Raw genomic sequence first — 230,686 nt, forward strand, 5'->3', positions numbered from 1 at the left:
GGATTCAGGAACATGCTGAAACACATAGGCGAATTCCAGCATCTCAAATTGCAGCGCTGTATCCTTCATTCCGAACCGGCTAGCGATGGCCCGTGTATCCAGGCACTCCTGGAATGCTTCACGCAGTGATTTGGGTTCATGCTTCATCTTACTGATCCAGAATCTTGGTCCAGTGCCCCCTGCCTTCCTTCCTCCGATCAAATCCTCAAATCGCGAAGTCAGGAATCGCGAGAGCTCTTCACCGTAATCCTTGTCAGCCGGACATGCGTAGATGGACAGAATCCCTTGATCCATCTGAATATGGTGCGATGCAGTCAGCTGCATCATCGGATTATACTGAAGCTCCCGATGCACCTGCTTGATCAGCTTCCCTTCTGCATAACCCTCCGACTCGATTGTCGTCAGCACACATTGATACGTCCCGGAATCCTGAAACAATTGAACTCCTAGTCCCTCCGACCTGCGCATCAGCTCCTCACAGCCCACCTTGCGATCCAGATACTGCCTCACGATCACTCTAATTTCATCTTGAACCGTAGGGTTAATGTGTTCCCGATAGGTCATATCCATATAAAATGCGAGCACCTCGGACGCCTGCTGAAACAACTCCTCCTCAGCCTTAAGTCCGTATGCACCATCTGTATAAATCAACAAAAATCCATAATCCTCATCCTTCTGCATCACGGGTACACGATAACAGCTTCCGTGATCCCATTTGACACGATGCATGACATTTTTGAAGGGCCAGCCCTGCTGGATATTCGTATCCCTCATTTCCTCGCTGACATACAGCAGATGCCCTCGGGAGCCGATCACCGCAATGGGATAGTTCAGAACAGCAGCCAATTTAGAGAAAACATCGTTCTTCTGATCCTGTTCAAGCGCAAACTGCATGAGTCGCTTTTGCTTGTTTACAACCGTCTCCAGCGTTCGTGTATTTCGTTCATATTCGGCCTTAAACAAGGCATTCATCTGATCTGAAAAAGTAAATTGAAAAGGCAGTTCAAGCAGCGGCAGCTGAAGCGCGTCCGCTTCCTCAATGATCTGTGCAGGTATGTTCTGCCAGAATCTGCCCAGCTTCACACCGAGTCCGGCACAGCCTCGTTCATTCAACCTGCGCAGCAGTTTAACTGCATCATCCTCGCTATCCTTCATGACAAAAGCGGTAGTGAACAACAACTCGCCTGATTTGATCCAATCTGCAATATCAGGTGCATCCATGACATTCACTGACTTGAGTGTACGCATGGTCCCTTCAGCACCTGCAACAAGCTTCGCTTCCGAAAGCGGATATATGGATAAGGCTTCTTTTACCGTTAACTGCATTGGAACCCACCTCTTTCATATCTAACATCCTATGTAATGTTAAACTGAGTATTGTTAACTATTATAACATCAAAATGCTGTTTGGGAATATACAACAAAAAATATTTTTCTCCAAAAAAAAGAACGACCCTCATCCGCATCTAGAGTCGTTCCTGTTCTATATTTATTTTATTTCCAAGGATTACAGAACTGTTATTCTACTGCTCTGCCCCTCTTCTTATCCCCCAGACGTTCACCGTATTTAAACACCAGGATTCCTCCTACAATGATGAGAACACCGATCATTTTATTTACTGATAAATCGATTTTGTCCAGTCCAAACAGTCCCAAGGAATCAAACAGCACGGCAAAGCCAAGCTGGGAGGTGAGTGTGATCGAGGTTGAGAAGGTCGGACCGAGCAGCTTGATGCCCTGCATCAGGCTAAACACAACGGCTACTCCAATCATACCACTGAACCAGTACCATGGCTTCATATGCTGAAGCTGGAACGTATCCGCTCCCTCAAAAATAAGGCTGGCAGTCAAGGCAGCTACCGCTCCAAGACCCAGTACTATGGTTGTAGTCAACCAAGAGCCGGTGTGCTCATTCATTTTGCTATTAAAGATGACCTGCAGACTTACGAATGCACCGGCAACCAACGCCAATATAATTCCAAGTGCCATAATAATATATATTCCTTTCTGTTTTACAGTTTTAATATGATAACACCCGATATCATCATTGCGATGCCTATTAAGCCGGGAAGCGTTATTTTTCGTTTTATAACACCAAACCACCCGTTTGTATCAATAAGATACGTAAGACTGAGCTGTGCAATCAGCAGTGCTGATATGGTCAAGGTAACCCCAACCTGCTGAATAGCCGAAACTTCGCTGAAAATGATAATGGCCCCCATGGCGCCACCTGTTATATAGAGCGGCTTCACATTCTTCAGCTCTTTCCAGCTTCGATCGCGAACCAGCATGAGAATAAACAGAGCCAAGATAAATCCGGTTAGCTGTGTAATGGTCGCAGCCTGCCATGTCCCTAAATCGGCGCTGATCTTTGCATTGGCGATTCCTTGCAATGTAATACAAGCCCCTCCCAATGCTGCATATAATATACCTTTCACTTGCTGTGTTCCCCTTTCTGCGTTACGTGTAGCTTACTTTGTGGAATAAGACTGTTTCTATTAAATAACACGATAAAGCATTCGAAAAGGACATATGTCCTCTAAACAAAAAAAGACGGATAGCCGTATCGTATCTAGGATACCGTTATCCGTCTTCTTTGAACCCTATATATATTCACTCTTCTCTAAATGCTAAAGGACGTGTTCTTCGGCGTATTCTCCATTTGCTTCTTGCTCCCCCATACTGCAAGCACAGCAGTGAGTGCGAGTATGGTACAAACAACAAACATCACTTGATATGAGAATGCCTGTATAACGATCCCCATGAGCAGTCCGCCCAAAGAATATCCGAGATCATATGAGGACATAAACAACCCCATCAGTACGTATCTTGATTCGGCAGGGAGCACAAAGGACAGATATGTTGTCAGTGTTGGATAGAGCAGTGCAACCGCAATACCGTTAAATACTGCAGAGATGTACACAAAGCCTCCGACCCAATCCATCAGCACAAGCAGCAATGATCCTGCTGCGGCACATAGAAGCATCGAAGAGATCAGAGCCGTGTTCCAGCTTCCATCGGACGGAATTTTTTTGCGCAGCACAAATCTGCAGCCAACCACGACAATCCCTTGAATCATTAAATACAGACCTGCACTGCCTGATCCACTTGACACCATGTACAGCGGAAGAAAGGTGGCCGTCGCTCCAAAAATACAAGAGCCTAGAAGCATAACGATCGAGCTGATCAGAAGCGGCCTGCTCCTACCCATCATTGCAAACGATTTGAACATTTCCGTTAAGGTATATGATTTCTTGTGCTCTGTCTCCTGTGGAAGTGGTACGTTGAAGCCTACCAAGAGGGTGAGCGCTCCGATCGAGATCACAACCAGCGTATAGACCCAGCCCATACCGCTCTCCCATACCTCCATTGCCACAATAGGTACAAATAGAGAGGGAACCATCGTGAAGAGCGTGTACATGGACATGCCCTGAGCGCGGTCTTGATCTGCCAATCTTTCAACAATGCCGGTCTGCATCGTCATGGAAAAGAACGCCGTTCCTGCTCCTTGCAGCGCACGCAGCCAAATATAACCTTCCACTCCGCTGAGGGTATATAAAAAGAGACATAGAACGTGAACAAGCAGTAAGCCTCTCATCACGGTCAGGGGTCCATATTTCCCCATCAGCTGTCCAGCATAGGGACGCAGAAACATACATGTCAGCATATATGCCCCCATCATAAGACCGATTTCCGCTTGTCCGATGCCTTCGGCTTCACTTTGCAGCGGCAAAATAATAGTGAATAAGGAGTTAGCGGCAAAAAACAGTAGTGCTAACAAATATAAACGAATGAAGGATATAGAAAGAGGCTTAAGCTGACTCAATGCTGGTCTTCCTCCTTAATATATAAAAGGCCTACTATAACAGCGGCCTCATATAAGCTTCTTATTAATGAGGATATATCATCCTCTTTTAAAAAATTGAAATAAGTTCTTTAGTATAATCATGTCTTTCGTCTGAAAACAAATGATCAAGGCTGAATTGATCTACTATTTTTCCATCTCTCATCACCATAATACGCTGACTCATTTGTGCTACAGCCGCTAAATCGTGAGAGATGAACAGATATGAGAGATTCAAGGTCTGACGAAGCTCTGTCAATAAAGAAAGAACCGCACCTTGAGATATTACATCAAGACTTGCGGTAGGTTCATCTAATACAATCAACTCCGGTTCGATGCTTATGGCACGTGCAATGGTTACGCGCTGACGTTGTCCGCCGCTCAATTCGTGCGGATACTGATGGGCAAGCTTCTCGGGTAATTCGACCGCCTCCAGAAGCTGCTTAACATAGGCTTCCTTTGAAGTGTAGGAAAAATGCTGGAGTTGGAGCTTTTTATGGTATTGCTCATAGGGATCGATTAGTGAATCTTTTATTTTTAATTTTGGATTTAAGGCTGCCGACGGGTTTTGAAAAACGATCTGCATCTTCTGACGAAAGGGCTGCAGCTTGCGTTCATTCAGATTCTCAATAGCTTGATCCTTAAAATATATAGAACCTCCACTGATCGGTTCAATTCGAAGCAAACATCGGGCAAGTGTACTTTTACCGCATCCACTCTCCCCAACCAGGCCTAAACATTCCCCTTGATTCAGCTCCAAGGAAAGGTTGTCTACTGCTGTTTTTTGTCCCTTATATGATTTAGTTAAATGTTTAACAGTAAGCAGCTTCATATAGTGACCCCCTTCCGTATGTTTAAAACGCTGCGCTGAAGTGTTGGAGCTGCCTTAATGAGTTCCTTGGTATATTCATGCTGTGGATTAGAAAGAATTTGGTCCTTTTGACCTGCTTCAACGATTTGCCCTTCCTTCATCACAGCTAGATGATTCGCATAACGTCTTACATGACGCCAATCATGTGTGATAAATAAGATGGCAAAGCCACTTTCCTTTTGACGTCTTGCCAGTAATTCAAGTATCTTGTGGCCTGAGATGCTGTCAAGTGCGGTAGTTATCTCGTCTGCAATAATTAGATCAGGTGACAGTAGAAGTGCCGTCGCAATGGATACACGTTGAAGCTGTCCTCCACTTAATTGAAATGGGTATCTTTTTAATAGCGATTCCTCTAAACCAACGGAATGTAATGCCTCCACAGCTTGGTTTAGCCTAGTTGAAGCATCTGAGATATCATGAACCTTCTGGTACTCATCAAAGTGCTGACCGATGGTTCTAAACGGAGTAAAGGAGCCTTGATAATCTTGAAAAATATAAGATATTTTCTTACCCCGAAGAGATCTCATCTCTTTTGCTGTCAAAGACATGAGATCCTGTTCATTAAACCGAATATTCCCATGTACCTGCAAATTAGCTGGCAGCATTCGACCGATAGCTTGGGAGAGTAGCGTTTTTCCACTTCCACTTTGCCCCACTAATGCATACCATTCTCCCTCACGGATGGATAGTGATACATGATCGACAATTTTCTTTTCTTTGCTGCTTACTGATACTTGATCAATCGATAGCATATTATCGCACCTCTTTCTTAACATCAAAATAATCGCGCAGATAATCGCCGAGCATATTGGTCAGCAGTACAGCAAATACAATTGATAGTCCGGGAAACAGCATAAGCTCTGGCTTAGACTGGAAATAAGGACGTGAATCATTTAACATAGCACCCCATTCGGGAGTAGGAGGCTGAGCACCGAGTCCAATATAAGAAAAGGCAGAGATAAGTAAAATGATCTTTCCCAAGTCCAGACTGGCAAGAACCAGAACATGTCCCACAATGTGAGGGAACAGATGCTTAAGCATAATTTTCCCAGAAGACAGCCCATTCGTTTTTGCAATCAGAATATAATCTTTTTGAGACTCGGAGAGTACTGTACTTCTTACTAGACGCGCATAACTAACCCATTTCACCATCACGATCGCAAGAACAAGGTTGTTAATGCCTGCTCCAAGTAAGCCACTAAGCACAATGGCCACGATGGTATCAGGCAATGCTAGAAATCCATCAGCTACCCGCATAAAAATACGGTCGACTATTCCACGCTTATAGCCTGAAATAAGACCAAATGGGATTCCGATCAAAAGGGATACACTTAATGCAAGAAGACTGAAGCCTATCGTTTGCTGAGCACCCAGTAAAAGGCGTGTAAGAACATCCCTGCCCAGCTGATCCGTACCCAATGGATGCTGTAGACTCATTCCCTGTAGCCGCTGATCTAAGTTTGTTAAGTTAGGATCATGCCGTAAGAACAAGAATGCATACATGGTAAGAAGAAGGATAAGAAGTATGCTCAAGACTGCTGCTCCTCCTTGCCATATACGCTTTTTAGATCTTGGCAATTGTAGAGTCAAGCCTTTCATTAGTATGTCTCCCTTTCTTTAAGCTTCATTTCAGGATTTAGATAACGATAAGATATATCTACAAATGTATTAATGATAAACACAATAACCGCCATAATCAAAATGTACCCTTGAATTAAGGGATAATCACGCTGGCGTATTGCATCCACAACAAGCTTCCCAATTCCTGGATAAGCGAATAATACTTCAATGACAACGACACCGCCAATCAGACTTCCGAGACTGACTCCGAAAAATGTAATCACTGGCGGAAGGCTGTGACGAAATGCATGAACAAAAAATATTCTCTTCTCTGACATTCCACGACCTCTTGCTGCACGTATAAACTCCTGACTGAGGGACTCTAGCAAGCTGGAACGAAGCAGACGTACATACACACTTGAGATCGCTAAACCAAGCGTAAGAGACGGTAGGATTAGAGTGATCCAGCCGTCTCTTCCCATAGTCGGAAGCCATTGAAGATTCACACCAAACCATTCAATCAAGATCAGGCCTAACCAAAAACTAGGCACTGCCGCTCCCAGGATCGAGAGAGTTCGGCTTATATGGTCAATCCAGCTATTCCTGTACAGTGCAGATAGAGAACCCAGCGGAACAGCTATTATCAGCATGACGATCAAGGCTCCAGCAGCTAACTCTAATGTCGCAGGAACGCCGGTTAGAATGACATCCATTACAGGTTGACCCGTTATATATGAGTTTCCAAAATCAAGCTGTATAAAATTGAGCAGCCATTGTCCGTATTGAACAAGCAGCGGTTCATTGAATCCCATTTCCTCTCGGACAGTCTCAACCTGCTCCTGACTAACAGACAATTCATCCACATTAAGGATGGTCAGTACCGGATCGCCAGGTGCAAGCCGAATAAATAAAAAACTGATAAATGTAATGAACAATATAAAGAATAGAACCTCTGAAAATTTACGAACTAAGATTTGAAGCATTTAATTCACATCCAACTGATTTGTAATCATGTAGTATTCACTTCGAGTCGTCACCCAATTTTTCACTTTATCCTCGTTGTAGGCAACGATCGTCGAAGGATGCAGTACAAACGAATTAATCACATTTTCGTGGACGTAGTCGGCAGCCTGCTCTGCCAATGCTGCTCGCTCTTCTTGATTAACAGTTCGGTTAAGCTCGTCAATAATCGCTGTCAATTCAGGTTCCTCCGTACCGCTAAAGTTAAGTGCACCTGTTGGATGATAAGTTGCATTTAAGTAGTACCCAGCATCGCCGCGAGGGGCAGTAAGATTGCTGTATGTTGCAAGATCCCAATCACGGTTAGAGGCCATGTAGTCCTCTGGAACATCAATTTGTCGAATCTCAACCTCAATACCTATCTGTTTGGCATCCGATTGGAAAACTTGTGCAATCAGCGGCAAATCTGCTCTTGCACTATAAGTCAGTAAGGTAAACTGAAGCGGTTTACCGTCTTTTTGCATAACGCCATCAACTAGAGAATATCCAGCATTATTCAAATGCCGGGCCGCAATTTCGGCTCCTGATTCACTCGCTTCATAAGTTGGGGCAAATGGCAGCGATGGTAAAAATGGACCGACGGCCGGTTCTGCATGTCCTAACAGAATACTATCAACAAGCTTCTGGCGATTAATCAGGGCATCTACGGCACGTCGCACATGGATATCCTGCAGACTCTCCCGCTCCATATTCATTGTCATCTGATGAACACGAAAGGTCGCAGTAGACTCCACTTTTATTCCGCCTTGAGCCTGAAGTGACTCCAAGCTCTCGGTCTCTGGGCGATACACGACATCAACCTGACCGGATTTCAAAGCTAGTGTTCTGGCATTGGCATCCTCATTAAACGAGAACGTAACCGAATCCAGCTTAGAAGGACCATCCCAATAATCATCAAAACGTTCAAGCTCAAGCTTACTGCCAGGTGCGAAGGATGTTAATACAAACGGGCCGGTTCCTATGGGCTTGTTAATAAAATCTGTCTCTGTAACATCAATAATGGAGACATTAGGATTGACAAGTTCAGAGATAAATTCAGGAAACGGTTCCTTTGTCGTAATTTCTAACGTATATCCATTAGCTTCAATACGGTCTATTTTAAGTGCATTTTGTATAGCGACACTTTCATTCAGTGCACGTTCAAGGGAAGCCTTCACTGCTGCCGCATCCATTGTATTTCCATTATGAAACTTTATGTTCTCCTTTAGCTTAATTGTCCAATGCTGTCCGTCCTCGCCCTCCCAGCTTTCAGCCAGCCAGGGAGCAACCGTCAGATTATCTTCATCTAGACGTACTAAAGTTTCTGTGATCCCCGCTCTTAAAGGAACGTAGCTCGAATCCACATGAGGGTCTAACGAGTTCGTTGAAAAATTATATAGAAAATGGAGATGTTTCTCTCCATTGCTGCTTTCTGAGGGAGAAGAACAAGCAGTAATTAAGAAAATACTCATTAACAACATACTTACCTTAAGAAGGTAAGTTCTTAAATTAGTTTTGTGTTTTTTTAAAATCGGATGATACAATTTGGATTCCATAGTGAGTAGTTCTCCTTTGAGCACCAGTATTTTAATTGAGAGCAACAGCACGCTTATTGTCTATCATTCTATTAATCAGACCATGCGTTATGTATTTTTAAAAGAAACTGACAAGAAATAATAACTCACCAGTGTCTGTAATGCTTTATAAGCTATCATTCCGTAAGTTTTACGAATAACAAAAATTAATTTATCGTAATCCTTACGATTTGTCAATTACTATTTTCTTAATTTGCTATTAACTTATCTACCTCTTCTTTCCCACACAAAAAAAGCCAGAGAACTATGCTCTGGCTTAGAATCGATCATATGATTATGCTTTTGGTGCAATCATTTTGGCTGGAACCACATACTCCTCGAATTGCTCTTCTGTGAGCAGTCCTGTTTCCAGAGCTGCTTCCTTTAAGGAGAGGCCTTTCTTATGCGCCAGCTTGGCAATGCTTGCCGCGTTCTCATATCCAATATGTGGATTAAGCGCGGTCACCAGCATCAGTGAGTTATTCAGATTGTGTTCAATCTGCGAACGGTTCGGTTCAATCCCGATTGCACACTTGTCGTTGAATGCAATAATGGAGTCCGCTAGCAATTGGACAGACTGCAAGAAGTTATAGATAATGACCGGCTTAAATACGTTCAGTTCAAAATTTCCTTGGCTTGCAGCAAAACCGATTGCCGCATCATTCCCCATGACTTGAGTTACAACCATAGTCAGCGCTTCGCTCTGTGTCGGGTTTACTTTACCTGGCATGATGGAGCTGCCCGGCTCATTCTCAGGGATGGTGATCTCACCAAGTCCACTGCGCGGACCACTCGCAAGCCAGCGTACATCATTAGCAATCTTCATTAGATCGGCTGCTAGTGCCTTGACTGCCCCATGAGTGTAAACGACTTCGTCATGACTTGTCAGCGCATGGAATTTGTTTGGAGCCGATACGAAATCTTTACCCGTTATACTGCTAATTTCGGCAGCAGTCATTTCACCGAATTTAGGATGCGCATTGATTCCCGTTCCAACAGCCGTTCCGCCGATAGCGAGCTCTTTCATGGATTCTACACTCGTCTTGATCATTCGCTCACTCTTGGCCAGCATCGCTTCCCAGCCGCTTATTTCTTGTCCTAATGTAATTGGAGTTGCATCCTGCAAGTGAGTACGGCCAATCTTGATAATATCCTGGAACTCCTCTGATTTCTTGCGGAATGTTTCTTTCAGCACGGAGATCGCAGGAAGGAGCTGATCCTCAACTGCCAGTACACCCGCGACATGCAGCGCTGTTGGGAACGTATCGTTAGAGCTCTGAGACATATTTACATGATCATTCGGATGAAGTCGCTCTTCCTTGCCTTGCTCAGCAAGCCATTTATTCCCGAGATTGGCAATAACCTCATTCGTGTTCATGTTGGATTGTGTACCGCTTCCGGTCTGCCATACAACCAGTGGGAAATGATCATCAATACGTCCTGCAAGAATTTCGTCAGCTGCATAGCGGATGGCAGCTGCTTTGTCCTCGGACAATTTTCCGAGCTTCAAGTTGCTCTCGGCTGCGCTTTTTTTCAGTATCGCAAAAGCTCGAATCACTTCAATTGGCATTTTCTCTTGCCCGATCGGGAAGTTCTCCTTGCTGCGCTGCGTTTGTGCACCCCATAAGCGGTCAGCAGGCACCTTCATTTCACCCAATGTGTCTTTCTCGATGCGATATTCCACTTGCAACTCCTCCTTAGGTATATGAGATAGGATGTTTTATCATCTTGGCATATAGATTCGGCGTTACTTTGGATTCACGATATACAGACGGCTTGTCTCCTCAAAGATGTCTCCAGGTTCAAGGGCAACAAGACCAATCTCCTCGGAGGATCGTCCTGATACATTCGGCGCATTGACCAAATTCATCTGAGGTTCCGGACAGAAGAACTGCTCACATGCATTGTTGTTCCAGATCATCCAGTGCTTATAAGATGTGCCTACATCATACACAAGCTTGGTTCCGGATTTCGTATTCGTCAGCTCCATGTAATTGCGACCGTTCTGCGGCTCTGCAGTGTAATGGTTGTCCATCGAAGCAAAATAAGGGCTCACTCCTTCCGTCTTCAGCAGCACTTCATCATTTGTCAGAGGCTGTGTATTGCCCGTTGGAAGATTGCGTTCATTCAGCTCTACCCGTTGTCCAATCGTCGCTTTGGCTACATAATCCGCAGCCGTGCTATTCGGTTCAAACGGTGCATTAATGGCGGTATGGAAGGCAAGAAGATTCGGCATGGATGTCTGACCTTCATTTTGTATCGTGATCTGCTGCTGCAGACCTGCTGCACTCAATGTATAGCGTAAACGAATCGTATATTCAAACGGGAGGTATTGATAATACTCATGACCTTCTCGAACCACTTGTTCAACTGTGACATAGCTCTCCTGATCATTTGCACCATAACTGACCACATTCCAAGGGATGTAGTGTAAAAATCCATGCAGATGGTTGCCCGTTGCTTCTTCATTTACAGGAAGCTGATAAACCTCGCCGTTCCATGGAAATTTACCATCTTCATATCGATTCGGCGGGAACAGTACAGGGATACCATAAATACCTGGGTTCGCCTTCAATTCTTCAACGTTGTCTTCCCCAGGCTCTCTGAGATACTGGTGATTACGCTCTACATCTCGAAAAGAGACAAGATTGCCCCCGATCTCTGGAATGAGCGCAGCTTCATAAGCACCGTGCTTCAGCTTGATCGCGGCAAGACCGCCGTACACACCTTCTGTTGCAGAATAAATTTGTTCTAATGCCATTCTCTCATCATTCCTCCTATTATGTAGCGCTTTCATATCTAGTATTGAACTAGTACCGTGAATCCATTTTTTTATATGAAAATGACTTACCTACTGAACGAATATACCATGTTATTCAAAAAAATTCTATCCAGCACAGGTAAGGAGCGCCTTTAGACACACGAAAAAAAGATTGCAGCTCTACATCAGTCGAGACTGCAATCTTCCTTAGATATATCTTCCAATGATTTAAATTGATCAGTTACTCAGCAATATCTGTTACACATATTTCCCATGCCTAGGGACAGCCTGAATCTCAAAATTACGAGCCAGTCTTTCGAACTGCTCAGTCATTTGGGAGCCTCTCATTACATGCCCATGACCCGTAATCAGCAGTTCCGGCTGTAATTGGTTTAAGCTCTCAACAGAACGTTTAGCCAGCTTCCAGTCTGTTGTGAAGTATGCAGGAGGTCCGTTCAGCTCTTTATCCTGAAATAATACATGCCATAGAGATTCTTGCTGCACGGTAATCACCGCATCCCCTGCTATCAGCGCGTGATCTGCGTCTCGAAACAACGAAACATGCCCCGGTGAATGTCCCGGTGTATGAACCCAGCGCCAATCCGGGGCTCCAGGTATAGAATGATCTGCAGGCAGCTCAGCTACCCGATCGTCCAAATGAATCGCTTCATTCGGATATGCAAAAGACAGCTTGGCAAGAAGCCCTCCGCTCGCTGACGGGTCCGCAGGAGGATAATCGCTTACTCCAGTCAGATAGGGCAGCTCCATTGGATGGGCATACACAGGCGATCCCCAATGCTGTACCAGTTCTATAACATTGCCTACATGGTCAAAATGTCCATGCGTCAAAATGATTGCCGCCGGTGGTCCTTTAAACCTTTCTTCAGCAATATGGATAATATCGCTCGCAAAGCCTGCAAGTCCTGTATCGATCAGTACCCAATGTCTAGTACCAGGCATGCCTACAAACAAGACATTGACAAATAACGTGCGCAAACTCAATATATCGGGTGCAGCCTCTTCCAGTGCCGTCTTGCCCTCAGTAATCAGATTGTCAGACTCCATATGACGGATACCTCCCATAAATATATTGGAATGCGCTCCTTTATGTAACCAGATTATAGAGTACCCCGAGCCTTAGTCCGGTATGCATGGTCAAACAGCAGAGAACTCACCTTATTAAATATAGTCAGCATGTCATAGGAATAGACCAAGTATTAACGGTCCAAGACTTAAACTTACAAACCGTCTCTATCGTTCCTTTACTCCGGAATGGTATCAATTGCCGCATCCAGCAAATCGTCGAACAGATCATCGTCTTCTTCAATTCTGGCATCCAGCTTCAGAAATTCCTCTTCTTCTCCAGGCTCTCCGGCAAAATGAAGACTGTAATCCCAGTCCTTTCCTTTCTTGCTGTAGAATGAAATCTCATATTCCACCGGACTCTCATCCATCGTAAATACCGTACTGCCCAGCCATTCGTTATCCTCATTCTTACCCATAGAGGCTCTGATTACTTTGTAACTCACTTTTCTTCTCTCCTTATTAGACAGCTATTTTTTAATGCAGCTGGTTTAATGAATTTTTTAATGGTTTTATTCATGAATACCACGTATATTGTACAATAATAAAATAGATATGCGAAAGCAACCCGTTTACGTTAAACTAGGGAAGCTTGTTCTTTTCTACCATAGGTAAATTATTATTGCGCTGTGAATTCACAGCGAGTATTGGAGGATTAATGAAATGAATGATTTCGAACAAAAATTAAAAGCATATGCTGAGCTTACTGTAAAAGTTGGCGTCAACATCCAGCCTGGCCAAACCTTGATCGTTCATGCTCCAGTCGAATCCAAGGAATTCGTTCGTTTGATCGTTAAGGAAGCCTATGATTCGGGAGCTGCTCTCGTCAAGGTTCAGTGGAATGATGAGCAGATTACCCGCATGCAGTATGAACTTGCAGCTGATGAAGTATTCTCCAAAGAGCCGAAATGGACTGCAGGAGAAATGACCGAGCTCGTTGAGCAAGGTGCAGCCGTGTTACATATCTTGTCTGAGAATCCGGACTTATTGAAGGGCGTCAAGCAGGAACGAATCGTCGCTTCTCAAAAGGCACGCGGCAAAGCGATGGCGAAGTACCGTGCTTATCAGCAGGCTGATAAATTCAGCTGGTGCCTCATCGCTGTTCCATCACCCGAATGGGCAGCTAAAGTGTTCCCTGATGCACCACAAGAAGAACAAGTATCGTTATTATGGGACGCTATTTTCCATACCGTTCGAATCGGAGAAGCAGATCCGGTAGCTGCTTGGCAGACACATCTCTCCACACTGGAGAGCAAGTCTAAGACATTGAACGAGAAGAAATATAAGAAGCTGCACTACAAGGCACCGGGTACGGATCTTACAATTGAGCTTCCGGAAGGACATCTCTGGGCTCAAGGCGATAGTATCAATGAGAAGGGCTTTACGTTTGTAGCTAATATGCCAACAGAAGAAGTATTTACAGCACCCCTTAAGACAGGTGTGAATGGAACGGTGTCCAGTACGAAGCCGCTCAGCTATGGAGGCAATCTGATTGATAAGTTCTCGCTCACATTCGAGAATGGACGAATCGTAAACGTAACCGCAGAAGAAGGGCTGGAAGCACTGCAAAACCTGGTTGAAATTGATGAAGGCTCTCACTACCTTGGTGAAGTCGCACTTGTGCCCCATCAATCTCCGATCTCGGACACGAACATTCTGTTCTATAACACCTTGTTTGATGAGAATGCGAGTAATCACCTTGCCATCGGAAGCGCGTATGCCTTCTGTCTCGAAGGCGGCAAAGAAATGGATCAGGAGCAAATTGCAGCAGCTGGACTGAATACGAGCCTAACTCATGTCGATTTCATGATTGGATCGGGTGAAATGGACATCTATGGCGTTACAGCGGATGGAACGGAAGAACCGATCTTCCTAAAAGGAAATTGGGCGTTTTAATTTAAAATAACAAACATCAAAGAGCTCAGGTCCTTAGAAGACCTGGGCTCTTTACTTGTGCTCATGAACGAGGTTTGCCGTTTATGTCCTTTTATCCACGTAGGTTTGTGGTAGGCTACGGCTTGAGAATGACCTTCATGCAGTTTTCTTCCTTATTATTGAACACCTCGTAAGCCCTCTCCGCATCTTCCAATCTCATCTGATGTGTTATGATATCGGTCGGGTCGATTTTACCTGACTTAATCTGTGCGTACAGCTCTGGAATCAAGTGAATTACGGGAGCCTGTCCCATTTTCAGCTCTACGTTCCGTTCGAACAAGTGGCCGAGCGGGAACATATTGTAATTGGCCCCGTACACACCGATTAGTTGAATGGTACCAAACTTGCGCACAACCTCAGATGCAGTTCTGAACGCACCAAGCGAACCGCCTTGCAGCATCAGTGCTGTCTCCACCTTCTCTACAGCTGTTCTCTTGGCATCCATACCGACACAATCAATGACAACATCGGCCCCGCCGTGCGTAATTTCTTTCATATATCCTTCAAAGCCTTTGATTTCTTCAAAATTATAGGTCTCGACCTGATTCGTCGACTTGGCATGATCAAGTCGATAATTCAAATGATCGACAGCAATAACCCGTTTGGCACCTGCCTGCCAGGCAAACTTGTGAGTGAGGAGTCCTACAGGACCGCAGCCAAGCACGATCACCGTATCACCAGGCTTCACTCCCGCATTCTTGACACCCCAGTAGGCCGTCGGAAGAATATCCGATAAGAACAACAATTTGTCATCTTCCAATTCAGCATCTTCCGGAATAACAAAGGGCATAAAATTACCGTAGGGCACTCTGAGATATTCCGCTTGGCCTCCCTGATATCCTCCATAGGTATCTGAATACCCTAAATAACCGCCGCTGTCCTTCGTATCATTGGCATGGTCACATTGACTTTCCATTTCGTGTTTACAGAAGAAGCATTCTCCACAGGAGACGTTAAACGGGACGATGACACGGTCCCCTTTTTTGACATGGGTTACTCCTTTGGCAACTTCTTCTACGATTCCCATGGGCTCATGCCCGATCACATAATCTTCATGCATACCAGGAATCAGCCCATTGTAAATATGCAGATCGGATCCGCATATTGCACTTGAAGTGACTCGTATAATGATATCGTTATTATCCTGTAAGGCGGGATCTGCGACCTCTTTCACTTTTACCTTCTTTTTACCTTGATATGTTAATGCTTTCATCTAAATATCACTCCTTTCACGCATATTTTAACCATATGGCTTGATTAATTATCAGATTTATCACATTTATTACGGAATCAGCTAAATGACAATAGCAACTTATATTTCAAAATTATGGAGTAAACCTTCAAATTATAGTAAAATAGTGGAATGATTGCCCAAAAATAGAGAAGCTTCATGATAGAGAGGGGATATTTATGTCAGACCGGATCCAACTGCTGTTGGCTGCGGACTATAATGATCTAGGCGAATCCCTGCAGAGAGAGATCTACTATGAATACTATCAGATGATGTACGGGTTTATCGTATATATGTTGAAGGATCACTCCGCCGCTGAGGACATTATTCAGGAAGCATTCATCAAAATTATTAAAAATAAGCCCGAATTTGAAAATGAAGCCAAACTGAAAGCATGGCTGAAGGTTGTTACCAAAAACACGGCCATTAATTATTTGAGAAAAAATAAAAAATATCGTAACCAACTTGACGCGGACAGTGTTTTCTTAGATGTAGAGACCGCGCAGCAGACATCAGTCTCAATTGAATCCGTAGTGGAAACGAAGATGATGCAGGAATCCATAGAGCGCTATATGGATAAACTCAAGCCCGAGTACAGGTCTCTGATCGAATTACGATGGAAGGAAGGACTCAGCTATCGTGAGATGGCAGAACTTCTGGACACAAGAGAAGATGTCATTAAGCAGCGTCTCTTCCGCGCCAGAGAACGCATCAAAAAATTGTTGCATAGAGAGTGGGGTGCAGCACATGAGCAAAGAAAAGTCAAATGATTGGCTCGATGAGCCATTTGACGAAGTATACGAACGAGAGTTTGAGGAGGCCTTCGACCTCGCTTTCGAGAATGCTGCAGCTGCCTCCACATCAGTGAATAAGGAAGCTATGGCAGCATCCTGGAACAAGGTTAATCACGAAATTAAGAATATAAAAAAACGCAAGAAAAGAATCAAACGCTGGCAGCTTGCAGGTGTTATCGCCGCTTCGATTACGATAGGTGCAACCATATTCAGCTCTCCGATAGGAACTCAGGCAAATACGTTTGTTCAGAGACTTCAGCAGGTTGGCGATAATTTGGTTCTTGTATTCCAGGGACCCAGGCAGGATTTCTCGGGAGCGAAGACAGCTCCGCCTCCAGGTTTGCTTGAGGATCCAAGCCAAAATTTCAGCGGGGACCCAGAAGAGCTGTACAGCCAATTCGAGAATCAAGACAGTGTACAGCACAATTTATTTCTCGTGGAGGTACCCAAAGAAAAGGCGTTCAGCAATACCACATTTCATATAAACAATTTCGATCTCCCGCTGACTCCAACGCATATCAAGTATCAACTGCTTCTGGACCAGGAGAATCCGCTTTATCCGGAGAACCCCTTCTTATCAGATCAAATTTATATTGAATACTTTGATGGAGATGAAAGATTAGCTAAAGTTTCCATTAAAAAAATGTTCTCGGTGAACCCTGGTGCACCAGAGCAAGCTCCAGCATTTAGTGGAGTTCCTGAGGAAGTTACACTCGACGATGGCACAGTCGCTGTTTTCTACGAGGACTCCGATTATGATCAGCTGACTTACCGAAGCAATCTGGTAATGGTCATGCTTACGGGGTCCAAGTCTATTTCAAAGGAAGAGCTCCTTCAATTTGCTAATATCATTCAAGAGACAAATAAATTTCCAATGAAAGAATAGCTGAGAGAAAAAGAGGTGTCTTACATTTACGTAGGACACCTTTTTCATGTTCTGTTGGTCTATTTATCTTTTCGATTAATGGTTGTTATCTGAATTATTCGTATTAAATGTTGAATTTTCACATTCTCTAGATGCTAGTTATACAAATAGCCAGGTGTATAATATGAAGCCTTTTCCACGGTACCATTGCTTCTAACCATATGCGTAGAGAGCGTTCTGTAATAATAACCCTTAGTTAAATTGTATACCGTCTGGCTAGTTTCCACATTATTGGAATGAGTTGTTGAATTTGAAATTAATCTTTCGTTCCTCCAGGCCGAACCATCCCATCTTTGCAGTGCCACATCCACACTGACAAAATCAGCAGCAAGCTTCGCTTCTGTATGTCCTGCTATGTAAATACTGCTGGCACTCATCGTTAACTCCGATTTAAAACCACCAAGATATTGATAAGTCGCAAACGGTGTAATAAAACCCGATTCCTCAGGCGGCTTTGACGTTAATGCTCCGGGTTCACGTTGTTCTTCGGCTCCCGCTAAGCTGGCAGCAAACAAAGATAAGATGAGCATTAGAGGAAATACAACATTCATTTTTTGAGTTTTCTTAGACTTGAACATTAACATCACCATTCCTCACTATGTTATTTGGTTAAATCTATCAAATAGTACGGACGAAGTTTTGTACTCGTTCCACAGGTTAATAGATTGTAATTTGGTGATGACAAAAAATTATGAATCTCTTAGATCCTTAGAAGAGCGGCTGAGGTTATTCTGAAATTGACTCTATGGCACAAAAAAATACTTTACGGTAATGTCCGCAAAGTATTAAACAATGGCTATACTATAAATAAATTAAATTAAGCCCCAGCTTCCTTATGATTGCTCACTGTCTTCTTCTTGACCTCAATTCTGGATATTCGATGATGATCCACTTCCTCAATCCGATATTGGTAATCACCATACGAGATGCAATCCCCTGGTTTCGGCGGGAAGGAATTCAGCATGGATAATACCCAGCCGCCAAGGGTGTCATAGCCAGACTCTTCAATATCGAGGGACAAGAGCTGGTTAAGCTCCTCCAGCAGAATGAGTCCATCAATGGAATATTCAGAAGCTCCTATATATTCCACAAGCGGCCTCTCATTATCAAACTCATCTTGGATTTCACCAAGAATCTCCTCCACGATATCTTCAAGCGTTACTAGTCCAGAGGTTCCTCCATACTCATCAATTACAATGGCAATCTGAGTTCTCTCCATCTTCATTTGTTTCAGCAGAATGGCAATTGAGGTCGATTCCGGAACCGAAAGAATGGGACGAATTGTCGTTAAATACTCTTCCATCCCTGACATAAACAAATCCTTAAGGTGAACAAAGCCGATAATCTGATCCTTATCACCGGTACAGACGGGATAACGGGTCCGCATTTGCATGCTAGCGATAGTCAAATTCTCTTGAATCGTCCATTCGGTATTCAAGCAGATCATCTCCGTACGTGGAATCATAATTTCTCTAGCGGTTGTTGCGGAGAAATCGAATATGTTATCAAGCAGTGTGTATTCAAATGCGTCAATTATTCCGTCGTTTTTACTGTCCTTCATAAGCTGCAGCCATTCTTCTTCACTCTGAACCTTTTCCCTCTTCACAGATAGATGTGTACTCTCCCGATGAGCAGGACCTCTCACTCCTATATTCAAGAACCAAATGAGAGGGGACATGAAGAACGTAAACAAGATAAGAAATCTTCCTGACTTCCTTAAGAGGTGCTCTTGAAAATGAGAAGACAACACGGAGGGGATCCATCTTCCTGCTCCAAGATAGGTTAAAGTAATGACAACAATGGCAAGAGTTGTAGACAGCACTGCCGCTGGCCATATATCTAAACCCATATTTTCCAGAACCGGCGCTAATCTCGAGGAGATTGCAGCTTCACTGAGCCAGCCGAGCCCAATAACAGGCAGAAATATGCCAAGCTGACAGGTGGTGCGATATTTAGCTTTATCAGCTGCTAGTATGGTCAGTGCTTCTTGACGATCGGTCTCCTGGCTGCTCACCTTATGACGCACTAGTGACAATCGGCCAATTGCACTGTCAAGGGCTGCAAATAACCCGCTGATCAGAGCTAATACCAATATAATTATTGCATAAATCCCAAACGATAGAGGGTCACTCAAATAAGGTCCCGTATCCCGAATTCGGTAACGGGTCCACCTCCTTTTTATCAAGTATGGAGTCATCACACCACATACAATTGCTGATATATATGCTGCTCCGGATGAAATAATGGCAATAAAATAGTCTTTGATATCCAGACTTCTTAACCCACTGGAGATCAAAGACTATTCTAATTCTTAATGTGACACCAATTTATTAACGTCTTCCGCCACGAGGCGCTGTTGGAGCATATGGATATTCATAATTCAGCGGCTCATCAAATGTTGCATAATCAAAATTAACCATCAGGATGATGATCCGTTGACCTGTGTTTGGATCACTGATAATAATATGGTCACGGCCTGCTGCTTCAAGGATCCCCTGAAATACTTTAGCATTCCACTCTCTGTTGCCTTCATATGTCGCATAGAAAGTACCATATTTCCCAAGGTTCAATCTAAGTATATTTTCAACAAAAGATTGCTCTGTAAACGGAATATTCTGTTGGATGACTGTGCCACTAGGCGTCATTACACTTCCGCTCGTAACTTCTGGTGGAACGACAGTCATCCCTCCCTGCATCCCTTGCATGTTTCTCGGAGCATTTGCAGGCCCCGAATTCCCGATCTTATACGATACAGGCTGATATGGTTGGTTAAACATTTAATTACCTCCCTAATAGTAAGGTGTACATCATTGTGCTAAAAAACTGCCGGACAATCTGCCCCGGATGGGCTGAAGAAACAGTGTGCACGATATCTTCCCGTATTCTGCTGATTATACCAAGTTGCCGGGCATGCTCCAGCTGGTCTGAAGAACCAGAGGGCATTGCTCGCAGGCCATATTTTCTCGCCGTTAATTACACGTCTGGCTAGACGAATGTCCGACTCTCTCGCCGCTTGATAAAAGTATCCTTTTTGAATCGCCTCAAAGCCGCCTGGTGACTGGAATACCATATCATTAATGGAGCGAATATTACGAAAATCAAGACATCCGCCAAGGATCCGGTTCACACCAACATTCCCTACCAGAAGCATCCCTGTTTCGCCGTCTTCCTCTGCTTCGGCTCTCATCAGCCTTGCGAGCACTTTTACATCCTCAGAATTTGCTTTAATAACCGCCAATTACGTTCCCTCCTCCCCTGTAAGTCGTAAGCCTCGCGCCTAATACCCTATATCCTATTGTGCATTCGCCCAGTTCGTGACACTTCTCTACAAAAAAAATACAAAAAAAATCCTGTATCCGCATCAAGCAGCGTGTACAGGATAAGCAAAACCAATGAAAATAACGAATAACCTAATAGGAGGAGTGTCACCAGTGACAAATAATTTCTTAATCTCCATCTTTAAATATTCTGTAAATACAACATAGCGTTCTTCTTCGCTAGATAACAAGGCCACCTTCATCCAACAAAGGAACTTACTCAGCAGTTATTATATACTTATCGCCCTTTACAGTCGGTAACTCTAATAAATTCCCAACGCGTTCTGCCGGCAATTCTCTTCCATCTGGTGAAGTAATACGGATGAGGAAATCCGAGTATATGCGAAGCTTCTCTCCACAATCCGAAGTAATTACGCCGTTAGTCAGTTTATGCTCCTTCCATTCCATATCTACGGTGAAGCCTCCTCTTGCGCGGAGCCCTGTTACACTCCCTTGCTCCCAAGCTTGTGGCAAGGCCGGAAGAATTCGAATACCATCAAGATGACTTTGCAGCAGCATTTCGGCAATTCCAGCAGCAGCGCCAAAGTTGCCGTCAATCTGAAATGGAGGGTGATTGTCAAACAAGTTAGGAAGTGTTGATTTCCTCAGCAGCTCTCTTGTATGATAGTAAGCCTGGTCTCCGTCCAACAAACGAGCCCAAAAATTAATAATCCACGCCCTGCTCCATCCCGTATGTCCTCCTCCATTCTCCAATCGTCTATGAAGTGTTATCCTGGCCGCATCTGCTAGTTCCGGTGTAGAATCGGGACGAATCGTCGTTCCCGGATGAAGAGCAAACAGATGTGAGATGTGTCTGTGTCCAGGATCTTGTTCTTCATAATCCACTAGCCACTCCTGCAGTTGACCATATTTGCCTACCTTCATATCAGGTAGACGAGAAATGATCATGGCCCATTCCTCACGGCGATTCTCATCCGTGCTCAGCAATTTACTGGCCTCAATACAGGCATTCAATAGCTCCGTTAAAATTTGAGTGTCCATAGAAGGACCATAGCATAGTGTACCTGACTCTCCATTCGGCAGCTCATAACGATTCTCAGGTGAGACGGAGGGATTGGTCACAAGATACCCTTCAGGACTTTCGACGAGAAAGTCTTGAAAAAACAAGGCAGCCTCTTTCATGGTTTCATATGCTTGTTCCAAGAATACTGGATCAGGGTTAAATTTATAGTGTTCCCATAGATGAAGCGTCAACCAAGCGCCGCCCATAACCCATTGTGTAGCGGGTGGATAAATATCCTGCGGCGCGGTATCAGCCCAAATATCGGTATTATGGTGAGCAACAAACCCACGGCAGCCATACATTTTCTGTGCTGTTACACGGCCGTTCGCCCTCATTCGTTCTATCAATTCAAACAAAGGTTGATGACATTCTGCAAGATTACAGCTCTCCGCTGGCCAATAATTCATCTGGGTATTAATATTAATCGTAAACTTACTGTCCCAAGGCGGAGACATCGAATCATTCCATATCCCTTGCAGGTTGGCTGGCAGTGATCCAGGACGGCTGCTAGAAATAAGCAAATATCGCCCAAAGTGAAAATGTAACGCGTATAGACCCTTATCCTCCCCTCCTGATTGCAGCCTTTCCAGCCGTTTATTTACGGGTTCAACAGAAGGCGATTCGGAGGGCTTTCCAAGGTTAAGCTGCACTCTATTAAACAAATGCTGATAATCCTGAATATGTGTTTCTTTTAAGAGATTAAATTCCTTAGCTGCGGCCTGATTCAACAGCTCGTAGCATTGCTTCTTTGGGTCCTTGAAACGAAAAGTGCTCGCGACAGCGAGGAGGATAACAACCTCATCTGCCTGATCTATCATCAGATGCTCACCCACTACCCTAACGGTTCCACCGACAGGGATGGCTTTGGCAGCCGCGCTATAAACGAGCCCCTCCCTTCCACCGCAATCATTTGTCATAACAAGCGTATCCGTTCCATACCGATGAGACTCATCCATATGCTTGCCGTTTTTCCGGTCGAACCAGGAAGTGAGCGACAATGCACCAGGGCGGCCCGCTTCAAGTCTTATCATCATCACCTGATCCGGATAACTGCAAAATACCTCCCGTCGATAGGTAATTCCACCGTATTCATAGGTTGTGACGGTCACCGCTTTTTCTAAATCGAGTTCTCTGCGATAATTGGACAGCTCCCCTTCAGGATGATCAAAATGAATGAAAAAGTCCCCCGCCGTTAAGTAATGCCTCTGACTGCGTGGTGTTCCGGAAAAGGCGGCTTCTGATAAACGATGGGCTTCTTTCAGTTTTCCCTCAAACAGTAACTCGCGAATACGAGGGAGGTTTTCTAGAGCATCCGGGTTGTTTCGATCTCTAGGTCCTCCATACCAGATCGAATCCTCGTTAAATTGGATTTGCTCCTCTTCAACGAATCCAAACACCATACCTCCTAATCTTCCATTCCCGATCGGAAGGGCTTCATTCCAGTTTTGAGCTGGTTTGTCGTACCATAGCATCGTTTCGGCAGATAAAGACATGTGATTCCTCCTGAAATATAGGTCATTTATATAATTTATACTTTAGCTGCAATCGACTTCCATCTATAATTCCACTACGGCTTTAATCACTTTGGATTCAGGCTTTAGCCACTCATCAAACAAATAAGCCATCTCTTCTAACGGAGCGCGATGGGTAATGTACTGATCCATATCGATCCTGCCTGTGGAAATGGTCTTGATGACGTGAGCGAAATCCTCTTTTGTTGCATTCCGGCTACCCATAATGGTTAGTTCTCGTTTATGAAACTCTGGGTCGTTGAATGTGATATTGCCCTTAACGAGACCTACATATATCAAAGTCCCGCCATGAGCAGTATAATCGAAGGCATTTGTCATAGATGTCACATTACCCGTTGCATCGATGACGATGGGTGCAAGCTCTCCTGCCGTTAACTTTGAGACCTGCTCAAGTAGATCCTCCTCTGCTGCGTTAATGGTAAGATCGACCTTAGCCCAGGAGCGGCAAAAGGCTAATCGTTCCTTGTTTACATCCATAGCTATGACTCTTGCTCCTGCCTCTTTTGCAAGTGCCATGACACCAAGTCCGATCGGTCCGCCTCCAATAACCAGGACTGCTGCACCTTGAGAAATTCCGGCTCGGCGAACCGCATGAGCACCAATAGCCAGCGGCTCGATCATCGCTGTCTGATCCAGTGATAATCCTTCTGTCTTTAATAAATGTGATATCGGAACCTTAATTCTTTCTCGCATACCGCCGTCAACATGTACTCCCAACACTTGAAGCTGCATGCAGCAGTTGGTTCTGCCAGATCTGCAGGCTATGCAATGATTACAGTGTAAATAAGGAATAATGCTAACTTGGTCTCCTGGTAATATGCCTTGATCACGGTTGCTAATCTTTGTGACGATTCCAGCCAGTTCATGTCCTAAGATGCGCGGATATTCAAAAAAAGGCTGGTTCCCTTTATAGGCGTGCAGGTCGGTACCGCAAATACCGACCCGCTTTATTTCAATCACTGCTTCATCCTGCCCCGGTTCTGGCTCCGGTAAATCTGTAGCATAACGAAATGTTCCGATTTGTTCGCAAAGGATACCTCTCATTCTTCATTTCCCCTCCCGACTCTCAATGAATGCGGTTACAATTAAATGTTTATTCCTATTCAAATATTCGCGGGAAGGACCTCCATTGCCTTCTTCGGTAACTCTTATTTTGTATTCTCGTAGGATTCTTTATATTCTGCTGTCATTTGATCTCCGGCGCTCGTTCTCCATCTTTCAACCTCGGCCTTCCAAGCTGCTTCCTCAATTTGCCCCATGATAAACATGGTTTGGGCATCTGTAATGATATCTACTCCAATTCTCCACCTCGTTCATGTGGTGTAACAGATTTGTCTCTTTTTATCTATCCTAAATATGTATAATCGTCTATAGACGAAAAAAAGAGCCGCCCTGACGTGGGCAGCTCTGTAATATCTGTCATGCATTTCATCATTTTCATTAAGGATTAGCAGTAATCCAATAATCGTAGGAATGAACAACATACCCTTGGTAAGCTTCATAGTTAGCAAGCAAATCCGGTAATTTAGCAAGCTCTTCTTCCATGTAAGCTTCTCCTTCTTCATAGAAGGTAATATGATCGCCTTCATGGCTTTGTTTCATCTCAACAGAGACGAGAAGCGGCTTACCTAAACGGTCTGCAATCTCCATTTCTCGTGCTGCAACTGCTGCTATCCCGTTTGATCCCTCTGCGGTATCACGGAAGGCCATGAGTGAAATATGATCAAGTGTCTGAATCATCCATTCGCTAACCGTCATATTTTTCCCTGGAAGCTCATATGCGTCAAGCCATACAGCAAGATCGGCACTCGTCTCCAGATCAGAATTTCTTTTGGTTTCTTGTGCAAAGTATTCCATATTTGCAGCCCATTCTGTAAGTACACGGTCACGATCAATATGCCAGGCTTCATTTGTATACGGCTCTACATCAACATGGATACCATGGAATTTCTCCTGCTCCGAAGCATGCTGATTATATTCCTTAACATAATTGATTAACCGGGTAATACGAGGTCGGTTCTCTTCAAGCCCCCATATCGGATGGCCTCCCATTGCATGAACCTCAATCCCCATGGCTGCTGCCTGGCTGACAAAATTTCGATACAGCTCAAACGGCTGCTCCAGATCAAGTCTTACATACAAATAATTTATATTTTTCTCTTCTACAAATTCGAGCACGCGTTCACTGTCATGAATCACTTGCTCTGCTTGCCAAATGTACGTCCCACGAATAGAGCCCTGCTCAGGCTCCGGTGTTGGCTCAGGTTCCGGCGTTGGCTCAGGTTCCGGCGTTGGCTCAGGTTCTGGCGTTGGCTCAGGTTCCGGCGTTGGCTCAGGTTCCGGCGTTGGCTCAGGTTCTGGCGTTGGCTCAGGTTCCGGCGTTGGCTCAGGTTCTGGCGTTGGCTCAGGCTCCGGTGTTGGCTCAGGTTCCGGCGTTGGCTCAGGTTCCGGCGTTGGCTCAGGTTCTGGCGTTGGCTCAGGTTCTGGCGTTGGCTCAGGTTCTGTACCGTTTTCGCTAAGGTTAGACCAATACACATAATCATGCACCGCTACGCCGGCAAAATTGCGGTATTCCTGCAGTGATAATGACACCTCGTTAAGTACAGCTTCCATTTCTTCCGCTGATTTGCCTGCAAATGAGGTGTACTCTTCACCTGGCATCGGTTTTGTGTTTACAGCGACAACCATCTTCGCATCATAAGCTTCCGACCATTCCATCTCTTGCTCAATCACATGAGAAATGCTGTCGTCACCCATCGCTTTATCACGGTAAGCCATTAAAGTTATTTGATCAAACCTGCTCATGAACCATTGAATTAGCGGCGTATCGGTCTCAGGCACTTCATATTGGTCATACCAAAAAGGCAGATCAATGGCACTGATTAGGGAAGCATCCTGATTCGCAATGTCTAAAAACAGCTCAAGATTGGTTAAATAGGATTGAATGACAGGCTCGCTGTCTTCGCTCCAATCATTCAGGACATAGGGTTCAATATCAAGATGAATTCCTGCAAACTGTTCCGATTCCTCAGATTCAGCATTGTAATCAACAACCCAGTTAGCAAATTGAAGCAGCCGTTCTCTTCCACCTTCTGTCGCCCAGTAAGGATGGCCTGCGAGTGCATCAACCTTGATTCCCCGCTCCTGAGCATTTCGTACAAAGGTCTGGTACATTTCCTCTGGCTGATTCATATCAATTCTTAAGTAAATATGATCAATATTTTGATTGTCGGCATATTCCAGTACATCTTGGCCGCCATCTGCAATGGTCTCTGCCTGCCATAACCATGTTGCCCGCGTAGATGAATTTGTCGATTCAAAAGCAGTCATAAATATAACACTTATGAATAAGACAACCCATAATAAACCGCGGGATTGATTGCGTATCATATCCTCCCTCCAATTCTCCTCTCTTTTTTGAACCAACGCTATTATAGCAGTGGACAAAAGTAAAAGAATGAGCCCAGGTGCTCAACTTGGGCTCATTCTTCTATATTCGGTCTTTAGCCTGATTATTCGATTCCAGTCCCAGGATTAGGGCTCATATATCATTTTTCTTGTCATACCGCCATCAATGACCAGGTTCTCGCCAGTTACAAAATCATTGTCAGGTGCCGTTAAAAATAAACAAGCTCTTGCAATATCCTCCGGCTTGCCAACTCTTTGCGACGGATGCTGGACATGATCTATTTCTCTAAGTTTACTGTAGTCTCCTTTTTCAATCCATCCCGGACTAATACTATTGACCCGAATCCGTTTATCTGCCAGTGAAACAGCCATCGCATGAGTCAGTGCAACAATAGCTCCTTTGGAAGCAGCATAGGCTTCAGAGTTCGGCTCGGACATCGTCGCTCTCGTGGAGGCCATATTGATTACAGCACCGCCCTGTTTATTATTCCCCATATATTTAGCCGCTTCTCTTGTCGTTAAAAAACAGCTGCGAACATTGGTGTTCATGACATCATCCCATTCATTCAGGGACAATTCAAGCGGAGACTTCCAGATGCCATAACCTGCGTTGTTAATCAGGATATCGATCTTCCCATATTCCCGCATGGCTGTATTCATTAAATGTACAATTGCTTCTTCAGACCTAACATCGCAGGCAACAAATATGGCAGTTTCACCTTTTTGACGAATGGCTGCGGCTGCCGCGGCCCCTTTTTCTTCATTTTGATCGGCAAGGACCACCTTCGCTCCCTGCTCAGCGTATGCTTCAGCTACAACTTTACCAATACCTTGCGCTGCGCCTGTAACGATGACGACATCATCTTTGAATTTCATGATACCTCTCCTTACGACTAGAGATTAGAACCAGCTATAGTTCTCTGATAACAATATATTACACAATTTAAGTATTAACATATATCCGAATCAATTTCTTAACGAAATATAAACAATCCCCCTAATAAAGAATAATTAATCCAGTATATCTCAATTGAAACGGTACAATTCAGCTGGAAAACAAAAAGCCGCCCCATTGGGACGGCTGATCCTTCACATACTAACCTCGAACACGTTCGGTATATACTCTGTTATAGCGCTTGAACCCGAGATATCTAGTCCCCTGAAAAGTAAGCTGGCCTTCATCGCCTTCAGAGCATAAACCATACTCATCTCCGCCAACCTTGAACTCAATCCGATCTCCACTGTCCACTTCGAATGTAATAAAATAGAGTGTCCGCGTATTCTGCCCTTCGCTTTGACTCTGCTGTGATACCTGAATCCTTCTTCCTGTAATTCTTGAAGAGACAGTCAATACCGGCTGCTTGTTGTTCCGTCCCCAAGCAAGGAGCTCTTTTCCCAGGGTCAATGCGATAATACCGAGAATCACGACAAATACCGCCGGGAATACCGTTCCGAAAAAATCAAACATCCAGAAAGATTCAAATCCCATGCCGTCTCCTCCCGTCCTCTAATTCTTGTCTGAAAATAACCGACTACTTGTTTATGTATATGCCGTAGTACGGTCAACTTGTCAGTTCGGGTAAGAAATACTTCATGGGATTAATCTTAAAGGACACTCCAACTGGTCCCGCCATCCATTGATTGCATTAATATTGATTTTTTCTCACTAGCATTCTCAAGCAGCACCCACCCTACTTTAGGGCTTACGAACTGCAGCTTGACAACCTCAGGATATTCTACAAGCTTCTCTGAGAGAACTTCACTCACAGGCAGTCTGTCCCAATCTTCGCCTTGATTCCTCGTATGATAGACATAAGTGCCTTGCAATGCCCAGCCTTCAGACTCACTGACAAAAGTCGGATACAAATCCTTGTTCACCCCACTCTGTGAAGGCAGATTAAACTGGACATGCTCCCATATGGAGCCTCCATCTGTCGTAAACAGACCGCTGTACTGAACTCCGCTGCCTTCCGCACAGCCTAAAGGAAGATACAGTTTCTGATGGTCCGTACTTAAGCTCTCAATCTCGCCAAGAGAATAAGAAGAACAGGACTCATACAATGATGAGGATCTGTTGAAATACGGCTCGTTAATAGACCAGGCTTTCCCCGCATTCTGGGTTAAATAAATCTTAGGAGCCCCAAGCTCCAGCACGGATACAACACCGCGCTCTCCGTCGATGAACTGCATACCCTCAGCATATCCGCGCAGCGGTATGGCATGATTCGTTTGCTGAAGCGGAGAACTTGTCATCACTTCAGACCAATTCATTCCCCCGTCAAGCGTCGAGAATATTTTCTTCTCCTCTTTACCCGTACCAGCATTGTCACTTGTCATTAAGAAGCCTTCCTTAGCTGAAGCAAAGTGAAGCGCTGTTACCTTCTGAGTTTCCTCGAGCGAAGAAATCATCCAGCTCTCTCCACCATCATTTGTTCGCAGTACCACATTGTCAGTTCCATCTGTTCCGGAACGAACAATCCACCCATTCATGCCATCCAGGAAAAAAATATCCTCTCCGTAAACTGGATTCGTCGCGAACTTCACATTAGATGAAGGAGAAATATTCGTCCAGGTCTCCCCATTGTCACGGGTATAATATAAACGAAGCTCGCTTCTCGTCACTCCCCAAGCCAGACCGCCATAACCATGGATTAGTTGAAAATCTGTTAATCGTGTCTGAATTTGATATTTGTTTACTTCAGCGATTTCATAATTGCTAGGTTCAATAAGTGTTATCGTCTGGCCATCTTCCAGCTGCTCTTCCTTTACGACTACTGGCTGAGCCTCCTCGGGTTCCGAAGATGTGCAAGCTGTCAGCGCAAGTGTGATCATAAGCATACATACTAGAGCCCGCTTTGTCGTTTCTCGCATGCTATTCCACCTCTTTGTGCCTGTTAAGGCTGTCCTCTAAGTTAGACATTATAGCATACTTTATTTTGAATGAGAGTCAAAACTGTTACTTGTTCCTCTTTATTCTGTAATACATTTCGCCCTCCTGATCTCTATCAGAAGGGCGAAAATGGTTGTACTTTATTCTTGTTATTATTTCTTAGATGGTTTGTCTCCAAGCTCACTGTGCCGGTATCCATAGAAGAAATAAATACCTAGACCGACGAGAATCCATACGGCAAATCCACCCCAAGTTGATCCGTCCAGCTGAAGCATCAGCAGCACACAGAATGCAGCGCTCAGCAGTGGAAGAAACGGCACCCACGGTACAGAAAATCCTCGTTTGAGATCTGGTCTGGACTTGCGCAGACCAATAACACCAAGGGATACGACAGCAAATGCAAACAGGGTTCCAATGATGGTCAAGCTGGCAAGCTGATCCAGCGGCAGCAATCCGCACAGGAGTGCGATAATAATGCCTACCATCCATGTACTGCGAACAGGGGTCTGTTTCTTCTCATCCACTTTAGATAAGAACTTAGGCAGCAGTCCATCCCGAGAGATCGCAAACAAGAGCCGGGTCTGACTAAACAATAGAACGAGCAGCACCGTCGTAATACCCACAATGGCTCCCACTGAAATAAGTCCTGCTACAAAGTCTTGTCCTACAAAGCGTAATGCGAAGGCTACAGGGTCTGCAACTCCAAGATTCGTAAAAGGAACCATCCCCGTCAGGACGACGGCAACAAGTGAATACATAATCATACATACAATAAGTGATCCAATAATTCCTATAGGAAGATTACGCTGCGGGTTTTTGACTTCTTCAGCCGCTGTAGCCACCGCATCAAATCCAATATAGGCAAAAAACACAACAGCCGCGCCACTCATTACCCCAGAGAAACCAAACGGCATGAAAGGAGTCCAATTGTCAGGCTTAACATAAAATGCACCAACCAGAATGAAAATGATGATGACTGCTATTTTGACAAAAACCATAATTGCATTAAATCTTGCCGTTTCCCTCGCTCCCTGGGTGAGTAATAAGCATATAGCCATAATAATGAGAACGGCCGGCAAATCTATGATTTGTCCCTGCGACAAATTAAAAGCACCGGATATAGCGGTGGGAAGATGTATGCCAAAGCCTTCCAGCAGCCCTTGTACATAGGCTGACCATCCGCTTGCTACCGATGCCGCAGCAACACCATACTCAAGTACCAGTGTCCAGCCCATTAACCAACCGACCACTTCACCGAATGCAGCATAGCTGTATGCATAGGCACTACCCGATACAGTAACTGTGGAAGCCAGTTCTGAGTAACACAACGCTGCCAGAATACAGGCGATGGCGGCAATAACGAAGGAGATCATTAGTGCGGGCCCAGCATGCTCTGCAGCGGCTTGTCCGGTAATGACGAAAATACCGGTACCAATAATAGCACCGACCCCAAGTGATATCAGATCCAGCGCCCCGAGTGTCTTCTTGAGGCCGGTTCCCTTGTTCAGGTCAAAATGCTTCTTGCGAAATAAATCCATAATGTCACTCCTAGATGAATGTTGCAACGCTTTAGTGCAATTAAGCACAAACAATTATTATGCGAAAGTTAGCACGGGTTGTCAACTTTCATCATTCAATTAGAATTATATGGCTAAAGCCTCGGTAACAGATTGCCCTGAACTTGAATTTTTATTATTAATTGACCAACCGGCGAAAAATAAGTGTTGCTACGATAGCGCTTTCTATATTATTATGTTTGAGTAGGTTACAACTAATTATTTACTTACGATTTTATATTATCTTAATAAATGAATAATGGATCTTCGGGGTAGGGTGAAATTCCCAATCGGCGGTGACGTTCTTGCAATGAAGAGCGAAGCCCGCGACTCGCTGCTCAAGCATTCCTTGCGCACGCGACTGACTTGGTGCAATTCCAAGGCCGACGGTTACAGTCCGGATGAGAGAAGATCATCGATTACATGCGGTTGTTATATTAATACGCATGTTTATTTGATCACCCCTGTTGATCGTGCATGGCTACATGTGCGTATTCACGGGGGTTTTTTACTATCTGAAGATACCATATTCAAATTCTCAATTACGAAGGAGTTTGGATTATGGAACACACGAACAAAAAAGCATTACCTGCAGCCGGCTCAACCGGCTTCTGGCTCGTCGCACTCGGGGCAGCACTGTGGGGCATCGGTCCCCTGTTCCGTATTCATCTGCTGGACTACATGACCTCGACACAAGTCGTCCTGATTGAGCATCTTCTTGTCTGTCTGGTTGCTGTACCGATTCTATGGGTCAATCGATCTGAACTGAAAAACCTGCGTTTAAAGCATGTATTCGCTCTGCTTGTCATCTCTTGGGGAGGTTCTGCACTGGCTACCGTTATTTTTACGATGGCTCTGTCCAGTGGTGATCTGAATGCGGTTGTGCTGCTGCAAAAAATGCAGCCGATTTTTGCCATCCTGCTCGCAAAGCTGATTCTTAAGGAGACGCTGCCCAAACGTTTCGGCTTCTTCTTCATCATTGCTATTGTAGGAACGTATTTGCTTACCTTTGGATTCACCATTCCTTTTGGAACGAATAGCGAATGGATTAAGTTGGGAAGCCTCTTATCCTTACTCGCCGCAGCTTTATGGGGTGGATCCACGGTGATGGGACGCCTGCTTCTTGGCCAGGCGCAATACAAGACGGTAACCTCCCTGCGATATGTACTCGCACTGCCTTTACTCCTCATCATGACCTGGCTGGAAGGAGCATCGATGAATCTTCCACAGGCAGGAGCGGATCTTGCAAGCATCGGAGTTAACTTGTTGGCACAGGCATTGCTTCCTGGACTGCTCAGTCTGCTGCTATATTATAAAGGCTTATCTTCGACCAAAGCATCGATGGCTACCCTTGCGGAGCTTAGCTTCCCGATGATGGGTGTGCTCGTGAACTGGATCGCTTTTGGACAGTTGGTAACTCCTGCTCAGCTCATTGGTTTTGTGCTGATCTGGACAACATTGTTTATATTTGCTCGTCAGCAGCAACAGAGCAGCCAGCAGCTGGTCTCGCGGACGACATGAGATGAAAGGATTAAGAAGGATGCATACTACTTCGGTTATGACTGAGTTTTCAATCATCGGCGAACTTTTCACTGCTGAGGATATAACAAGTCAACTAGAGATCGCACCCTCAGAGTTCTATACTAAGGGAGACAAAATAAAGAACCGCGACATCGTTCGGAAAGAATCCGCATGGTCGATCAGTACTGGATACGAGGAATCTCTGGATATAAATATGCAGTTGAATAAATTGATTTCTGTCCTAAAAAACAAAAAGAATGAATTGCTCGAATTAAAAAGATCACATGACTTATTTTATAAATTCTTTATCGTTATAAAAATTGAACAGAATCAGACACCCGCCATTTATTTAGATATTGATACGATCTCATTCGTGAATGACATTGGAGCTGAGCTGGATTTTGATCTCTATGTCTTTTAGATCTTAAAGAGTTATTGTAAAGTCGCTGTCCGTTTGGACGGCGACTTTTTATATCTAAATGAATTTTCACTTTCTCCTCCATCTCTCCTCCAACTGCACATGGAAACCTGACAGATATATGCGTTATGATAGAGAGAACGATTAGAAAGGGATGATCAATTAGCCTATGACTTCTTTTCCGTATACATCATATGACGCAGTAGGGCTCGCCCAGTTGATAAGAGATAAACAAATTTCTCCAGTAGAGCTTGTAACTGCTGCCATTGAACAGATCGATCAGTTGAATCCTGAGCTGAATGCGGTGGTCCGTACTCGCTACGAAGCTGCACTGCAAGAAGCAGGTGAGGTGAACACACTCGCCCAGCCATTTGCAGGTGTCCCCATATTGCTCAAAGACATTTCACAAGCCATTGCTGGAGAGCCTCTGACATCAGGCTCCAAATTATTTGCTGAACACAGGCCGCTCTACGATTCTCATTATGTAGCCAAGCTTCGGAGAGCCGGTTTTATTCCGATCGGACACACGAATACCCCGGAATTTGGTCTTAAGAATATTACCGAGCCTAAGCTGCACGGCCCTTCAAGAAACCCATGGAATACAGGCCACTCTCCCGGCGGCTCCAGTGGAGGATCGGCATCAGCCGTTGCTTCCGGCATGGTACCCATCGCCGGAGCAAGTGATGGCGGAGGATCAATTCGCATTCCCGCTTCGTTCAGTGGACTGTTTGGATTAAAGCCTACCCGTGGACGTACTCCTGTAGGCCCCGGGGTTGGCCGGCAGTGGCAGGGTGCATCCATTGATTTTGCCCTATCGAGAACGGTGAGGGACAGTGCGGCACTACTCGATGTACTGCAGGTGATTCAGAACGAAGCTGCATTCCAAGTTCCGCTGTACCCTGGAAGGCACTTGGAGGATATGTATTTATCGCTTGAACGGAAATATCGAATTGCCTATACGATGGATTCTCCAGTAGGCACGCCTGTCAGTGAGGATGCCAAGGAGGCAGTGCTCAAGGTCGTGAAATACCTGGAATCCGAAGGACATCTTGTCGAAGAAAAGCAAAGTCCAGTAAACGGTGTTCATCTCATGGAGAACTATTATATGATGAACAGCGGTGAGATGGCAGCTATGGTACTGAAGATGGAGCGTGGACTTGGAAGAACCATTACTTCAGAGGATATTGAAATTGAAGGCTGGGTGCTCCTAGAGGCTGGCCGAAAATTGTCCGCAGCGGAATTTGTACATAGTCTTGCAGAGTGGGACGTTGCTGCCGCACAAATGGCCACTATTTTTGACCGATATGATTTCTATATCACACCGACCAATGCTTATCCGGCTCCACAGATTGGTGAACTGACGCCTGGGCCAGCGAAGATTGAGCAGTTGCTTAGGGTAAGTGAGTTATCTAAGGACAAGCAGCAAGAGCTTATCTATGACATGTTTGAACCTAGCTTAACTTACACTCCGTTCACACAGCTTGCTAATTTGACAGGTACACCGGCTATGAGCCTCCCCCTTCATCTTAGTAAGTCTGGGCTGCCTATGGGTGTTCAGTTTATGTCTGCTAAAGGAAGAGAGCATGAGATGCTGCAGCTGGCTCACCTGCTTGAGAATACAGACCTGTGGATCTCTCCTTTGACTCCCGGAGGTGAACATTAAGGCCAATGGACATTCTTGGGGTCAAACTGCACACTGCAATGGAGCAGCCCATTGATTTGAATGAGATCGTAGGAGCTTTGCCGTGCGAACAGCAAAAGAAGATTCGCAGGTTCAGACGGTATGCGGACCAATTAAGATCTCTATGCGGAGAGCTGCTAATTCAGAGCTACGCTGTCGAACATTGGAATCTGTCCCCTAACCAGTTGGACAGGCAGATCAATCGCTTCGGTAAACCTGAATTTGTTCATTATCCCACGCATCATTACAATATCTCTCACTCAGGGGCATGGGTGGTAGCTGCTTTTGATCGACACCCTGTTGGTATTGATATTGAAGAAATAAATGATGTGGACCTGACTCTAGCAGATCGATTCTTTACTCGGAACGAAGCGGAGCTGGTGCATAACCAGGTCAACTTAGAGCAGAAGCATATATTCTATTCCCTATGGACGCTTAAGGAAAGCTATGTAAAAGCGAAAGGTGCCGGACTTTCCATTCCCCTTGATTCTTTCGAATTTGATATAACCCATCAGGGAGAAATCACATTCTCTAGCTCTAACGAGGGGAACGAAGAAGCTTGGTCCTTTAGAAGTTATGCAATCGACCCTGATTACTCTCTCGCGGTTTGCAGCCGATCAGGACATGTACCAGAATCCATAGATTTCATGACCTTGGATCAACTCTTGGCAGGTCATTCGATACTCCGAAGCAAGTCGTAGAAATAAAAATAACGCCAGCAGAGTCATTACCATGCTGGCGTTATTTTATATTAAACTTAATGAGCTCACTTCATGTTAACTAGCGACATTAGCTTGTTTGTCAGCTGGCTGATCCATCTTCCGATCACGCATCTTAAAGTGGGCGAGCAGCAAGAATGGAATGCCACATGCTGTCATTAGCATTAAAGGCATAAATATCATTACCGGTTGATCCACAGATAGCGAGGTTAACAACCACCCTCCAATGACCGGGGCGAGTACATTCCCCATATTGTTAAATCCGATCATACCGAAATAAGTCCCACGCAGCTCTGGTTTAGCGATCCTGTCTACTAATAGATCCATAAGCGTAAACATGAGCACTTCTCCAATTGTAAATATTACGACACCAAGCAGCAGCATCCATCTGGATTCAAACAAACCAAATACAAGCAAACTACTGGCCACAAAAGCATTACCTACGATTAAAGATACCGCAGGAGGAAAATTCTTAAACCATCTTACCAGCGGATACTGCACGATCAGCACGACTACGGCATTCATGGACAGCATGTAAGTAAACATCTCTGCTCCATTCTCGAAGCTCGGGCTGAGCTCAAGATATTGCGGGAGCGTCGAACTAAAATGTCCATATCCTAACACACAGAATATAGACCCGATTAGCACATACATAAAGGTACGATCACGGCTAGTCACCATAAAAGCTTCTTTTAAAGATACGGACTGAGCTATGGCAGCACGGCCAAGGTCAATATCACTTTTTCTACCGAACTGGAATACAAGAACCAGTCCATATAAGATGTATACCAACCCTGCGGCTATGAATGGGGCTCCGCTCTGTGAGGTTCCAAACTGCAACCCGAGTAAAGGACCGATCACGACACCGACATTAATGGCCGCATACCTCAAGTTAAAAATTAACAGCCTGTTCTTCGGATCTGTAATATCCGACAGCATCGCTCGTGAGGTTGGCTCGAAAACAGCTCGGCACAGCCCATTCAATGCGTTCATAACAAAGAACATCCAAATCTGATTGGCCACGGCAAAGCCGATAAATACAAGCGCCCAGCTAAAAATCGAGAAGATCAAAACTTTTTTACGTCCTATTCGGTCCGATATGTATCCCCCATAAAAACTGGCAAATACGCCGATCAGCGAGCTGACAGCGACAACCATACCTGCCTCCGCTGGACTTGCTTCCATCGATTTAATGAGATAGATCGACAGAAAAGGAATACTCATCGAGGTGGCCATTCTTCCGAACATCGTTCCTACGATAATGGTCCAAGCGAGCGGGTGAATCTGTTTTAAATGACTGTTCATATTGCCTCCATCTGAATCTGCTAATAAGTAAGTTAATACATATCATTTCAGCTAATTCGCTATCTGTCAATACATGTAAGCACGCGTACAAGAGGCAGGACAATCCATAGTAAATAGATACCTCTATACTATACTATTCTATTATGAATTTTTCATATGTTGTAATAATCATATAATAATTCAAGTTATTTCCCATAAAAAAACCTTAGGATGACTTATTCACCCTAAGGTTCTGATCAAATACGATATTAGGTTCTACCGGTCCAGTCATCGGATGCAATTTCTCTCCACCGCTCACGGATGATCTCATAATCTTCCTTGGCAAGCAGGTGCTCTCGTAATAAATCCGCATTCTCCTGCCAACGATTTGGCTTCTTGGTGCCTACAATGGCCGTATCCACACCAGGCACAGATAAAGTAAAACCTAGCGCCTTAGCAATAGCCTCCTCATTGCTCTCACCTAAGAATCCGTAATTCAAGTCCCGTAATCGATTCCAATACACGAATGGGTAGGCCGTTTCTTCAAGCGTATCATAAGTCCAGGCAACGTTGGCCAGCGGCCGTTTCGCTGTCACGCCCATTCCCCGCTTCCGGGCTTCAGGAATGGTCAGCTCAATGGCCTCTTGGTCCGCTATATTGACAGAAGTTTCGAGGCTATCGAACACGCCCGTCTGAACGGCATACAATGCATCTTTATGATCTCCGCTGTAGCCAATAAATCTTGTTTTTCCTGCTTCCTTGGCCCGATTCAGTACTTCAATGACGGAGCCCTCCCGAAGCACTTCCTCCGAGCAGCTGTGCAAATGAATCATATCCACATAATCTGTCTTCAGTCTTCTTAAGCTGCGGTCGATCGAATTAGACAGCATGACCGGATCCCAATCCGGCTGGTCATATCCGGAAGCATGTCCACATTTCGTGAACAGATACACTTCCTCTCTCTTGGGACCAAGCACCTGCCCGATCAATTCCTCACTGTCTCCGTAACATTCCGCCGTATCAATCACATTCAATCCAGCTTCAATCGCACTTCCGAGCAGACGATCCACCTCAGGCTTCGAAATGCCAGATCCAATCTCTGACCCGCCGAAACCCAGTACGCTGACCTTCATTCCTGTGTTTCCATAAGAGCGCTGTTCCATAAATCTAGCCTCCTTGGGTTAATGTCAATTTTATTAAAATATCTGACATGTTCGTATTACCACCTCATGAAAAAGCGAAACAATACGAGGTGCTCTCTCCATATTTATTTCAATTTCAAAGCTTCGTCCTGAATTAGACTACAAAAAGCGGTATATTATGACTGCTGCACTTCTTAGTTAAGTGATATTAAGCCGGCTTAAATTGATTAATGATCAAATCTATGATCAATCCAATGACCAACCAGCCAAAGACATTAATAAAATAAATAATTGTCATCCCATTTAAATGACGTCCAATAGAAGGAATATTTTCAAGTAGTGCCAAATGCGGACTCGTTAATACCAGTAATATGTTGTAGTCATCTATCCCCATAGCATTAAATATACACACCAATACACTTAAAAGGGGGAGCCAAAAACTAAATCTCTTAAATAACTGCATTTCCTTCATCTCCTAGTCAGCAATATTCTTGTTGTCCAAGAAACTATACTATAAGGAAGGAGAACGATAAATCTATAATTTAGAATATCTAACTACATATTCCTTTCATCATTGTAAGTTCTTTTTGAAATTCGACCACAGGTATAAAAGCGAAAATTGCGGCTCAACAGACAGATAATTTTACAATGTACTCGAAAAACAACACGAATCCTGACTTAATATGTAGAAATTGATGGAAACATATCCAAATTTATAACCCCTCTGACACTACGTTTATAAATATATAACATTCCGAAGGTACAATGAGCTTGTCTTTCAAGATAGGGATACTTGCCTTGCCTTGAATAATCAAATCTATCGGGGGTTATGAATTGAAAAAAAGAAACATGCTTCTTACTACTTTTACTCTGGTTACCGCTCTAATTGCAGGCTGTGGCTCTAATGCCGGCACTTCATCACAAGAACCAACGGCGCCTACCACTTCACAGACTTCGGATAACACAGGAACATCTGGCGAAGCAGCCAGTACAACCCAAACCATTGATCAGCTCAAAATCAGCTTTGTTCCTTCCAAAGACCCGGAAGATATTATTACAGCAACGGACCCGCTTAAGGATCTCTTGAAGGAGCAGCTCTCTACACAAGGCTTTGAAGTTGGAGAAATCAGCATCGATGTAGGTACGACCTATGAAGCTGTCGGTGAAGCACTATCCGCAGGAACGACAGATATCGGCTTTATTCCCGGCGGAACCTACGCGCTGTATGATGACGGAGCTGATGTCATTCTGACCGCAACGCGTGCAGGATTGTCTAACGACTCTGATGCTCCAAAAGACTGGAATGAAAACAAACCAACGGAACCAACTAGTGAGCAAGCAACCTATTATCGCTCACTGGTCATCGCAGGGCCATCTGCTAAAGGACAAGAGCTTGCTGAGAAAGTGAATAACGGCGAAGAACTCTCCTGGGAAGAATTGAATGACGCTAACTGGGCAGTTATGTCAACAACTTCTTCTGCAGGTTATATTTATCCAACGCTGTGGCTGCAAAGCAACTACCAGAAGAGCATCACGGATCTGTCCAATGTCGTGACATCCGATTCTTACGGCAGCTCCTTTGGCCGACTGGCTGCAGAGCAGGTCGATGTTATCGTTGCATTTGCTGACGCTAGACGCGATTACGCTGAACAATGGACTAGTGAATTTAACCGCACAAGCCCGATCTGGGATGAGACGAATGTCATCGGTGTAACCCAAGGAATCTACAATGATACAATCAGCGTGAGCAAGAACAGTGAAGTCATTACCGATGATCTCAAAGCCGCTCTTCAGGAAGCATTTATCGAGATCGCGAAGACAGAAGAAGGTAAGAATGTCATTGCTGTATACAGCCACGAAGGCTACCAAAAAGCTCAATCCTCTGACTATGACGGTGAGAGAGAAGCACAAGAGCTGATTCGTAACATGAAAAATCAATAAGATAAACGGAACCAAACCAAATAATATGCTTTTAAAAAAAGTGAGAGCATCAGGCTTCTAATGATGTTCTCCTTTTTCATCTCGGCAGCAAAAACCATAGGAATGGAGTTTAACCCATGATCGAGTTTATCAATGTACAAAAGACCTACCAGAACGGCACAACTGCACTGCAAAATATTAACCTCAAGATCGAGCAAGGCGAATTCGTTGCTGTCATCGGACTGTCCGGAGCAGGTAAGTCGACCCTCATTCGGTGCATTAATCGTATGCATGATATTACAGACGGACAGCTGTTTGTAGATCAAGTCGATGTATCCAAGCTAAGAGGCAAGCAGGTGCGGAATTTTCGTAAGAGAATTGGCATGATTTTTCAATCCTTCAATTTAGTCAACCGAATCAGCGTGATCAACAACGTGCTTGTCGCCTTTGTCCCGCATCTTCCGATGTGGCGCAAGCTGACCGGAATCTTCACCAAAGAACAGAGAATAAAAGCACTCGAGGCTTTAGATAAAGTAGGCATTCTCGACAAAGCTTATGTTCGGGTAGACCAGTTGTCGGGCGGACAGCAGCAGCGGGTAGCACTTGCACGGACACTTGCCCAGAATCCTGACATCATCCTAGCGGACGAGCCGATCGCTTCCCTTGACCCGGTCACCTCCCGAATTGTGATGGATGACTTTAAGAACATCAATGAAACCTTGAACATCTCTGTCATTATGAACATCCACCATGTGGAGGTCGCACTCGAATATGCGGAGCGTATTATCGGGGTTCGAGCAGGCGAAATTGTATTTGACGGTCCGCCGTCTGAAGTTACCAAGGACACCCTGGATGAAATATACGGCAGCAAGCTCAAGGATGTTCCCCTCCCGGAGGAGGTGGCACTGACCCATGTATGACAAATTGTTTCCGCCGAAGCAGCTGGTGCTGGATAACGGTAAGGTCGTTATGCAAAAAAGAACAAGACTTCCGCTTATTCTCGTTATTCTAGCGATCCTGACTGCAGCATCTGTTCAATTAACCGGCTTTGATCTTCAATTGCTATTTTCGAGAATCAAAAACTTCTTCAAAATATTAGGTGAAATGGTTCCTCCGAATTGGAGCTACTTCCCGAAGCTGCTGGAAGCACTTCTCGCGACACTGCAAATGTCACTGCTCGGCTCTATGATTGGAGCGATCCTCGCCCTGCCGTTTGCCCTGCTCGCTTCATCCAACGTGATGCGAAACAAGGTAATCACTTCGATCTTCAAGATTATGATGAGCTTGTTAAGAACACTGCCGACGCTGGTCACCGCCTTGATTGCGACCTTTATCTTTGGACTCGGACCTATGGCGGGCCTCGTCGCCATTATTTTATTCACACTCTCCTATGTTGGTAAGCTGCTGTATGAGCAAATTGAGAACGTCGACATGGGACCGTTTGAAGCGATGGAGTCGATTGGAATGAACCGGGTGGAAGCTTTTCGCTATGCTATTTTTCCACAAGTGCTCTCCCGGTATCTATCTACATCCTTGTTCTGCTTCGAGGGGAATGTTCGCTATGCAGCCATTCTTGGTTATGTAGGCGCCGGAGGGATCGGTCTTCTCATCAAGGAGAACCTGGGCTGGCGTGATTATTCGAACGTTGGCATGATCGTTTTTGCACTGGTTATCACGGTTTATATTATCGAATCGATCAGTGAACATTTCAGAAAAAAGTTAACATGAGGAGATCCATGCTATGACAACCATTGAGAAGCAATTGGGTGCTTCCCCTCGGAATCATCGATATATTTTGACGGTTACCATTATTGTGCTGATTCTGTTCATCTGGTCACTAGACACCGTAAGCTTCGAGGACGTGAATCAAAAAGGAATTTCGATTGCATTAAATATATTAACAGGTATTGTTACTCCCGATCTCGAACTGCTGTTCAGTCTAACGGAGCAAGGAGTGCTCTACCTGCTGCTTCAAACGACAGCCATCGCCATACTGGGAACACTTGTCGGTGCCGTGCTGTCTGTTCCGCTCTCTTTCTTAGCAGCATCCAATATCGTGCCAAAGCCTATCGCTTGGCTGACAAGACTGCTGCTCATTATGATTCGAACGATTCCCGCGCTCGTATATGGACTTATGTTCATTGGGGTAACTGGACCCGGACCGTTTGCAGGCGTGCTGACCATCGGACTCACCTCTATCGGCATGCTGTCCAAATTGTATGTTGACTCCATTGAAGAACTGGACAAGCAGGTACTGGAATCAATGACCTCTCTTGGCTGCAACACATTTGAGAAGATCCGCTACGGTATCATCCCACAGCTCTTTTCACTGTTTCTGTCGGTGACAATCTACCGTTTCGACATGAATATGCGTGAAGCCTCGATCCTGGGTCTCGTTGGTGCAGGAGGAATCGGTGCTCCTCTTATCTTTGCGATGAACAGCTACCGCTGGAACCAAGTCGGCTCCATTCTGATTGGCTTAGTGATTTTTATCCTTCTTATCGAATGGATGTCCAATCGACTTCGCTCCAAGCTCGTTAATGGCTAATCTTTTGAATCAAATATACCCTTGAGTTAAGCAGATAAAGGTATTGTGATATTGATTCTTTTATATTAAAAAAATCATTGCAAGCCAAAAACCTCCGAATGCATTCGGAGGTTTCTTTACTATGTTCTGAGCGGGAGAGTACAGCTGGTTTAGTAGATAACTCTCCAATTGTTATTGCAGGAAGCATGTATGGTTTCTCGCTTCATGATATAGTCTGCCAAAATTTCCGTCATATCTGTCGGGATCTCCCGTACGACAGGCTTGTTCACCAGCATGGAGAAGTTCCCTCCCCCTCCTGCCCGATAGCTGTTCATGACCACTTCATATTCAGCGTCATCCGCTAATGGAGAGCCTTTGAATAACAGCTTCGTGACTCGGCTTCCTTCAGGTCTGGAAATGTCCAATTCATATTCGATTCCTTCCCACATGTCATAATTAAAATGCTGCGGCTTCGGTTGAAGATAGCTCTCGGAGGTTCTAAGACCTATTCCATTCTCATCCAGACTGAAATAACGAGCATTCTGTTCTAGTGCAGCCCGGATATCGCTGCCGGTCAGAAGCAGCACTTTGAGTGTGTTAGGATAAATATAATTAGAAACGACATCTCTCATCGTAATGTGCTCGGTGAACCCTCTCGCTTCATTGGTAAAAATCGCTGCACAGGAGATGGGTGCCCCTGTTGTCTCCATCTGTACCCGGTTAACGAACTCCGTAAAGGCATGATCCCTCTGTCTTGCGGCCATGGGATCTGCAATCGACATATCCCCTTCGACTCTGCCAATCGGCTGATCCAGCCATGCCTGAGTTCTTCGTTCACCTTCGGCAAAGATCTGAAGAATTTCAGGATCTGCCTGTGCATCCTCTGCATACAGAAGCATGACATTCCTGTCACGGATCACCCATCCACCTTCCGGCTTGCGGCTAAACATCAATTGCACCTTGGATATCGCCTGTCCTGAAGAGCCCGGCTGTACATAGATCACGCCGTTCAGCTCTCCGGTAAGCAGACGATGCTGATGACCTGTGAGCAGCACATCAACACCGTCAAGCTGCATACACATCTCATAGCCCTGATTCTCTCCTGTCAGAGGCTCCGTGGCGTCTCCTGTATGAGGGTCACGCTCAAACCCGCCGTGATAGCTTACGACGATGGCATCCGGGTTCTCCATCTCCCGAATGTGAGTTACCCAGCGCTGCGCGGAGGCAAGCGCATCCTCGAATGCCAGACCTTGAATGTTCGAGGGTTCCTCCCAGTTCGGAATATAGTGGGTCGTCACACCCAGAACAGCAATTCGAATGCCCTCCTGCATCTCAAATAGACGATAAGGCTGTCCAAACGCCGGCCGGCCATCCGTCTCATTCACAATGTTAGCGGAGAGATAAGGGCATTTCGTATCCTCCATCGTGCGCTGTAACAGGTCCAGCCCGTAGTTAAACTCATGATTGCCAATTATCGCTGCATCATATTGCAGCGTATTTAACACAGTCGCTGCAGGATGGACACCCTTCCTATCGTACTTGGCATAATGATACATGAAGGGAGTCCCCTGCAATAGATCTCCATTGTCCACCAGCAGCAGAGACGGATCCTCCATCCTTTCTTTATGGATGAGCTCTGACAGCTTGGCAAAGCCGAGCGGCTTATCCCCCGGTCCCCGGTAGTCTGTTGGATAGATATGACCATGTACATCACTTGTCTGGAGCAGTGTAATCGTTACTGTATTTGTTGAATTCATTATTTTATGTATCCTCCCATGCTCTAAATGCGTAATACTCCCATTCTATTGTAAAAGAAAACCAATAACGCATCGTAAAGATTTGTTGATTTAAAGTTAATTATCCGTTTACAATGGTCCTCTGTATGCACACAAAAGAACCACCTTCCCTCATTACAGGAAAAGGTGGTCCTCACAATGCGCTATCTACTTGGTTTAAACAGAATCAAACCAGCCTTTTGCTCCGATTCTTTTTGTGATTCAAAAATATTTGTCTCAATCAGACCTGGACATACCACATGGACTGAACCGAGGTTCAAGTCACGAAATGCTGGCTTGGATTCCCTGACTCGGGGTGGAATCGCTCACGGAACTGGCCGTCCGTATACGAACCGATCACCTTCCGCCAGAAGGCCTGGGCAGCAACATTCGTACGGACCTGCGACACCTTCCATTCCCCCGGGAAGCGGCGGAACAGCTCCTGAGCTGCCCAGGTGCCAACACCGCTGCGACGATATTTTTGCATCACAAAAAACTCTGTCATATAGTAATCACCTTCACGGCGTTCGGACAATCGTTCAACTAGCGCAAATCCAGCAGGCACTTGTCCGCTTCGAATAAGAAAGGGGAACTTGTCCGAACGGATAAAATACTCGTTCAAGTTCGGATATTCGGGGAAGACACCATCACTGTTCACATCAATATCTAAATACTTGGTAAAATCATATAAATAGAATTGCATCAAATGCCTTATAACCTGGCTCTCTTCCCTGGATACAATGGTGAGGCTTAATTCCATTTTATATCACCCCGTGCTTGTTCTTTTTTATATACACTCTACGTCTATTAAACACGATTACACCGAGTCCATTCTACTAAACTATAAAACTTTCGTTTCTGACCTTCAAGCGTACTGTCTGATCTTCTTCCTTCTTCTAAGCCGGAGTGTTTTTCCTTTGAAAAATCAATGTGGTAAAATAAGGTCAATCCATAAATCTAATAAACCGGGGGTTACATTGCTATGCATATACAAAAAGAAACCGACCGCAAGAAGCTTGATGAACGTGTTGTAACCATGCCCTGGTTCGTTCAGCAATTCATTGACTACAAACTGCCGGACCTGTCACCCTCCACTCTGCTGGAGTATGTCAGGGATTACGATACATTTTTTACCTGGCTTCGTGCAGAGGGATTATCTGCGGCGGAGAAGAACTCGGATGTCACCTTGAAGGATCTGGAAGTACTCCGTATGGACAGCATCACAGGCTATCGGATCTACTTAACGACGAAGAGAGAAGGTGCGAATTCACGAATTACCATCTCCCGCAAGCTGTCCTCTCTTCGCTCACTCTTTCATTATCTCAGCCAGATTGCCGAGGATGAGGAGTTTTACCCGCTCCTGAAGCGCAATATTATGGCCAAAATCGAGATCAAGCGAGTTCATAAACCCAAGGATACAGCGGCCAAGCTCAAAGGTAAAATACTCGAGGAGGATGAGCTGCTTGAATTTATCGGCTACATATTAGAGGGATATGCGAAGGATGTCGAGAAGAACAAGCAAGCACTGTACTCCCATGAACAGAATAAGGAAAGAGATGCATGCATTGCTAGTCTTATTCTCAATTCAGGACTGCGGGTATCTGAAGTCGTGAATCTAAACGTTGATGATCTTGATCTTAATAACAAGGTACTTTATGTATACCGCAAGGGTAACAACGATGAGACCTTTAAGAATCCAGTCTATTTCCGAGAGCAGGCAAAAGACGATCTTCTCGCCTATATGCAGCTGCGGACACTTCGCTACCATACACCCAAAAGAGAAAAAGCACTCTTCGTCACGGTCCCCAATGGTCAAAAAGAAGGGAAACGCATGACAAAGCGTGCCATTCAAGCGATGATTATCAAGTATGCCAAACGCTTTGGGAAGCCTTATCTCACGGTTCATAAGCTTCGCCATTCCTTTGCGACCGACTACTATTTACAGAATGATATCTATAAGACCAAGGAGCAGCTGGGTCATGCCTCTACAGAAACGACAGAGGTCTATGCCCATCTAACCGACAAAACAATGTCCGAAGCTATTGAACGCCGCACCGAATCATAAAATTTGCAATCCCCGTGACATCGTCTCGATTGTAACAGGCTGCCGATTCAGGCAGCTGTTCTTTATCCAGCCATTCTGACTCGGCAGCAATAACTGCTCTCACCTGTTCCAGCTGAAGTAAAGCAAGATCCTCTTGTTCTCGCACCATCAGCAGCTTTGGATAAGCTGCATTCTTGAAGCCCTCCACCAAAATGTAATCATAGACAGAGAATCGCTTGATGATATCCTCAAGCGATGCACTCCGTTTCTCGATGACCGCATGTCTGGTATCAGAAATGACTGCAACGGCTTCCGCACCAGCTTCACTATATTTTCCACTGTCTGTGTTTGGATGATCTATATCAAAATGGTTATGCCCGTCATGCTTAATTACAGCCGTCGTATACCCTCGTTCTCTCAGCTCTTGCACCAATTTTGTAATGAGCGTCGTTTTCCCCGCATTCTTATACCCAATGACTTGCCAAATCCTCGATTGAACGCAGTGTGTATCATGAGAACTCATCCTGCTCCCCCTTCTTCTAGCATCCGGCTGCCGTGTTCATCTTAAGCAGCTCTACGGAGTCCCCTGCCTTAAGCCCTTTGGATTCTGGACGAACTATAATGAGACAATCACTATCCTTAATTGTGACCATGACACTCGACTCGTCCACTTTTGCCGCAGATGCGTATACTTTTCCGTCCTTAATGCTTAATTTGCCCCGAACATAACGAGTGAAATTGTTTACCTTGGAATAATCTTCTCCTAAGGTTGCGGTCCACTTCTCCAAATAAGGCGAATCCGATGCCTGCATCATTCGAAGAGTCGGTCTTACAAATAACTCAAACCCGACATAACATGCACCTGGATTACCCGACAGGGCGAACAGTAATTTACGCTGCACGACAGCAGCGGTGGTCACACTGCCAGGCCGCATCATGACCTTGTTAAACAGCATTTCTACATCATCCTGCCGAACAAGATCGCCCATAATATCATAGTCCCCGACAGAGACCCCGCCGGTCGTTATAATTACATCGTATTTCTGTACCGCTTCCTCCAGCATGCGCCGCGCAAGCTCAATATCATCCACGATCGAACCCAGCAGATGCGGTTCACCGCCGGCCTGCTTCACTTGAGATACGAGCATATAGCTGTTGCTGTTTCGAATTTTGCCGGGCTGCAGTTCTTCATCTACACGAAGCAGCTCTGTTCCTGTTGCGAAGACAGCGACCTGTGGCTTACGATATACCGGTACCTCATGAAATCCGAAGGTAGCAAGGACCGATATTTCTCCTGCAGACAGCAGCGTTCCCTTTTTGATCAGCAGGTCACCTTCTGAGATTTCTAATCCGATGGGTGTAATATTGGTGCCGGCTGTGATAGAACGTTTAAAACCGACAGCCTTAGCTTCAGCTTCATTTCGGACCTCGGTAGCCTCAATCATAACGACCGCATCGGCTCCATCCGGCACTTGTGCTCCGGTCATAATTCTGGCCGCTGTTCCAGAGTGAATAACTTTATCTGACGCATATCCGCATGGAATCTCATCAATGACTTGAAGCCATATTTGATTCGTACCCGAAGCCTCATGAAGATCGCTGCTCTTCACAGCATATCCATCCATCCCTGATCTCCGAAAATAAGGGTAGGGGTGCGGTGCGTGAATATCTCGACTAATCGTACGGCCATGCACCTCATCAATACTTATGAGCTCCGTGTCCATCTCCTGTATATAACTCGTTATCATCTGCTGAGCAGCTTCGACTTGTATCGCTTTACGATTAAACTTGGGATCTGTTGATAGATTTGTCATCCTATACTCCTTATGTTTATCATCTTTTTCCAAAGTGTAGCGGCTTCTTACGATCCCTGCAAGGCTTGCACAGCCTGATTCCATAATTCTGTTCAAAAAAAGAGCTGAATCTAAAGTGCAAATGCACTTTAGATTCAGCTCAGTTCTTCTTATTATTCCTTGCTTACCTTCGCCTCGTAATTCGACCGGAGCCAATTTTCGTTTTGGGCCTGCTGCTCTTCTTCGGAGATGAGAATATGCTTGATCCACTGCTCTTCCCTCGTTCAATCTTTCCTTTGCTAGAAGAAGAGGACGATGAGGAGCCTCGTTCGAGCACGCTGTTTCCTGAGGTTGACTTGCTTGTATCTCCTGAATCTCCCAGTCCTCTTCTAATAATGGATCCACTCTTGTTCGTCGTTAGTGGAGGTGCGATCGACTTATCGTTATCCGTCGGGGTCCGATACGTTCCTTGGGATGGTTTATAAGTCTTCTGAGTTGTGTAACCCCGATATTTCCCTGCGCCTTTTAACGAATCAAACATACTGTCGAGAATCGATGCCGTTATATAACCCTGGAGAAAAGAGGAGCTGTAGTTCTGTCTGACATATTCTTGCGAGTCCACTTCTATGAGCGTATCTTCCGGTGCTTCCGGGTCTTGCTGCAGATGATATAACTCATCAGGATATACTAGGAACATTCGCTCTGTATCCTGCGGAGATACTTCTTCCGGTGATCTCTCTTCCATCAGCTCATCTGCAACCTCAGGTACGGTCATACCCGCGGCACGATATACATACGAAGTTGAATTGCCGCTGCCATTCACAGATTCGAGCGGGTAGCTCTCTTTGACCGCAGATGCTGTTCCACATCCACTAAGTACAGAGACGAATAAACTGAGGACAAGTACAATTTTGATCATGTAAAAAAAACGCTTGTTCATGGTTAACCTCTCCTAGGTTGCCCGAATAACTTTAACATCTGCTGGAATGATGTGCTCTCCCTCGTACAGCATAAAACGTCCATTTTGCCATTCAATCCTGAGCAGGTGATTGTCATCAGACTGATACTGCCAGACATGCTGCTCTCCGCTCTGGGAGAAAGGAGTTCTTCCTGTTGTCAGTACATGCCCTGCGTATTGTTCTTCCATATGATAATCTCTGTCATCAAGCTCTATTGTTGTCGGTACTTCATCCGGGCTGTCGAGTCGCCCATCAATGGGCTGGTACAGTCCGTAGGTGAGTCGTTCTCTCTCTTCTATATGCAGGTACGCAAGCTGATTGCCGTCTTGAAGCGTAAGCACAACTGCATTACGTCCACGATTCTGCACTCTGCCGACGACCTCGTAAGTGATAAGTGATACCTCGCATATATCTCCAGGAGCCAGCTGCAGCATGCTCTTCTCTTGCGGTTCTGGCTTTGGCTTCGACAGCAGATTCGTTACTCTTTTCCATATACTCATTATCTATCAATCCCCTATTTCTTACTCGATCCTAATTATAGTGAAGCCGAAATGATCAGTGCCCCTACCATATGCAGTGTTCCGGAGAACAACCCATATCCAATCTTGCCCTGCTGCATGCCTCCATCAATATCAAAGGCAGCGAACCTGCGAATAATGAAATGGACAACCGCTTCGATCACAAGCAGAATGATAAAAGAAATAACGGAGACGATTAATGCGTCTCCTAAATGATACGAAACAGATATCGACGATGACAAAATGTAGCCTTGTGCGAACAGCTTCATAATGAGTCTCGTTGTCACCGCCATATTGCCTGCCTTCACTTCTGCAAAATCCTTATACTTCGTAAACAGCGAATCGATATACATCAGTATAAAAAGCAATACAGCTCCCGATCCTGTCCATACCAGCATGCGTAAAATATCCATAAATTCCATCTTGGCCTACATCCCCCACTGTTCAAGATAACTCCTCATGAAAAACGAAGGAGAAACTTTAAAGGTCTCTCCCTCGCTTATATATGTGCTGATCCTGTTATCCATTCTTAGATTGATCAATAAAACGCTCATTTATTGTCGTATTGCTTCATCAGCGCAGCGAGTTCGTCCTCAACAGCCTGGTCTTTGCCAAGATTCTCAAACTCTTCGTCGAGAGATTTATCCTTCTTGTTCATTTCATTGCTTGCTTCTGCTAAAGCTTCAGCCTGCAGCATTTTATCTTCCATCCGTTTCAGACCTGCAGTTGCGGAATCTGAGCTAAAATCATTCATTGCCTTGTTAATTTCAGTTTGTGCTTTGGCTGCATTATATCGAGCTACCAGAGTTTCACGCTTGCTCTTCATTTCAGCGAGCTGCTTACGCATTTCCTCAAGCTTACTGCGAAGATTATCAGCGGCTGCCTTGTTCTGTTCATAACTTGTCTTGTACTCTGTAAGCTTCGCTTCTGCATTCTTCTTCTCTTCCAATGCACGACGCGCCAGATCAATATTCTGCGCTTTGGCAGCGGTGTGAGCCTGCTCTTCACGCTTCTTAACCAACGCTTCTTGTTCCTCGTACAGCGCTTTGAATTTCTTCTCTAGGGCAATTTGAGAGGCAACCGCCTTTTCTGCGTCCTCCAGGTCTTCCTGCATATCACGAATATATTGATCTGTTAATTTAATCGGGTCCTCTGCTTTATCAATTAGTGCATTAAGGTTAGACATCGTAACATCACGCAATCTTTTGAAAAACGACATTTCGTATTCCTCCCAATGGTTTTCTATAAGCATTCTTCTTCATAACTCAGCAAGCTGCTTCTAATCCAATATTACGAATCAAGTTGAGAAGCGTTTCAAATAATTAAAATCCTCTTAAATAAGGCTTTGGTATAGACTGCTTGCCGCCAATGGCTTGAGATGCGTGCAGAGCCCAGTACGGATCACGCAGCATTCCCCGACCGACCGCAACAAGATCGGCTTGACCCGATTCAACCACGTTTCTCGCATCCTCATAATCCTCCAGCAGGCCGACAGCAATTACCGGAAGCTCCAGCTCATTCTTGAATTTATGAGCAAGATCCACCTGATATCCGGCTCTCGCCGCAGGACCTCCATCCGAACCGATCGGGCCCTCTCCTCCAGAGGTAATATGGAAGATATCTACACCCGCATCCTTATATTTTTGCCCGAGTTCAACCGCATAACGGACATCATAGCCATGATCTACATATTCCTTCGCTGAGATGCGCATGATGATCGGCATATCACTTGGAATCACTTCTTTTACCTCAGTGATGATCTCAACACCGAATCGTGACAAATCCTGGCCATATTCGTCCTCACGGATATTTGTGAGAGGAGAATGGAATTGATGAATCAAGTAACCATGTGCTCCGTGTATTTCAATCGTATCAAACCCAGCTTCTACTGCCCTTCTCGCCGCTTCTTTATAATCAATGACCAACTGCTTCACTTCTTCATACTCAAGCGCTCTTGGCATATCATACCGCTCGCTGAATGGAATGGCAGAAGGTGCAACAGGCGGTTTCGCATCTTGAGCCTTGCGGCCTGCATGCCCCAGCTGAATCCCGATCTTACAACCGTAGGAGTGAACAGCGTCCACCAGCCTGCGATAGGATGGAATGTGATCATCACTCCATAGTCCTGTATCCAGATTAGTAATTCTTCCATCCGGATGTATACCCGTCATTTCAACAATAATCAATCCCGTACCGCCTACAGCACGGCTGACATAATGTACGTAGTGCCACTCATTAGGAATTCCATCCTCCTCCGTAACACTGTATTGACACATCGGCGGCATGACCACGCGATTTTTTATTTCCAGGCCCTTTATCTTAATTGGCTCAAACAATTGGCTCAAGTGCTCCTCAGCTCCTCGTCCTTTTTTCTAGAATAATATCATCCTGCTAAGGTAATAACAAACAGGTAATGACTTGTAGTTATTCACGTTGTTGCATAAAGCGTTGCCGTTTAAGCCATTCAAATACATAAAAAAGGAGTTACAAGATTTATGAAGCGTTTGTCATTTTACATCTTCATTTTATTGCCCTGTATCGCCATTATTAGTGCTTTGATTTCCACGAATTTATCGGATGCCTTCTATAAGAATCATACCAATCCTGAGCAGCCGGCAGCCATTCAGAAGCCTGATTCTCCAAATGCTTCCTCAGAACATCATCCGCCGACTTTGGGACAGCTCCGCAAGAAATACAGCCATTACTTCCTGACCAATGGACCGAGAGTTAATAAGGTAGCTCTTACATTTGACGATGTTCCTGATCCTAGGTTTACACCTCAAATTCTAGATATTCTTAAGAGCCATGGTGTAACAGCTACCTTTTTCGTGAATGGTCATCGGATTGCGAAATATCCCGACATTTTTAGGAGAATTCATGAAGAAGGTCACGCCATCGGTAATCACAGCTACTCCCATCCTAACTTTAACCGATTGACCGTACCTGAATTTGTGAATGAAATTCAAAGAACAGAGCAGGCTGCCTATCCAATTATTGAATATTATCCAAAAATGATTCGTCCCCCTTATGGCGAGATTACCGAAGAACAATTAAAGTGGGCTGTAGACCACTCCTATCGTATTGTGAATTGGAATGTAGATTCGCTCGATTGGAAGGGACTCGGTAAAAACGAGGTTATACAAAACATTATGTCTGACATCAGACCAGGAGCGATTGTGCTTCAGCATGGTGGAGGTGGAGTAGGCTCAGATCTCAGCGGTACGATTCAGGCTCTTCCTGAGGTAATTACTAGGCTCCAAGCCTTGGGCTATGAGCTTGTCACGGTACCTGAGCTGCTCGGAATCAGCCTGGAAAAATAAAAAACTCGTGAAAGCCCCTGGCTCATCACGAGTTTGCTGATTATTCAAATATTTGAATTCAAATTCTTAGCTTATTCTTTAATGAAATATAATTTCACGTCCTGTATTCCGAATTCACTTACAAAGCCCGGACTTCCAGGAATGAAGATATCAATCTTGTTACCTTTTATTGCACCGCCAATATCCGTCGCCGTGGCTACATAAGCCTTATCAGGCAGCCCGTCATGGGAATGTCCTGTTACGAGTACCTTGGTACCAAGAGGAATGACATCAGGATCAACCGCAATGGTACCTAGCTTCAGATCATTACCGAAATAATCGACCGCTCCATATCCGCCGTTCTCCGCAGGATCGGAGGAGTAAGCTGTCGCTTTGACATTCAGTGTTTTGCTATAATCAAACGTCTTGCCCCAAGCCTCTACCACTTTGTTCGAGCTGTCTACATTTAAGCTTGCAGTCACTGCTTGGTTGCTGTTGCTGCCAGCCGCTTGAGCCGTTAATTTCGATGTCGTTGGAATGGTAATCTTCAGTCCGCCATAGATGTTGTATGGTGAGATATTATTATTTGCATTCATTAGTTGTTGTAAATTTACTTTATACTTTTTGGATAGGGTGTAAAATGTGTCCCCTTCTACAGCAGTATGAATCTTTGCCGCCTGCGCGGGAACAACCTGAACCATCAAAGCCGCACCTAAGATCGCTGCAGCAATGCTAGTCTTCTTGAAAGATTTAAACATATTGTCCTCCCTCATGAATTTGACTGACGTAAATATATCACAATTTTGTAACCATGTATTATGTAAATGTTGGAAACCGTAAATTAATCAGTCTAATTCATACACAAAAATACCCCAGACATCAATGTCTGGGGCAGTTTCATTACAGAATATAATCGTTATAATACTTTGCTGAGAAAATCCTTTGTACGTGGATGCTGAGGGTTTGTGAATACTTCCTCTGGCGTTCCTTCTTCGACGATCTTACCGCCATCCATGAATAGAATTCGATCACCCACTTCACGGGCAAAACCCATCTCATGAGTGACGATGACCATCGTCACTCCGCCTTCAGCAAGCTTCTTCATGACATCCAGCACTTCTCCAACCATCTCGGGATCCAGCGCTGAGGTTGGTTCATCAAACAGCATGACATGCGGCTGCATCGCAAGAGCTCGCGCGATCGCGATACGCTGCTTCTGCCCACCCGACAATTGGTTAGGATAAATGTTCTTCTTATCAGACAATCCCACGGTCTTGAGAAGATCATCGGCAATTTTGTCGGCTTCTTGTGCAGCAATATTTTTAACCGTGACTGGGGCAAGTGTAATATTCTCTCCTACTGTCTTATGTGGAAACAGATTAAAGTGCTGGAATACCATACCCATTTTTTCACGGGTAGAGTTAATGTTATGCTTCGGATCTGTTATCGAATTGCCTTCGAACAATATGGTTCCATCTGTCGGCACTTCCAGCAGATTCAGGCAGCGTAGAAATGTACTTTTGCCTGATCCCGAAGGCCCAATTACGACGACAACTTCGCCTTTGCCGATCTCGATGTCGATTCCCTTCAGAATATTTAGATCCCCAAAGGATTTATGCAAATTTTTAACGCTTATCACTTGTTCTCAACTTCCTTTCAAATGCACCTAACAGCTTAGACAGCATGAAGGTAAGGATGAAGTAGATGACCGCGGCAATGATATACGGGCTCAGACCTTGATACGTAATACTGCGAACCGTATTCGCCTGGTACATAATATCCATCATACCGATAACGGAAATGATAGACGATTCCTTAATAATGGTAATAAATTCATTACCGATGGCAGGAAGGACTGTCTTCATCGCCTGCGGCAAAATGATATGTCTTAGTGCCGCTCCACGCGTCATACCGAGTGAACGGGCAGCTTCCATTTGTCCTTTGTCCACTCCCTGAATTCCTGCTCTGAAAATTTCTGCAAGATAGGCGGAGCTGTTAATGGATAATGTGATCACACCCGATTGCAGCGGTGACAGATTAATACCAAATACCAGGGCCAAACCATAGTGAATGATCATCAGCTGAACGAGCATTGGTGTACCGCGCAGCACCTCAACATAAGCAGTACCCAGCCACGCAAGAACCTTAATTCCCGACATGCGAACCAGTGTAATGATTAGACCAATCAGGAAACCGAAGATGACACCCAGAGCGGATAGCAATAACGTGTATCCAATCCCTTTGGCATAATAGCTGCGGTATTCCCAAGCTACTTCAAAAATATTTTTGTCTCCAGTTTTGCCTGCTGCCAGAAGACTTGCTTCCTCTACCATTTCCGTAATTCTGTCGTCTGCTTTAAGCTCAGCAAGTGTTTCATTGATGACGGCCAGCAGCTCCGTATTCCCCTTTTGTACACCAATCGCAGCATCGGATTCCGATTCATCCGGTACAGCATCAGCAAGCACAATGTCATCATTTAGGTAACCGGCAGCAACGGTATCCTCTACGATCAGCGCATCTACCCGCTCCGTTTCAAGCTGCATTATGATATCGCCGATCTTATCCAGTGAGGTTATACTCGCATTCGGCACGCCCTGCGCAATTTCCTCTTGAACAGAGCCTTTCTGAACACCGAGCTTCGAATTCTCAAGATCAGCCATCGTCTTGTACTTCTCAGTATCTTCAGCACGAATCACGACAACCTGTCTTGCTTTATAATATGGATCGGAAAAATCTATGCTTTGCCGACGTTCATCCGTCGGAGTCATACCGGATATTACAAGGTCAACACGACCGCTCTGCAGTGCTGGAAGCAGGCTGTCAAAGCCCATATCCTGGATGACCAGCTCTGCTCCCATCTTCTCCGCGATTGCCTTTGCAATTTCGATATCAAAACCTACAATTTGATCTTGACCATCTATCGTTGTATGAAATTCATAAGGGGGAAAATCTGCACTAGTTCCCAATATTAGCTGTTTGTCACTATTAGCATCCTGTGCATAAGCCGTCTGAAGTCCTGCAGGAAGCAGGATGAGCATGCACATAAAGAGCATTAGCAACCGAAATGTTTTCTTCAAGCCTTGTCTCTCCTTAACTTACATATAATTAAATTATTAATAATCGAAACATCATTATAAGTGAAAATGTATGAATATGCAATGAACTTCCAATAATTTTCACGCTTATTCGTCGGCAATCGACTCAAACAGTATGAATTCGACAAAGTTAAAGACGACATTATGCTGACAGTGCTATAATGCTTGTGTAATAAGGCCGTTTATATTCAGGCCGCCACGAGGAGAGCGATTTGAATTGAGCAAACAAACCATTAATCAAACCATTGATCAATATAGTTCCCGTTTCAAAGAGATTTCATTATATATTGGTCAGAACCCGGAGCTCGGTAACGAGGAATTTCTTGCATCCGCAAGACTTAAGGAAGAACTTATTTTCCATGGCTTTGAAGTCGAAGCACCTGTGCTTGGCCTTTCGACCGCATTTATCGGTACTTACAGCGCTGCTAAGCCCGGACCGCGAATTGCACTGCTGTGTGAATACGATGCCCTTCCTGAACTAGGGCATGCCTGCGGCCACCACTTAATCTGTATGATGAGCTTAGGCGCTGCAGTTGGTCTCAAATCCGTCATTGATGAGATCGGGGGATCCATCAAAGTATTCGGAACCCCTGCGGAGGAAACCAAAGGAGCCAAGGTACCCATGGCTGCTGCCGGATTATTTGATGACTGTGATATTGCCATGATGACGCATCCGTTCTATGCATATGAGAAATCAGGTACTTCCCTGGCCATGGATGCTATTCAATTTGAGTTCTTTGGTAAATCCTCACATGCAGCCGCAAGCCCCCATGAAGGGATTAACGCACTTGATGCCGTTATTCAAACGTTTAACGGAATTAATGCCTTCCGTCAGCAAGTGAAGAGCACGGTTCGCATCCATGGCATTATTAACCATGGCGGTGAAGCTGCCAATATTATTCCGGATTACGCCTCAGCCCAGTTTTATGTCCGGGCATCTACACGTAAAGAGCTTGAAGTGCTGACAGAACGTGTCATTAAAATTGCAGAAGGAAGTGCTCTTCAAACCGGCTGTACTTTGAAGACCTCCAATTATGAAACTTCATATGACGAGATGAACACAAATGAGATTTTGTCTGATGTCTTTAGCGCCAACTTAATAGAGCTTGGTATTAGCGAGGACGAGATCAGCACCGGAAACGATCACGGCTCCATGGATATGGGCAATGTATCTTTGAAAATTCCTGCCATCCATCCATACATTAAAATTATTGAGGAGAAGCATGCGCTTCATTCAAAAGAATTTAGAGATTTGGCTATGGAGGAACGAGCACTCTCAGGCATGCTTCTGGCTGCAAAGGCTCTCGGAAACACGGCGTATGATGTCATCACACAACCAGAACTGCTTACCCGCATTAAAACAGCCCACCGTGCAGTAAATAACATTTAAATGAAATGGATTCAAATAACATATATTAATTCCCCTCAAAAGAAAAAGAGTACCGAGTGTAATTTCTCGGTACCCTTTTTATTATGAAGCGAATAAGTTAAACCCTTATTCTACCCACGAGCTCAAGCTAGAATCGCTAAGTAGTTAAGTCTGATGTAAATCACCTCATCGCAGCCTATCGTATATATCCATATAGGCTTCTGCCGATACTTCCCAGCTGTAATCTCCGTTCATCGCATTGGACATGATCTTCTCCCAATGATCCTTTCGATCATAGAACTGCATTGCTCTTCTAATTGTAAACAGCATGTCATGTGCGTTGTAATTGGTGAAAGTAAAGCCTGTTCCTTCTCCTGTAAACTCGTTGTATGCCTGTACCGTATCATTCAGTCCGCCTGTCTCACGTACAATCGGGATGCTTCCATACTGCAATGCGAGCAGTTGGCTGATTCCGCAAGGCTCAAACATGGAAGGCATCAGAAAAAGATCACTGCCGGCATAGAATCTTCTGGATAAGCCTTCATTGAACCTTATTTGCGCTGACATCTTCTCAGGATGACGAAGACCTGCCTCATTGAACCAGTGCTCGTATGCATGTTCACCTGTACCCAGCAGAATAAACTGGACATCATCATAATACAATAGTTCATCAAGTGTTCTGCATACCAGATCCAGACCCTTGGACTCTACAAGACGAGTAACCATTGCGATAACAGGAACCTCAGGTCGAACGGGCAATCCAAGCTCCTGCTGTAGAGCAGCCTTATTTTTTAGTTTTAAATCCATATCTGCTGAGGTATAAACCGCAGCAAGATCTCTATCGGTTTTAGGGTTATAACTGTCCGTATCAATCCCATTAACGATTCCCGACAGCTTGTTGCCAAGCGATCGGAGCAGTCCATCAAGACCGTAGCCGTAGTGAGCTGTCTTAATCTCCTCAGCATAAGTCGGACTAACCGTGGTCACATGATCGGAGTACACTAAACCGGCCTTCATAAAGTTAAGATTACCGTAGTACTCTACACCATCCATTGTAAAATACTGATCATGTAAATTTAATAAGTCATGATGTACCTCATACGGGAATATACCTTGATACAACAGATTATGAATCGTAAACACCGTTCTAATCGACTGATATTCAGGGAGATGATCATAATGCGCCTTTTTGATTAGCGGAATCATTCCTGTATGCCAGTCATGACAATGAATGACATCCGGCTCGAAATCCAGATATGGTATTACTTCCAGAACTGCACGATTATAGAAGGCGAATCGTTCACCATCATCCATATAACCGTATATTCCATCTCTGCCGAAGTAATATTCATTATCAAGGAAATAGAATGTAACGCCGTTATGAACGAGACGCTCTACTCCGCAATACTGCTTGCGCCAGCCGACGTATACATCGGCCACCGTTACAGGCTCCATCTTCTCACGGTAACGGTCATTGATGCCTTTATATTTGGGTAACACAACTCGAACATCAACCCCATTTTTACGCAATGCCTGAGGCAATGCGCCGATGACATCGGCCAGTCCTCCCGTTTTGATGAATGGATGCCCTTCTGCTGCGGCGAATAGTACATTCATTAGTGCTTCCTCCTTGATCGATGCTTTCGCTCTACATATATACTGCTGGTGTGTTTATACAATCGGGACATCCTGCAGTGCTTTCTTAGTTTGTCGTTTTTTGGGCTTGACAGCTTTTTTCTTATCCTGTGCAGTCTCACTTTTGAGATCCACAGGCTTAGCGTCCGCTTTTACTCTGCCACGGGTTGTCTTCTTCAAAATAACAACACTGAGTGGCGGAAGAGTGAGAACCAGACTGTTCTGCTGTCCATGCCAGGAAGTTTTCTCTGTGCGGATCTCGTTATTTACATGCTGCCCTTCTCCGCCGAATTCTTTATAGTCACTATTAAAAATTTCTGTATATGAACCAGGTCTTGCAATTCCAATGCGATAATTCTGTCTAGCCACAGGCTGAAGATTAATGACTACGATCAGTGTGTCACCTGGCTTCTTGCCTTTTCTGAGATAGGAAATAACACTTTGTGAGTGATCATCTGCTGATATCCATTCATAGCCTTCACCCGAGTGATCCAGTTCCCATAGTCCTTTTTCACGAATATACAGTTCATTCAGCGCCTTAGAATAGGCATGGAGCTTACGATGACTCTCATAATCCAGCAAGAACCAATCTAGGGGCTCTTCGTCCTTCCATTCGATAAACTGACCGAATTCCCCTCCCATAAAGAGCAGCTTTTTGCCAGGAAAGGTCATGAAATAACCGAGGAGCGTACGAAGACCTGCGAATTTCTGCTCATAACTGCCTGGCATCTTGTCCAGCAGCGACTTCTTCCCATGCACCACCTCATCATGTGAAAGAGGTAGCAGGTGGTTGTCCGCCTGTGCATATACGACAGGAAAGGTCAGCAAATTGTGTTTATTCGGCCGATCATGGAAATCCGTTTTGAAATACTCCAATGTATCGTTCATCCAGCCCATATTCCATTTGTAGTTAAAACCGAGTCCGTCCGCGAATACAGGGCTTGTCACGCCAGGCCATGCACTTGATTCTTCAGCCATCATCAACGCATTAGGATAATAGCGGTAGATCGTCGTGTTTAACTGTTTAATAAAATCAATGGCATCCAAATTTTGGACACCGCCAAACTCATTAAGAGCGTATTGACCTTCATTTTTTTCAAAATCCAGCCTTAGCATACTGGTAACCGCATCAATACGCAGTCCATCTATATGATATTTCTCCATCCAGTAAATGGCGTTAGAGATCAGAAACGATCTCACCTCAGGCTTTGAATAATCGAAGCTCAGCGTACCCCATCCCGGCTTATCGGATTTGAGCGGATCCGCGTATTCGTAGAGCGGTGTACCGTCAAACATGCGAAGTCCGTGCGCATCTCTGGCAAAATGAGCGGGTACCCAGTCTAAAATAACGCCTATCCCTGCTTGATGAAGCTGATCAATCAGAAACATCAAATCTTTAGGAGTACCATACCTGCTGGTTGGGGCAAAATAACCTGTATTCTGATATCCCCAGGACAGATCGTAAGGATGTTCACTCAGCGGCATGAACTCGACATGAGTATAGGACATTTCATGAAGATAAGGAATGAGCAGCTCCGCCATTTCACGGTATGTATAAAAGCTCATGTCATCCTTTTGCTTCCATGTTCCAAAATGCATTTCATATATATGGAGCGGTTTATTATAAGGCTCCTTCTGTTTGCGACGCCAAGCCGCATCATGCCATACATATCCTTCGATATCCGCTGTTATCGATGCCGTTGCCGGTCTTACTTCTGCATGGAAGGCATAGGGATCTGCACGGAGCAAGGATTCACCTTGGGGAGAAATAATATGATATTTGTAAAAAATTCCTTCTTTTATTTCAGGAAAAAAACGAGTCCAAAGCCCCGAATCGGGTATCTTATATAAGAGATCAGACTCGTCAAGGCCATGATAACCGTTCCGATCGTGAGCAAGACCCACTTTTATCGCGTTGGGAGCCCATACCGTAAATCGGTAACCCTTAACTCCGTCTTCCACAACGGGGTGTGCCCCCAGAAAGTGATGACTGAAATGAGACGTCCCTTCATGAAAATAATAAATATCTTTAGAAGTGATGGATTGTTCCAACCATTTGTTCTCGATCAAAAGATCACCTGCTTTTTTAATTAGAATTTCAAACACATTATTACCCCATTTTCACCAATTTGAATAGCAAAAATAGCTCAAAAAACATTTTTTTATTTATTTCTCAAGTTTTCTGAAAATGTTGTTTCACGGATGAAGGTCGCCGTTTAATAATATCTCAACGTCAACATTAACATTCGGGAGGGAAAACGAAATGGCTAAGAAAGATTGCATCGCCATGTTGCTCGCAGGAGGAGAAGGAAAGCGCCTTGCGCCTTTGACATCGAGCATTGCTAAACCTGCTGTTCACTTTGGTGGAAATTATCGAATTATCGATTTTCCTCTCAGCAACTGTGTAAATTCAGGAATCGATACAGTAGGAGTATTAACACAATATGAGGCTGAATCACTGCATCAGCATATTGGTGAGGGTGAGCCTTGGAGACTGAACCAATCAGGCGAAAACGGCATATCACTCCTTCCATCATGGAATATCGGTTGTGAAGAAGGATATTGCGGAACTGCTGATGCTATATATAAAAATATGGAATTTATCGACCAACATGATCCAGAGGACGTACTTATTCTCTCCGGAGATCACATTTATCAAATGGATTATCGTGAGCTGCTTCAATACCACACCAACAAAGGTGCTAAGGCTACAATCGCTGTTATTGAAGTGCCATGGAATGAGGCGCATCGCTTTGGTGTGATGGGTGCGGATGAAGACATGCGTGTTACCGAGTTCGTTGAGAAGCCAGCAAAACCAGAGAGTAACCTAGCTTCAATGGGTATTTATGTATTTAAGTGGAGCTACTTGAAGGAGCATTTGCTTCGCGATGCAGCCATTCAGGAATCTGGGCATGACTTTGGTAAAGACCTGATTCCCGCTATGCTTACAAGCGAAGATCCGCTATATGTATACAACTTCAACGGGTACTGGAAAGATGTTGGCACCGTTCAATCACTGTGGGATGCCCATATGGACCTCTTGAACGGAATAACCTTAAACAAGGAAACTGAACAAACATGGCCGATGTTTACCCGCCAATGGCGTACCAAACCAAGTGCCCATAAACCGAGAACAAGCAGCTTCGACACTTGTATGGTTCATGATTCATGCGCCATTGAAGGTAATGCAGACCGTTCGGTCATCTTCTACGGTGTCGAGATTGGTAAATCCAGTTCCATTAAAGACAGTGTAGTGATGCCGAATGCGAAGATTGGTCGTAATGTAACGATCGAGCACGCGATTATTGGCGAAGGTGCCATTATAAGAGATGGCGCAGTCATCAAAGGCAAAGTGGACGAAATCGTGGTCATTGGACCTTATGAGACCGTCGTTTCTAAGCCTGCGGTACGTACTCAGCCTAATCGTCTGCTCAAAGAAGTATATGAAAAAACAGGCCGCCTTCGTGCGGAAGGCTTATCCTCATAATAACATTTTCAAATGAAAAGAGCACCCCTCTTATAGGAGTGCTCTTTTCACTTTTTATAATACCCGCGCTTACTTACGTTCTTAACGTTCGTACAAATTAACGACCCGGACCCCCATATCCGTTACACCTTGATGCTTGAACCCAAGACCTTGGTAAAATGCGTTCAGCTTAGGACTGTGCGTAATACAATCCAGCCTTAGTGCCTTCTTACCTTGGGAGAGGACAATCTCTTCTGCCGCTTCAAGCAGCCACTCACTAATTCCACGTTTCCGGAACGCTTGGCGAACCGTTAGTCGATGCAGATAGCCGTATTGACCATCATTAAGCGGGCCCCAATACGATGGATCACTGCCTTGCAGCGTGAACATACCGACTGGTTCTTGATTCAGATAAGCGGCATATACTTCACGGTCATCAAAATAGGAGCGGACAGATTCCGGGGTAAACATGTCCGGTGTCCAATGCTTCAATTCGCTTGCGACCATCCATTCCGCTGCTTCCTTCAATAGAAATACAATATCATTCGTTTCATCAGGGGTGGCTTTAACGAGTACAAGCATGCCCTCTTGTTCTTCTCTTTGCTTAATGAGCTCCAGATTGTCTAACACGATCTCTCTCCCCTTCAATAACCATTTTATGCTTCAATGGTTCCTTGCTGATCCTGCTCTTCATGAGACTCTTCCTGCAAGGCAGGCAAGCGAACCGTTACTGTCGTCCCGTTGCCGAGTTCACTTTGCATGTTCATGGTGCCCCCATGAAGCTCGATGAGCTGCTGGCTGATAGCAAGTCCAAGACCCGTACCTCCATGCTGGTGATCCACTTGATAGAAGCGGTCTTTTACTCTTGCTAAGTGTTCTTCACTGATGCCGATCCCCGTATCCTGAACCGACACGATGATGAACTCATCTTCCCGTTGAAGTGTAATGTGGATCCAAGAATTCATGTGCGAGAACTTGATTGCATTGTCAATGACATTCAGAAATACCTGCTTCAAACGATTGCCATCGCCAAGAATAAGATATTCCTCTTCCTCAGCGTCCATCTTCAGCTGGATTTGCTTCTGCTCTGCCTTGGCCCATACATTCAGCATCACTTCCTGCATGATTTCACGTACACTAACCGGACCTTTAACCATTTTCATTTCGTTTTGCTGCAGTTTGGAGAAATCAAGCAGTTCCTCTACAAGCCCGATTAATCGATTCGTTTCATTCGATATAATCTTTAGACCCATCCGCGTCTCATCAGGATCATAACCTCCGGATTCAAGCGTTTCGTTCCAGCCTTTGATGCTGGTAAGCGGCGTCCTGAGCTCATGAGAGATCGACGAGATAAAATCATCCTTGACCTGGTTACTGCGCACAATTTCTTGAGCCATATAATTCAGCGTAGAGGCCAGCTCTCCAATCTCATACTTGTAATCCCCTTCAATCCGAACATCAAACCGGCCCTTTGCCATTTCAGCGGAGACTCCTGTAATAATGTTGATGGGCCTTACAATGGAATTGGCGAGCCCGATACTAATCGTAAAGACAAGCACGAGGACACCAACGACAATCAGACTGGACCAGATAAGGATATCAATTAGTGCTTCATTGACACGCTCCATGCTTGTTACGTAACGGGCGATGTACACATTATCATTACCGTAGTCGATCTTCGTCGACACGGCCATTACAGACTCACCCGTTACGGAGTCTTTCCCGATCCAGCGCCCTGTGCTTCCCTTCAGTGCCTGAGGTATATCACTTGTCTGAATCGTCCGGTCGGACTCGAAGCCTGAGGACAAGGCAAGTACATTTCCTTCTGTATCCAATATCTCAAGTGAGGTGTTGTCCAGCTTGAGATAGTACATCAGATTGGAAATAAACGAGCTTTCGTTGCTGCTGTCTATAAATGAAGAATTATAGTATCGGATTACATTTTTCGAATTGGATTCAATGTAATTATAGATACTGTCATAATAATATTTCTGCATCGCAACCAGGAAAATAGATTCGATCAGCAATAGCGCAAGCAGAACGAGAATAAAATATTGCAGAACTATTTGCCTGCGTATGCCTTTCATCATTGAGCTCTACCCTTCCACTTGTAGCCATGCCCCCAAACCGTTTGCAAGTATTCCGGCTCTGAAGGGTTGTCTTCAATTTTTTGCCGCAGACGCCGAATGTTCACGTCCACGATTTTGGGATCTCCCATATATTCTTTGCCCCAGACATGATCTAGAAGCACATCACGACTAAGCGGTGTATTTTCTTTCTCCAGGAAGAATTGCACCAGTGAAAATTCGGTTGGTGTAAGTTCAATTGCTTGACCGTTTCTTTTGAACAGCTTAGAAATAAGATCTAATGAGAACGGACCTGATTCAAATGTGACCTTGGCAGCTGTTTCACGGTGAACGTTCACTCTCCGGAGCAGTGACTGAATCCGTGCAATAAGCTCAGTAGGACTAAATGGCTTGCTGACATGATCATCCGCTCCAACGGATAACGCATAGACTTTATCTTGCTCCTGCACCTTAGCTGTCAAGAAGATGATCCCGATGCGTTCGTTTGTTTCCCGAATTCTGCGGCAGACTTCAAAGCCATCTATTCCAGGAACCATGACGTCCAGAAGCGCAATATCGATATCATTTACAGAGTTGATAATTCTCATGGCCTCCATGCCGTCTCCTGCTTCAAGCACTTCAAAGCCGTTTCGCTTCAAGTTCAACACGATAAAACTGCGGATCGATTCCTCATCTTCCATAATCAATACTTTACTCATTTATTCACTCATTCCTTCCTGTTCCATCTCTTGCGGGATATTATCCGATTCAGTTACACCTGCCTGTTTGGGTAAACGATATCCGATGACCTGATTGCTCGACCGGACGATCTGTTTCCATTCAACTTTTACTTTCTCCCACTCATCAAGTGAGAAGAATTTGATCTCTGCTACGGTCTCATCCGTATCGACCAGCTTGAAGCGAAGGTATTTATCCTTGACCGATTTCGTATCCAGTGTAACATTTCCGTGCTGCTCAGGCTTAAGGTTGAAATAAAAACGATCCTGGTCATCACGGTACTGCTGCATGACAAAGGTCATGTCATCCTTCCCGTTCCACTGATAGAAGGAATAGAAGTAGAGCTTCTCGCTGTCGACGAACATCTCCCATCCTGGCGGAATTTCCAGCAGTCCAAATTCAACAATTCCATCGTTGTTAATATCTTCACTTATAATTTTTCGTGGCTTGAAGGTGATATCAATTCCTTTATAGGCCTCAACAAGCTGGTTGTTCTCCATATACACAACATCTGTATAGGAATTTGACGCATCTAGACCAATATCAAGCAAAATACCTGTATGATTCGGTGAGATTTTACCCGCTGATACGTTGTAGAAATCCCTCATGCGAGTTTCGATTGTCAGCTTGTCAATCGGTTCGAATACTTCATCTTTATATTGATAGACCGTTACGGTCCCTTGACCGCTTGTCGGCAATATATTCATAATTGTCAGATCATTAATTCCGTCACCATTCATGTCCATCGGATTGCGGGACTCATCTACAATGACATACTTGGAATAAGGCATTTCCAGTATCTTTTGAAGGGTGCTGCCATTATAGCTATAGGATGCGAGCCAGTTCTGTGCATTCTGCTCTACACTGTTGGAGAAGCCGGCGATAATCTCCAGATCGTCATCTCCTGTGATGTCCTGCAGCCGAAAGGAATTGAGGACGGATCCAAGACCATCAAAGGTTAATTTCTTGACCCAGGTAACCCCTCGCTTCTCTAGCACCATCCCATGAATTTTCACTTCTTCATCTGGTGTGTCGTAGAAGACGACAGCCTCCATTATTCCGTCATTATTCAAATCCTTCTGAATAATCTTGTTAGACATCTCTCTTGGCTGTGTAATCGTAGAGCCTTCAGGCAATTCCCCCTGAATAACGCTGAGCAGATTCTCCCGCTCCGATGTCAGCTGCGGCGTTTTCATAAGCGACTTGGGATCGTTGAAAGAATCAAGTCCGTTCGCGCAGGCAGTAAGCAGCATAAGTACGGCAAACAACAGCACTGCATGAAATATCCTTTTTATATGTTGTGCATTTAACACCTGATCACTCTTTCCACTCGTTAAATCTTGTTTTTTTCGTGCATGGTCAGACGCCGGCCCCGGATATCAAAGGCAATTCTTCCTTCAGATAGCCCCCATATCCTTGCCGCATGACGTTCCGCTAGCTCGATAGGAAGTACGGCAATCACAGTAACATTTTCTTCCGAGCACAGCTTTTTAAAATTCTCAAGCACACTGTCTGCTGACTTCGGATCGAGTCCAATAACAGGCTCATCCGCCAAAATAACCTTGGCGCCATGAGTCAGTGCTCTTGCGATCGCCACACGCTGCCGCTCTCCCCCGCTGAGCTGTCCAGCCTTCATATGGGCTTTATCAAGCAAACCAACACTCTCAATAATGTCCATGGCTCCCATATAATCATCCGAACGCACCATCCCCGTCACCATTCTCCACCAAGGCGTTTGCCCAGAACGTCCAATAAGCACATTCTTGAGCACCGTCTTATTCGTGAACAGCTCTGGGTTCTGCTCTAAATAGGCCCACTCGCGCTTAATCTGCTTTTTACCAGCATAACCAGCACCAAAGATATCAGTACCATGTACCGTAAATTTTCCTTTATCCCATTGTTCCTTCAGGGCCAAACAACGAAGAAGCGTGCTTTTGCCGCTGCCGCTGCCGCCCACAATCCCGATAAATTCCCCTTGCTGCATGTCAAAGCTTATCTCACGAAGCACCGGAAGTTTGTCCGGACCTACGCTTTTTGCTAGATTCTCTACTCTGATCATTTACGCTTAAACTCCTCTTATCCGTAGATTGTATATTCTTAGTTTATTGGAAAAAGAGTCGATTTACCATATGAGAACAAACATTCCTCAGATTCGTTATATATTTGATCCCTGTTTCGATCGAAAAAAGAAGCCTGCTATTCCAAATACCAAGTAGCATCCGCCAAGTAACCAGAACATAGCGCCCGGAGTACCGAGGCCCAGCATGATACCTCCTAGATTCGGTCCTAGGATGCTTCCTATATTAAATTGAAAAGAAGCGACGACATTCGCAGATGGAAGCAGCTGCTTAGGAAGAATATCCGCCGCATAAGCGAGCCCCAGCGAGAAGAATGAACCCACCAGTCCACCAGCAAGTGTAAGAAGAATCAAGGTATACCAAAAATGAGTGCCGACCACTGGTATCATCAGAAAGAATAAACCACCTAATATTCCACTGATCATCAGTATCTTTTTACGCCCGTATTTGTCACTAAGTGCACCTAGCGGGAGCTGCAGCAGCAGTCCGCCAATCCCCACAAAGGGCAGGAGCGTTGAAATGTCATTCTCAGAGAAGCCGCTTCGAAGCCCATATATTGGGAAGTTACTGTTCATTCCCGACTCCATATAACCGTACAGGAAGGCTGGAAGAAGTGCATACCACGCAAGCATGAAGCCTTTTCTGTACCGCCCCTTGACCTGGTCCGTCGTACTCATTTTCTCCGGGCGTGCATCCGGCAGTCGTAGTGCAAAGAACAGCACAACAAGCATGATCAGAAACAATATGGCGAACGGCAGTATTTGATTGGTATCCAGCAATTTAATACCTAACGGCCCAAGACTAAATCCAATACCGTATGACATTCCGTAGATAGATATATTTCTCCCTCTTGAGCCCGGTGGTGTCACCAGCAGAACCCATAGCTGTGTTGCATAGTGTAATGCGCTGTCTCCAATGCCGACCAGAAACCGAAGCAGAAACCATAATCTCAGGTCCGGGATGATCGGAAATAAAATTAACGGGATCATGACGACGATAAGTCCGGCAACAATCAATTTCTTAAAGCCGACCGCACCAAGAATTCGTTCTGCAACCAAAGTCATGGCAAAAGAACCGACATACATGACTGCGGCATTCATGCCGTTCACACTTGATGATACGCCCATCTTCTCGATAAATATGGAAAGAACGGGTAATAATAAACCTTGACTTAAGCCTGCTACAATAATGATTGCAATTAATATCAAAAAATGCCGTGATGATCCTTCTTGGTGTATTCCCTTCTTCAATGCGAACCTACCTTTCAATTGAACAAAAAGAAAAATCGTCATCGCTGACGACCTGTCACTGTCCTCTATTATAGTCCTCAGACAGTGGAAACGGGTTACAAAGTATTCAACATTATAGTGGACAATACGCCCAAATACAAGCGATAATGAAATGAACGCTTACTTTTTGTAAAAGATAAGCTGATACCTGTGATAGGAGGTCTGTTTATACAGATGAGTTATCAGGTGAAAGTTGACGTTTCTCCCATTTACGAGCTGCTGAACAGCTTTATGGTCTATGTGACGAGAAGATGGGTTCGCAGTCTTGATCTCGGTCCAGAATGGATTGAGAACATAGACAGCACACTAAGCTTGGATGTACGGGATTCCATTAGAGCTGCCGCTGCATGGCCTTTCAGCGATTATGATGTGCTTTTTGCATGGACAGCGCTGCGAGAGCAGACGAGCGAGGTGCAGCCATTCCTTGAAGAAATGTCTGACAGACCGATTGAGGAGCTCTTTCATATCGTTCGTTCCGTGCTTCCAAGCCTGACGATTGAAGAAGCTTCCCGCATTCGTGATCATTACATTCCCCTGCTTCAGCTATGGGACAAGCATTATTATCAATCGCTCCTTCCTGAATACCGGAAGCTAATAGAGGAAGACAGCTCAGAGAAAGAACTGCTATTGACCAAGATGAGTCCTGACCGACTGGTTGACTATGCAACAGCAGGCCTTATCGTGGAAGACATACCAGGGTTAAAAAAAATTATATTGTTTCCCACCGTTCATAACAGGCCGATTAATATGTATTGCTTCTATGAGGGTATGCTGCTAATCCAGTATCCGGTTGATGTGCCTGAAGAACGTGATGATGAACCGCCTGTCAGCTTGCTGAGACTTACCGAAGCCATTTCTGATCCTGAGAGACTGCGCTTGCTTCGTTATATATCCAATCAGCCTAAATCCATTAAACAGATGTCCAGTGAGCTCGGTCAGTCCGAAGAATTTCTTCGTCCCCATCTCATGGCTCTTCGTGTATCCGGCTTGCTGCAAACCCACTTAGGTGAGGACCAAAGTGAAAAATATAGCCTTAGAACCGACGGACTATCAGAGCTTAACATGTATCTGGAAGCTTACATTCAAATATGACAACGTTAGAACAGCAAGGAGTGAAAATAATGAAATCCTACGTACCGCAGCAGATTATATTTGATCTTGACGATACACTCATACACTGCAACAAATACTTCAATTTAACGCTCGGTGCGTTTTACGAACTCATGCAGGAATGGTTTTGCGATTACAACATTACGATTGATGAAGTGAGATCGAAGCAAATAGAGATCGATGTGTCCGGGGTTAAAATTTTCGGCTTCGCCTCCCAGCACTTTCCACAATCCCTGATTGATACATACGTATTTTTCTCCAAAAAAGTTCACAGAGCCATTGACCAGGATGAACAGGCCCAGCTCCAATCGCTTGGTATGAGCGTATACGAACAGGAGGTTGAAGCTTATCCTGGCATGGTAGAAACGCTGGAGCTGCTCCGTGACCAGGGTCATACGCTCCATCTGTATACAGGTGGAGAGCGTATGATCCAACAGCGCAAAATCGACCAAATGAAGCTTGGCGAGTACTTTGATGATCGAATCTACATTACGAAGCACAAAAATATCGAGGCACTCGAAGCCATCATGCAGAAGGGGAATTTTGACCGCTCCGTCACCTGGATGATTGGCAACTCGCTGCGTACGGATATTGAGCCTGCAATAACTGCAGGAATCCATGCAATCTACATCGAGCAGGACGTGGAATGGCAATATAACGTAATTCAGCTGAACAAGCCGGACAATTATTCCTTATACACGATCAAAAAGCTGGTCGATGTTCCTGATGTAATTCAAGGATACTTATCCGGTCTGCAAAATTAAGGCGTAATTTAAAAAAGAACTGTCCTCTCCCATTCAAGATTGCTGTTTGGGGAGTGAGACAGTTCTTTTTGTAATATGGGTTAGGTACTCGTTTGATCCGGGATCAACTGCGTCTACTCACGCTCTAGCGTCAACTTCCCAGATGCTGCGTCTGCCAGTACCACTCTGGCTTTATTGACAGCTCCTGTACTTGTCTTGAATGATAGCAGCTGTGTCTTGCCTTTGGATAGTAATGACTCAAGCATCTTCTCTGAGATTTGTTTGCCCGCAAAATCCTTCCATATGACAAATCCGCAGCCTTGCTTGAAATGACTGCAGCCATATCCTTTACGGCCTTCAATGATCGTCCCGCCGCAGCCCGGGCGCGGGCAGCTGCCGAGTGCGGTACGCCTACTAGAAGTCTTGGCAGACCCCGATGTACGGGTTGACGCAGCAAGGGAACCTGTGGCAGATGATGCTGTCGATACTCGGGAAGCTGAACTTCCTTTAGATGTAGAGGAAGTATTCGACGTAGACATTTTACTCGAACCAGCTGATGCTGACACGCTTGTCCCTCGCTTGGTGCCCTTAGTGCTGCGGCTTCCTCTGCCTCTCTTCTTCATATCCTCATCACCAAAAGCGTCCTTTGCTGCAGGCTGCTGAACACGGACCTTCTCAATAATGTTGATCGTGAACCGTTTAACATTGTCCATGAACTTGTCCTGTGCAGCCTCGCCCTTGGATATTTGATTCAGCCTGCGCTCCCATTGTCCTGTCATTTCGGGAGAAGCGAGCAGATCGACTCCTGCACTGCGTATTAATTCTATAGCGGTGCGTCCTTTTTGCGTAATCGTCATCTTCTTGCCCGTCAGCTGGATGTAACCAACCTGTTTAAGCCGTTCAATAGTCGCCGCTCTTGTCGCTGGTGTTCCCAGACCTGCATCCTTCATTGCATCTCGAAGCTCATCATTTTCAATCTGCTTCCCTGCACTTTCCATCGCTTTCAGCAGAGTTCCTTCCGTGTAGCTCTTAGGCGGCTGGGTTTGCTTCTCCTTCATTTCGCTCTTCTTGCATGAGACCGGCTGCTCTTTGTTCAGATGGAAAGGTTCAGACGTATGCTCCTCCTGCTCCTCATCTTCCCCGTCTTTCTTACTGCGGCGCTTCTTGGCAGCGGTATCCTCGGGTGGCAGAACAACCTTCCAGCCTAAGGAGAGCAGCTCCTTCACATTCGTTTTGAAGGTCTCTTTTTCCACTTCCGTAAACACGGTATGCTGCTTATACTCTGCCGGAGGATAGAAATGGGATAGAAAACGGCGCACGATCAGATCATAAATCTGATTCTCATCCTTACTTAAGGAGCCTGCTTTTTTAAGTGTTGGCAAAATCGCGTGATGATCCTCGACCCGTTGCGGATTGCAGACGCTTCGATTACCTTTGTGCACGAGTGAAGGATTCGCTCCTCCCGCCAGCTCCGCATATGGCCCATTTTTTAGAAGCTGAAGTGTCTTCTGCATGCCATCAATATTTTGCTCGGTCACATAATTCGAATTCGTCCGCGGGTAAGAAATCACCTTGTGCTTCTCATACAGTGCCTGAGCAATATCCAATGTTTTTTTGGCAGGAAAACCAAACTTGGCGTTAGCCTCTCGCTGCAATAGTGTCAGATCATACAGCTTAAACGGATATTCCTTCGTATTCTTCACATCGTATTTAGCAATACGCCCCGGCTTACCCTTGACCTTGTCCGCTATATTCTGGGCTATTTCACTCGACGTCAGCCGATCTCCTTGCCATACCCCTCGATACTCCGTCTTGTCCTGCTTGAAGGTGGCTGCGACTTCGTAGTAAGTCTGCGAGTCAAATGCTTCAATTTCCTTCTCCCGGTCATAAATAAGAGCAAGAACAGGCGTTTGTACTCTGCCGACGGACAGAAGAGCATTATGTCTAGTGGTAAAGGCTCTAGATGCATTCATCCCAATCAGCCAATCTGCCTCGCTCCGTGCTCTTGCCGCTTCCGTCAAATGATAGAAATCCGACGCGTCATGCAGCTGGTCGAAGCCGCGTTTAATGCTCTCTGCGGTCAAATCCGAAATCCATAGCCGCTTAACAGGCTGGTTCAGCTTAAGCTGCTGCTGAATGAGGTCGAATATATACTGACCCTCACGCCCTGCATCACACGCATTGATGATCAGATTCGCCCTTCGCGCGAGCTCCCCAATGGTTTTGAGCTGATCCTTCGTCTTCGGATTCGGTACAATCTTGAATCGATCCGGTATGATGGGCAGATCATCTATACTCCATCTCTTATACTTGGAGTCATATGCCTCCGGCTGAGCCAGTCCCAGCAGATGGCCAATCGCCCAAGTAATGATGTACCTTTCTCCCTCCAGATACGTTCGGTTGTTTTTGGCACGCGGTTCCACCACGGCTGCTATCGTTCGTCCCATGTCGGGCTTTTCCGCGATAATGAGCGTCTTCATCCGTCCGTTCCTCCCTAATTTAGCCCTGTACGAGCCAAAAAGGAGCTTCCCTCATATTTTGACGGAAGCTCCTTGCTTCTAAGTAACCTCATTATAGCAGAAAACTTGATGTTTCGTAAGTTTCAAGCATGATTGCTGTATGGCGCCGTTCCGTGAACGAATGGGTCTGCTGGACGCCAGTTGCCCGCTGCGCTCCCTCAGCCCCATTTCGTTCCCTCCACTATACATACAGCTGAACAACTTTTCAAAAAACGAAAACATCAAGTTAAGAGTGGGAGAAGCAAAAACCCCTATGAACCTGGGAAAGGTTCGATAGGGGCTGATATGATGATAAAGATAATAGCAATATCTCTGTTACAAAGTTATAAATTATACAAGAACAGTGGAGCCCATCAGGTACTTATCCACTTCACGAGCGGCTTCGCGTCCCTCGTTAATTGCCCATACGACAAGGCTTTGTCCACGTCTCATGTCACCTGCTGCAAATACTTTATCGACATTCGTCGTATATTTGCCATAACGGGCTTTGACATTCGAACGCCGAGTCGTTTCCAGTCCGAGCTGCTGAGGAATCGTTTGCTCCGGTCCATCAAAACCAATGGCGATAAAAGCGAGATCCGCTTCAAAGACGCGCTCCGTGCCTTCGATCGGCTGGTAGATTTTGCGGCCTGTTTCATCGACGATACGCTGAATCTGTACGGTATGCAGCTCCTTCAGGTTACCCTTCTCGTCACCGACAAATTTGGTTGTCATGATGGAGAATTCACGCGGATCGTTGCCAAATACGGCTTTTGCTTCTTCTTGAGCATAATCGAGCGTGTACACGTTAGGGAATTGCGGCCAAGGATTCGTAATCGGATCACGTTCAAGCGGTGCCTTATCATGAGTACCGAATTGAGTCACGCTTTTGGCGCCATGACGCAGTGAAGTGGCAACGCAGTCAGATCCCGTATCGCCGCCGCCAATGACGATGACCTTCTTGCCTTCCGCAGAAATATAGTTCCCGTCGGCAAGATTGGAATCCAGGTAGCTCTTGATCGTTCCATTCAAGAAGTCCATCGCATAATGTACACCATTAAGCTCGCTTCCTTCAATATTGAACTCCCGCGGCTTCGTCGCTCCTCCGCACAATACAACTGCATCATACTGCTCCGTAAGCTCCTGGGAAGAGATATCCTTACCAATCTCCGTATTCGTAATGAACGTAATACCTTCTGCTTTTAGCAGATTCACACGGCGTTCTACAACACCTTTATCCAGCTTCATGCTAGGAATACCATAAGTCAACAGTCCGCCGACGCGATCGGCACGCTCATAGACCGTCACGAAATGCCCGGCTTTGTTCAGCTGTGCAGCTGCTGCAAGTCCCGCAGGACCTGATCCAACGACTGCTACACGTTTGCCCGTCCGTTTTTCAGGCGGATTCGGAACGACCCAGCCTTCTTCAAATCCTTTTTCAATAATAGCTTCCTCTATCGTCTTGATCGTTACAGGCTGACCAATCAAGCCCACCGTACAAGAACCTTCGCAAGGGGCAGGGCACACTCGACCCGTAAACTCAGGGAAATTGTTCGTCTTATGCAAACGGTCAAGCGCTTCCTTCCAGAGACCACGGTAAACAAGATTGTTCCATTCAGGGATCAGGTTGTGCACCGGGCAGCCTGAAGTTCCCCCGATCATATCGATTCCGGTATGACAGTAAGGTGTTCCGCAATCCATGCATCGTGCACCTTGAGTACGGAGTTCTTCTTCTGACATGTGCTTGTGGAATTCCTCCCAGTCCTTAATCCGCTCTTCGGGAGGTCTGTCAGCCGGCAGCTGTCTTTTATACTCCATAAATCCTGTAGGTGTAGACATGTTACAATTTCCCCCATCCATTCTCATCTGCATCAACGATACGGGCTATCCAATAAAATCCGAACAATAGCGCTATAGTTGACAGTTCGTGTAGAGTTTTTGACTATTGTATCACAAAAAAGCATAATTTGTACTTATCGGAATAACGAATTTTTAATCCTTATGTACAAACAGCTATTATCCCTATCATAGAACAACATTCAGAAACTCACCTAAATCTATATTTCAACTATAGTAGCACCCGCAAATCCTGATGTTAAATGGACTATGCGCACAATAATTTGTATTATTCATCACAAATCGCGTCAACTTATGATCGATTTTATTTATCAGGGTTTTCACAAAAAGTGTTTGTACCAACATACCACTTAAGCTGTTCACACGATTTTTCTATAAAATTGGAACGAAAACTCATATGGATTTTTCTCATCTTTCTCACCTTGGATCTCTTCCGTCAAATCCCACTCATCCCAGTTGATATCGGGCATGTAGGTGTCTCCATCAATCGTTTCACGAATTCGGGTGACGATGAGCTGATCTGCATAAGGTAGAAACTCCTCATATACCTTGGCACCGCCAATGACGAACAATTCCTCTTCTTTCGCAAGCTCAACACCCTCCATAACCGAATGAATCACTTCTGCACCCGGAAGCTCCAGCGCTTGACGAGTAAGCACAACATTTCGGCGATTAGGCAGTGCTCTGCCCCTAAGGGATTCCCAGGTTTTACGGCCCATAATGATGGTGTGCCCAGTGGTCTGTGCTTTGAAAAAATCCATATCCTTCGGAAGCCGCCAAGGCATGCCATTGTCCCTGCCAATTACACCGTTAGCGCTCATAGCCCATATCATCGTAATTCCCATGGTACACCTCCTATTCTAATCAGACAGATACCTGTGCCTTAATGGCCGGATGATGCTCATAATTCTCAAACTCAAAATCTTCATATTTATAGTCGAAGATAGAATCCGGCTTGCGTTTAATAACAAGCGTCGGCAATGGGTACGGCTCACGCGCCAGCTGAGTGTTCACTTGCTCCAGGTGGTTCAGATAGATATGAACATCTCCACCAGACCATACAAAGTCGCCGACTTCGAGGTCACATTGCTGTGCGACCATATGTGTCAGAAGTGCATAGCTTGCAATATTAAATGGAAGTCCCAGGAAGGTATCAACCGAACGCATCGTTAACATACAGGACAGCTTGCCTCCGGCTACATAGAATTGAAACACAAAATGGCACGGTGGCAGCTTCATATGCTCAATCTCGGCTACGTTCCAGGCACTGACAATATGTCTTCTGGAATCCGGATTGTTTTTAATTGAATCAATGACATTCGCAATCTGGTCAATAAACTGTCCTTCTGGAGTCTCCCAGGCTCTCCATTGTGAACCATATACAGGTCCCAAATCTCCATTCTCATCGGCCCATTCATCCCAGATCCGAACTCCGTTTTCTTTGAGATACCGGATATTCGTATCCCCACTAATAAACCATAGCAGCTCATGGATGACAGATTTAAGATGAATACGCTTGGTGGTAACAAGCGGAAATCCCTTCGACAGGTCAAACCGAAGTTGACGTCCAAAGACAGAGATCGTGCCGGTTCCGGTGCGATCTTCTTTTTTAACTCCATGCTCTAAAATATCTCTAAGCAGCTCTTGATAGTCCTTCACAACAAACCTTGCCCCTTTCTGAGTAACCATTCCATAAGTATAGAAGTTCAATATGTGATGTCATTTATATCATAGTAAAAACACTAGAATCTATTTCATAAAGCAGCTAAAGGTATTATGAATTGGATTCACTATTTTAACAGTTTACCATGTGGAACATGGTCAGTCAGCAGAAAAAAAGAGGCAAAGAGAACGAATGGCTCTCTTGCCTCCAAATCAATGCATGCTGTTTAATGAATGAAACTTTAGTGTGACTAATTAACGTACCATTGTGTGGATTGGATGACCCAGTACCACTTCAGATGCTTCCATTACGATTTCACCAAGTGTTGGATGCGCGTGAATCGTCAAGGAAATATCCTCAAGCGTAGCACCCATCTCAATCGCAAGACCGATTTCAGCAATCAGGTTTGAAGCTTCCAGACCAACGATTTGTCCGCCCAGTACAAGACCTGTTTCTTCGTCAGCAACCAGCTTCACGAAGCCTTCAGGATGTCCAAGGGAAACGGCACGACCGTTACCTGCATAAGAGAATTTACCGGATTTAACTTTGTATCCTTTCTCTTTTGCTTCTTTTTCAGTGTAACCCACGCTGGAGCACTCAGGATCCGTGAACACAACTGCTGGCATTACTTTATAATCAACAACAGACGGCATTCCTGCGATAACTTCTGCTGCTACTTTACCTTCGTAAGAAGCTTTGTGTGCAAGTGCAAGACCTGCAACGATGTCGCCGATTGCGAAGATGTGCTTATGGTTCGTACGACCTTGGTTGTCAACTTTAACGAAGCCGCGCTCGTCTGTTTCAACACCGATCAGATCCAGACCAAGCTCACCATCTGTATTAGGACGACGTCCTACAGTTACGAGCAGGTAGTCAGCTGTAATTTCTTTGCTTTCGCCGTTTACGCTGTATTTAACAGTAACATCTTTATCCGTTTGCTCAGCACTTTCTGCTTTTGCATTCGTTACGATTTCGATGCCTGTTTTCTTCATGTTCTTCGCAACAAGCGTAGTCATGTCTTTGTCAAATCCAGGAAGCACTGTATCCATACCTTCGATGATGGTTACTTTCGTTCCGAATTTGGAGTACATTTGACCAAGCTCAGCACCAATGTAGCCGCCGCCGATAACGATCATGCTTCCAGGTACTTCTTGCAGGTTCAGAGCTTCTGTTGAGGACAGAATGCGTCCGCCAAACGGGAATGGCTTCAGTTCGATTGGACGGGAACCTGTTGCAATGATTGCATTTTTGAAACGGTAACGCGGAGATTCATGATCATTGAATACACGCGCTTCGTTTTCGTTAATGAACATGCACTCACCGTTGAATATTTCAACTTTGTTGCCTTTAAGAAGGGAGCTTACGCCGCCAGTCATCTTTTTAACAACGCCGTTTTTGAATTCTTGAGTTTTTGCAAAGTCCACTGTTACATTCTCAGCAGTTACACCGAATTGATCCGCGTGTTTTGCATTCTCAAATGCATGTGCTGCAGAGATCAAAGCTTTGGAAGGAATACAACCGCGGTTCAGACACACACCGCCAAGCTCGGATTTGTCAACGATAAGCACTTTTTGTCCAAGCTGTGCCGCACGAATTGCAGCAACATAACCACCAGGGCCAGCACCAATGACTAGAGTATCAATATCGAGAGAAGCGTCTCCTACTACCATGTTTTTATACCTCCATTACCAGCAGCTCGGGATTAGCGAGCAGGGATTTAATGTAGTTCATAAAGTTTTGAGCTGTTGCACCATCGATAATACGGTGGTCGAAGCTTAGGGACAGAGCCATAACAGGAGCTGCTACCACTTGACCGTCTTTAACTACCGCTTTTTCACTGATACGTCCAGTTCCGAGAATTGCAACTTCAGGGAAGTTAATGATCGGAGTGAAGAACATACCGCCTGCGGAACCAATGTTCGTGATGGAAATTGTGCTGCCCTTCATTTCGTTAGGGGACAGTTTGCCATCACGGCCGCGGGAAGCAAGATCACGGATGCTGTCCGCGATCATCCAGATGCTCTTACGATCTGCGTCATGGATAACAGGTACGATCAGACCGTTGTCTGTATCTGTAGCGATACCGATGTTGTAGTATTTTTTGTAAACAATTTCGTTAGCTTGCTCGTCGATCATTGCGTTCATTACAGGGAACTCGCGAGTAGCTGCAATAAGTGCTTTGACGATGAATGGCAAGTAAGTTACTTTTGTACCTTTTTTCTCAGCGATTGGCTTCATGCGAGTACGGAAAGCAACCAGCTCAGTTACATCCACTTCGTCCATGATTGTAACGTGTGGTGCTGTGTATGCAGATTTAACCATCGCATTGGAAATAGCTTTACGGATACCTTTGAATGGTACACGCTCTTCTTCAGCACGAGCATTCGCTGCTGCTGCCGGTGCGCTAGCTGCTTCTTTCGTTTCTTCAGCTGCAGATGCTGCTGGTGCAGAAGCTGCTTGACCGCCGCCATTTTTGAATGCTTCAACATCTTCTTTCGTTACTTTACCGTTGTTGCCAGTACCTGTAACTTCAGCGATGTTAACGCCTTGTTCACGAGCGAATTTGCGAACGCTAGGAGTTGCCAGAACTTCTTTTGCAGATGCAGAAGATACTTCTTTCTCTCCGCCTTCTTTTGCTTCGCTTGGGCTGCTTGCTGCAGGAGAAGAAGTTGTATCAGCTCCGCCTTTAGCTGCGTTAGCTTCTTGAGATGCTTGCTCTTCTTCCTCTTGTTCAGGAATATCGCCTTCTGCATCAATTACAGCCACAACAGCACCTACAGTGAAGATGTCGCCGTCTTTAGCGAATACTTCTTGTACTGTACCGTTAACTGGACAAGGAACTTCTACTACTGCCTTGTCATTTTGTACTTCCATGATGATATCGTCGTCAGTTACTTTATCACCTGGTTTGATGTGCATTTTGATGATCTCGCCTTCGTGAAGACCTTCACCGAGCTCAGGGAACTTGTAATTAAATTTTGCCACTTGTATTACCTCCTACTTTAGATGACTACATAGAAGAACTGTACATAAGGAGCTGATACTTCAGCTCCTTATGCTGTTTAGGACGAACGATTCGTCCATTCGTTCATCTAATTATTAGAATTCGAGTACTTTGTTAACCGCATCAATTACGCGATTAGGAGTTGGGAGCCAAGAGTCCTCAATTTGAGCGAATGCATAAACCGTGTCAGGAGCAGCCACACGAAGTACAGGTGCTTCCAGGTGCAGGATCGCTTTTTCATTGATTTGGGCAATGACTTCAGCTGCTACGCCTGAGCTCTTTTGAGCTTCTTGAACCACGATAGCACGGTTTGTTTTCTTAACGGACTCAAGGATGGTATCGATGTCGATCGGGCTGATCGTACGAAGATCGATAACTTCTGCCTTGATTCCTTTTGTTTTTTCCAGTTCTTCAGCTGCTTTAACAGAAGTGTGAACCATCATACCGTAAGCGATAATCGTTACGTCAGAACCTTCACGTACCACGTTCGCTTTACCAAGCTCTACTGTGTAATCTTCTTCTGGAACTTCTGCACGGAAAGCATGGTACAGGTTCAAGTGCTCCATGAAGAATACTGGATCGTTATCACGGATAGACGCAATCAGAAGACCTTTTGCATCATAAGGGTTAGAAGGAACTACTACTTTAATACCCGGTGTTTGCGTGAGCAAACCCTCGAGGGAGTCTGTGTGAAGCTCAGCTGCTTTTACGCCGCCGCCGAAAGGTGTACGGAACACGATCGGGGAGTTGTAGCGGCCGCCGGAGCGGTAACGCATACGTGCAGCTTGAACCGCCATTTGGTCAAGTGCTTCAAAAATAAAACCTACGAATTGGATCTCTGCAACTGGACGGAAGCCCGTCACACCAAGACCTACTGCCAGACCACCGATAGCGGACTCTGCAAGTGGTGTATCAAATACGCGCTCTTCGCCGAATTCTTTTTGCAAACCTTCCGTCGCACGGAATACACCGCCGACATTACCCACGTCTTCACCGAAAATCAAGACATTCGGATCGCGTTTAAGCTCGACGCGCATGGCGTCGCGGATTGCTTCTTTCATGTTCATTTGTGCCATTGCTTCATATCCTCCTTAAACATTTAACAGTTCGTGCCTATATGAGTTCCGGGTCAGCGGAACGATTACTTACACCAAAGTTTTATTGAAAATCAGCTTTTTGCTCTTCCAGATGTTTTGGAGTATGCTCGAACATGCTGTCAATCAAGCCAGGGATTGTCATTTTTTCTGTTTTCTCAGCGCGTTTGATTTCATCGTTCACTTTCGCTTTCGCTTCATCTTTCACGCGAGCTGTATCTTCTTCAGTCCAGAGACCTTTTTTCTCCAGGTACTTAGCAAGACGATTGATTGGATCTTTTTCGTTCCACTCGCCTTCTTCGTCTTTTGTACGATATTTGGAAGCATCGTCAGACAGGGAATGCGGACGGTAGCGGTAAGTCACTGCTTCAATCAAAGTAGCGCCTTCTCCATTGCGAGCACGTTCAGCAGCTTCTCTAACAGCGGTGATTACTGCGAATACGTCCATTCCGTCAACTTTGATGCCTTTGATACCAGCTGCTACTGCTTTATGTGCAATAGACAGAGCTGCAGTTTGTTTGGAGAAAGGTGTTGTGATGGCATAGCCATTGTTTTGTACGAAGAAAATAACCGGCAGTTTGAAACGACCTGCATAGTTCAGACCTTCGTAGAAGTCACCTTCGGAAGAACCGCCGTCACCCGTGTAAGTGATCGCAACGTTCTTTTGGTTTTTCAGTTTAAAGCCCATAGCAATACCCATCGCATGCAAAATTTGAGCACCGATGATGATTTGCGGCATCATAACGTTTACGCCGTCAGGAATTTGACCACCATGTTGATGTCCACGGGAGTACAAGAAGGCTTGATACAGCGGAAGACCGTGCCATACAAGCTGCGGAATGTCGCGGTAGCCAGGTACTACGTAATCTTCTTTCTCAATGGCAAACTCACTGCCGATCATGGAAGCTTCTTGACCGGATACTGGAGCGTAGAATCCAAGACGCCCTTGGCGGCCCAGGTTAACTGCGCGGTCGTCCCAAGTACGTGTAAATACCATACGGTACATAATTTCTTTCAATTGATCATCGGACAGCTCAGGCATTTTGTCTTTGTTAACGATTTCACCGTCAGGAGACAATACGGAGAGAGCCTCTACATCCTCTGTATAAACTTCATAAGGAACCTTGCTCATTTTTTTCTTCACCTCAACAAAAAATTTGAATATCAAGTTCCGCTGTTATAGAATTATTATACACCTGTTTTGTCACATACGTCAAAGATAAACGTTGATTTTTTCAAGTTTTTCTTTTGTTTGTATGTATAACAGTTGTTTTATATTAGTATAACAGTTGTGGAAAAAACCTGTTGCTTGTACTAGCCGAGCAACTAGGGTTAATCTTATCTTATTGTTAAAACGAATGCAAAACATAGACGAAGAAAGGTGACGATTTATGACGGATTCTCGCTATTTGAAACGAACCATCCTGAAGGATGAAATTGAAAGCCGGTTTTTAAACGCAAAAAGAAATCTCCGGATCTACCTCCCGCCGGGCTACAATGAAGTATTAAGCTATCCTGTCGTCTACTGTCAGGACGGTGAGGAGTTTTTCAACTTCGGCCGTATAGCTACTACCGCCAATCGTTTGATCTTAGATGAAGGTGTAGAGCCTTTTATCATTGTCGGCGTTGAAGTTGACATAAAAACTCGTACTCAGGAGTATGCCCCTTTTGGAGAACAATTTGAGGCTTACACTTCTGCCTTTGCGAAAGAAATCATTCCCTATATCGAGCAAAAATATCCGGTTCGGCGTACAAAAGAGGAAAGAATTCTTGCCGGGGACTCTCTCGGCGGCAGTGTTTCGCTTCACATTGCGCTTATGTATTCAGAAATGTTCAGCAAGGTTATCAGCTTGTCCGGTGCCTTTTACCCCGAATCACAAGAGCTGTATGCACAGTCCACCGATCTGTCATGGCTCAGCATCTGGATGATCGTGGGACTGCAAGAAGACCGCTTCGAGACGGATCATGGCATCTTCAACTTCGTAGAAATGAATCAGGATACTCGTGAGTTGTTAGAAGAGCGTGGTGCAAAAGTGAAGTATACAGAGAAAGACGGCCGCCATCAGTGGGGCTTCTGGCAAAATGAGCTTCCCGACGCGCTCGAATACTTCCTCGATAAACAATAATACATTCACTACGGGTGTGGGGATGAGGTAGTTCACAACAGCTGTTCTAAAAACAGATCCGGCTCAGGAGAAATCTTCTTCCTCCCCGATTTGCCCATAATCTTTGTTAACGTTTACATTCCAGGTTCTATCATACACCAATTGTTGACACAAAAAAACCGGCTCTGCCTTGAGCCGGCCTGTTTTTATTTCAACTTCTCTGTCGTAATTCTATCCAGCAGCACGTCGCTCCCCAAATCAATCAGTCTATGCACTTCATCAAAATTCCCTGTGTAGTATGGATCCGGCACCTCTCTATGTGTCTCATCAGGAAGGAAATCCATGAATTTTAATATGTTTGCTTGTTCTGCACCGGGTAATTTACGGACATTTCGCTCATTCGAGTTATCCATGCACACGATATAATCGAAGGAACCGAAGTCGCTGTTTGTAACCTGTCTTGCGGTCATCCCTTCAAAACTAACCGAATGCAGATTTAAAATCTTTTGTGTCCCTTCATGAGGAGGCTTTCCAATATGCCAGTCCCCTGTTCCAGCAGAATCAACGAGAATGTGTTTCTCTAAATTTCTCTCTTTTACTTTGTGGCGAAAAATAGCCTCGGCCATCGGTGATCTGCAAATATTGCCTAAGCATACGAATAATACACGAATCATTTCTTGCACTCTTCCCTTCTTCCACGCTATATCAACAAATATATTATTTATTCATAGTGTGCTGCTTGCTTGGTGTAACCGGAGCTTCATTCTCAACCGTCTGCAGCGTACGCTTCGGCAGCCTCCATCGATAGTGGACAGACAGCATACGGAAGAAGACAACCACACTAAACAAAATGAGTAAACTTACTGTATCTTCCGCAATATGAAGTCCAATCATCAAGCCGGCAAGAATAGCCCACACTGCATAAATTTCATCTCTGAGCACCAGCGGCTTGCGTCCAGCCAGCAGATCTCTAATAATTCCGCCGCCAATCCCTGTTAACACTGCTGCAACAATCACCGCACTGATCGGATGATTCATATCCGCAGCATAGAGTCCGCCTTGAATGGCAAATGCCGATAAGCCTATCGCGTCAAAGAACATTTCTGTCTTCTTCCAATGCCCGATCCATGAGTTTGGCAGAATAAATGCGATTGCTATCGAGAACAATGCAAGCATAATAAACGTGCCTTGACTCCACAAGGTAGTAACGGGGACACCAATCAATATATTTCGTATGACTCCGCCGCCAAATGCCGTAACCATACCGAGAACGACGACGCCTAATATATCATAATCCTCTTCCATCGCAACGAACGCCCCGGACATGGCAAAAGCAATTGTGCCTATAATACTAAAGATCTCAAACACATTCATTTCCACTTACGATCTATACCTCACTCATTAAGTCATATTCAATACTTGTATCATTGTAGTCAAGGGCGATCCATTTGTGCAACCTTTATTTGTGGACTATACTCAAAAGAATAACAAGTAGCAAGGAAGTGACCAAATGCTGAACACACGAGTTGCCATCTTTACAGGCGGGGAGCTTCATGAGGAATATATTGAGAAGCTGAATGCAGACGACATCTTAATTGGTGCCGATTACGGCGCTTGGTACTTAGTCAATCAGCAGCTCAAGCCTACGATTGCGGTTGGAGATTTTGATTCTGTATCGGAGGAGCAATATAAACGCATTGAAGAATACAGTCACCAAGTCGTCAGGTGTGATCCCATTGACAAGGACCTGTCTGACACAGAGCTTGCTCTAAAATATGCCTACTCATTTCATCCATCCGAAATTGTTATTTTTGGCGCAACAGGCTCGAGACTCGATCATACGCTGGCGAATATACAGATCTTATCCAAGACCCTCAAGCAAGGTGTACGCTGCAGCATCATAAACCGAAACAACCTGATTACTGCAACGGATTCTCGTATTACTTTACATAAGAGCGAATATGACTACATATCTCTAATCCCTCTAACGACTGAGGTTCGCGGTATTGATCTGGATGGCTTTATGTACCCTCTGTCGGGCGCAGTATTGTCCATCGGGGATTCGCTAGGGATCAGCAATCAAATTGTAAACTCAACAGGTACGATACGCATTAAGGAAGGCATTCTGCTTGTCATTCAGAGCAAGGATTAAATATAACAACAAAAATCCATTCGATTCGGAATGGATTTTTGTTTTGTTTTACAGCTATATTGAGTCAGCCAAAATATCGATGATAAATCGTTCGTGCTTCCGCTACATCCTTCGTTCCATGAACCAGTGCTCTTCCATCCTTGAAAATGACCAGTCGAACCTTTTCTTTTAGCTGAAAAGAGACAAGAAAAGGATTCACATCAACCTTGCCTTGATCAAGACCGCGCAAACGATCGGCCGTTTCTTGCAGGTTAAGCTCTCTTCTGCGTGCAGGCCTGATCTGTACCGTATCCCTCCCACACAACACATCGGTTCGATCGGTATTTGCTGCACTTAGATAAGGATATGTTCTCTCATGCCCGCAGGAGAGGCAGCTCGGATTTTTCGCCAGATCAACACCAATCGTAGTATATTCATTGCGCCACATGTCAAAAGAAAGAAGCTTTCTTCTCAGCGCCTCATCGTTTCCGGTTAGGAGCTTGAACGCCTCAGCTGTCTGATTCGCAGTGACCATCTGGACCGCCTGCGGAAGAATTCCTGCCGTATCACATGTGTCTCCACCAAGCGGGACCTCACCCAGCAGACAATTCAGGCAAGGGGTTCTCCCAGGTAAAATGGTATATGTAATACCGTAGCTGCCGACACATCCCCCATATATCCAAGGCGTACTGTGCTTTTGGGCGATATCATTAATGATCAGACGGGTATCGAAGTTATCGGTGGCATCCATGATCAGATCCGAGCCTGTAATCAATTCTTCTAATTCCTCTGCGCCTACATCCAGAACATAAGCATTAATATGCACTTCCGAATTAATAAGCCGAAGCCGGTTCTCGGCAGCAATCGCTTTAGGAAGACGGGACTTTGCATCTGCTTCACTGAACAACTGCTGTCTCTGGAGATTGCTCCACTCAACATAGTCACGGTCAGCGATAGTTATTCGACCTACGCCTGAACGAACCAGCGTTTCGGCAATTCCCGTTCCAAGTGCCCCTGCTCCAATAACGACCACATGGCTGTTTTTCAGCTTCTGCTGTCCTTCTTTGCCAAATGGCGCGAACAGCTCCTGTCTCGAGTATCGATCAGGTATGGTTAACGCACTTGTGCTCAAATCCTGTCTATTCACGTATGAATCATCCCTTCCATCGGACTGCTTGCCGATGCGTAGCGTTTGACCGGGATCATTCCAGACTCGTAGGCCTTCCTTCCTGCCCATACCGCGTATTTCATCGCTTCCGCCATTTTCACAGGGTCTCCTGCGCCAGACACTGCGGAGTTCAGTAGAACGGCATCCGCCCCCAACTCCATTGCATACGATGCATCCCGAGGAGAACGAATACCTGCATCGACGATAACAGGAACAGCCGCCTGTTCAATGATCAGCTCCAGTGCCCTCGGATTATTAAGTCCTTGTCCTGAACCTATTGGGGATGCTCCCGGCATAATCGCGTGAACACCCAGCTGCTGCAATCTCTTTGCAAGCATTACATCGTCCGAAATATATGGCAGTACAATAAACCCTTCTGCAAGCAGTGTTTCGCAGGCTGTATATGTTTCCAGCGGGTCTGGAAGTAGTGTAGTCTGATCCCCGATCACTTCTACCTTAATCATATCACATAGTCCAGAGGCTTTTGCTAGTCTGGCTATTTTTACAGCTTCCTCCGCCGTTCTTGCTCCAGCCGTATTCGGCAATAATGTATACTTGGATAAGTCGAGCTGATCCAGAAAATGCGGTTCATCCTTCTTCTCAAGATTCAGTCTGCGTACTGCAAAAGTAAGCACTTCCGTCTCGGAGATCTCAACTGCTTTACGCTGAACATGCAGATCATCAAATTTACCTGTACCTAATAACAGCCGTGAACCAAAGCTATAATTTCCAATATTAAGCATCATTAACCGCCTCCCACAAAATGAACGATCTCGATCTTGTCTCCGTCTGTAAGCTTCGTTGTGGAATGCAAATCTTTTGTTAATATTTGATCATTCCACTCAACCACCACCGTTTTGACACCTAACTCAAGAGAATCTATTAAATCGCTAACCGAGATAATAGAATCGTCAATTGGCTTATATTGTCCGTTAATGACTAGCTTCAATGAACCAACCTGCCTTTCTCCAAGCTTCGCATAGGTGAGAATTCGGTTATTCCGAGTTCTTCTTCACTCTCACCTGCGACAAGTCTGCTGATCATTTCTCCTGTTACTGCACTTAGAAGAATTCCATTACGATAATGCCCTGCCGCAATATATAATCCTGTAATCCCTTTGTACTGGCCGATATAAGGCAATCCATCGATCGTTTGTGGTCTGAGTCCTGCCCAGCAACGAGCATAAGCAGCGTGTTCAAGCTGCGGAATCCATTTGCTTCCCTTCTGGAGCAGTTGAAGTATTCCTTTTACTGATACCGTCTTATCGTTATGAAAAGGGAGGCTCGTCGCCCCAATCCATATCTCCCCTCCTGGCTTAGGTACAAGATAAACATCATGTGTATAAATGGTATAATCCAATCTGATCTCAGGTGAGTAAACGGCTACAATTTCACCTTTGACAGCTACTGTAGGAAGATCGATCCCCAGGCTGGACAGCCCCCCTCTGATACCCAGTCCGAGTCCTGATGCGATAATGATGTTGTCACAAGCGTAGCTTCCTGTTGATGTTTCGACACCACAAACGTTTCCATTCCGAATATTAAGTGAAACCACGGGCTGTTGCTCCAGATAACGTGCACCTTTGACCCTAGCTCCATCAATCAGAGCTCTATTCAATTGGGCAGGCAGCAGCTGAAGCTGATCAGGATAATAATAAGCGCCTTCTGCTTGGTCACAGATCGGGGGAATCTCCCTTCTAAGCTTGAGTGGATTCCAGTACTCTTGATAATCCGTTTTCATGGATTCCATAGAATCATTCATAAACGGTGAGACAAAACCAGCACTATTCAATGCGACATCGATAGGAGTTAGAGCGGATAAATCATCAATTAAAGGTTTGATTAGCTTAAGACTGCGTTCAGCCAAATTTTTTAGCGCAGGAACTGCGAATGATTCTAAATGCGGCGCCAGCATACCTGCAGCAGCTCCTGAAGCTCCCGATGCCATCCCCTCTCCCTCCAACAGCAGAACATCCTTACCATCCCTTGCCAAGAAATAAGCAATGGCTGAACCGATAATCCCTCCGCCAACCACGATAAACTCTGACCTGCGAGCGGTATCCACGTTTTGCTCGTAATCTTGCATATCCGTCTTCCTCCTTACTTGATCGGTCCATAACGACAAAGTGCTTGATGATATTCTTGCACTGCACCAAGCGGATCTGCTGCATTCATCACTCCGGATATCACAGCGATACCTGATGCTCCTGCATTAACGAGTTCATCAATATCCGTCGGCTTAATTCCTCCTATCGCAATAACCGGAATATGCACCTCCATACAAACCCGCTGTAATGAGACGACTCCTCTCGGAGCAGCACCCGGCTTACTAGAGGAAGGATAAATATGACCGTACAATAAAAAATCAGCTCCCAGGTGCTCAGCCTGCTTTGCCTCCTGGAGGGAATGGACAGATACGCCAATACGTGTCTTTGTGATCCCACGTCTTGTCATAGAGCTCTTGAGAGACTCGATCTGATAAAGCTCCTTCATCCCGATTTGGAGAATGGCTGGCTCATACTCGTATACCAGATCCTCTTGACGATTAAGCCCTATCTTACTCACTGGAATGTGATGAAGGATCAGGGTATTTATGAACTGTTCGATTTCCTTCACGTTGCTGATTTTATCCCGGATATGTACAGCCGTCGTATAAGGCCATAGGGTAGAGAATATGGGAATCCAGTCAGATGGGGATGAGGAGGGAGAGATCACATGTAGTTCTAGTTCAAATTCGGGCTTCAATATGATAGATCACCTCCTTATTGAGAAAACAAGCCTGTGGGTGAATCCCCGCATGTCCCGCAAGCCATCGCGGCAACAAAAAAACCACTTCCTAATGGAAGTGGTTAAGTTTACATTGATAAAATGCAACAAAGACTGATACATGAAATCTACAGAGCGTATCACTATCGATGAATCATGAAGCCTGCGCTCTAGCATCCTATCAGTTCCCACTTCCCTACGCTGGTATAACCCAGATCAGGTACAAAGAGTCCGGAATCGATTCATTCCATCTCAGCCGCTCACGTGCGGCCCCCCTAGTGAAATTACTATACAGTTGTAGAATTACGTTGAATATGTTAACACATAAGCAAGGATTTGGAAAGTCTTAACTTGACTAGTATTTTAAACTTTAGTTGACCATTCTTCTACATTCCAGGTCTTAGTTACCCAATCCTCATAAAAATCCGGTTCGTGGGAAACGAGCAATACCGTGCCTTTAAATTCTTTGAGTGCACGCTTCAGCTCTTCCTTGGCTACCACATCCAAGTGATTGGTCGGCTCATCGAATAGAATCCAATTCGTCTCACGCATCATGAGCTTACATAGACGTACCTTGGCCTGTTCTCCCCCGCTCAGCATGTTCAGCGGTCTTGTAATATGTTCATTCTTAAGACCACAGCGCGCAAGATGCGCACGTACTTCATGCTGATTCAAATGAGAGAATTCATTCCATACATCATCAATTGGTGTAATTTTGCCAGGACGTACTTCTTGTTCGAAATAAGCCGGGAATAGGAAATCCCCCAGATAAGTCTTCCCGCTCAGCGCAGGAATTTTTCCGAGAATTGTCTTGAGAAGCGTGGATTTACCAACGCCGTTACATCCGACAATGGCAATCTTATCTCCCCGCTCAATCGTCATGGTCATTTTGGGAAGCAGTGGATAGTCATACCCAATCTCAAAATCGATGCCTTCAAATACGGTCTTGCCGCTTGCGCGGGCATCCTTGAAACCAAACACCGGCTTGGCCGCTTCTTCAGGACGATCAATGCGTTCAATACGATCCAGCTGCTTCTCACGGCTCTTCGCCCGTCCTGAGGTTGAATATCGAGCCTTATTTCGCTGAATAAAATCCTCTTGCTTCTTAATAAATTCCTGTTGCTTCTCGTAAGCATCAATATGCTGATTCTTGTTGATATCAGCCATCTCAAGGAACTTGTTATAGTTCGCCGAATAACGGGTCAGCTTCGCAAATTCAAGATGATAAATGACATTCACTACCTGATTCATAAACTCCGTATCATGTGAGATCAGCATGAAGGCATATGGATAGTCCTTCAAATAACGAGTCAGCCATTCAATATGCTCAACATCCAAATAGTTCGTAGGCTCGTCCAGGAGAAGAACGTTAGGCTTCTCAAGAAGCAGCTTGGCTAGTAGCACCTTCGTCCGCTGTCCTCCGCTAAGGGCTGATACGTCACGGTCAAGTCCTATCGCATTCAGACCAAGCCCATTCGCCATCTCTTCTACTTTGACATCAATCAAATAAAAATCACCAATATCCAGCTGCTCTTGAATCTCGCCCATTTCTTCAAGCAGCAGCTCTAATTCCTCTGGAGAGGCATCCGCCATTTTCTCGGTAATGACCATCATTTCTTTTTCCAGTTCAAGTAAAGGCAGGAAGGCGTCCTTCAATACGTCACGAATGGTTTTGCCCGGTGTCAGCTTGGTATGCTGATCCAGGTATCCGTAGCGGACTTTCGGTGTCCACTCTACTTTGCCGCTGTCCTTCAGCAGCTGTCCTGTCAAAATATTCATCAGCGTTGATTTACCTACGCCGTTCGCACCGACCAATCCCACATGCTCGCCCGCCAGTAAGCGGAAAGAAACGTTTTTAAATAATGTGCGATCTCCAAAATTGTGGCTGACATTTTCTACAGTCAATAAACTCATATAATGCAGTTACTCCTATCTTGTATGGCATTCGCCTTTAGTCTCTGATATTTAATCGAATATTCATTGAAGATTAGAGATGTATGCAAACTTTTCAAGCTTGCTGAAATCTCTAAAGCTCAATCCATCTAATATGATATATTAGCATAATTTGAAGGCTCACTGATACTAAGATTTTGGGAGTCAATGCAAAAATAGCATCCGCTATTCCATTTTGGCCGCCTCCCAATGTCAGGATTGAAGTCAATCGGGAACAGCCGGAGGCGGGCGATTAATGATGTAATGAAAAAAAGACCCGAAGCCGGGTCTTCTCCAGTAATGATTAATGTGGTACCTGTGGACTGAAATCATCCCGGCTCGATTGATCGGCATGATAGAACACAACATCTCCATCCAGTAAGCTAAAGGCTTGAGCGTATGCATCGAAGACTCTGTTTTGATATCCTTCCATCTTCCACTGATTCATTAAAGGAGCATGGATATACTGCAAATGCGGAGCATTAACCTTTCCTTCCTGAATGGATTCCAGATTGAAGTTTACGATAATATAACCGTTCTTCAGGAAGATAGGTGACTTCTCGTCAATTCCTCTATTCGTCCTAGCATATTCTGCGATATTCGTTCCTTGCCTCACCACATAAGGCTCGGCTGGCAGACTATACTCACCGTACCACTGCTGGATTGAGGCGTTCGCACGAAGAACATCACTGCTTGCCGTTGCCGGTATATTTGTCTTCGGTCCAATAAAGGTACGCAGCTGCTCTGGAATCATTAGAAGATCCCATCCACCTACAGGGGTTTTCATTTTGGTAAACACTGTTTGATAATAGCTCTGGTATGCACTCTCGGTAATCATGCCTGTATGAAGGGTGCCATCGTGATGATATTTGTACCTTGCCGTATCCTGAAGCTGTCCTGCCGGCACATTCCGCAGTCGTTCATTTAGAACGACATATCGCTGAACCTGATCTTCTTCTGATCCGATCCGGACAAAGTTCTGCTCCTTCGTATGGTAATAGAGATCTACAGGAACTCGGGTCTGTCCATCCTTCGTGACGAAATAAAAGCTAGGTGTAATCCGAATTCCATCCTGGGGACCAAACATATTTCCTTTGGTCTTGAAATCAAATTTGAAATGATAGCCTGTCTTAATGGCTACATTCTTGTACCCTTCGGCAGGATGGCTCCCCGGACGGATCGGCGTCGTAAATTTCTCATCGATTCCTCTCGGATCACCGTCAATACCCAAGGTTCCTACCCAATAAGATACGCCTGTTGGAGCACTGCTGCCCTCAGTTGTCCGGAATACATTTTCCCAGCTGTAGTCCGCAATATCGGTTATCCGAAAATCGTACAGCCTTCCAATGACCTCAACAGATACCTCATCACTTGCGATATGATGTATAAGATTCAGGTTAGCATCCTGCTCATCTTTAGCATTATAATCCGAAGGTGCATTTTCCGCGATATTCCTGAATTCTACCTGATAATCACCTTCATCCACCCATACAGGAAGATAAAAGGTCGTATCGAGCTGGGCTGCCGGTACATTAATCCATGTCCCTTGCGGATAGAAATGTAATTTGTCATGGCTGAACACATCAAAAGGGAATTTCACCTGCTTGATCCGATAATACTTCGCATAATCTCGGTTTCCATATCCAGGATAGCTCGTATGCTGTCCTTCCGTCGGAATTCTTACTTTAAACGGACGCTCCAAAATTAAGGCTGAACGATTCATGTTCGGATTCGTCTTCTGGTTATGAGCCTGATCGTCGGAGACGAGTGAGTAGTTCACCACAGGCGTATGTACGGTAACCTCATTGATGGGGGTTATTGGATAGCTACGAGTTCCTCCACCCCCCACCGCAGGCTGAATAACTGTATAATTAATAGTTCCAGTCGATGGGGCATCCGATTCATTCAGCAAGCTCTGGCTAATTAGAAGCTGATCCTCGTACAATAGGGTCTCTCCGCTATCCTTATAGGACCTGATCTTGGGTGCTTGAGGTATTTTCGTCGGACTAGGTCCATTCTGAATTACAGTACTCCCATCCATTACAGTGGTGGTTGTCCCTTTCCAAGTAAAATCGAGCGAATCATTCTTCACTTCGGGTGGTCCAGTCTGAGCTTCAGCCATTCCGAGCAATATCGAAGTATCATCAGGCGGTGAAGGCTTACTGTCTCCTCCATCGACTTCATCTGGAGTAAAGCTAATTGCGCCGCTGTTTTTTGGTATGACATGTTCCTCCGCATTCTCAGACTTGTCGAGCTGCACAGAAGGAGGTGTATATCCATTAGGCCTTAACGTTACCGACTTTCCGGGCAGCGCATAATTTGACATCGTTCCTTGTTCAATACCATAAACCTCAAGGTTGTTCACAGTCCAATAAGAGTAATCCCTTTCGAATGAAAATTGATAATTGACCGTTTCAGATACGGACTTCGGTTCTGGAGGTACTTCAACCATATTCCCATCCTCATCAGGTACAGGATCCTGTGCCTCCTCCCATTTCAGAACATAGGTGATCTCGGCATTACAATCGTAAGTAATCGTACCTCTCTGCTGACCAAACGTATGCTGGTACAGATATGGATACGCCCAAGCGTTGGCGTACAAGTGCTCTGAGGTGGGAATTCCGATCGTCGCATCGAAATGAATACCATTCGCGGCGTCATCCGCTAGAATATGTCCTTGAGCCCCAGGATCCATAAAAGTCGTTGCAGGAGTGGAGCCTTGAGAAGGTGGATTAATCGTAGGAGTACACGCAGCCTTTCCTCCTGGTTGCTCCGGCTCTTCATCCGGATCACCACCAACCGTTACCGTGGCATAATCATATAGATGATATGGACCTTCTTCACTATCCCAGATCGCCGTAATTCGAGCAGTTCCTTCTCCAACGGCCGTCACTCTGCCTGCAGCATCTACAGTGGCTACCCCTTTGTTATCCGAGCTCCACTTCACACTGTCCCGATAAGAAACATCCACCCAGCTTGATTCCGCCCCATCATACTGGGTCGTTTTAACTTTTGCGTACAGTGGCTTCTTCTCATCGACGGCCATAGTCATGTCTTCTTCGACTTTTAGTTCTTTAATTTCTTTGATGAAGCCGGTGTATTCAATAAGCAAAGGTGTTTCATATAGTACTTGATATTTTAGACTCCCGTCTGGTCTTCTACCATAGTCATGTCGTTCTGCATGTTCATAGTATCGTGAACTCTCAGCTAGCTTACCTGTTTTTGTACTAATAACAGCAAACAGACTTCCTGCTTCCCACGTAGGTTTTCCTTCATATGAATAGCTATCTGCATCGACATATGATACGTCCTCAAGTCTTAATTCGTTCACATAAATTATTTGATAAGGATTTCCGTTAATATCTTCTAGTGATCTCGGCACATAGTCTCTAGTATTAATTTTGTCTGTCACAAATTTTTCAGCGAAGGGAAACGCATTATCACCTTCCCCCACAGTTGATGTTTCCACTCTGTCACCTTGGTTTCTTACTGCAGACCATTTCTCTCCATCCCCTTGAGTCCACCATGTTCCTGGATTTGGTTCACTATCTCCAGTAACCTTTACCTTGAGTGTTTGTTTCCTGTAGCTTGGTTTATCACCAGCGTCAGGAACCAAGGTAGCCTCAACCCCGTCAACATTTGGATAACCTTTCTCCCAAATACCAAATACGGGCTTATTATCAAAGATAGAGATAGAGATAAAGAAAAATAAAAAAAGAAACATTAGAAATTTCTTCATAATGATGCCCTCTATTATTTCTTGTTAACTATTCTTACATACGTACCATCGTCCATTTTTAGGTTCGTTAATGTATCTTCTGTTAAATAACGAACAACCCATATAGTTATGCCTTGTCTATGATTCGCAAAGTATTGAGCTGTTTCTTCATTTGGTAGAGTTTCATAACCATATTTAGATGGCAATCCATTGGAAATAGCCGCTCCTCTCAACAGAAGAGCACCTGAGTTACTATAATGTGTAGCGCTAAAATTATTAGTTTTCGGATAAATTGTTAGCTCCATAAATATTGGATATAATCCTTTTTTATTGACCATCATTTTATCTTCTTCAGCTACAAATACATCTGAATAAATACTCTGTTTATTGTTCCAGCTTTGAGCATTAACTGCAATGGCCCTATGAAAAACTAAACTTCCTGCTCCATTTTTAAAAGTAAATGTTTTACCCGATGCATCAGCGAACGTTTCATTACCGAAAGTAAACGGAGTTACTAATTCCAAATTAGATTTTTCCGTACCTACGGCGCGCAGCTCTGTTAAATCTGCGAATGAATTTGCGGATTTGCTAAGCACGTTCTCCAATCGAAGGACAATGGCAGAGACTTCCGCCCTGGTTGTCGTTTGGGTAAGTCCAAAGGTCCCATCCGTGTAACCTTTCATTAGGCCTGTCCCCATCACAATCGCAATAAATGGAGCCTTCGTCGGACTAATCTTACCTTTGAAATATTCTTTCACTGGAAGAACCGTAGTTTTGGTATCTGACCAAGCCTGCTTGTATTCGGCATCATTTGCTGCAAGTCCAGAGCTCAGCCATTTTGCCATCTCTTCCCTGGTCAAGGCTTTTCCGGGTTGAAATCCGTTAGGATAGTCTGTCGCCTTGATGAAACCCATACCTACTGCTGCATTTACCGCGGATTCTGCCCAGTGACCTTTCATGTCTGAAAAACCAGCAGTACCCTGAACCGCTTCATAATCAGCAACTCTTGCAATTAACGCTGCAAACTCAGCACGTGTAATATTGGCTTTAGGACGAAATGTACCATCTGAATAGCCTTTGAAATATCCTTTCTCCACTGCAGTGGTAATGGATTGATTGGCCCAATGAGTAGAAGGAACATCCCTAAACTTACTGTTAGCTGCACTCACAGGCAGTGAGCTCCCTAGAATGCTAACGGATATAAGGGCTCCTGCTAATATTGAGCTCATCTGTTTTTTCATTTTCCTATCACTCCTGTTATGTATAGTTGTTTTCTTGCTCCAGCTGCCTACTAATTGAAATTAGCTATAATTCTAGTATTTTATCGGAAAATCACTATACATATTTTATAAAAAAATCCATTTTTCTACTTGTCTATCAATGTGCATTATTGATGCATCCATATTCAAAATAGCCTGCAGCTGCCGCTTCCTTAGACGTTGTAAATCGTTCCATCGGCACAAATGCAAGATTACAGGTGCTTGGGTAATAGTATTTAATCCCTGTCTCTGCATCAATTCCACCTACAACAGGCGTCGTCTTTACGAGCCTGCCTCCCGAAAATGCATAATTGTTATAGTATCCGGCTCCAACCGGAATTCCTTGGATGAATGCCATCACTCCCACATCATCAATGGTGTTGTACCATTCCTCCTGTGGAATTACAGGAAGAGTAAATTGATAGGCATAGCCATTACGCAAGGCTTTATCATTATGAACGTGGATAGCGTACGCGAGATCATCCTGAATCTCACTAACAATCGTATGTCTTCTTACTTGATCAAAAGTATCAGCATCTTGTAGGAGTGGGATACGGGTAAGAGATCGTATTTCATCCAAATACCCTTCCACCCATTGACCCGTCCTGTGCTCGTATGCATATACATAATCATCCAAAGTAAATCGAACCGTATTCCCCAGCTCATCCGCATAGATGTACATTTTTTTCTCAGTCCATAGATGCTCTTCTGCATTCCGGCCTTCCAGATTCGTATAGGGAGTACTCTGATAGATGTAATAGCCATCATAGTCAATGACTAGAAGTGCTGGCATGTATGTCATAAAAGCTAACTGAGCTGATCGATCTTCATCCAAACCAAAGTTAATGGAGATCGTATGCATAAAGGTATCCAGCAAAAGATCCTTGTCTACCCTTGTAAATTTGGACGAGGCATAGCTGGTTTCGAGCAAAGGATCTTCATTCAAATTCATCACACTGCTTGCGTCCTGTACCGCTGTTTGAACAGCCTGCGTATACTGCTGCTCAAGCCTTACAGCCTCGGCTTCATCCTTCATGTCCATGCTATAGAACCAGAATACAGGAAAGAAGATGAGGACGAAGAGGATGGCATAATCAGTAATCCTCATTAATGACCATTCCTCCGTAGTTCACATGAATCGAGCTTCCATTTCCCTGATCTAGCAGTAACCATTCCTTGAATAGATCAGCTGGAGTTTTGTTGGTATTCATACAAGTTACACGAAAAAAATCTCCTTCAGTAAGCTTGTATACTCGGGCTTGATCATCTCTGGACATTTCATTATCCGGAAACAAAACCCCCATGATCTGTTCATCGTAATAACCATCCAGCACGGCTTCGAACTTTCCTGTAAACGTCGCTTGATTCATCGGGTCTGTATATTCAGGGACATACTTCTTGTGCATATGCTCAAGTTTAACGTCAAACGTGTTACCGGTAAGTGCCAATTCTTCTTGGAACTGCTCGTACATAGTCGGTGTAATATACCCTTTCGTCCGCACCGCATCTACAAACTTAGTCACAGTGTTATATGTCGTCAGCCGGGATAGATCATCCTGCCTTCCAGCAGCTTCAACTGCCGGGTACACATAGAGGAGCAGGACGGCAAGCAGAGCTGCAAGTATTTTGGATACACTGTTCGTCACTAAGCATCTGCCGCCTTTCGATAATGAATTTGCTTGAGCTCGCGAGCGGGTCCTCTTATATATTCCACGCTGTATTCAGCTCCGGCTTGAAGTTCAATGTTGTCAGCCGCTATGCTTCCGTCAACATATATGATAATGTCCTCCTGTGGAAACTCTATCATGCTGCGTACATAAGCACTGCTGACCGTAGGTCTTACTGCTTCTCCAAGGATGGTCCGTATACGGCCATCCTGTTCTGATTGATGGATATGTCTTGCAGATGATGCAGTTTCCATCGCAGATACTAGAGATACAGCTAATAAACATGCGCAAACCCAGGTCGTTAGAGCTACAGCGATAAGCAGCATGGATCTAGTGTGTTCTCCCAGATCACAACCCCTTCTCTCTTCCCAGAATTAATCAGCTCTCATTACTTGCTCTCACTATTAATGCAGCTGCTTAGGATTGTACAAATAGTAAACCTCTCACTACGTTGGAGTTGTCCTTTACCACGGTTGCTTTAAATCTGCCGCTAGGATTAACGTATTCGTTCAAACGCTCATTCAACGTATCGTTCAGGACTCCACTAGTACCGCCTTCCGGATTAATGACTTCCCCATATCCATTATTCGTGTCGGAGCTGGTATTCAACGGGTATCCGTACCACTGACCTTCTGGATTCTTGCCTGTTTTGATATAAATCCCGAACTGATCTTTACCTGCAAATTTTCGTAGCGCATTCGTCACTTGGGATCCACTGATTGTTGTTCCGTCATACACAGTAAAAGCAGCCTGTGACAGCTCGGTCTGAATATCGGCAAAATTGTTCTGTGCTGTCTTCGTTGCCTCCTGAGCGGAAATAAATAGAATAACGACGATCGTGATCAGCGCAATAGTAAGAAAAATACCTGCAGCTACTTTAAGAGCAGATGATGCATTTTGCATGGTTATACCTCCGATATAATTTGATATATTAGGAATGCATTTTATAACTCATTTAAAAATTATGATTGGTTTCACGTGAGTCTGGCTCAAAGCTTCTGTATTTGCTCATAATAGATATTCATTTGTGCGAAGCTCACCGTAATCAGCGGAATAACTAGATAAAGGAAGATTAGAGAGTACATCGGCGTGAATCCGATCATCTTTCCCCATTCCGCTTTCTTGTCGATCATTTGGGCATACTCCTGCCTTCGCTGTTCGAAATAAAACGACATCTGCCCTTCCAGATCATCAAAGGCTTCCTTGATCGTAATTGCACCAAGAGACAGCATAAGCTTATCTATCATTCTTTGAAATTCAGGCAATGTCACTTCTTCTTTAAGCAGCTCCAGTGCTGCTTCTGGTCCTTGTTCGAAATGAAGCAGACATTTTTGAAGCGGTGTTTTGAAAATGACAGCAAAACGGTTCAGCCATTCCAAAATTTCCTCAACTGACATTCGGTCCATCTCTCTTAATATAGAAATCACTGTCTGATATTGATAAATTTCATGCTTCATATCCATACTCCGAACTTTACGCTGCATGTATAGCAGCAATAACGGTAGTTGAAACCCTACATACCCGATTCCGAAGCAGAGAGCCAGCTCCCACCACTTAAGGAATTCATCATTCCAAGCTTGGAGCTTGTCCATAATTCGGGGTACGGACGCAAGCACTGTTTCTTGATCCGGCGACTTTGCAGATACCGCAAGGAGTGATCGTTCAACTTCTTCATAAGAGCTGTGAGCATTCATATTCAGATCACGCATTACCTTCTCGTCCAGCTCACTCCATGCGCGTGCTTCCTCGAGTTCATCATCAGGCAGCTTTCCAAAGATTGTCGTCTGGGTCACCGGCTTCGTCAGAATGTGCTGCTTCTCAACATAATGCAAGTACAGCACACTTCCAAATGCGACGAAAAAGCAAATACTGGCACATAGAAGCCGCCTTACCACAAACCACTCCACTTTCAAATGCGTATTCGTATCACGGAGCAGCTTGACCATTGAATGATATCGTTTGGTACCTGGCTGGGGCACAAAGCTTGAAACGAATGGTTGTATCCATTTCCAGCGATAAATCTTTTTTTCAAGGATTCTTTTTTGCTGAGTAATCCGAAATGTCGTCTCCTGATTACGCTGCAGCTGCTGAAGCATGAGATAACAACCAATAATGATGACGTAGATGGATAATAGAATGATGAACCCCATCTTGCTGTCATAAAATTCATTCATGGTCGGAAAGCTGCTTCTGGCCCAGTTCTCGATTGGCTTCGTAAAGAAGACCGGAATGAGACTGATCAAATTCAGTCCTTTTAATAGATAATCAAGCTTATCCAGCCGCAGTATTTCAAGATGGATCTCTTGAGTCAGGCTGCTGATCCCTGTTAAATATATGGAGCTCTGATCCGGATGCTGATCACCGAATTCCATGACCATATAGGAGATTCCGGCAAAGGCTTTCAGGAAGCGATTAGGAGCTGTCTCATAATATCGCTCAAGTGCTTCATCCGGGTTAACAGAGGTTAAGGCCGCATAAATATGCATTGCATGCCGGGCAGCCTCCCCATTAGCGAACTCCGCAGCTTCATACAGCGCTTCTTCCACCATACCGTGCTGATGGTACCTGTGACGTACATCGGCGAACAATTCAATCATTTCAGACAATAGCTTCCTCTCTTGCCTTGCTACCGTCATATCCAGGAATAGGCTGTTAATGATCACTCCAACAAGACAGGACAGTATAAGGAAGCTGATCCCTGGCTGTAGGGAGAACAGGATGCCTCCTGCGGTGAGAAAAGAAATCCAGATGGACCATGTAAGCTTCATCGTCTGACATCGGAGCGAGTACTCGCTCATCCCCTGCTGATAGCTTAATTTTTTCCTCACCAGCAAGATGTAACCCGACAGCACAGGAATCTTGATTCCTACCAAATAAGATCTCATAAAAAAAACATGAAGGAATGCCGCTAGCTGCGCAGATGTACTTATTGCATTGGAATTGTATGGAACCGCTCCTACTCGCTGCTCTTGCTGACGCTTGACGCGAGATATCAATCCGATTACAGCTATAAATGCGGCCAGAGAGATAAACAAGAGAATCAGCAGCCATTCTTTAAGAGACATGAGCTTCACCCCGATGTGCCAGAAGCCAGCGTTCAAACGACTCGGCATCTTCCTTGTTCATATGCGATAGCATTTCTACTCTGTTGGCCTCAGATATCTCAGAAGCGATGTAGTATCTCCCTGCCCTATACTCAACAATATTTCTATATGTAAAAGCGGGATGCCCTGATCTCAAATGGCCTGGAACCAGCACACATTCTGTGATCCGTTCGATATACCTTCTGCCGTCTGCGTCCTTTCTCAGATGAATATCAAAATTGATTACACTTGCTACCTGTTCCTCGGCTATAGACTCCTGGCTGAACATTCCCGCCTTTAGGAGCGAATTTCTTAAGGAGAAGATAAGATCCGGAAATGTCTTGGCATGATGCGTAAAGACCGTAAACAAGCTGGCAACCTGTGACATCTGTATCATCCATGCGGCTACCTCGTCGCTTGCGACTTCACCAAGAATATTGACCGTTCCATCGGTCTTCTTCTGTAGATCCAGACCTTCTTGTCCTGAGATATGATCTGTTTCCCGGAATGTTAATATGTTACGCCTGCTGTATAGCTTCCTTAGATGCAATTCAAAGGCCATTTCCTGTACCCGAAGCGTGTGATAAGGATAGATATGCTTGATCATCGCCATTAATAGTGTTGTTTTACCTGATCCCTGTGCTCCCGTAACGGCGGTAATACGGCTGCCCTTCATGAGATACTCGATGAATTCAATGACCGGCCCTGCATTCTCACCAATAATTAATTTAGATAGAGCTGTATTCTGCAGATCAAACTTACGAACAAAGAATGCCCAGGACTCGGAGAACGGAGGACGAACCACGACCACCCTTGAGCCGTCCTTCATCTCGTTTACTTTGTAGCCTTTTGATTCCGACAACTGTCCGGGATGATTATATTTATAAATATTTTGGCAGACTCTTCTCAGCTCCCGCTCTGTTCCAAAAGACAAAAAGGAAAGATGGATGGACTTGCCTTTGTAAAATATCCAGACACTCTCTATGGATTTCGAAGGAATGTCATCTTCACTATCCGTTGTTATAGGAATATCTCTGTTAAATCCATCACGGGGAAACGCAGACAAATCTGTACCCAGCATCCCGCTTACACCTCCACTGACTCCATCGATTCGCTGGTCACGAATTTCGTCAACGACAGAAAATCCCTTGTATTGCTGATAGATCCGTTGAACGACAATGTTCAGCTTATCGGCAAAATGGAGCTCTCTATACTCGCATGCGAAGATGTGTCTTATATCCTCCTCTGTTATCGCATAATAGCCTGCAGCATCCTCCTGATCCCATCTCAGTTCAGCCAAATCATAGGTATCAATTAGGCTTGAAAGTGCCTCTGTTCCATATTGTTGTTTATACAAATAAAATACGATTTCAAACTGATCCTGAACGGTTAAGTTTAGGGTGTGATTAAACGGAATTGCTTCGTCAATGCTCTTCTCATTTAGTCCATAGCTATGAAGCAATAAATCCTTAATTAAATTTTTGACAAATGCCTTATCACTGACACTTCCGGAGATACAATCCTTGAGGGCGCGTCTCATCTCGGCCCGCTGATTTAATTTTCGTTTGTATTCCTCTTCGTGCAATCCTGCATCTGCAAGCTGGCTATGACTGAGTTCATGCAGCGACTGCTTGATATACTCCGTCAAATTCTCGATCGTACTGGGTTCATGATGAACTCCTAAGGATATTCCAGAATAAGCTTTGGTCCTCGTTCTTATCCGTAACATGATCAATATCATACAGATGCAAACCAGGCAGATGAGAAGAGCATTCACCGCAGCCTCTCCTCGCATCTATGCTCCCCTCTCCAGCTGCTTCAAGATCGTACGTAAACCTGCATTGTCCATAATACATTTGGCCAGCTCCCTAATGCTCGAAGCATGCTCACCCCGTTGACCGTTTTTCTTGTCCTGATTCATGTTCTGCTGCAAATAAGAAGGCACATCCCGCCGATTCCACGCATCCTTGAATTCAGTGCAGTAAGGCACAGCAATGACCGGATGTTTGTAATTAAAGCGCCGCTTCATATTGTTTATGGAACAATGGGAATCTGCGTCGTATTGCCCAACTGTCACAATAACCTTTTTGTTTTCCAGGTCTTTTTTTAATTCTGTATCGCCAAAATAATGTTCTAGCACCCTCAAGTTTTGATCCAGGTTAATGACTACCACATCAGCATCCTTCAACACTTCTCGCTCCATCCTGTCTCTATTTCCGGCATCCAGCATGACAAGATCATACACCTCACTTGCCGCCTCTAATACCGAAGGCATATATTTTGAATACTCTTCGATTACATCTACCCCATTCAGCACTCTAGCTCCCGGCAGTAAATCCAGCTGTCTGGACACAGGCACCGTATAATCTCTGAATTTATCTCTCGTAAGGTTGCCGCTTAAATAGAGCCGTAGCAGCGCGTCCCACCCAGTGGTTGCAAAAATGTTCGTCATATGGTCCATGGTGTCCTCTCTGACCGGCAGCGCTGCCTCTATACTATCTCCCGCTCGTTGCATATGCATGGACAAGACACGAACATGGTGCGTGAGTGTAATCATCAGTGCGGATAAAATAAGGTGAGAAGACGTCCCTCTTCCGTTTACCGGACTCCAAAATACTACAGTGCTCATGCTCTCTTCCTCTCTCTCATTTGTATTGCCCGCCTCGTTTCGGCAGGCTCAAAGCCAGCCACCATTTCCATTAATTCAGCAAGCGATTTCTTGTAATGTCTGGAGTAATGCCTAAAGCTGCGTCTTCGATGATGCTCGTTCTCGAGCCGAACCGCTGTATCCAGTTCATCTAAGCGGAACGATACCGGGCTGCCCTGAAAATCAATCGGACTGTCCTCGTAGTAGGCCCAGATATAAGACTCGATGTGCGTATCTACTGCGTCTAAATACAGCCTATAGAACGGAGGAAGCCGATCTGCAGACAGCTGACTGCACAGCTCTTTGATCCATGCTTTGCCACACTCCAGGGTCTTGCGTGAATAATCCGTCGCCCATACTCTTGCAGTAGCAGATAACCATTGATCCGTGTTCAGGAACTCCGCAAGCTCGATGTCTAAGATCATAAAGTCATAGAGGACATCTTCATTCATCTCGAGTAACGCCTGCTCAACCTCGTTAAATTGCCGATACCCCGTGGCTACATCAAAGCCTTCATATTCTGTAACGGCTGGAGTGGAATGACCTTCCTCAATACAATATCGATATCGCCCATCTACAGTACCATCGACTAGAATGACCCGATATCCGCTGACAGATAATATTTTGCTAAAATTTAGCAGCAAGTCGGTTTTGTTGCTTGGCCCGGCAAATACATAGCTTTTCACTCAGATCCCCCTTCCTGTGCCGCATCCATATTCGTATCCTTCCATAGGGTCTCCTCATCATTTGATGCATTTAATAGACTATTGCCATTGTCTGATTGCTCGTTCATGTTGTTATTCCAGTTCGACGTTCTGTCGTCATTCGCCCGAGCGAGTCCATCTTCAATGGATTCTGACACCATGTAGTTGGATGAGGAAGATTCATTTAATGCCCTTTCCAAGGAACTGCGCAGCTGCGTAGCAAGTGCCTGCTCGGCGAGATCTACGATATTAGGATTAGATTCAATCAGCGTCAGCACTTCCTCATTGGCCGGATAGGTTGGTATTGCACGTTCTTGGAGTTCAGGTTCTACATATGTAAGAGAATATAATGAGGCTTTGTGAAGATAGGCGTCTACCATGGCACTGGATAAGGTGAGTATCTCTGCTTCTGTTAAAGTCATCCACATCGTAGCTCCATCCAGATCGTGAACCTTCTTCTTGGATAGTACAATGTAATCCTGACCTGTCGGGAACTGAATTCGCACATCAATCCGATCTCCTGCATTCAATAGTGAGGGACGAGCTATAACTGAAATTTCACGATTCCTCAAGTCATCGGGTGTCGGCTCCTCCTCATATAGCATTGCCGCAGTCAGCGAAGTCCCGGCCTTGAGCTCAATCTTCGATACACTTCCTGCAATATCATCCAGCTCGCTTATTAAATTGACTGGCGCTTGTCCTTGCGGCACCTTCACGGCCCTTACATCTGTATCTTTGATTAAAGCACCTGCCGGAATATCATGTACCATGACATAACCTGTCCTGCTATCCTTCTGTTCGGCTACGAGCTGCTTTTTGATCTCCAGAAGTTCCTGTTCATGCTTCGATTCAAGTGAATCTGCGGTGTTCTTGTCCATTTTCCAGTCGTACAACAGTAATCCACTAAATAAAATACTTGCTGCTCCCGCTCCGATTAATCCGGCAACTATTTTTTTCTTGCTCTGTTTACGAAGTTTAGACACTCGTGGGGTCTCCTTTACTAAACTCTTCTTATGCTTTTTTGAATAGGAACCTTCTTCTCTTGCTAATAGGTTTAATCGTGTCTAACAGCTCCTGCAATACCTCATCCATATGCTCTGTACGGTCAAAAGGATCAACATGTGGTGGAATACTATATACTCTAGGTGTATCTATCCTTTTTCTCATTCTGTTCACCGTCTCCTTGGAGGCAAGGGGCAGCAGAAACGTCCATTTTAATTTGGGCTGATTAGGATACGATTGCAAAAACGATGCTATGTCATCCTGCTTCCATTCTGCAGCAGCATTTACAACTATAGGAAGATCACTTCTGAAGAATTCTTCCATCTGGCTATAGTCCCTCTCGCTCCCCAGATCTAGGACGACATATTGATAGCTGCCTCCAAGCAGCTCAACCATCTCATATTTGCTGCTCCTCTGGACGTAATGGACTCCTTCAATATCGAAGCTCTTGGCTTGCATAAGTTCAGCATCACGGTATGCAATCGCCTTAATCCTGGAAAAAGCAACGGACCTCTTCGACATCTCAATTACGGCCACCTTGCTGCCCAGTCTGGCTAAATAATGGCTTATCGCAATTGCGGTGTGTGTTACACCTGCTCCAGCTGCTGTACCGATGAGCGCGATAATTCGAGTACCTTGCATCATACCGCCAGACGCTCTAATCACATTCCCGTGCTCATAGTGTTCAGATAATCTGTACATTTCCTCTCTAAGCTCTTTGATCGATTGATATCGGGCCTGTGGTTCATACCTTAATAGACGTCTCATAACGGGTATATATTTACGAACGCTATCGTTCCTAAGCAGCTGCTCCACACCAGCGATCCATTCACTATGTGCGCCTCTGGTTGACATGTACAGAAATAATGCCCCCAGACTGTATAAATCGCTCCTTGCATCCGTCTGCCCTGAACCAAATTGTTCAGGAGCTGCGAATCCGATCGTACCAAGCTTCACGGTATCTTCATTACCAGAGAGCTTGTACTTCCTTGCGATTCCAAAATCAATCAATCGAATCTCATCATGCTGGGCGATCATAATATTACTGGGCTTCAAATCACGATAGATCATCGGCGGAGTGAGCCCATGTAAATAATCCAGCACCTCCATAATTTGATGAATGATTCTAGTTATCGTATTCACCGGTATCTGAAATTTCTTCTGATGCAGGTACTCCTGGAGTGTTATTCCGTCAATGAAGTCCATGACCAAATAACTGTATCCTTCCTCATCCGGTGCAAAAAAATCTACAATGTGCGGCAGTCTGGAATGCTGCAATGTAATTAAGGTCTCCGCTTCTGACACGATACTCCCATGGAACTCTGGACGGCTTACATTTTCCTTGACAGCCCATTTTTTGCCGGGCAGCTTCAAATCCTCAGCTAGATAAACATGGCTCATGCCGCCAGTTCCAATTTTTCGAATCACATGATATCTCCCTCCGAGGACAGAGCCTCGTTCCAAACGGGAAGGCTGCTTCATCCAAAACCCCCTAACAGGCACAAAAAAAGGAAAGCCCCTATAGCGGTCTGCAGTGTCCTGCTGAACCTTTGCTATAGGGATGCTTTCCCATTTCCGTACTGGTTAATTTTGGGTTAATTATATGACATATACAGGGATATGTAAAGTGTCTTTTTACTTTATATAGCAAAAGAGGATCACGGCTATAATAGACGGACCCTCTATATAAGAACATGCGGCTTAGTACTTAATCATATAAAGCGTGATTTCATCACGGTTATGGAACAGCTGCTTGGCTCTCTGCACCTGCATTCGGGAATTCTCGAATACTTCGATAACTTCCCGGATTAGGGCCATCGGCTTCTTATGCATAAGTTTAACCGTTACGACCGCTGTTCCTCCTGATTGAAGACTATCCAGTAAGCCTGTAACCAGTTTGGCCATAAGCTTCGGACTCCAGCTCATATCACATACGAGCAGATCAAATTCATTATCTCTGAATTTGACATCACCCGCATTCTTGGAGAGGTACTTCAGATTCGGATGGTCCAGCAGGGAAGGGTTCATTTTCGCCGGATCTACCGCTGTGACATGAAGGCCTCTTTCCAGAAGGAATGAAGTCCAGCCCCCCGGAGCCGCGCCGATATCGAGTGCACGATGAAAGGACGAGAAGGGGATTCCCAGCGTTTTTTCGGCCTCCAGCAGCTTGAACTTCGCTCTTGAGATTTGTCCCTCTTCCTTCTGAAAACGAACTGCACCCCCATTCCAATCGGACAAGTTATCCGCAGGAGCAGAAACACCGGCATATAAACGTTCTCCTGTAAGATAAACAGAAACTACCCTGTCGGCCTCTTGAACCGTATGTTCTGCATGCAATTCATCAATGCCGGCAAGAATATGCTGCTTTAATGCACCCGAGGTTTCCGTCCATGCGCTTTCTTCGGTCTTACGCACTTGCAAGGCAAATGTCCCTTCTTGAAGAGCAGGATGTGCCAGTAAATAGCGATACAGGCGGGCAAATGAAGCCTCTTGATCCTCTACATTCTCTTCAAACTGAACCGGGAACACATGTCTTAAGAATATGAGCGGCTCCCTCATGAGCAGCTCGTTAACTGCTGCCTGCTCTCTCGGCAGGGTCGCCAGGAAGACTTCGCTCTGTACTATAACTGAGCTTTTCACACTCCCAAATACTCTTCGCAGCTCTTCTTGCGCATACGGGGCAAACCCATGATTTGCGGTACAAATGAATCTTGCAGAATGTGCTTCTGCGCATTGTTCTTGATTAGTCAAAATAGGTTAACCTCCACTGCATACCCGTATCCATGGTCTGTCCTCGAACCAATCCAGCTCTACAGCAATACCATAGGTATGCATTATTGTTTCTTTTGTCAATACTTCCTTCTTAGGCCCTGCGGCCGCAACCATGCCATCCTTAATAAGCGCAATATGAGTAAATAAGGGCATAATTTCTTCAATATGATGAGTAACATATACGACCGAAATATCTTTCTTCCCGATCTCATCAACCGCTGACAGCATTTTTTCTCTCTCGAATAAATCAAGACCCGAGCAAGGCTCGTCCATAATCAACAACTTAGGCTGTGCCATGAGCGAGCGGGCGAGGAGCACCTTTTTTCTTTCACCTTGAGACAATGTCCCAAATGGCTGCTCCGCCAAATGAGCGAATCCAATCTCGGCCAGCCGGGCATGCGCCTGCTCCTTCACTTCGTCAGGAATATGCTGATAGAAGCGTAAAAACGCAAAAGCACCCGTGGCTACAACCTCCCATACGGGATCCTTCAATGCGAGCTTTTCTATCAGTGTTTGACTGATATAGCCAATCTCCTTGCGTACCTCGCGCACATCACATTCACCATATAAATAATCCAGTACTTTCACCTTGCCCTCAGAGGGAAACATATAGCCCATGATCATCTCAAGTATGGTCGTTTTACCGCTGCCATTTCTACCAAGAATGACCCAGTTCTCTCCCTTCCTCATCTCAAGGTTGACATCCTTCAATATATCCTTGTCTCCCCGGCGAAGACTGACGTGCTCCATTTCGATCATATGATTACCCTCCTGATTTGAGAGAGCAGATGCTCTACGGATTCCATTCGATATATCGATTTAGGGAGTTCTTTTGCACCGCTAAACAGCAACACGGCAGGGACACTCCTGATCTGATATTGCTGCACGAGACTTTGAATCTGGGTTATATTCGCTTCATATAGAATGCCTGAAGGTAGTAAGTGCTCACATACCTCCAGCATACGCCGGGCTGCATGACATGTACCGCATAAGGGAGTGTAGACATACAAGGCAAATGCTTGTCCCTCCCAAGCCATCTTCAAAATTTCCTGTTCAGTAACTTCAATCATGCTAATCCTGCCCCACTGTCCGTGCAATGCTCTCAAGCAATTCATAAGGAATGGGACCGTTATGCACTTCCACATCTTCAGGCTTGTTTGAATACAGCAATTCATACATGGCTCTTCTGCCATAGTCACTGGAGGTATGCAGGTATATTTTCTCGGGATACACCTTGTGTTCTACAATAAAAGAAGCGATCTCAAGCCCTGTCGGCTTGCCATAACCCAGATCGTAGTCTAATGACAAAATGCTTACACCATATTCATTTAGCAGCAGCTTACATTCATCTGCATCTCGTGCGAGTGTAAATCCTGGAGGGCATGCCCGGTAATCATCCATAAATATATTCATGAACCGCTCTCCTCTCCTCGTTAGTTCATTAGCCAGGAGCGAATTTGCTCGATATCGTCCTTGTGACTGCCATCGTCACCTTTTTCACTTTCGAGAACCCAAATGCAGTCTGCGAGCTCCTGACGATGTAACAGCCATGACAGTCCTTCCGCCCCGATTTGTCCTCTGCCGACCCGTTCATGCCGATCTTTAAACGACCGGAAGCCATATTTGGAGTCATTGACATGGACGGCAACGAGCTGAGCCCAATACCCCGTCTCATGTCCCTTTTGTATCATATGGTCATCCGTCGTCCCATTCCATAACCCGCTTGCAAAAGCATGGCAAGTATCGAGACAGAATCCGATCGCTTCCGCATGACTCGACAAGTTTCGAATCTGAACGATTTCTTCCATCGTTGTGCCCATTGGACCATGATCCCCTGCCTGATTCTCAATCAGGAGCTTGGCCTTACCAGACCAGCCGGATAATACTTCATCCATAAACTGGATCACATTGCGATAGGACTGCAGCGGATCTTCTGTCTTCGCATGTCCAAAATGGACAACCACACCTGCTGAGCCACAAGCCTCTGCAATCTCCAGATCATTTTTGAGAGAGGCAACCATCGACTCGTACAGATCCGTTCCTTTTAACTTCCCTACAGCGGGATTCGTAGGATAAGGCGAATGTGCAATAGACTGGATATGATGGTCAGTACAATACAATTTACATCTTGCAGCCTCCGTCTGATCATAGGCCTTGGTCCCTAGACCACGAGGGTTCTTTGGAAAATACTGAAATGAGGTTCCTCCCATGTCATACGCCCTCATTGCAGCCTGTTTATATCCGCCCCTCGTGCTTACATGTCCCCCAATGTACAAATCAGGCTTCTTCCTTCTGACATTCCGGACAGTAAAAAGCTTTCTTGCCCGTAATCAGCGTCTTGGTAATGATCCCCTTATTGCAGCGCGTGCAGGTTTCCCCTTCACGATCGTATACTCTGCATTGTTCGTTGTATTTACCAGTGAGTTCATCACCTTCATACAGCGGCATTTCCATATATCCTCCACCTGCCGTGGCTTCTCTCAAGACAGATTGAATCGATCGGTACAGCCTGCTTGTTAATTCACCAGATTCCAATATCTTTTGGATCTTCGTGCTTGGTGTGAGACTTGCTGCGAATGCGATCTCATCTGAATAACAGTTACCAATTCCCGCAATGACCTCCTGATTAACAAGCGTCGATTTGATTGTTCCTCTTCTACCTTTCAGCACAGCTCTGAGCTTATCCTCAGTGAAGCGGTAATCAAGCGGTTCTGGCCCTAATTCTGACATAGCCTCATCCGTTTCCTTCGCACTCAGCAGATGCAAATATCCTAATCTTAGTCCAATAAAATATAAAGTTATATCGCCGAATTGGATCTCAATCTGAGTATTACGATCTGGACGCTGATCTTCTGTTCCTAAATATAAAATACCGCCAAGCATCAAATGCAATACCAATCTGCGGCCTGTGCTCAGGTGAAATATCAAATGCTTTGCCCGGCGCTCGATATATACGATTCGTGTATTTAGTAGTGAAGATGTGAATTCGTCTGAAGTGACATTTATAGATTTTTCACGATTAAGGGTCACTTTAGTTATCGGAATATCTAATATTCGATCAGATAATAGCTTCTTGTAATTCTCCATTTCCGGTAGTTCCGGCATCTTTGCATTCTTCCTTTCACTTGTTGCTGTCCATGTTACATTATACGCCATTCACTAGATGCTGCTCACCAATTTGTGTAAATCTTCATAAATTTCATCTGGCTTAATGCCTGTCGCACGAACATGGGCATCCATATTCTCTCTCGTCGTTACACCCGTCAGCACTAGTATCGATGAACAGCCTGCTGCTGCCCCAGCTGCAATATCTGTACGCATATTATCTCCAATGACGGCAACCTCAGCCGCCGGCAGTCCTAATCTGTCAATTGCATGCTTCATCAAAATGCTTGAAGGCTTGCCAATGACGACTGGCTTCACCTGCGTAGCTGCCTCAATTGCAGCCCCTATGGTTCCAGCTCCCGGCGTCAGACCGTCATCTGCAGGAAGCTGCAAGTCAGGATTCGTCATGATAAACTGAGCTCCACCGTTAATCCAGCGCAGAGCCTGAGTGAGCTTATGGTATGTAAATTCACGATCAATTCCTTGGATCACATACTCGGGAGACGTTTCCGTTATTTCAAGTCCCGCAGCTTGAATGGCTTGATACAATCCATCCTCTCCGATATACGCTACTCTGGCACCTGGTGATTCCTTAGCTACATACTCAGCCGCGGCCACTGCCGACGTACATACTTCTTCCCCGGCCGCCTCAATGCCCAAGGACCTCAGATGCTCAGCCACTCCTTCCGGAGTTCTTGAAGAATTGTTTGTTACATATAAGTACGGAATGCCTGAATTCCGCAAATGCTGAATGAGCACATCTGCTCCATCAATCCGGTGCTTCCCATGATATATAGTTCCGTCCAAGTCGAGCAAGTAGGCTTTCGGTTGTGACAATTCATTTCACTCCTTACAAAAAAAGAATAAAACCGCAGTATGTACGCTGTTAGATAAGCATTATGCCCATCGTACATCCTTTTTAAATCGATTGCAAAACGTGAGTAGCAGGGCCTCTGCCTACCCTGGTTAGACCTGAATCAGCTCGTGCTCAGCTGCGAGTATCGTATTTGAAAATATTTCACTCGCCTCGCTTAATAGCGGCTGAAGCTGCTCCTCATCCTTATACCTTGAACTGAAATGCGTCATAATCAGCTTCTTCGCACCTGCCTCTTTTGCCGCTTCCGCTGCTTGTCTGGCAGTACTATGATAGTATTCATGCGCTGTAGAGGCCAATTCATGCAGAAAAGTCGCTTCATGAACGACGACGTCCGCTCCAGCCGATAAAGGCACTACATGAGCGGTCGGCCTAGTGTCCCCGAGAATCGTAACGATCTTCCCTCGTTTTGGAGCACCCAAAAAATCCTGGGCATGAAGCACAAGACCATCTCCAAGATCCACACTTTCACCACGCTTCAGCTTGCCAAATAACGGACCTGGCTTCAAGCCATGAACTGCGAGCTTATTGGGGTCAAGACTGCCAGGACGATCCTTCTCCATCACTCGATAGCCATAACTGTCGATTCTATGCTCTAGAAGAGCCGATTCCACGATAAACGTATCATCCTCGAAGATCATGCCGCCCTCATGCTCTATAATGCTCAGCTCATAATTGATTCGAGATTGACTAAGCTCAAGCGATGTTTCCACATATTTTTTAATTCCCGGCGGCCCGTACAATGTAAGAGGTGTCGTTCCTCCCTGATAAGCACGGCTGGATAACAGACCCGGAAGTCCGAATAGATGGTCACCATGCAGATGAGTAATGAATATTTTTTCGAGTTTGCTTAGTTTGAGTGGAGATTTCAAGAATTGATGCTGTGTACCTTCTCCGCAATCAAACAGCCAGATGGAACGACGTTCCTCCAGCATGCGAAGTGCAACAGCCGTAACGTTTCTCTGTAAAGATGGAACACCCGCATTGGTCCCCAAAAAATATAGTTCCACGATTGTATCACCTCGTTATATTTGGATTAGAGAATCAATTTCATAATACCTTTAGCTGCTTAAATCAAAAGTATATATAGTTTTTAATTCCCCTTTTTAATGGGATATGAAATTGATTCTAGTATAGAAAGATAAGGCCGGAACCATGCAAGGATTACAATCAGCTTATAATGATAGGCCATCAAGGTTAATTATATGATTATAAATGAAAATCCTCCGATTGTGGAATCGGAGGAAAAGATCAGCTCAAGCATTTCACTTGTTACGCCTTCTCTACATTAAAATATTGAGCCTCCGGATGACTGAACACCATTGCCGATACGGATGCCTCAGGCTCCATCATATATCCTTCTGTCAGCTCTACGCCGATATCTTCAGGACGCATCAAGCGGAATAGCGGTTCCTGGTCTTCCAAATCTGGGCAGGCAGGATAGCCAAAAGAAACTCGTATTCCTTGATATCTTGCTCCAAGACGCTGCTTCATGGTCATATCTGCCGAATCAGGGAATCCCCATGTATCTCTCATCATATGATGAACACGCTCCGCCAAGCCTTCAGCCACTTCCAGCGCAATGGACTGAAGAGCATGGAACCGGAGATAGTCCCCTTTTTCTTTCCACTCCGCAGCCAGCTCTGAAATGCCATGTCCTGCGGTTACCACTAAAAATCCTACATAATCCATAACACCCGATTCAACTGGCTTTAGGAAATCGGCCAAACAAAGGTATGGATCGACTTTTTGTCTCGGGAAAGTAAAGGTGTGCAATACCTTTGAATGATCTTCCGGATCATAGATGATGATATCATTTCCTTGAGACTGCGCTGGGAAGAACCGATACATTGCATTGGCCTTAATGATTCCGTCCTTGACCGCCTCATCCATAATTTGATCGACGGTTTCTTTAAGCTGAATTGCCTTGGAATCACCTGATTTAAGCAGCTGCTCCACGTTGCCTTTTAATCCCAGATGATGCCCCAGCAGCATCTGCATGTTAACATAAGGAAGAATATGACTAATCGGATAATTCCGAATGGTATGTCTAGCTAGATCAGGCGGCAAATATACAGGTGCCTCTTGAGAAACTTTGGAGCGTTCCACTCTCGTCAGCTCGGGTAAGGGGATCACATTACTAACAGCTGCGGCATCCTTCTCCTTCTCAAGCTGCATTTCCTTCAGCATCAGCTCTCTGGATTGCGGATTCATCAGCTTGTTGGCGATGTCAAGTCCGTCCATGGCATCCTTCGCATATACAACCATTCCGCTGTATTCAGGTCTGATCCGAGTTTTGGTAAATTTCCTTGTCAGTGCTGCTCCACCTACCATAATGGGTACGTCAATTCCTGCATTCCTTAAGTCCTGTGCAGTGAGCACCATTTGCTGTGCCGATTTAACTAACAGACCCGATAAACCTATCGCATCTACTTTCTCTGTACGATAAGACTCAATGATACGTTCTGGTGGTACTTTTATACCCAAATTGACGATCTGGTAACCATTGTTCGCGAGAATGATCTCGACAAGGTTCTTACCGATATCATGCACATCACCTTTCACCGTGGCGAGCATAATCTTACCTTTAACCGAGGTTTCGTTCTTCTCCATGAATTGCTCCAGATGAGCAACAGAAGCTTTCATTACCTCTGCACTTTGCAGTACCTCAGCAACAATGAGCTCATTGTTGTTGAATAGTCTTCCAACCTCCTCCATCCCTTTCATCAGAGGTCCGTTGATGATCTCAAGTGGACTGTATTTCGCTCTTGCCAGCTCCAGATCAGGGATGAGTCCTTCCTTACTGCCTTCAACGACGTAAGCAGCTAAACGTTCTTCCAAGGTCAGATTGGAGGTTTGGACTTTCTTCTCTACTTTTTTATTACGGAATGCGGCTACAAAAGCAGCTAAGGTTTCATCATTTGTACGGTAGATTAAATCTTCGGCAAGTTTTCGTTCTTCAAGCGGAATAGAGGCATAACGCTCTACTTTTTCCGTGTTAACGATCGCATAATCAAGTCCTGCCTTGGTGCATTCATACAAAAAGACAGAATTCAGCACTTCACGCCCTGCCTCAGGCAGTCCAAAGGAAACATTACTTACTCCAAGGATCGTATGTGTTCCTGGTAATGCGGACTTGATCAACCGAATGGCTTCAATCGTTTCGGCCGCAGATCCAATATACTGCTCGTCTCCTGTACCTACAGGAAAAACAAGGGTATCAAATATAATGTCTTCCGGTTTAAGACCATATTTATTCACGAGAAGATCATACGATCGTTTGGCAACGTCGAGCTTGTCTTCCCTGCTAATTGCCTGCCCTCGCTCATCAATCGTTCCCACAACGACAGCTGCTCCATATTTATGGATGATCGGCGTTACGTTCTCAAATTTATCCTCGCCATCTTCCAGATTAATAGAATTGATAATCGCTTTTCCTTGGGAATATTGAAGGGCTAGATCAATGACTTCACTATCTGTTGTATCTATCATTAGAGGTACTTTGACTTTCTTAACAACAAGCTCAAGGAAATTACGCATATCCTCGGCTTCATCTCGATCAGGGTCCTGCACACAAATATCAACAACCTGCGCTCCATTCTTAACTTGAGCACGCGCAATTTCAGAGGCCTCTTCATACTTGCCTTCTACAATCAGGCGTTTAAATTTACGGGAACCGAGTACATTTGTTCGTTCACCAACCATATAAGGACGATTATCCTGTTCTACATACACAGGATCTATACCCGAAATAGCTGGAGGATGTTCTCCAGTTAGCGGACGTGGCTTCATCGTTCCCAGCTTATCAGCAAGAGCCCTGATATGATCCGGTGTCGTACCACAGCATCCCCCTGCAATATTGATCCAGCCTTGTTCTGCAAAAGCTGCAATCTTGGTTGCCAGCGAATCAGGCGATTCATGATATTGTCCATTCTCATCCGGCAAGCCAGCATTGGGATAACAGCTGACCGCTGTTCCTGCCATGGACGATAATGAACGAATATGATCTCTCATAAATTCAGGACCCGTTGCACAGTTTAGCCCGACCGATATCGGGTTAAGGTGTTCTAAGGAAATATAAAACGCTTCAATGTTCTGACCTGCTAGCGTTGTACCCATTGGCTCAATTGTCCCTGATATCATAATGGGAAGCTCGATGCTCCGTTTGGCGAACGCCTGCCGGATACCGATGCTGCCAGCTTTGACATTGAGTGTGTCCTGAGAGGTTTCCAGCAGAAGCACATCGACACCGCCGTCGATCAATGCGATAGCCTGCTCTTCATAGCTGTCAATCAGCTCTTGAAAAGTAACCCCTCCTGTAACGGACAAGGTCTTTGTCGTTGGGCCCATAGCTCCTACGACATATCGTGGAGATTCTGGTGAATTATATTTATCCACAGCTGCTCTAGCCAGTTTTGCCGCAGCGAGATTAATTTCTCTTGCTTGATGCTGTATATCGTATTCTGCTAGCACGACAGAAGTGGCTCCAAAGGTGTTCGTTTCAATAAGATGAGCGCCAGCTTCAAGATAACGTTCGTGTATATTTTGAATCAATTCCGGTTTAGTCAGCACAAGTATTTCATTACAGCCATCCAGCTCTTCACCGCCAAAGTCCTCGGCAGTCAGGTTTTCTTGCTGGATCATGGTGCCCATGGCGCCATCTAGAATTAATATTCGTTTATTCAACGCATCCTTTAAGTCACTCTTGATCACTGTCATACCTCCCGCAAAACGTTAAATCTTAGTTTAGCAGAAACACCACCTGTTGGGAAGGTAAATCATCGACAGAAAATCAGCGTCATGTCAGCGTTATCGGCTTCAAGCCTAGTTACAATTCATATTATCCACGAACAACACTTAGCAAAGGCAGAATAAATAATTTATTAAACCAATTTGAAAAGAGGGAATAATCATGCCAGAACTATTGATCAAAAACACGAATGAAAGAATTAGCGGAGTGGAGAATGTTCGTAATTATTTGAAAGACTGTAATGTACTCTATGAGCAATGGGATTCAACCAAGTTGCCTGCAGAACTCAAGGGCCACAAGCTGCTGTCTGACGAAGAACAACAGCAGGTCTTGGACCTCTATAAAGAAGAAATTTCTGAATTGGCTGGTCGTCACGGCTATCAACAATGGGAAGTCATTTCCTTGTCAAATGCCACTGCCAATCTCGAAGGGGAGCTTGCTGAGCTCGATGAAATGCATGCACATGGAGATGAAGGAGCTCATGCCATTCTGTCAGGCAACGGTATTTTAAGTATGAAGGATGATAATTCAGGTTATTTCGATATAGAGCTAACCGCAGGGGATGTCATTGTGATTCCTGAGAACACTCCCCATTCATTTGCTCTAATGAAGAACAAGGAGGTCATTGCCGTACGGTTAACTATTAAAGAAAACGGTTGGACCCTATCTCCTTACCCTGATCCCGCTTACATTAAAAATGGACAACCTCATTGAGGTTGTCCTAGTTTTTCCTTGCTTGTCCTATACTTCTAGTTGACACTATTCTTCCACCACAATCTGCACAGATGGCATAGCGTGGAAACCTCTTGCTGTAACATGAGAAGTAACCTTGTATTCTCCCGCAGTTTTAAACTGATAGTCAAATACATAGACTCCTTCCCCTTGGTGCTCCGCCTCAAACTCCATACTAACACCATCCGATGTAGCAACCTCGAACATGACTTCGTCCGCATCATCTATGACATCTGCTTGCTGAGTCACCACAGCCTCCATATGTACGGTTTCATTCAGGCTTATCTCTTGACTCGACGCACTCAGCTTGACATCAATCGGTTCCATGAGAGCAGCCGGCTCCGAAGAAGCTTCAAATGAGCATCCTGAGATTAGAAGACATAGAGTTAATATAATGAAACCCGTCGAGATTTGACGCTGGATAGGATTGAAGTTGTTCGATGGCAAGAAGAGTTTCAATATTTTCATCTTCCTTCCTGTATTCTAGTAAAAAGAAAACCGCCGCTGCTCTGCAGCAGATGCGGTTACTTGGAAGATTATATCATTTGTTTTATTTCAGATAAATGCTTTATTTCTACGTCTGGAGTGAAGGCTTCCTCGTTCAGCTTGTTATTACGGTTAATCCAAACCGCTCTGATTCCAGACGCAAGAGCTCCCTTAATATCTGTAGTGAGCTTATCGCCAACCATCAGCGCTTCCTCCGGAGATACATCCAGCAATTCCAAAGCATGCTTGAAAATAGAAGGATCCGGCTTTCCTTTGCCAAATGTACCTGAGATCACAATATGGTCAAAGAAAGGAACCAGATCAGGAACCCCATCCAGCTTCTCTTGCTGAAGAGCAGGGCAACCATTGGTTAACAAGAGAAGCTTCACTTTCCCTTGCAGTTCAGCCAGCGTCTCTAACGTCTCATCATACATGTAAGGACGGTTTCGGCGTTCTTTACCGAAATGCTCGGCTAGCTCCGCTCCGAGTTCCGGCTGATTAATACCCAGAGCAAGAAGACCCTTGGTCCAAGCATCTCTACGGTAAGTAGGAGCAATTTCTTCAAGCTGCTTGAATTCAGCTCTGTCACTTCCATTAAAATTAGCCCACAATCCTTCAAAAGGGTTAATGCCAATCATTTTTGTAAAAGCAAACGTTTCATACGATTCATACAGCTTCCTTGCTTCATTGCGGACAGAAGTCTCCAGTTCATGAGGATCAACGCCTGTTTGCTTCGATGCAACTAGACATGTTTCATAAAAAGCTTCCTCTACACTCCGCTCATCCCATAAGAGTGTATCATCCAAATCGAATAGCACTGCTTTGATAGACATGCTTCTCTCTCCCCCGAAAGTATGGTATCGTATGTTAGGCTTCTTACTACACTCTCTTATCTTCGACAGGTATTTGATGATTCTGTGCGTATTGCACAAGTCGTGCTCCCATCGCTTCTACATCGTATAGATTAAGCAGTTTGCTGAACACCCAAGGACCGCCTTTACCGTTGCGCTCAACAATGACAGAACCTTTTTCCAACACAATTTTCTTAATATCCTCTGCACCCATGGAACGTTCTCTGCTTAGCTTAATCGTCTTAATCCGCTTCTTACCGACTTTGAGATACGGCCGGCGCATAAAGTACATCAGAGCAAGTCCAAGATAAAGCGCAAATACGACCCAATCAAATGCCCCTACTCCACCTGTAGTCAAGCCGCTAAGGGTCAGGAACATAAATGAAAGGACAACGAGTACAAATGGGAACAAAAAGGCTCTTCCTTTAAATACATCCTCTTGTTCAACACCAGATCCGATGGATGGCTGGCCTCTTTTTTTACGATCTTTATTAATTTTCTGCTGGTTTTTCTTCACTGATCTTTCAAATGAACTCGCCATGAGTATCCTCCTTCAATCTATAACAAAAGCATGTACCTATTTATTGAATCATTTTCCTTTTGAATAAGTGTCGCCGCTTACATCGTCCACAATTTCAATGGATTCCAGCTGCTGACGGAAGTTGCTGCGGATGTTGTTCAAATAGATCTCTCTAAGCTCAGCCCGTTCAGCCAATTCTGCATCATTAAGCCCGGATTCCTTCTGCTTGCGGGCAAGCTCATTAATCCGCGCAACTAGACTTTCAATATCCAACTTTCTTCCCCTCCAAAATGCATAGTCTCTTTAACTTTGACATGATTAGAAAAGGTTGTCAAGGTAAATACCTGTATAGTCAGCATTTGATGCAGAATAGAAAAAAAGACGCAGATTAAGCCGCGTCCTTAGCATGTTATAAATTATAAACGAATTATACATATCAATCAAAATAAGGGAGATTTAACAGCTGTCCTGTTTGTATATGAGAGCTGGATAAACCATTAATATGCTGAATTTGATTAACATAATCTCTTATATCCATACCTTCCGGCTTATGCTCTGTACCGATCGCCCATAAAGTATCGCCAGGCTCCACAACAATCTTCTCGTATGCTACCTCTTGACCCGCGTCTGCAAATACCGTCATGAAACCCGTTAAGCTCAGAAGAAGGATTGAAGCTATCAATATCAAACGGATTAGTCTCTGCTTGTTCTTCTTCATTATAATATGTATCGTCTCACCCAAATTATTATTAGTCGATTCATCTGTTCTAGAATGTATGCTGTGATAAGTGCTGTATTTAAGCATTATTCCAACCTCCAAACGTTTGTTCTCATTCCTTACAAAACTCACTATAACACGAACATGTGTTTTGGGCAATAGTTTTTGAGAACAATTGTTCTGTATTTTTTTAGAACTAATGTTTGTACGAACGGAGGTTCTATGCTATAATTTTCCCAAACGTTATTATGTGGAGTTGATACGGTATGTCGAAGGTATCCAGCAGGCAGTTAGCAATTCTGGAGTTTATACGCAATGAAGTCCGATTGAAAGGATATCCGCCGTCCGTAAGAGAGATTGGTGAAGCTGTTGGTCTGGCCTCCAGTTCAACCGTTCACGGACACCTGGATCGTCTGGAGAAGAAGGGGTTAATTCGTAGAGACCCTACTAAACCACGGGCTATTGAATTGCTTGGTCAAGATGATAGTGATGATAATGTTCTTCAATTTACGCAGACAGTTGCTCGTGTTCCTGTAGTTGGTAAAGTCACTGCTGGTATTCCAATCACAGCTACAGAGAATATTGAAGATTATTTCCCACTGCCGATGCAATATGTTGGCGAGGAGAAGGTATTCATGCTATCTGTTGTCGGGGACAGTATGATTGAGGCGGGAATTTCGAATGGTGACTATGTTATCGTCCGCCAGCAGCAAACAGCGAATAACGGAGACATCGTCGTCGCGATGACGGAAGATGATGAAGCTACCGTTAAGACGTTCTATAAAGAGAAGGACCATATTCGCTTGCAGCCAGAGAATCCTACATACGAACCTCTCCGGCTTACGAAAGTAACCATTTTGGGTAAGGTTATCGGCTTGTTCCGTGACTTCCTTCATTAATTTGCCATTCTTTTATTTCTAGTATAGTATGTACAAAGCCGAGATCTTCTTGAGAAGATCTCGGCTTATTTTGTAGTAAGATGTAAGTAGTTTCTGAAATACTAATATCCAGCATGCTCTCTACTCGCCTACTCGGGTGATTAAGCACTGCATTCAGTCGTTACGAGCAAGAATTTGAAGCCTACTAGTCATAATATTGTTTAAATTGTTTTCTCACCAAAAAAAGAAAAACCCTTGAGCGCTTAGAGCGCCAAGGGTTTCCGGTTTTAGTAAAGCGTCAAATATTGATCGCGTTCCCATTGATGTACTTGTGTTCTATACATGTCCCACTCGATTTCTTTCAGTTCATAGAAGTGAGCCAGGGCATGATCTCCAAGCGCCTCAGTGATAACTTCGCTGCGGATCAGCTCATGCAATGCTTCCTTCAGATCAGCTGGGAGTGAAGGAATACCTTCTTCAATACGCTCTTCTTCAGACATGATGTAAATGTTGCGGTCGATTGGAGCAGGTAGACTCAGCTCACGGTTAATTCCATCCAATCCGGCTTTGAGCATAACAGCCAGTGCCAGATAAGGGTTCGCAGCAGGGTCTGGATTACGTACTTCAACACGAGTACTCAGCCCGCGGGAAGCCGGAATACGGATCATCGGACTACGGTTACTTGCAGACCATGCTACATAGCAAGGTGCTTCATAACCAGGAACCAAACGTTTGTAAGAGTTCACTGTCGGATTCGTAATTGCTGCCATAGCACGTGCATGCTTGAGAATACCAGCCATGTAGTGGCGAGCTGTCTTGCTGAGTCCCAAAGTATCGGATTCATCATAGAATGTATTCACATTGTCTTTGAATAGAGATTGGTGGCAGTGCATACCCGAACCATTCATACCGAACAGCGGCTTAGGCATAAATGTCGCATGCAGTCCATGCTGACGAGCAATCGTTTTGACAACCAGCTTAAAGGTTTGGATCTGGTCAGCAGCCTTAATGGCATCGGCGTATTTAAAGTCAATCTCATGCTGCCCAGGAGCAACCTCATGGTGTGAAGCTTCAATTTCAAAGCCCATTTCCTCAAGTGTCAGCACGATTTCACGACGGCAGTTCTCTCCAAGATCGGTAGGAGCAAGGTCAAAATAACCACCTTGGTCATTCAGCTCTTCCGTTGGATTACCATTAGCATCCGTACGGAACAGGAAGAATTCAGGTTCTGGACCTACATTCATCGAAGTGTAGCCCATTTGCTCTGCTTCTGTCAGCACACGCTTCAGAATACCGCGTGGGTCCCCCGCAAACGGAGTTCCGTCCGGCATATACACATCACAAATAAGACGCGCAACACGATTCTCTGTTACCCACGGGAAAATAACCCATGTGTCCAGATCCGGGTACAAGTACATATCTGATTCTTCAATACGAACGTAGCCTTCAATGGAGGAGCCGTCGAACATCATCTTGTTGTCGAGTGCTTTCTCCAGCTGGCTTACGGGAATTTCAACGTTCTTAATTGTTCCGAGCAGATCGGTAAACTGCAAACGAATAAAACGTACATTTTCTTCTTTCGCTATGCGGAGAATGTCATCTTTTGTATAACTCACTATATCCTCTCCCTCTTCTTCTTAAAAGTATCAGCTACAACAAGTATTGCTATTGCAGATTGATGATATACCGCAGATAACGCCACTACAGAGCTGCAAGAAATGATGGGTCCCATTCATTGTCACAGGCAAAGGATAAGATGTCAAGAAAGCGATTACGAGCGCTTAAGCCTTCTTATCCTGTTATCCTTATACCCGTTCCCCTTCGTTAACTAACATCACTTCTTGTTAAAAAATCTTGACAGCTCGCCTTGAATCAGGGATACCTGACCCGGGCGTTTACCGCCAGACACCAGCTGCTGCTTGAGTAAACGGTGGAGCTGTGAATCGGACAGCTCTCTGCGCTTCACTTCGGTGTCCGCTGTGATGATCGTTGCTTCCTCTGACTCTTTCGTGACAGGATTCATCACTTGTTTGATTCCAGCTATGTTTACACCCTTCTCAATGAGGGCTTTAATCTCAAGCAATCGTTCAACATCATTAAAAGAAAACATTCTTTGATTGCCCGAGGTACGTGCAGGTACGATCAAATTATGCTGTTCATAGTAGCGGATCTGGCGTGCAGACAAATCAGTAAGCTTCATCACAATACCAATTGGAAATAAGGCCATGTTTCTGCGTATTTCGTCACCCATCTCGTTCATCTACCTTCCAAGTATTCTAAGATATCATCATTGTACATTTTTATGATACCAAGTGTCAATGATGTGTTAGGTAAACTTACAGTAAATTACGATTTTTCATCGTTTGTAACGCCATGAGCACACCGTATTTCACATGAGAATAAGTAAGTCCGCCTTGCATGTAGCCAATATAAGGCTCGCGAATCGGCGCATCAGCCGAGAGCTCGAGACTGCCTCCTTGAATAAAGGTTCCCGCAGCCATAATTACCGGATGTTCATATCCCGGCATATCCCATGGCTCCGGCACGACATGACTGTCCACTGCAGCGGCACGCTGAATACCTTGTACGAACGCAATGAGATGCTCTGGTCCACTAAAGGAAACCGCCTGAATCAAATCGGTTCGCACTTCATTCCATGCCGGCTTCGTTTCAAAGCCGACCGCTTCGAACATGGCTGAGGCAAAGATACTCCCCTTGATGGCTTGTCCAACGGTAGATGGAGCTAGATACAATCCCTGATATATCCCTCTGGTGGTACCCAGCATTGCACCCACTTCTCCCCCAATGCCAGGTGCAGTTAAGCGGTATGCAGCCAGCTGAACGTACTCTGCTTTTCCGCAAATGTACCCCCCTGTCTCGGCAATACCTCCACCTGGATTTTTGATCAGAGAACCCGCTATCAAGTCAGCCCCTGCCTCCGTCGGCTCCTGCTCCTCTGTAAATTCTCCGTAACAATTATCGACGAATACAATGACATCCGGCTTGATCGCTTTTACTTTCTCAATCATTTCTTTGATCTGCTGAACTGTAAAGGAGGAGCGCCAGTCATATCCTCGTGAACGTTGAATGCCAATGACCTTGGTATTTACATGAATCGACTGTTCTACTGCTGCGAAGTCCACCAGCCCTTCAGGAGTCAAATCCGTTTCGCGATATGTAATCCCAAAATCATACAGAGATCCTGTGCCATCGCCTGGCTTGCCGATCACCTTATGAAGCGTGTCGTAAGGCTTGCCCGTAATGTACAGGAGCTCATCTCCAGGTCTTAGCACACCAAAAAGAGCGGTGGCAATCGTATGCGTCCCGGATGCAAAATGCGGACGCACCAAAGCCGCCTCCGCTCCAAACACGTCGGCGTATACTTCGTCTAATACTTCTCGGCCGCGATCGTTATATGCGTAGCCCGTAGAGCCTGCAAAATGGAAGTCACTTACTTGATGCTTCTGAAATGCATCTATTACCTTCCATTGGTTGCTGTCGATGATTAGGTCTACTTCTCGCAGCCGTGATTCTATCTTGTGCTCAATCGTTTGCTGTAGCTTAACAATATCTGCTGAAAAAACACCCATTCCTCTTTATTCTCTCCTCACAAAACTAACACCAACATTACTTTAGTGCGTTACATTATTAGTATGCAAAATTACATCAAATTGACGAATCAATAAAATCCTTTAACAAATATCCATGCTTCTCATATTCGCCCTTTTGGACCTGAACCTCATAGATAACATCATTCTCATCATATGTCGTTTCGATTACATCGCCGACTCGATAGACGACAGAAGTGATATCTCCACGCTCCGCAGGAATTCTAAACTTAACCGTATCTCCCGTCAGTTCATCCTGTATTAATTCACGAATGCTCAGCAGGTCCTGCTCATCAAATGCACTGATTTTTCGATAGCCTTTGCCAGACGGAAGCATTTGCAGCTGCTCGGGAGAACAAGCATCCTTCTTATTAAACAGCACAATTTGTGGTTTATCGGAAGCACCCAGCTCCTGCAGCAGCTGTTCAACGACATTCATTTGTTCCTCTCTCATCGTAGAAGAAGCATCAACAACATGCAGGATCAGGTCTGCCTCATTCACTTCTTCGAGCGTTGCCCTAAATGCAGCAACCAGCTCATGCGGAAGGTTCTGTATAAACCCTACTGTATCCGTTAACACAATTTCTTTACCGCTTGGCAGCTCCATCGTTCGGGAGGTAGGATCAAGGGTTGCGAACAACTGGTTCTCAATATATACATCAGCAGAAGTCAGCTGTTTAAGAAGTGTAGATTTACCAGCATTCGTATAGCCAACCAATGCCACTTGAATTACACCGCTCTTCTTACGGCGTTCCCGGTGCAGCTTGCGGTGACGAGTCACCTCTTCTAATTGCCGCTTCAAGTCGGTAATCCGTCCGCGAATATGTCTGCGGTCCGTCTCCAGCTTGCTCTCACCCGGTCCTCTTGTGCCAATCCCCCCGCCAAGGCGTGACAGGTTCTTACCGTGTCCAGACAGTCTTGGCAGAAGGTAAGAATGCTGTGCCAGCTCTACCTGAATAATGCCCTCTCTCGTATGAGCACGCTGTGCAAAAATATCCAGGATGAGCTGGGTTCGATCTATAATTTTGAGATCAAGGCTTTCTTCAAGATTACGAACCTGTGCTCCAGACAGCTCTTGGTCAAAAATGGCGGTCGTTGCACCAAGCTCTTCTGCTGCTGCACGAAGCTCTTCCACCTTACCTTTACCGATAAACCACTTGGAGTCCGGAGTCTCCCGATTCTGAGATATGACGCTCAGCACTTCAACGCCTGCTGTTTCAGCAAGCTTAACGAGCTCTTCCAGCGAATACTCAGGGTTAATGCCTGACCGCTTAACTTCATCGGTAACTAAGCTGACTAATACAGCCTTATCTTTTATCTCCGTGGATGTTTCATGTGTGGAGTTATTCATTTCTTAAGCTCCTTCAGATATAGGTAACGTCTACAATTTCAGTCCCTATGGAATGTAAGTGAATGTCTATTATCGCTCATTTCTTGTCTAGCTTCAAATCCTCAACCCGTAGCGTCATCAGCTCCAGCTTGCCTGGGTTTCCTGAGGAGTACTGATTCAGCAGCCGGACCGCCTGATGCCTGATTGACTTCTCAATCAAATTGCGAACATACCGTGCGTTGCTGAACGCTTGTGACGTTTCATTTTTCTCATCAAGCAGATGCTGCTTTAACTTGAGTATGGTCTGAGGCATCAAAATATAATCTCGATCCTTAGCCATAAGCTCAGAAATCTGAATCAACTGATCAATTGAATAGTCAGGAAATTCAATCTGAATCGGAAATCTGGACGGCAGTCCAGGATTCGTCTGCATGAAGAAATCAATTTCGTCAGAATACCCTGCAAGTATCAATATAAATTGATTCTTGTGGTCTTCCATTGCTTTTACAAGCGTATCAATCGCCTCTTTGCCAAAATCCTTCTCACCGCCGCGTGCCAAGCTGTAGGCTTCATCAATAAATAAAATGCCGCCTAACGACTTTTTCACCAAATCTCTCGTTTTTTGAGCCGTGTGACCAATATACTCGCCGACCAAATCAGCTCTCTCGACTTCAATAAGATGCCCTTTGGTCAGGACTCCCATCTTCTGAAAAAGCTTGGCGACGATACGAGCAACCGTGGTCTTGCCGGTACCGGGATTACCTTTAAACACCATATGATACACATGAGAACCGCTCATGAGTCCCGCATCAGATCTCATCTGCGCAATTTGCAGAAATGCATAAATTTCAAACACAAAATCCTTAATACTCTCGAGGCCCACCAGCTGATCCAATTCCTTCTGTATATCCTGATACATCGCAAACTGCGGATTGTTCTTTAAAGAGGCGGCAGTCTCTTCCGGATCTGATATGGACTCTTTGTTCAGACCATAGCCTTCTGTCTGATTCCGCAAAACAACATTAATTTGCCGGGAAGGTCTGCCTTCCGGCCGCTCTCCTGCTGCCATCGCTCTTCCGTTCATATACACGCTCACCTCAACTCCATAAGGGGCTAACTTCTCTATCTAAAGTATTCTAGTTAGTTCAATGTTATTAGAAGTTTCCCTTAAAAAATTGTTACTGTAAGCTGAGGAGAGCGGCATCCAGCTTCCATTTCGTATAAGCAAGCGTTTCCCGTATTTGGCTTGGCAAAAATGGCATAACCACGGATTCAGCGAGTGCGACCTCAGGTGCTTCATAGTCAAGAAACTCAGCGATTTCAAGTGATCGCATACCGTGAAAATCATGTGTAATTATGATCGATGAAGTGAAGCCCTGATCCGTCATAATGTTCTGGCTGAACAGTAAATTCTCGTAAGTACTGGTCGCTTCGTTCTCTAGGAAAATATGAGAGGCATTTACCCCGTGCTCTACAAGATAGCGCTGCATGCCCTCGGCCTCGGTAAGTCGATGCTGTGGACTGTCCAATCCGCCGGTAACGATAAAGTACCGGAAGCTTCCTGCTTCATATAGCTCAAGTGCCTTGTCCAACCGTTCAGCGAGACCCGGGCTGGGCTCGTCGCCCCACAGCGACGCCCCCAGCACAATGCCCACGTCAACAGGATCCGCAAATTCCGTTGTCTCATTCGGATTAAAAATCTTCCATTGTACATAAACAACCCAGATCAGTCCGATAATCACGAGTGCTGCTAATATCCTAAATGCATGTTGCAAAAATTTCGTGTTCCTGGGTTTTTTATTTATAGATTTTGCTTGCTCAAATGCCATAGCTCACTCCTTGAATTCCCCATTCTCGAACAAAGTAGAACGGTGTTCCAATGACATCTGGAAATAAGGGAACGAATGCGCATCAATTGAATGCAGCAAGTACTGCGCTGTCCGCATGGACAATTCGTAATCTGTGGTCGTAATATGTCCCTTATCCAAAGCGTCGTCGAGTTCATCCTCATCCAGTAGGAATACTTCACCATCCTTGAGAACAATAACATCCAAATACAAGTCATCAAACCACGGAACACCCTGATCTGTGACTCCCTGACTGCGGCAAGTATCAATATACCACTCAATAATCCGTTCCTGGTCATCAAACATCGCCGTCACAACAAAGTGCTCATCCTTTGGAAAATACTGAAGCCAGGAATACCCTTTATCCGCTGTGCAGAACGTATACCCTCCATATGTTTTCCATAGTGGTTCCTTTAACTCATGGATGGTATAAAGGGATAAATAGCCGGTAAACTCCTCGCTCTCTACATATCGACAGGTGAATTGCCGATTCGTAATCCGGCGCCAGTTCGCCCTGTCTCCAAATTTTCTCTTCATCCTCATCCCTCTTTACTCATCCAATATCCGCTTTAATAAAAACAGCTTACCATATTTAAGTTATACACTCAAAATTTACTCGTATCCAATAATATCAGTACCCTTGAGCGAAAAAAAGACCTGCCGTCACTGTGACAGCAGGTCTTTCGCCAATATTATTAAGGTGTCGTTGTACCGGGAACTGTAGTGGTTGGCGGGCTATCTTCACCTGGAGGTGAGATTTCACCAGATGGAGGTGTAGTATCCTCCGGTGGAGTTTCTCCACCTTCGTTATTACCTCCTCCTCCATTAGAAGGAGGCTCTGTTGTACCATTACCAGCATTGCCAGGGTCATTTCCTCCTTGACCCTCGCCATTACCAGCATTGCCATTGCCGGAACCATTTCCACCGTTACCCTCATTACCTGGGCCGTTTCCTTCACCGGTCTCAGCTCCGGTCCCTTCTCCATTACCGTTGCCGTTATTATCCGGGTTTTCTTCACCTTGACCTGGATCTGTACCTGGATTCTCTGGTACTTCCGGCTGCTCCGGAGTAACAGGAGCTTCCTCTTCCGGTTCGATAAACAGTGACACATGGTTGGACTCACTTGCGTCCTCCCCGTTCTCCGGATTAATAACGGTGACATAATATTCGTAGGTCAGACCCGGTAGAGCTCCCGTGTCCGTTGCCGATGTTCCCGAGATCTGATCCTGGATTCGACTGAAGCTTCCTTCTGACGTCTCTTTACGATAGATTCGGTATTGTAAACCTTCGGTTGATGACCCACTCCAGCTCAGTGATACGGCTTGAGCTTCTTTATCGTAAGAAGCACTCAGTCCACTAACCGTCAGATCCGTTTCGGGCTCTTCCTCTTCAACTGGCGGTTCAGTCACTTCTGGAATTTCACTATCCGGCACAAAGAATTCCTTGCGTTCTACTCCTTCAAGTGCTTTTTCCATCACTGTCTTGAAGAAAGTAGCTGCAAGCCGGCTGCTGTTCTTCAGCAAATGCTGCTGATCCGGATTATCATATCCCATCCAGACTGCGGCGGTATATTCAGGCGTATAGCCTACGAACCATACATCACGGTTCGAGCTGTTTCCTTCGTAACCGCTCTGTGTCGTTCCTGTTTTACCTGCCACAGGACGATCCAGCTTCGCGCTTGTTCCTGTACCACTATTGACAACTTCTTGCATCATGTCTGTCATTTGATACGCCGTTTGCTCACTCATCACTTGCTCCGCGTTTGATTCATACTCATAAATCGCCTTGCCATCGCTGTTCTCAATCCGTGTAATGGCGTGACCTTCCTGATACTGACCACGATTCGCAAAAGCACTGTATGCCGCAGCCATCTCAAGTGTATTCGTTCCTTTATCCAAGCCGCCAAGCGCCATGGATAGATTGCGATCACCATCGGTCATCGTAATACCCAGCTTCTCGGCAAATTCATATCCCGTATTTACGCCGATTTCATTCAGCAGCCATACAGCAGGAATATTCTCAGACGTCGTAATGGCATCCGCCATTCCAATCGTATTAGAATAACCGTGCAGATTTCGAGGGCAATAATCACCGAAACATTGCTCCGAGTTGCTGAGTGGTGTATTCATTGTAAAATCACCGGTTTCAAGTGCCGGTGCATAGGAAGCAATCGGCTTAAACGCAGAGCCTGGCTGACGATAACTGCTTGTCGCCCGATTCCAGCCTTGACGCTGATAATCTCGGCCACCCTGCATCGCAACGATACCGCCCGTTGCATGGTCCATGATGACCATGGAACCCTGCACCTTCTGGTCCGATGCACTTTCTTCGAACAATTCATCATTCTTAAAAGCGGCTTCTACAGCTTCTTGAGCCTCAGGAGCCATCGCTGTATAGATCTTATAACCACCGATGTTCAGATCATCCGTTGTTTTACCTGTTACACGCTCAGCCTCTTTCAGCACGTAATCGACATAAGCAACGTATTTCTTCTCCTCTTCCGGGCGCTCATAAGCGTAATCCACTGCTTTGGCCTCATCCATCTCTTCCTTCGAAATGTATCCTTGATCATACATTAACTGAAGGACAACCCCTCTTCTTTCTTTAGAGTCGTTAGGATTACCTGCTGGATTATAAGCAGAAGGACCCTTAGGAATCGCCGCCAGCGTTGCAACTTCCCAAATCTCCAGCTCATTCAGGTCACTCTTGCCGAAATAAAACTCCGAAGCGGTTTGAATCCCATAATTCTGGTATCCGAACCAGGTACGGTTTAAATACATCGTCAAGATTTCATCTTTTGAATAGTTCCGTTCGATCGCGAGCGCAATGGACATCTCTGTCGCCTTACGGAAGAACGTCTTGTCTCGTGTCAGAAACACGTTCTTGGCAAGCTGCTGAGAGATTGTACTTCCGCCCTCAACCAGAGAACGGGCCATAATGTCCGTTACTGCTGCCCGGCCGATCGCCCATAGGTCAACACCGTTGTGTTCGTAGAACCTTCTATCCTCTGTCGCAATAAAGGCATCTTTTAAGATCTGAGGAATTTCCTCACCTTCTACAGGATCACGCTTCTCAATAGAGAGCTCACTGATCTCCTCACCATTTCGGTCATATACCTTGGATGTTTCATTCACCGTCATTTTGTCAAAGTTGGCCTGTAAGATCCGTTCTCCGCTCACCATAATAAACAGATAGCCGGCAAGCGCAACAAAGATAGCAAAAGCAGCTGTAAAAAACAATGTCCAGGCTACACGTTTACCCGATATTTTTTTCTTTTTCTGAGGTCCTGGTTTCTTCTCTTTTTTTTGATTATTCTTACGATTCCCGGACCTAGACAATGTATCGTTTGACATGGTACCTCCTGACTCCCTTGTAGGTGTAGCATCTTCATGCTAGTCTTTAAATCTTTTTTCATAGAATTGAAACCAATTTGTAAACTTTCTCCTGAGAAGTAAAAGAACAACCTTTACAGGTTGCTCCGCCTCAATCCTATACGTATTAAACGAAATGGACAATTTAAAAGTTTCAATGATTGATTTTATTCTTCACCACTGCCATTTTGCATAAGAGAAATATTCCGTTGTGGTGTAAAGGTGGATATGGCATGTTTGTAAATCATTTGCTGGCGTCCGTCACTGTCGACAACAATGGTATAGTTATCAAATGCCTTGACAGTCCCGCGAATTTGAAAACCGTTGACGAGAAAAATGGTAGCTGGAATATTTTCTTTGCGCATTTGATTCAAGAACGTATCTTGGATGTTGATGGACTTGGTCATTAGCCGTACCCCCAATAAGTTCAATTAGATTGATTTGAAGAATAATCATGCTCCAAATTCAGCTTATCTGCTATTATATCACGTATAGTAGCGAAGTTCGTAGAAAAATTTGCTGTGTCCGTCATATCCACCCATTGAATATCCTTCATATGACGGAACCAGGACAGCTGTCGTTTGGCGAAGCGACGCGTATCCCTCTTCAGTTCACTTACTGCTGTATCCAGTGGTACTTCTCCACGCAGGTAGGCAGCGATCTCTTTGTAACCGAGGCCTTGCATGGAAATAAAGCCGGGACCCACACCTTGGCTGAGAAGTGAAGCAACCTCCTCTACCAGCCCCTCCTTCATCATTTCGTCAATTCGGTCTTCAATACGGTTATATAGCATTTCTCTATCCATTGTCAAACCGACGATACAGAGTTCGTAGGGAGACTGCTTATTCTGGGCAGCCAGCTGTTCGGATTGTTTGACTCCGGTCATGTGATATATTTCAAGGGATCGCACCACTCTGCGCACATCGTTTGGATGAAGTCTTGAGGCACTGTCTGCATCTACCTCTTGTAGTTTCTGGTGCAATGCCTCCGCTCCGTTTGCTTCCGCATAATCAAACTGGGCTTTTCTAAATTGTTCATCAGAGCCTGCTTCAGAGAATTGAAAATCATAGCATACCGATTCAACATACAGCCCGGTCCCTCCTACGATAAAAGGCAGCTTGCCCCGCTCATGTATCTCTCGAATCAGCCTGCGGCTCTCCTCTTGAAATTCCGCGACAGAATATGGGTAATCCGGCTCATGAATGTCGATAAGATGGTGTGGGATACCTCCCATTTCCTCTGGCTTGATCTTCGCCGTCCCGATGTCCATCCGTCTGTAGACCTGCATGGAATCGCCTGAGATAATTTCGCATTGAAAGGTCTTAGCCAGTTCGATGCTCATTTTTGTCTTGCCTACTGCGGTAGGTCCCACCAGCACAAGCAGCTTAGGCTTTCGAGTTTCTGTCAAGTTCAATCACTCCGTACACTGTTTTTGAATGGGCACGATTCACGGCACTAAAACCGAGTCTCGCAAATTCACCACTGTCCCTTTTTTCTTTCATAACCACTGTCTTTCTAGCCACTCTCTTGGCCTCTGTGATGCTCTCCAGCGCCAAGGGCGAACTATTCGCATATCTGCGCAAAGGACGAATCGCATTTGAATCCATAACAGGCTCACGGAACATCGGGTCAAAATATACGACATCGACACTATTGTCACCCATGCCGCGGAGCAGCTCTAGATGGTTGCTGTGCTTCACCTGAATGGATCTTAGCGCCTCATCCACACGGCTGTTGCCGCTCCGATAATACTTCATGCCCTCTAGCAGTACGGTGTACAAAGTATGTGAACTCTCGCAAGCAGTGACATGCCCTTCTCCTCCTGCAGCGACGGCGAAGACCAGCGAATCCGTACCAAGACCTGCCGTACAGTCCAGCACAGAGTCACCCTTCTGGAACTTCGCAGCTTCCAGCATAGGATCGCTCTCCCCTTTTAATACACGCTTCGCCCGAACGAATCCCATGCTTGGATGAAATTCGAGCACAGGCTCGCCCGGACTGATCAAACGAACACCATTGGTTACAACAACGATAATATCTTCATCGCGATATTGTTCCGATAACTTGGCCAGGGAAGCTTTATTTCGCTGAACATAGCTTGAATGGGTAACCTCGGCAAGACGAACCGCACGCTCCGCAAGCGTCTTTGCATTCGTATCGCCTGTTGTAATTATCATTTATTTTCTCCTAGTCATTATCATCTGATTTAGTTCAACTACTTCATGTTGTTCCACATTACATCACTCTTTTAAACATCTTTTCCAGATCATAGGTTGAGAACGAGACGACTATAGGTCTTCCATGTGGACAAGTATACGGCTGCTTGCAGCCCGCGAGCCGCTCCAGCAGCACGACCGCTTCCTGATCTGTCAGCTTCTGATTGGCTTTAATTGATGCCTTGCATGAGCACATAATGGACGCGGCTTCACGGAGCTTAGACAGATCAATTCCCCGCTCTGACAGCACCCATTCCGCCATCTCCAGAATGATTGACTCTTCATCGCCTTTGGGCAGCCAATAAGGATAGGATGTAACACGGAAGGTTTGTCCACCGAAATGCTCCAGGTAAACTCCAGCCTGTTCAAACCAATGAAGCTTGTCCTTTAGCTGCTCTGTCTCCGAGGGTGTGAACTCCAAAGTGATCGGGAGCAGGAGCTCCTGAGATGCCTCAACCGGATTGCCGAATTGGTTGTAGTAGAATTCATAGTTAATTCTCTCATGTGCAGCATGTTGGTCAATCAGATACAACCCGTTCTCATTTTGTGCGATCAAATAAGTTCCGTGATGCTGACCGATCAGCTCCAGCTCAGGAAACTGTGGCAGCTCTGCCTTTGTACCCGCTAGCTGTCCATAATGATCTTTGATCATTCCTTGTACATTCTTTGACTTAAGCGCAGCACTGTCCCGGTAATAATCCCCATTCGCACGATTCATTCTCGTTTCTCTGATGACCTGCTGCTTGAACGAATCGCGCACAGTGTAATTGTCATCTATATCTTCAATCGGTGCAGCAGAAGAACTCCCTGCTGCACGATCAGTATTTGCTGTGCTTAAACGTTCCCTTTTCTCAGCATTGCTTGGCTGAGGCTGGGAACGGGTCATATCCCTCTCATAAATAGGTGGGCTAATGCCCTGCTTATCCGTCGGATTGTACATCTTCTTCACAGGGCTTGATAAGGATGAGGTTCCAGATATCTCCTTATTCGTTGCACTTGCATGCACTTCATGCGGCTTCGATTTTGTAAAATGAAATTGCTCCTGTATAAACGATTTACTCTCCGGCTTTCCAATACTCTGTTTAATTACTTGGGGAATGAGCACTTCCTGCTTAAGTGCAGCGCGAGTGTGCTCCTCCACAAAAGTATACAGCTCAGGCTCCTTGCTGAATCGAACCTCCAATTTGGCCGGATGGACGTTAACATCCACTAATGACGGATGCATGTCCAGCTGCAGTACGGCAAGCGGAAACCGATTAATCGGAAGCAGCGTATGATAGGCTTTAAGCAGAGCTTGGTTCAGCCCATAATTTTTAATATAACGGCCATTAATGATGGTCGATATGCCATTGCGATTAGCCCTTGTAAGATCTGGCCTGCTTACATAACCGCTGATTCGATAATCCAGACTCTCGCCGCTGATCGGGAGCATCGCTTTGGCAGCGGAGGTTCCGTATACCGCAGCAATGACCTGAAGCAGATCTCCATTGCCTAGGGTCTGCAAGAGCAGGTTGCCATTATGTCTTAACGTGAATGCGATATCGGCGTGAGATAACGCCATTCTGTACAAGACATCCGAAATATGCCCAAGCTCCGTCTGAATCGTCTTCATATATTTCAATCTGGCTGGGGTATTGTAGAACAGCTCCTCAACCAAAAAATCGGTCCCGCGAGAGGCAGTAATATCGTCATGCTTGATCAGCTTGCCGCCCTCGATGACAATCTCACGCCCACGTCCGTCGGATTCAGTCGCACTGATCAGCCTTACTTTGGATACGGCAGCAATACTCGGTAAGGCCTCGCCCCGAAAACCAAGACTCGTGATCTCAAATAAATCCCGACCGTTGGCAATTTTACTCGTCGCATGGCGGTAAAAGGCGGTTTCCATATCCTCTGCATCAATTCCGCCTCCATTATCGGTGATCCGGATGCTTTGGAGCCCTCCTTCATGTACGGATACATCGATACGGGTGCTTCCTGCATCAATGGAATTTTCCACAAGCTCCTTAACGACAGAAGCGGGTCTCTCCACCACTTCACCGGCAGCGATCTGATTGGCAATATGCTCGTCCAGCACATGAATTCTAGCCACCTTTTACCCCTCCCTTTTATTTATAGGTTCATAACCTTACATATCTGTTACTTTCATTTTCAATTCATTTACAAGCTGCATCGCTTGAAGCGGCGTCATGTTCATTAAATCCGCGTTCCTAATCCGTTTTATCAGCTGCTTGACAACAGGGTCCAGCTCATGAGCTTCCTGCGCACCTTTCTTCTTCGGCTCAGGCCATTCATCTCCAAATATCGACAGCTGCACAACTTCATTTGACATAGCAGCGGGCTCTTCCGTTTCTTCATTTGCAAACGTCTTCGCAGCTAATTTCGTCTCCTTCAGCATCATTTGATCTGACGAAGCTGCCGCTTCCTTCTCGGCTTGACGGTAATCGTTCTGGAACGGCTCCTTATGCCCTTCAGCAACGATATCAAATGAGTGCTCTTCAATGGTGTGGATCAGCCTGCTCGCACGATCAATAATCGAACTCGGCAGCCCAGCCAGTCTTGCGACATAAATCCCATAGCTGCTGCTTGCCGCACCAGGGATCAGTTTGCGTAGAAACTGCACTTCATTTTCCTTCTCCTGCACGGCCATTGAATAATTTCGAAGGGAAGGAAGACTATCCTCCAGATGGGCAAGCTCATGAAAATGAGTAGAGACCAGAGCTTTGCACCCGATGTGATCATGCACATATTCAATGACCGACTGAGCAATCGCCATACCTTCGCTCGTTGAGGTTCCGCGCCCCAGCTCGTCGATAATAATCAGGCTTCGCGGAGTTGCCTTTTCCGTCATCACCTGAATGTCAGCCATTTCTACCATGAAGGTACTCTGACCGCCGATCAAATCATCACCTGCGCCAATTCTCGTAAATATTCGATCCATGATCGGAACCTCAGCCTCCACAGCAGGAACGAAGCAGCCAATTTGAGCCAGAATAGAGATGAGCGCCACTTGACGCATATACGTACTCTTCCCCGCCATATTCGGCCCAGTAATCAGCAGAATTCGTGGATCCTCCTGTGTTAACACCGTATCATTTGCCATAAATGCACCATCACGCATGACCGATTCTACAACAGGATGCCGTCCTCCAATAAGCTTCATGTCAAATCCATCCGTGATGCACGGTTTAACAAAACCGCGTTCTGCACTGACGGCAGCAAGTGAATGGTACACATCAATCTCTGCGACCTGCTCAGCCAACTTCTGCAATCTTTTAATCTCCTTGCTAAGCTGATCACGAATCTCGATAAATAATGAATATTCAAGCCCTACCATCTTATCTTCAGCTTCCAGAATGAGAGATTCCTTCTCTTTCAGCTCAGGTGTAATATATCGCTCGGCATTAGCCAATGTTTGTTTGCGCTCATATCTGCCCTCAGGCAGGGATGAAATATTCGATTTGGTCACTTCGATATAGTAGCCGAACACTTTGTTATAACCGATCTTAAGTGAGCGGATCCCCGTAATTTCTCGTTCCTGTGCTTCTAATTCGGCGATCCAGCGCTTACCATTCACGCTTGCATAACGCAGCTCATCCAAATGTTCATGATATCCTTCGCGTATCATTCCGCCTTCTCTGACAGAGACGGGCGGCTCGTCCACGATGGCATGATGAATCATCTCGCGCAAATCGGAGCAATCATCCATCGTTTCTGCAATACGGCGCAAGGTGCTAGAAGGAGAATCTGCACACAGCTTGGCAAGCGCAGGTATCATTTCAAGAGACACCTTGAGCGCATTCAAATCCCGTCCATTGGCATTGCCGAATGCAATTCGTCCAACCAGTCGTTCCAGATCATAAATTTCCTTCAGCTGCTCACGAATGTCGCTTCGCAGAATAAACTGGTTGTACAGCTTGTCCACCGCTTCAACACGCTCTTCGATCTTCTGTCGTTGGAGAAGCGGCTTATCAATCCAGCGTCTGAGCATTCTCGCTCCCATGGAGGTCTCTGTCTTATCTATCAGGGATAGAAGGGAGCCCTTCTTGGAGCGGTCACGCACCGTTTCCACAAGCTCCAGATTTCTTCGCGTGAATGGATCCAGAATCATATAATGATCGGGTTCATACGTCTGGATTTGAGTTAATTGCCCCAATGAGCGCTTCTGGGTCTCATTCAGGTAGGCAAACAACGTCGCAAGACAATGTCTGCGTTCTTCCCCCAGACGGGCCCATGCAGCTTCACCGAATTGGGTTATAACAAGCTCAGCTTTGCTCTTGTCACAAGCCGTGTAGGTGATCTTCCGGTTGCCTGCCAGCATCTCGGACTGCACCGTCTGCAGCAGCTCAGCATCTCCGATCAGCTCAGAGGGCTCATAGATGCCAATTTCATCCTTAAGCCACTTTTCAGAATATGGAGCAGAGGTAACATACAGCTCTCCTGTAGATAAATCGCAGGCAGCAATCGCCAAAACACCGCTGGTTTGTGTCAAGCAGATCATATAATTGTTTGACTTCTCGCCAATCGTCTTGCCTTCCATGACGGTGCCCGGCGTAATCACTCTCACGATTTCACGGCGTACCATTCCTTTGGTTGCGGCCGGATCTTCCATTTGTTCACATACCGCAACTTTGTACCCTTTCTCAATCAATCGCTGAATATAATTATCGGCGGAATGATAAGGCACGCCGCACATGGGAATACGTTCTCCGCTACCACCTTCACGGCCGGTTAACGTAATCTCGAGTTCCTTCGCAGCAAGGGTTGCATCCTCAAAAAACATCTCATAAAAATCACCAAGTCTAAAAAAAAGAAACGCATCCTGCGCCTGTTCTTTTACCTTCAAATATTGTTCAATCATTGGCGTGTATTGAGCCATGAATTATACCACTCCTGCCACACAATTTGCATCGATAATATCGAGTCCTATCATACATCTGGTAACACATATATTAGGTTATCCAAATGAATGTTATAGCTCATCAAAACGATGATACGGATTCATCCGCTTATTATATCAAAAAGAGACCTCTTATTCATGGCTTTTGCTGAATATTCCAGAGAGGTCTTATATCCTTGGATTCATCCCATGTCTTCCCTTGATAGAGTGCCGTAATCAAGGGATTCACATATTTATGATGCCGATTGTAATCGGGCAGAGCTGTTAATTCCTGCAGCAAGGGATGAACCAGTCCGCGAAGAACTTGTTTATTCCCCTTATAAAAAGCTTCATGATTCTCAGTAAGATCAAGCGGTCTTCGCTGAAGCAGCCGGTAATTGGCAGCGACCAGATAAGCAATGGATACCACCCCTTTGGCAATCATTGGAGATACCAAGAAGCTCGGAAGTGTCCTGTACTCGAAGCCGCCATAGGGCTGAGTTCTAAAATCACCCAAGTAGCCGTATTTCGGTCTTCGGCCGCTGCTGCGAGGATCCTCCAATATGGCGATCGGAAGCGCCAAGTAATTGTCGAGAGCACGGAGCAGATCATAGGTTAGAACCACTCTGCTAAAATGCACATGTCCACCCAGCGGAAGACCGCTTACCGGAAGCCCGCCTGCTCTCCATAACAGCGTGTGATCCGTAATCAGCGTTGAAGCAGTTAAGAACGCGTGCATCAAATGAGCGAGGAGCTCCCGAGGCTCTGAGCTTGGCATAGGTCTAAGCTCCGCGACAGGGTAAGATCTTCGTCCGCCTCGAGTTACCGCGTCACACCCGGCTTCGCCCGTTCGTTCTAGAAATAAAGAAGCAGGCACAACTCGCTCCTCCTGTTGGCTAATCAGCAGAAATTCCGGATCCATACCGAGTACCGGAGACGTATGTAAATTTCTCTCTGCCTCAAGAGCAAGCTGCTTCTCCATCATCGCCTGTTCGTACAACTCTGCTATCCCTTCTCTAATTAACCATGGCTGTGAATGAACGCTGCTTACGCTAATGCCTTGTTGTCCTCCAGCCTGCAGCACAACCTCTGCATGCTCCAGATTCAGTGCATATGCCGCTCGAACAGCAGCACGTTCAATTCGATTGTAGAGCGAAATGTTGTCCTCCCTATGCAGCACCGTCCTGTTGCCTTCCCGAATTCCGGTATAACTCTTTTTCACGATTCTTAACGCATGAAGCTGACTAATCAAGACTTCATAAGTCACAAGGAACTGCAGCTTATTCTCTTTAGGATGAATCAGGGAAGAACGAAGTCCTGAGCGGGTTAATCTTGCCTCACGCTCCTCCATTGTCATCGACTCGTAATGTTCCGAATTTCGAATTACTAACATGGCATCTAGACCGTCCTTCCCCTAAAAAAGAAATAAAAAAAGGAGGGCTGCCGCCCTCTACGCCGAAGGGTTCGGCGCATATATTGCCATATAGGTATTGCAGCACCAATTAGATCTCATCATCCAGCAAGTCAGGATCAAGCTCGTCAAAATCACCATCAAGTGAGCCGAAATCATAATCTTTGTCTGCTTCTTCATTGCAGTTGTTCTTGCACACGACAACACGAACCTTGGTTTCAGCAACCATTTCGGCTGCAAATTCACGTTCCACGCGGATGACAACACTGCCTCCGCCCGAAGCTACCGTCGCCTCTACACAGCTCGGTTCCTGCGTTGCATCCGCAGAGACCTCAACAGTGGAGGCACGATGCTTAGGATCCAGATAGGATAGTGGAATGTTCTCTACATAGGATACTGTCTTCTTCGCTACATCGGTTTGAGAGTTTTGGTCATAGGAATACCAAATGTTGATATCGTAAGTACCAATAACTTCAATTCCGTCTCCTGCCGGGACCGATTCGTACTCGTGGTTAATAATCCATGCCCCCAAAATACTGGTAGGATTATGTGGCGGAGTCACGGTATGTGTTACGGTAGAGAACTTACGACCCTTGCCGCAGATCGCCTTCGTTATAATCTCTCTACATTGATGTTTATGACTCAATGACATCTTTGAACCTCCTCCATACAATCATTCCATTTATATGTATGCAGGACATGGGCGTTTGTTACCAATTTACAGATAAATATAATTGAAAAAGATAACTTTTAATTTATAGCGGCTTAGATGTTGAATAAGCTAATTTCCTTTTGCAGGGACAGGGAACGGTGCCTTGTCCTTTTTCGCAATCTTCAAGTACAAAGCGAGTTCCCGGCACAGCTGACGGATCGACGAACGAATCTCGAATTCTTCTCTTGTTGTGGGCAGATCCATCGTTCTAAACTCTTGCTCTACCATGCTTAGAAGTTTCTCGGTCCTTCCAGTATAGAACTCATTGCACACATCATCGCTTAACTGCTCGAACAATTCAGCTACCATTTCCGCATGCGGCATGGTCGTATATACCTGTGATATTAAATGCATCATATGCTGAATGGAATCCAGCTGGGTCTTGCGCATATAAAAGTATGCAGTCCATTCCTCGTTCGGATGGATCACTTGATTCTCAAGATACAGCTTGGAGGCTGCGACTCCCTTATCTATTGCCTTCTCAGCTTCCATCAATTCAGCACCCGTCCACACGTATGAGGGATCTCTTAGTGTGCGGCCAAACTGGGTGAAAATTACCGAAAACAGCTCATCGATCTCTGAACGGATGTTGAAGAGCATGTTATCCGATTTTGGCATATAAGCTAAATTAACGACCATCGCCGAGCCAAGCCCAACAATGAGCAGTAGTATTTGTGTCCAGATGACTTCGAGGCTCATCTCTCCTCCGCTAAACACACGGAAGACGACGACGGACCCTGTGACTATGCCTTCTTTAAAGCCAAACCGCACAATGGCAGGAAATGCCGTCAGGATATAAATGGCCAGCACCCAATAATGAAATCCAAACAGGAAAAAAAGTACTGAAGCAAAAAGAAGCCCTACTACGGACGCAAAAAATCGCGCCGAGATCGTCTTCAGGCTTCTTTTACGAGTAACATCGACACCCAGAATGGCCAGCAATCCTGCCGACGTTGGTCCTTTTAACTGCATAGCATCAGCCAGCAGCACAGCCATTAAGGCAGCAATCGCTGTTTTGATAACGCGGAAACCCATGTATGATAACCCTCTCTTCTCTCTATAAGGCGAGTACATTAAATAATGATTCCATTATATTAGTACCCAATCAGATCGTAGGTATCAATCGTACACGATTTTTCCTTCTGGAACAATGTGACATGTCACAGACATATTTACGGATGTGAGATAGAATCCATAGTTCAGTCAAGAGCGGATTAATACTCCCTGCCATTCATCAGCTTACGCTCGAGCCACGCTACCAGCTGATACATTACCGTCGCCACTACAGCAATTACAATGAGACTCGACATAACGAGGGTGAAATTAAACACTTGAAAACCATATATAATTAAATATCCCAAGCCTTCCTTCGCGACAAGAAATTCTCCCACAATAACTCCGATCCAGGCCAAACCTACATTTACCTTAAGTGTGGAGACGATCGCAGGAAAGGATGCAGGAAAGATTACTTTGCGAAAAATATGCTTTCGGTTTCCTCCAAATGTGCGTACAACCTTTACATAGTTTGGGTCTACTTCATTAAAGCTGTTATACACAACAAGCGTTGTAATAATAACTGTAATAGATATGGTCGTCATGACAATTGCAGTAAAGCCAGCGCCAAACATGACGATAAAGATGGGTCCAAGGGCTACCTTCGGCATACTGTTCAGTACTACCAAGTAAGGATCAAGCACCTTCGATAAGAAAGGGGACCACCAGATAAGTACAGCGATGAGCGTGCCAAGCAGTGTGCCCAGCAGGAAGCCGACAATCGTTTCAAACACCGTGACTGAGGTATGGAGCCAAATTTCGCCGCTGACCACATCCTTCCACAGCTGTGCGCCAATCTTGGAAGGATAGCTGAACAGGAGCACGTCAATCCATCTTAATCTGCCCGCGATTTCCCAATACAGGAACATCATAATAAGAATCGCAATCTGCGTCAGACTGACATATCTTCTCCATCTTCTTCTCCGTTTCTTGTGCTGGAGATGAATGCTGTGAAGCCATTGCTCTTCCTGCGCTTTTTCATGAGGTGCTACTTCCAACGGTTTTGCTTCCATTAGGCATGATCACCTCTTTCCTCCGGAGTCATCAAGCTCTCCCCAAATTTCGTTAAACAGGTCGTTAAAGCCTTGCTGCTCCCTTGCATGGAACGGCTGGACATCCCTGATGGATGCAGGAACCTCAAAGGTTTTGCGGATTCGTCCCGGATTTTTGTCCAGCACGATGACTCTGTCACTTACGGCAATGGCTTCAGATAGATCATGTGTAACCAAAATGGCCGTCTTGCCCTGCTTCTTCAGCGTATCTGAGATCAGGTCCTCCAGCTGCAATTTGGTCTGATAATCCAGAGCCGAGAAGGGCTCATCGAGCAGCAGCAGATCAGGGTTCGTTGCTAGCGTTCTTACCAGAGCCACACGCTGACGCATTCCGCCTGACAATGCCTGCGGATATGCGTCCTCTGTACCTGCAAGCCCCATCTCAGCGAGCAGATCACGCGTTGCTAGAAGCGAAGCTTCGCTGAGCTGTCCGGTAAGCTCAAGTCCAATCGAGGCATTTGCCAAAATTGTGCGCCATGGATACAAATAGTCCTGCTGCAGCATATAGCCCACTTGGGAAGAAGGTGAAGTGACCTTTTCTCCGGCCAGACGCACCTCCCCCTTCGTTGGCTGCAGCAGGCCTGCAATCATGGACAGAATGGTTGTTTTACCGCATCCGCTTGGACCTACCAGGCTGACGAATTCGCCAGCCTCGACCTCCATACTAATGGAATCCAGAGCCAGCTTTGCCTCCCGTTCCGTTACGTACACATGTGTAATTTGATCCAGTTCTATCCGTGTCATTTATTCACATCCTTTTTATGAACGGCGAACCTTACTTTCCAGCAGCTTCTTCAGCAAAAGTATTGTCTACTATCGCAGACGCAGGGACTCTCTCCTGCAGCTCGCCAGCATTCTCCATTACATCAAGCAGGTTATTCCATTCGGTATCGTCAATAATCGGGTCCAAAGCATACGTGCCTTGATCCTTATAGCGCTGTACACTGCTCACAATAATGTCACGATCCGCGTCTTTGAAATATGGCATGATGACATCGGCTATTTCTTCTGCCGTATGCTCTTCCACCCACAATTGAGCCTTGTGAATACTTTTCGTAAATTTGCCGACCACGTCTTTGTTGTCTTTGATGAAGCTCTGTTTGGTCATAAATACGGTATACGGAAGCTTGCCGCTCTCAACTCCAAAGGAAGCAACGACCTTGCCTCTTCCTTCTTTTTCGAAGATGGATGCTTGCGGCTCGAACAGCTGTACATAATCACCTGTTCCTGATGCAAACGCAGACGTGATATTGGCAAAATCAATGTTCTGAATCAGTGTCAGATCCTGATGTGGATCGATCCCTTTCTTACCTAGGGCAAACTCACCGGCCATTTGCGGCATCCCGCCCTTTCTTTGGCCGAGGAACTCACTCCCCTTCAGCTGATCCCAATCAAATTCCGCCGTTTGATCTCTCGCAAATAAGAAGGTGCCGTCCGTTTGTGTGAGCTGTGCGAAGTTAATAACCGGGTCCTCCGCTCCCTGCTGATACACATAGATTGATGTTTCTGAACCTACCAGCGCAATGTCGATGGAGCCTGCAAGCAGTGCCGCCATCGTCTTGTCTCCCCCCGCCGTGGTTTGGATCTCAACATCCAGACCTTCTTCCTCGAAGAAGCCCTGCGCGTGAGCGACATACTCTGGTGCATAAAAAACAGAGCGGGTTACTTCGCCAACGTTAACCTTAACGTTACCGCTGCTGCTAGAACTGCAGCCGCTTAGGACGACGGTGAATAAGAGCAGCAGAATTGCAGCAGGCTTCCACCAAGCTTTTCCTTTCATTGAATAGCCCTCCCTTGAAATAAAGAATGTATGAACCATAATTATGCAGTCCATTCCCATTTGGTTAATCAGCCCGGTACAGGCTCTCTTAAACTAAGCTCATATTCACACAAAAAAAGCTGAAGGACTCTTGTAGAATCCTTCAGCTTGACAAGATATGTTGAACTTTTCGGTTATCTGTTATCTCTTTATAGTTTATAGATTTCTTTATATTTGTTCTCCAGATAATCAGCAAGGTAATCCGGATTCAGCTCTTCCCCTGTAATAGCAACTATCAATTCGGAAGGCTTGCGGGACTTGCCATATTGATAAACCTTCTCCGTCAGCCACTCTTTGAGTGGAGCAAGCTTCCCTTCCTTTATATAATTCTCGTATTCCGGGAGCTCCTTGGCCAGTGTATTCATGATTTGGGCTGCATACATATTACCAAGCGAGTAGGAGGCAAAATAACCAAAGTCTCCGCCTGACCAATGTACATCCTGAAGCACACCAGCTCCGTCATCAGGAGGAGTAACGCCTAAATATTGTTTATATTTCTCGTTCCATACCTGCGGAAGGTCCTTTACGTCCAGCTGTTCATTAAAGAGCATTTTCTCGATCTCATAGCGGATAATAATATGAAGATTATAAGTGAGCTCATCGGCTTCAATGCGGATCAGCGAGCTCTCTACTTTATTGATGGCTTCATAGAATTGATCCAGAGAAATGTTCTCCAGCTGATTGGGAAAATAGCTCCGTAATACCGGATAATAATGCTCCCAGAAAGCCCGGCTTCTGCCGATCATATTCTCCCATAATCTTGACTGAGACTCATGGATTCCCATGGATGTTCCCTCGGCAAGAAGAGTCCCTGCCAGATTTGAATCAATATTCTGCTCATAGAGGGCATGACCGCCTTCATGAAGAGAGCTAAAGATGGCGCTCGCCACATCTGTATCATAATAATGAGTGGTAATACGAACATCACCGGGATTCAATCCCATAGCAAAAGGATGTACACTCTCGTCCAATCGCCCTGCCTCAAAATCATATCCCATTTCCTTTAATATATATTTACTGAACTCGGACTGCTGCTTAATATCAAAGGATTGTTTGAGGAAGGAAGTGTCCGGTTTATGTACGGATTGACTAATTGCTTCCTGTAAGGGAACAATTCGGGCTTTTAGTCGGCTAAATACTTCATCCAGCTTCTCTACCGTCAAATCCGGCTCATACATATCCAGAAGTGTGTCATAACGTGTATCTTTCACACCGTAATAGTCAATAAATTCACTCTGCATAGCAACAATTCGAGATAAGTAGGGTTCAAACGACGCAAAGTCAGCCTTCTCCTTGGCTACTTCCCATTTGGCTTGAGCCTGGGCGGTAAGAACACTGAATTCGCGAACCTTCTCTGCTGGAACAGATTGTGTGCGGTCGAGCTCTTTCTTACAATCATTAATCAATCGCTGTTGTACATCAGACAGAGCGGCAAATTCATTCTCCTGTTTCAAAAAAGAGAGCAAATCTTTCATTTCTTCTGATGTCTGCAGTTTAAAAGCTTCCGATGACAGCATCCCTATCGTTTCTGAACGGGTATCAATTCCTTTACGCGGTGCCCCCGTGCTCATGTCCCAGTGCAGTAGTCCAATGGCTTCATTGTAGCTTTTAATTTTTTTGTTCAGATCCAGAAATTGCTCTAATTTAGCCTGTAATTGCTGACTCATCAGTGTCACCCCATCCATATTTTAATTCGCCTACCTATTGATCATACTTTTAGCTAAGATTATAATCAACATTTAAGAGCGTTAACTAGGGTTATAACATAAGCCCTAAATGATCAAGTAAAGGAGTGGGCCTAAATTATGAAAATCAATCTTAGTAAGGCAGCTGAAGAACTCCTGACCAAAGTTCTCGGTAACAGGCCAGGCTTCATTCGACTGATGTATGACAGCGAGGGGTGCGGTTGTGCGGTTAGCGGAGTTCCTGCGTTTCGTATTGTTGATGAGCAGGAAGACGGGGATATCGTATTGGATACCAACGTTCCGGATCTAACGTTTATTTTGGACAGCCAAAAGGCTGTTTTTTTTGAAGAAGAGCTGAATTTGGCAACTGATCCCGGAGACCTGTCTTTACGTCTGTCCAGCAGTGGTCAGCACTATGGTTTATACATTTTTCCGCGCGATGAACGTGCGGTCAATGCTTAGATAATAATTACTCATTAACTGGAGGTATAAACAAATGAACAGTATTAGTCAAATCATGGAGCATAATCGTAACTTTGTGGAGAAAAAAGAATATGAAGCCTATATCTCCGATAAATTCCCACAGAAGAAAATGATGATCGTAACTTGTATGGACACCCGTCTTGTCGAGCTGCTTCCCAAAGCGATGAACTTCAAGAATGGTGACGTCAAGATCGTTAAAACAGCCGGCGCTATCATCTCACATCCATTCGGAAGTGCGATGCGAAGCGTTCTAGTCGGCCTATATGAGCTGGGTGCTGACGAGGTCGTCGTCGTCGGTCATCATGAATGCGGCATGGCCTCTCTAAATGGTGAAGCGATGCTCTCGCATATGGTAGAACGTGGCATCGACGAGAAGGTGCTCAAGACGATCGACCATGCAGGAATTAAGCTGGATCGCTGGCTGCGCGGGTTTGACAATGTCCATGAAGGGGTAATGGAAACTGTGGAGTTGATTCGTAATCACCCACTATTGCCCCCAGGTACTCCTGTTCACGGCATGATCATTGATCCTAAGACAGGCGCTCTCGATCTTGTTGTGGATGGTTATGAGAACCAGGCATCTCTCTAATCCCTTGGGTCTGGATTGCTAATCAGCAGTCCAGGCCATTTTTTTATTAAATTTCTGTGACATTTATAACAACAGTTTACTAGTCATACGGCAATAACGGTTGTCAAACCATACAGTCGTGGTGTACACTTTTAAACATATATGGTCCTGGAAAACGCTTTTACGCTGTTATTCAAGACTATAGTTTAGTAAAGGAGACATGTCCACTTGAACATACTGTCTTATGGTTTGCTCGGGTTATTGACACGTGATGAATCATCTGGCTATGATCTCATGCTGAGGATTCAGCCCCACTGGCCTGCCAAGCACAGTCAGATTTATCCGCTGCTGTCCCGTATGGAAGAGGATGAGCTTCTCTCTTCACGCTGGATTGAGCAGACAGATAAGCCGGATAAGAAGATGTATAAGATCACGGATAAGGGAATACAGGTATTATTGGAATGGATGTATACACCCGTATCTACATCGCCTATTCGGGACGAACTGAGTCTTCGGCTGATTTGTTTTCAAATCACGAATCCGGCCCTGCTCAGACAATGGATTGAAGAACGCAGACAGTGGTACCAGATTCGTCAAGATTATTACGAAGATCTTCTCAAGGCACTTCCAGACGAAGCTGTACAGCCCACACATTCCTATTTCGGTGATTATATTGTCAACACTAAGGCAGCAATGAAAGCCAAGGCAGGAATGGAATGGTGTGATTGGGTATCCGACCTGATTCGTTCCGGTCATACTGAACAAAAATTATCCAATTCACATTAAAATTAAAAAATATGAAACCAACATATTTTTTAAGCGTATGTAAGTATTAAACACTAAAAATCACTCTTAGGAGGTAACATTTCTCACATGAAAAAATGGATCAGTTCAAAACGTTTACTTATGGTCATGATGGCATTTACTTTGATCTTCTCGACTGTAGCAATTCCAGATAATGCAGATGCACGCCGTGGTGGCGGCGGTTTCAAATCCGGAACTAAATCTTATACAAATACACCTAATCGTTCGAATGATAGTAACAGCAATGTCTCAAATTCTACAACGAACCGTAATAACAATGCTACCAATTCTACAACGAACCAAAACCGCGGATTTTTCAGCGGCGGCTCACTTATGAAAGGTCTAATGATTGGTGGACTTGCAGGTATGCTCTTCGGGGGATTGTTCGGAGGAATGGGCTTCTTCGGAGAACTTCTTGGTCTTGCAATTAACCTTCTTGCCATCTTTGTATTAATCAGCCTGGGTGTAGGTATCTACAGAGCTATCAAGAGACGTCGTGAAGAGAAAGAAAAATCCCGCAACATCTATGACGGAAACGGACGGTACTAAGCTCTATGGTAATCACAATGGATGAGATTGTTAATGCCATATGTCTTCATATCGCTGAACGTAAGCAGATCAAACCGACAGATGTACAGGTGGAGCTTAGTTGGGATGAAGATACAGGCTACTCCGCTGAGGTTTGGGCTCAGGGCCGCAGTCAATTTCTCATTGAATCCAATATGATTGAAGCTATTCTGCGATATGTACATCAAGAATATAATATCCGTGCCTACCGTGAGGATGTTACACTAGAGCTTGATGAAGAAATTACAGCCAGAATTCGTACGTAGTCAATGAACGTTAACCGCCTCGAGCATAAGCTCGAGGCGGTTTTATTTTTGCTCATTAGTTCACAGGCCTAAACTCTTCTCGAAGCTGCTCCGTTGACGTTATAGGAGCGCTGCAGGAGAAGCCCCGGCAAATGTACACAGTTCCTTCTCCATTAATGGCGGGCTTGTCGACTAGACCAGGAATAAGTTCGGCTAAGGCATACTCTGACTTGCCTTCATAGTTAATAATAATGGAAGCATCAGGCGTATAGGATTTGTGGATGATGGAGATCATCTCCTGCATCTTGATATCATTCGTTCTTCCACTGATTATAATTTGGCGTCCTCCGAGTCGTGCGTAGGACATGCCAAGCAGATACAGCGCATGACGATCAGCATGGGAACTCGCTTCTCCTGCCATAGAATGAAGCCATTGTTCTCCCTTCTGCATCAGCTCACTATCCTGAGTTATAGCTGCCCATTTGGTGATCAGCAACGAAAGAACCATAGCACCTGCAGGCAATGCATATCCATTAATCTCATTTCCGTAATTATATTGCTGCTCTCGATTTAACCCTGACCGTTGGAAGCTCCCTTCTGTGGGGTCCCAATACCGTCTGAACAGTTCATCCTTAAGCTCCAGTGCTTTAACCAAATATGCAGGCTGCCCTGTCACTTCATACAGTTCCATCAGTCCCCAAGCCAAAGAAGCATAGTCTTCTACATTCGCTGGATGCACAAGTTCTCCATCTCGATAGCCTGAACGCAGATTGCCGTCTTGATCACGCAGCTTGTTCCATATGAAATCAGCCGCTTTAGCTCCAGCATCTGCATATGTCGTTTGCTGCAACGCTTTAGCCCCCTTGGCCAGAGCTGCGATCATCAGGCCATTCGAAGCAGTCAGCACACGGTTATCCTTGAGTGGACGCACCCTCGTCTCACGATATTGCAGCAGCTTCTGCCGGTCTTCCTCCAGCATATTGCGCAGGGCGAGTGGATTTAAACCTCTCCGCTCCGCCTGCTCCTCAGGCGTTCCTTTCATCAGACTGGGAATGCTCTGTCCTGCGAAATCACCTTCAGGCTCAATAGCGTACACATTACAATATCGATGCATCTCCTCTACACCCAGTACATCTTCAATCTCCTGGCGGGTAAATTCATAATATCGTCCAGTCTCCCCTTCCGAGTTGGCACCTTCTGCAGCATGAAAGGCTCCTTCAGACGAAGTCATCTCTCTTAATACATAAGAGAAAATGGATTCTGCGATTTCCGCATACAGCGGATGCTCTGTTAACTGATAGGCTTCAAGGTAAGTCATTGCAAGCAAGGCATTGTCATTTAGCATTTTTTCAAAATGCGGAACAAGGCCCCTCTCATCTGCTGAATATGTGAAAAAACCATGACCCACATGATCATAAATACTGCTTCGGTACATTCGATGCAGGGTATGTTCCACCATTTCTAAGGCTTTGGGCTGGCTATATACCCTAGCATAATTCATTAAGAACATGAGTTGAGCAGGAGAGAAAGGCTGGTACCCTGCTTCTGTTTTTCCGAGTTCGGAATCAAAGGCATTCTCCAACTGACGGTAGGCCCCGTGCAGAAGTTCTTCGTCAGCTGCAGCCGTATATTGTTCATTTTCTTGAATGACTCGATTTAAATGATGACCTTCCGTTTCTCTAATCATAAGCTCCTCCAATTTCTAGATAATCTGTTTAAGATAACGGCTAATCCACTTATTCATACTTCAACAGAAACTTACAATATGAAGCAACAATATGAAGCACTGAATTAAAATTGACCATTTATTGAACATCGTCAGAAAAAAATCTTTAATCTTGTTTATATTTCGAAAAATTGTTTAAATAATAATTAAGTTTCGATCGTCAGCAATGCAAATTTATATATGTATCTACCTCTATTTTTCTTCTCAATCATTGTTCTATCCTGTTACAACTACCTTTACATCATTCACTAACCTAAACCCTAATTAATCAGCTATATGAGAGCTTTACATTTTTCTAATCTTATTAACTAACAATTTTCACGAATATATTGACCTTTGGTATACCTATATGTAAAATAAAGTAAATTTGTGAGACTGAGGAGAAGGTGAGTATGGTTGTAGATCCTGATATACTTGTTAGAGCTAACAATATGGATTCACTTATTAAAAGTATCGAAGTAAGCTGCGCACATGAGGACTGGGAGGAAGTCATTACTTTATCTCAAGCTTTGTTACATGCTGCTGAACTGGTACATTTTGATATTGTACATCGAAATGGTCCCACCAATGTATACAACAAGCATATCATCTACTATTTTGCCTATAGTCACTTAATGTCGAGCTTATCTTATCAAAAGCTAAAACAATACTCTGAGTCGATCAAATATATTTCTTATTATTCGGAATTGAGCTGGCTTAGTGATGGTACGAAGGCGGGTGAAGCCGTAATTGAGAAATTCAAATCATTTGCTGCCGCTCACTTGTTAACACTTGAAATATTGCGTGGAAATATGAGCAAACTGCCCGAATATGAAGCTTATCTTGAGAATTATTCAGGTAATGCATTGCTAATCGGTCTCTCGATCCTGCTTGAATCTGCCATTGAACATGGTTACTGTATTGATCGACAGTTATTGCGGTTTAAGCAAAATATCAACAGCTATGATTATTATGCAGAACGTAATATGGCTTCCCAATATTTATCGTATCAATATTTGCTTGCTCAGTATGAACAGCTGAACGATCAGCATTCTGAGGCGCTGTGTACAGCGGTCTATACATTATGGGCAGCTGACAGACTTAATAATGACAATTATTTCAAAAAGGCCATCCATTTATTTGAGTCTTTGCGTAAAAATGCTTCCGTTTCTCAATTAACCGCATGCTTTAATCAGCCATTTTATTAAGCTATATTATTAAGCTATATTATTATTAACCATAGAATGATTGATTCAAGATGACAGCGAAATGCTGTCATCTTTATTTTGATGCTTGTGCTATCGCTTTAAATATAAATCATCAGGTGCCATATCCCTCAACTTCTGTTCATCCAACAGTATAAGCTCCCCTCGCCTGCGCTCCAAGATGCCGATCTCCGTAAATTGTTTGACCACTCTATTTAAATGGCGATAGCTTGTACCAAGCAAGTCCGCAATTCCGTTCAAGCTGCGGCTGGATATTTTATTCAGGACAACCCCCGTCTCTGAATCCAACATCATAGAGGTCAAATACCCCGCAAATTTCTTATCTAATGGATATAGCAAATTAACACTGCTCGAACGATTCAGACTCGTCAGCTTGTAGCACATATGCTCCAGCAGGAAATGCAGAAATGCAGGCTGAGTGATGTAATGCTGATTAAGAGCTGAATAGCTGATTCCAATCAAAATGGCGGGTCTTACACATTCTACTGTCGTACTCGCCTTATTCTTCGTCACCAGCTCCACATCTCCTATCAAGCTGAGTGGATCATTGAACCGGAGGGCAAGAGACTTTCCATTTGACATGGTCGTATAGACTTTAAGCCTGCCCTGTACCAGGAAGAATAAATGGTCGATATCGTCGCCGCTCGAGCACACCCGATCTCCATGCATAAGCTCATACAGCTTCATATCGTGAATATTTACAGTGTTCAGCAGTATATCCAGCTCATATGTTTGGATAAATCTCATTAGCAAATCTTCATTATGCAAAAGTTTCAAATTCAAGAAGCTCCTCTCGTTATATATGTAGATTAACGATTACCATACAATTTTTGTTAATCATGCAGGCAAACGCCCTTTCTTCGGCTAGAAGCCCAGGTACAAGGTACTTATGAACTCGTTCTCCCGTACATTATGCTAAAAATAAAATCGGGACGCATGAGTGAACAGTACCCAAAGAGGTGAGCGATGTGCCTATCAAAAACGGTAAACAGTACATTGAACGAATCGATCGCCAACACATTAACTTATGGTATAATGGCGAACGAGTTAATGGTCCATTATCTAAGCATCCCGTATTTAGTGGACTCATACAAACGCAGGCCAAGTTGTATGACATGCAGTGTGATGACAAATATAAAGATCAAATGACTTATTTATCTCCAGACACGGGTGAGTCCGTAGGTCTATCGTATCTACCGCCAAGCAGCTTGGAAGATTTGCAGAAACGAAGAAAGATGATTGAGCTATGGTCAAGGGAGCATCATGGTTTTCTTGGAAGATCACCGGATTACATGAATACAGCGATGATGTCCTTCTATACTGCCGCACATACGCTGGAGGAGCATAACCCCGCATTTGCTCAAAACTTAAGAGATTACTATGCCTATTGCAGAGATCACGACATTACTTTATCCCACGCCTTTATTCAGCCTCCTGCTAGCAAATGGTCCGGTCAAATCGATCAGTTCGAGGATTCCATCGCTGCAAAAGTTGAAGATATTACCGAGGAAGGTTACATCGTCAGCGGAGCCTTTATGATGGCAACGCAAGGACCAACCTGTGACGAGATGATTGTCTTCCCTACCCCTTCTCTTGCTCCTGAGGATGAAGTGAACCCTTATGCATTTGCTTTTGCCGTTCCAAATACTCTTGAAGGAATGACCTTTATTTGCCGTGAAAGTCATGCATCAGAATCATCCTATGATCATCCACTGAGCTCAAGATTCGAGGAGATGGATACACTAGTTATTTTTGACAGGGTACTGGTACCGCATAACCGCATGTTCTATTATGGGGATGAAACCTTTGGCTTCAGGCTCTTTCATGATGGCCACTTTCATACCCATATTGGACATCAAATTATATCACGTTACATTGCCAAAACTGAATTTCTTCTGGGTTTATTTGAAACTTTGGCTGATGAACAAAATGTTGGGCTGGAGCCTCTTTCTGTTGCCAATGTTTCAAAAATCATGACCATGCTGGAGAACTTCAAAGCACTGAGACTTGCTTCTGAAACTTCTGCCGAGCTGGATGAACAGGGAATCCTGATCCCTTCAAGCAGTCCACTTCTCGCTGCAAGCGTTCAGTTTCCTCCATTTTATCTTGAAGTAATCAATATGCTTCAATTGCTTGGATCCAGCGGCATCATTATGTCCCCTATGAAAAATGATCTTTCGTCAGAACCAAGTCTATATGTGAATCAATATTTAAAAGGCCTCACAACGGAGGCCAAGGATCGTATTGCATTATTCAGGCTGGTATGGGAGCTTACTGCCGGACCATTTGGAGGAAGACAAAGTCAATTTGAACGCTTCTTTTTTGGAAGCGCCCAAACGGTTCACATTCGTATGTACAACAGCTATGATAATCATGAAGATTATCGCCAGCTGATTCATAACTTTCTAGCTAATCGAGATACATGATCTCGGAGCTGTTAATTGACTTTGCTTGGGGCGTCGTATAGCGGAATATCCGACGCTCCAACTGTATCCAGACATAGAGGGGTAACGAGCTTGACATAATCCAAGGCCTCATCATATCTGTGCTCGTCCGGGATTAACGTTATCTTGCGCCGGTCCAGCAAACAATTGACTTCGATTCGTTCTGGAATACATCCAAAAGCATGGTGGCAGAATACAATCATCATGTTTTGGTATGCCCGAATGACTTCTTCGTGATAATTGACAATATATTTTTGGATATAGAGCCCTTTCTGCACCATATGATCAGGCTGCCATGCTACCTGGAAGATAACAGACAGGTCCATATGTAAGTCTGATATATAAGCTTTGTGCTCTTCATACAGCAGGACAGGCTGTAACAGCTCCGTATGCTGTGTTAGCAGCCGGACAAGCTCATCGGTTACTCCCCATTTCACATTCCAAAAATGATCGCTGGATTCAAAATCTGTAGTATGTTTAGGCCATCTTTTCTCTAACAAATACTGAATGGGTACTTCTCTGCGAACCTCCGGTGTCAAGCTGTAGTAATCGTTAATGGTATGACTGACAGCATACTGGACCCGATGTCTCCATTCCAGGCTCTGCTGCTTACCCTTGGCTAAATTTCTTAGTCGGTTAAGGGATCTTTCAGACCATAACATTTCCTCCAGCTTATAATCTGTTAATATCCTCTTATGTGGTATCGCTTCAGAAGGTCTCTCCATTGATATCTCTCTCCTTCTCGCTTAAGCTCTTCTCCATTTATGCCGCTGTCTAGTTATAATCTGAATCAATTTCACAAATTAGGATACATGTGCTAAAATTCCGGCAAAACGCTCACCCAGCGCCCTGCAGTCCTTCTTCTCCTCGTCCAGCGGGCTGTACTCTATTTTTAGTGAAGGCTCCGTAACAATGGCTCCACGCTCCTTAAGCTTGGCTTCAGCCGTATCTACCGCGCCGCAGAACAAGTCATATGATGTATCTCCGCTTCCAAACAAGGCTACTTTATAGCCGCTCAGATCCACTTCGTCCAGCTCATCATAAAAATCAAGGAACTCATCCGGCAGATCTCCGTCTCCCCAGGTGTATAGACCGATCATGGTGCCATCATAATTCAGCATTTCATCGGCATTACAATTCTCCGCTGATTTCAGTACAGCTGTATGACCTGCATTCTGTACTCCTTCTGCAATAAGCTCCGCAATTTCCTCTGTATTCCCTGTTAAACTTGCATATACGATTAAGATGTTTGCCATCGTTAATTATCCCTCATTTACTTTTGATATGGAACCATCATATTTGATAATGATTCTCATTGTCAACAGTAAATGAACGACAGCCTGATCCGCTATCCTGCGACAAATGAATGAAAATCGTGTATTCTGATGAAATTTCCGACACAAAATAAGCCGCTTTCTCTAAAGAGAAAACGGCTCAACCTTTCTATACTAAGTTCTATATTCATACAGGCTTGTCACAGCACTATCTATACGCGTTCAGCGGTCATTTTTTGTTCTTTCGTCAGCAAAGGCTCAAATTCATATACCCAGGTTCCATTCTCCGCAACCTTGATCTTTACCAGTCCCTTTTTTCGCAAGCTGGCTATAATGTGTTCTGCTTCCTTGCTGTGAAGGTCCGTGTAGAGCGATATTTCAGATATCGTTAATAAATACTCATGCTTCATCGCGAGCTTCATAAGCTCCTTTTCAAGGCCAAGCTCCCGTCTCTTCTTCATGGAAGAGAGCTCATACAGGCCGTAAGCCAGCGGTGCAGCACCGAATAGCACAAATCCGAGATCGAATCCGGATTGCATCGCAACGAAGGAGTAGGTGTACAAGAGGATAGAGAATACTCCAAGGGCAACAAGAGTTACTGCGATCCATGTTCTGCTATTACTCATCATCAAACCTCCCTTCTTTTACTTTACCCCAAAAGAGGTGATTAAGCACATTTCCAATGAATCAAAATCCTCTTGAATTCCAAGCTTAAGCTAATATAACGCAAAAAACGGGGAATACTGGCATGAAAACACGTAATTGTTGTACAATAGTACCTAATTGTAATTATAGCAATTCGTAAATATTAGGATGAAAATGAACTTGAAGGATGGATTATTACATGTACGCATCACAGCAATGGAAAGACTATGAACTCATAGATACAGGCGGCGGGGAAAAGCTTGAGCGCTGGGGAGATATTATTCTCCGCAGACCCGATCCGCAGATCATCTGGCCGCTTGAGAAGGAAACTGGAGCTTGGAGAAACGTCCATGGCCACTATCATCGCAGCTCCTCCGGCGGAGGTAATTGGGATATGAAGAAGCCCATCCCCGAACGCTGGACAATCTCTTATGAAGAGCTCAAATTCTACATTAAGCCAACCAATTTCAAGCATACGGGCTTATTTCCCGAACAAGCAGCGAACTGGAGCTGGATGATCGAGAAGATTCAAAATGCCGGCAGACCGATCTCGGTATTGAATCTGTTCGCTTATACCGGTGGTGCCACTGTAGCTAGTGCCTACGCTGGTGCCAGCGTTGTACACGTTGATGCAGCGAAGGGCATGGTTCAATGGGCTAAGGAGAATGTACAGCTCTCAGGACTTAGCGACCGGCCTGTCCGTTTTATAACAGACGATGTATTCAAATTCGTTCAACGCGAGCATCGCCGCGGTAATCGCTACGACGCAATCATTATGGATCCTCCATCCTATGGACGTGGACCGAATGGAGAGACTTGGAAGCTGGAGCAGAACCTCTACCCATTCCTGGAGTCATGCACAGGCATTCTGACGGATAACCCCCTGTTTGTTCTCATTAATTCGTATACAACAGGAATCTCTCCTACCGTGCTGTCTAATATGTTAACGATGACGATGCAAAATAAATACGGCGGTAAAATTTCATCTGGTGAGATCGGGCTTCCGATTACAGCATCCAATATGATGCTGCCTTGTGGAATCTTGGGTCGCTGGGAGTCTTGATCCGATGAGTGATTCACAGCCGCTATCTATATTATACGAGGACAACCACCTGCTTGGTGTCGAAAAAATCGTCAATGTGCCAACACAGGCCGATGCATCCGGTGATAGGGATATGTTGTCCATTCTCAAAGAGGATATTAAAGTCCGATTCTCAAAGCCGGGAAATGTATATCTTGGCCTCGTCCACCGTCTGGATCGACCTGTTGGAGGAGCTATGATCTTTGCTAAAACTTCAAAAGCTGCATCCAGACTATCGGATGCGGTCAGAACTCGAAAGTTTGAGAAGACTTATATGGCTGTTGTTCACGGTACTCCTCCTGCCAAGCAGGGTAGACTTACGCATACACTGCTGAAGAACGAGAAGACAAACATCGTATCTGTTGTGCCGGAAGGTACGCCTGGCGGCAAGAATGCGATCTTGGATTATTATGTGCTGGGACAGACAGACAAGCTGTCACTCGTTCAGGTAGTACTGCATACAGGGAGATCGCACCAGATACGAGTTCAATGCATGGCGATGGGCTGCCCCTTATATGGGGACCAAAAATATGGAGCGGAATTAAACAAGCCAGGACAGCAGCTCGCGCTTTGGTCCGTGTCCGTTGGCTTTCCTCATCCCGTAACGAAGGAACACGTGCAGCTGATTTCCGTTCCGCCCCGCAAATTTCCATGGAGCGAATGGCCTGAACCTTTGTATAAAAGTGCAGCGACTCAGCCTTTCGTATAAAATTATCCATATACGTAAAAATCCCGATCTGCAATTCAAGCAGATCGGGATTTTTATATTATTAAATCAATTTCATAGTACTTCTTAGCTGCTGATTCATTGAAATTGATTCATCTAATTATTTGTTATCACTAGTGCTAACTTCTGCCACCTTCATAGCCACGCCTTTTGCATCCTTCGGTACGGATCTCTTAATAAAGAAGGCGAGTACCAGTGCCACTACGGTAACCCCTGTAGCAATAATAAACGAGAAGTTAATACCGTTGATTTGCGCATCATTTGCTAGTTGAAGCATGGCAGCTTGATCCTGTGGATTAATATCTGCCATATGCGTTTCCACATAATGAGTCGTACGGTTACTGAATATGGTGATGAAAATAGCCGTTCCGATGGCTCCGAATACCGTACGCAGTGTATTTAGCATCACCGTTCCGTGAGCATTCAGATTTTGAGGTATATCATTCAAGGCAGCGGTTTGAACCGGCATCATGAGAAGTGACATACCGAACATCCGGAGCGTATACACGATAATCAGCTGCGTATAAGACGTATCCATCGTTAATGTGCTGAATTCCCATGTTGTTATGATCGTAATAATCAGACCGATAATGCTAAGCCATTTTGCTCCAAATTTATCGAACAAGGAGCCCGTAATAGGAGACATGATACCCATAACGATTGCACCTGGAAGCATCAACAGCCCGGAATCAAGAGCACTGATTCCACGAATCGTTTGCAAATAAATCGGCAGGAGAATCATACCTGAGAACATCGCCATCGTTACGACGATCAGAACCGCTGTATTCAGCGTGTACATGGAATTCTTGAACACTCTGAACTCGAGCAGTGGAACATCCATCTTGAATTGACGAAGGACAAACACCAATAAGGAGATCGCACCCACAACCAAGCAAGTGATAACGATCGGATCGTTCCAGCCGTTAGAGCCGGCATCACTGAAGCCATACAACAGTCCGCCAAAACCGATCGTTGATAGAATAACCGAAGTAATATCAAGCGTCGGATTGGATACTTCTGTAACATTTTTTACAAACTTTATCCCCACAAGCACGGCGATTACAGCAATTGGTAGAATAATGTAGAATAGCAATTTCCAGCTGTCAAAGGTTTGAACAACCCATCCAGATAATGTAGGGCCGATCGCTGGAGCCAGAATCATGGCAATACCGATCATCCCCATCGCACGTCCACGCTGTTCAATCGGGAAAATATTAAGGATAACAACGGATAACAACGGCATGATCACACCTGCACCTGCTGCCTGAACAACACGCCCAGTCATAAGGACAGCAAAGGTAGGGCTAAGTGCACACAGCAAAGTACCTAGTGTAAATAAAGTCATACCGGTAATAAAAATTTGTCTAGTCGTAAACTTCGCCATCAGATATGCCGTAATCGGAATCAAAACGCCGTTTACAAGCATAAAGCCAGTGGATAACCATTGGACTGTTGTTGCACCTACGCTGAGGTCCTCCATAATTTTAGGCAAAGCAACGTTAAGTAATGTTTGGTTCAAAAAGGCAACAAACGCACCCAGCAGCATCGCAAATAAGATTGGACCTTTTTTGAATTCGATCGTCTTTCCAGACTGATTTGCAGCAATACTACTCATATTAATCAATCATCTCTCTTTCTCCATCTTTTCAAGCATCAAGGAATGAATACGAAGCAAATTGTCGATATCTTCCCTCGGTAAATCCATCATATGAGATACTTTTGACATCCATAGCTCATAGACTCTCTTCTGCACTTCTCTCCCTTTCACCGTAACCTGAAGCTCCAAAGACCTCCGATCATGAAGGCATCTGTCTCTCTCCACGAGTTCAGCCTTAACAAGACGGTCAACGACACCGCTCGTTGTACTGCTTCCCATATGGCAGAGCTCCGCTAATTCAGCCAACCCAATGTTAGGATGCTCAATTAGGATAGATAATACCAGCATTTGAATACGGGTAATCTCCATCTCCTCTTCCTGTTTCCAGAATAGTCGATGAAAGCTCTGGTTCACCTGACGAAAGGACGAGAATATCTGATACATCTCATCGTATTCGAGCATGATACTCACCTTTGCTACAAAATAATTATTTTATAAAATATTTCGTATACGAAATATAAGGAGTACAAAGTAATATTATAGACCGTTTTAAAAAATAGTCAACACCTTCTATATGTAATTATTTTCTTATCAATTATATTGCCCAAACAAAAAAGGAATACGCAGCGCGTATCCCATTAGAAGGATAAACCAATTCATCTTTATCAAGAAGTTTGCTTGGTTGGGGAGCTTTGGGAAGTGATCTTGGTCAGCAGGTAGACAAGCAGCTGTTGATTATGCGAAGAAATTTTGCCAAGTGTCCCGCTAATAAAATCTTCACGGATAATCATTCCGCGCTGTGCCTCTTGTTTTCCTCTCTCTGTTAATGTGACCCATACAATTCGGCGATCGCGATCGTCCCTGCTGCGAAGTATAAGCTCATTCTTCTCCATACGATCGAGCAGCATCGTTATAGCTGCAGGTGTTGTAGACAGATAAGGAATGAATTCGGACGGCTTCATACGGGGTTGCTCGGATAGCAGTTCAAGCACCGTCAGCTGAGCCTCAGTTAATGCAGGAGCAAGGGCCTGATCCATATGGGCTTTGTAGTCCTTCGTCAGCCTTGCCCATAGTTTAGCGAATTCAGAAGAATGCATCTGTTCTTCTCCCCTCTCTTGTAGAGATTAAGTGCTTGCTTTAGTCATTAACTATTTAGCTGATGAATCATTTCGCTCTTTTTGATGCAATTCCTGCCCCATTTTGGCGACTCGACCGGTATCGACGAAGGTTCTTATTCTTTGCATTGTAACGTCAAAAAAAGCCCCTGATGCCGTTTTCTGGCGTATCAGAGGCTCTTATGACATAATTTAGGATGTCGAATCAACCGCCCGATTATCTATGACCCGTACAATCGAGTCATTCTTCTCTACGCTGACCAGCGCTTTGCCTGTACTTCTCTTATCAGAGATCGGTGCCGATTCTGTAGAAAATCCTAGCATTTTGCCTTGTTCTGTCAACGCGATCAGCTGCAGTGGCTCTTTGACATGGTATGCAGCGACGATTTGGCTGCCATTCGGCTTGACACGTTTGCCTTCCTTGAATTCAAAGGTGGCAACACCTTTACCGCCGCGGGATTGCAGCGGATAATCAAGCAGAAGGGATCTCTTTCCATAACCAAGATCCGTTATGGTAAAGATTTCTCCTTCATCCTCATCAACCCATACAGCCGTGACAAGCTCATCCTCGTCTTTTAATTGTATCCCTTTCACACCGCCGGATACACGGCCCATTGGGTTCACTTCATCCTCCAGGAATCTTACACTTTGTCCCAGCTTGGAGATAAGCAGAATGTGCCTTCCTCCCGTACTGAGATGAACACGGATAACCTCATCATTTGCACCGACCTTGCATGCGGCAACTGCCGAAGAACGCTTGGTCACATAATCTTTTAATGCAGTACGCTTGATCTGCCCTCTCCGTGTTACGAAGACGAGACTTGCCTCTTCTTGCTCGAAGCTGCGTACCGGTATGATGCTGACAACTCGATCTTCCTTCGATAATGGAATAACGTTAACGATCGCAGTCCCCGGATCCTTCCATTTGAATTCCGGCACCTGATGGACTGGCAGAAGGTAATATTGTCCCCGCTGTGTAAACACAAGCAAATTATCCAGCGTATTTACATCATAATACGAAGAGATGACATCACCTTCAATCACACCCGAGCTGCTCCGGTCTCCTCCTGAACGGGTAAAGGAAAGCATACTTGTGCGCTTGATGTATCCTTCGTTGGACAACGTCACGAGCACGTCCTCCGAATTGACCAGAACCTCAAGGTTAACCTTCAGCTCCTCTACCTCTTCCTGAATGGCAGAACGGCGTTCTATGCCGTACTTCTCACGGATCTCCTTAAGCTCCTTTCGAATGATACTGATGAGCTTCCGATCACTTTCGAGAATACTCCGAAGCTCGGCGACTTTCTTCTGGATCTCATCCAGCTCTTTTTGCAGCGTAGTGATCTCCAGATTCGTTAGACGATACAGCTGTAACGTAAGAATGGAGTCTGCCTGCCGCTCGGTAAAGCCAAACATCCATTCCAGATTGTTCTGGGCATCCTGGCGATTCTTGGATGCTTTAATGGCAGCAATAACTTCATCCAGAATGTTAAGCGCTTTGACAAGTCCTTCCAGAACATGAGCCCGATCCTCGGCTTTCTCGAGATCGTATTGCGTTCGGTGAGTGACAACCTCACGCTGATGCGCAATATAAGCTTCAAGTATCGGCTTAAGCCCAAGCTGATGAGGTGCTTTATTCACGATCGCCACCATATTGGAGTTATACGTGACTTGAAGATCGGTTTTTTTGAGCAAATAGTTAAGAATTCCTTGGGCATCTGCTTCTTTTTTGAGCTCAACGACAATACGCAAGCCTTCACGCCCGCTCTCATCTCGCACCTCAGCAATACCCTCGATCTTCTTCTCCAGGCGAATCGTTTCCATCGCAGTAACCAGCCGTGACTTAACGACCTGATAAGGAATTTCGGTAATGACGATCTGCTGCTTACCGCCCCGCAAATTTTCAATTTCCGTCTTGGAACGAATATAGATGCGGCCCTTACCCGTACGATAGGCGTCCAGAATTCCACTTCCACCCATAATGATGCCGCCTGTTGGAAAGTCGGGTCCTTTGATAAAGGTCATAATTTCTTCAAGAGAGATGGAAGGCTTCTCCATCACAGCAATACACGCGTCAATTACTTCTCTTAAATTATGTGTTGGAATCTCTGTAGCGAAGCCGGACGAGATCCCGCTTGCCCCGTTCACAAGCAGATTCGGAAAACGAGATGGGAGAACGACCGGTTCTTTGGCCGTGTTATCGAAATTGTCTTTAAATAGAACCGTACGCTTCTCAATGTCGCGCAGAATTTCCATTGCAATCGGTGACAAGCGTGCTTCGGTATAGCGCATTGCTGCCGCTGGATCATCATCCTGAGAACCCCAGTTTCCATGTCCATCGATAAGCACATGTCCCATCTTCCAAGGCTGCGCCATACGCACCATTCCCTCATAGATGGAGGAATCCCCGTGGGGATGATAATTACCCATCACATCACCAACGGTTTTTGCAGATTTGCGGTACGGTTTGTCAGGCGTATTGTTTGAATCGTACATGGCATACAAGATACGACGCTGAACGGGCTTGAGCCCATCACGCACATCAGGTATCGCCCGATCCTGAATAATGTATTTAGAATAACGACCGAATCGATCGCCTACAACTTCTTCTAGAAATGCTGGTAAAAACTGTTCAGATAAACTCATTCAAAGCACCTTCTATTCTTCGTACTCTGTAAAATCTACGTTCTCAACGATCCAGCGCTTACGCGGATCAACCTTATCACCCATCAAAGTGGTTACTCTTCTTTCGGCCTTGGCTGCATCTTCAATCTTCACCTGCAGTAAGGTACGGGTATCCGGATCCATCGTCGTTTCCCACAGCTGCTCTGGATTCATCTCGCCCAGACCTTTATAACGCTGTAACTCGTAATTTTTGCCGAATTCCTTAACATAAATTTGCAGCTGATCCTCCGTAAACGCATAACGGACTGTTTCAAGCTTACCTGTCTTCCGGCTGATCTTATAGAGAGGAGGCTGTGCAATATACACCTTCCCTGCATCAATAAGCGGCTTCATATAGCGATAAAAGAAGGTTAGTAGTAATACCTGGATATGAGCGCCATCTGTATCCGCATCCGTCATAATAATGATCTTGGAGTAATTGCTGTCTTCGACAGCAAACTCAGTGCCGATTCCTGCACCGATGGCAGACATAATTGCCCGGTATTCTTCGTTCTTCATAATATCGGCCAGCTTTGCCTTCTCCGGATTCATCGGCTTGCCTTTGAGCGGCAGAATGGCCTGAATCTTGGAATCGCGCCCTTGCTTCGCTGAGCCGCCTGCGGAATCACCTTCAACGATGAACAGCTCATTCCGAGAGTAATCTTTGGACTGTGCCGGTGTCAGCTTCCCGCCCAGATTAGAGCTTTCACTCCGTTTCTTGCCGGATCGCATATCATCTCTGGCTTTACGCGCCGCTTCTCTCGCTTTCGAAGCCTGAACTGCCTTCTTGATCAAGGTCTGTGCAACCTGCGGATTCTCTTCGAGAAAACGCTGCATGCTCTCGGTAACGACTTGATCCACTGTACTGCGCGCTGACGCACTGCCAAGCTGATCTTTAGTCTGGCCGACAAACTCCACTTCAGACATTTTAACACTGATGACTGCCATCATGCCTTCACGCAGATCGTTTCCTTCCAGATTTTTGTCTTTTTCCTTAATCATGCTCGTACGTCTTGCGTATTCATTCATGATTCGCGTATATGCCGTCTTGAAGCCTGTTTCATGTGTTCCGCCGCCGCGTGTAGGTATAGAGTTAACGAACGATACAATCGTTTCGGTATATCCCGCATTATACTGGATCGCAATTTCGACTTCGATGTCCTCTTTTTCCGCATTAAAATGGATAACATCTGTCAGTAGATCCTTGCCTTCATTCAGATAGGCTACGAATTGACTTGCACCGCCTTCGTAATAATACTCGTCTTGATTGCCGCTGCGCTCATCCTTGAGCACTATTCTCAGCCCAGAGTTCAGGAATGCAATCTCCTGCAAACGATCAGCCAGTGTCTCGTAGCTAAGAGCAATACCGGATTTAAAAACTTTGATGTCCGGCTTGAATCTTACCTTGGTCCCGGTTTGCCGTGTATTACCGATAACTTCAAGACCTGTAACCGGCTCCCCGACATGCTCGGTTCCCTTCTTATCTACCCAGTATTCAAAGCGCTGCCGGTGAATCTTACCCTCTCGATAAATTTCCACCTCGAGAAACTCGGATAAAGCGTTCGTTACCGAGGCACCAACACCATGGAGTCCACCGGATTTTTTGTAACCGCCTCCGCCAAACTTGCCGCCTGCGTGCAGTATCGTATACACGACCTGGGGTGTAGGAATACCTGTCTTGTGCATCCCAGTCGGAATGCCTCGTCCATTATCCTGCACCGTAACAGATGCGTCTTTATGTAGCGTAATTTCAATCTTGTCACAGTATTTTGCTAAATGCTCATCGACAGCGTTGTCGACAATTTCCCAGACTAAATGATGTAAGCCAGAGCTACTTGTGCTGCCAATGTACATACCCGGTCTTTTTCGTACAGCGACAAGTCCCTCCAGCACTTGAATGTCGTCTGCTCCATAGCCGTTATTCCCGGATACGTCAGCAGATAGATCCATCTCTTGGGTCATGAATGCTCCCCCTCTTATGCCTTCACTCTTCATGAATGATCACACTTTTAAAATATATTTAGATAAATAAATCAATTTCATAATACCTTTAGCTGCTTCAATCAAAGGTATATATAGCTTCAAAATCACCGTTTTAATGATTTATGAAATTGATAGAGATAAAGAACGAATAAAGTTGTCTTCAAGCTATGCTGTTCTCAGCTTAAAAATGCAAACAGATGTTTCTTATCCTTGTCCATTTTAATTCAAGATATCCCGTTTCGTAAAGACAAGGAATGAAACAACAAGCGAACTTATCCCCCATATGCTCAGCACACAGAGCGAAAATAGAAGCGTCATGCCTTCTATTGGCGGCAAATTTCCGGCCAAATAGCCGGTCAGATTCAAATTTACCATGAATAAATATTTTGCGCTGTCCCAAGAGGCGGCCATATTCGTCAATATTGTGCCGGCGATCAGTGCGGCCATCATAATAACGATGCTTGCGGATGTGCTTCTTACCAGCGTAGACACCATAAAGGACAGCACTGCCACAATGATACTAACAAACCATATTAATCCGGACTGCATCAGCAGATACTCCCACTGCTCCACTGCATGCACTTTGCTCATATCCACATCAGAGCCATTAATCTGAAAACCGGTAAAAATGGGGAAGGTAAAGCCCTTAAATCCGAAAAACAGACCTGAAATAAGATAACAAATGATAAATACGGCAAGAACAATAAGAGATACAAACATCAGCAGTGTGATTAGTTTGCTCAGCAGTATTTTCCACCGCTTGACAGGCCTTGTCAGCAGCATCTTAATCGTCCCTGTCGTCCTCTCGCCGGACACGAGATCAGAAGCCATGGCGACCACGAGCAAAGGTATAAACAAATTGATAGAATTGTTCATGAACTCTCTTGTAAACGTGACACCGCTCGGTTCATTCGGATTAATATCGTGATCCAAATAGTACTGAAGCTGTTGAATGTATATTCGCCGATATTGCTTCCACTCTTCCGGCACACGATCACTGCCTAGTGAATTCTGATTATCCGTGATTGCCTGCTGCATTTCAAGCCGCCAGTCCTGTCCGAACTTTTCACGTTTTGTTTCAGCTTCTCTCATCTGAGCATAGGTAAACATCGGTGTTAGTACGACTAATACTAGCAGAATGACATAAAACCTCTTTTTCTTGATCATTTTGATGACTTCATTACGAACAAGAGGCAGCACACTATTCAAAACAATTCACCTTCTGTCATCTTCAAAAATAATTGTTCGAGCGTAGGATTGACTTTCTGTACACCTTCTACCTGTATTCCGGCACGAACCATGGTTTTTACCATATCGGGAATTAGGCTTTCGGGCATTTCAGTGATAATGGCGTTATTACCGAGGCTCGCCGTCAAAGTATCGTCCAGCATACTTGCATCCTCCAGCTCTCTTACCTGTGAATGGCTGAGAAGCCAGCGAACTCCTTCTTCCCTGGGAGATAAATGCCAGATCGTGATATTGCTGTGATCCTCAATAAGCTCATCGACCTTGCCTACCGTGAGGATCTCTCCGTTACTTATAATCGCAACTCTATCACACATGAGCTGGATCTCACTAAGCAGATGGCTGCTGACAAACACCGCAAGTCCTTCATCCGCAAGCTTGCGTATAAAAGCCCTGAGCTCCTTGATCCCCTTTGGATCAAGGCCATTGGTCGGCTCATCCAGAATTAACAGCTTTGGATTACCAAGAAGGGCCTGGGCAATCCCCAGCCGCTGTCTCATGCCAAGAGAATATGTACTGACTTTCTCATGAATTCGCTGATCAAGACCCACAATCTCGGTTACTTCATTAATGCGTTCTTCAGCAATACCTGGCTGCATTCTCGCAAAATGCTCTAAATTTTCATAACCGGTCAAATAGGAGTACATTTCCGGATTCTCCACGATGGAGCCTACATATTTCAGCGCTTGCTCCGGCTGTCGATGAACGGGATATCCGCATACACTCACAACACCCTCCGTGGGCTTGATCAAGTCAACGAGCATGCGGATCGTCGTTGTCTTTCCCGCTCCATTGGGACCTAGAAAGCCGAATACTTCTCCAGCACGAACTTCAAATGAAACATCCTTGATGATCCACTTTTTCTTGATTCTCTTCTTTAAGTGCTCAACTGACAACACAATCTCTCTTGAATTACTCGTCATCTGTCTTCACCCTCTGACCATGTACATCGTGAATTCCCAGCACTTCAATGATCCGTTCAGCGATTTCCTCATATCCCTGTGCATTGGGATGAAAATGATCGGAAGCCAGCAATTGCGGAACACTATGCTCAAATAGATCAAACGTTTCGGCCATCATCATCTGATCGTCTGTATTAATAAGCTGCAGCGCCTGACTATTCCAAGCCGACACCACTGTATTGCCCAGCAGCTTCATATCAGGCAAATCATTGAAAGGATTATATAACCCTACATATACAATCCAGGCTTCTGGATTAATCTCTGCAATTTTTCGTAAAACTTCTTTGAGATTAGTCGTTCCACCCGGCAAAGTGTCATACAGCTCTTCAGCATCAGGCAGCTCTGCCGCGCCCTCTTCATACGCCTGAGCTGCCTTGAATAAGTCATTGCCTCCAATAGACAGCAGAATTAAATTAGATTGCTTTAAAACATACTGTACTCCCGTCTCATCGAGCTGCGGCAGCAGCCCTTCTGTAGTCAATCCATTAATAGCTAGATTGGCCGTAACTCGAACCTCATTCTCTTCATCCTGCAGCATTCCGACGACACGACGAATAAAGCCTTTTCCATCGTCATCTCCGGTTCCCTTCGCCAGAGAATCTCCAATGGCTGCCACTTTTATTTCTTTACTTTGCTCGATTGGCGCTGCCAAGGGCACTTCACGATCTGCCCCTTCATCTTCCATAAGTACGGTATTCCCTGATGGAGCGATAATATCCTGCACCGCAAGGACAAAACCGGTGATAAGAACGATGGTTACTATAATCGAAGTCGTACTTACAATTGCCCATATTTTTGTTGAAGATTTCACAAGGACCTTCCCTCCACAACAATTTATTCATAAAATTTCTGGTAAAAGTACGAAATGAGGTTTTATGTAAAATCCGGATTATTAGGATCGTCCAATTTCACTCTAAACTTACAACCCGATAATGAATAATTTCATATTGTAAAATGGGTTCTCATGATAAACATAAAACTTCAGGCCTCCATTTGCAAATAATGTCCAAAAAAAAGAACCTCCAGTTACGGAGATCCCAAAACAACAGCATAATATGTTTGCACCTAAAAAATATGGCATTTTGCTTGAGATGACTTAAGGGTCATTTAAAGCCTTACTAACTAAAGCAACTTCATAATTCCTTGTTCATGGGTTATGAAATTAGATTCAACAATAACTTATTTTCCGACAAATTCCTGAGCCCAGTAGCCATTCACATACCCTACACCAATAAGTGTAAAGTTTTTGTTCATGATGTTGGCTTTGTGTCCAGGACTGTTCATCCATGCTTTAACTACTTCAGCAGGTGTTTTTTGCCCTTTGGCAATGTTCTCACCAGCATAGCTGTAGCTGATACCGAAAGTCTTCATCATATCGAATGGAGAACCGTAAGTTGGAGATGTGTGACTGAAGTAATTGTTGTCACTCATGTCCTTCGCTTTCGCTACGGCCATTTTTGTCAGATTCGTATGAATTGTAAGCGGTTTGAGACCGCCTGCTGCACGTTCCTTGTTAACCAAAGCAACAACTTCCTTCGCATATGCGGATACAACAGAGCTGGAGTCTGTAGAAGTGTTACCAGAGTTAGAGTTGGAACCACTATTAGATCCCGTATTTGAACCAGTGTTAGATCCGGAGTTAGAACCGTTGCTAGACCCTGTTTCAGATCCAGTATTCGAACCTGCGTTAGATCCTGTATCAGGTTTTTGAGTTGTGTTACCACCAACGGTAATGACTTTCCCGCCGATCGTAATCGTATTACCGTCAACCTTCACCTCATGACCATTTTCCTTAAGGAAATCTAAAATGGATTGCTGATAGCTTTCGAGCTTATCCTTAGCTGGAGAAGCGGAAGCTACACCCGCGCCTGGCAGAAGCATTCCTGCTGCAAGAACTGCACTCAAACTACCAGCGATGACAGTTTTCTTAATAGACGATCTCTTCAAAAATATCAGCTCCTAAGTATTAAATATTACAATTTTGTAACTGGTATGCTTAGGATTATAACAGCACTTTCGACATTTGTTAACCCATAAATTTTGGAAAAGATTAAATTTACGTAACCAAAATGTAATAATTTCGACAGCTAGTTTCAATTTTACTAGTTTTCTATCTCTTTACTTTATAGATTCGATCTGCGTAAAGTGCGAAAACAAAAAAACCTAACGATCCGTGATCGTTAGGTTGAGTTAGCAGTGTCTTATTAGGGACCTGCCTGACATATAAAATAATCTATTTGGATTACAGCTTCTTGCTGAACCGGTATCCATGTTTCGTAAAGCCAAGATGCTCATAAAAACTGTAAGACGGCTTATGCTGTTCTCGATTGCCTTCGATAATAAGCAGTTTCTGACTGCCGTGCTCGCTTGCCCAAGATTCCGCATGTTCCAAAAGTCTACGGCCAATACCTTCTCCGCGATGCGCTTTGCATACAATCAAAGATGTAATTTGTGCCGCTTGTTCTGGATCTGAATGCGATTGAACACACTGCAGACCTAGCATTCCTACAACCTCTCCATCCATTTCCGCCACCAGCATACAGGTATTATCATTCACCTGGGCAGATTCAATCCTCTCCCGCATAACTCCTGGCGTCGTTGGATAGCTGACCTCATGCATGAGATGTGTAACACACTCTGCATCCTGCTTCTCACATGAGCGAATGGTCAGAACTGGGGCTTCTACATTACTTAACATGGTTTACCTCCACTTTCAGCAAATTTGCGGCCTGTGTTGCCGTTTCGCGTGCTTCTTCTACACTGGTGGCTGCACTAAGTGCAACAGCCATTCTTCTTCCAACCTTCGTCTCAGGCTTACCAAAAATGCGAACCTGGGTACGAGGCAGGGCGAGTGCTTCCGGAACACCTTGAATCGTATAAGATGCTGTAATTTCATCTGCCTTCAGCGTTGCAGATGCGCCTGGTGTCAATAGTTCAACACCCGTCACCGGAAAACCGAGAACTGCTCTTACGTGAAGGGCAAATTCCGATAAATCTTGCGTAACCATCGTTACCATCCCTGTATCATGAGGCCGAGGAGAAACTTCACTGAATACGACCCCTTCTCTTGTCAAGAAGAGTTCTACGCCAAACAAACCATACCCACCAAGCTCATCGGTAATACGCTTAGCGATATGCTGTGCTTGGACCAACTGTTCCTCGTTCATGAAATGGGGCTGCCACGATTCTACATAATCTCCATCCTTCTGTATGTGTCCAATGGGGGGACAAAATACAGTACCAGATGAGGAACGAACCGTAAGCAGCGTGATCTCGCTCTCAAATTCAACAAAAGCTTCTACGATGACACGTGTTGCTATAGCCCTTGCTCCTTCTAGTGCAGCATTCCAGCTTGCTGATGCCTCCTCTGGAGCACGGCATACTGTTTGCCCCTTACCAGAAGAGCTCATGAGCGGTTTGACTACACAAGGCGTGCCGAGTTCTTGCACTGCCTTCTCTAGTTCTTCCAGACTATCAGCAAAACGATAAGCTGCCGTAGGCAAGCCCAGCTCTTCAGCTGCTAACCGGCGTATACCTTCACGATCCATCGTCAGTCTAGTTGCTCTTGCAGTAGGTACAACCCGAAATCCCTCTTGTTCAAGCTCCAGGAGTGCCTCTGTGGCAATCGCCTCGATCTCGGGAATGATAAAATCAGGCTGCTCCTTTCGAATCAAATCTTTTAGTGCTTCTGCGTTCAGCATGTCAATACAGTAGGACCTATGGGCGACCTGCATCGCAGGAGCATGGTCATAGCGATCGACAGCAATCGTCTCTACACCCAGTCTTTGTGCCTCTATAACGACTTCTTTGCCCAGTTCACCGCTGCCAAGCAGCAGCATTTTTTTGGTTTCTGCCGAAAAAGGAGCACCCCACATTTTCTCTCTAATCCCCCTACCTGAGAAATCTATATCTATTTCTCTATTTTCGGGGAACTTGAGACATAATGCAAGAGTGCTCGACTTATTTCTTGTGAATATTACATGGAAATTTTAAATTTCGCGAATAAAATTTACAAAAATCTGAACTGCGCTTCGATCAAACCATTGTAAATCCCTTGTTTTTGGATAAGCTGTTCATGATTTCCTTGTTCTTTAATTTCACCGTGATCAAGCACGATAATATTGTCCGCATTACGAATGGTGGACAAGCGATGGGCTACCATAAACGATGTTCTTCCTTCAAGCAATACCTTCAGCGCATCTTGAATCTTAAGCTCGGTTTCGGTATCAATGCTCGCTGTCGCTTCATCGAGTATGAGTATCCGAGGATCCGCAAGGAGTGCTCTGGCGAAGGACAGCAGCTGTCTCTGTCCCATGGAGAGAACGTTGCCTCGTTCCTCCACTTCCGTTTCGTAGCCTCCAGGCAGTTTCATGATGAATTCATGTGCATTGACGGCTTTGGCAGCTGCCTCGACTTCCTTATCTGTCGCATTCAATCGTCCGAACCTGATATTATCACGGATCGTGCCTGAGAATATAAACGTATCCTGCAGCACAATACCAATCTGACTGCGCAGGCTGCGGATCGTAATATCCCGAATGTTATAACCGTCAATGGTCAGCTTGCCCTCCGTTACATCATAGAAGCGGCTCAGCAGATTGATGATTGTACTCTTTCCTGATCCCGTATGACCAACTAGAGCGATCGACTGACCTGCCTGGACATCAAGGTCAATTCCCTTGAGAGCCTGCCGTCCCTTCTCATATTCAAATATGACGTTCTCAAACTTAATATTCCCTTGGATCGTCGGAATCGGCTTCGCTCCTGGTTTATCAGCAATGCCCGGCTCTTCATCCATGAATTCAAAAATGCGTTCAGAAGATGCCATCGCTACAAGAAGCTGATTGTACATTTGACCCAAGCGGTTAATCGGATCCCAGAAGTTGCCGACGTAGTTGGCAAAGGCAACAAGAAGCCCGATGGTTAGCTCTCCTTCTTGAATTAAATAAGCACCAAACCAGAACAAAATGAGGGAACCAACTCCGCCCGTAATTTCAATCAGTGGACCAAACGCTTGGTTCATCGTGGAAGCACGGTTCCAGGATTTACGGCTCGTCATGTTCATTTGATCAAAGAACTTCATGTTCTCTTCTTCTTGCGTATAAGCTTGGGTTACACGAATGCCTTGAATAGATTCATTCAAGTGGGAGTTGATACGTGAGTTCTTCATACGCACGTCCTGCCATGCCCGCCGAATCTTCACCCGTAATTTCGTAGAAATAAAGAACATGAGCGGTACTGTCAGAACGACGGCAAGACCCAGCTTCCAGTTAATAAACATCAGAATGACAATAATTCCGACGAGCTGAACACAGTCAATCAGCAGATTGACTACCCCGTTCGTAAACAGATCCTGAAGCGAGTTAATGTCGTTTGTAATCCGGACCATAACCGAGCCCGCCGGCCGTTTATCAAAAAACGAGAAGGAAAGCTTCTGAATATGCTTGAACAGATCCGATCTTAGATCGTAAATTACCCGCTGACCAATGATATTCGTATATTTGATCCGGATTGTGGCTGCTACCCATTGGATAATATAGAGAAGCAGGATACCACCTGCGATCCAATACAGCAGCGTCAGACTCGGACTGCTTCCATCCGTCGGAGCGATCGCCCTGTCGATAGCCAGACTGGTAAGATAAGGAACGGTCAATTTTGTAATTGTTCCTAACACCATCATGACAATAACAATCGGAAGCAGCTGTTTGGCGTAAGGTTTCATGTAGGAAAAGAGTCGTGAAAACTGACCCCAGTTAAACGGTTTTTCAATGACTTCATCGTCCTGATAAACAAAGCGCTCCTGTGTTTTCTTCTCTTTCACACCAGGAATGTTTTGTTTTTCGACAGCTGCATCGTTACTCATGTGTCACCTGCTTTCCAGGCGCCCGTTTGATGCGGGCAATATGATCTGCGTATTGAATATGATATACATCTTGGTATTGTCCAGGAGAGCTGATGAGCTCTTCATGTGTGCCCCGCTGAACGACACGGCCTTCATTCAGCACAAGGATCTCATCCGCATGTCGGAGCGAAGAGATACGATGGGCGATAATAAAGGTCGTTCTTCCCCGCATCACTTCCTGGAATCCGGACTGAATTTCATGCTCGGTCTCCATATCCACCGCGCTGGTTGCATCATCGAGGACAAGAATCTTCGGATTCAGCAGCAGCGCTCTTGCGATGGCGATCCGCTGTTTCTGTCCTCCGGACAGCCCCATTCCGCGCTCACCAACAACAGTATCGTAGCCTAGCGGCATCTCCATGATGAAATCATGGGCTTTTGCCAGCTTGGATACACGAATAATTTCATCCATCGACACATCCTTCATGCCGTAGGCAATATTGTTTCGGATACTGGAGGAGAACAAGAAGGTTTCTTGAAAGACCGCCGCAATCTGACTGCGCAGGCTCTTGATATTCATATCATTAATGTCTATTCCATCAATCTTAATCGTTCCACTCGAAATGTTGTAGGCTCTCATAAGCAGCTGGATAATCGTCGATTTACCTGATCCGGTGCCTCCTAGAAACCCGACCACTGTTCCTGGAGGTGCATCCAGATTGATATCCACAACAGCAGGAATTTTGTTACCATAGGCAAACGTAACATGATCGAAGGTGACATGCCCTTTGACCTGCTCCGGCACCAGTGTAATAGGATCTTCTCCATCCTGTACGTCAATGGGCTGGTTTAGCAGCTCAAGCACGCGTTCACCAGATGCTTTGGACTGAGTATAGTTATTGATATGAAATCCGATGTTCCACATCGGTCCGATTATGTACCAAATTAAACTAAAGAAGGCAACAAGCTCACCTAGTGTCAGCTCCTGATGGATGACGAGTCTTCCTCCGATAACAAGCAGCAGAACAACACTGAGGGATGCCAGCAGCTCCATAACTGGGAAGAATTTGGCCCACAGTGAGGAGGCGAATATTTGATTCGATTTGTAGCGTTCGTTGCGAAGAGAGAACTTATCTACTTCGTAAGGCTCTCGGGCAAAGGATTTAACGGTACGTACTCCGGTAATGTTCTCTTGGACAGCGGTTGTCAGAGAGCTCATGGCCAGCCGCATTTCCTGAAATGCGGGGTGAATCTGGGTTTCAAATTTCAAGGCGACAATGACCAGTACAGGCATAAAAATGAGGGTAAGTAATGTCAGCTGCCAGTTGATGGAGATCATCATAACGGCTCCAAAGACTACCATGAGCACCATATTGAGAATCTGGGCAAATCCAAATCCAATAAAGTTACGAATTGCCTCCAAGTCTCCGGTTAACCGTGACATCAGGTCACCCGTCTTGGCCGTATCATAGTAACGGAAAGACAAGAATTGCAGCTTCTCATAGCATGCATTCCGCAGACGATAAGCCAGGTAGTTCCCTAGTCTTGCACCAAGAAATCCGTGTAAAAATTGAAATGATGCTTTGATGATTACTACACCTAGTACCGATAGGGCAAGCATGGGAACGTATTCATAATTCCCGGGGGTAATGACATCATCAATCAGCACGCGTAGAAGGTTCGGGTACACGAGCCCGAGTGCAGTGGCAATGGCCAAACACAGAATAGACATAAACATCAAATTCCGTTTAGACCAGAAGAAGCCCTGCAGCTGCCTGAGAACATCCATGTTTCTCCTCCTCAAAAATCTTACTCATCTTGTATAAAATCTTATGAACATTAATGAAGTTTATCACCGGCTTAAACCCCCGGCAAAGCGAAAAAGACCTCATTTTCAGGCTTCTTTTGGTTTGAAAGGGCAATATCAGGAAATAATGGGCAACTCTCAATTAAATAGTCGGATATTCTCAGCTTAGCTAGGTGATATCAACATAAAAGCATCCCTTTTCGGTTGCCCCGAAAGGAGGGATGCTTCTCAAGGTAATAAACAGTTTAAAATAAACTTTCCTGGACTTGAGTTAATTGTGAGGCCAGCTCTTCCAGTGTACGGATATCACTTGCATATTCCAATGCACCGATCAGACCAGCGATCTCCTCGGACCACTGCTCTTCCATTCGTTCTTTATGATCCATTAGAGAGGCACGAGTTAAATTCTGAAAGTACGTAATCAGATGCGCTTCGTTGTGTTCAAGCTCCTGAAGAAGAAGAGCTTTTAATTCCGGCTCCAATGCCGCCTGGAGCTGTTTCCTCCCAGGACCTTCGAAAAAGTGCTTTGGATTTTTGAAATATTTCCAGACATTTTTCCAAGCAATCGGCTCTTTCACATCGGTTCGTTTGAGTGTTGGTGTGTCCCAATGCCCTGTAACTTCGGAATACACTTGAATTCCATCCGATATTTCCGCGAGTCGTTTGCTTGTTCGTTCTGCTTCCTCTTGGGTCAGCCGCTGACCCTTGCTCTCCATCCGCAGCGTTGTAGCCAGCAGCTCCTGCTCAATTTCGAGATACAGTATTCGCAGAAGCTCTCTTCCCGAGGCATGGAATATCCCTTTAAGATCGCCTTGGTCTTCTCTCAATACAGATGGATGAAAAGCTTCAGACATAAACTCAGACATCCGGTAGCTGATACGCTGTCCGACATGGAATAGCAGCTCTTTCATTTCCTGGGCAATTTCCGCATCCTTGTTAGATGAGCCATAAGCCGATAATAGCTCAAGTCCGTGCTGTTTGATATCCGTCAGTTTCTGCTTGCGGGCCAGGCGCTCCGCTTCTCCCTGACGGGCATCACGAATCCACTGCTCTACACGCTGTCGAACATGACCGACTTCCTTGCTGGCTGCATGGATTGCAAGATCAGGGAGCTCATCCCCCGCAAAATGACTAAAGGCACGTTCAAATACAGTGAACCGAGATGCATCCAGCTTGGCTTCATCACCTTGCTGTTTGGCTTGAAGCGCCATCAGACTGGATACCGGATAGACCTTAGGAACGCGTACACCATTATGCTGCAGCTGGTTTGTAACATGCTCCTTAACCAATTCCAGCTCTTCCTCCGAGGATGCCAAGTCTGCTGCATTGATGACAAAAAACATATTATCCAGTGATTTGGCATCCTTGACTCTTCCAAGCTGATTTAGAAACTGCCTGTCACCTTGTGAGAAAGCATGATTGTAGTAAGTGACAAATACGAGAGCATCCGCATTTTTCATATAATTAAAGGTTACACCCGTATGTCTCGCATTGATGGAATCCGCCCCAGGCGTATCGACTAATATAATTCCCTGCGAGGTCAACTCACAGTTATAGTACAGATCAATTGAGTCCACGAAACAGGACTTCTGCTCCTCTGCCACATAGGCACGGTATTCGTCCATGCTGGCAATCCAGGCACTTCCAAGCCTAGGTTCTGCTTCATCGTATCCAGCAGCTGCTGCCTTAAGGAAGCTGTAGTGAGGTCTTCCTGCCGGGTGTACCTGCTGGGGAGTCAGCGCAGCAACCTTTTCTCTCCAGGAAAGCTCTTCGGCCTTCCCGAGTCCAAGCAGATCAAAAGAGAAGGTCAGGTCCTGCCATAAGGCATCATGGGTCTTCATCGCAACCCGGGCCGTCCGGTGTGCCGCCCCTTCGGCCGGCGCCATAATCCGGTTGATCGCCGCGGTCGTTGGATGCGGCGATACCGGCAGCACCGCTTCGCCAAGCAAGGCGTTGGCGAAGGAGGACTTCCCGGCGCTGAAGGCACCAAACAGCGCCAGGGTGAAGGTACCGCCCGCAAGAGACGCTGCGCGGGCGGTGAGCCCCCGTACCGCCGATTTCATGGCGGTATACGGGGCTGCAAGGGCAGCCGCCTGCGTAAGGCCGGCTGCCGCAGCGGCTAGCCGCTCGTGCCTGCGAGCGGCTAAGGGCGCATGCGCGAGCCTCGTGCGGGGCTCGCGTGCTGCGGCCGGAATATCAGCCGATGTGGACATGGCTGATATTCCGGCCGGGGCTGTGCCGAGATTCTCTGGCACAGCAGGGTCTGGGACCGCAGGCAGCACACCTGCGGTCAGCTGGTCTTTTGCCGGCAGCAGAGCCTGCACGGCAGCGGACATCGCGGCGATCTCCTGCTCGATCGCCGTTAACGCCTCGGCTGCAGCGAATTGTTTGCGGAGCTCTTCCAGCTCCCTTAACAACACCTCATGCTGATTTGCAGCCCGCGACTTTAAGCCCTCCAGCAGCTGTTCAGCAAGCTCCAGTGCAGACTTGCGATACCTTGCAATGAGCTCGGCTCGAAGCTCTTTACAATAATTCAGCACATACTCACCCGTTACGGTTCCGTCTGGAGTACTTTTCGAGGTGATTAGCCCTTCATCGATACTGTACAGCTGTTCATCCAGCTTCTGATCCCACTCCTCATTCCACAGCTCGTGTGCGTTGCCTAATTGACGCAGCATCGTTCTCAAATGGAATGCCGCTTGACCTTCAGCCTGCTTGCTGAACAAGGACCAGAAATGATTGAAGCGTTCCTGCTTCTCCTGTTCTGTCTTGCCTGCCGAAAAAAGAAATCCCACCTTAAAGCCAGGGCGACGGCTCTCGATATACTTACCGGCAGCCTCTCTGACATCAGCAGGCGTCAAATTCGCGTTCTGAAGCAGACGATCCACTTCTTCTCGAATCCGGTTGAGTTCAAGCTGCGGGAGCTCCGTGACAGCCTGGATTTCCTGTTCAATCGCCTCCTTGCGGGCGGTAAGCCTCGCGGCGCCTTCTTCTCCACCGAGCTCTGTCAGGAGCCTTGCTTTACGCTCCTCTCTTCCATCCTCATATCTCATTAGAAATTGTTTCGATATATGGATCGCAGAGGATGCCAGGCTGTGATTCAACAGCTCGGTTCGAATAGACAGGAGCTCCTCAATAACGTTCGGAAGGACACATAGCTGGTTATATGGGTGTTCAGGCTTTCGTAAAGTGGTAAACAACAGCCCAGCATAAGAGACTTCCCATGCATTAAATGCAGCTTCTACCGCAGCCCGGTACTCACCAAAAGACAGCTCCTCATCTCGATGCTTGTCGATCTGAGTGACGATGAGATAGAGCGGCTTGCCCCAATCTGACAGACTTTTCGCAAAAGAGAGATTATTCTCGGATTGAACATGGTTATAATCCATCACATAGAACACCGCATCCGCCAAATGCAGTGCTGAATCAGTCGCTTGCTTGTGAGCGCCATCCGTGGAATCCACTCCAGGCGTATCCAGCAGAACTGCTCGTTCCTGGAGCAGCTTTACGTCCTCCCACACTTCAATATAAGCATATTGCTCTCCGTTCTTGCAGTATTCGTCCAGCTCATCAGGTGACACCGTAATGGGATCCGGACTCGCAGCATTCACCGCATCGATGTTTTGGTTAGGATGATCCGAAAGCTCGCCTCGATTCGATATGGGTGCAGTTCGATGAATCTTCGCTTGCCTCGGACCATTCCGGATGGCTACGACATTTGCACTTGTCGGCACCGGACTCGAAGGCAGCACTTTTTTGCCGCATAAGCGGTTAATGAGACTTGATTTTCCTGCCGAAAAATGTCCGCAAAAAGCCAGGGTCAGTTCACCCTCCTCCGCCTTTCCCTCAAGATCAGCAATTGACGCTGCAGCTTTCGAATCATCATGGTCTAGGAAGAGCTTCTGCAAATCTTGTAAACGCATACGCAAATCGTCGTTCTGTCTCTTTACACTCGTCAGCATGTCCTCTAAAGACTCCTTCTCTTCATCTCGTTAAATATGTATATTTTATCACTGACCTTGATAGAAATGAACCATCGCGGCTCAAATTGTTCTTCATACCAAATAACCGGACACCTAGTGAAAGGTGCCCGGTCAATGTATAATCTGTTGCCTATAGCTGCTCAGCTATTGAATAGCTTAAGCTTTAATCGTTTCGTTATACCGCATTTTCCATCGCAGGAAGCAGGATTTCGAACACTTGTCCATGCTGAAGAATGGTAATATTTCTGCTCTTATCCTTCATAACAACTACTTCAGGCTTCTGAGACATGCGCTCCAAGTAATGCTCAGGTACATCTCCGGAATGACTCACTGTGATGCCCTCGATTTCTTTTTCTTCATTTTCGCTCATTTCAGTTGAAACGATCTCTTCAAAAATATCAGAAAAAGCTTCAAATTGGTCAGTATACACGGAAATACATTTCATGATTAACTCATCCTCTACTATTCATTTGCAATTTTTTTAGGTAAAGCAGATGAACTACGTTCCTTATCTTTCCTGATTTGGGACGTTTTCATACGCTTCTTGCCCTCTCGGCATACATCGAGAAGCGGGCACACCTGGCATTTGGGAGCCTGTGCTTTGCAGTGGTATCGACCGAAGAAGATCAAACGGTGATGCGTAAGCGTCCATTCATCCATTGGAACTCTCTTCATCAGCTTTTTCTCGACCTCAAGCACCGAATCCTTCCAATTCACCAATCCCAACCGTTTCGATACACGCTCAACATGGGTATCTACCGCTATGGCCGGGACTCCGAATGCGTTTGAAACGACCACATTCGCTGTCTTACGGCCCACTCCCGGCAGCAGAACCAGCTCATCATGCTTGCTAGGAACTTCTCCTCTGTACTGTTCAATTAGAATCCGGCACAAATTTTGTATATGCTTTGCCTTGTTCCTGTACAATCCGATTCTCCGAATATCCTGCTCGAGCTCTTCGAGCGGGACGGAGACATAATCCTCCGGTGTTTTGTACTTCTGGAATAGATCGGCTGTCACTTTATTCACAGTCTCATCCGTACATTGTGCAGATAACAATACAGCAATGGTGAGTTCAAACGCGTTGCTGTGGTTCAATTCACAATGAGCGTCTGGAAACATATTTGCGATCGTATCAAGAATGTGACGTACTGTCGCTGCATTCATGAAGAGCTTACCTCCCACAAAAAAAACGTCTTGATACGTTTGGTCCGTATCAAGACGGTCATTCTTTCGCTTGCCGTTTAAAGAAATGACTACTGTTTAGAAATCTCGATAACTACGTTATTGAGCAGATACACTACAATATTATCATTATCTTTGAGAGATTGCACGCTTAAAGTCGTGTCTCCTTCATGAATGTAAACATTTGGTGACAAATTAAAGCGATAGTTATTATCTGTCATGGATGCACGCTTGACCTGTAATTCATTTGCTGCAGCATTGTATTTCCAGAACGTTTTGCTGAGCGGTGTCAGCACCTGGAATACAGGTGTTCCATCAGCATCCTTAGTCACAATGACATGGTCGCCTTCAATCAGTGTACTCATGTTGCTCGATGTAGTACCGTTCTTTACAACCTTCACTTTACTTCCCGCATTTATCGTCTCATTTGAACCAGTCGTTGTCTTATAGGTTACAACTCCACCATTAATGGAACTAATTTCGCCCCATATTTGCTTAACTACAGATACAGCCGTTGGAGAAGAACCATCAAAAGATACGTTAATCAGCATCCCCTTCTGAAGATCCGAAGGCTTAATGACTGCACCGTTATCATTCGTGATCGGTAGACTATCCACATATATGGAGCTCGTTACGCCGTCTTTTTTCACTTCTGCCCGATAATTTGAAGTATTCAGTGATACGACCTCAAATTGAGCGGCCGATTTGACATACAATTTGCTTAAGTTGTCCTGATTGCTGCTAAGCATTGCTGTCACCTGATCTCCTATACTTACATCAGACAAGGACGCCGAAGCTTTGCCATATAATTCAACTGTTGGTGTTGATTGATATGGAATGCTGATGGTTTGCCCATTAGATTGAATCAGCTTTACTATCTTGGAGGAGGTATTGATCTCCGACACCGTACCTTCGTATTTGTACACAATGCTAATGGAAAGCGCACGTGTACCAATCGTGGTTAAGTTCACTTTTCTTCCGTCCGTCAAATAAGGCTCAATTCCGGATAACGTCGGCTTGGTGCTGTTGTAATCTACTTTTGTTGCATCATTTAGTGTAAACACATGCGGCTTCTGGTTAGAATCAAGCACCGTCAGTAATTTGGTCTTGCTGTTATAGGATACAACCGTAACCATATTCAGCGGCTCCATCTGGCGATTAAGCACTTGGATCTTGGTCACTTGATCCTCTGCATTCAGTGTAAGCTCTACTTCATCTCCAGAGGTTTTGTCAGCAAGTAAATCTGTAAGCTTTGGAGTATCGATCCCACTGATTACGATTTGCGGATCTGGTGCAAGCAGCTTTACTTCAAGCGAGCCGTTTCGATCGTAAGTAATGGTTGATAGATTTGAGCCCAGCTCATAGAGGGTTCCACGCACTGTACGTTCGACACCGGCTGTAACCTCAATGGATTGGGTAACGCTGTCTTTTATGGAATACTTAATCACAGTTCCTGCTTTAAGCTCCGTTAACGCTACAATCTCGTTATGATAACGAATGACGGTCGTTCCTTCTTGCACCTTTAACACATCCGTAGTACCCGTGCTGTTGAGTACAGTCACCGTGCTTGCAGCTGAATCAATAGATTGAATGGTACCTTCTGCCGATTTGTTCACCATCCCGGATTTAACTTGTACAACAACCGGATTTTTGGCAGAGGTAAAGGTTTCCCGCTGTAATTCAACGATGCTGCCTGCGGTAATATCCTCTGGCTTGATGACTTGTCCATTCTGATCATAAAACACGGTAAGGTCTGTAAATGCAAACTCTTGATACGTATTCCCCGTGAACATCCATAATTTGCTGCCGGTTAGACGTTCAAAGCTTCCCTCGATGACTTCAACTTGAGGTGTATCACTCATGCTCTCCACATAAGCCGCATTGGAATTAGAACCTGACACAACGATTTGTGTGTACAGCTTAATGTCAGATGGTGCGATTTTGGATGAAGATGAACTATTATAAAACGCTGTAGCTGGATTCACTGTAAAGCTTACATACTCACTGCCTGTGTACAAAGTTAATTTGCTGTCTGTTCGTTCGGTTATGTATCCTTTGTACTGATTGTCATACTCATAATCGGTGTATTCACTTCCGCGGTTGAAAAACGCAGTTATTTCTGCTCTTGTTACAGTGCCTTGCGGATTAAATTTGTTACCTGTTGTTCCTTGCGCAATCTCAAGCTCTGCTGCCAGATTGACATAAGGCTTATTCGCTGCCGTAATTAGGCTGTCATCAGCAAAGCTCGAATTCGCATTTCCTCCAGCGTTTGCTTCGGCTTCTTTACCAATGGCTCTGATAACAAGCTTCGCGATCCATTCTCTCGAAGCTGCCTGTTGTCCCCAAATTTGCTTTTCTAAAATCTCCTTGCTTTCCTCTGCTTCCTCTAAGAGGCCCAGTTCAAAAGCAAGAGATACATAGGATTTGGCATACTCACTCGTGCTAATGCCTTCAGGTAATTTAATGCTGCTGCCAGCAGGCAGGTTGGATTTCTGGTTCATGAATCGAATGGCGATCGTCACAGCTTCCTGCTTGGTTACTGCATCTCCTGGTCTAAACAGCCCTCTGTCTCCCACCAAGATGTCTAGGGATGCAAGCTTGTATATATGCTTTTCGGCCCAGTATCCGCTCTTTACATCGCTGAATGCGCCTTGAGCCGCCGTTGTTACAGCAGCGGGAGCGGTGTCAGCTCCCGCTGCTCCCGCACCGGCACTCAGCGCCATCAGACTGGCGAGCATGGCAGATACCATTTTTTTGGAATGCTTGGCATTGATATTGCTAGGTTTGAAAGTCAAGATTACTTCTCCTCTCTATACGTGCACATCAATTTGTATACCATGATCGTCAGCAAGATATTGCTGTATAGCTGAAATCCATTCCATAAAAGTCTTACGTTTATGAAATGGATTCATCTATGTCTATTCTCTTGTCATGGGATGTTCTAATTCCACATGTCCCATCAAACTTTCTTTCTGCTCACCATCGATAAGCAGCTCAAGTGACTCTACTTCTTCAAATTGGAAGAAGGTCTGCTTCAGCCCATCAATAGCAAAGGATTCTCCACTAGAGCCCAGATTTGCGGTCGCTGGAATTTTCAAATCAAGGGTAATATTTCCTCCATCAACTTCCAGCTTATTGATGGTAATTTCTTCAGACCACAGCGGAACCAGCTCTTCGCTGTCACTGTGCTGAAGCGCCTTGAAGGCAGCTTCATATTTACTCCAATCCGTTTTGTAAGAGATCGTTTGCATCGCAGACTTCAACTCAAGCAGCTCCGGATCGGTATAATAGACCTGAATGTTTGCTTCCTTGGTCTCTACATTCTCAGCTTGCTCACCAGAGCTTCCATTCGTGCCGCCGGAGCTTGTCCCTCCATTTCCAGAAGTGTTGCTCTCTTCGGGAGGAGTTTGAGTTTCGTTAGACGGCTCCGTTTCTTCTTGTTCTTGTGTATCATCGGTTTGCGGATCCGTTTCACTGCCTGTTTGCTGTTCCGAATCGGAATTCGGTGGAGAGGCGGTTGGATTGTTACCGCAGGCTGCAAGTGTAGTCAGTGATACAGCCAGTAATGCGACCATCCACCATTTTTTTCTCATCATCTCTATCACCCTTTTTTGTCAGCTGTTATATAGTTCGAACGAAGAATGTACTGTCTTCTAATTGTAGAGACGTATAAGGACTGTCATTTCTTTCGTACACAAACTCATGCAACTACATGCTGTGGATTCTACATTCCTAAGTATTCCTTAATGCCCTTCACTACGCCTTCTGCTACACGATTCTGGAAGGTCGTATTAAAGAGTGCTGCTTCATCGTTCTTGTTGCTGAGGAATCCAACCTCGAGCAATATTGCAGGCATTGTCGTATCTCTTATAACTGCAAAATTACCTGTTTTGACCCCACGGTCTCTAAGACCTGCAGCCTGTACCATGTACTTGTGCACTGTGTTCGCCAGTGACTTGCTGTTGGAACGGTTATAGTAAGTTTCTGAGCCTGTTGCCGATGCCGGTCCGGCATTCGCATGAATCGATAGAAATACATCTGCCTTTGCATTGTTTGCGACTTTAACTCGTTCGGACAGTGTAAGGAATGTATCATCATCACGAGTCGTAATAACGTTAATGCCCGGCTCCTTTTTGAGGAGCTGTTCGATCTTGAGTGCCATCGTCAAGGTAAAATTCTTCTCATATTTGCCTGTTACTCCGATTGCGCCTGGATCCTGATCTCCATGCCCTGCATCAATGACAACCGTTTTCTTCTTCGTCGTCGGCGGTGTCGTTGTACCACTGTCCGTATCCAGTGTAACGGTAATCAAACCTGCATTCGAGGAAGTCATCTTATAATTCATCGCATAGCTCAGATCAATAACCACTCGTACTGTGGAAGGATCATTGCTGAAAAGCGCATATCTTACTTTCTCTACACCTTCATAACCATCGACGACAATTTGCCCGGCAATACTCTTGGTGATGTCGAGCGCTTGTGTATCTGCGAACAAGCTGCTGAATTCGGCATTCGGAATGTCTACAACAATTCGGTCTGGGGCAGACATTTTGAACGCAGTCGGAGCTGCTCCTCCGCTCGTCGCAATCATAAGCTTACTGTCCGTAAAGCTGATTCCATTCACTTGAATCAAATTCGAATCATTGCCGTTACCGCCTGCAGGAGGAATTTCACTTCCGCCTGAGCCGCTGTTTGAATTGAGGTATACGGTTTTCGTTTGATTGTTCCAGCTTACCTGTAATCCCATGGTCTCACCTACGAAGCGGATGGGTACAAGCGTTGTTCCATTTTTAATGATTGGCGCAGCGTCAAGATTGACGGTAGAACCATTGACGGTCGCTGTCTTCTTGCCAGCTACCATTTTAATCACTGTTTGATCTTGTTTTATAGTAACCGTCTTCGTCTTCTGCTCCCAACCGACACTGTAACCTAACTTCTCTGAGACGACACGAATGGGTATCATAACTTTGCTGTTAATATTCTCTGCCTTTACGCCAGAGGGTAGACTCAACTGACTGCCATCGAGAACGATCTTGATGTCTGCCGCTGCTTGTCCGAGACCAGGGAAGATCCACATGAAACATAGCAATGCGACTAAAACTTTTAACTTTTTCATCCGTCACCCTTCCAATTCTGCTTTTTTTGAACATAGCTCGCTTTCTATTAAATATAGAAAGAATCCAACTATTAACAAAATATTAGACGACAGAAATGGATAAAAGTTGCGGATCTATCTCATCATATCAAAAAAGTATCCGTTGTGGTGCTACGAATTTGTCATATTTTAGCATGCCAGCTATCAACTATGTTACTTTCATATTACATTAACGAGAAATGTAACCCTGTGGTGTATAAAAAAACAAGCCCGGATATCTCTATCCGGACCTGCTTACTGATATGTTTATTCTCTTGAATCTATTGAATGGATTGTATTATGCAAATAATTTAGCAGCATGCTTCTGCTCGTAAGCAGTAATAGCGTCCTCATGCTGAAGCGTCAAGCCGATATCATCAAGCCCTTGCAGCAGGAATTGTCTGCGGTGCTCATCAAGTTCAAATGAAATCGACAAGCCATGTTGATCTGTAATCGTCTTATTCTCCAAGTCCACATTCAGCTCATAACCTGGGTTCGCATTCGTACGCTGGAATAACTCCTCTACTTGCTCCTCCGACAGCTTGATTGGAAGGATGCCGTTCTTGAAGCAGTTATTATAGAAGATATCCGCGAACGAAGGTGCGATAACACAGCGGAATCCGTAGTCCAGAATTGCCCATGGAGCGTGCTCACGAGACGATCCACAGCCGAAGTTAGCTCTAGAAATGAGAACGGACGCCCCTTTATATTGTTCTTGGTTTAAGGAGAAGCTGGGAATTTCATTCCCCTGCTCGTCAAATCTCCATTCATAGAACAAAAATTGTCCGAATCCCGTACGCTCAATTCTTTTTAAGAATTGCTTCGGAATGATCGCATCCGTGTCCACATTCACTCGGTCTACAGGTGCAACAAGACCTGTTAATTTCGTAAAAGCCTCCATGCTTGTATTCTCCTCTCGATTCAAAAGATAACCAAATTCGTTCTATATATCACTAGTTCATTACTTCTTCTTTGATCTTCCAGTCACGAACATCAACAAACCGTCCCTCAACAGCTGCAGCTGCAGCCATTGCCGGAGATACCAGATGCGTTCTTCCTCCACGTCCTTGACGGCCTTCAAAGTTCCGGTTGGAAGTCGATGCACAGCGCTGACCCGGTTGGAGCACATCCGGATTCATTGCAAGACACATACTGCATCCCGCTTCCCGCCATTCAAACCCGGCTTCCTTAAATATAACGTCAAGTCCTTCTTTCTCCGCTTGAAGCTTCACTCGTCCGGAGCCTGGAACGACGATTGCCGTTACCCGCTCGGATACTTTGTAGCCGCGTGCGACTTGTGCTGCAGCCCGTAAATCCTCAATCCGTCCATTCGTGCACGATCCAATAAATACATAGTCAATTTCGATTTCGGACATCGGCGTGCCTGGCACAAGACCCATGTACTCAATGGCTTTCTCTGCTGCTTTGCGTTCATTCTCTGTCGGAAGCTCTGCTGGAACAGGCACACGGGAAGTAATATCCGTACCCATACCCGGGCTGGTTCCCCAAGTAACCTGAGGGATAAGAGATTCAACATCAAACTCCACCACTACATCAAACTCAGCACCTTCGTCTGTTGTAAGAGCGTCCCATCTTTGTTTGGCTTCTTCGAAGCTCTCACCTTGTGGAACATACTGCTTGCCTTGAAGATAAGCGTAGGTTGTTTCATCAGGAGCGATCATCCCTGCCCTTGCACCGCCTTCGATGGACATGTTGCAGACGGTCATTCTCTCTTCCATGCTAAGGCTCCGAATGGCTTCTCCTGTGTATTCGATGACATAACCGGTAGCAAAGTCTGTACCATATTTCGCAATAACGCCGAGAATCATATCTTTAGCCGTTACTCCAGGCTTGCGATTGCCTACAAAGCGCACTTCCATCGTTTTGGCTTTGGCTTGTTGAAGGCACTGTGTTGCCAGTACATGCTCAACCTCACTGGTACCGATACCAAATGCAAGTGCTCCAAAAGCACCGTGTGTAGATGTATGACTATCACCGCACACAATTGTCTTGCCCGGATGCGTAAGTCCGAGCTCCGGTCCCATTACGTGTACCACCCCTTGATCAATCGTATCAAGGTCAAACAATGTTACGCCAAAATCGCGGCAGTTCTTAGACAATGTATCAATCTGCTGCTTAGAGATCGGATCCTTGATATTGAAACGGTCTTGTGTTGGCACGTTATGATCCATCGTTGCAAAAGTGAGCTCTGGGCGGCGTACCTTGCGTCCGCTGAGACGAAGACCTTCGAACGCCTGCGGGGAAGTTACTTCATGTACAAGGTGCAAATCTATATAGAGGATGCTTGGTTTTCCTTCCTCCTGCGTAATGACGTGATTATCCCAGATTTTCTCGAACATCGTCTTTTTGCTCATTATTCTCACCTCAAAGTTATTATTCGATCTATTGTGACGGCAAGGTCATGCCGTGCTTTATTAGATCCAATATAACATGAGCAAGACATATTGTTCCAAGATATAAAAACTATAGATCTGATAGGATTGCCCTATAGACAAATTCCAGTCCATGCACTAATTCCGTATCATTTTCTTATTCGCTGAATTTCACATCAATGAGCTCATTACTGACCGAATTAAATTTTACGATAACCGTAACTGGAAACTCTGTACCGTCCTTTTTCACAATTAAACGAAATCTTTCTTCTGCTGTCTTGTCTGTCAGCACCGTGCGTCCCAAATGCTGATAGTCCGTGATCACCGCATTGTAATGCTTCTTTGCCTCCTGAACAGCGATGTTCCCCCACTGTGCATACTCAGGTTCAGCCGCTTCAACTGCTGTGAGATGGGTAGTAAAGGCAGAGTAAACAATAAGCAGGCTTGACATCAAGACAACTGTAACCAAACGGGAAAAGATCATTTTCATAAGTATTAACTCCTTTGCAATCTTCATTTGATCTTCTGGAAATCATCTGCATATTGTGCTGTAAGAATAAGAAAAATATGTCTTATAGATTACGGTGATTAGATGTTATCGCTTTAGAGGAAATTCCTATATAATAGATATCATGGTACTCCACATTCGGAAATCTTCTTAAGGACGTGACCTTCCCATGGAACTTCGACAATTACAATACGCCTTACAAATCGCATCCGAAAAAAACTTCTCCAGAGCGGCCGAGAAGCTGCATATTGCTCAGCCATCACTCAGTCAGCAGCTGTCTAAGCTGGAGAAGGAGCTTGGCGTTCTCTTGTTTCAGCGCAATACAAGCTCGGTAGAGCTGACACATGCGGGAGCTTCCTTCGTATCTAAGGCGAGCAATATTTTAGATGCTGTAGAGCTGCTAAAGCAAGAGATGGCCGATATCTCCCAAGTGAGAAAGGGCAAAGTCATCTTTGGCAGCATGCCGATTACAGGCTCTCATTTATTGCCTTATGTTCTCCCAGCATTTCGTGAGCGTTATCCTGATATTGAAATTACATTGCTTGAGGACTCTTCTATGAATCTGGAAAAATTAACGGCCAGCGGCAAGACGGATCTAAGCCTGCTATCCCTTCCGCTTCAGGAGTCCTCCCTCTCTTATGTAGAAATTGCAGAAGAGCAAATTGATCTTGCTGTTCCGAAGGAGCATCCGCTTGCTCGTAAATGGGAGGAGTATCCTGACTTGACGGTCGACATCGCAGAACTCGTAGATGAATCATTCATTGTTCTTAAGAAGGGACAAGGCTTTCGCAAGCTGACCTTTGATCTATGTCAGCAAGCGGGCTTCGAGCCCAAAGTCGTGTTTGAGAGCAACAATATGGAAACGGTCAAATCACTGGTCGCAACCGGCATGGGCATTACGCTCGTCCCCCGTTTTATTGCAAGAGCTCCCCGCAGTGAATTTGTCCCGGTTTATCTTCCTTTAACTGCACCTGCGCCTAGCCGTACACTCGTTATTGCTTATCGGCAGGGACGGTACCTGTCCGGTGCAGCAGAAGCGTTCATTCAAACCTTTAAGGAAACCATGCAGGCTCTGTTAGACTAACGATCCGAGCGATAAATTATGTAATAAGAAAATAAGAGCGATACACAGCACAGGCGGCCCGGGATACATTCCCGAGCCGCCTGGCTATTTCGTTACAGCATTTTTACTTTCTTAAAGAACAAAGTGTCAATCATCATTTGTAGGTTTGAAATCTTTTACCGGAATCCAATCGGTTTGCTTGATTTGTATCCGGCGGTTCAAAGTATTCACGGGGGTGATAAATCTCCATCACGGCTCTCTAAGAAGGGCCTGTGCCTATCATCTCTTACGAATTTGTGAACCTGTCGCCTGAGTTTGTCTTCCAGATGGTTAGCCTTGCGGTAATCCATGGTGATCATCCTCCTTTGGTGACGGGATACTATATATTAACCTGTCCCAAGGAATCGAAACATCATCATTCAAATTTAAATATTTTTTTTGAAATAGATTTCTGGTCTTCTGTCCTCAAATACCGGAATGCGCTCTCTCACTGCATCTACCATAGCAGGATCTATGCTTCCCACCAGAATCTCTTCATTCTCCGTACCTTCTGCAACAATCTCGCCCCACGGGTCAATAATCATAGAATGACCGAAGAAGGAGGTGCTGCCGCTTGTTCCAACCCGGTTGCAGGAAATAACATACATCTGATTTTCAATCGCTCTTGCCATCAGCAGAGTCCGCCAGTGATGTAGTCTTGGCTGAGGCCACTCTGCCGGTACAAACAGCATTTTCGCTCCCTTGAGAGCAAGAGATCTTATAAGCTCAGGAAATCGAATATCGTAGCATATCGACGCTCCGCAGAACCATTTTTCATCTAAGGTAAACGTAACGGGTTCATCTCCTGCAGCCAGATACTTCTCCTCATCCATTAGTCGGAACAAATGAAGCTTCGCATAACGTGCAATCTGTTCTCCATTCATGTCAAACACGTACATACTATTATATATTTTCCCATCTTTTTTCTCCGCTATGGAGCCTGCCACAATATTTACCTTGTAGCTTGCAGCATACTCGCTGATCCAATGGCGTTCGATCCGTCCCTCATCATCGACAAGCTCATGAATTTCGGTCAAGGCATAACCGGTGTTCCACATTTCAGGCAGAAGAATCACCTGCACATCAGGGTGCTTCTGCATCGTTTCATGAATCAATTGCTGTATCCGTTCCCGATTAGCTGTGGTATCGCCCACCGTAATATCGCACTGCAGCAATGCCAGCTTTATTTTGTTATGATGCTGTACGCTTTCTGTATCCAGACTTTGAATACTCATCCTGCACCCCTTCCCAATTCCTGATCACTCTTCAGCACTCTATATGATCTATACAGCTTGGAGTAAGCATGATAGATTAATAATACTTTATTTAACAAACCGAACCGGAGTGATGAAATGAAGTCTGCTCGAGAATCCTTCACTGCCTCTGCATTTCATATCGAGCCAGCAGAGGTCATGAAGAGCTTACCTACTCAATTTTTTGCTGCGCTCGTTCAAAAAGTCAACCAAGAAATTTCTGCAGGACACGATGTCATTAATCTAGGACAAGGAAATCCGGATACAAAAACGCCGGACCACATTGTAGAATCTCTGCAAACAGCCTCAGCCAATCCTTTGTATCATAAATATTCGCCATTTCGCGGATATTCATTTTTGAAGGAAGCAATTGTTCATCGGTATAAGGAAGATTACGGTGTTGAGCTCGATGCGGAGAAGGAGGTGGCTGTGTTGTTCGGGGGGAAGGGAGGGCTTGTCGAGCTTCCTCAAGTACTGCTTAATCCGGGAGATATTTGCCTGGTGCCTGATCCAGGCTATCCTGATTATTGGTCAGGAGTAGCGCTGGCCAAAGCAGAAATGGTATGTATGCCCCTTCTTGAGTCAAACGACTTTTTACCTGATTATAATGAAATTGCCAGCCCCCAGCTTCACAGAGCAAAGCTGATGTTTCTTAATTATCCGAATAATCCTACATCAGTCACTGCTCCTTTATCATTTTATCAAGATACTGTCGAATTCGCTGCACAGCACAATATCGTCGTAGCAAGTGATTTTGCCTATGGAGCCATCGGATTTGACGAAGAGCGGCCTGTAAGCTTTCTTCAAACACCAGGTGCTAAAGAAGTAGGAATCGAATTCTACACTCTATCCAAGTCTTATAACATGGCAGGCTGGCGTGTCGGATTTGCACTTGGCAACAGAGAGATCATCAGCCTCATCAATCTACTTCAGGATCATATGTATGTCAGCTTATTCGGTGGGATCCAGGCCGCGGCCGCGACTGCGCTGACTTCATCACAGGATAGTGTAAAAGAACTTGTTTACCGCTATGAATCTCGTCGGAATGCGCTCTTCAGTGAGCTGGATCAGATCGGATGGAAGGCAAATCGGCCCCAGGGTTCTTTCTTCAGCTGGCTCCCCGTTCCTGCCGGTTATTCCTCAGAATCCTTTGCTGACTTATTGCTGAAAGAGGCAAAGGTTGCTGTCGCACCTGGGAGTGGTTTTGGCAGGCATGGAGAAGGCTATGTCAGGGTCGGCCTCCTAAGTGAGGAGGAACGATTGCGTGAAGCGGTTCAACGAATAGGCAGACTAAATTTGTTTTAATATCTTTTATTAGATTCTTTTTGCATCAAGTGAGGTTCCATGGTATTCTATCATTAATTTAAATTGCGAAAACGTGCTGACAGGGACCAGTAAGAAATTCAATTCCGTGCTTGCAGAGAGTAAATTCCAGTAGGCTGAGAGAATTTACCGCGGATTTTTCTGAAACCTACCCCTTGAGCGGCCTGTTCATACAGGACGTTGCCTTAACGTTATAAGGCTTAAGAGTCGGATGATACCCTCATCAATAAAGGTGGTACCGCGGAAGAATAAACTTTCGTCCTTTGCTAAGCAGCCAAGGATGAAAGTTTTTATTTTTTTTATCACAAGAAAGGATGTTGATGCTTCTTGTCATCTAGAATTGTTGTCAAGATCGGCAGCAGCTCGCTCACTACGGATTCCGGATCACTGAATCACGAGGCCGTGTCGTTTTACGCCTCCGAAATTGCGGCTCTCCATCAAGCCGGGCATGAAGTCCTGCTGGTCACTTCAGGGGCTGTAGCTGCAGGATTTGGACATATCGGCTACGAGACCAGGCCTAAGCTGCTTCATGAGAAGCAAGCCGCGGCTGCTGTAGGTCAAGCACTGCTTATGCAGGCATATCAGCAGGCTTTTGCGCATCACCACATCAAAACAGCGCAGATCTTGCTTACACGCACAGATTTTACGAATCGGAAGCGAATGGGTAACGCCGGAATGACCATCGATGAGCTCCTCAAACAGAATGTGATTCCGGTTATTAATGAGAATGACACCGTCTCTGTCGACGAGCTCAAATTCGGGGATAATGACATGCTGTCTGCCCTGGTTGCAGGCTTAACCAAAGCCAAGAAACTGATCATATTAACCGATACGGACGGATTATACACAGCAGATCCAAGATATCATGCGGATGCGAAGCATTATGATCGCATTGATGAAATAACGGATGAAATTTACGAGGTGGCCGGAGGAAGCGGTTCTCTGGTAGGCACTGGAGGGATGCGTTCCAAAGTAGATGCAGCCAAAGTCGCTACTCGAGGCGGTGTCCCTGTATTTGTAGGGCGTGTAAACGAGCCAGGCGACCTTCTCGCCGCTACAGCTGACCATGGCAAGGGTACTTATTTTGACACACGGCAGAATTCACTCTCTCGAAAAAAACAATGGCTTGGGTTCATCTCCTCACCGTTAGGCTCCATCCATGTTGACCAAGGTGCTGAAGAAGCGCTCATCTATGGTGGACACAGCCTGCTTCCGGTTGGCGTCAGACGGGTTGAAGGACAATTTCATGCTGGTGATGTAATCGAGGTTGTTAATCTTCAAGGTACCCTGATTGGACGCGGCATCGTCAATTATGATGCAGAACAGCTGCGGAGCATTATTGGGCTGCCGAGTCCTGATGTGCTTAAAAAGCTGGAGGGATCACTTCACAGGCTTGAGGTCGTTCATCGCGATGAATGGATTACTTTAAAGTGATTTTATTGCTAGTGTACTGATATGTGCAATACAGTGATATTCATTTAATACAGATAGGAGTGTAAATATGATGAGTGAAGTTAATGATAAAGCAAGACTTGCCAAAGAAGCCTCCCTGGTACTGGGCCGTTTGAGCTCAGAGAAGAAGAACGCAGCACTGTCGGTAATGGCCGATGCTTTGATTGCTGAGAAGGCATCCATCATCGAAGCAAATGCAGAAGATCTTGAACGGGGTAGACAGAACGGAACCGCTCTACCTATGCTGGATAGACTCTCCCTTACGGATGAGCGAATCGAAGAGATTGCCTCAGGACTGCGTCAAATCATCGATTTGCCAGATCCGATTGGCGATATTCTGGAAGTCATCAAACGGCCTAACGGGCTTCGCATTGAGAAGGAACGTGTTCCTCTTGGTGTGATCGGCATCATCTATGAAGCTCGTCCCAACGTGACGGTTGACGCTGTTGGCTTGTCGCTGAAGACAGGAAATGCCGTTCTGCTGCGAGGCGGCTCCTCTGCCTTGTCTTCCAACAAGCAGATCATCCATGTGCTGAAGCAAGCGCTGGCGAAAACAGACCTGCCTGCCGATGCAATACAGCTGGTGGAGGATGCGGATCGCTCTAGCGTGGATGAAATGTTAAAATGTAATGAATATCTTGATGTCATCATTCCAAGAGGCGGAGCGTCCTTAATCCAAAATGTCGTACAGAATTCGACGGTTCCTGTCATCGAAACCGGTGCGGGTATTTGTCACACCTATATCGATGCTGCGGCTGATCCAGAAATGGCACTGCAGATTGCACTTAACGCGAAAGTTCAACGCCCCTCGGTGTGCAACGCGATGGAGACACTGCTAATTCACAGTGATTACGGTGCCGATTCGATCCTGGAGCTTGCGGAGCAATTCAAAAATACCTCTGTCGAGCTCCGAGGCTGTGAATCTTTCCTTAAGCTGGTCCCATGGGCGACAGCTGCAACTGAGGAGAACTATGCTACCGAGTATAACGACTATATCTTAAATGTTCGAATAGTCAATCACATAGAAGAAGCGATAGAACATATCCGAAAATATGGAACGATGCACTCTGAATGCATTGTGACTAGAGACCCGAACGCTGCCGCCAAGTTCATGGAGGAAGTAGATGCCGCTGCAGTGTATCATAATGCCTCTACCCGTTTTACAGATGGGTTCGAATTTGGATTCGGTGCAGAAATCGGCATCAGTACTCAGAAGCTGCATGCACGGGGTCCAATGGGTCTTCCTGCGCTGACATCTACAAAGTATCGAATCTATGGTTCTGGACAAATTAAACATTAGACATAGCTGGAGGAATTAATATGAGTGGAACCCAATCTCTAATCAATCGTAAGATCACTTTTTTTGGTGCCGGAGCTATGGCTGAAGCTATTGCTAAAGGTCTCATCGCGCGAAAAGTAATCTCTCCCGAGAAAATAACGATGTTCAATCGCAGTAACCAAGACCGTCTTGTGGAGCTGCATCGCAAATACAACGTGACGACGGCGGCAGATGCGTCTAGCAAAGAAGCTGCGCTTACACAAGCTGATCTGATCATCTTGTCCATGAAGCCGAAGGATGCGGCTGAATCGCTTCGATATCTGGGACCTCTGCTATCCAAACGGCAGGTTGTCGTTTCTGTCATTGCTGGGCTCACTATAGAAACAATTCAGAGCCTGCTTGGACGTCCAGCAGCTGTCGTTCGCACTATGCCCAATACATCCAGTTCTATCGGACTCGGTGCGACAGGAATCGCCTTCTCACCAGAAGTGACGGACGAGGATCGCCAGATTGTAAACACTGTATTTGAAGCGATTGGAACAATTACATTGATTGAAGAAGAGCATTTTGAGACCTTGACCGGAATTTCGGGCAGCGGCCCGGCCTATATCTACTATATGATGGAGGCGATGGTGCAAGCAGGCGTAAGAGGCGGCCTCACTGCCGAACAAGCGCATGATCTGACCGTGCAGACTGTGCTGGGAGCAGCACGTATGGTACAGCAGACAGGAGAGGCGCCTGCTACACTTCGGAGGAACGTTACATCACCTAATGGCTCGACCCAGGCTGCCATTGAGGTTCTGGCCAAAGGTCATTTCAGTGAGACGGTTATTGCAGCAGTCCACCGGTGTGCCGAACGATCTCGTGAGATGGGCGAAGAATTGAAGGAAGCAGCGAGGTAGAGATAAAATACAACAAGCAGATCAACAACTTGGATCATCATATGTATGATACGGCTTTGCAGTCTAATTTAAACAGAAGACCGGGGGGAATATCACCTGTTTAACGGTGATGCTTCCTCCGGTCTTTTTTTCTGAAGCTATCCTATTTTCGTTCGTCTGAAAATGGCGAGCCTTCCAAATCACGTTCCAAATCTCTAAGAAGCTGCTCTCCATCATATTCTCTTCTACTCGGCTTAAATAACAATTTGATGCCTCCGCCAATGAGCAGCAAAGATACAATGATCGTATTCATGTGCGACTGGATGCGATAGATGTAAGCTCCAAACGGATCTCCAAATTCAGGAACAACAAGCCGGACTAGTATATAGTAAACACCGAGGAACAAGAGTGCAATCCCAATCCATTTCTGATATCGCGTCCAGCTCTCAATGACCGGTTTATCATATAGTCGCTCTCTACCATACTTGCTCGATTGCTGTAATCCATCAAAAAAGCTATAAAACCAAATGATTGGAATGAGAAAAAGAAACAAGGATAGACCGAGTAAATCTAGAACATAAATGCTTCCAAGGAAGATCAGCATCAGCTGTAGTCCTCTTTTTTGCAGTCCAAGATACATATGTCCGGCTCCTGGAAATGCTGCCAGCAGGGTTGCAATGACTTTGCTCTTCTTGCCTCTGCTTGTGCCATGTTCAAGCTGCTCAAATAACGTCTTGTCCTCCAGAATCTCACCGGCTTGCTTCCGGTTCACATGCTGCACCGCATCAAACATACAGTACAGCCACATGATCGGCAGCAGCAGCAGGAAGAGAAGAAAGATTTCCTGTCCTGTAATGGCAGTGACAAAAAACAGCATGATGCCGAGCCCAAAGAACCCAATGAGAAAGGATAGCCCTCGCTGCAGCAGACCAAGATGCAAATGGCCTAAGCCCGGAACAAAGGATAGGAGAATGGTATAGAACCGTTCACTTTCTTTACCACGTCCTCTTCCCTGATCAGGATAGACATATCCTTCACGCGGCGGAAATCCGTAAGGAGGTGACGCTGCTGGATCTTCCGGATTATGAAAGGGAATACCGTGTTCATCTTGTATTCCTTCATGTCCGTAGTACATGTTCTCATGCGGGATGTGATTCGGGTACCCTGGATAATGAGCATAAGCCGAAGGGTCGGGCTCTCGGATAAGCTTGATGACAAGATCAAACATACTGATTAACCATAGAATTCCTGCCGCTAGAATACAGAGTAAGGTTACTTCCTCCCCTCCACCAACGAGCGAAAGAAAACCGATGCCTAACAGCCCAAAAAATATAAATCCATAAATAAATCCCTTCACCCGGCTTCTATAGTAATAATGTCCCAAGCCAGGCACCATGTTAAGCAGAAAAGCAAGCAGCTTGCTGCGATCTTGCTGCACATTCTTCATTCCTTTCACCTTTTAATTTAACTATATATAGTTTCAAATTCACCTTTTTATTGATTTATGAAATTGATTCGGGTCAGGTTTAATTTCATCAAGCCAATGGGTTGCTTTCCTCACCATTTGTTCGCTGTAGGGCTGTTTATCGCCTGAATCCACGTTTAGCTGTCCGGGTAACATTCGGTCAAATACGCCTGTAGATAAGAATAGCAGCGTTATGGAGGCGGCAAGGGTATAATGGACCAGCTTATGATTCAGCCATTTTTTAAACTGAATGTTTCTTCCACTGGAGCTGGATTGTAATTTCTTGCACTCATGCTCGATATGGCTCATGACTTGCTTTTCAAAGGCTTCTGCATCCCTTAACCCCGTATCTGAGGTGTGTTCAAGGACTGCCAAATAAGACTCAAGAGCTTCTTGATCCTCCAGCAGGCGTTTATCCATCGCTTCACGCTCGTGCTCCGGCAATTCGCCTTGTATATACCGTTTCCAGTCTTGCTGTTCTTGTTTATTCACGCCAAGATCCCTCCTTCCAGTGCGCTCTAATCCACTGACGTGCCCGATATAGTCTGGATTCTACAGTTTTTATGGCAATTTGTGATTCTTCTGCAATTTGTTCATAATTTTTTTCTTTCAGATAAAAATCAACAATAATATCGCGATGCTGAGCCGGAAGTGAGGATATCTTGTGAAGCAGCGTCTCTTTTCTCTCCTTCTTTAACAGCTGATGTATGATGTCGGCCTGGTGATCGGCCATTTGTACAACCTCATCCTCACGGCCAATCACTTCCGCCTCCCTGCGATTCAATTTTCTTTTTAAATCAATTGCCTTATGTAAAGCAATGCGGGTAATCCATGTCTTGAATCCTTCGGATCGGTACTGGGGGAGAGATTTAAAGACTTGAATAAACGCTTCCTGTGCCGCGTCCTCTGCATCCTGTGCCTGGTGAAGCACGGAGTAAGTTACCTGATATACATGCCTGCCATAGCGATCAATAATCTCGCGAAACTTAGCATGGTCACCCTTTAATATTTGATCGATCAAACTTGCTTCATCAATGGCTTCTCTCCTCCTTCCCCACTTATATAGACGACGGCTATTTGTATAACCCTGCATTTTTTCGAAAAAATAATATCGTTTCATATTCATCCTATAAAAATTCGCAAAATGGATGGGTATGGTTGATATTCTGAAGTATCGCAACAAAAATAGACACCCCTCAAAATAAGGAATGTCTATCTCGAATAAATAACAGATATTTATTTAACGTCCTCCATTGCGAAAACGAGCTGCATAAGCCTTCACATCCTGTGGTGTTCTAACCCGGTTGCGGCTCCATTCAAGCAATATACGGTCGATATACGTAAAGTGGACTTTGCCGGCAAATACCGCTTCTTTTAGCGCCAGCAGAATTAACTCATCAGGATATCGATCTTGATCCAGCCAGCTGGAAATTCGTTCAAGCTCCATTGGAGATAAGGGTCTGCCAAATTCCTTCTCAAAAATACGGAAGATGTTCTTCTCCTCTTGCTCCTCAGCAGTCGGATTCAAGGCATTCTCCAAGGAACTTCTGCGAACAGATGACTTTGACAGCGGAGCGGTTCGATCCTCTGACATGCACTGAGCCAGTATGGTATACAACCCGATCAGATTATATCGTTCATACTGAATGCCTTGCACTGCATCCATGTCCTCTTCAATCCGGATAAAACCTTCCTTCATAAGGCGCTGTAGCCGTTTGGCTATCTCATCAGGAAGGATCCCCATCCGATCAGCCAGCTCCTGAAGCGTCGGAAATTCATTTCCTTCCACCTGCTGAAATCCAAGCAAATGCTGTATAAGAAGTAATTCTCCTTCTGATAATCCCAGCCGGGCATGATAACGAAGCAGTGCATAGGGAAGCTGGACGCTACCCATTGCCATGCCGTAAGCGACACCGTCCGCCCAAGTTCCTACGCTAGGTTCGCTCATTCATTTTCCTCCTGGACTTAAGGGTATAGACGATACAGCATCCGTGGGAACGGAATCGTTTCACGAACATGGTCAAGTCCGCAAATCCAAGCTACCGTCCGCTCAAGTCCTAGACCGAATCCGGAGTGAGGTACTGAGCCGTACGTGCGAAGATCTAAATACCACTGATAGGCTTCACGGGAGAGATTATGCTCCTCAAAACGCTCTTCCATCAGCTTCGGATCATCAATACGCTGGGAGCCCCCAATGATCTCTCCATAGCCTTCAGGAGCGATCATGTCGGCGCATAGAACGACCTCAGGACGATTTGGATCTGGCTTCATGTAGAATGCTTTAATCCCAGCTGGATAATGCGTAATAAATACAGGCTTGTCATACTTCTCTGCAATTGCTGTTTCATGCGGCGCACCAAAGTCCTCACCCCAAGGAATATCAAAGCCTTCACCTTGCAGGAATTGGATCGCATCGTCATAAGTGATTCGCGGGAATGGAGCTGTAACATTCTCCAGCTTGGATACATCACGACCGATACTTTCAAGCTCTGTACGACAGTTCTTCACTACCGACTGTACGACATGCGCGATGAATTGCTCCTGAATACGCAGACTCTCTTCATGATCTACGAAGGCCATCTCTGGCTCAATCATCCAGAATTCAATCAAATGACGGCGTGTCTTGGATTTCTCTGCACGGAACGTCGGTCCGAAGGAATACACTTTACCAAGCGCCATTGCAGCAGCCTCCATGTACAGCTGACCGCTCTGTGTCAAGTACGCATCCTCATCGAAATATTTGATATGGAACAGATTCGTTGTTCCTTCTGCAGAAGAAGGCGTCAGAATCGGTGGATCCACGATCGTAAATCCGTTCGTATCAAAATACTCCTGAACCGCACGAATGATCTCAGCACGGATAATCATAATCGCACGCTGCTTGGAAGAACGCAGCCACAGATGGCGATGATCCATGAGGAAGTCGACCCCATGCTCCTTAGGAGTAATCGGATAATTCTCCGTTAAGTGAATGATTTCGATATCCGTCACAGTCATTTCATAACCAGATTGACTGCGTGGCTCCTCGCGGATCACACCCGTTACGTATAATGAGCTTTCCTGAGTCAAGCTCTTTGCATTATTCCAGATTTCCTCAGAAACCTCGCTTTTTACAACAACCCCTTGGATATAGCCCGTACCATCCCGAAGCTGCAAAAACTGAATTTTGCCGCTGGAGCGCTTATTGTTAATCCACGCACCGATCGTTACCGTTTCTCCAACGTGCTGACTGACATGGCGAATGTCGCTCTTTGTGCTCATGTCTCATCTCTCCCCGTTCTATTAAAATTCAAATTCAAAATTTACTTTGACTCTTCTACAATGCGATTCGTGTCGCGAGCAATAACAAGCTCCTCATTCGTTGGAATGATCAACACTTCCACTTTGGAATTCGCAGTAGAAATACGGCGAGGCTCGCCAGAACGAATCTTGTTCAGCTCCTCGTCAAGCTCTACTCCGAGATATGTCAGCTGCTCCAGTACTCTTTGACGAAGGACTACGGAGTTCTCTCCAACCCCAGCCGTGAAGACAATGACGTCTACTCCATTCATCGCCGCAGCATAGGAACCGATGTACTTGCGAAGACGATATTCGTACATGTTAAATGCGAGTGTAGAATTCGGATCTCCGTTCTCCATACCCTCTGTAATTTCACGCATATCACTGCTGATTCCAGAGATGGCAAGCAGTCCGCTGTGCTTGTTAAGCATAGAGTTCACTTCATTCAGCGTTAAATCCTCTTTATTCATTACATAAGGGACAATCGCAGGGTCAAGATCTCCACTGCGCGTTCCCATCATAAGTCCTTCCAGTGGCGTCATTCCCATGGATGTATCGACAGACACACCATTTTGAATCGCTGTAAGACTTCCACCGTTACCAACATGGCACGTAATGATCTTCAGGTCCTCAATCGGACGCTCCAAGAATTCAGCAGCGATCTGGCTTACATAATAATGGGAAGTACCATGTGCTCCATAACGACGAACCTTGTACTTGTTATACAGTACACGTGGAATCGCATATAGATACGCAGACTCTGGCATGGTTTGATGGAATGCCGTATCAAATACAACCACTTGAGGAACACCTGGCATATTGGATTCAGCAGCATTAATACCCATGATCGCAGCTGGATTGTGAAGCGGTGCAAGGTCAATCAATTGACGAATCTTCGCTTTGACTTCATCAGTTACCAGGGCAGACTCGTTAAAGAATTCACCGCCGTGAACAACCCGGTGCCCGACAGCTTGAATCTCTTCAATTGAAGACAACACGCCGTGCTCCGCATGTACGAGCTTGTCCAATACTTTACGGATCGCTGTCGTATGTTCAAGAATTTCGCTAACTTCGGTCACTTCTTCTTTGCCTGTCGGCTTATGTGTAAGAATGGAGGAATCCATACCGATCCGCTCAACTAATCCTTTTGCCAGTACAGATTCGTCAGTCATATCATACACTTGATACTTCAGGGAAGAACTTCCCGCATTAATTACGAGTACTTTCATATCCGGTCACCATCCTTGTCATACTTGAAGAAGCCTTCGCCCGTCTTCACACCCAATTGCCCTGCGCGAACCATTTTCTTAAGTATAGTGGAAGGTCTATATTTCAGTTCGCCAAACTCACGGAACATACCGTCAAGTGCAGCATGAACGGAATCGAGGCCAAAACGGTCTGCCATTTCAAATGGTCCATGCTGGAATTTGTATCCAATACGAACGGCTTGATCGATGTCTTCGGCAGATGCCACTCCTTCTTCAAGCAGATGAAGAGCTTCGTTGATATGAAGGCAAATAAGCCGGGAAGTTACAAATCCAGGAGACTCATAGACCATAACGCCTTTTTTCTCCAATACTTCCTCAGCAAATTTCTTCGTGAATTCAAACGTATCATCTGAAGTTTTTAGTCCGCGGATAATTTCGACAACATCAATACTTGATACCGGATAAATCCAGTGCAGGCCGATCACCCGTTCAGGATGATTAGTAGCACTTGCAAGCTCAGTCAAGCTCAGCGTAGAGGTATTACTTGTCAGAATGATATCTTCAGACACAATCTCCTCAAGCTGTTTGAACAATTTGATCTTTGCTTCCAGGTCTTCAGTAATGGTCTCTATAATTAGATCACAAGCAGAAAGATCACTAAGATTCGCTCTATGAATTCTAGATAAGATCAATTTCTTCTCTGCCTGAGTAATCGCCCACTTCTCCAATTTTTTATCTAACCCTGTCTCGATCATTCCGATGGAATAATCAAGCTTGTTCGGGGAAAGCTCTACCAGCATAACGTCGAGGCCTTTAGCTGCCAGCATTTCGGCAATACTTTGACCCATCGTACCTCCGCCGATAACTCCTATCTTTTTAAACAACATGGTTACTGCTCCATCCCTTCCTGGTCTCTTCTGAATAGTGTGTATCCTTCTTTGTCGAAAAATACATTTTTATGACCCAACATATAATAATATCTTAGCATGAATCAAAAGTAAAAAAAAATAACCAGCATAAATAATTATGCTGGCAAAAGTGCATTTTTCTTAAATAGTTCACGGAATTGACCACCGGACAATACTTCTTCCTTCATCAGGATGTCCAGCGACTCATCAAAAATAGTGGCATGCTCATGCAAGAGATCTTTTGTACGGGCAAACAGCTCGTTCAAAATGTAGTTATTTTCTCTCATCATATCTTCCTGGGATACCATGTCAAGGTTAACAATACCGAGCGAAGTTAGTCCAGAACTGATCATGGTTTTGACAATATCAAGCGATTGTTCAAAGTCATTTCTGGAGCCGGTGCTGCGCCCTCCATAATAGATCTCCTCCGCAGCGGCACCGCCGAGTGCAATCATAATCTGAGCTTCAAGAAACTCCTTCGTATACAAGTACTGCTCTTCCTGCGGATTATGTCGAACATAGCCGAGAGCCTGTCCTCGCGGACTGAGTGCTACCTGACCCACGCTGTTCGGTCGAACCGCTTCTGCTGCTATTGCATGTCCGAGCTCATGAATGGCAACCCGCTTCTTCTCGTCTGCATTGGACTCACGATCTGTCTTCTCACCCATCATCACCTTATCAATGGCCATAGACAGGTTTCGCTGCGTAATAAACTCCAGACTATCCCGCATCGCATAGATAGCAGCCTCATTCATCAAGCTCTCGAGCTGCGCCCCGGAGAAGCCGTAGGATTCCTCCGCAATTTTATCCAGGCTTACATCGTCAGCAAGCGGTTTATTTTTGGCATGCAGCGCCAGAATATGCTTACGCCCTTTCTTGTCCGGAAGCTCCACTTGGATATGCCGGTCAAAACGACCCGGGCGAAGAAGTGCGCTGTCAAGCATTTCTTTGCGGTTCGTCGCTGCGATAATCAGAATCCGCGGTGCATCAGAATTGTATATGCCGTCCATCTCCGTTAGCAGCTGGTTCAGGGTCTGGTCATATTCGCGCTGCTGCCCGCCTTCTCTTTTACCACCGATGACATCGATCTCATCAATAAAAATAATGGCGTTTTCTTTGTTTTCCTTGGCTGCTCTTGTTCTGGCATCTTTAAATAATTCACGGATACGTCCTGCCCCGACACCAACATACATTTCTACAAATTCACTGCCGGCAGCAGCGATAAATACAGAATTGGTGTAGTGTGCAGCGGCCTTCGCCATCAGCGTCTTACCTGTACCCGGAGGGCCTGTCAGCAATATACCCTTCAGTGGACGAATGCCAAACTTCTGAATTTCATCATGTCTTACTAAGAAGTCCAGTGCTTCACGGAGCTCCTGTTTAGCGCTGTCCTGTCCTCCAATTTCCTCAAAGGTGAGCTTGGCGGGACCCGCTTTCTTGCGCTTCTTCTCACTGCTTGCTCCTACGGCGAGTCCGCCGCGTGTCTGCATCAGGAAGATTACACCGCCTGCGAGCAGGGCAATAAGCAGTACTGGAATAATATTAACTCCTATAAAGACAAGAAATAGAAGCACGACCGGAACGACCCCGATTAAAATCTCCTTTAACCAATTAGGCATTAGGCCACACTCCCATCGTAGCCGGTTGTCTCGGCAGAATAATATACTTGCTTGCTTCTCCATCTGACAGGCTTACATATACGTTCTCATTATCAATATCATAGTCAACCTGGATGCTGCCTTCGCTCATTTCCTTCAGCTTCTCAGGAATTTGCGTGTATTGTCTAGTCTCCATCGCTTCAGCAACGGTAAATAACGCACTGGACCAGAAATCATCCAGCGTTTCCGTCGAATGATCCTTTACCTCCAGCTTCATCGTTCTTCCGTTCAGAAGCTCCTTGCCATCTGTGCGGATATAATCAACAAGACCTCTTATATTGGTATTCGGCTCGAGATCGAGATTCAAAACAACTTGATTCTGGTTAATATCTAGTTGAACATCGTTTACGCCGTCATAGTCGGCAACCAACTTCTCTATTGGCTTCTCAAGGGCCACCTGACGGTACACAAACCATCCTCCAAACAGCAGCGTAGCCGTAACCATAACCGTTATTGCTATCCGAATAGGACGTAATTTCAAGTGACAACCTCCTCATCTATTTTACCCACTCTATTTATTATTGATATGGGATATAGATATAGCATACCATATACAGACGTCCAAATCTAAACTATGAATTATTTTTCACAGTTTCCAATCCAAATAACCCCGAAATGGCCAATTGCGACCACTTCAGGGTATATTTTGTGTGCTTTATTCTGTGATCGGAAGCTGAAATCCTTCCTCTAACTCGGTTCCATCACTGAAACGATAGAAACGATAGTAGTACCGGTCCTTCTCTTTATAAAATAACTGCCAGACGTAAGTCTCATCATAAACTGCCGGCTGCAGTCTGACGATTTCAATGCCAGGCAGCTGTGAGCTGATCTTGGACCGCATTTCTTCCTCCGACGTTCCTTCTTCAATCTTCTCACTGTGCACACTATTTTCATCTGTCTTTGGCTTCTTGTCAGTACCGTATTGTACCCACACCATAACAGGCTCATTGTCGGCATTTACACCTTCAATTGTCCAATATATGGCATCCTCAGACCAGACCGATTTTTGTGTCTTTGTTACCGTAACCAGTTCTTCTTTTTCCTTTGCAATAGCGATTGCAGCTTCTTCCTCTGCCCATGTATCCTTCATTACATATTCATAAAATAAATAAATACCTAAGAGCACGAGTAAGAAAGCCACAATGCTGATGAGTATCCACTTTCTTTTTTTTCTCAAGGCTGAACTCCCTTCTTGCCCCTAACCTCGATCAGCGGGACGTCAGTCCTTCGAAAGCAGCTTGTGCTTCGCGTTTAATCCGTTCTTCATCCATCGTGAGCATCTCACCGTTCTTAACTAACTGCTTGCCATCCACCCAGACATGCTGAACGTCCTTGCTGCTTGCAGAATAGATGACATGTGATATCAAATCGGTGTAGGGCAGGAAATGAGCCTGATCCAGATCAATGGCAACAAAATCAGCTTTTTTGCCTGGTGCCAGCACTCCCGTATCCTTGATGTAGATGGACTTCGCTCCATATTCAGTTCCCATACGCAGTGCTTCTGTGGCAGGTACGGCGGTTGGATCACCGCTGACTCCTTTGTGAATCAGAGCAGCTAGGCGCATCTCTTCAAACATATCCAAATTATTGTTGCTTGCTGCACCATCTGTAGCAAGCGATACAACAACCCCTGCTTTTAACAGCTCAGGTACTCGCGCAACACCGCTCGCCAGCTTCAGGTTGCTTCCAGGATTATGAGCAACAGCCACATTGTATTTGGCGAGCACCTCTATTTCTTCATCCGTTAAATGTACAGCATGTGCCACGAGAGAAGGTCTAGAGAAGAAGCCAAGCTTCTCCAGATGTGCTACTGGACGCAGCCCATACTCTTTTACATTCTGTTCTACTTCAGCGGCCGTTTCGGACATATGTGTATGCAGGGGTAAATTCAGCTCATGTGCCGCTTCTACAAATTTCTCAATAAACTCTGGTCCGCAAGTATATGGTGAATGTGGGGACAGCATCGTCGTGATACGTCCGTCTGCCTGATTATGCCATTCCCGGGCAAAGGTCGTTGCTTCCTTCAGCTTAAATGCACGCAGCTCATCTGAACCGAAGCCAATCGCTCCCCGCATCAGACTTGCGCGAATGCCCGACTCCTGTGCCACTTTCGCCACCTGATTCATCTGATCATACATATCAAGGAAGGCGGTAGTTCCACCTCTCAGCATTTCCAGAACAGATAGCGAGGTCCCCCAGTAGACATCCTCAGCTGTGAACTTTTCCTCCATCGGCCACATTTTTTCTTGAAGCCAGACCTGAAGAGCAAGATCATCGCCATAGCCGCGTAGAAGTGACATCGCTGCATGACCATGTGTATTGATAAGGCCAGGAATAAACAGCTGGTGCTTGCCGTCATGAACCGGAAGACCTTCTGTCCCTTCAGGTAGATCTTCACCTATATATGAGATGCGGTCATCCTCAATCAGCATATAACCGCTGACGATTCGCCATTCAGGATCACTTACCGCAAATTTGCCGTTCTTGATGAGCCACTTATGACTTGACATCCTCTTCCTCCTCTTTCCCTGCTTCGTTCTCTAGATAATAAGCCAGACTAAGCAGATCTGTAGTGAAGTCCGCTGTATGAATCCGGATATGAGCAGGAGCCTTGATAATAATCGGGGCAAAATTAAGGATCGCTTCAACTCCCGCCTCCACCAGATAATCCGCCACACGCTGAGCTTCCGAATCCGGAACCGTTATAATGCCGATTCTAATGTTCAGATCCTTTACTGTTTTCACCAGCTCTTCCATAGGCTGAACCGTGAGCGTATTGATATTGGAGCCAATCTTCGAGGGCTGGGAATCAAATACGGCGACAATCTTCATATTGTCTTTTACATATCGATTATAGTTCGACAAGGCATGTCCGAGATTACCAGCACCGACAAGTGCCACATTAATCTGTTGATCCAGCTTCAAGATTTGTCTGATTTTATCGATGAGATAAGCTACATCATAGCCGATGCCTTTGCGTCCAAAATCCCCGAAATAAGCGAGATCCTTACGGATTTGCGCTGGATTCAAATCCAGTCTGAGACCAAGCTCCTGTGAAGATACAGTGGTCACTTCTCTTTTGTACAGCTCTTGTAAATAACGCAGATATACAGGCAGTCTTCTTACGACAGCCTCTGAAATTTTGTCCGACTTCAATTACAATTCCCCCTCACACCTGCAAGCAGTGTCCGTGCTTTCTATTACTTCTCTTCATTCGTTACATGTTCCTCTAGCCACTCGCTGATACGCGGAACCATCTTGTCCGTTGTCATATGCTCCATTTTAGGACCTGGCAGGGAATATAAAAAGTACTTGCCATAATACGATTCAATGACTCTTGTATCATACACGATAACGATGCCTCGGTCCTTAGCGGTTCGCACCAGTCTTCCAAAACCTTGTTTAAACCGAATAACCGCCTGAGGTACCGAGAGCTTCATAAACGGATTTTTCTTCTCCTGCTGCAGCAGTTCGCTCTTGGCTTCTACTACAGGATGGTTAGGCGGCTGGAAAGGCAGCCGTACAATAGCCAAACAGGATAAAGCTTCTCCTGGAATATCGACACCTTCCCAGAAGCTGCTCGTTCCAAGCAATACAGAAGCTTTGGCCTCCTGGAATCTTCTCGTCAGCTTGGTCCGGCTCCCACTGTCTACCCCTTGTCCAAACACGGAAATATCACTTGAGGCGAGAGCTTCCTTCAGCGGCTCATGTACTTGTCTCAACATCTTGTAAGAGGTAAACAGGACAAGCATTCTGCCCTTCGTTGCCTGTGCGGCCTCTGACAAAGATTTGACGAGCATACTGACAAAATGATCATCACCCACACTGCCCTTCACACTTGGAAAATCACGCGGAACCACAAGAAGAGCTTGTTCCCGGTAATTAAACGGAGACGGCAGCTGTGATGTGAGCAATCTCTGCTGCTCCTGTGCTTCGGTCAGTCCAAGCTGATCTATCATAAACTGGAACGATTTATCTACCGATAAAGTAGCCGAGGTTAAAATAACACTTCGCTTCTTATCAAAGAACATTTCCTTCAGCTGAGGACTTACATCTACAGGAACTGCATACAGCTGAAGCGACTTGCTCTTGAATTGTCCGCTGGCCTCCAGCCAATATACGGTCCCTGCATCATCAAGGCGCATGAAATGTCTTAATTGATCTTTGAAGCCAGCCAGATCCTTAACGAGCCCGGTAACGTCTGTAATAAGGCTGTCGGCCGTATAATCGTCGAGATCTTCCCTTACTTCACTAAGAACCTTATCTGCCTTACGAACCAATTCTGAAACCGTCACATAGAACTGATTCTCAACTGCTGCAAGCTTATCCCACTTCTTCGGTTTGTTCTGCGGCTTCAGTCTTAATGTGAACTGTCCTGCTTCTCCAGGGGCTGCATCACTTCGTTCTGGCAGTAAGCTGAACAGCATTTCACTGAGCTGATCCCAAGTTTCCTTCGCTTCTAGAGCGGATGGGAACAGCTGATCAATAGCAGAGGTCCACTCCACCATCTGCTCATGGCTGGACTGCGCTATTTTTTGACGCAGAGCAGGGAATTGTCCGTTCCGACTATCTTTAAATAATCGGGTAAGCGCATGAACCACCGTAAAATATTTCATATGCATTCCAAGATGCTTACCGGCGACCTCCTCGAATTGATGCGCCTCATCTATGACGAGATGCTCATAAGCAGGAAGCAATTGGTGACTAGCCTTAACGTCCGTAAACAGCTTGGAATGATTGGTAATCACTACATCAGCAATGCCGGCCTCATGTCTTGCACGATGGTAAAAGCATTTCTTAAACCAAGGGCAGCTTCGGCCCAGGCAGGAATCCGAATCGCTTTGTACCGTTTCCCAAAAATCACCGCCGCGATAACTTAGATTGAGCTCCTCATCATCACCGGTTTCGGTTTGAGTCAGCCATACCAGCATCTGTGCAGCAGTAAATACGTCCTCCTTCGGGGTTACAAACTCCTTGTTGTTCAGCTTCTGTTCAAATTTACGCAGACACAGGTAATGCCCTCTTCCTTTGAACACAGCAGCTTTGAACGGAAAAGGAACCACCTCCGTGAGTAGCGGAATATCCCGCTCACGAAGCTGCTCCTGAAGATTGATCGTATGTGTGCTTACCGTTACCTTCGTCTCCTGTCTGACACTATGATAAATCGAAGGCAGCAAATAACCCAGTGACTTCCCCGTGCCTGTCCCGGCTTCAATGAGTAAATGCTTGTCCTCATCCATCGCCTTCGTCACTTCTGTGAACATCATATTCTGGGATTCGCGTTCCTCATAATGAGGCAGTGTTTGCTTCAGGCGCAGCTGAACCTCATCCATATATTCTTGAAAAGTTAATTTTTCTAATGGATTGGGTTCATGTTCATCCCTGGGCGGAGCGATCTGTGACCAATCGTCAATCTTAAGCGCGAGCTGTCTATAATAGGTCTGATTATCCAGATCGTGAATAGGCTCCATTTCTTTCTCTGAAAGAATCCCATCAAAAAACCAGCCCAAATCACTATCTTCCGCAGCAAACAAATCGGTAAGCCGCTGTAAAGTGATCAATGGCAGGCTCTTAAGCTCCTCAAGACTCTTTAAGAAAATGTGTGCTGTTGCCAGAGCATCACTATCTGCCTGATGTGGACGGTCATGGGTGAATCCAAATTCGCCTGCTACGTAACCCAGCTGATAGGAGGATAAGGACGGAAAGCAAATTTTCAGGAAATCCATAGTGTCCAAAATGCGGCCTGTAAATGGCAAGTACCCGCATCGGTCAAGCGCATTTTGTAAAAAATGAAAATCAAAGCTCACATTATGCCCTACGAGTACGACATCATCCAGCAATGGAACGAGCTCCATCATCATTTCCTCAAGCTCCGGAGCATCCTTCACATCATTGTCCGTAATTCCCGTTAACCCCGTAATAAATGGTGGAATGGGAACGCCAGGATTCACATAGGAGCTGAAAGTGTCTTTAATTGTATAATCATGATCTATGATGGCAAGTCCAACCTGGATAATTTCACCAAGGGACTGAGTACCTGTTGTTTCAAAATCAAGCACAGCAAATTTCATGATGAGTAAACGTTCCCTTCTACAGTCTCTTTAGTAGCATAGCAAAAAAAAAGACTTTTGAACATGAAACAGACAAAAAGGCGATGTCTTGTCAGGACATCGCCTTTTGCGATTGCGCTGTTTCAATAGGTGCTTAGGAGAGGGAGAGCAGCTGTGTTCCATACTGGAGTACGGCATTTTTGGAACGGCATGCTTCCAGATTGTAAAGCGGCTCCGGCAGGGATGGATCATGTTCTAATGCAAGTGCAAAGCAGGACTGGGCCTGCTTGAGCTCCATTTGCTTCGCATGAATACAACCTAGTGCATTGTATGCCATGGCTTTCATTCTGGGCTGATCACAGCTAAGAATGATCCGATTCAGCTCCGCAGATGCGGTATGCATTTGTTCCAGGTGAAGGTAGCACATCGCGAGGTACAGCCTCGATAACAGGCTATCGGGATATACTTCCACCACTTTGCCAAACTCCTCGGCAGCATGCTGATACATGAGCAGCTTGAAATAACCAAGTCCTTTAACAAAGGTATGAAGCTCCAGCTCCGGAATCGATGTAAAAGGATCTGTCCCTCGGAAAATTCCACTTTCGCGAATCTTGGCCATTTTCTCTTCAAATGACATCCATTCGTCGATAATGCCGTCGCTCATTTTCTTAAGCAGGTTCCATCGCTGCAGCATTTCCTGTTTCTTCTCGACGGGTGCGGCGGTGTAGTAATTGGCAATCTCATCAAGCGATTGATTCATTTCCGCAAATAGATGTTGAAACATGGCATGCATCCCACCCTTAGCAAAATGGATTAGTGCAGTAACCTAATCACATTTTTTGCTCTTTGGGCACTTTTCATTCTTCATTCCATGGATTACAAAATGGTCGCATGAACTTCTTCATGCATGGTTTGAACCGGCTTATTCCCCCCGTCCACAAATACAACGGTCGGCTTATGTTGAACTGCTTCTTCATTGGACATCATTGCATAAGCAATAATAATAACTGTATCTCCAGGCTGAACCAGCCGTGCAGCAGCACCATTGAGGCAAATTGTACCTGTTCCGCGCGGCCCAGGAATGACATAAGTCTCCAGTCTTGCTCCATTGTTGTTATTGACAATTTGAACCTTTTCATTTTCCAGAATATCTGCAGCTTCCATCAAGTTACGATCAATGGTAATACTGCCTACATAATTTAAGTTTGCTTCCGTTACCGTTGCACGGTGAATTTTAGATTTCATCAATGTTCTAAACACGGGAGAGCACCTCTGCTTTCTGCAGCCGATGATTGTCGATCAGCCTTGTTTTTCCGAATTTAACAGCCAGAGCAATAATTACATCATCCGGCTCTGTAATCTGCACACGATCTTCAATCGGCTCAAGTCCTGGGAAGGTTAAAATATCCACATAATCAATAACAGCCGTTTCGGACGTGTTGATCTCATCTATAATAAGCTTGCGAATTTGACCCACAGTCGCATCTTCCTGCTCCTCAGACTTCAATTGAGCCATTCTTAGTGAGCGGGACAAGACAAGTGCTTCATTGCGCTCCTTAGCGTTCAGATACACGTTACGTGAACTGAGTGCAAGCCCATCTGCTTCGCGAACAATCGGGCAAGGCACAATATTGATCGGCATATTAAGGTCTGATACCATCTGCGATAGAACAGCTACTTGCTGCGCATCCTTCATCCCAAAATAAGCGTTGTTCGGCTGTACAATGTTGAACAGCTTCGCGACCACGGTCGTTACACCATCGAAGTGACCAGGGCGTGATGCGCCGCACAAGCGGTCTGTAATATCAGCCACTCTAATCTTAGTCTTGGTAGGATGAGGATACATGACTTCTACAGTTGGAATAAATACGATGTCTATTCCTTCTTTGTTAGCAATCCCCAAATCCCGCTGCTCATCCCGTGGATACGTTTCAAAGTCTTCATTCGGACCAAACTGAATAGGATTCACGAAGATGCTCAGAACAACGATATCATTATTCTTTCGAGCTTCGCGCATCAAGCTTGCATGTCCTTCATGCAGGAATCCCATCGTTGGGACGAGTCCAACTGCCGGTTCTTTTCCGCAAACATTCTTTTTCATGGAGGCTATATGTGCCCGCAGCTCTTCAATATTCCGAACTGTTATCATGATCTGTTCTCCACCTTTGCTTTACTGCTTCCATATAAGGATTCAACTACACCATCTTCAGCAGTGAACACATGCTCCTCAGCAGGAAAGGATTTATTTTTGACATCCTGTACATAATTTCCGATACTGTCACGAATAATGGTTCCTACATCTGCATAAGTCTTCACAAATCTTTTAGGCATATATGGAGATGCATATTGCAGAACATCGTTGAAGACGAGCACTTGACCATCCGTACCACGCCCAGCACCAATTCCGATTGTTGGAATCGACAGCTCATTGGAAATTGCCTCGGCAACTTCCTCGGTAACCAGCTCCAGTACGATGGCAAATGCACCGGCTTCTTCGAGTGCCTTCGCATCCTCAAGCAGTCGTTTGGCGTCCGCAGCGTCCTTCCCCTGCACCCTGAAACCACCGATTTGATTCACAGATTGAGGTGTAAGTCCGATGTGTCCCAGCACGGGCACGCCTGCCTTCACAACAGCTCTAACCGTGTCTGCTATTTCAGCCCCGCCCTCAAGCTTCACCGCATGGGCGTGGCCTTCCTGCATAATGCGGCGCACACCCTTCAGGCTCTCATCTATTCCGCCGTGATACGTCATAAAGGGCATATCCGTTACGATAAATGTACTCTGTGCACCTCTAGCAACGGCACGGGAGTGGTATACCATATCATCAATCGTAACCGGGATGGTGGAATTATATCCGAGCACTGCATTTCCAAGAGAATCCCCTACCAGGATCATATCTACACCAGCTTCTTCAGCCAGCACAGCAGAAGGATAATCATATGCAGTAAGCATCGTAATGGGCTCTTTATTTTCTTTCATTTTTTTCATTTTCACAATATTAAGCGGTTTTTTGGTTGCTGCCATACAAGTGGCTCCCTTCTTTTCTGAAATACCGTAGATTTTTGATGCCATGTCTAAAGCTGTGTCCTACGGATGTGCTTCAGCCGATCTAACGGGGATGGCGCCCAATCCAGACGCACAAAAAAACCTTTTAGTATCAAACTAAAAAGGTCCCATAAGTCAAAAAAGAGTCACTCGCGATCGTCCCTTCTGTCTCGGTCCTCTTCGGCTCAGAGCAGAATCCAACAACTTGGCATACGATTCAATTGTATTGAAACTCATGATAACTGACTGATGAGTGCAGTTCGATACATAATCAATACCGCCTCACCAAGAAAGTATACCAAAAATAAAGTAATTGTCTACTTATAAAAAGTTAAAAAATTGGTTCTCTCTAATTAAATAACCCAAATCGTGCATCAGCCAATCCATTACAAAAAAGGACACAGCAGCAAGCTAAACGCTTACTGCTGCTATATAATTTCAACCTCACCGGAATACACCACTCTCTCCTCACCACTGGGTGCAGCAATAACTAGCCCCCCGCTCGGATCAAGTCGTTTCGCGACTCCTTGTATGGTCTCCGTCAAAGTCTCAGTCCGTACCGCTTGACCGATCGATACAGAATGCTCTTCCCATTCCACTTGAATAGGGGTGAACCCTTCACTGGTATAACGATTATAGAGAAGCTCCATTTCGTTCAGGATTTCTGCTATGAGGAGCGCTCGGTCTATAGTATGTCCTGTTTCCAGCTTGAGCGACGTGGCAATCTCCGTTAATTCCTCTGGATAATCCTCAGCGGATAGATTGACATCGATTCCGATTCCCGCAATACAGTATTTTACTTTATTATCTTCCGTTGCCGATTCCAGAAGAATCCCGCATACCTTCTTCCCATGAATCAATATATCGTTAGGCCACTTGATCGCTGCTTCTGCGCCTGTCACGCTGCGAATCGCTTTGCAGACAGCAACTCCCGTCAGAAGCGTAAGCTGAGGCATATATCGGATAGGAAGCTCCGGCCGAAGCACCAGACTCATCCAGATGCCTTTACCTGCTGGAGAGAACCACTTTCTGCCAAGCCTTCCTCTTCCCGAGCTCTGCTGCTCAGCAATGAACAGTGCTCCTTCCTCTGTACCGCTCTCCGCTTGGGTCATGGCATCCACTTGAGTAGAGGTCGTGGTTTCCATAATCTGGATCTTCCTGCCCAATACTTTGGTGTTTAACTTCGCTTCAATATCAGTCACTTTATAAAAATCGGGGATAAATGTCATTCGATATCCCTTCCGCGATACCGCCTCAAATTCATAGCCCATGTCTCTCAATTGATTGATTTGTTTCCAGACTGCTGTTCTGCTGATGTTGAGTCTTCTGCTAATCTCCTCACCTGAAATAAAGGTTTGGGATGATTGCAAAAACAAATCAAGCAGCAATTTATTTTTCATCAGATGTCACCTTCTTCGCTGCCTCAAGCAATATGTCATGTTTGTTGACGAGTTGTCCTGTTACCACCTGCTGCAGCAGCCAATTCATCGTTTCACCGAGCCAAGGACCACCCTTACGGCCAGTGACACGAAGCAGATCAGAACCTGACAGCTCAAGCTCCTTCAAGCTGTAAATTCCCATCTCCTCGATCCATTCCGCTGCATGCTCCACCAGTTCCTTCAGCAGCAGATACTCCTCCCCGGTCATATCATAGAATGACTGAGGAAGCAGAGTATGAATGACATGCCAGTCTTCACTTGCCAAAACACCGTAGCGAAGAACGGATTGTTTCCATTCTTCTTGTAAATGTCTTCTATACTGTCCCACCTGAACATCCTTCACAATCTTTGAAATAGAGTTCAGAACAGCTTCATGAAGTTCAAGAAGTTTTGTCATTCTATCCTTTACTTTACCCGAATAGGTCCACGCTCTAAGCTTTTGATCTGCATCAGAGGAATTTGCACCCAGCAGCAACAACAGAAGTCCCAATCTGAATTCTGTAGCCTGTGGCAGCTTATCTAACAAGCTGAGAGCCGTACGATCCAGCCCGGATAATTCGACTGGCACCTTTACATAATGGAGCAGCTCGCTATCCATAAGTAAACAGACTCCTCTTGCAGGATATGGTCCTGCCAGCATTTTGTCCATTTCGGTCCGTACTCGTTCCATTGCGATGTGAGGGAGCTTGTCTCGTTCCGCTAGAATTCCATCCCAGGTTAAGGAGTCGATGTCGAAATCAAAAATGGATGCAAAACGAACGCCTCTTAGCATCCGAAGGGCGTCTTCTCTAAATCGTTCTTCTGCAAGGCCGACAGAGCGAACAATCCGCTGTTCAATATCAGTCACTCCATTAAAGGGATCGATGAGCTGTCCTACATAATCTCGTGCAATGGCATTCATGGTGAAGTCTCTACGCTTAAGATCCTCTTCCACCTGGTCTACAAATTGAACCTCAGATGGCCTGCGGTAATCTTCATAACCGCTCTCCGTACGAAAAGTCGTCACCTCAAAATGATAACCGTTCATTCGAACGGTTACTGTTCCATGCTGCAGCCCTGTCGGTATGGAGCCCTCAAATAATGCCATCACCTCTTCAGGCTTGGCCGAAGTCGTTATATCCATATCCGTTACGGGCCTATTCATTATCTCATCTCGAACACAACCACCTACGAAAAAGGCCTGATGGCCATGATCATTAAGCCTTTTAAGCACCTCTTCGCCCTGAATTGCCATGGCAGGATCGACATGCTTCCAATTGTTCATTTCCTAAACTCCTTTATAAATCTCCGATCAATGCTCCAGCCCAACCCCAACATTTTGCTGAGTAAGTACGCGGCTATATACTTGCTCATACTGAGCTGTAATTTTATCGATATCAAAATGATCACTCGCTCTGTCAAGACAAGCCTGCTTGTAGCTCTTCATCATTTCTTCATTACGCAGCAGCATTAATGCATATTCTGCCATTTGCTTCGTATCTCCAATACCGGCAAGTAGACCTGTACTTCCATGCGTAACAAGCTCCGGAATTCCTCCAGCCGTTGAGCCGATTGTAGGAACTCCACAGGCCATGGCTTCCAAGGCTACAAGGCCAAAGCTCTCTTTTTCCGAGGGAAGGAGCAGCAGATCGGCCATGGAGATAACCTGTGCGACATCGTCTTGTTTGCCTAACAAGTGTACTCGATCTGTCAATCCCATTTCCTGTATTTTACACTGAATCTTGGGCAGATCAGGACCTTCACCGACGAGTATGAGCTTTGTCGGGAGCTCTCTGTTCACCCGGGCAAAGATATCGACGACATCCAGCGTTCGTTTAACGGGACGGAAGTTTGAGATATGCATCAGCACCTTCTCATCCTTGGAAGCGTACTCTGCTCGAAGTGATGCGCTGTTACGTGGATAATAAATTTTGTTATCTATAAAATTGTAGGTCAGATCAATCTTCTGTTTAACATCCAGCAGCTCATGTGTCTCACGGATGAGATCCTGCGATACCGCTGTCACCGCATCGCTCTTATTAATAGCAAGCTCAATCAAGTCCTTCAGTGACTCATCCTGAGCCAGCACCGTAGTATCAGTACCATGCAGTGTTGTGACTACCTTCAGATCATCAGGCAGCATTTGCTTAGCCAGGTAGGCACACACGGCATGAGGAACTGCATAGTGAACATGAAGCAAATCCAGCTGTTGTGTCTTGGCAACCTGCGCCATTTTGGTCGCTAGTGATAAATCATAGGGTGGATATCGAAACACATAATAATCATTCACTTCCACCTCATGGTAAAAGATATTACGATGAAATTTGCCTAATCTGAAAGGGATACTGTTCGCAATAAAATGAACTTGGTGCCCTTTTTCGGCAAGTCGCTTTCCAAGCTCCGTTGCCACGACTCCAGAACCGCCCAGTGACGGATAACAGGTAATCCCGATTTTTAAATATTTGCCCGCTTGATTCAAAGGGAAGGGCCTCCTTTATAATGATGTCGATAAACCATGCTGATCATATATTAAATTGAGCGTTGTATGGACCTATACTTCCATATCGGATCCTGGCTTATATTTATGTACAAGCTCGCGCCAGCCAAAATCACCACGTTCCAAAGCCTTAACAAGGATTTCAGCCGTTGCTACATTGGTAGCCAGTGGTATTCCCTGCACATCACACAGTCTCAGCAGCGCATTGATATCCGGTTCATGCGGCTGTGCCATAAGCGGATCACGAAGGAAGATAATTAAATCCATTTCGTTCTTAGCCACAAGCGCTCCAATCTGCTGATCGCCGCCTAAAGGTCCGGACATAAACCGATGAATCTTAAGGTTCGTTCCTTCCATGATACGTTGACCGGTCGTTCCTGTAGAAAACAAGTTATTGCCTTCAAATGCTTTTTCATAAGCCGTTACAAAGTTAACCATTTCATCTTTTTTACGATCATGAGCAATAAAAGCGATATTAAGCATATATGTTCTCTCCCTTTTGATATCTGTATAAGCAGTTTAATTTGATTGATCACTTGAGTTGAAGCACTGATGGTATGATGAACAATTCCGTTTAGTCAATAAAATGATCAAAACCGTAAATCATGCCGGAGTACTCCATCACCTTCTGAATACCGATCTTAACACCAGGCATATATCCAGCCCGTTCATAAGAATCATGTCTAATCTTCAAGGTTTGTCCAAAATCACCAAAAATGACTTCCTGCTGTGCAAATACACCGGGCAGCCTCACACTATGTATGCGGAATCCGTTGTAATACCCGCCTCGTGACCCTTCAATCGTCTCCTCTTCATTCGGGTTACCTTGACGAAGTTCCTCTCGGTTCTGCGCAATCATCTCGGCAGTTTTGATCGCCGTTCCTGATGGTGCATCCAGCTTCTGATCGCCATGATACTCAATAATTTCGAGATTAGGCATATATTTAGCAGCCTGCGCTGCAAATTTCATCATTAGAATAGCCCCGATTGAGAAGTTGGGTGCAATCAGCCCTCCAATGCCTTTATCTTGACATTGCTTGTCCAAATCTTGAATTTGTTCTGGGGTAAATCCAGTTGTCCCCATAACAGGTCTTACACCGTATGAAATAGCGAGGGAGGTATGCTCATAAGCATATTGGGGTGTAGTAAAATCAACCATAACATCCGCATTAGATTCTCTCAGCGCATCCTCCAGCTGATCCGTAACCAGGACACCGCAAGGCTCTAGACCAACCAGCCTGCCCGCATCCTCGCCTGCTCCGGAACGATTAACGGCTGCAGCCAGTTCAAGTTCCTCATCCTGCAGAACTAGCTTGACGACTTCACGTCCCATGCGCCCTCCCGCGCCTACAACAACAACCTTCAACTTCTCTGCCACTTTAGAAACACTCCTTATATTCTAGCTTGATGAATTATTCTTATTTAGACTTCATTCGCTTGTGGAAATCCTGCAATAACTGTGTTAATTGATCATTCTGCGGCTCCAGCGATATCGCTTCTTTGAGCACCGCGATAGCTAGGATGTACTCATCCATTTCGGCATAGGCAATGGCTAGCCACACGTAAGCATCCGTATATAGCGGATCGAGCTCGATCGACTTCTTCAGCTGTGCGAGTATATCCTCTCTGGCCTTAGACAAATCAGACGCGGAAGCTTCAATGAGTAGCCGTGCACCTGCAGTCAGCTTCTTCGCCTCAAGACTCCCTAGATGCATCATATATTCACCATGGTCTGGAGCAAGTTCTGCTGCTTTTTGAGCATGAAGCAAAGCTTGCTCCAGCTTCCCATTGCGTGCATAGGTAATGGAGCAGCGATAATGGATTTCGGCATTGTCTGGTTCCTTCTCAATGGCCGTCTCGAACCAATAAACCGCAAGCTCGTAATCACCATGCAAAATAGCTTTGTATGCTTCTTGGATATAAGGATAAGATTTCATGCTTGCTGTACCTCCCGGATATGGGTTAGTACAGCATATGTAAGGATGGATTATTCGGTGTCCTTTTTGGTCCAGCGATTCGCATCCCTCGTATTAAATTTATGCATCACTTTGTTGTGAGCCTCCGTCAGATCAATGCCGAGTGAGTTCGCAAAACAAAGGGTAATAAATAAAATGTCCCCCAGTTCAAGCTCAATGGAGTTGTCAGCCTCCGTAGATTTCTTGGGCTTCTCCCCGTATTCGTGATTGACCTCACGGGCAAGCTCGCCTACTTCCTCTGTCATTCTCGCAAGCATCGTCATCGGGCTGAAGTACCCTTCCTTGAACTGTGAAATGTAACGGTCCACTTCCCGTTGAATTTCAGCAAGACTTTTCTCCATACCATTTGTAGCTCCTTACCGATAAATTTGCTTTATTCCAATGTTAACGTATTGAGATAGTGAAAACAAATCATTTTTTTAATCTGGGGAGGAAACAGGCATACTACGTTTGTACACCCCTCAGACTACTTTAACGAGTAAAATTATGGGTTATAAAATGCATGTAAAAGAACAATCAGCTCAGTGAGGTATATTGATGATAAAAAATAAATGGATTGCCCAATTAAAAATCATCCTTCCTATTATGCTCGGCACCGCCGTTTTTGCTTTTGGTCTGCTGTACTTCATCATTCCGAATCAGCTGATGGAAGGTGGAGTAACCGGAATCACCGTTCTGCTTAATTATGCGTTTGGTATCTCTCCCTCCTTATCGACCTTAGTCATCAATATCCCGCTGTTCATCCTGGGATGGAAGGTACTCGGTGGAAGACAAATTCTTTACACTGGCATCGGTATTGCTCTGCTCACTGTCTTTCTTGGCCTGTTTGAGAGACTGATTGAAGCAGGCTATATTGTACCGTTTAAGACAGAACATGATTTTTTGCTCGCTGCTCTATACGCAGGGGTAACGATTGGGACAGGACTTGGCATCGTTTTTCGCGCCGGAGGCACAACAGGCGGTTCCGATATCATCGCAAGAATCTTATCCCGCAGATCAGGAATCAGTATCGGTAAAGTGATGCTCGGCATTGATATTATCATTATTGGATCTTCCCTTTTTTTCATTCCTCTGGATAAGGTCTTATATACACTCGTGTCCGTCTTTATCAGCTCTAAGGTAATTGATTTTATTCAGGAAGGCGCCTACTCCCTTAAATCCTTTACTATAATAAGTGATCATGCGGAGCAGATTGCAGAGAAAATTACGGCTGAAATGGATAGAGGGGTCACATTAGTGCCGGCTGTCGGGGCTTATTCGAAACAAGCAAAGCATGTTGCCTATTGTGTGGTTGCAAGACAGGAGATTAGACAGCTGCAGGAGATCATTAAATTGGCAGATGCCAAAGCGTTTGTGATTATCTCGGAGGTGCAGGATGTATATGGCGAGGGTTTTAAAGAGGAATAGCCCGGATCACCGGGCTTTTTTTCGATACGGAATGACATGAGACTAACATCGATTACCAATAATTATCGTTGATTCACAATCTTCAATAACCTATCTTCTTGTAAATGGAGCCGTTTCTGTGCCTTGAAATTTACGATACCCTACATAAGCCAATACTGCCATAATGGTGGAGCCTATGAACAGCTCGGCAGCCCAAGGCTCAGGACCACTCGCAAACGGAGTGAAGGCCGTTTCATCCTTTTCCTTGCCAAACAGGGCATTTACAAATTCATCTCCTTGCTGCAAGGCTTCACCCACCGCTTCATAGTTCGGCTCTGAACGCATCGTCAGCCCCTTTAAATAGGACATCCACGAATCAAAACGTTCAATTTCATAAGGCTGCTTCTTGATGATTGCCGCAGGACGAATGGTTTCATAATGCTGCTCAAACTCTCCATATGTAACCATGAGTGAATCCGCTCGATGATTCAGCGCCCCTTCTTGAACAGCGGCAATATCCTCTTTCAATATTTTATAATATTGCAGCCACAGCGGCTTCTCGGGATGAGCAAGACTATCCACAGCCAGCCTTAATTTCGCAGAAGCATGCTGCAGAGAATCGGCAGCTGCATCCGTACTTGCGGATGCCTCCTTGACTTCAACGATGGTTTCGGTCAGTGCATGCATCCCTTCTACACTCGTTACCCCATCATAGGACATCTGCCCAACCTGAGTAGTTATTAACTGAACATCCTCCCGAACACCGACAAGATTGTTCTCGAGGGATTTCCGGTACAATGAAGTTGCTGTATCGTTCAGCTGCTTCATAAGCTCTGAATCAGCTTGTGTCTCCTGAACACTTGCAGCAGACACATTGGAAACAATCGCACCACTGAGCAGCGTACAGCAGAGCAGCGTACAGCAGAGCACAGCTGTAATTACACAGGAAGATCGTTTGATAAGCGAAAACATGGACATCCCCTCCTACCTTATCGTATGAGGGGATGTGAGAGCCTAGTACTATAATCGTTTGGTTTGTCTGAGCGCGATGAAGCCGGTAAGGATGGAGGCCAGTGAGAGCACTACTGTGAAATTTCGTACTCGATTTATGTAGACGTCAACAGCATCCGGAAGACCTGGATAGATGCCTTTCGTGTAATCGAGCGTATCATTGAGTAACGTCCATACACCAGCAAACACAAGACTGCCCAGTCTAAATCCGAAGAATCGAGCATACAGCAACACCTCGACAGCCATCGCCAGGTGAGAGGCAATCAGCATAAAATCCGACCAGATCATGTCTACTCCAAGAGACCAGCCTGCAACAATCATTACAACTGCCCAAATACCGTATTTTAATGAAGTGACAAAAGCCAAAGCTTGAATCACATGTCCTGTTTTCTTCAACCAAGACGATGATGCAGGATACATTAAGAACAGAAGTGATATGGTAAAAAACAGACTTGCTGTCGGGCTGTCAGGAACAAATACAATGAGCCATACAGGATAATTGTCCAGCGTGGACTCCAGCTGCCCTCCATACCATATATAACCATAGACCGTTCCCAGTAGGTTACACAAAAATAATAACCAGAGAAAACCACGATGCATGAGAAAGGCCCGGCTCCATAAAAAAGAAATCGAAAACACCTGTATCCCCCTCTGACAAATTGCAATATGAAATATAGTATGTACATTATGTCTACATTCTGAAAAAAACCTGACTGCGGCTGCAGTCAGGCTTTCAGCTATAACCTTTATTTTACTGTCCTGCTTTCTGAAGTGCAAGCCACTCTGCCAAGGTGTTAATATCTTCATCGGTGAGGCCTTGCGCAATATTATTATCATATTGTGGCTGCATTCCACCTACACCTTCTTTGATGATCGTGAGAATTTCTTCCTGGCTGTGCTTATCACCGATGCCTAGCAGCGCCGGAGCACCCTGCCCTTTTAAGTCCACGGCATGACAGCTTACACAGGTCGCTTTCTTATAAATCTCAGCTCCCGCAGCATCGGGCTCGACAATCGCGATCTCATCCTCCTGCTGAGACGGAGCAAATGATGTGGACTCGCCTGCCGCGTGCCTCTCCTCTGCTTCCTTCTCCCGCTGAATATGCTCCGGCTCCTGTCCCGTAGCTTCAAGCTCATGCTTGTAGTGTGTCCAGGCAACATTCGTTAAGTAGATAACCGAAACTATCGACAACAGCATGAGCGAGGAGGCAATCGGTCTTCTATAGAAGCGGCGTTCCTTACCCGTGTCAAGAAAAGGAGCCAGGAGCAGTGCACCGAACGCGACCCCAGAAACACCGAGTGTACCGAGTACGACATAATCTCCTGATGCGTATGGATATTTCAAGTATTGATATAAGAATAAGAAGTACCAGTCCGGCATCGGTATGACGTTAGCACTTGGATCAGCTGGATATCCGAGTGGAGCAGGCTCCGAAATGGTCAGTACTAAAAAACCAACCAGAACGACGACACCTACCATCCATTCTTTCAATAAGAAATTAGGAATGAATGCTTCGGATTTACCCGGATATGACGTATAGTCAGGCGGAGTAATAAAGCCCTCTCCCTTGCGAACCCGAGAATCACCAACAAATACAACCTTCTCATCTGATTTCTTCCCGTGTGCCATAGGCTTATCCTCCCTTCGATTATAGTGGTCCGGAGATTCCTTGTCTGCGAATCATGATAAAATGCCCAACAAGCAGAATGAGCAGAACAGCCGGAAGGAAGAATACATGCAGAGCAAAGAATCTAGTTAAAGTTTCCGCTCCAACAATGGACCCGCCTTGTAAAAGTTCCTTGATAACCGGGCCAAGTACAGGCACCGTGTTTGCAATTTCAAGTGTAACCTTAGTCGCAAAATACGCTTTGTTGTCCCAGGGCAGCAGATATCCTGTTAATCCCAAGCCAAGCATGACAAAGAAGATCAGCATCCCGACTACCCAGTTCATTTCGCGAGGCGCTTTGTACGAACCAGTAAAGAACACCCGCATCGTATGTAGAAACATCATAACTATAACCAAACTAGCTCCCCAGTGGTGCATGCCCCGTACAATTTGACCGAATGCAACCTGGGTCTGTAAGAACTCTACGCTCGCATAAGCGTTAATGATATCCGGTACATAATACATCGTGAGGAACATGCCGGATAGAATCTGTATTACCGTAATAAAAAACGTAAGTCCGCCGAAACAGTAGACAAAAGCCGAGAAGTGATGAGCGGGATTCACGTGTTCAGGAACTTCATGGTCAGCAACGTCACGCCAAATCGGGGTAATGTCCAGACGTTCGTCGACCCAGTTGTAAATATTCTTAAACATCTACTCACGCCCTCCCTATTGGACTCTAGTATTTGGAACAATGCTTCCGAGATACACCCAGCCTTCCTCTTCCTTAACGGTGTATTCATCAAGCGGCGCTGAAGCAACCTCCAGCTGCTTGCCTTCCTTCGTATAATGCGCACCATGACATGGGCAGAAATATTCGTCTGGGAATGTCGGGTTATTATTGTATCGCACGGTACAACCCAGATGCTTGCAGATCGGCGATAAGGCGTAAATGACTCCATCCTCACCCCTCCTGATCCAGGCAACCAAGGACGAATTGCTTAGATACCAGCCATCTTGCTGCTTAAGCTCAAAAGTCACTTCCTGAGGCTCATCCGTGACCTTGCTCACTTCAATGACTTTTACAAAATCGCCTTCGTCATCCTTCTGCAGTATCGGGTCTACAGCAAAACGGATCATCGGCAGAGCTGCACCCGCAGCCATATAAGCCGTCGCACCGCCCAAAGTGTAAGTTAGAAACTGTCTGCGTGACATCTCTTTACGACCGGGTGGTTTTGGCAGTTGGTGCTCTTTGTCTTTATGATTGCTCATCCTCTTCCAACCCCCTTTTTCATCCAATTATTTCATTGTTCTTTTAAAATATTCCACAAATTACTAGGACATACATAATCATATATTAGCCTCCATTGACCGTCAAGAATTTGTCACACATTTTAAAACAAAGAATGGAAGCGTTATATTGAAAATGTTGGTATTTTGTCACAATTTATTTCAATCTATTGTAATCCCCATAATCGATACACCTCACGATGTATTTTTTGTGACAGTTGATTGATTTTTTCTGCTGATTCTTCCTTGCTGCTTCTCACCGAAATTTCACATTTAGGGCATGTAAATATCAAATCTGAAGCAGAAACCTCGGTGGGATTTATCTCTTGTCCTGTGCTCATGATGATGACAAACTTAAATCCGCTCGATTTCAATTGTCTGCATACATCATTTAAGGAGTTCAAATGCTCCTCCGCCGTATAATGAAATGCCGGATACGTGACTACCCGTCCTTTGAATGGAGTTTCAACGATATCAAGAAAATCTCTTAGATTTTCTAAAGCGCTTACAGCTTCAATAGGAGATTCCTTTCCCGTTAGGCCTGTATAGGGAATAATACATGTATCCAAGTAAGGCTTCCATTCCACCCATTCTTCTGGTCTGATCTCGCTGAATTTCAAACGTATATTCCTCCCTATCATGCTTGTTATTCTGTCTCTATTATAATGGTTGTTTCTACCAGATGGAAAGAGATTCAAGGAATTGAATGATATTTACAAAACACAAAAACCCCACTTATTATATGGTGAGACTCCAGCCATATATATAAGCGGGGTTGAACTAAATGAGTTATGAAATTGACTAGGGTCTATAGGCAAAACATGACCTTTATTCGTTAGTTAATTAATCTCAGTTCATCCGTCAGGTTACGAAAAGCCACTTCATCCCCCGATGCCAGTGCTTTATCAATTTCATCCAAGAGCTTTTCACTTCGATGTTTCTTTAATGCCTCGTCCCACACCATCTCAGCAGCCAGTCCTAACATGACCTCGTAAGTAACTTTCATTTTATCCATAGGATGCACCTCCAACCAATTGTTTTATCCAATTTTCTCCGAAATCAAGGAAGGATGACATTGGAGCTGGATATTTTGCTCCCCCAGGCCGTCATTTGTATAGCCTGACCTTCCTGTTCGGAATCTCCGCACCTTATCATTCCTAAATGCAAGAGCATCTGTAATATACGCTGCATAAAAACGACTTCCTTGGAATCATAGTAGAACGGATGTACCAAATCCCCTATGCTTTCCAACAGCGATGATACTGTGACCCACCTCTCAGCACACCTGCCAATCCAATAAACGACGGATGCTACATTGGGTATAGCCCCTTTATACTGTCTTAACCAAAAGCGGAATAGCTGTATCATCTCTTCTTCCAGTGCTTTTTCCATCGAGGCTCTGCCCTCTGAAGTCAGTTCAAGCAGTCCATCATGTTCAGTTACATATCGATGATGGTACGCATAGTCGTACAGGAGAGCTAATCGGTCCGGGTATTCTTTATAAGTGCGGCCATATCCAAAGCGCCACCCTCCCTTTCCGAGAAGAGATTCCTGAATGTTCAGAAATTCCATCAGCTGTTGTTGAGTACGCCTGTACATAAAACCTTCCTGGTTCAAAGGAATCTCATATTGATCAATGAACTTTAACATCTGTCTGAGATCCTCGGCCAACAGGTGGTGTTCATCCCGATAAGCAGAAGGTTCATTTATGTTTACCATCGAGTGTAAAAATCTTTCCTGCAATATGCGGAGAAATTTAACCTTTAAATCATTAGGTACTTGATACAAATACCGCGTCTGATGAGTCGAGCCATTAAATAGCCATCCGGACTTGGTGAAATGGACAATGATATCTCTGAAAAATGAGACGGGTTGTCCGCCCTTCGGATCAATGGCTTGTCTGGCAAGCGCAGTCAGCTCTTCCATGCTGAAGCTGGCTCTTGGGTCAAATAACAAAGCATTCAAAAAACAAAGATGTCCGATCGGAAGCTTCTCCACCTGTTCTTCAACGAAGGATTTGCTGCCTAACGTAATTAAGATGCTTTGAATCAATTCATGTTTTGAATTGGTTTTACTTGAGCACTCATAATGGTCCGCAATGCGGTTCAGCTGACCGATATCGGCATATGTGAGAAGATCCGCTAAATTCATTGTTCCATCGCCTCGCCGTTTTACTACCATTATGGGAATTATTACAACATTTATTCCAAATTCGCAAAAAAAATAACCCGAAATATTATCGGGTTACCGCTTAAAGCTACTTCTCGTGAACAGAATCTGCTGCTAGTAAATGCTTCGTACAATTATATAATAGTGGATTCCAATCCGACTCGGCCTTCTCCAGAATCGTTAGTGACAAATTGCCGATCCGCTCCGAATACTGGTCTTCATACAAAGCCCTGTACAACTGAGCAAGCAGTGCACCATGGGATATCACTAGAATATGCTGATCAGGGTATTGCTCTGCTAAGTCATTCATGAAGGACAAGATTCTCGCCTGCATTGCAGGTTCTTTCTCTTGACCCAGATCCTGCAGGTTCCAATCCACTCCCCACTTCTCTTCACGTTCCAGAGCAGTAAGTCCTTCAGCCTGACCAAAGGATCTTTCTTTAAGACGCTCATCTGGAGGCAGCATAGGTGTATTCAAAATGCCGGAAATAATCTCACCTGTCTCCTGCGCACGTGACAATCCGCTGGTAATGATGTAATCCCACTTGTAAGGTTCCTCAAGAAGTCTGTTAGCCAGCAGTCTTGCTTGCTGCCTTCCTTCCTCGTTCAGCGGAATATCACTTTGACCTTGTATACGACCTAATACATTCCAGTCAGTCAATCCATGACGAATAAGACCTATTCTCATTGCTTGCTCCCTTCTCGAGAAGTGATCGCCCGACCATGATGGATGCGTCGAAGAGAGAATAACGCCACTCCCAAAGCAATTAGAGACAGAATCATCCAATGTTCAGGGTACGCCTTCATTCCAACGACTAATGGTTCCATTATACCGCTTGTTCTAATTTCATCTTGATGCCAAAAAGATAACGATGTAGAGGAACTCGCTACAGCCGTCGGAACAATACCCGATTGCTGCTTGGCAACTTCCCCCATGCCAGAGCCCAGACTTGAAGTCATAAAGACAACACTGCACAGAAACAATGCCAGGCATGCAGATATCCAAATCGATAACCGATGGTTCACTGGCTGTGGCAACAATGGATAGGTTCTCACATCGCTCTTCTGAATATTCGGATTATCCTTATAGATCCGATCCATGACTTTGGTATGCATAGATTGGATCTTCTTCTCGGGTATTGGTTCAGCAGTCATAGGGATCAGCTCATACAATTCAGTCCATTCCTCATACTCTGTCCTGCATGCCTTACATCCCTGAATATGCTGCATAAATTCAAGCCTTATTGGGTGATGTGCAGGCAGATCCCAAATCATTGCCATATGCTCTCGGGCATCGCTGCAATTCATTGATTCTTCATCCCCTCGTATTCCTCGTAAATCGGTTCAAAGAAATAAGACTGCAATTGATTCTTGACACTCATTCGAGCACGAAACAACAAGGATTTAACAGAACTTACCGTCTGTCCTAGAATATTAGATATTTCTTGATAGTCTAGTTGGTCATACTCTCTTAAAATGATTGCAGTACGCTGCTTGTCAGGCAGATTGTTAATTGCTTCGCGCACCTTCACAACACGTTCACTCGTAAGCATCGCCTGTTCAGGGACTGTGTCTGCAGAAGCAATTGGCATAAAGCCGCTCTCTTCAAGTGGAATATTTGCAGTTCGTTGTTTGCGAAGCTCACTAAGAACCGTATTTCTAGCAATAGTATACACCCATGTAGAGAAGGATGCATCAATTTCACGGAAAGAATGCAAGCTCCGGTAGGCTTTGTAAAAAGTTTCAGATACTAGATCTTCAGCTAAATGTTCAAGTCCTGAACTTCTCAACATGTGATATACGAAAGCATACATCTTACGCTCATAGCGCTTCATTAATTCTGAGTATAAATCAATATTCCCCTCTTTAATCTCCTTGATCAGCTCTGAATCATCCATTAGGCCTATACTCCTCCTTTCCTATCCTTAGCCTGCTCCCATGCAAGGCATCTAAGAACAACTTATAAGTATTGGGATCACGCTTTCTATAATTACGTCTAACAATCCGTTATAAAGACAGACCGTATAGAAACGGCAGACAAATTTCGTTGAAAGGAATTTTGAATCTTCATCCAAATTGAAAATTTATAAATAAATGACAAAAATGTAATGGTAGAAAGGAGGTGCAGATTGTACTTGCTGCATATTTCCATCCCATATGTAGTAACACTTTCCTAAACATGACTTTATGACCAAGGAACATTATACCATATAACAGACCATAGTTTCCCAATAAAATAGTTAAATTTTTGTAAACTTCATATACATCGTTACTTTCAGCCTAGGCCAGACTTTTTCTTCATATCCATACCTTAAACGACTACTAAATTAAAGACGGAATTGAACTGGAAATAGTTGCAGGTAAATTGGAATTTAATTTTTGAATTATGCTTAAATCGCAGAGAAGAAATATATTAAAATGCAAAAAAAAGCCGCTCGTTAGGAGCGACTTTCCCATAATAAAGAAATCCATTATATAGCGGGAGAATTCCTCTGTGATTTAAACGATATAAGTGAGAGGTTCACTGAAGTGATTGACGCATGAAGATAATACTTTTCTGCTGGAACAGCTCTTCCTCTTCATAAAAAAAAGAGGCCGTGAACCGAGTTCACGACCCGTTGCCCATTTTCAGAGCAACTCAGTTATTGGATAGGAGTGGAGAGAAACCATACTGTACTTTTATTATATGTATACGTTTTCATTTTGTCAACCATTATTATACATTAATTTATTATCTTGTTCATTTGCTCAGTTAAAGCGATTTTATTAGGTTTGAGAATCATCTTGAAGGTAATATAAAAAGCTAGAAAGCGGCTTGCATGCTTCCTAGCTTCTAACGGTGTAATTCTTGGAGATCAGCAGCTGTGCCGCACGCTCCATGTCCTCTTCCTGCCTGAATGACAGCCTTAAGATCCCGGGAACGTCCTCCCGGCTTTCGATAATTTGCATGTTGCTCAAATTGATGGCCGCTGTTCCAAGCTCTGTTGCAATCCTGCCAATAATTCCTGGCGTATCCGGTACATCAATATAAATATCAAACAATGAGGTAATAACGCCTTTTCTTCGCTCTGGAAGCTGATTACGAAACGAGCCTGCAGACCGAAATGCCTCTTCAATCGCTTCCCCATTTTGATGCTCTATCATATCAGTAAACCGCTGAATCTGCATATTCCAATCCTTGAACAATCGCAGAAGCACTTCCCGATTACTTAATAATATATCTCTCCATACAAGAGGATCACTGGATGCAATCCGGGTTATATCCCTGAAGCCTCCGGCTGCAAGCAGCTGATACAGCGGCTCTGCCTCGTTATACCCGCTGACCTGATTGACCAGAGCTACCGCGATGATATGCGGCAAATGACTGATCGCTCCAACGATATCATCATGATGCTTCGGATCAACTCGAATGACCTGTGCTTTCGTATGGGCAAGCAGCTCCTTCAGTGCATTATACACATGCTCAGGAACCCCTTCCAAAGGAGTTAATACATAATATGCATTCTCAAACAGCAAGGCAGAAGCCGCCTCAACACCCGACCTCTCGGACCCAGCCATGGGGTGGCCACCGATAAAATAAGCATCCTGGAAATCAAGGGATTTTGCAGCCGAGGTAATTGAAGCTTTGGTGCTCCCCACATCCGTAATGACGCAGCCTTTCTTAAGCGGAAGCTTGCTGAGATGTTCAAGATAATAATTTAGCATTCCAACCGGTACACTTAAAAATATATAATCCGCATCCATAGCGGCTTCCTCAATTGACAACGTTACTTCATCCAATACGCCGCTCTGCATGTATCGTTCTTGGAGGGCAGGCTCGTGAGCATATCCTACGACGGTAATTCCGGGTTTTCCTCTGAAACACAAGGCAAGGGACCCACCAATGAGTCCCACCCCGAAAATGGCTATTTTTTGTGTATGATTCTCTGATCCATTCATAAGCAGCCGTTACACTCCAGTTGTTTCAGCCTTCAGCACTTGCTCCAGTGCCTTGATGAAAGCCTCGTTCTGTTCTTTGGCACCGACAGATACTCGGATATAGGTTGGATAGACTTGGAAACCTGGACGAACAATAATCCCTTGTCTAAGCAAAGCATCAAACATCTCTCCGGCCGGTCTGCCTGTATCCACCATAATAAAGTTGCCATGCGTAGCAAAGTAGTGGATTCCAAGACGCTCGAATTCGCCCTGCAAATACGTTACTCCTTCACGGTTTAGATCACGGCATTGTGTAATAAAAGCCTGATCACTCAGAGCTGCGCGGGCCGCGGACTGCCCCAATCGATTCGTATTGAACGGTTCTCTTACCTTATTGATCAGCGAGATAACCTCAGGCTGTGCAACACCGTAGCCAATGCGAAGCGCAGCAAGTCCATATATTTTAGAGAATGTGCGCAGCACCACAAGATTAGCGTATTTAGCGAGAAGAGGAATCGTTTGCGGATATGCTGCATCCGTTACGTACTCATAATATGCTTCATCAAGCACTACCATGATATCCTGTGGCACTCGGTCCAGGAAGGATACGAGCTCAGCTTCCGATACGATCGTTCCCGTTGGATTGTTTGGGTTACATACCCAGATAATCTTCGTCTTTGAGGTGACTTTCTCCAGCATTCCTTCAAGATCATGCTTGCCATCAACCAGCGGAACCTCTATGCTAACTGCGCCTTCAATATCAGCATTGCTCTTATAAACGGAGAATGTTTGGTCGGCCATGATTGTCTCATCCCCGCTCACAAGGAACGCTCTGGTAATGAGGGCAATGACTTCATCCGAGCCT

General features: G+C 45.2%; 211 protein-coding genes and 2 riboswitches (2 of these 213 only partly in view). Of the genes, 36 read left to right on the forward strand and 175 right to left on the reverse strand.

Annotated elements, in window-relative coordinates:
- The 13 genes from BK126_RS10895 to BK126_RS10955 form a co-directional block, all read right to left on the reverse strand.
- A protein-coding gene (locus BK126_RS10895) for a PucR family transcriptional regulator (RefSeq protein ID WP_076312702.1) crosses the window boundary here: on the reverse strand, positions 1 to 1,326 show its 5' portion. 282 nt of this gene lie to the left of the window's left edge; 1,326 of the gene's 1,608 nt are visible here — the first part of the coding sequence; its start codon is at positions 1,324 to 1,326; its stop codon lies off the left edge, out of view.
- Positions 1,327 to 1,518: 192 nt separating this feature from the next.
- Positions 1,519 to 1,989: a DMT family transporter gene (locus BK126_RS10900; RefSeq protein ID WP_076312703.1), complete on the reverse strand. Its 471-nt coding sequence runs from the start codon at positions 1,987 to 1,989 to the stop codon at positions 1,519 to 1,521.
- 23 nt (positions 1,990 to 2,012) lie between these two features.
- The gene (locus tag BK126_RS10905; protein WP_076312704.1) at positions 2,013 to 2,438 is read right to left on the reverse strand and encodes a DMT family transporter; all 426 of its coding nucleotides are present in this window, start codon (positions 2,436 to 2,438) and stop codon (positions 2,013 to 2,015) included.
- A gap of 185 nt (positions 2,439 to 2,623) precedes the next feature.
- The gene (gene cntE, locus BK126_RS10910; RefSeq protein WP_076312705.1) at positions 2,624 to 3,826 is read right to left on the reverse strand and encodes a staphylopine family metallophore export MFS transporter CntE; all 1,203 of its coding nucleotides are present in this window, start codon (positions 3,824 to 3,826) and stop codon (positions 2,624 to 2,626) included.
- An 88-nt stretch (positions 3,827 to 3,914) separates the two neighbouring features.
- Positions 3,915 to 4,676, reverse strand: a complete 762-nt coding sequence (locus BK126_RS10915) for an ABC transporter ATP-binding protein (RefSeq protein ID WP_076312706.1) — start codon at positions 4,674 to 4,676, stop codon at positions 3,915 to 3,917.
- Entirely contained in the window at positions 4,673 to 5,467 is a 795-nt protein-coding gene (locus BK126_RS10920; RefSeq protein WP_076312707.1) for an ABC transporter ATP-binding protein, read from the reverse strand. The genes BK126_RS10915 and BK126_RS10920 overlap by 4 nt, the downstream gene beginning before the upstream one ends.
- Before the next feature lies 1 nt (position 5,468).
- Positions 5,469 to 6,314, reverse strand: coding sequence for a nickel transporter permease (nikC, locus tag BK126_RS10925; RefSeq protein ID WP_076312708.1), 846 nt, complete (start codon positions 6,312 to 6,314; stop codon positions 5,469 to 5,471).
- A complete protein-coding gene (gene nikB / locus BK126_RS10930) occupies positions 6,314 to 7,258 on the reverse strand; it encodes a nickel ABC transporter permease (RefSeq protein WP_076312709.1) in 945 nt (314 codons plus the stop codon). Before nikB ends, nikC begins: the two co-directional genes overlap by 1 nt.
- Positions 7,259 to 8,746: a nickel ABC transporter substrate-binding protein gene (nikA, locus tag BK126_RS10935; protein WP_371264540.1), complete on the reverse strand. Its 1,488-nt coding sequence runs from the start codon at positions 8,744 to 8,746 to the stop codon at positions 7,259 to 7,261.
- Positions 8,747 to 9,143: 397 nt separating this feature from the next.
- Positions 9,144 to 10,532, reverse strand: coding sequence for a class II fumarate hydratase (fumC, locus tag BK126_RS10940; RefSeq protein ID WP_047910561.1), 1,389 nt, complete (start codon positions 10,530 to 10,532; stop codon positions 9,144 to 9,146).
- A 63-nt stretch (positions 10,533 to 10,595) separates the two neighbouring features.
- Complete coding sequence (locus BK126_RS10945) at positions 10,596 to 11,609, reverse strand: aldose 1-epimerase (RefSeq protein ID WP_076312710.1); 1,014 nt, start codon at positions 11,607 to 11,609, stop codon at positions 10,596 to 10,598.
- 258 nt (positions 11,610 to 11,867) lie between these two features.
- Positions 11,868 to 12,674 (reverse strand): MBL fold metallo-hydrolase, encoded by an 807-nt coding sequence (locus BK126_RS10950; protein WP_076312711.1) that lies wholly within the window; start codon positions 12,672 to 12,674, stop codon positions 11,868 to 11,870.
- 197 nt (positions 12,675 to 12,871) lie between these two features.
- Positions 12,872 to 13,138 (reverse strand): hypothetical protein, encoded by a 267-nt coding sequence (locus tag BK126_RS10955; RefSeq protein ID WP_256209669.1) that lies wholly within the window; start codon positions 13,136 to 13,138, stop codon positions 12,872 to 12,874.
- A 217-nt stretch (positions 13,139 to 13,355) separates the two neighbouring features.
- Between BK126_RS10955 and BK126_RS10960 the strand changes: the two genes are divergently transcribed.
- Complete coding sequence (locus tag BK126_RS10960) at positions 13,356 to 14,588, forward strand: aminopeptidase (protein WP_076312712.1); 1,233 nt, start codon at positions 13,356 to 13,358, stop codon at positions 14,586 to 14,588.
- 115 nt (positions 14,589 to 14,703) lie between these two features.
- Here the strand turns inward: BK126_RS10960 and BK126_RS10965 are convergent, their stop codons facing one another.
- Positions 14,704 to 15,840: a zinc-dependent alcohol dehydrogenase gene (locus BK126_RS10965; protein WP_076312713.1), complete on the reverse strand. Its 1,137-nt coding sequence runs from the start codon at positions 15,838 to 15,840 to the stop codon at positions 14,704 to 14,706.
- A 197-nt stretch (positions 15,841 to 16,037) separates the two neighbouring features.
- On the opposite strand from BK126_RS10965, the gene BK126_RS10970 reads away from it, so the two are divergent.
- The gene (locus BK126_RS10970) at positions 16,038 to 16,628 is read left to right on the forward strand and encodes an RNA polymerase sigma factor (RefSeq protein ID WP_076312714.1); all 591 of its coding nucleotides are present in this window, start codon (positions 16,038 to 16,040) and stop codon (positions 16,626 to 16,628) included.
- Positions 16,606 to 17,538, forward strand: coding sequence for a hypothetical protein (locus BK126_RS10975; RefSeq protein ID WP_076312715.1), 933 nt, complete (start codon positions 16,606 to 16,608; stop codon positions 17,536 to 17,538). Before BK126_RS10970 ends, BK126_RS10975 begins: the two co-directional genes overlap by 23 nt.
- Before the next feature lie 134 nt (positions 17,539 to 17,672).
- On the opposite strand, the gene BK126_RS10980 is transcribed toward BK126_RS10975, so the two are convergent.
- From BK126_RS10980 to BK126_RS11035, 11 genes are all read right to left on the reverse strand, one after another.
- A complete protein-coding gene (locus BK126_RS10980) occupies positions 17,673 to 18,161 on the reverse strand; it encodes a DUF6147 family protein (protein ID WP_076312716.1) in 489 nt (162 codons plus the stop codon).
- A 233-nt stretch (positions 18,162 to 18,394) separates the two neighbouring features.
- Positions 18,395 to 19,873 carry a hemolysin family protein gene (locus BK126_RS10985; protein WP_083655856.1) on the reverse strand — a complete coding sequence of 493 codons (1,479 nt, stop codon included), beginning with the start codon at positions 19,871 to 19,873 and terminating at the stop codon, positions 18,395 to 18,397.
- A 34-nt stretch (positions 19,874 to 19,907) separates the two neighbouring features.
- Complete coding sequence (gene gerQ, locus BK126_RS10990; RefSeq protein ID WP_076312718.1) at positions 19,908 to 20,354, reverse strand: spore coat protein GerQ; 447 nt, start codon at positions 20,352 to 20,354, stop codon at positions 19,908 to 19,910.
- Between the two features lie 38 nt (positions 20,355 to 20,392).
- Complete coding sequence (locus BK126_RS10995; protein WP_076312719.1) at positions 20,393 to 20,815, reverse strand: cell wall hydrolase; 423 nt, start codon at positions 20,813 to 20,815, stop codon at positions 20,393 to 20,395.
- Between the two features lie 295 nt (positions 20,816 to 21,110).
- Positions 21,111 to 23,411 carry a glycoside hydrolase family 95 protein gene (locus tag BK126_RS11000; RefSeq protein ID WP_076312720.1) on the reverse strand — a complete coding sequence of 767 codons (2,301 nt, stop codon included), beginning with the start codon at positions 23,409 to 23,411 and terminating at the stop codon, positions 21,111 to 21,113.
- Between the two features lie 63 nt (positions 23,412 to 23,474).
- Entirely contained in the window at positions 23,475 to 24,494 is a 1,020-nt protein-coding gene (locus BK126_RS11005; protein WP_076312721.1) for a zinc-binding alcohol dehydrogenase family protein, read from the reverse strand.
- A 396-nt stretch (positions 24,495 to 24,890) separates the two neighbouring features.
- Positions 24,891 to 26,840, reverse strand: a complete 1,950-nt coding sequence (locus tag BK126_RS29390) for a hypothetical protein (RefSeq protein WP_177178685.1) — start codon at positions 26,838 to 26,840, stop codon at positions 24,891 to 24,893.
- A gap of 144 nt (positions 26,841 to 26,984) precedes the next feature.
- On the reverse strand, positions 26,985 to 27,734 hold the full coding sequence (locus BK126_RS11020) for an SDR family NAD(P)-dependent oxidoreductase (protein WP_076312722.1): 750 nt from the start codon (positions 27,732 to 27,734) through the stop codon (positions 26,985 to 26,987).
- 220 nt (positions 27,735 to 27,954) lie between these two features.
- Positions 27,955 to 28,347, reverse strand: a complete 393-nt coding sequence (locus tag BK126_RS11025) for a DUF2500 domain-containing protein (protein ID WP_076312723.1) — start codon at positions 28,345 to 28,347, stop codon at positions 27,955 to 27,957.
- Positions 28,348 to 28,463: 116 nt separating this feature from the next.
- Entirely contained in the window at positions 28,464 to 29,729 is a 1,266-nt protein-coding gene (locus BK126_RS11030; RefSeq protein WP_076312724.1) for a WD40/YVTN/BNR-like repeat-containing protein, read from the reverse strand.
- Positions 29,730 to 29,900: 171 nt separating this feature from the next.
- Positions 29,901 to 31,286, reverse strand: a complete 1,386-nt coding sequence (locus BK126_RS11035) for an amino acid permease (RefSeq protein ID WP_076312725.1) — start codon at positions 31,284 to 31,286, stop codon at positions 29,901 to 29,903.
- A gap of 277 nt (positions 31,287 to 31,563) precedes the next feature.
- A riboswitch (FMN riboswitch) is annotated at positions 31,564 to 31,721 on the forward strand.
- Positions 31,722 to 31,865: 144 nt separating this feature from the next.
- Between BK126_RS11035 and BK126_RS11040 the strand changes: the two genes are divergently transcribed.
- The 4 genes from BK126_RS11040 (at position 31,866) to BK126_RS11055 (ending at position 35,625) form a co-directional block, all read left to right on the forward strand.
- Positions 31,866 to 32,825, forward strand: a complete 960-nt coding sequence (locus BK126_RS11040) for a DMT family transporter (protein ID WP_076312726.1) — start codon at positions 31,866 to 31,868, stop codon at positions 32,823 to 32,825.
- Between the two features lie 19 nt (positions 32,826 to 32,844).
- Positions 32,845 to 33,246 (forward strand): DUF4279 domain-containing protein, encoded by a 402-nt coding sequence (locus BK126_RS11045; RefSeq protein WP_177178684.1) that lies wholly within the window; start codon positions 32,845 to 32,847, stop codon positions 33,244 to 33,246.
- Between the two features lie 166 nt (positions 33,247 to 33,412).
- Positions 33,413 to 34,906, forward strand: coding sequence for an amidase (locus tag BK126_RS11050; protein ID WP_076312727.1), 1,494 nt, complete (start codon positions 33,413 to 33,415; stop codon positions 34,904 to 34,906).
- A 5-nt stretch (positions 34,907 to 34,911) separates the two neighbouring features.
- Positions 34,912 to 35,625 carry a 4'-phosphopantetheinyl transferase family protein gene (locus tag BK126_RS11055; RefSeq protein WP_083655858.1) on the forward strand — a complete coding sequence of 238 codons (714 nt, stop codon included), beginning with the start codon at positions 34,912 to 34,914 and terminating at the stop codon, positions 35,623 to 35,625.
- Positions 35,626 to 35,700: 75 nt separating this feature from the next.
- Here the strand turns inward: BK126_RS11055 and BK126_RS11060 are convergent, their stop codons facing one another.
- From BK126_RS11060 to BK126_RS11070, 3 genes are all read right to left on the reverse strand, one after another.
- A complete protein-coding gene (locus BK126_RS11060) occupies positions 35,701 to 36,948 on the reverse strand; it encodes an MDR family MFS transporter (protein ID WP_076312728.1) in 1,248 nt (415 codons plus the stop codon).
- 248 nt (positions 36,949 to 37,196) lie between these two features.
- Positions 37,197 to 38,090, reverse strand: a complete 894-nt coding sequence (locus tag BK126_RS11065; RefSeq protein ID WP_076312729.1) for an aldo/keto reductase — start codon at positions 38,088 to 38,090, stop codon at positions 37,197 to 37,199.
- 187 nt (positions 38,091 to 38,277) lie between these two features.
- Entirely contained in the window at positions 38,278 to 38,532 is a 255-nt protein-coding gene (locus BK126_RS11070; RefSeq protein ID WP_076312730.1) for a hypothetical protein, read from the reverse strand.
- Positions 38,533 to 38,903: 371 nt separating this feature from the next.
- Between BK126_RS11070 and BK126_RS11075 the strand changes: the two genes are divergently transcribed.
- The 4 genes from BK126_RS11075 (at position 38,904) to phnE (BK126_RS11090) (ending at position 42,537) form a co-directional block, all read left to right on the forward strand.
- Positions 38,904 to 40,010 (forward strand): phosphate/phosphite/phosphonate ABC transporter substrate-binding protein, encoded by a 1,107-nt coding sequence (locus BK126_RS11075; protein ID WP_256209667.1) that lies wholly within the window; start codon positions 38,904 to 38,906, stop codon positions 40,008 to 40,010.
- A 116-nt stretch (positions 40,011 to 40,126) separates the two neighbouring features.
- Positions 40,127 to 40,909 carry a phosphonate ABC transporter ATP-binding protein gene (phnC, locus tag BK126_RS11080; RefSeq protein ID WP_047910586.1) on the forward strand — a complete coding sequence of 261 codons (783 nt, stop codon included), beginning with the start codon at positions 40,127 to 40,129 and terminating at the stop codon, positions 40,907 to 40,909.
- Positions 40,902 to 41,717 (forward strand): phosphonate ABC transporter, permease protein PhnE, encoded by an 816-nt coding sequence (phnE, locus tag BK126_RS11085; RefSeq protein ID WP_076312731.1) that lies wholly within the window; start codon positions 40,902 to 40,904, stop codon positions 41,715 to 41,717. The genes phnC and phnE (BK126_RS11085) overlap by 8 nt, the downstream gene beginning before the upstream one ends.
- 13 nt (positions 41,718 to 41,730) lie before the next feature.
- Positions 41,731 to 42,537, forward strand: a complete 807-nt coding sequence (gene phnE, locus BK126_RS11090) for a phosphonate ABC transporter, permease protein PhnE (protein ID WP_076312732.1) — start codon at positions 41,731 to 41,733, stop codon at positions 42,535 to 42,537.
- A 149-nt stretch (positions 42,538 to 42,686) separates the two neighbouring features.
- Here phnE (BK126_RS11090) and BK126_RS11095 read toward each other — a convergent pair whose 3' ends face one another.
- Both BK126_RS11095 and BK126_RS11100 read right to left on the reverse strand, forming a co-directional pair.
- Positions 42,687 to 44,273 (reverse strand): bifunctional metallophosphatase/5'-nucleotidase, encoded by a 1,587-nt coding sequence (locus BK126_RS11095; RefSeq protein ID WP_076312733.1) that lies wholly within the window; start codon positions 44,271 to 44,273, stop codon positions 42,687 to 42,689.
- A 295-nt stretch (positions 44,274 to 44,568) separates the two neighbouring features.
- Entirely contained in the window at positions 44,569 to 45,051 is a 483-nt protein-coding gene (locus BK126_RS11100; protein WP_076312734.1) for a GNAT family N-acetyltransferase, read from the reverse strand.
- 222 nt (positions 45,052 to 45,273) lie between these two features.
- Here BK126_RS11100 and xerS point away from each other — a divergent pair, with 222 nt between their 5' ends.
- Positions 45,274 to 46,356, forward strand: a complete 1,083-nt coding sequence (gene xerS / locus BK126_RS11105; RefSeq protein WP_076312735.1) for a tyrosine recombinase XerS — start codon at positions 45,274 to 45,276, stop codon at positions 46,354 to 46,356.
- Here xerS and mobB read toward each other — a convergent pair.
- The 7 genes from mobB to BK126_RS11140 all read right to left on the reverse strand — a co-directional run bounded on the left by mobB (position 46,331) and on the right by BK126_RS11140 (position 51,950).
- Positions 46,331 to 46,858 carry a molybdopterin-guanine dinucleotide biosynthesis protein B gene (gene mobB, locus BK126_RS11110; protein WP_076312736.1) on the reverse strand — a complete coding sequence of 176 codons (528 nt, stop codon included), beginning with the start codon at positions 46,856 to 46,858 and terminating at the stop codon, positions 46,331 to 46,333. The genes xerS and mobB overlap by 26 nt on opposite strands.
- A gap of 16 nt (positions 46,859 to 46,874) precedes the next feature.
- Entirely contained in the window at positions 46,875 to 48,149 is a 1,275-nt protein-coding gene (locus BK126_RS11115; RefSeq protein WP_076312737.1) for a molybdopterin molybdotransferase MoeA, read from the reverse strand.
- Between the two features lie 163 nt (positions 48,150 to 48,312).
- A complete protein-coding gene (locus BK126_RS11120; protein ID WP_076312738.1) occupies positions 48,313 to 49,068 on the reverse strand; it encodes a DUF4247 domain-containing protein in 756 nt (251 codons plus the stop codon).
- Between the two features lie 12 nt (positions 49,069 to 49,080).
- On the reverse strand, positions 49,081 to 49,587 hold the full coding sequence (locus tag BK126_RS11125; RefSeq protein WP_047910595.1) for a DUF4178 domain-containing protein: 507 nt from the start codon (positions 49,585 to 49,587) through the stop codon (positions 49,081 to 49,083).
- A 35-nt stretch (positions 49,588 to 49,622) separates the two neighbouring features.
- On the reverse strand, positions 49,623 to 50,027 hold the full coding sequence (locus BK126_RS11130) for a DUF350 domain-containing protein (RefSeq protein WP_076312739.1): 405 nt from the start codon (positions 50,025 to 50,027) through the stop codon (positions 49,623 to 49,625).
- Between the two features lie 128 nt (positions 50,028 to 50,155).
- Complete coding sequence (locus BK126_RS11135; protein WP_076312740.1) at positions 50,156 to 50,824, reverse strand: PspA/IM30 family protein; 669 nt, start codon at positions 50,822 to 50,824, stop codon at positions 50,156 to 50,158.
- Positions 50,825 to 50,927: 103 nt separating this feature from the next.
- A complete protein-coding gene (locus BK126_RS11140; RefSeq protein WP_076312741.1) occupies positions 50,928 to 51,950 on the reverse strand; it encodes an NADH:flavin oxidoreductase/NADH oxidase in 1,023 nt (340 codons plus the stop codon).
- Between the two features lie 150 nt (positions 51,951 to 52,100).
- Here BK126_RS11140 and BK126_RS11145 point away from each other — a divergent pair, with 150 nt between their 5' ends.
- A complete protein-coding gene (locus BK126_RS11145) occupies positions 52,101 to 52,925 on the forward strand; it encodes a polysaccharide deacetylase family protein (protein ID WP_076312742.1) in 825 nt (274 codons plus the stop codon).
- Positions 52,926 to 52,996: 71 nt separating this feature from the next.
- Here BK126_RS11145 and BK126_RS11150 read toward each other — a convergent pair whose 3' ends face one another.
- The 3 genes from BK126_RS11150 to BK126_RS11160 all read right to left on the reverse strand — a co-directional run bounded on the left by BK126_RS11150 (position 52,997) and on the right by BK126_RS11160 (position 55,981).
- Positions 52,997 to 53,662, reverse strand: coding sequence for a 3D domain-containing protein (locus BK126_RS11150; RefSeq protein WP_076312743.1), 666 nt, complete (start codon positions 53,660 to 53,662; stop codon positions 52,997 to 52,999).
- Positions 53,663 to 53,820: 158 nt separating this feature from the next.
- Complete coding sequence (locus tag BK126_RS11155) at positions 53,821 to 54,543, reverse strand: amino acid ABC transporter ATP-binding protein (RefSeq protein WP_076312744.1); 723 nt, start codon at positions 54,541 to 54,543, stop codon at positions 53,821 to 53,823.
- Positions 54,530 to 55,981: an ABC transporter substrate-binding protein/permease gene (locus BK126_RS11160; protein WP_076312745.1), complete on the reverse strand. Its 1,452-nt coding sequence runs from the start codon at positions 55,979 to 55,981 to the stop codon at positions 54,530 to 54,532. The genes BK126_RS11155 and BK126_RS11160 overlap by 14 nt, the downstream gene beginning before the upstream one ends.
- Before the next feature lie 235 nt (positions 55,982 to 56,216).
- Here BK126_RS11160 and BK126_RS11165 point away from each other — a divergent pair, with 235 nt between their 5' ends.
- A complete protein-coding gene (locus BK126_RS11165; protein WP_076312746.1) occupies positions 56,217 to 57,389 on the forward strand; it encodes a M20 family metallopeptidase in 1,173 nt (390 codons plus the stop codon).
- Positions 57,390 to 57,554: 165 nt separating this feature from the next.
- Here BK126_RS11165 and glgA read toward each other — a convergent pair whose 3' ends face one another.
- Positions 57,555 to 58,985 (reverse strand): glycogen synthase GlgA, encoded by a 1,431-nt coding sequence (gene glgA / locus BK126_RS11170; protein ID WP_076312747.1) that lies wholly within the window; start codon positions 58,983 to 58,985, stop codon positions 57,555 to 57,557.
- A gap of 54 nt (positions 58,986 to 59,039) precedes the next feature.
- Complete coding sequence (gene glgB, locus BK126_RS11175) at positions 59,040 to 61,100, reverse strand: 1,4-alpha-glucan branching protein GlgB (protein ID WP_256702868.1); 2,061 nt, start codon at positions 61,098 to 61,100, stop codon at positions 59,040 to 59,042.
- 166 nt (positions 61,101 to 61,266) lie between these two features.
- On the opposite strand from glgB, the gene BK126_RS11180 reads away from it, so the two are divergent.
- A complete protein-coding gene (locus BK126_RS11180) occupies positions 61,267 to 62,490 on the forward strand; it encodes a glucose-1-phosphate adenylyltransferase (protein ID WP_076312748.1) in 1,224 nt (407 codons plus the stop codon).
- A gap of 81 nt (positions 62,491 to 62,571) precedes the next feature.
- Here the strand turns inward: BK126_RS11180 and BK126_RS11185 are convergent, their stop codons facing one another.
- The 6 genes from BK126_RS11185 to BK126_RS11210 form a co-directional block, all read right to left on the reverse strand.
- On the reverse strand, positions 62,572 to 63,099 hold the full coding sequence (locus BK126_RS11185) for a GNAT family N-acetyltransferase (RefSeq protein WP_076312749.1): 528 nt from the start codon (positions 63,097 to 63,099) through the stop codon (positions 62,572 to 62,574).
- Positions 63,100 to 63,125: 26 nt separating this feature from the next.
- A complete protein-coding gene (locus BK126_RS11190) occupies positions 63,126 to 64,559 on the reverse strand; it encodes a sensor histidine kinase (protein WP_076312750.1) in 1,434 nt (477 codons plus the stop codon).
- Positions 64,556 to 65,254, reverse strand: a complete 699-nt coding sequence (locus BK126_RS11195; RefSeq protein WP_047910605.1) for a response regulator transcription factor — start codon at positions 65,252 to 65,254, stop codon at positions 64,556 to 64,558. Before BK126_RS11195 ends, BK126_RS11190 begins: the two co-directional genes overlap by 4 nt.
- Positions 65,255 to 66,547, reverse strand: a complete 1,293-nt coding sequence (locus tag BK126_RS11200; RefSeq protein ID WP_083655859.1) for a hypothetical protein — start codon at positions 66,545 to 66,547, stop codon at positions 65,255 to 65,257.
- A 59-nt stretch (positions 66,548 to 66,606) separates the two neighbouring features.
- Entirely contained in the window at positions 66,607 to 67,332 is a 726-nt protein-coding gene (locus BK126_RS11205; protein WP_076312752.1) for a phosphonate ABC transporter ATP-binding protein, read from the reverse strand.
- A gap of 96 nt (positions 67,333 to 67,428) precedes the next feature.
- Positions 67,429 to 68,601 carry an MFS transporter gene (locus BK126_RS11210; protein ID WP_256702806.1) on the reverse strand — a complete coding sequence of 391 codons (1,173 nt, stop codon included), beginning with the start codon at positions 68,599 to 68,601 and terminating at the stop codon, positions 67,429 to 67,431.
- A 213-nt stretch (positions 68,602 to 68,814) separates the two neighbouring features.
- On the opposite strand from BK126_RS11210, the gene BK126_RS11215 reads away from it, so the two are divergent.
- Positions 68,815 to 69,732, forward strand: coding sequence for an ArsR family transcriptional regulator (locus BK126_RS11215; protein WP_076312753.1), 918 nt, complete (start codon positions 68,815 to 68,817; stop codon positions 69,730 to 69,732).
- Between the two features lie 29 nt (positions 69,733 to 69,761).
- Positions 69,762 to 70,514, forward strand: a complete 753-nt coding sequence (locus BK126_RS11220; protein WP_076312754.1) for an HAD family hydrolase — start codon at positions 69,762 to 69,764, stop codon at positions 70,512 to 70,514.
- Positions 70,515 to 70,627: 113 nt separating this feature from the next.
- Here the strand turns inward: BK126_RS11220 and BK126_RS11225 are convergent, their stop codons facing one another.
- The 8 genes from BK126_RS11225 to pdhA all read right to left on the reverse strand — a co-directional run bounded on the left by BK126_RS11225 (position 70,628) and on the right by pdhA (position 81,741).
- The gene (locus tag BK126_RS11225; protein ID WP_076312755.1) at positions 70,628 to 72,973 is read right to left on the reverse strand and encodes a type IA DNA topoisomerase; all 2,346 of its coding nucleotides are present in this window, start codon (positions 72,971 to 72,973) and stop codon (positions 70,628 to 70,630) included.
- 369 nt (positions 72,974 to 73,342) lie between these two features.
- The gene (locus BK126_RS11230; protein WP_076312756.1) at positions 73,343 to 74,830 is read right to left on the reverse strand and encodes a glutamate synthase subunit beta; all 1,488 of its coding nucleotides are present in this window, start codon (positions 74,828 to 74,830) and stop codon (positions 73,343 to 73,345) included.
- A gap of 377 nt (positions 74,831 to 75,207) precedes the next feature.
- On the reverse strand, positions 75,208 to 75,693 hold the full coding sequence (locus BK126_RS11235) for a dihydrofolate reductase (protein ID WP_076312757.1): 486 nt from the start codon (positions 75,691 to 75,693) through the stop codon (positions 75,208 to 75,210).
- Positions 75,694 to 75,712: 19 nt separating this feature from the next.
- Positions 75,713 to 76,507 (reverse strand): thymidylate synthase, encoded by a 795-nt coding sequence (locus BK126_RS11240; RefSeq protein ID WP_076312758.1) that lies wholly within the window; start codon positions 76,505 to 76,507, stop codon positions 75,713 to 75,715.
- A 258-nt stretch (positions 76,508 to 76,765) separates the two neighbouring features.
- A complete protein-coding gene (lpdA, locus tag BK126_RS11245; protein ID WP_076312759.1) occupies positions 76,766 to 78,181 on the reverse strand; it encodes a dihydrolipoyl dehydrogenase in 1,416 nt (471 codons plus the stop codon).
- Positions 78,182 to 78,185: 4 nt separating this feature from the next.
- The gene (locus tag BK126_RS11250; RefSeq protein ID WP_076312760.1) at positions 78,186 to 79,496 is read right to left on the reverse strand and encodes a dihydrolipoamide acetyltransferase family protein; all 1,311 of its coding nucleotides are present in this window, start codon (positions 79,494 to 79,496) and stop codon (positions 78,186 to 78,188) included.
- Between the two features lie 114 nt (positions 79,497 to 79,610).
- Positions 79,611 to 80,591: an alpha-ketoacid dehydrogenase subunit beta gene (locus tag BK126_RS11255; protein WP_076312761.1), complete on the reverse strand. Its 981-nt coding sequence runs from the start codon at positions 80,589 to 80,591 to the stop codon at positions 79,611 to 79,613.
- Positions 80,592 to 80,673: 82 nt separating this feature from the next.
- Positions 80,674 to 81,741, reverse strand: a complete 1,068-nt coding sequence (pdhA, locus tag BK126_RS11260) for a pyruvate dehydrogenase (acetyl-transferring) E1 component subunit alpha (protein WP_047910617.1) — start codon at positions 81,739 to 81,741, stop codon at positions 80,674 to 80,676.
- A 259-nt stretch (positions 81,742 to 82,000) separates the two neighbouring features.
- Here pdhA and BK126_RS11265 point away from each other — a divergent pair, with 259 nt between their 5' ends.
- Entirely contained in the window at positions 82,001 to 82,735 is a 735-nt protein-coding gene (locus BK126_RS11265; protein ID WP_076312762.1) for an alpha/beta hydrolase, read from the forward strand.
- 185 nt (positions 82,736 to 82,920) lie between these two features.
- On the opposite strand, the gene BK126_RS11270 is transcribed toward BK126_RS11265, so the two are convergent.
- Both BK126_RS11270 and BK126_RS11275 read right to left on the reverse strand, forming a co-directional pair.
- Positions 82,921 to 83,388, reverse strand: a complete 468-nt coding sequence (locus BK126_RS11270; protein ID WP_076312763.1) for a low molecular weight protein-tyrosine-phosphatase — start codon at positions 83,386 to 83,388, stop codon at positions 82,921 to 82,923.
- Positions 83,389 to 83,431: 43 nt separating this feature from the next.
- Positions 83,432 to 84,088: a trimeric intracellular cation channel family protein gene (locus BK126_RS11275; RefSeq protein WP_076313508.1), complete on the reverse strand. Its 657-nt coding sequence runs from the start codon at positions 84,086 to 84,088 to the stop codon at positions 83,432 to 83,434.
- Between the two features lie 136 nt (positions 84,089 to 84,224).
- Between BK126_RS11275 and BK126_RS11280 the strand changes: the two genes are divergently transcribed.
- Positions 84,225 to 84,866, forward strand: a complete 642-nt coding sequence (locus BK126_RS11280; RefSeq protein ID WP_076312764.1) for a thiamine diphosphokinase — start codon at positions 84,225 to 84,227, stop codon at positions 84,864 to 84,866.
- A 64-nt stretch (positions 84,867 to 84,930) separates the two neighbouring features.
- Here the strand turns inward: BK126_RS11280 and BK126_RS11285 are convergent, their stop codons facing one another.
- The 27 genes from BK126_RS11285 to metH form a co-directional block, all read right to left on the reverse strand.
- Positions 84,931 to 85,992, reverse strand: a complete 1,062-nt coding sequence (locus BK126_RS11285; protein ID WP_076312765.1) for a thiazole biosynthesis adenylyltransferase ThiF — start codon at positions 85,990 to 85,992, stop codon at positions 84,931 to 84,933.
- Positions 85,989 to 86,756: a thiazole synthase gene (locus BK126_RS11290; RefSeq protein ID WP_076313509.1), complete on the reverse strand. Its 768-nt coding sequence runs from the start codon at positions 86,754 to 86,756 to the stop codon at positions 85,989 to 85,991. Before BK126_RS11290 ends, BK126_RS11285 begins: the two co-directional genes overlap by 4 nt.
- Before the next feature lie 2 nt (positions 86,757 to 86,758).
- Positions 86,759 to 86,962, reverse strand: a complete 204-nt coding sequence (gene thiS, locus BK126_RS11295; RefSeq protein ID WP_076312766.1) for a sulfur carrier protein ThiS — start codon at positions 86,960 to 86,962, stop codon at positions 86,759 to 86,761.
- Entirely contained in the window at positions 86,959 to 88,098 is a 1,140-nt protein-coding gene (thiO, locus tag BK126_RS11300; protein ID WP_076312767.1) for a glycine oxidase ThiO, read from the reverse strand. Before thiO ends, thiS begins: the two co-directional genes overlap by 4 nt.
- Before the next feature lie 14 nt (positions 88,099 to 88,112).
- Entirely contained in the window at positions 88,113 to 88,757 is a 645-nt protein-coding gene (locus BK126_RS11305) for a thiamine phosphate synthase (RefSeq protein WP_076312768.1), read from the reverse strand.
- A gap of 197 nt (positions 88,758 to 88,954) precedes the next feature.
- A riboswitch (TPP riboswitch) is annotated at positions 88,955 to 89,065 on the reverse strand.
- Positions 89,066 to 89,141: 76 nt separating this feature from the next.
- Positions 89,142 to 90,692, reverse strand: coding sequence for an ABC-F family ATP-binding cassette domain-containing protein (locus BK126_RS11310; protein ID WP_076312769.1), 1,551 nt, complete (start codon positions 90,690 to 90,692; stop codon positions 89,142 to 89,144).
- Between the two features lie 322 nt (positions 90,693 to 91,014).
- Positions 91,015 to 94,449 (reverse strand): DUF5704 domain-containing protein, encoded by a 3,435-nt coding sequence (locus BK126_RS11315; RefSeq protein WP_076312770.1) that lies wholly within the window; start codon positions 94,447 to 94,449, stop codon positions 91,015 to 91,017.
- A 14-nt stretch (positions 94,450 to 94,463) separates the two neighbouring features.
- Positions 94,464 to 95,669 carry an S-layer homology domain-containing protein gene (locus BK126_RS11320; RefSeq protein ID WP_076312771.1) on the reverse strand — a complete coding sequence of 402 codons (1,206 nt, stop codon included), beginning with the start codon at positions 95,667 to 95,669 and terminating at the stop codon, positions 94,464 to 94,466.
- Positions 95,670 to 95,805: 136 nt separating this feature from the next.
- Positions 95,806 to 96,795 (reverse strand): hypothetical protein, encoded by a 990-nt coding sequence (locus tag BK126_RS11325; protein ID WP_076312772.1) that lies wholly within the window; start codon positions 96,793 to 96,795, stop codon positions 95,806 to 95,808.
- Entirely contained in the window at positions 96,782 to 97,333 is a 552-nt protein-coding gene (locus BK126_RS11330) for a hypothetical protein (protein ID WP_076312773.1), read from the reverse strand. The genes BK126_RS11325 and BK126_RS11330 overlap by 14 nt, the downstream gene beginning before the upstream one ends.
- A complete protein-coding gene (locus BK126_RS11335) occupies positions 97,333 to 97,680 on the reverse strand; it encodes a hypothetical protein (protein ID WP_076312774.1) in 348 nt (115 codons plus the stop codon). The genes BK126_RS11330 and BK126_RS11335 overlap by 1 nt, the downstream gene beginning before the upstream one ends.
- A gap of 91 nt (positions 97,681 to 97,771) precedes the next feature.
- Positions 97,772 to 98,257 carry an ABC transporter permease gene (locus tag BK126_RS11340; RefSeq protein WP_076312775.1) on the reverse strand — a complete coding sequence of 162 codons (486 nt, stop codon included), beginning with the start codon at positions 98,255 to 98,257 and terminating at the stop codon, positions 97,772 to 97,774.
- 86 nt (positions 98,258 to 98,343) lie between these two features.
- Positions 98,344 to 100,467 carry a hypothetical protein gene (locus tag BK126_RS11345; protein WP_256702809.1) on the reverse strand — a complete coding sequence of 708 codons (2,124 nt, stop codon included), beginning with the start codon at positions 100,465 to 100,467 and terminating at the stop codon, positions 98,344 to 98,346.
- Positions 100,409 to 102,232 carry an ATPase, T2SS/T4P/T4SS family gene (locus BK126_RS11350; protein ID WP_076312777.1) on the reverse strand — a complete coding sequence of 608 codons (1,824 nt, stop codon included), beginning with the start codon at positions 102,230 to 102,232 and terminating at the stop codon, positions 100,409 to 100,411. Before BK126_RS11350 ends, BK126_RS11345 begins: the two co-directional genes overlap by 59 nt.
- On the reverse strand, positions 102,233 to 103,066 hold the full coding sequence (locus BK126_RS11355) for a hypothetical protein (RefSeq protein WP_076312778.1): 834 nt from the start codon (positions 103,064 to 103,066) through the stop codon (positions 102,233 to 102,235).
- Positions 103,063 to 103,770 (reverse strand): hypothetical protein, encoded by a 708-nt coding sequence (locus tag BK126_RS11360; protein ID WP_076312779.1) that lies wholly within the window; start codon positions 103,768 to 103,770, stop codon positions 103,063 to 103,065. Before BK126_RS11360 ends, BK126_RS11355 begins: the two co-directional genes overlap by 4 nt.
- Complete coding sequence (locus tag BK126_RS11365; protein WP_076312780.1) at positions 103,767 to 104,771, reverse strand: SAF domain-containing protein; 1,005 nt, start codon at positions 104,769 to 104,771, stop codon at positions 103,767 to 103,769. The genes BK126_RS11360 and BK126_RS11365 overlap by 4 nt, the downstream gene beginning before the upstream one ends.
- 28 nt (positions 104,772 to 104,799) lie before the next feature.
- Positions 104,800 to 106,272, reverse strand: coding sequence for a serine/threonine protein kinase (locus tag BK126_RS11370; RefSeq protein ID WP_076312781.1), 1,473 nt, complete (start codon positions 106,270 to 106,272; stop codon positions 104,800 to 104,802).
- Between the two features lie 219 nt (positions 106,273 to 106,491).
- The gene (locus tag BK126_RS11375; protein WP_076312782.1) at positions 106,492 to 107,544 is read right to left on the reverse strand and encodes a 23S rRNA (cytidine(2498)-2'-O)-methyltransferase RlmM; all 1,053 of its coding nucleotides are present in this window, start codon (positions 107,542 to 107,544) and stop codon (positions 106,492 to 106,494) included.
- A gap of 3 nt (positions 107,545 to 107,547) precedes the next feature.
- Positions 107,548 to 108,321 carry an ABC transporter ATP-binding protein gene (locus BK126_RS11380; RefSeq protein WP_076312783.1) on the reverse strand — a complete coding sequence of 258 codons (774 nt, stop codon included), beginning with the start codon at positions 108,319 to 108,321 and terminating at the stop codon, positions 107,548 to 107,550.
- Positions 108,318 to 108,632: a thioredoxin family protein gene (locus BK126_RS11385; protein WP_076312784.1), complete on the reverse strand. Its 315-nt coding sequence runs from the start codon at positions 108,630 to 108,632 to the stop codon at positions 108,318 to 108,320. The genes BK126_RS11380 and BK126_RS11385 overlap by 4 nt, the downstream gene beginning before the upstream one ends.
- 1 nt (position 108,633) lies before the next feature.
- Positions 108,634 to 108,975 carry a cyclic-phosphate processing receiver domain-containing protein gene (locus BK126_RS11390; protein ID WP_076312785.1) on the reverse strand — a complete coding sequence of 114 codons (342 nt, stop codon included), beginning with the start codon at positions 108,973 to 108,975 and terminating at the stop codon, positions 108,634 to 108,636.
- 20 nt (positions 108,976 to 108,995) lie between these two features.
- Complete coding sequence (locus tag BK126_RS11395; RefSeq protein WP_076312786.1) at positions 108,996 to 109,838, reverse strand: deoxyribonuclease IV; 843 nt, start codon at positions 109,836 to 109,838, stop codon at positions 108,996 to 108,998.
- 1 nt (position 109,839) lies between these two features.
- On the reverse strand, positions 109,840 to 110,667 hold the full coding sequence (locus tag BK126_RS11400; RefSeq protein ID WP_076312787.1) for an Fpg/Nei family DNA glycosylase: 828 nt from the start codon (positions 110,665 to 110,667) through the stop codon (positions 109,840 to 109,842).
- Between the two features lie 54 nt (positions 110,668 to 110,721).
- A complete protein-coding gene (locus tag BK126_RS11405) occupies positions 110,722 to 111,504 on the reverse strand; it encodes a TIGR01457 family HAD-type hydrolase (protein WP_076312788.1) in 783 nt (260 codons plus the stop codon).
- A 129-nt stretch (positions 111,505 to 111,633) separates the two neighbouring features.
- Positions 111,634 to 112,551: a ribonuclease Z gene (rnz, locus tag BK126_RS11410; RefSeq protein WP_076312789.1), complete on the reverse strand. Its 918-nt coding sequence runs from the start codon at positions 112,549 to 112,551 to the stop codon at positions 111,634 to 111,636.
- A 262-nt stretch (positions 112,552 to 112,813) separates the two neighbouring features.
- Complete coding sequence (metH, locus tag BK126_RS11415; protein WP_445321891.1) at positions 112,814 to 116,194, reverse strand: methionine synthase; 3,381 nt, start codon at positions 116,192 to 116,194, stop codon at positions 112,814 to 112,816.
- Between the two features lie 259 nt (positions 116,195 to 116,453).
- Here metH and BK126_RS11420 point away from each other — a divergent pair, with 259 nt between their 5' ends.
- Positions 116,454 to 117,005, forward strand: a complete 552-nt coding sequence (locus tag BK126_RS11420; protein ID WP_076312791.1) for a cupin domain-containing protein — start codon at positions 116,454 to 116,456, stop codon at positions 117,003 to 117,005.
- A gap of 45 nt (positions 117,006 to 117,050) precedes the next feature.
- On the opposite strand, the gene BK126_RS11425 is transcribed toward BK126_RS11420, so the two are convergent.
- From BK126_RS11425 to BK126_RS11445, 5 genes are all read right to left on the reverse strand, one after another.
- Positions 117,051 to 117,491, reverse strand: coding sequence for a FixH family protein (locus tag BK126_RS11425; RefSeq protein WP_083655862.1), 441 nt, complete (start codon positions 117,489 to 117,491; stop codon positions 117,051 to 117,053).
- A gap of 68 nt (positions 117,492 to 117,559) precedes the next feature.
- Complete coding sequence (locus tag BK126_RS11430) at positions 117,560 to 118,342, reverse strand: HAD family hydrolase (RefSeq protein WP_076312792.1); 783 nt, start codon at positions 118,340 to 118,342, stop codon at positions 117,560 to 117,562.
- A gap of 46 nt (positions 118,343 to 118,388) precedes the next feature.
- On the reverse strand, positions 118,389 to 118,901 hold the full coding sequence (locus BK126_RS11435) for a hypothetical protein (RefSeq protein WP_076312793.1): 513 nt from the start codon (positions 118,899 to 118,901) through the stop codon (positions 118,389 to 118,391).
- A 48-nt stretch (positions 118,902 to 118,949) separates the two neighbouring features.
- Entirely contained in the window at positions 118,950 to 119,153 is a 204-nt protein-coding gene (locus tag BK126_RS11440) for a DUF896 domain-containing protein (protein ID WP_076312794.1), read from the reverse strand.
- A gap of 163 nt (positions 119,154 to 119,316) precedes the next feature.
- Positions 119,317 to 119,685, reverse strand: a complete 369-nt coding sequence (locus BK126_RS11445) for a LysM peptidoglycan-binding domain-containing protein (RefSeq protein WP_076312795.1) — start codon at positions 119,683 to 119,685, stop codon at positions 119,317 to 119,319.
- Positions 119,686 to 119,864: 179 nt separating this feature from the next.
- Here BK126_RS11445 and lexA point away from each other — a divergent pair, with 179 nt between their 5' ends.
- Complete coding sequence (gene lexA / locus BK126_RS11450) at positions 119,865 to 120,497, forward strand: transcriptional repressor LexA (RefSeq protein WP_076312796.1); 633 nt, start codon at positions 119,865 to 119,867, stop codon at positions 120,495 to 120,497.
- Positions 120,498 to 120,763: 266 nt separating this feature from the next.
- Here the strand turns inward: lexA and glnA are convergent, their stop codons facing one another.
- From glnA to BK126_RS11550, 20 genes are all read right to left on the reverse strand, one after another.
- Entirely contained in the window at positions 120,764 to 122,092 is a 1,329-nt protein-coding gene (gene glnA / locus BK126_RS11455; protein WP_076312797.1) for a type I glutamate--ammonia ligase, read from the reverse strand.
- Positions 122,093 to 122,310: 218 nt separating this feature from the next.
- Positions 122,311 to 122,727: a MerR family transcriptional regulator gene (locus tag BK126_RS11460; RefSeq protein WP_047910662.1), complete on the reverse strand. Its 417-nt coding sequence runs from the start codon at positions 122,725 to 122,727 to the stop codon at positions 122,311 to 122,313.
- Positions 122,728 to 122,812: 85 nt separating this feature from the next.
- Positions 122,813 to 124,066 (reverse strand): methionine gamma-lyase family protein, encoded by a 1,254-nt coding sequence (locus BK126_RS11465; protein WP_076312798.1) that lies wholly within the window; start codon positions 124,064 to 124,066, stop codon positions 122,813 to 122,815.
- Positions 124,067 to 124,142: 76 nt separating this feature from the next.
- Entirely contained in the window at positions 124,143 to 125,435 is a 1,293-nt protein-coding gene (gene hflX / locus BK126_RS11470) for a GTPase HflX (protein WP_076312799.1), read from the reverse strand.
- A 76-nt stretch (positions 125,436 to 125,511) separates the two neighbouring features.
- Complete coding sequence (locus BK126_RS11475) at positions 125,512 to 126,498, reverse strand: AAA family ATPase (protein ID WP_076312800.1); 987 nt, start codon at positions 126,496 to 126,498, stop codon at positions 125,512 to 125,514.
- Positions 126,499 to 126,592: 94 nt separating this feature from the next.
- The gene (locus BK126_RS11480) at positions 126,593 to 127,189 is read right to left on the reverse strand and encodes a YdcF family protein (RefSeq protein WP_256702811.1); all 597 of its coding nucleotides are present in this window, start codon (positions 127,187 to 127,189) and stop codon (positions 126,593 to 126,595) included.
- Between the two features lie 57 nt (positions 127,190 to 127,246).
- On the reverse strand, positions 127,247 to 127,798 hold the full coding sequence (locus BK126_RS11485; RefSeq protein ID WP_076312802.1) for a ribonuclease FAU-1 family protein: 552 nt from the start codon (positions 127,796 to 127,798) through the stop codon (positions 127,247 to 127,249).
- 158 nt (positions 127,799 to 127,956) lie between these two features.
- Entirely contained in the window at positions 127,957 to 130,614 is a 2,658-nt protein-coding gene (locus BK126_RS11490) for a transglycosylase domain-containing protein (RefSeq protein WP_076312803.1), read from the reverse strand.
- Positions 130,615 to 130,799: 185 nt separating this feature from the next.
- Positions 130,800 to 131,039, reverse strand: coding sequence for an RNA chaperone Hfq (gene hfq, locus BK126_RS11495; protein ID WP_047910668.1), 240 nt, complete (start codon positions 131,037 to 131,039; stop codon positions 130,800 to 130,802).
- Between the two features lie 20 nt (positions 131,040 to 131,059).
- Positions 131,060 to 132,040, reverse strand: coding sequence for a tRNA (adenosine(37)-N6)-dimethylallyltransferase MiaA (gene miaA / locus BK126_RS11500; RefSeq protein WP_076312804.1), 981 nt, complete (start codon positions 132,038 to 132,040; stop codon positions 131,060 to 131,062).
- A complete protein-coding gene (locus BK126_RS11505) occupies positions 132,018 to 132,809 on the reverse strand; it encodes a class I SAM-dependent methyltransferase (RefSeq protein ID WP_076312805.1) in 792 nt (263 codons plus the stop codon). Before BK126_RS11505 ends, miaA begins: the two co-directional genes overlap by 23 nt.
- Before the next feature lie 58 nt (positions 132,810 to 132,867).
- On the reverse strand, positions 132,868 to 134,940 hold the full coding sequence (mutL, locus tag BK126_RS11510; RefSeq protein WP_076312806.1) for a DNA mismatch repair endonuclease MutL: 2,073 nt from the start codon (positions 134,938 to 134,940) through the stop codon (positions 132,868 to 132,870).
- A 36-nt stretch (positions 134,941 to 134,976) separates the two neighbouring features.
- Complete coding sequence (mutS, locus tag BK126_RS11515; protein ID WP_076312807.1) at positions 134,977 to 137,727, reverse strand: DNA mismatch repair protein MutS; 2,751 nt, start codon at positions 137,725 to 137,727, stop codon at positions 134,977 to 134,979.
- 157 nt (positions 137,728 to 137,884) lie between these two features.
- Complete coding sequence (locus tag BK126_RS11520; protein ID WP_076312808.1) at positions 137,885 to 139,120, reverse strand: putative amidoligase domain-containing protein; 1,236 nt, start codon at positions 139,118 to 139,120, stop codon at positions 137,885 to 137,887.
- A 109-nt stretch (positions 139,121 to 139,229) separates the two neighbouring features.
- A complete protein-coding gene (locus BK126_RS11525) occupies positions 139,230 to 139,790 on the reverse strand; it encodes an outer spore coat protein CotE (protein ID WP_076312809.1) in 561 nt (186 codons plus the stop codon).
- 129 nt (positions 139,791 to 139,919) lie between these two features.
- Complete coding sequence (locus BK126_RS11530; RefSeq protein ID WP_076312810.1) at positions 139,920 to 140,885, reverse strand: aromatic acid exporter family protein; 966 nt, start codon at positions 140,883 to 140,885, stop codon at positions 139,920 to 139,922.
- Positions 140,886 to 141,064: 179 nt separating this feature from the next.
- Positions 141,065 to 141,916, reverse strand: a complete 852-nt coding sequence (locus tag BK126_RS11535; protein ID WP_076312811.1) for an ABC transporter permease — start codon at positions 141,914 to 141,916, stop codon at positions 141,065 to 141,067.
- A 9-nt stretch (positions 141,917 to 141,925) separates the two neighbouring features.
- On the reverse strand, positions 141,926 to 142,699 hold the full coding sequence (locus BK126_RS11540; protein ID WP_076312812.1) for an ABC transporter ATP-binding protein: 774 nt from the start codon (positions 142,697 to 142,699) through the stop codon (positions 141,926 to 141,928).
- 31 nt (positions 142,700 to 142,730) lie between these two features.
- A complete protein-coding gene (locus BK126_RS11545) occupies positions 142,731 to 143,735 on the reverse strand; it encodes an ABC transporter substrate-binding protein (protein ID WP_076312813.1) in 1,005 nt (334 codons plus the stop codon).
- A gap of 188 nt (positions 143,736 to 143,923) precedes the next feature.
- Positions 143,924 to 145,441 carry a carboxypeptidase M32 gene (locus BK126_RS11550; RefSeq protein ID WP_076313511.1) on the reverse strand — a complete coding sequence of 506 codons (1,518 nt, stop codon included), beginning with the start codon at positions 145,439 to 145,441 and terminating at the stop codon, positions 143,924 to 143,926.
- A gap of 138 nt (positions 145,442 to 145,579) precedes the next feature.
- Here BK126_RS11550 and BK126_RS11555 point away from each other — a divergent pair, with 138 nt between their 5' ends.
- From BK126_RS11555 to BK126_RS11575, 5 genes are all read left to right on the forward strand, one after another.
- Positions 145,580 to 145,921, forward strand: a complete 342-nt coding sequence (locus BK126_RS11555; protein WP_076312814.1) for an iron-sulfur cluster biosynthesis family protein — start codon at positions 145,580 to 145,582, stop codon at positions 145,919 to 145,921.
- 34 nt (positions 145,922 to 145,955) lie between these two features.
- Positions 145,956 to 146,531 (forward strand): beta-class carbonic anhydrase, encoded by a 576-nt coding sequence (locus BK126_RS11560; RefSeq protein WP_047910680.1) that lies wholly within the window; start codon positions 145,956 to 145,958, stop codon positions 146,529 to 146,531.
- Positions 146,532 to 146,738: 207 nt separating this feature from the next.
- Positions 146,739 to 147,296, forward strand: coding sequence for a PadR family transcriptional regulator (locus BK126_RS11565; protein WP_076312815.1), 558 nt, complete (start codon positions 146,739 to 146,741; stop codon positions 147,294 to 147,296).
- Positions 147,297 to 147,383: 87 nt separating this feature from the next.
- Positions 147,384 to 147,863 carry a hypothetical protein gene (locus BK126_RS11570; RefSeq protein WP_076312816.1) on the forward strand — a complete coding sequence of 160 codons (480 nt, stop codon included), beginning with the start codon at positions 147,384 to 147,386 and terminating at the stop codon, positions 147,861 to 147,863.
- Between the two features lie 5 nt (positions 147,864 to 147,868).
- Positions 147,869 to 148,147 (forward strand): YxcD family protein, encoded by a 279-nt coding sequence (locus BK126_RS11575; RefSeq protein ID WP_076312817.1) that lies wholly within the window; start codon positions 147,869 to 147,871, stop codon positions 148,145 to 148,147.
- A gap of 55 nt (positions 148,148 to 148,202) precedes the next feature.
- Here the strand turns inward: BK126_RS11575 and BK126_RS11580 are convergent, their stop codons facing one another.
- Positions 148,203 to 149,813 carry a thioredoxin domain-containing protein gene (locus BK126_RS11580; protein WP_076312818.1) on the reverse strand — a complete coding sequence of 537 codons (1,611 nt, stop codon included), beginning with the start codon at positions 149,811 to 149,813 and terminating at the stop codon, positions 148,203 to 148,205.
- A gap of 431 nt (positions 149,814 to 150,244) precedes the next feature.
- Here BK126_RS11580 and BK126_RS11585 point away from each other — a divergent pair, with 431 nt between their 5' ends.
- Positions 150,245 to 151,039, forward strand: coding sequence for a hypothetical protein (locus tag BK126_RS11585; protein WP_076312819.1), 795 nt, complete (start codon positions 150,245 to 150,247; stop codon positions 151,037 to 151,039).
- Between the two features lie 90 nt (positions 151,040 to 151,129).
- Here BK126_RS11585 and BK126_RS11590 read toward each other — a convergent pair whose 3' ends face one another.
- The gene (locus BK126_RS11590) at positions 151,130 to 151,834 is read right to left on the reverse strand and encodes a Crp/Fnr family transcriptional regulator (protein WP_076312820.1); all 705 of its coding nucleotides are present in this window, start codon (positions 151,832 to 151,834) and stop codon (positions 151,130 to 151,132) included.
- A 191-nt stretch (positions 151,835 to 152,025) separates the two neighbouring features.
- On the opposite strand from BK126_RS11590, the gene BK126_RS11595 reads away from it, so the two are divergent.
- Positions 152,026 to 153,483 (forward strand): 4-hydroxyphenylacetate 3-hydroxylase family protein, encoded by a 1,458-nt coding sequence (locus BK126_RS11595; RefSeq protein ID WP_076312821.1) that lies wholly within the window; start codon positions 152,026 to 152,028, stop codon positions 153,481 to 153,483.
- 11 nt (positions 153,484 to 153,494) lie between these two features.
- Here the strand turns inward: BK126_RS11595 and BK126_RS11600 are convergent, their stop codons facing one another.
- The 3 genes from BK126_RS11600 to BK126_RS11610 form a co-directional block, all read right to left on the reverse strand.
- The gene (locus BK126_RS11600) at positions 153,495 to 154,226 is read right to left on the reverse strand and encodes a hypothetical protein (RefSeq protein WP_076312822.1); all 732 of its coding nucleotides are present in this window, start codon (positions 154,224 to 154,226) and stop codon (positions 153,495 to 153,497) included.
- Between the two features lie 78 nt (positions 154,227 to 154,304).
- Positions 154,305 to 154,757, reverse strand: coding sequence for a flavodoxin (locus BK126_RS11605; RefSeq protein WP_076312823.1), 453 nt, complete (start codon positions 154,755 to 154,757; stop codon positions 154,305 to 154,307).
- Between the two features lie 230 nt (positions 154,758 to 154,987).
- Complete coding sequence (locus BK126_RS11610) at positions 154,988 to 155,404, reverse strand: hypothetical protein (protein WP_143042094.1); 417 nt, start codon at positions 155,402 to 155,404, stop codon at positions 154,988 to 154,990.
- A 215-nt stretch (positions 155,405 to 155,619) separates the two neighbouring features.
- Between BK126_RS11610 and BK126_RS11615 the strand changes: the two genes are divergently transcribed.
- Positions 155,620 to 156,483, forward strand: a complete 864-nt coding sequence (locus BK126_RS11615) for a class I SAM-dependent methyltransferase (protein WP_076312825.1) — start codon at positions 155,620 to 155,622, stop codon at positions 156,481 to 156,483.
- Between the two features lie 4 nt (positions 156,484 to 156,487).
- The gene (locus BK126_RS11620) at positions 156,488 to 157,210 is read left to right on the forward strand and encodes an RluA family pseudouridine synthase (protein ID WP_076312826.1); all 723 of its coding nucleotides are present in this window, start codon (positions 156,488 to 156,490) and stop codon (positions 157,208 to 157,210) included.
- Between the two features lie 118 nt (positions 157,211 to 157,328).
- Here the strand turns inward: BK126_RS11620 and BK126_RS11625 are convergent, their stop codons facing one another.
- The 22 genes from BK126_RS11625 to BK126_RS11730 all read right to left on the reverse strand — a co-directional run bounded on the left by BK126_RS11625 (position 157,329) and on the right by BK126_RS11730 (position 187,628).
- A complete protein-coding gene (locus BK126_RS11625) occupies positions 157,329 to 158,843 on the reverse strand; it encodes a DHA2 family efflux MFS transporter permease subunit (RefSeq protein ID WP_076313512.1) in 1,515 nt (504 codons plus the stop codon).
- A gap of 9 nt (positions 158,844 to 158,852) precedes the next feature.
- On the reverse strand, positions 158,853 to 159,287 hold the full coding sequence (locus BK126_RS11630; protein WP_076312827.1) for a MarR family winged helix-turn-helix transcriptional regulator: 435 nt from the start codon (positions 159,285 to 159,287) through the stop codon (positions 158,853 to 158,855).
- A gap of 203 nt (positions 159,288 to 159,490) precedes the next feature.
- The gene (locus BK126_RS11635; RefSeq protein WP_047911200.1) at positions 159,491 to 159,922 is read right to left on the reverse strand and encodes a MarR family winged helix-turn-helix transcriptional regulator; all 432 of its coding nucleotides are present in this window, start codon (positions 159,920 to 159,922) and stop codon (positions 159,491 to 159,493) included.
- Positions 159,923 to 160,132: 210 nt separating this feature from the next.
- Positions 160,133 to 162,586 carry a DNA gyrase subunit A gene (gene gyrA, locus BK126_RS11640; RefSeq protein ID WP_076312828.1) on the reverse strand — a complete coding sequence of 818 codons (2,454 nt, stop codon included), beginning with the start codon at positions 162,584 to 162,586 and terminating at the stop codon, positions 160,133 to 160,135.
- A gap of 12 nt (positions 162,587 to 162,598) precedes the next feature.
- Entirely contained in the window at positions 162,599 to 164,566 is a 1,968-nt protein-coding gene (gene parE / locus BK126_RS11645) for a DNA topoisomerase IV subunit B (protein ID WP_076312829.1), read from the reverse strand.
- Positions 164,567 to 164,806: 240 nt separating this feature from the next.
- Positions 164,807 to 165,796: an ABC transporter permease gene (locus BK126_RS11650; protein ID WP_076312830.1), complete on the reverse strand. Its 990-nt coding sequence runs from the start codon at positions 165,794 to 165,796 to the stop codon at positions 164,807 to 164,809.
- A complete protein-coding gene (locus tag BK126_RS11655; protein WP_076312831.1) occupies positions 165,793 to 166,755 on the reverse strand; it encodes an ABC transporter ATP-binding protein in 963 nt (320 codons plus the stop codon). The genes BK126_RS11650 and BK126_RS11655 overlap by 4 nt, the downstream gene beginning before the upstream one ends.
- Positions 166,745 to 167,605 carry a GDSL-type esterase/lipase family protein gene (locus BK126_RS11660; protein ID WP_076312832.1) on the reverse strand — a complete coding sequence of 287 codons (861 nt, stop codon included), beginning with the start codon at positions 167,603 to 167,605 and terminating at the stop codon, positions 166,745 to 166,747. The genes BK126_RS11655 and BK126_RS11660 overlap by 11 nt, the downstream gene beginning before the upstream one ends.
- A gap of 368 nt (positions 167,606 to 167,973) precedes the next feature.
- The gene (locus tag BK126_RS11665) at positions 167,974 to 168,741 is read right to left on the reverse strand and encodes a CAP domain-containing protein (RefSeq protein ID WP_076312833.1); all 768 of its coding nucleotides are present in this window, start codon (positions 168,739 to 168,741) and stop codon (positions 167,974 to 167,976) included.
- Positions 168,742 to 169,036: 295 nt separating this feature from the next.
- A complete protein-coding gene (locus tag BK126_RS11670) occupies positions 169,037 to 169,492 on the reverse strand; it encodes a GNAT family N-acetyltransferase (RefSeq protein ID WP_076312834.1) in 456 nt (151 codons plus the stop codon).
- The gene (gene purT / locus BK126_RS11675; RefSeq protein WP_076312835.1) at positions 169,482 to 170,669 is read right to left on the reverse strand and encodes a formate-dependent phosphoribosylglycinamide formyltransferase; all 1,188 of its coding nucleotides are present in this window, start codon (positions 170,667 to 170,669) and stop codon (positions 169,482 to 169,484) included. Before purT ends, BK126_RS11670 begins: the two co-directional genes overlap by 11 nt.
- Positions 170,670 to 170,803: 134 nt before the next feature.
- On the reverse strand, positions 170,804 to 172,657 hold the full coding sequence (locus tag BK126_RS11680) for an ABC transporter ATP-binding protein (protein ID WP_076312836.1): 1,854 nt from the start codon (positions 172,655 to 172,657) through the stop codon (positions 170,804 to 170,806).
- Positions 172,650 to 174,425, reverse strand: a complete 1,776-nt coding sequence (locus tag BK126_RS11685) for an ABC transporter ATP-binding protein (RefSeq protein ID WP_076312837.1) — start codon at positions 174,423 to 174,425, stop codon at positions 172,650 to 172,652. The genes BK126_RS11680 and BK126_RS11685 overlap by 8 nt, the downstream gene beginning before the upstream one ends.
- A gap of 263 nt (positions 174,426 to 174,688) precedes the next feature.
- Positions 174,689 to 178,405, reverse strand: coding sequence for a dynamin family protein (locus BK126_RS11690; RefSeq protein ID WP_076312838.1), 3,717 nt, complete (start codon positions 178,403 to 178,405; stop codon positions 174,689 to 174,691).
- 196 nt (positions 178,406 to 178,601) lie between these two features.
- Positions 178,602 to 178,871, reverse strand: coding sequence for a hypothetical protein (locus BK126_RS11695; RefSeq protein ID WP_047911189.1), 270 nt, complete (start codon positions 178,869 to 178,871; stop codon positions 178,602 to 178,604).
- Positions 178,872 to 178,888: 17 nt separating this feature from the next.
- On the reverse strand, positions 178,889 to 179,593 hold the full coding sequence (gene nth, locus BK126_RS11700) for an endonuclease III (RefSeq protein WP_076312839.1): 705 nt from the start codon (positions 179,591 to 179,593) through the stop codon (positions 178,889 to 178,891).
- An 89-nt stretch (positions 179,594 to 179,682) separates the two neighbouring features.
- The gene (locus BK126_RS11705) at positions 179,683 to 182,406 is read right to left on the reverse strand and encodes an S-layer homology domain-containing protein (protein ID WP_083655863.1); all 2,724 of its coding nucleotides are present in this window, start codon (positions 182,404 to 182,406) and stop codon (positions 179,683 to 179,685) included.
- A gap of 123 nt (positions 182,407 to 182,529) precedes the next feature.
- The gene (locus BK126_RS11710) at positions 182,530 to 183,207 is read right to left on the reverse strand and encodes a GerMN domain-containing protein (protein WP_256209662.1); all 678 of its coding nucleotides are present in this window, start codon (positions 183,205 to 183,207) and stop codon (positions 182,530 to 182,532) included.
- A 128-nt stretch (positions 183,208 to 183,335) separates the two neighbouring features.
- The gene (locus BK126_RS11715; RefSeq protein ID WP_076312841.1) at positions 183,336 to 184,727 is read right to left on the reverse strand and encodes an N-acetylmuramoyl-L-alanine amidase family protein; all 1,392 of its coding nucleotides are present in this window, start codon (positions 184,725 to 184,727) and stop codon (positions 183,336 to 183,338) included.
- A gap of 316 nt (positions 184,728 to 185,043) precedes the next feature.
- Positions 185,044 to 185,646, reverse strand: coding sequence for a 3-isopropylmalate dehydratase small subunit (gene leuD / locus BK126_RS11720; protein ID WP_076312842.1), 603 nt, complete (start codon positions 185,644 to 185,646; stop codon positions 185,044 to 185,046).
- 52 nt (positions 185,647 to 185,698) lie between these two features.
- Complete coding sequence (gene leuC / locus BK126_RS11725; RefSeq protein WP_076312843.1) at positions 185,699 to 187,120, reverse strand: 3-isopropylmalate dehydratase large subunit; 1,422 nt, start codon at positions 187,118 to 187,120, stop codon at positions 185,699 to 185,701.
- 175 nt (positions 187,121 to 187,295) lie between these two features.
- Positions 187,296 to 187,628 (reverse strand): DUF3889 domain-containing protein, encoded by a 333-nt coding sequence (locus BK126_RS11730; RefSeq protein WP_177178681.1) that lies wholly within the window; start codon positions 187,626 to 187,628, stop codon positions 187,296 to 187,298.
- 187 nt (positions 187,629 to 187,815) lie between these two features.
- Here BK126_RS11730 and BK126_RS11735 point away from each other — a divergent pair, with 187 nt between their 5' ends.
- Positions 187,816 to 188,730, forward strand: a complete 915-nt coding sequence (locus BK126_RS11735) for a LysR family transcriptional regulator (RefSeq protein ID WP_076312844.1) — start codon at positions 187,816 to 187,818, stop codon at positions 188,728 to 188,730.
- Between the two features lie 404 nt (positions 188,731 to 189,134).
- Here BK126_RS11735 and BK126_RS11740 read toward each other — a convergent pair whose 3' ends face one another.
- Positions 189,135 to 189,983 (reverse strand): carbon-nitrogen family hydrolase, encoded by an 849-nt coding sequence (locus BK126_RS11740; protein WP_076312845.1) that lies wholly within the window; start codon positions 189,981 to 189,983, stop codon positions 189,135 to 189,137.
- Between the two features lie 117 nt (positions 189,984 to 190,100).
- Here BK126_RS11740 and BK126_RS11745 point away from each other — a divergent pair, with 117 nt between their 5' ends.
- The 4 genes from BK126_RS11745 (at position 190,101) to proC (ending at position 194,957) form a co-directional block, all read left to right on the forward strand.
- Positions 190,101 to 191,306: a pyridoxal phosphate-dependent aminotransferase gene (locus BK126_RS11745; RefSeq protein ID WP_076312846.1), complete on the forward strand. Its 1,206-nt coding sequence runs from the start codon at positions 190,101 to 190,103 to the stop codon at positions 191,304 to 191,306.
- A 345-nt stretch (positions 191,307 to 191,651) separates the two neighbouring features.
- Entirely contained in the window at positions 191,652 to 192,758 is a 1,107-nt protein-coding gene (proB, locus tag BK126_RS11750; protein ID WP_076312847.1) for a glutamate 5-kinase, read from the forward strand.
- A 70-nt stretch (positions 192,759 to 192,828) separates the two neighbouring features.
- Positions 192,829 to 194,076: a glutamate-5-semialdehyde dehydrogenase gene (locus BK126_RS11755; protein ID WP_076312848.1), complete on the forward strand. Its 1,248-nt coding sequence runs from the start codon at positions 192,829 to 192,831 to the stop codon at positions 194,074 to 194,076.
- Between the two features lie 20 nt (positions 194,077 to 194,096).
- The gene (gene proC, locus BK126_RS11760) at positions 194,097 to 194,957 is read left to right on the forward strand and encodes a pyrroline-5-carboxylate reductase (RefSeq protein WP_076312849.1); all 861 of its coding nucleotides are present in this window, start codon (positions 194,097 to 194,099) and stop codon (positions 194,955 to 194,957) included.
- Positions 194,958 to 195,099: 142 nt separating this feature from the next.
- Here the strand turns inward: proC and BK126_RS11765 are convergent, their stop codons facing one another.
- The 24 genes from BK126_RS11765 to BK126_RS11880 all read right to left on the reverse strand — a co-directional run bounded on the left by BK126_RS11765 (position 195,100) and on the right by BK126_RS11880 (position 218,781).
- The gene (locus BK126_RS11765) at positions 195,100 to 196,383 is read right to left on the reverse strand and encodes a hypothetical protein (RefSeq protein ID WP_076312850.1); all 1,284 of its coding nucleotides are present in this window, start codon (positions 196,381 to 196,383) and stop codon (positions 195,100 to 195,102) included.
- Between the two features lie 39 nt (positions 196,384 to 196,422).
- Positions 196,423 to 196,893 carry a hypothetical protein gene (locus BK126_RS11770; protein WP_076312851.1) on the reverse strand — a complete coding sequence of 157 codons (471 nt, stop codon included), beginning with the start codon at positions 196,891 to 196,893 and terminating at the stop codon, positions 196,423 to 196,425.
- Positions 196,886 to 197,521, reverse strand: a complete 636-nt coding sequence (locus BK126_RS11775; RefSeq protein ID WP_256209659.1) for an RNA polymerase sigma factor — start codon at positions 197,519 to 197,521, stop codon at positions 196,886 to 196,888. The genes BK126_RS11770 and BK126_RS11775 overlap by 8 nt, the downstream gene beginning before the upstream one ends.
- Positions 197,522 to 197,641: 120 nt before the next feature.
- Positions 197,642 to 198,349 carry a DnaD domain-containing protein gene (locus tag BK126_RS11780; RefSeq protein WP_076312852.1) on the reverse strand — a complete coding sequence of 236 codons (708 nt, stop codon included), beginning with the start codon at positions 198,347 to 198,349 and terminating at the stop codon, positions 197,642 to 197,644.
- A gap of 17 nt (positions 198,350 to 198,366) precedes the next feature.
- Positions 198,367 to 199,662, reverse strand: a complete 1,296-nt coding sequence (gene asnS / locus BK126_RS11785) for an asparagine--tRNA ligase (protein ID WP_047911176.1) — start codon at positions 199,660 to 199,662, stop codon at positions 198,367 to 198,369.
- A gap of 41 nt (positions 199,663 to 199,703) precedes the next feature.
- Positions 199,704 to 200,909, reverse strand: a complete 1,206-nt coding sequence (locus tag BK126_RS11790; protein WP_076312853.1) for an acetate/propionate family kinase — start codon at positions 200,907 to 200,909, stop codon at positions 199,704 to 199,706.
- Entirely contained in the window at positions 200,906 to 201,775 is an 870-nt protein-coding gene (locus BK126_RS11795; protein WP_076312854.1) for a 3-hydroxyacyl-CoA dehydrogenase family protein, read from the reverse strand. The genes BK126_RS11790 and BK126_RS11795 overlap by 4 nt, the downstream gene beginning before the upstream one ends.
- Positions 201,776 to 201,912: 137 nt before the next feature.
- Positions 201,913 to 203,415: an AAA family ATPase gene (locus BK126_RS11800; RefSeq protein WP_076312855.1), complete on the reverse strand. Its 1,503-nt coding sequence runs from the start codon at positions 203,413 to 203,415 to the stop codon at positions 201,913 to 201,915.
- Positions 203,408 to 203,935, reverse strand: a complete 528-nt coding sequence (locus BK126_RS11805) for a hypothetical protein (protein WP_076312856.1) — start codon at positions 203,933 to 203,935, stop codon at positions 203,408 to 203,410. The genes BK126_RS11800 and BK126_RS11805 overlap by 8 nt, the downstream gene beginning before the upstream one ends.
- Positions 203,936 to 204,109: 174 nt before the next feature.
- Positions 204,110 to 204,631: a cell wall elongation regulator TseB-like domain-containing protein gene (locus BK126_RS11810; RefSeq protein ID WP_076312857.1), complete on the reverse strand. Its 522-nt coding sequence runs from the start codon at positions 204,629 to 204,631 to the stop codon at positions 204,110 to 204,112.
- A 31-nt stretch (positions 204,632 to 204,662) separates the two neighbouring features.
- Entirely contained in the window at positions 204,663 to 205,964 is a 1,302-nt protein-coding gene (locus BK126_RS11815) for an amidohydrolase (RefSeq protein ID WP_076312858.1), read from the reverse strand.
- Entirely contained in the window at positions 205,951 to 206,610 is a 660-nt protein-coding gene (locus BK126_RS11820; protein ID WP_076312859.1) for a redox-sensing transcriptional repressor Rex, read from the reverse strand. Before BK126_RS11820 ends, BK126_RS11815 begins: the two co-directional genes overlap by 14 nt.
- Positions 206,611 to 206,654: 44 nt before the next feature.
- Positions 206,655 to 209,525, reverse strand: a complete 2,871-nt coding sequence (gene dinG, locus BK126_RS11825) for an ATP-dependent DNA helicase DinG (RefSeq protein ID WP_076312860.1) — start codon at positions 209,523 to 209,525, stop codon at positions 206,655 to 206,657.
- A 133-nt stretch (positions 209,526 to 209,658) separates the two neighbouring features.
- Positions 209,659 to 210,288: a hypothetical protein gene (locus BK126_RS11830; RefSeq protein WP_076312861.1), complete on the reverse strand. Its 630-nt coding sequence runs from the start codon at positions 210,286 to 210,288 to the stop codon at positions 209,659 to 209,661.
- A 92-nt stretch (positions 210,289 to 210,380) separates the two neighbouring features.
- Positions 210,381 to 210,764, reverse strand: a complete 384-nt coding sequence (gene panD / locus BK126_RS11835) for an aspartate 1-decarboxylase (RefSeq protein ID WP_076312862.1) — start codon at positions 210,762 to 210,764, stop codon at positions 210,381 to 210,383.
- Positions 210,757 to 211,653 (reverse strand): pantoate--beta-alanine ligase, encoded by an 897-nt coding sequence (gene panC, locus BK126_RS11840; RefSeq protein WP_076312863.1) that lies wholly within the window; start codon positions 211,651 to 211,653, stop codon positions 210,757 to 210,759. Before panC ends, panD begins: the two co-directional genes overlap by 8 nt.
- Entirely contained in the window at positions 211,650 to 212,528 is an 879-nt protein-coding gene (panB, locus tag BK126_RS11845) for a 3-methyl-2-oxobutanoate hydroxymethyltransferase (RefSeq protein ID WP_076312864.1), read from the reverse strand. Before panB ends, panC begins: the two co-directional genes overlap by 4 nt.
- A 449-nt stretch (positions 212,529 to 212,977) precedes the next feature.
- On the reverse strand, positions 212,978 to 213,952 hold the full coding sequence (locus tag BK126_RS11850) for a biotin--[acetyl-CoA-carboxylase] ligase (RefSeq protein ID WP_090723988.1): 975 nt from the start codon (positions 213,950 to 213,952) through the stop codon (positions 212,978 to 212,980).
- Complete coding sequence (locus BK126_RS11855; protein ID WP_076312866.1) at positions 213,939 to 215,252, reverse strand: CCA tRNA nucleotidyltransferase; 1,314 nt, start codon at positions 215,250 to 215,252, stop codon at positions 213,939 to 213,941. The genes BK126_RS11850 and BK126_RS11855 overlap by 14 nt, the downstream gene beginning before the upstream one ends.
- Positions 215,253 to 215,279: 27 nt before the next feature.
- The gene (bshA, locus tag BK126_RS11860; RefSeq protein ID WP_076312867.1) at positions 215,280 to 216,446 is read right to left on the reverse strand and encodes an N-acetyl-alpha-D-glucosaminyl L-malate synthase BshA; all 1,167 of its coding nucleotides are present in this window, start codon (positions 216,444 to 216,446) and stop codon (positions 215,280 to 215,282) included.
- A gap of 72 nt (positions 216,447 to 216,518) precedes the next feature.
- The gene (locus BK126_RS11865; RefSeq protein ID WP_047911160.1) at positions 216,519 to 216,947 is read right to left on the reverse strand and encodes a methylglyoxal synthase; all 429 of its coding nucleotides are present in this window, start codon (positions 216,945 to 216,947) and stop codon (positions 216,519 to 216,521) included.
- 91 nt (positions 216,948 to 217,038) lie between these two features.
- Positions 217,039 to 217,842: a 4-hydroxy-tetrahydrodipicolinate reductase gene (gene dapB, locus BK126_RS11870; protein ID WP_076312868.1), complete on the reverse strand. Its 804-nt coding sequence runs from the start codon at positions 217,840 to 217,842 to the stop codon at positions 217,039 to 217,041.
- A gap of 40 nt (positions 217,843 to 217,882) precedes the next feature.
- The gene (locus BK126_RS11875; protein WP_076312869.1) at positions 217,883 to 218,401 is read right to left on the reverse strand and encodes a tetratricopeptide repeat protein; all 519 of its coding nucleotides are present in this window, start codon (positions 218,399 to 218,401) and stop codon (positions 217,883 to 217,885) included.
- 50 nt (positions 218,402 to 218,451) lie between these two features.
- A complete protein-coding gene (locus tag BK126_RS11880) occupies positions 218,452 to 218,781 on the reverse strand; it encodes a nucleotide pyrophosphohydrolase (protein ID WP_076312870.1) in 330 nt (109 codons plus the stop codon).
- Positions 218,782 to 218,977: 196 nt separating this feature from the next.
- Here BK126_RS11880 and BK126_RS11885 point away from each other — a divergent pair, with 196 nt between their 5' ends.
- Entirely contained in the window at positions 218,978 to 219,847 is an 870-nt protein-coding gene (locus tag BK126_RS11885; protein ID WP_076312871.1) for a YitT family protein, read from the forward strand.
- Between the two features lie 90 nt (positions 219,848 to 219,937).
- Here BK126_RS11885 and BK126_RS11890 read toward each other — a convergent pair whose 3' ends face one another.
- The 13 genes from BK126_RS11890 to hisC form a co-directional block, all read right to left on the reverse strand.
- On the reverse strand, positions 219,938 to 220,798 hold the full coding sequence (locus tag BK126_RS11890; RefSeq protein ID WP_076312872.1) for a sporulation protein YpjB: 861 nt from the start codon (positions 220,796 to 220,798) through the stop codon (positions 219,938 to 219,940).
- 48 nt (positions 220,799 to 220,846) lie between these two features.
- Positions 220,847 to 221,437 (reverse strand): DUF1405 domain-containing protein, encoded by a 591-nt coding sequence (locus BK126_RS11895; RefSeq protein ID WP_076313516.1) that lies wholly within the window; start codon positions 221,435 to 221,437, stop codon positions 220,847 to 220,849.
- A gap of 151 nt (positions 221,438 to 221,588) precedes the next feature.
- On the reverse strand, positions 221,589 to 222,467 hold the full coding sequence (locus BK126_RS11900) for a menaquinol-cytochrome c reductase cytochrome b/c subunit (RefSeq protein ID WP_076312873.1): 879 nt from the start codon (positions 222,465 to 222,467) through the stop codon (positions 221,589 to 221,591).
- A 19-nt stretch (positions 222,468 to 222,486) separates the two neighbouring features.
- Entirely contained in the window at positions 222,487 to 223,158 is a 672-nt protein-coding gene (gene qcrB, locus BK126_RS11905) for a menaquinol-cytochrome c reductase cytochrome b subunit (RefSeq protein WP_047911153.1), read from the reverse strand.
- Positions 223,159 to 223,173: 15 nt separating this feature from the next.
- Positions 223,174 to 223,716, reverse strand: coding sequence for a QcrA and Rieske domain-containing protein (locus tag BK126_RS11910; protein ID WP_076312874.1), 543 nt, complete (start codon positions 223,714 to 223,716; stop codon positions 223,174 to 223,176).
- Between the two features lie 185 nt (positions 223,717 to 223,901).
- Positions 223,902 to 224,354 (reverse strand): DUF2487 family protein, encoded by a 453-nt coding sequence (locus BK126_RS11915; RefSeq protein WP_076312875.1) that lies wholly within the window; start codon positions 224,352 to 224,354, stop codon positions 223,902 to 223,904.
- A 215-nt stretch (positions 224,355 to 224,569) separates the two neighbouring features.
- Complete coding sequence (locus tag BK126_RS11920; protein ID WP_047911150.1) at positions 224,570 to 224,749, reverse strand: IDEAL domain-containing protein; 180 nt, start codon at positions 224,747 to 224,749, stop codon at positions 224,570 to 224,572.
- A 44-nt stretch (positions 224,750 to 224,793) separates the two neighbouring features.
- Positions 224,794 to 225,885 carry a hypothetical protein gene (locus tag BK126_RS11925; RefSeq protein ID WP_076312876.1) on the reverse strand — a complete coding sequence of 364 codons (1,092 nt, stop codon included), beginning with the start codon at positions 225,883 to 225,885 and terminating at the stop codon, positions 224,794 to 224,796.
- 106 nt (positions 225,886 to 225,991) lie between these two features.
- Positions 225,992 to 226,591 carry a histidine phosphatase family protein gene (locus BK126_RS11930; protein ID WP_076312877.1) on the reverse strand — a complete coding sequence of 200 codons (600 nt, stop codon included), beginning with the start codon at positions 226,589 to 226,591 and terminating at the stop codon, positions 225,992 to 225,994.
- Positions 226,588 to 227,211, reverse strand: coding sequence for an anti-sigma factor family protein (locus BK126_RS11935; RefSeq protein ID WP_076312878.1), 624 nt, complete (start codon positions 227,209 to 227,211; stop codon positions 226,588 to 226,590). The genes BK126_RS11930 and BK126_RS11935 overlap by 4 nt, the downstream gene beginning before the upstream one ends.
- Positions 227,208 to 227,801 (reverse strand): RNA polymerase sigma factor, encoded by a 594-nt coding sequence (locus tag BK126_RS11940; RefSeq protein WP_076312879.1) that lies wholly within the window; start codon positions 227,799 to 227,801, stop codon positions 227,208 to 227,210. Before BK126_RS11940 ends, BK126_RS11935 begins: the two co-directional genes overlap by 4 nt.
- Positions 227,802 to 228,729: 928 nt before the next feature.
- The gene (locus BK126_RS11945) at positions 228,730 to 229,842 is read right to left on the reverse strand and encodes a prephenate dehydrogenase (RefSeq protein ID WP_076312880.1); all 1,113 of its coding nucleotides are present in this window, start codon (positions 229,840 to 229,842) and stop codon (positions 228,730 to 228,732) included.
- Between the two features lie 9 nt (positions 229,843 to 229,851).
- A protein-coding gene (gene hisC / locus BK126_RS11950; protein WP_076312881.1) for a histidinol-phosphate transaminase crosses the window boundary here: on the reverse strand, positions 229,852 to 230,686 show its 3' portion. It continues 263 nt past the right edge of the window; only the last 835 of its 1,098 coding nucleotides appear in the window; its start codon lies beyond the right edge, outside the window; the stop codon is at positions 229,852 to 229,854.

The sequence above is a fragment of the Paenibacillus sp. FSL H7-0326 genome (assembly GCF_001955535.1).
In the GTDB taxonomy this organism is placed as follows: Bacteria; Bacillota; Bacilli; order Paenibacillales; family Paenibacillaceae; genus Paenibacillus; species Paenibacillus shunpengii.

Bases quoted from the DNA above. Each gene is read 5' to 3' on its own strand.
- BK126_RS10900 (WP_076312703.1), bottom strand. From the start codon at position 1,989: ATGGCACTTGGAATTATATTGGCGTTGGTTGCCGGTGCATTCGTAAGT.
- BK126_RS10915 (WP_076312706.1), bottom strand. From the start codon at position 4,676: ATGAAGCTGCTTACTGTTAAACATTTAACTAAATCATATAAGGGACAA.
- BK126_RS10920 (WP_076312707.1), bottom strand. From the start codon at position 5,467: ATGCTATCGATTGATCAAGTATCAGTAAGCAGCAAAGAAAAGAAAATT.
- nikC (WP_076312708.1), bottom strand. From the start codon at position 6,314: ATGAAAGGCTTGACTCTACAATTGCCAAGATCTAAAAAGCGTATATGG.
- nikB (WP_076312709.1), bottom strand. From the start codon at position 7,258: ATGCTTCAAATCTTAGTTCGTAAATTTTCAGAGGTTCTATTCTTTATA.
- nikA (WP_371264540.1), bottom strand. From the start codon at position 8,746: ATGAGTATTTTCTTAATTACTGCTTGTTCTTCTCCCTCAGAAAGCAGC.
- BK126_RS10945 (WP_076312710.1), bottom strand. From the start codon at position 11,609: ATGGCATTAGAACAAATTTATTCTGCAACAGAAGGTGTGTACGGCGGT.
- BK126_RS10950 (WP_076312711.1), bottom strand. From the start codon at position 12,674: ATGGAGTCTGACAATCTGATTACTGAGGGCAAGACGGCACTGGAAGAG.
- BK126_RS10960 (WP_076312712.1), top strand. From the start codon at position 13,356: ATGAATGATTTCGAACAAAAATTAAAAGCATATGCTGAGCTTACTGTA.
- BK126_RS10965 (WP_076312713.1), bottom strand. From the start codon at position 15,840: ATGAAAGCATTAACATATCAAGGTAAAAAGAAGGTAAAAGTGAAAGAG.
- BK126_RS10970 (WP_076312714.1), top strand. From the start codon at position 16,038: ATGTCAGACCGGATCCAACTGCTGTTGGCTGCGGACTATAATGATCTA.
- BK126_RS10975 (WP_076312715.1), top strand. From the start codon at position 16,606: ATGAGCAAAGAAAAGTCAAATGATTGGCTCGATGAGCCATTTGACGAA.
- BK126_RS10980 (WP_076312716.1), bottom strand. From the start codon at position 18,161: ATGTTAATGTTCAAGTCTAAGAAAACTCAAAAAATGAATGTTGTATTT.
- gerQ (WP_076312718.1), bottom strand. From the start codon at position 20,354: ATGTTTAACCAACCATATCAGCCTGTATCGTATAAGATCGGGAATTCG.
- BK126_RS11000 (WP_076312720.1), bottom strand. From the start codon at position 23,411: ATGTCTTTATCTGCCGAAACGATGCTATGGTACGACAAACCAGCTCAA.
- BK126_RS11005 (WP_076312721.1), bottom strand. From the start codon at position 24,494: ATGAGAGGTATCCTTTGCGAACAAATCGGAACATTTCGTTATGCTACA.
- BK126_RS29390 (WP_177178685.1), bottom strand. From the start codon at position 26,840: ATGATACGCAATCAATCCCGCGGTTTATTATGGGTTGTCTTATTCATA.
- BK126_RS11020 (WP_076312722.1), bottom strand. From the start codon at position 27,734: ATGAAATTCAAAGATGATGTCGTCATCGTTACAGGCGCAGCGCAAGGT.
- BK126_RS11025 (WP_076312723.1), bottom strand. From the start codon at position 28,347: ATGGGATTTGAATCTTTCTGGATGTTTGATTTTTTCGGAACGGTATTC.
- BK126_RS11030 (WP_076312724.1), bottom strand. From the start codon at position 29,729: ATGCGAGAAACGACAAAGCGGGCTCTAGTATGTATGCTTATGATCACA.
- BK126_RS11035 (WP_076312725.1), bottom strand. From the start codon at position 31,286: ATGGATTTATTTCGCAAGAAGCATTTTGACCTGAACAAGGGAACCGGC.
- BK126_RS11040 (WP_076312726.1), top strand. From the start codon at position 31,866: ATGGAACACACGAACAAAAAAGCATTACCTGCAGCCGGCTCAACCGGC.
- BK126_RS11045 (WP_177178684.1), top strand. From the start codon at position 32,845: ATGCATACTACTTCGGTTATGACTGAGTTTTCAATCATCGGCGAACTT.
- BK126_RS11050 (WP_076312727.1), top strand. From the start codon at position 33,413: ATGACTTCTTTTCCGTATACATCATATGACGCAGTAGGGCTCGCCCAG.
- BK126_RS11055 (WP_083655858.1), top strand. From the start codon at position 34,912: ATGGACATTCTTGGGGTCAAACTGCACACTGCAATGGAGCAGCCCATT.
- BK126_RS11060 (WP_076312728.1), bottom strand. From the start codon at position 36,948: ATGAACAGTCATTTAAAACAGATTCACCCGCTCGCTTGGACCATTATC.
- BK126_RS11065 (WP_076312729.1), bottom strand. From the start codon at position 38,090: ATGGAACAGCGCTCTTATGGAAACACAGGAATGAAGGTCAGCGTACTG.
- BK126_RS11070 (WP_076312730.1), bottom strand. From the start codon at position 38,532: ATGCAGTTATTTAAGAGATTTAGTTTTTGGCTCCCCCTTTTAAGTGTA.
- phnC (WP_047910586.1), top strand. From the start codon at position 40,127: ATGATCGAGTTTATCAATGTACAAAAGACCTACCAGAACGGCACAACT.
- phnE (WP_076312731.1), top strand. From the start codon at position 40,902: ATGTATGACAAATTGTTTCCGCCGAAGCAGCTGGTGCTGGATAACGGT.
- phnE (WP_076312732.1), top strand. From the start codon at position 41,731: ATGACAACCATTGAGAAGCAATTGGGTGCTTCCCCTCGGAATCATCGA.
- BK126_RS11095 (WP_076312733.1), bottom strand. From the start codon at position 44,273: ATGAATTCAACAAATACAGTAACGATTACACTGCTCCAGACAAGTGAT.
- BK126_RS11100 (WP_076312734.1), bottom strand. From the start codon at position 45,051: ATGGAATTAAGCCTCACCATTGTATCCAGGGAAGAGAGCCAGGTTATA.
- xerS (WP_076312735.1), top strand. From the start codon at position 45,274: ATGCATATACAAAAAGAAACCGACCGCAAGAAGCTTGATGAACGTGTT.
- mobB (WP_076312736.1), bottom strand. From the start codon at position 46,858: ATGAGTTCTCATGATACACACTGCGTTCAATCGAGGATTTGGCAAGTC.
- BK126_RS11115 (WP_076312737.1), bottom strand. From the start codon at position 48,149: ATGACAAATCTATCAACAGATCCCAAGTTTAATCGTAAAGCGATACAA.
- BK126_RS11120 (WP_076312738.1), bottom strand. From the start codon at position 49,068: ATGAACAAGCGTTTTTTTTACATGATCAAAATTGTACTTGTCCTCAGT.
- BK126_RS11125 (WP_047910595.1), bottom strand. From the start codon at position 49,587: ATGAGTATATGGAAAAGAGTAACGAATCTGCTGTCGAAGCCAAAGCCA.
- BK126_RS11130 (WP_076312739.1), bottom strand. From the start codon at position 50,027: ATGGAATTTATGGATATTTTACGCATGCTGGTATGGACAGGATCGGGA.
- BK126_RS11135 (WP_076312740.1), bottom strand. From the start codon at position 50,824: ATGTCGTTTTTCAAAAGATTGCGTGATGTTACGATGTCTAACCTTAAT.
- BK126_RS11145 (WP_076312742.1), top strand. From the start codon at position 52,101: ATGAAGCGTTTGTCATTTTACATCTTCATTTTATTGCCCTGTATCGCC.
- BK126_RS11150 (WP_076312743.1), bottom strand. From the start codon at position 53,662: ATGTTTAAATCTTTCAAGAAGACTAGCATTGCTGCAGCGATCTTAGGT.
- glgA (WP_076312747.1), bottom strand. From the start codon at position 58,985: ATGAATGTACTATTCGCCGCAGCAGAAGGGCATCCATTCATCAAAACG.
- BK126_RS11180 (WP_076312748.1), top strand. From the start codon at position 61,267: ATGGCTAAGAAAGATTGCATCGCCATGTTGCTCGCAGGAGGAGAAGGA.
- BK126_RS11190 (WP_076312750.1), bottom strand. From the start codon at position 64,559: ATGATGAAAGGCATACGCAGGCAAATAGTTCTGCAATATTTTATTCTC.
- BK126_RS11195 (WP_047910605.1), bottom strand. From the start codon at position 65,254: ATGAGTAAAGTATTGATTATGGAAGATGAGGAATCGATCCGCAGTTTT.
- BK126_RS11205 (WP_076312752.1), bottom strand. From the start codon at position 67,332: ATGATCAGAGTAGAGAATCTAGCAAAAAGCGTAGGTCCGGACAAACTT.
- BK126_RS11215 (WP_076312753.1), top strand. From the start codon at position 68,815: ATGAGTTATCAGGTGAAAGTTGACGTTTCTCCCATTTACGAGCTGCTG.
- BK126_RS11220 (WP_076312754.1), top strand. From the start codon at position 69,762: ATGAAATCCTACGTACCGCAGCAGATTATATTTGATCTTGACGATACA.
- BK126_RS11225 (WP_076312755.1), bottom strand. From the start codon at position 72,973: ATGAAGACGCTCATTATCGCGGAAAAGCCCGACATGGGACGAACGATA.
- BK126_RS11230 (WP_076312756.1), bottom strand. From the start codon at position 74,830: ATGTCTACACCTACAGGATTTATGGAGTATAAAAGACAGCTGCCGGCT.
- BK126_RS11235 (WP_076312757.1), bottom strand. From the start codon at position 75,693: ATGGGAATTACGATGATATGGGCTATGAGCGCTAACGGTGTAATTGGC.
- lpdA (WP_076312759.1), bottom strand. From the start codon at position 78,181: ATGGTAGTAGGAGACGCTTCTCTCGATATTGATACTCTAGTCATTGGT.
- BK126_RS11255 (WP_076312761.1), bottom strand. From the start codon at position 80,591: ATGGCACAAATGAACATGAAAGAAGCAATCCGCGACGCCATGCGCGTC.
- pdhA (WP_047910617.1), bottom strand. From the start codon at position 81,741: ATGAGCAAGGTTCCTTATGAAGTTTATACAGAGGATGTAGAGGCTCTC.
- BK126_RS11265 (WP_076312762.1), top strand. From the start codon at position 82,001: ATGACGGATTCTCGCTATTTGAAACGAACCATCCTGAAGGATGAAATT.
- BK126_RS11270 (WP_076312763.1), bottom strand. From the start codon at position 83,388: ATGATTCGTGTATTATTCGTATGCTTAGGCAATATTTGCAGATCACCG.
- BK126_RS11275 (WP_076313508.1), bottom strand. From the start codon at position 84,088: ATGAATGTGTTTGAGATCTTTAGTATTATAGGCACAATTGCTTTTGCC.
- BK126_RS11280 (WP_076312764.1), top strand. From the start codon at position 84,225: ATGCTGAACACACGAGTTGCCATCTTTACAGGCGGGGAGCTTCATGAG.
- BK126_RS11290 (WP_076313509.1), bottom strand. From the start codon at position 86,756: ATGCTTAATATTGGAAATTATAGCTTTGGTTCACGGCTGTTATTAGGT.
- thiO (WP_076312767.1), bottom strand. From the start codon at position 88,098: ATGCAAGATTACGAGCAAAACGTGGATACCGCTCGCAGGTCAGAGTTT.
- BK126_RS11310 (WP_076312769.1), bottom strand. From the start codon at position 90,692: ATGAGTTTATTGACTGTAGAAAATGTCAGCCACAATTTTGGAGATCGC.
- BK126_RS11315 (WP_076312770.1), bottom strand. From the start codon at position 94,449: ATGAAGAAATTTCTAATGTTTCTTTTTTTATTTTTCTTTATCTCTATC.
- BK126_RS11320 (WP_076312771.1), bottom strand. From the start codon at position 95,669: ATGAAAAAACAGATGAGCTCAATATTAGCAGGAGCCCTTATATCCGTT.
- BK126_RS11325 (WP_076312772.1), bottom strand. From the start codon at position 96,795: ATGAGGATTACTGATTATGCCATCCTCTTCGTCCTCATCTTCTTTCCT.
- BK126_RS11335 (WP_076312774.1), bottom strand. From the start codon at position 97,680: ATGCTGCTTATCGCTGTAGCTCTAACGACCTGGGTTTGCGCATGTTTA.
- BK126_RS11340 (WP_076312775.1), bottom strand. From the start codon at position 98,257: ATGCAAAATGCATCATCTGCTCTTAAAGTAGCTGCAGGTATTTTTCTT.
- BK126_RS11345 (WP_256702809.1), bottom strand. From the start codon at position 100,467: ATGCCGAGTCGTTTGAACGCTGGCTTCTGGCACATCGGGGTGAAGCTC.
- BK126_RS11350 (WP_076312777.1), bottom strand. From the start codon at position 102,232: ATGCGAGGAGAGGCTGCGGTGAATGCTCTTCTCATCTGCCTGGTTTGC.
- BK126_RS11355 (WP_076312778.1), bottom strand. From the start codon at position 103,066: ATGAGCACTGTAGTATTTTGGAGTCCGGTAAACGGAAGAGGGACGTCT.
- BK126_RS11370 (WP_076312781.1), bottom strand. From the start codon at position 106,272: ATGAAGCAGCCTTCCCGTTTGGAACGAGGCTCTGTCCTCGGAGGGAGA.
- BK126_RS11380 (WP_076312783.1), bottom strand. From the start codon at position 108,321: ATGATCGAAATGGAGCACGTCAGTCTTCGCCGGGGAGACAAGGATATA.
- BK126_RS11385 (WP_076312784.1), bottom strand. From the start codon at position 108,632: ATGATTGAAGTTACTGAACAGGAAATTTTGAAGATGGCTTGGGAGGGA.
- BK126_RS11390 (WP_076312785.1), bottom strand. From the start codon at position 108,975: ATGAATATATTTATGGATGATTACCGGGCATGCCCTCCAGGATTTACA.
- BK126_RS11400 (WP_076312787.1), bottom strand. From the start codon at position 110,667: ATGCCGGAACTACCGGAAATGGAGAATTACAAGAAGCTATTATCTGAT.
- metH (WP_445321891.1), bottom strand. From the start codon at position 116,194: ATGGGCACCATGATCCAGCAAGAAAACCTGACTGCCGAGGACTTTGGC.
- BK126_RS11420 (WP_076312791.1), top strand. From the start codon at position 116,454: ATGCCAGAACTATTGATCAAAAACACGAATGAAAGAATTAGCGGAGTG.
- BK126_RS11425 (WP_083655862.1), bottom strand. From the start codon at position 117,491: ATGAAAATATTGAAACTCTTCTTGCCATCGAACAACTTCAATCCTATC.
- BK126_RS11430 (WP_076312792.1), bottom strand. From the start codon at position 118,342: ATGTCTATCAAAGCAGTGCTATTCGATTTGGATGATACACTCTTATGG.
- BK126_RS11435 (WP_076312793.1), bottom strand. From the start codon at position 118,901: ATGGCGAGTTCATTTGAAAGATCAGTGAAGAAAAACCAGCAGAAAATT.
- BK126_RS11445 (WP_076312795.1), bottom strand. From the start codon at position 119,685: ATGCTTAAATACAGCACTTATCACAGCATACATTCTAGAACAGATGAA.
- lexA (WP_076312796.1), top strand. From the start codon at position 119,865: ATGTCGAAGGTATCCAGCAGGCAGTTAGCAATTCTGGAGTTTATACGC.
- BK126_RS11460 (WP_047910662.1), bottom strand. From the start codon at position 122,727: ATGGGTGACGAAATACGCAGAAACATGGCCTTATTTCCAATTGGTATT.
- BK126_RS11465 (WP_076312798.1), bottom strand. From the start codon at position 124,066: ATGGGTGTTTTTTCAGCAGATATTGTTAAGCTACAGCAAACGATTGAG.
- hflX (WP_076312799.1), bottom strand. From the start codon at position 125,435: ATGAATAACTCCACACATGAAACATCCACGGAGATAAAAGATAAGGCT.
- BK126_RS11475 (WP_076312800.1), bottom strand. From the start codon at position 126,498: ATGAACGGAAGAGCGATGGCAGCAGGAGAGCGGCCGGAAGGCAGACCT.
- BK126_RS11485 (WP_076312802.1), bottom strand. From the start codon at position 127,798: ATGAAGAGAAAATTTGGAGACAGGGCGAACTGGCGCCGGATTACGAAT.
- BK126_RS11490 (WP_076312803.1), bottom strand. From the start codon at position 130,614: ATGTCAAACGATACATTGTCTAGGTCCGGGAATCGTAAGAATAATCAA.
- hfq (WP_047910668.1), bottom strand. From the start codon at position 131,039: ATGACCAAGTCCATCAACATCCAAGATACGTTCTTGAATCAAATGCGC.
- BK126_RS11505 (WP_076312805.1), bottom strand. From the start codon at position 132,809: ATGATAATTACAACAGGCGATACGAATGCAAAGACGCTTGCGGAGCGT.
- mutS (WP_076312807.1), bottom strand. From the start codon at position 137,727: ATGGCTCAATACACGCCAATGATTGAACAATATTTGAAGGTAAAAGAA.
- BK126_RS11520 (WP_076312808.1), bottom strand. From the start codon at position 139,120: ATGTTAGTAATTCGAAATTCGGAACATTACGAGTCGATGACAATGGAG.
- BK126_RS11525 (WP_076312809.1), bottom strand. From the start codon at position 139,790: ATGTCATTGAGTCATAAACATCAATGTAGAGAGATTATAACGAAGGCG.
- BK126_RS11530 (WP_076312810.1), bottom strand. From the start codon at position 140,885: ATGGGTTTCCGCGTTATCAAAACAGCGATTGCTGCCTTAATGGCTGTG.
- BK126_RS11535 (WP_076312811.1), bottom strand. From the start codon at position 141,916: ATGGAAGCAAAACCGTTGGAAGTAGCACCTCATGAAAAAGCGCAGGAA.
- BK126_RS11540 (WP_076312812.1), bottom strand. From the start codon at position 142,699: ATGACACGGATAGAACTGGATCAAATTACACATGTGTACGTAACGGAA.
- BK126_RS11545 (WP_076312813.1), bottom strand. From the start codon at position 143,735: ATGAAAGGAAAAGCTTGGTGGAAGCCTGCTGCAATTCTGCTGCTCTTA.
- BK126_RS11550 (WP_076313511.1), bottom strand. From the start codon at position 145,441: ATGAGTCAGCAATTACAGGCTAAATTAGAGCAATTTCTGGATCTGAAC.
- BK126_RS11555 (WP_076312814.1), top strand. From the start codon at position 145,580: ATGAAAATCAATCTTAGTAAGGCAGCTGAAGAACTCCTGACCAAAGTT.
- BK126_RS11560 (WP_047910680.1), top strand. From the start codon at position 145,956: ATGAACAGTATTAGTCAAATCATGGAGCATAATCGTAACTTTGTGGAG.
- BK126_RS11570 (WP_076312816.1), top strand. From the start codon at position 147,384: ATGAAAAAATGGATCAGTTCAAAACGTTTACTTATGGTCATGATGGCA.
- BK126_RS11575 (WP_076312817.1), top strand. From the start codon at position 147,869: ATGGTAATCACAATGGATGAGATTGTTAATGCCATATGTCTTCATATC.
- BK126_RS11580 (WP_076312818.1), bottom strand. From the start codon at position 149,813: ATGATTAGAGAAACGGAAGGTCATCATTTAAATCGAGTCATTCAAGAA.
- BK126_RS11585 (WP_076312819.1), top strand. From the start codon at position 150,245: ATGGTTGTAGATCCTGATATACTTGTTAGAGCTAACAATATGGATTCA.
- BK126_RS11600 (WP_076312822.1), bottom strand. From the start codon at position 154,226: ATGGAGAGACCTTCTGAAGCGATACCACATAAGAGGATATTAACAGAT.
- BK126_RS11605 (WP_076312823.1), bottom strand. From the start codon at position 154,757: ATGGCAAACATCTTAATCGTATATGCAAGTTTAACAGGGAATACAGAG.
- BK126_RS11610 (WP_143042094.1), bottom strand. From the start codon at position 155,404: ATGATGAGTAATAGCAGAACATGGATCGCAGTAACTCTTGTTGCCCTT.
- BK126_RS11615 (WP_076312825.1), top strand. From the start codon at position 155,620: ATGTACGCATCACAGCAATGGAAAGACTATGAACTCATAGATACAGGC.
- BK126_RS11620 (WP_076312826.1), top strand. From the start codon at position 156,488: ATGAGTGATTCACAGCCGCTATCTATATTATACGAGGACAACCACCTG.
- BK126_RS11625 (WP_076313512.1), bottom strand. From the start codon at position 158,843: ATGAGTAGTATTGCTGCAAATCAGTCTGGAAAGACGATCGAATTCAAA.
- BK126_RS11630 (WP_076312827.1), bottom strand. From the start codon at position 159,287: ATGCTCGAATACGATGAGATGTATCAGATATTCTCGTCCTTTCGTCAG.
- BK126_RS11635 (WP_047911200.1), bottom strand. From the start codon at position 159,922: ATGCATTCTTCTGAATTCGCTAAACTATGGGCAAGGCTGACGAAGGAC.
- gyrA (WP_076312828.1), bottom strand. From the start codon at position 162,586: ATGAGTTTATCTGAACAGTTTTTACCAGCATTTCTAGAAGAAGTTGTA.
- parE (WP_076312829.1), bottom strand. From the start codon at position 164,566: ATGACCCAAGAGATGGATCTATCTGCTGACGTATCCGGGAATAACGGC.
- BK126_RS11655 (WP_076312831.1), bottom strand. From the start codon at position 166,755: ATGACGAGTAATTCAAGAGAGATTGTGTTGTCAGTTGAGCACTTAAAG.
- BK126_RS11670 (WP_076312834.1), bottom strand. From the start codon at position 169,492: ATGTTAAGTAATGTAGAAGCCCCAGTTCTGACCATTCGCTCATGTGAG.
- purT (WP_076312835.1), bottom strand. From the start codon at position 170,669: ATGTGGGGTGCTCCTTTTTCGGCAGAAACCAAAAAAATGCTGCTGCTT.
- BK126_RS11680 (WP_076312836.1), bottom strand. From the start codon at position 172,657: ATGAGTAACGATGCAGCTGTCGAAAAACAAAACATTCCTGGTGTGAAA.
- BK126_RS11685 (WP_076312837.1), bottom strand. From the start codon at position 174,425: ATGGATGTTCTCAGGCAGCTGCAGGGCTTCTTCTGGTCTAAACGGAAT.
- BK126_RS11690 (WP_076312838.1), bottom strand. From the start codon at position 178,405: ATGCTGACGAGTGTAAAGAGACAGAACGACGATTTGCGTATGCGTTTA.
- BK126_RS11695 (WP_047911189.1), bottom strand. From the start codon at position 178,871: ATGAAATGTATTTCCGTGTATACTGACCAATTTGAAGCTTTTTCTGAT.
- nth (WP_076312839.1), bottom strand. From the start codon at position 179,593: ATGAATGCAGCGACAGTACGTCACATTCTTGATACGATCGCAAATATG.
- BK126_RS11710 (WP_256209662.1), bottom strand. From the start codon at position 183,207: ATGATGAGAAAAAAATGGTGGATGGTCGCATTACTGGCTGTATCACTG.
- BK126_RS11715 (WP_076312841.1), bottom strand. From the start codon at position 184,727: ATGAAAAAGTTAAAAGTTTTAGTCGCATTGCTATGTTTCATGTGGATC.
- leuD (WP_076312842.1), bottom strand. From the start codon at position 185,646: ATGGAGGCTTTTACGAAATTAACAGGTCTTGTTGCACCTGTAGACCGA.
- leuC (WP_076312843.1), bottom strand. From the start codon at position 187,120: ATGAGCAAAAAGACGATGTTCGAGAAAATCTGGGATAATCACGTCATT.
- BK126_RS11730 (WP_177178681.1), bottom strand. From the start codon at position 187,628: ATGAAAATGATCTTTTCCCGTTTGGTTACAGTTGTCTTGATGTCAAGC.
- BK126_RS11735 (WP_076312844.1), top strand. From the start codon at position 187,816: ATGGAACTTCGACAATTACAATACGCCTTACAAATCGCATCCGAAAAA.
- BK126_RS11740 (WP_076312845.1), bottom strand. From the start codon at position 189,983: ATGAGTATTCAAAGTCTGGATACAGAAAGCGTACAGCATCATAACAAA.
- BK126_RS11745 (WP_076312846.1), top strand. From the start codon at position 190,101: ATGAAGTCTGCTCGAGAATCCTTCACTGCCTCTGCATTTCATATCGAG.
- BK126_RS11755 (WP_076312848.1), top strand. From the start codon at position 192,829: ATGAGTGAAGTTAATGATAAAGCAAGACTTGCCAAAGAAGCCTCCCTG.
- proC (WP_076312849.1), top strand. From the start codon at position 194,097: ATGAGTGGAACCCAATCTCTAATCAATCGTAAGATCACTTTTTTTGGT.
- BK126_RS11765 (WP_076312850.1), bottom strand. From the start codon at position 196,383: ATGAAGAATGTGCAGCAAGATCGCAGCAAGCTGCTTGCTTTTCTGCTT.
- BK126_RS11775 (WP_256209659.1), bottom strand. From the start codon at position 197,521: ATGAAACGATATTATTTTTTCGAAAAAATGCAGGGTTATACAAATAGC.
- BK126_RS11780 (WP_076312852.1), bottom strand. From the start codon at position 198,349: ATGAGCGAACCTAGCGTAGGAACTTGGGCGGACGGTGTCGCTTACGGC.
- asnS (WP_047911176.1), bottom strand. From the start codon at position 199,662: ATGAGCACAAAGAGCGACATTCGCCATGTCAGTCAGCACGTTGGAGAA.
- BK126_RS11790 (WP_076312853.1), bottom strand. From the start codon at position 200,909: ATGAAAGTACTCGTAATTAATGCGGGAAGTTCTTCCCTGAAGTATCAA.
- BK126_RS11795 (WP_076312854.1), bottom strand. From the start codon at position 201,775: ATGTTGTTTAAAAAGATAGGAGTTATCGGCGGAGGTACGATGGGTCAA.
- BK126_RS11800 (WP_076312855.1), bottom strand. From the start codon at position 203,415: ATGCCTAATTGGTTAAAGGAGATTTTAATCGGGGTCGTTCCGGTCGTG.
- BK126_RS11815 (WP_076312858.1), bottom strand. From the start codon at position 205,964: ATGTCAAGTCATAAGTGGCTCATCAAGAACGGCAAATTTGCGGTAAGT.
- dinG (WP_076312860.1), bottom strand. From the start codon at position 209,525: ATGAAATTTGCTGTGCTTGATTTTGAAACAACAGGTACTCAGTCCCTT.
- BK126_RS11830 (WP_076312861.1), bottom strand. From the start codon at position 210,288: ATGTTTCAACATCTATTTGCGGAAATGAATCAATCGCTTGATGAGATT.
- panC (WP_076312863.1), bottom strand. From the start codon at position 211,653: ATGATAACAGTTCGGAATATTGAAGAGCTGCGGGCACATATAGCCTCC.
- panB (WP_076312864.1), bottom strand. From the start codon at position 212,528: ATGGCAGCAACCAAAAAACCGCTTAATATTGTGAAAATGAAAAAAATG.
- BK126_RS11855 (WP_076312866.1), bottom strand. From the start codon at position 215,252: ATGAACAATTGGAAGCATGTCGATCCTGCCATGGCAATTCAGGGCGAA.
- BK126_RS11865 (WP_047911160.1), bottom strand. From the start codon at position 216,947: ATGCTTAATATCGCTTTTATTGCTCATGATCGTAAAAAAGATGAAATG.
- BK126_RS11875 (WP_076312869.1), bottom strand. From the start codon at position 218,401: ATGAAATCTTATCCTTATATCCAAGAAGCATACAAAGCTATTTTGCAT.
- BK126_RS11880 (WP_076312870.1), bottom strand. From the start codon at position 218,781: ATGGAGAAAAGTCTTGCTGAAATTCAACGGGAAGTGGACCGTTACATT.
- BK126_RS11885 (WP_076312871.1), top strand. From the start codon at position 218,978: ATGATAAAAAATAAATGGATTGCCCAATTAAAAATCATCCTTCCTATT.
- BK126_RS11890 (WP_076312872.1), bottom strand. From the start codon at position 220,798: ATGTTTTCGCTTATCAAACGATCTTCCTGTGTAATTACAGCTGTGCTC.
- BK126_RS11895 (WP_076313516.1), bottom strand. From the start codon at position 221,437: ATGCATCGTGGTTTTCTCTGGTTATTATTTTTGTGTAACCTACTGGGA.
- BK126_RS11900 (WP_076312873.1), bottom strand. From the start codon at position 222,467: ATGGCACACGGGAAGAAATCAGATGAGAAGGTTGTATTTGTTGGTGAT.
- qcrB (WP_047911153.1), bottom strand. From the start codon at position 223,158: ATGTTTAAGAATATTTACAACTGGGTCGACGAACGTCTGGACATTACC.
- BK126_RS11910 (WP_076312874.1), bottom strand. From the start codon at position 223,716: ATGAGCAATCATAAAGACAAAGAGCACCAACTGCCAAAACCACCCGGT.
- BK126_RS11920 (WP_047911150.1), bottom strand. From the start codon at position 224,749: ATGGATAAAATGAAAGTTACTTACGAGGTCATGTTAGGACTGGCTGCT.
- BK126_RS11925 (WP_076312876.1), bottom strand. From the start codon at position 225,885: ATGAATTTAGCGGATCTTCTCACATATGCCGATATCGGTCAGCTGAAC.
- BK126_RS11930 (WP_076312877.1), bottom strand. From the start codon at position 226,591: ATGAGAATAGGTCTTATTCGTCATGGATTGACTGACTGGAATGTATTA.
- BK126_RS11935 (WP_076312878.1), bottom strand. From the start codon at position 227,211: ATGAATTGCAGCGATGCCCGAGAGCATATGGCAATGATTTGGGATCTG.
- BK126_RS11940 (WP_076312879.1), bottom strand. From the start codon at position 227,801: ATGGATGATTCAGAGCTGATCAAGGAGATTAAAGAGGGGAATATTGAT.
- BK126_RS11945 (WP_076312880.1), bottom strand. From the start codon at position 229,842: ATGAATGGATCAGAGAATCATACACAAAAAATAGCCATTTTCGGGGTG.